This is a genomic window from Variovorax sp. 10N432, from assembly GCF_056394465.1.
Window position 1 is genome coordinate 1 of record NZ_JBFTHX010000015.1, and the last position, 172,451, is coordinate 172,451.

A 172,451-nucleotide genomic window follows, 5' to 3' on the forward strand; every position below is an offset into this window, starting at 1 on the left:
CGCAACAACGCGGTCTACGACACCACCATCGGCTGGCGCTTCGTCAACAAGCTCATGAAGGCGCAGTACGGCGTCGACTCGATGCCCGAGACGGCCGAGAACGTCGCCACCGACTACAAGATCGAGCGCGAGGCGCAAGACCGCATGGCGCTGGCGTCGCAGCAGCGCGCCGTGGCGGCCCAGAAGTCGGGCTTCTTCGACAGCGAGATCGTGCCGGTCAGCGTGGCCCAGAAGAAGGGCGACCCGGTCATCGTCAACAAGGACGAGCATCCGCGCGAGACCAGCCTCGAGGCGCTGGCCAAGCTCAAGGGGGTGGTGCGCCCCGACGGCACCGTGACCGCCGGCAATGCCAGCGGCGTCAACGACGGTGCGGTGGCACTGCTGCTGGCGGATGAAGCCAGCGCCGCGAAGCACGGCCTGACGCCGCGCGCCCGCGTGGTCGGCATGGCGACCGCCGGCGTGGCGCCGCGCATCATGGGGATCGGCCCGGCGCCGGCGACCCAGAAGGTGCTGCAGCTCACCGGCCTGAAGCTCGACCAGATCGACGTCATCGAACTCAACGAGGCCTTCGCCGCCCAGGGCCTCGCCGTGCTGCGCCTGCTCGGGCTGAAGGACGACGACGCGCGCGTCAACATCAACGGCGGCGCGATCGCGCTGGGCCATCCGCTGGGCGCCAGCGGCGCGCGCTTGGCCACCACCGCGATCAACCAGCTGCACAAGGGCGGCGGCCGCTATGCGCTGTGCACGATGTGCATCGGCGTCGGCCAGGGCATCGCGCTGATCCTCGAACGCGTCTGAGCGCGTTCGCCCCCGGAGCCGCGCTCGCGCGGCCCGCATTGAAAGTTCTGGAAGCAAGATGAGTCAACAAGAAGCCGCCCTGGTCACGGGCGGCAGCTCCGGCATTGGCCGGGCCACCTGCGAGGCACTGCTCGCCCAAGGACGCACCGTCGTCAATCTCGACTACAAGAAGCCCGACTGGGGCCATGAGCGCCTGGTGTCCTTCCAGGCCGACCTGACGCAGGAAGCGCAGACGAAAGCGGTGGCGCACGAAATCACCTCGGCCTATGCCGTGACGGCGCTGGTCAACAACGCGGGCGCGACGCGGCCCGGCACGATCGACACGGCCTCGATGGCCGACCTCGACTACGTCGTCGGCCTGCACTTCAAGGCCAGCATGATCCTGATCCAGGCGGCGCTGCCCGCGCTGCGCGCCTCGGGCCGGGGCCGGATCGTGAACGTGTCGTCGCGCGCGGCGCTGGGCAAGCCCGAGCGCATCGTCTACTCGGCCACCAAGGCCGGCATGATCGGCCTCACGCGCACGCTGGCGATGGAACTCGGCGGCGACGGCATCACGGTCAATGCGGTGGCGCCCGGTCCGATCGCGACCGAGCTGTTCCGCCAGAGCAACCCCGAAGGCGCACCGCAGACCCGCCGCATCATCGACAGCATCGTCGTGAAGCGGCTCGGCACCGTGGACGACGTGGCCCGCGCCACGATGTTCTTCCTGTCGCCCGACAACGGATTCGTCACCGGCCAGGTGCTGTACGTGTGCGGCGGCACCACGCTGGGCGTCGCACCGGTCTGATCCGGACGCCGTCCCTCTCGATTCTTCCTTTTCCCAGTTCTCCAAGGTTTCCCATGTCCCGTTTCCCTTCCGACGCCGCGCTCAAGCGCCGCAGCTTCGCCATGGCCGCCGCGGCTGCCACCGCCGTCCTGGCGCTGGCGCCTCTCGCCGTCCACGCCCAGGCCGCGTTCCCCAGCAAGCCCATCACGATCATCGTGCCGTTCTCGGCCGGTGGCACCACCGACATCCTGGCCCGCGTGGTCGGCCTGTACATGAGCCGCGATCTCGGCCAGCCGGTCGTGGTGGACAACCGGGCCGGCGCCGGCGGCAACATCGGCGGTCAGGCGGCGGCACGCTCGCCGGCCGACGGCTACACGCTGTTCATGGGCACCGTGGGCACGCACGCGATCAACCAGAGCCTCTACAAGAAGATGCCCTTCGATCCGATCAAGGACTTCGCGCCGCTCACGCGCGTGGCCATGGTGCCGAACCTGCTGGTGGCCAATCCGTCGCAGCCCTTCAAGAGCGTGAAGGAAATGATCGCGTACGCCAAGGCCCACCCGGGCAAGATCAACTTCGGTTCGTCGGGCAACGGCAGCTCCATCCACCTGTCGGGCGAGCTCTTCAAGCAGATGGCCGGCGTCGACATGCAGCACGTGCCGTACCGCGGCAGCGCGCCCGCGGTGTCGGACCTGCTCGGCGGCCAGATCGCGATCATGTTCGACAACATGCCTTCGGCCATTCCGCACGTGAAGGGCGGCAAGCTGCGCGCCCTGGCCGTGACCACGGCCAAGCGCTCGCCGGCGCTGCCCGACGTGCCGACCATCGCCGAAGCCGGCGTGCCCGGCTACGAAGCCACCTCGTGGTTCGGCCTGCTGGCCCCGGCGGGCACGCCGGCGCCGGTGGTCGCCAAGCTCAACGCGTCCATCCTCAAGGCACTGGCCGATCCGGAAGTGAAGAAGAAGCTCGCCGAGCAGGGCGCCGAGCCCCATGGCGAGAAGCCGGAGCAGTTCGCGGCCTTCATCGAGAGCGAGACGCTCAAGTGGGGCAAGGTCGTGAAGGAATCGGGCGCCAGCCTCGACTAAGCCTGCCAGACGAGTGTCGCGGCGGCGAGGTCTTCCAGCGCGCTGCCGACGGCCTTGAAGACCGTGCGCTCGGCGGCCGAGCGGCGTCCCTGCCGCTCGCCCCGGCACAACTGCGCCAGCGTGCCCTGGATCGTCGCCAGCGACACCGCGCCGGCGGCGATGGCGTCGAGCAGGTCGCCGGCCTTGGTCGGGGCCTCGTCGGTGTCGATGTAGACGCGGGCGCCGGCGAAGCAGGCCGCATCGGCCTCTTTCATCGCCGGCGTGAAGCTGCCGATCAGGTCGAGGTGGCTGCCCGGCGCCAGCCATTCCCCGCGCACCAGCGGCGCGGTCGCGAGCGTCGCGCAACTGACGATGTCGGCGGCCGCCACTGCCGTCGCGAGATCGTCGACCGGCTGCGCGTCCCAGCCCGCTTGGCGCCATTCCGCGGCCAGGGCCTGCGCGCCTTCGGGGCGGTGGTTCCACAGCCGGACTTCGCGGATCGGCCGCACGCTCGCGTGGGCGGCCGGCAGCAGGCGCGCCACCCGGCCGGTGCCCAGCACCAGCAGCCTCGAAGCCTCCTCGCGGGCGAGAAAGGCCGCGCCCAGCGCCGAGGCGGCCGCGGTCCGGTGGGCGGTGATCTCGTTGCCGTCGAGCTGCGCCAGCGGCACCCCCGTGTGGGCGTCGTAGAGCACGTAGGTCGCGTGCAGCCCCGGCAGGCCGCGCGCGCCGTTGCCCGGAAAGATGTTGATCGTCTTGATGCCGAGGAAGCCGGCCTCGCTCCAGGCCGGCATGATCAGCACGGTGCCGCGGTCGTCGCCCGCGGCGACCGAATGCACGTGGCGCGGCGGCACCGTCGCTTCGCGCGCGAAGGCCTCGCGCAGCGCCGGCACCAGGCCTTCGAAGGCGAGGTGGCGACGGGTCTGGTCGGCGTCGATGATCTTCATGGCGGGCGTTGGAAGCGTGCGTGGACAATGTAGCGCCCAGGCACCCGACTCTTCCCCCTCGTTTTGAATTTCCCGATCATCACCGACCCGCAGTTCTATGCGGTCGCCGTTCCCGCCGTGCTGCTGCTCGGCGTCAGCAAGAGCGGCTTCGGAGCCGGCTTCGGCTCCCTCGCCGTCCCCTTCATGGCGCTGGTGGTCAGCGTGCCGCAGGCCGCCGCCATCCTCATGCCGGTCCTGCTGCTGATGGACCTGCTGGGCCTGGCGGCCTTCCGCCGCGACTTCGATCCGCGGCTGCTGCGCTTCCTCATTCCGTGCGGGCTGCTGGGAACCGTGATCGGGGCCTTGCTCTTCAAGGCGCTTCCGGCGCACACGGTGGCGGGCATCGTCGGCGTCTTCACGCTGCTGTTCCTGGCCCAGCGCCTGCTGTACCCGCCGCGCCCGAACGATCCCATGCCGTCGAAGCTGGGCGGCGCGCTGCTGAGCACCATCAGCGGCTTCACCAGCTTCATCGCCCATGCCGGCGGGCCGCCGGTCAACGCCTACGTGATTCCGCTGCGGCTCACGCCGGTGGTCTACACGGCGACGATGGCCTACTTCTTCTTCGTCGTGAACCTGAGCAAATGGGTGCCCTATGCCTGGCTGGGCCTGCTCGACTGGCGCAACATGGCGACCTCGGTGGTGCTGCTGCCGATCGCGCCCTTGGGCGTGTGGGTGGGCATTCGCATCGCGCGCCGCATCGATCCGGTCTGGTTCTACCGCTTCGTCTACCTCGGCATGCTGCTGACGGGCCTCAAGCTCAGCTGGGATGGCTTCCTGGCTTGATGTAAGGCAAACCTCTACGATTGCCGACGCCGCGCGCGATGGGCAGAATTTCGGCATGTCCGAACCGTCGACCGCACCCGGCACCCTGCAGGACGAGGAGCTCCAGAGCCTCGCGACCGAGTGGCGCATGCGCGCGATGCAGGGCGACCAGCTGGCGCATCGCATGGCCCGGGCCCTCGAAGCCGAGCAGCGCCGCCGGATCCGCGATTCGGGCCTGCAGATCCTGGTGCCCGAGGCGACGCGCGCCACGGCGCCCTGGTGGAAATTCTGGTGATCTGCCGCGCCGACGGCCAGCCGGTCGGGGATCTCCCGCAAAGTTCAGTGATAGATCTTCTGCAGCAGCCTGATGAGCGTCTCGCGCTCGCGCTGCGTGAGGCGGGCGCTGGTGTCGGCCTCGAGCTGCATCACGGTCTGTTCGGCCTCGCGCACCAGCTGTTCGCCGGCCGGTGTCAGGTGCAGGCCGATCGCACGGCCGTCATGCGGATGCGGCCGGCGCTCGATCAGGCCGCGGCTGTCCATCGAGGCGATCAGGCTCACCAGGTTGGGCGGCAGGATGTCGAGCGTCGAGCACAGCTGGCGGGAGGTCGCGCCCGGGTTGTGCGCCAGCAGCGACAGCACCGAGAAATCGGCCTGCTTGAGTCCGTAGGGCGCCATGCGTTCTGCGAACACCTCGGTCACGACCAGCCAGGCGCGGCGTGCGTTGTAGCCGACGAAGGTCTCCAGCACGCGGGTGTCGAGGCGGTCGGGGCGCGCCGCTGGGCCGTGCGTGGCGGAGGGGGTTTTCTTGCGCGAAACTGCCATGGTGCAAGCGTAACCGGCTTGGTCGCCCGCGTCCTGCCGATCAGGCCGGCGCGCGCTGCGCGGTGACGGCCTCGCAGGCCCGCTTGACGATGCCGAGCCGCATCTCGAACTCGGGCAGCACCCAGCGGCGGAAGGCCGCCTCGGGCGCCGCCCAGCGGGCGTCCTGCGGCGCGTCCCGGCCGATGCGGGCCCAGGCCCATGCCAGCAGCGCGATCATCACCACGCGCAGGTAGTCGTCCGCCACCTCGTAGGGCAGCGCCGGGTCGGCCGCCGCGGCCATCGCCAGCGTGGTCGTGAGGTAGCGCAGCTGTGCCAGGCGCCGCTGCGCGTCGGCGTCGATGTCGCGCGAGGCCTCGAGCTCGTCGCGCACCTCGACCAGCAGGGCCGACATGCCGGCGCCGCCGTCGGCCAGCACCTTGCGCACCAGCAGGTCGATCGCCTGGATCTCGTTGGTGCCCTCGTAGATCATGGTCACGCGCGAATCGCGCACCACCTGCTCGATGCCCCATTCGCGCACGTAGCCATGGCCGCCGAACACCTGCAGGCATTCGCTGGCGCCATGGAAGGCCTGCTGCGTGCAGGCCGCCTTGAGCACCGGCGTGACCAGCGCGCACCAGCGCTGCGCCCGCTCGCGGGCCTTGGGGTCGGCGTCGTGGCGTGCAATGTCGAGCTGGACCGCGGTCCGGTAGGCGATCAGCCGGGCACCGTCGATCCAGGCGCGCTGGGTGTCGAGGATGCGGCGGATCGCCGGATGCTCGGCCACCAGGTCGGCGGCCTCGCTGCCGCGGCTGGCGGGGGCCGGGCCGGGCGCGCGCATCTGGCGGCGTTCGTGGGCATAGGCGTCGGCCTTCTGCCAGGCGGCGTCGAGCAGGCCGAGGCCCTGCAGCGCGACGTGCAGCCGGGCCGCGTTCATCATCACGAACATCGCCGCCAGCCCGCGGTTCGGCTCGCCGATCAGCCAGCCGGTGGCATCGTCGAAGCGCATCACGCAGGTCGAGCTGCCGTGCAGGCCCATCTTCTCTTCGATGCGCTCGCAGTGCACCGCATTGCGCGCGCCGTCGGGCAGCCGCTTGGGCACCAGCACCAGCGACAGCCCCTTGGGGCCGGCCGGCGCGTCGGGCAGGCGGCACAGCACCAGGTGCACGATGTTGTCCGTCAGATCGTGCTCGCCGCCCGAAATGAAGATCTTGCCGCCGGCGACGCGGAAGCTGCCGTCGGACTGCGCCGTGGCGCGGGTGCGCACCTGGCCCAGGTCGCTGCCGGCATGGGCTTCGGTGAGGCACATGGTGGCCAGCCATTCGCCGGTGGCGATCTTCGACAGATAGCGTTGCTTGAGCTCGTCGCTGCCATGGTGCCGGATGCATTCGTAGGCGCCGTGCAGCAGACCCGGTGCCATCGTGAGCCCATGGTTGGCGGCGCTGAGCCATTCGTACAGCACCGCCTCGAGCACCGCGGGCAGGCCCTGGCCGCCATCCTCGGGCGCCGCCGACAGGGCGGGCCAGCCGCCGTCGACGAAGGCCCGGTAAGCGTCGCGGAAGCCCGGCGGCGTGAGCACCTCGCCATTCACGAAGCGGCAGCCGATCTCGTCGCCGTCGCGGTTCGGCGGCGCGATCACTTCGGCCACGAACTTGCCGGCCTCGTCGAGCACCTGGGCCTGCAGCGCCTCGTCGACCTCCGCGAACGGTGCCAGGGCGCCCAGGCGCGCGGGGGCGCCGAGCACGGTGTTCAGCAGGAAGCGGACGTCGTCGGGGCGGGGGCTGTAGGTCGTCATCGCGGGGATCTCAAGGCGCGCGGCAGGCGAAGCTGGCCGCGGATTCGGTGTCGCCGCCGGTGTAGACAGCGACTTGCGGGTAGGGGCACAGCGGACGCGTGCGCCGGGCCGACCAGCTGGCCGGCACTTCGGGGTTGACGCTCGCCGTGCCGGGGCCGCGAGCGCTCGCCACCACCGACTCGGGCGCCCGGCCTTGCTCGACCCAGTCGACCAGCGCGCTCAGCATGTCGAACTGGTCGGTGGCGGGGCCGCCCGCGCAGTGGTTCATGCCCGGGACCGGGAAGTAGCGCGCGAACGCCGCGGCGTCGCCGCCATGGGTGGCCTGCAGCCGCTCGTACCAGGCGGCGGTGTCGTCGGACGAGAACACGGGGTCGCTGGTGCCGTGGTAGACGATCAGCTTGCCGCCGCGGTCGCGCAGGGCCGTCAGCTTCGAGGCGTCGGGCGGCGACATGAAGGCCATCGCCGATTCGCGATAGACCGGGTCGGTGGCGTCGATCAGCGGCGCATCGCGGTCCATGTCGAAGCCGAGAGCGAAGGCGAGGCCGCCCGGCCGCGTGGCCAGCGGCGGAGATGTGAAGATGAAGCCCACCGCGCCCGGGTCACGGGTCTGGGAGCTCGAGAACTTCCATTCGCGCCAGTTGCTGCCGCCGATCCCGGCGTCGAAGGGGAAGCTGCTGTAGATCGGCTTGCCGGCGCTGTTGCGGGCGCCGGTGAACACGTTGGCGAGCGCGCTTTTCTGCGCCGCCGTCAGGCATTGGCCGTCGCGCGCGCCGCTGCAGCTCGGCACGTCGCGCTGCAGGTCGAAGTTCGCCTGGCAGGCCTTGACGTCGGAAACGATGCCGTCCGCCAGGCCGTCGAGCGCATCGCAGCGGGCCAGCACGCGGTCGGACACCAGCTGCAGCTCGGCCGGCGTGAACGCGCTTTGAAGGTCCGGCAGGCCTGCCGGCGTGGCCGCGGTCGCCACCTTGGCGTACTGCTGTGCGCCATAGAGCTGCGCCACCGCGGCGCGCGGCAGGTTGTAGCCGGGGTCGCCCGCGAGGATGCCGTCGTACTGGCTGGACGCGCGGGCGGCGGCCACCATCGCGTGCCTGCCGCCGTTGGAGCAGCCGCCGAAATAGGACCTGTCGGGGCCGCGGCCGTAGGCCTGGGCGATCAGGTTCCTGGCCATCGGCGTGAGCTGCGCGACCGCGTTGTAGCCGTAGTCGAGCCGGGCCTGCGGATCGAGGCCGAAGGTGGGGCCGAGCGAACCGGGATGGCCGGCGTCCGAACTGATCACCGCGAAGCCCATCTGCAGGGCGTTGGTCACCGGCGCACCGCCGCCGATGCCGCCGACTGCCGGCACGACCACGCCGTCGAGGCCGCCATTGGCCTGGTAGAAGAAGCGGCCGTTCCAGGCCACCGGCAGCCGCATCTCGAAACCGATCGCGTAGCGCTTGCCGTCGACCGGGCCGATGCGCTCGTTCATGCGGCCCTGGACCAGGCAGTGGGCCGGAACCGGCACGCTGGCGTTGCCCAGCGCGACCGTGCCGGCCGGCACCGCCACGGCCTGGGTGTACAAGGTGCCGGGCGGCGCCGCGCTGGCCGCGAGCGCGCTGCACGACAGCAGCGTGCCGGGCCGGGCCGCGGCCAGCGGCGCGGTCGGCGCAGTCCGGCCGACACCGGCACAGGCGGCGAGCAGGGAAGCGCCGGCCAGCGCCACGGCGCCGAGCTGGAGATGGCTGCGGGTGGGGGTCTTCATCGTGTCTCCTGCTGGCCGGTCGCTCAGGCCCGGGCCGCGCCCAGGTAGGTATCGATCACGCGCGAATCGCCGGCCAGCTGGCGGGCCTCGCCTTCGGCGCTGACGCTGCCCATCTCGAGCACGTAGCCGTGGTCGGCGACTTCGAGCGCGGCGCGCGCATTCTGCTCGACCAGCAGGATCGTCACGCCGGTGGCGCGCAGCGCGCTCACGGTGCGGAAGATCTCCTGCACCACCAGCGGCGCGAGGCCGAGGCTGGGCTCGTCGAGCATCAGCAGCGTGGGCCGCGACATCAGCGCCCGGCCGACCGCCAGCATCTGGCGCTCGCCGCCCGACAGCGTGCCGGCCAGTTGCATCCGGCGTTCCTTCAGGCGCGGGAACAGCGTGTAGACCTGCTCGATCTGGTCGCGCCAATCGCGGTTGCGCAGCCGCACCTGCCGGAACGCGCCGAGCACCAGGTTGTCCTCGACCGGCATGGTGGCGAACAGCTCGCGCTTTTCGGGCACCAGCGCGATGCCGAGCATCACGCGCTCCTCGAGCGACAGGCCGCCGATCGGCTGGCCGCGGAACTCGATGCCGCCCTTGGCGGGCAGCACGCCCATCAGCGCATTGAGCAGGGTCGACTTGCCGGCGCCGTTGGGGCCGATCACGGTCACGACGCTGCCTTCGCCCGCCTGCAGGTCGATGCCGTGCAGCACTTCGGCACGGCCGTAGCCGGCGCGCAGGTCGTGGATTCGGAGGAGGGGAGCGCTCATGTCAGTGTTCCGTGCCCAGGTAGGCGGCGCGCACCTTCGGGCTTTGCTGCACCTCGGCGGGCGTGCCCTCCATCAGGTGGGTGCCGAATTCCATCACCACGATGTGGTCGCAGATGTCCATCACCAGGTCCATGTCGTGTTCGACCAGCAGGATGCTCATGCCCGACGCGCGCAGGCTGCGCAGCACGTCGGCGAGCGCCTGCTTTTCCTTGTGGCGCAGGCCGGCGGCCGGCTCGTCGAGCAGCAGCAGGGCCGGGTCGGCGCACAGGGCGCGCGCGATCTCCAGCAGCCGCTGCTGGCCCATCGCCAGGTTGCCGGCCAGCTCGTGCATCCAGTCGCCCATGCCCACGCGCTGCAGCTGGCGCTCGGCCTCGCGCAGCAGCTCGCGCTCTTCGGCGCGGTCGGTGTGGAGCATGGCCGCGATCGCCCCCTTGCGGCCTCGCAGGTGGGCGCCGAGCGCGACGTTCTCGAGCACCGTCATGTCGGGCACCATCTTCACGTGCTGGAAGGTGCGCGAGACGCCGCGCTCGGCGATGGCGCGCGACGACAGCCCGCCGATCGCCTCGCCGCGAAAGCGCACGGCGCCGCCGCTCAGGCCCAGCACGCCGGTGACCAGGTTGAAGGTGGTCGACTTGCCGGCGCCGTTGGGCCCGATCAGGCCGACCACCTGGCCGGCCCGGGTCTGGAAGCTGATGTCGTTGACCGCCACCAGCCCGCCGAAGGTCTTGCGGATCGCCTGCACGTCGAGCACCACCTCGCCGGCGGCCGGCTTGGCGCGCGCCGGGAGGTCGGGCGCATCGCGCCAGTCGACCGGGCGCTGCGGGCGCGGCAGCCGGCGGTCGATGAAGTCCCACAGGCCGTCGGGCAGGTACTTGAGTACCAGCACGATCAGGATGCCGAAGACGATCAGCTCGTAGCTGCCGCTGGTGCCGATCAGCTTGGGCAGCAGCACCTGCAGCTGGTCTTCGAGCAGCTTGACCACGCCGGCGCCGGCGATCGCGCCCCACACGTGGGCCGCGCCCCCGAGCACCGCCATGAAGAGGTACTCGATGCCCATCTTGAGGCCGAAGGGCGAGGGGTTCACGGTGCGCTGGAAATGCGCGAACAGCCAGCCCGAGAGCGACGCCAGCAGCGCCGCCAGCACGAAGATCCCGACCTTGAAGCGCAGCGTGTTCACGCCCATCGCCTCGGCCATCTGCGAGCCGCCCGCCAGCGACCGGATGGCCCGGCCGCTGCGTGAATCGAGCAGCCGGATCACCGCGAAGCAGGCGAGCAGCGAGAAAGTCCAGACCACCGCATAGAACACCCGCTGCTGGCCGACCTCGAGGCCGAAGAGCGTGAGCCCCTTGACGCCCAGGATGCCGTCGTACTTGCCCAGCGCCTCGAGGTTGCCCATCAGGTAGTAGAGCGCCAGCGCCCAGGCGATGGTGGCGAGCGGCAGGTAGTGGCCCGACATGCGCAGCGTGATGCCGCCGATGATCGCGGCGCTGAGGCCGGTCAGCGCCAGGCCGACGAACAGGGTGAGCCACGGCGAGAGGCCGAAGTTCACGCTCAGGTAGGCGGTGGTGTAGGCGCCGATGCCCACGAACGCCGCCTGGCCGAAGGAGGTCAGTCCGCCGACGCCGGTGAGCAGCACCAGCCCCAGCACCGGCAGCGTGTAGATGCCGATGTAGTTGAGCTGGATGATCCAGAAGTTGGGCAGCGGCAGCAGCGGCAGGGCGACGAGCACCGCCACCAGCGCCAGCGGGCCCCAGGTGCGCAGGCGGCTCTTCGCGGGCGGCTTGGCCGCTGGAGGATTCAGAGTGGCTTCCATGTCAATGCTCCTCGTCCGAGTGGGCGCTGGTCAGCGAGCGCCACAACAGCACCGGCAGGATGATGGTGAACACGATCACCTCCTTGAACGAGCTGGCCCAGAACGAGCCGAAGGACTCGATCACGCCGACCGCCAGCGCGCCGAGCAGCGCGCCCGGATAGCTCGCCAGGCCGCCGATCACGCCGGCGACGAAGCCCTTGAGGCCGATCAGGAAGCCGGAGTCGTAGAAGATCGTGGTGGTGGGCCCGATCAGGAGGCCCGACAGCGCGCCGATCAGCGCCGCCATCGCGAAGGTGAGCTGGCCCGCCGCCTGCGTGGAGATGCCCATCAGCCGTGCACCGAGCCGGTTCACGGCCGTCGCCCGCAGGGCCTTGCCGTAGAGGGTGCGCTCGAAGTAGAGCCACAGCATCACGATCAGCGCCGCCGAGGCGAGGAAGATGATCACGGCCTGCCCGTTGACGTTCAGCGGGCCGACCGCAAAGCGGTCGTCCCAGAACGACGGGTTGCGAAAGCCCTCGGCGCCGAAGAACAGCAGGCCCAGCCCGGTCATCGCGAAATGCACGCCGACCGAGACGATCAGCAGCACCAGCGAGCTGGCGCCGGCGAGCGACTGGTAGGCGACGCGGTAGACCAGCGGCCCGAACGCCGTGACGATGCACAGCGTGAGGAAGGCCTGGACCGCCAGCGGCAGGTTGCGCGGCGCCGCCCACGCCGACACGGCGCAGACCGCCGCCGGCAGCACGAACATGCGCGCGGCGGCCAGCAGGGCCGGCGCGGCCCGGCCGCGGTGGCGCCAGGTGCTCACCAGTTCCATGAGCGCCGCGACGGCCGCGAGGATCAGCAGCAGCCAGACCGTGCCGGGCACCTTGCCGGTCTGGAAGATGGCGAGCGTGAGCGCGCCATAGGCGACGAACTCGCCCTGCGGAATGAAGATGACGCGGGTGACCGTGAACACGAGCACGATACCCATGCCCAGCAGCGCGTAGATCGCCCCGTTCGTGAGTCCGTCCAGCGTCAGGATGCTGGCGATTGAGATATCCATGAGGGCTTCGCGGCGCGCGTTCTCCGTGTTCTTTTCTCTTCGTGGAACACCGCGGAACTGGCTTCGCCAGGCCGCTGGTGTTGCCCCCGGTAGGGGGTGGGCGCCCGACACGAAGTGCGGGCAACCTGGGGGCGAGCTACGGTGCTTCGACCTTGAACTGGCCGCCCACGACCTTCAGCATGACGCCGGTCTCGTTGGTGTAGCCCCAGTGGTTGTCGGGCGTCCAGTTCAAGACGCCGTGCGCGAGCACCGTGCGGCCCATGGTCTCCATCGCGTCGCGCAGCGCCGCACGGAACTCCGGCGTGCCGGGCTTGCCCTTCTTCAGCGCGATCGGCACCGCCTTCTCGAGCACCGTCAGCGCATCGGCGCCGTGGCCGGCGAACTGGTTGCGCGAGCCCGGGCCGTAGGTCTTCTCGTACTGCGTGACAAAGTCGACCGCGGCCTTCTTCGAGGGATGGCTGTCGGGCAGCTGCTCCGCCACGGTGGCCGGGCCCGAGACGACGAAGGTGCCTTCGGCATCCTTGCCGGCAGTGCGCATCAGGTCCTGCGTGGCGGCGGCGTGCGTCTGGTAGACCTTGCCCTTGAAACCGCGCTCCATCACCGCCTTCTGCGGCATGCCGGCGCCGCTGCCCGAGGCGACGATCAGGATCGCGTCGGGATTGGCCGAGGTCAGCTTCAGCACCTGGGCGGTGACACTGGTGTCGGCCCGGCCGAAGCGCTCGGTGGCGACGACCTTCATGCCGTTCTTCTCGGCCTCGGCGGTCAGCGCCTTGAGCCAGAGTTCGCCGTAGGCGTCGGTGTAGCCGAGGAAGCCGATGGTCTTGACCTTCTGCGACTTCATGTGCTGGACCACGGCGTAGGCCATGACGTCGTTGGACTGCGGCAGCCGGAAGGTCCACTTGTCCTTGCCCGGCGGCAGCCCGGCCGGCGAGGCGGCGAGCTGCACGGTGCCCGATTCCGCGGCCACGTCGGCCATCGGGATCGCGACCGGCGTCGCGGCCGAGCCGATGATGACGTCGACCTTGTCCTCGGTCACCAGCCGCTGCGTGTCCTTGACGCCCGTGGTCGGGTCGGTGGCATCGTCGAGCACCACGACCTTGAGGTTCTCGCCGGCGATGGTCTTGGGCCACAGCGCGATCTGGTTCTTGACCGGGATGCCCAGGCCCGAGGCCGGGCCGGTCAGCGGCAGCACGACGCCGACCGTGAGGTCGGCATGGGCGGCGCCGAAGAGGCCGGCGGCCAGCGCGGCGGCGAGGATGCTTTTCTTGATGTTCATGATGTCTCCTGGAGGGGCGAACGAAAAAACGGGGTGGCGGCCGGCTCAGCGCGGCGCCATGCGCAGGGCGCCGTCGAGGCGGATCACCTCGCCGTTGAGGTGGCCGTTGGTGACGATGTGGCAGGCCAGCGCGGCGAACTCCGCCGGATCGCCCAGCCGCGGCGGGAACGGGATCGAGGCGGCAAGCGACTGCTGGATCGGCTCGGGCAGGGTCTTCAGCAGCGGTGTCGCGAACAGGCCCGGCGCGATCGTGCAGACGCGGATGCCGTGCTGCGCGAGGTCGCGCGCCATCGGCAGCGTCATGCCCACCAGCCCGCCCTTCGAGGCGCTGTAGGCCTGCTGGCCGACCTGGCCGTCGAAGGCCGCGACCGAGGCCGTGAACAGCATCACGCCGCGCTCGCCGCCTTCGTTCGGGTCCAGCTTGGCGCAGCGCGCCGCATAGAGGCGGCTGACGTTGTAGGCACCGATCAGGTTGATGTTGACCACCCGCACGAAGTCCTCGAGCGGCGCGGCGCTGCCGTCCTTGCCGACGATTCGCTTGGCGCTGCCGATGCCGGCCACGTTCATGAGGATGCGGGCCGCACCGTGCGCGGCCTCGGCCTTGTCGAGCGCGGCGTTGACGCTGTCGGTGTCGGTGATGTCGCAGACGCAGGCGACGCCGCCGATCTCGGCGGCGACCTTCTCCGCCAGGCCGGCATTGACGTCGAGCACTGCGACCTTGGCGCCGAGCCGCGCGAGCTCGCGCGCCGTGGCTTCGCCGAGGCCGGATGCGCCGCCGGTCACGAGTGCGGCTTGTCCTTGGATGTTCATGCGAGTCTCCTTGTGGTTTGTCAGTGAAAACGGCCTATCGGGGCTTGAGCGTGAAGCCCAACGTGCCGTCATGCAGGGCCTCGGCCAGCGCCGCACGGTGCTTGAGCACGGCGCGCTGGTTGATCGAGCCCTTGTCGGTCACTTCGCCCCTGTCGATCGAGGGCGGCTCGGAAACGATGTGGGCGCGTGCGATGCGGTTGGCGCTGCCGGTGCTGGCGGCGGCGAGCCCGTCGAGCAGCTGCTGCAGCCAGGCCTGCACCGGCGCGCTCTCGACCACCTGCTGCAGGCTCGCCTCGGGCGCCAGGCCGGCCAGCGTCCGGATGGCCGGGGTCGGGAAGATCAGCGCGCCGACTTCCTTCAGGTTGATGCCGGTCAGCACCGCGTCGTGCACGTAGGGCGCGCCGGCGGTGTTGATCTTCGCGCGCAGCGGTCCGACGCTCACGAAGGTGCCGGTGGCGAGCTTGAAGTCCTCGGCGATGCGGCCGTCGAAGCGCAGGCCGCGGTGGATGTCGGCGTCGTCGATCCAGCGCACGGCATCGCCGGTGCACAGGAAGCCTTCTTCGTCGAAGGCCTCTCGCGTGGCTTCCGGCGAGCGCCAGTAGCCCGGCGTGACGTTGGGGCCGCGGTAGCGCACCTCGACCTTGCCGTCGACATCGATCAGCTTGAGCGTCATGCCGGGCGTCGGCACGCCGACGTCGCCGGCGCGCACGTCCGGGCTGTTGATGAACATCGCCGAAGGGCCGGACTCGGTCATGCCGAGGCCGGTCGCCATCACGATGCGCTCGCCGATCTCGGCCTCCTGGATCCGGTGCAGCAGGTCCCAGATCGGCTGCGCCAGCGCGGCGCCGGAGTAGAAGAACATGCGCACCCGCGAGAGCAGCGTCCGGCGCAGCTGCGCATCGGTCTCCATGGCCTGCGCGATGGCCTCGAAGCCGGTCGGCACGTTGAAGTAGACGGTCGGCGCGATCTCGCGCAGGTTGCGCAGCGTCTCCGCCATGCCCGCCGGCGTCGGCTTGCCGTCGTCGATGTAGAGCGTGCCGCCGTGGTAGATCGTGATGCCGACGTTGTGGTTGCTGCCGAAGGTGTGGTTCCACGGCAGCCAGTCGACCAGCACCGGCGGCTCCTCCGCGAGGGCCGGCATCGACTGCGCGATCTGCACCTGGTTGGCGCACCACATGCGCTGGGTGTTGACCACCGCCTTGGGCATCTTGGTCGAGCCCGAGGTGAACAGGAACTTGGTGATCGTGTCCGGCCCGGTGGCCGCCATGGCGGCGTCGACCGCGTGCGTGGCGGGCGTGGCGAGCAGGCTGTCGAAGGCGGTGAGGGCGCGGCCGGCCAGCTCGGGGGCGGCCGTGCCCGGATCGCCGGCACCGCCGTGGCCGCGCTGCAGCACCACCTCGACATCGGCCGGGACCGCCGCCGCGATGGCGCGGCCGTAGCGCGCGCCGTCGCTCGCGAACACCAGCCCCGGGGTCAGCGTGTCGACGATGTGGCGCAGTTTCTCGTAGTCCTGGCTGACGGTCGAGTAGGCGGGCGAGGCTGGGCAGTACGGAACACCGGCGTAGATGCAGCCGAGCGCCAGCTGGGCATGCTCCAGGCTGTTCTCGCTCAGGATCATGACCGGCCGCTGGGCGTCCAGGCCGCGGTTCAGCAGCGCCTGGCCGATGCGGCGGGCGTCCTGCAGCGCCCGGGCGTAGCTCAGGTGCTGCCATTCGCCGGTGCTGCCGTCGGGCAGTTGCTCGCGGCGGGCCATGAAGCTGCGGTCGGGCTCGGTCTCGGCCCAGTGCATGAAGCGGTCGGTGATGCGCTCGGCGTAGGGGCCGAGCGGCTCGGCGGCCTCGAGGTAGCGCACGCCCGCCGCGCCCTCGCGCACGTTGACGCGGCGCACGCCGAAAGTCACAGGCCGATAGCGTGGCGTCTGGGTCGTCGGACGGGGGGCTTGCATGGGGAATCCTCGGTTTTGTCTCAGCTCTTCTGGACCTTGGCCGCCTTGCCGTCCAGGAAGGCGCGCACGCGCTCCTTGGCGTCGGGCGCGGCCTGCGCGATGCCGGCCATCAGCGCTTCGGTGAAGAAGCCGTGGTCGGCCGGCTGCTCGGCGATGCGCGGCAGCGCGTGCATCAGCGCGTAGTTGGTCAGCGGGGCGTTGGTCGCCACGCGCTTCGCGAGTTCCAGCGCCTTGTCGAAGGCCGTGCCTTCGGGCACCAGGTACTGGGCGAAGCCGGCGCGCTCGCCCTCCTCGGCGTTGTAGACCCGGCCGGTCATCATCATGTCGGTCATGCGGGCGGCGCCGATCAGCTTGGGAATGCGCACCGAGCCGCCGCCGCCGACGAAGATGCCGCGCGAGCCCTCCGGCAGCGCATAGAAGGTGGTGCTGTCGGCCACCCGGATGTGGCAGGCGCTCGCCAGTTCGAGCCCGCCGCCGACCACCGCGCCGTGCAGCGCCGCCACCACCGGCACCGGGCCATGCTGCACCAGCTCGAGCGCCGCGTGCCACATGCGCGAATGCCGCAGGCCCTGGCCGGCGTCGCGCTCCTTCAGCTCGGACAGGTCGAGGCCGGCGCAGAAATGCGGACCCTCGCCATCGATCACCGCGGCACGCACGGTGGAGGGCAGCTTTTCGAAAGCGTCGCGCAGTGCCAGGATCAGGCCGTCGGACAGCGCGTTGCGTTTGGCACCCCGCGTGAGGCGGATGATGGCGATGTCGTCCTGGATGTCGAGGTGGAGGTCGTTGGAGGTCATGATTGCATTCCGGAGTACGATCGATTATGGTTATGAAAAATAATCAATTCAAGCCGCATGACGCTGTGTGGCGTAAGGATTTACCCTAGGCTTCAAACCGTTCGGAGACAACCCCCATGGACCACCAGAACCTGATCGCGATCGACACTCACACGCACGCCGAGGTGAGTTGCTGGAACCCCTTCGACAACTATGGCGAAGAGTACGACCGCGCCGCCGACAAATACTTCAAGTCGGGCCGCCGCCCGACCATCCAGGAAAGCATCGACTACTACCGCGAGCGCAAGATCGGGCTGGTGATGTTCATGGTCGATGCCGAGTCGAACATGGGTCGCCGCCGGATCCCGAACGAGGAGATCGCCGAGGCCGCGCAGAAGAACTCCGACATCATGATCGCCTTCGCCAGCATCGACCCGCACAAGGGCAAGATGGGCGCGCGCGAGGCCCGCCGGCTGATCGAGGAATACGGCGTCAAGGGCTTCAAGTTCCACCCGACGGTGCAGGGCTACCACCCCTACGACAAGATGGCCTGGCCGATCTACGAGGTGATCGCCGAATACGCGCTGCCGGCCGTCTTTCACACCGGCCACAGCGGCATCGGCTCGGGCATGCGCTGCGGCGGCGGCCTGCGGCTCGAGTACAGCAACCCGATGCACCTGGACGACGTCGCGATCGACTTCCCCGACATGCAGATCGTGATGGCGCACCCGAGCTTCCCGTGGCAGGACGAGGCGCTCAGCGTCGCCACCCACAAGCCGAACGTCTGGATCGACCTGTCGGGCTGGAGCCCGAAGTATTTCCCGAAGCAGCTGGTGCAGTACGCCAACACGCTGCTCAAGGACCGGGTGCTGTTCGCCAGCGACTATCCGCTGATCACGCCCGACCGCTGGCTCAAGGACTTCGAGGACGCCGGCTTCAAGCCCGAGGTGATGCCGGGCATCCTCAAGGGCAACGCGGTGCGGCTGCTCAAGCTCGACCAGTAGGCACCGGGTTCAGGGCAGGCGCTCTTCCTCGACCTTGTCGCGGTCCCAGTGGGCGCCGCTGCGCTGGCGCCGTTCCTCGCGTTCCCGCGCCATCTGCTCCTGGAACTGCTGGCGGCCCTTCTTGGCCACCGCGATCAGCTGGGCGCGGTCGCCCTTGTAGTGCGGGTAGGTCTCGAGCATCAGCTCGATGTTGCGGCGCCGGAAGCGCATCGCGTCTTCGCGCGCCTCGTGGGCCGGCCAGCCGATGGCCTCGAGCACCGAGCGGGCGCTGCGCAGCGAGGACTCGAAGAGCTCGCGCTCGACGAACTCCACCTTGCGGTCGAGCAGCTGGTAGTAGTGCGTGACGTTGCGCGCCCGCACCACCAGCCTGGCCTGCGGGAAGTGCTTCTGCGCCAGGTCGACGATCTTGAGCGACTGCTCCATGTCGTCGACCGCGACCACCAGCACCCGGGCCGTGCCGGCGCCCGCGGTGCGCAGCAGGTCGAGCCGTGTGGCGTCGCCGTAGAACACGCTGATGCCGAATTCGCGCAGCGCCTCGATGGTGTCGGGGTCGTGGTCGAGCACCGTGATGCGCACGCCTTGCGCGGTCAGCAGCCGGCCGATGATCTGGCCATAGCGCCCGAAGCCGCAGATCACCACCTTGGCGTCCTGCTGCTCGGAAATCTCCTCCATCGTCGTCGGCTTGTGGGCGCCGAAGCGCGGCAGCACCCATTTGTCGATCGCCACCAGCAGCAGCGGCGAGACCAGCATCGAGAGCGCCACCGCGGCGATCAGGAACGAGGCGACGCCATGCGGCAGCACGTCGGGGCCGGCGGCCTGGAACACCACGAAGGCGAATTCGCCGCCCTGCGCCAGCAGCAGCGTGAACACCGGCCGCTGCTGGTAGGGCACCCCCATCGCCTTCGCCAGTGCGTAGATGACGACGAACTTGACCGCCAGGAAGGCGATCACCACCAGCGCCATCAGCGCGGGATGTTCCAGCAGCACGCCGAAATCGATGCTCATGCCGACCGCGATGAAGAACAGGCCGAGCAGCAGGCCCTTGAAGGGCTCGATGTCGGTCTCCAGCTCGCGCCGGTATTCGCTCTCCGCCAGCAGCACGCCGGCCAGGAAGGCGCCGAGCGCCATCGACAGGCCGACGAACTGCATCAGCGCGGCGATCGCCACCACCAGCAGCAGCGAGGTCGCGGTGAAGATCTCGGGCGTGTTGCTGCGCGCGATCCAGCGCAGCAGGGGGCGCAAGGCGAGCCGGCCGCCGACCACGATGGCGGCGATCACGCCGACGATCTTCAAGCCCTCGAAGGTGCGCTCCCAGCCGGTCATGGCCGGCCCGGCCGCCGAGCCGACCGCCAGCAGCGGCAGCAGCGCCAGGATCGGGATCGCCGCCACATCCTGGAACAGCAGGATCGAGAAGCCGGCCTGGCCGCTCGGCGCGAGCAGCAGGTTGCGCTCGGCGAACACCTGCAGCGCGATCGCGGTCGACGACAGCGCCAGCCCGAGCGCCGCGACCAGCGACACGCGCCAGTCGGCGCCCGCGGCGCAGCCGACCAGGAACAGCACCGCGGCGCAGGCCAGCACCTGGGCCGAGCCCCAGCCGAAGATCGGCCGCCGCAGGCTCCACAGCCGCTTGGGCTCGAGCTCGAGGCCGACCAGGAACAGCATCAGAACGACGCCGAACTCGGCGAAATGCAGGATGTCCTCGACGTTGGTGACCAGGCCCAGGCCCCACGGCCCGATCGCGATGCCGGCCACGAGGTAGCCGATGATGGCGCCGAGCCCCAGTGCCTTCGACAACGGCACCACGAGCACCGCGGCGCCCAGGTAGATCAGCGTATTGATGAGCCAGGCGGGTGCGTGCTCCATGCTCAGCTTTCCTCCTCGGCCGTCGGTCGGTCGATCTCGGGCACCGGGCAGCTGACGCAGACGTCGAGCCCCTCGAGTTCCGGCCAGTCCGGATAGCGGAGGAGCCGCTCCTTGAAGACCTCGACGTGGGCCGTGACCTCGGCCGCGGGCGCGCTGCGGGCGCCGTGGAACAGCAGCGGCGGCAAGAAGCGCATCCCGCACAGCGCCGCGGTCTGCTCGTAGGGCGGCAGGAAGGCGTCGAAGAAATAGCGGTTGTAGCTTTGCGGGTGGTAGCTGGCCTCGGGGCCGCCGGTGGTCGCGACCAGCCAGCAGTCCTTGCCCTCCAGGGCCCGGCCGCCGGTGCCGTAGGCCCAGCCGTAGTCGAGCACGTCGTCGATCCAGAGCTTCTGCAGCGCCGGCATCGAGTACCACTGGATCGGATGCAGCAGCACCAGCAGGTCGGCGCGCGCCAGACGGGCCTGCTCGACCTTGACGTCGATGGCGTAGTCGGGGTAGGTGTCGTAGAGATCGTTGACGTCGACTCCTGGCGTGGCCCGAGCGGCTTCCAGCAGACGGCGGTTGACGCGCGATTCGCGCCAATGCGGATGGGCGGCCACCACGTAGATGCGCGCCGGACTGTTGTTGTTGGTGTTTGTCGACATGGCGCGAACATTAGCGCACTCCGGGGTGCTTCGCGCGCGGCTACCATGACGCCTTTGTTCAGCCTGTCGGAGTCCAACATGCCGGTAGTCCTGGTCGCCAATCCCAAGGGCGGCGTCGGAAAATCCACCCTCGCCACCCACATCGCGGGCTACATGGCCAGCCGCGGCCATGCCGTGATGCTGGGCGACATCGACCGCCAGCAGTCGTCGCGGCTGTGGCTCGGGCTGCGGCCGCCGCAGGCGCGGCAGATCCTGAGCTGGGAGGCGTCCGAGGACGGCAGCGTGGTGCGGCCGCCGCGCGGCACCACCCACGCGGTCATCGACACCCCCGCCGGGCTGCACGGATCGCGTTTCAAGGAGGCGCTGGCGCTGGCCGACAAGGTGCTGGTGCCCTTGCAGCCGAGCATCTTCGACATCTACGCCACGCGCGATTTCCTCGACAAGCTGCTCGCCAACCGCCACGCGGGCAAGACCCAGATCGCCCTGGTGGGCATGCGGGTCGACGCCCGCACGCTGGCCGCGGACCGGCTGCGCGAGTTCGTGTCCGGGCTCGGCGTGCCGGTGCTCGGCGAGCTGCGCGACACCCAGAACTATGTCCAGCTGGCGGCCCGCGGGCTGACGCTGTTCGACATCGCGCCGGGGCGGGTGCAGCGCGACCTGGAGCAATGGCAGCCGATCATCGACTGGCTGGACGTCCGGGAGCCCGCCCGGCCGGCCTGAGCCCGTGTTTACCCCGAGCCCCGATGTCTCGGCGTGGACAGGGGCCGGGTCGGCGCGCCGCTACAGTGAAGCGATGAAAAAGACCTTCCAGACCCTCCAGGAACTTGCCGCGTGCGTCGGCCAGGAAGTCGCGGTGAGCGACTGGATCACCATCACCCAAGAGCAAGTCAATCAGTTCGCCGAGGCGACCGGCGACCACCAGTGGATCCATGTCGACGTCGAGCGCGCCAAGGCCGGCCCCTTCGGCGGCCCGATCGCGCACGGCTTCCTGACCCTGTCGCTGCTGCCGCGGCTCTATGAAGTGGCCTTCGAGGTGGTCGAGTCGCGCATGGGCGTGAACTACGGCCTGAACCGGGTGCGTTTCATGTCGCCGGTGCCGGTCGGAGGCCGGGTACGCGGCCGCATGAAGCTGCTGAGCTCGGAGCCGATCGCCAACGACGGGCTGCAGATGACCTGGGAAACGACCATCGAACTGGAAGGTTCGCCGAAGCCGGCCTGCGTCGCCGAGTCGGTCGTTCGGCGGTACAAATAGCTCAGCCGAAGCCGTTCTGGCGCCAGGCTTCGAACACCGTCACCGCCACCGCGTTCGACAGGTTGAGGCTGCGCTGACCCTCGCGCATCGGCAGCCGCAGCCGCTGCGGCGGGGCGAAGCTCTCGCGCAGCTCGGGCGCCAGGCCGCGGGTCTCCGACCCGAACACCAGCCAGTCGCCGGGCCTGAAAGCCACGTCGTGCACGCGCTGCGTGCCGCGCGTGGTGAGCGCGAACATCCGGTCCGGCGGCGGCTGCTGGGTGTCGAGCAAGGCCTGCCAATTGGCGTGGCGCAGCAGGGTCGCGTACTCGTGGTAGTCCAGTCCGGCGCGGCGCAGCAGGCGGTCATCCATCGAGAAGCCCAGCGGTTCGACCAGGTGCAGGGTGCAGCCGGTGTTGGCCGCCAGCCGGATCACGTTGCCGGTGTTGGGCGGAATCTCGGGTTCGACGAGAACGATATGGAACATGGCGCGATTGTCGGTCGCCGCCCGAATCAGTCCGGCGCGTCGGTCCGCGCCAGCACGATCGCGGTGATGCGGGCGGCGCCGGCGGCCCGCAGGACCTCGGCCGCCGCGTACAGCGAGGCGCCGCTGGTCATGACGTCGTCGACCAGCACCAGGCGCCGGCCGTGCACCGCCCCGGGGCGACGCGGATCGAGCGCGAAGGCGCCGCTCAGGTTGTGCAGCCGGTCCTGCCGCGCGAGGCCGCTCTGCGGCGCGGTGTCGCGGGTGCGCAGCAGCAACCGGGGATCGCACTTGTCCGGCGCCAGCCGCCGCGCCAGCTCGTACGCCTGGTTGAAGCCGCGCTCGCGCAGGCGGGCCGGCGCCAGCGGCATCGGCAGCACGGCGTCCGCCTGTTCCAGCGCCGGCTCGACCCAGGGTGCGCTGCGCAGCAGCGCCGCCAGGGGTGCCGCGCGCCCGGCATCGCCACGGAACTTGAAGGCCGAGATGCATTCGGGCCACGGCCACGCATAGGCGCAGGCCGCCAGGCAGGCGTCGAGCGGCGGCGGCCGCCGCTGGCAGTCGAGGCAGCGGGTGTCGCCCGGGCCCAGCGGCAGCGCGCAGGTCGGACAGCGCGCCACCGGCGCCGCGAAACGCGCCACGCAGGCCTCGCAGATCGACGCCGCGGGCCAGGCGCGGCAGACCGCGCACTGGCCCGGCAGCCGTGCCGCCAGGGCCGAGAAAGGCCGTGCCGCCCAGGGCTTGAACATCCGTCAATATACTCAGCGCCCCATGCCCACCGACTCCGCACAGCGCCCGCCGACCATCGATGCCACGGCGGCCGGTCGCTGGAGCCGGCTGGCGCCGGCTTCGCAATCCCCCTGGCTTCATGAGGAAATCGGCCGCCGGATGGAAGACCGGCTGCAATGGATCACGGCCAAGCCGCGCCACTGGGCCGACTGGTCGCCCCTGCGCGGCGGCCTGGAGGCTCACGGCCTGGTCGCGCGCCGCTACCGGGATGCCACGCCCTACGTCATCGAACCGGATCCCGTGCTGGCCGCCGCCACCGCCCGGTCGCTGACCGCGCCGTGGTGGACCGCGCGCCGCTGGCAGGGCGCCCGGCCCAGCTTCGATCCGCCGCCCGAGGACGGCGTCGACCTGCTGTGGGCCAACATGGCGCTGCACATGGCGGCCGACCCGCAGGCGCTGATCGCGCATTGGCACCGGGGGGTCGCCACCGACGGCTTCCTGATGTTCTCCTGCTTCGGGCCCGACACGCTGATGGAACTGCGGGCCCTGCACCGGCAGCTCGGCTGGCCGCCGGCCAGCCACGAGTTCACCGACATGCACGACTGGGGCGACATGCTGGTCGGCGCCGGGTTCGCCGAACCGGTGATGGACATGGAGCGCATCGTGCTGACCTGGACCAGCCCCGACGCCGCCCTGGCCGAGCTGCGCACCCTGGGGCGCAACTTGCATCCGGCTCGCTTTCCGGCCTTGCGCGGCAGGGACTGGCGCCGCGCGCTCGGCGCCGCCCTGCCCGAGCTGGCGCCTGCCGAGGAGGGCGGCGGGCGGATCGGGCTGACCTTCGAGATCATCTACGGGCATGCCTTCAAACCGACCCCCCGTGTCGCGCTGTCTGCGGAAAGTGCAGTGTCCTTGCGGGAAATGCGTTCCATGCTGCAGCGAGGTCGTGTAGGCAACTGAGGCCCGCTCGGTTGACCCGCTACAATTCGGCGCTGCGTGAACTCCCGGGTATTGTCCCGTGATCGAGGCCTGTCCGATTCATTTTTGACAGTCGTCGACGCACCGATTTGCTGAACTCGCCCGTGTCGAATTCCGTGTTTCGTTTTGCCACTGTTTCTGGCCAGAGCATCCACTGGTTCCTGAAGCGCAACTGCTCGGTCACGCCGAGCCAGCTCGGCTGGCTCTACGCGTCGCTCTGCGTGGTGTCGCTCGGCATCGGGACGGTCTTCTGGCTGAACGGCGCGCGGCTCGTGTTGCCGTTCGCGTGGCTCGAACTCGCCGCGGTCGGGTTCGCGTTCGTGCTTTATGCGCGGCACGCGACCGATGGCGAGAAGATCGCCTTGCAGGGCGGCAGGCTGGTGGTCGAACTCGAGAACGGCGGGCACTACGAGCGCACGGAATTCTTGCCGCACCAGGTGCGGGTCGAGCCCCAGGCCAGCGATCGTTCGCTGATCGAGGTCTCGGGTCAGGGTCGTTCGGTCAGGGTGGGGCGCTATGTGCGTCCGGAGTTGCGCGCGGCGCTGGCGCGCGAGATTCGCATGGCATTGCGGGCCGCCTGAGGGGGCGCGCGCAATGACGCACCGTGGGGACCGGTGGGGTTAACAGGAAAATGAAGAAGTGAACACGATGAAGAGCAATTGGCGGAACAAGATCTGGCCGGCGAATCTGCTGCTGGCGGCCGGCGCGGCGTTCAGCGGCGCGGCGCACGCAGTCAACGACCTGCCCGGCGGTCCGTCGGTTCGTCAGTTGAACCTGCCCATCGGCGTGACCAAGATCTCCCAGGAGCAGCACTTCCTGCACACGGTGATGATGGTGCTGTGCACGGTCATCTTCGTGGCCGTCTTCGCGGTCATGTTCTATTCGATCTGGAAGCACCGCAAGTCGGTCGGCCACAAGGCCGCCAACTTCCATGAATCGGTGGTGGTCGAGGTGATCTGGACCATCGTGCCCTTCCTGATCGTGATCCTGATGGCGCTGCCGGCGACCCGGGTGCTGGTGGCCCAGAAAGACACCACCAACTCCGACCTCACCATCAAGACCACCGGCTACCAGTGGAAGTGGGGCTACGACTACCTGAAGGGCGAGGGCGAGGGCCTGTCCTTCATCTCGACGCTCGACAGCTCGCAGCGCGCGATGTCGAACGCCGGCGCCCGCGGCGAGATGCCCGACGACTACCTGCTGAAGGTCGACAACCCGCTGGTGGTGCCGGTCAACGCCAAGATCCGCATCATCACCACCGCCAACGACGTGATCCACGCCTTCGCGGTGCCGCAGCTCGGCGTCAAGCAGGATGCGATCCCCGGCTTCGTGCGCGACACCTGGTTCCGGGCCGAGAAGGTCGGCGACTACTACGGCCAGTGCCAGGAGCTCTGCGGCAAGGAACACGCCTACATGCCGATCCACGTGAAGGTGCTGGCCGCGGCCGACTACACCGCCTGGGTCGATGCCAAGCGCAAGGAAGCCGCCGCCAAGCAGGACGACCCGACCAAGGTCTGGACCCTGCCCGACATGCTGGCCCGCGGCGAGAAGGTCTATGCGGCCAACTGCGCGGCCTGCCACCAGGCCAACGGCCGCGGTGCCGGCCCGATCAAGGCGCTCGACGGTTCGCCGACCGTCCTCGACGCCGACCACCAGAAGCAGCTCCACGTGGTGCTCAACGGCCAGAACAACGGCGCGATGCCGGCCTGGAAGCAGCTGAGCGACACCGACATCGCGGCCGTGGTGAGCTTCACCAAGAACGCCTGGTCGAACAAGACCGGCCAGCTGGTGCAGCCCTCCGAAGTGCTGGCCGAGCGCGCCAAGGCCAAGTAAGCCGGCGCCCACGTAGAGTTTGCAAGGAAAACCAAGATGAGCGCAGTCCTCGACCCCCACGGCCACGCACCAGGTCACGACGACCATGCCCACGACGACCACCACGGCGCACCGGCCGGCTGGCGCCGCTGGGTGTTCGCGACCAACCACAAGGACATCGGCACGCTGTACCTGCTGTTCTCGTTCACCATGCTGATGGTCGGCGGCGTGCTCGCGCTGCTGATCCGCGCCGAACTGTTCCAGCCCGGCCTGCAGCTGGTCAACCCCGAACTGTTCAACCAGTTCACCACCATGCACGGCCTGATCATGGTGTTCGGCGCCATCATGCCGGCCTTCGTGGGCTTCGCGAACTGGATGATCCCGCTGCAGATCGGCGCATCCGACATGGCCTTCGCGCGCATGAACAACTTCAGCTTCTGGCTGCTGATCCCGGCGGCGCTGATGCTGGTCGGTTCGTTCTTCATGCCCGGCGGCGCACCGGCCGCGGGCTGGACGCTCTACGCGCCGCTCACCTTGCAGATGGGCCCCTCGATGGACGCCGGCATCTTCGCGATGCACATCATGGGCGCCTCGTCGATCATGGGCTCGATCAACATCATCGTCACCATCCTCAACATGCGCGCCCCCGGCATGACGCTCATGAAGATGCCGATGTTCTGCTGGACCTGGCTCATCACCGCCTACCTGCTGATCGCCGTGATGCCGGTGCTCGCCGGCGCCATCACGATGACGCTGACCGACCGCCACTTCGGCACCAGCTTCTTCAACCCCGCCGGCGGCGGCGATCCGGTGATGTACCAGCACATCTTCTGGTTCTTCGGCCACCCCGAGGTCTACATCATGATCTTGCCGGCCTTCGGCATCATCAGCCAGATCGTGCCGGCCTTCTCGCGCAAGAAGCTGTTCGGCTACGCCTCGATGGTGTACGCCACCTCGTCGATCGCGATCCTGTCGTTCATCGTCTGGGCGCACCACATGTTCACGACCGGCATGCCGCTCACCGGCCAGCTGTTCTTCATGTACGCGACCATGCTGATCGCCGTGCCCACGGCCGTGAAGATCTTCAACTGGGTCGCCACCATGTGGCAGGGCTCGATGACCTTCGAGACGCCGATGCTGTTCGCGGTCGGCTTCATCTTCGTGTTCACGATGGGCGGCTTCACCGGCCTGATCCTGGCGGTCGCGCCGATCGACACCCAGCTGCAAGACACCTACTACGTCGTCGCCCACTTCCACTACGTGCTGGTGGCCGGCTCGCTCTACGCGATGTTCGCGGGCTACTACTACTGGGCGCCCAAGTGGACCGGCGTGATGTACAACGAGACCCGCGGCAAGGTCCACTTCTGGTGGTCGCTGATCTCGTTCAACATCACCTTCTTCCCGATGCACTTCCTGGGCCTGGCGGGCATGCCGCGCCGCTATGCCGACTACCCGATGCAGTTCGCCGACTTCAATGCGGTGGCCAGCGTCGGCGCCTTCGCCTTCGGCCTGGCGCAGGTGTACTTCTTCTTCTTCATCGTGCTGCCGACCATGCTCGGCAAGGGCGAGAAGGCCCCGCAGAAGCCGTGGGAAGCGGCCGAAGGCCTCGAGTGGGAAGTCCCCTCGCCGGCGCCGTTCCACACCTTCGAGACCCCGCCGCGGCTGGACCCCACCGCGACCAAGGTGATCGGCTGAAGCGCGCCTCGACATGACGCCCGAGCAGAAAAGGAACAACCGCCGCATGGGGCTGACGCTGGCCTCCATCGCGCTGCTGTTCTTCGTCGGATTCATCGTCCGCATGGTCTGGATCGGCCGCTAGGCCGCAACGAGGGCACGGCATGGGCATCGGTCAACGCATCCGCCGCGAGAACGTCCGCATGGTCGGCAAGCTGGCCGTGGTCGCGGCCGGCATGTTCGGCTTCGGCTATGCACTGGTGCCGATGTACCGCGCGATCTGCGAAATGACCGGCATCAACATCCTGGCACTGTCCGAGCTCCAGGTGCCGGGCGGCGCCAGCGGCGGCGACCAGGTGCGCGTGCCCGACAACACCCAGGTCGACATGAGCCGCACCATCACGGTCGAGTTCGACGCCAACGTGCGCGGCCTCTGGGACTTCAAGCCCGCCCAGCGTTCGATGGAAGTGCACCCGGGCCAGCTCAACACCGTCATGTACGAGTTCCAGAACGTCCAGAACCGCCGGATGGCGGCGCAGGCGATCCCGAGCTACGCGCCGCAGCAGGCCGCACCCTACTTCAACAAGCTCGAGTGCTTCTGCTTCAACCAGTACACGCTCGACCCAGGCGAAAAGAAAGAGTGGCCGGTCGCCTTCGTGATCGATCCGAAGATCTCCAAGGACGTCAAGACGATCACGCTGTCGTACACCTTCTTCGAGGTCGGCGGCAAGACCCCTCCGGCCCCGGTGGCCGCCAACGGCGCGCTGGCCGTGCCTGCAACGGAGCCGCGTTCGTGAGCGTCGCGCCGTTGTCTCGCAAGGCTTCGCTGTGGCAGACCGTGAGGGCAGTCTGCTGGTCGTTCTTCGGCATCCGCAAGAACAGCGGCTACCAAGACGACCTCGCGAAGCTCAATCCCCTGCACATCATCGCGGTCGCCTTCGTCGCCGTGGCGCTGTTCGTGGCCGCGCTGATCCTGCTGGTGCGCTGGGTGGCCGCCTCCTGAATCAAGATCCCACAGAAATCGAAGCTAGAGAAGAAAACCAGGACCTGAAATGAGCTCAACCACCCACGGCACCACGCCTTACTACTTCGTGCCCGGGCCATCGGCCTTCCCGGTCATGGCCGCGACCGGCCTGCTCTTCGTCATCCTGGGCGCGGCCCAGTGGATCAACGGCCACCAGTGGGGCATGTGGTCGCTGCTGGCCGGCATGATCATCTGGCTCGGCACGCTCTACGTCTGGTTCAGCGCCTCGATCCGCGAAAGCGAAGGCGGCCTGTACGGCCACAAGGTCGACCTATCGTTCCGCTGGAGCATGAGCTGGTTCATCTTCTCCGAAGTGATGTTCTTCGGCGCCTTCTTCACCGCGCTGTGGTGGGCCCGCACCCACGCGCTGCCGGCGCTCGGCAGCCTCGACAACGCGCTGCTGTGGCCCGACTTCAAGGCCGTCTGGCCGACCACGGCGGCTGGCGTGACTGGTTCGCCCGCCGGCATCGTCGAGCCCTTCCAGACCGTCGGCCCGTTCTGGCTGCCGACCATCAACACCGCGCTGCTGCTGAGTTCCGGCGTCACGCTGACCATCGCCCACCACGCGCTGCGTGCCGGCCATCGCGCGCAGAGCGTGCGCTTCATGTGGCTGACCGTGCTGCTGGGCTTCACCTTCCTGTGCGTCCAGGGCTACGAATACCACCACCTGTACACCGAACTGAACCTCAAGCTCAGCTCCGGCGCCTACGGCTCCACCTTCTTCATGCTGACCGGCTTCCACGGCCTGCACGTGTTCATCGGCATGCTGATGCTGTTCTTCATCACCATGCGGCTGCGCCGCGGCCACTTCACGCCCGAACGCCACTTCGGCTTCGAAGGCGCCGCCTGGTACTGGCACTTCGTCGACGTGGTGTGGCTCGGCCTCTATTTCCTGGTCTATTGGCTTTGAGCATCGGCGACGGCACGACAAAAAAGCGCCGCAAGGCGCTTTTTTCATGGATCTCGTGGAACGAGCACCACCTACTTGCCGATCGGGAGGCCCCCTGGCTGGATGTAGCCGAGTTTCCACGCGAGGAGCACGCAGAGGAACAAAAGCACCGACAACCCGATCCGAACCGTGAGCGCGCGCACCATGCCGCCGCTCTTGCCGCGGCCGTTGCGCCCGTCCCTCAGCATGAAGAACAGCGCCACTGCGAGACTCGCCAGGATGCCCAGGAAGGCGAGGGCGACCAGATATTTCATGACCCCCATTATCGGCCGCCAGCGCCGCCTCCTGCCGTGAATGCGCAACCGCTCCAGACCTCTCGTCCCCGCCGTGCCGGCCGCTTCTGGTTCATCACCGCGGTCGCCCTGCTGATCCTCGCCGCCACCGTCTCGCTCGGCCGCTGGCAGTTGTCTCGCGCGGCCCAGAAAGAGGCCCTCCAGGCTGAGATCGAGGCCCAGGAGAACCTGCCGCCGCTCGACCCGCAGGCCTTCCTGGCGCTCGCCGACGCGACCACCGCGATGCACCGGCCAGTGCGCCTGCGCGGGCTCTGGCTGGCCCCGCACACCATCTATCTCGACAACCGGCAGATGCATGGCGTGCCGGGCTTCTACGTGCTGACGCCCTTCGCGCTCGAAGGCACCGAGCAGACGGTCCTGATCCAGCGCGGCTGGATCCAGCGCAATTTCACCGACCGCGCCAAGCTGGAGCCGATCGAGACGCCGAGCGGCCTGGTCGAGGTGACGGCCCGGATCGCGCCGCCGCCCGCCCATTTGCTGGAGCTGGGCAAGGGCGATGGCGCGGCAGCGCCCGCGCCGGCCGCTTCGTCCCCGGCCGCCCCGACGGCCGCGGCCACGCCCGATTCCGTGGGGTCTTCGCGCATCCGGCAGAATCTCGCCCTGGAAGCGTTCCGCGCCGAAACCGGCCTGCCCCTGCGGACCGACGTTTCCCTGCAGCAGACCGGTCCGGCCTCCGAGGGCTTGCAGCGCGACTGGCCGGCCCCCGCGCTGGGGGTCGAAAAGCACTACGGCTACGCATTCCAGTGGTTCGGCCTCGCGGCCCTCGTGGTACTCCTCTATGTCTGGTTCCAACTCATCGCCCCCTTCCGCCGTGCACGCCTTGCCCGCCGCGGCTGACGAGCCGCTCGGCCTGACCGTGCATTCGATGCCGTCGCCGCGCCAGGCCCTGGCGGGCGCCGAGGGCCGGCGCACGGTCCAGGGCCGCTGGAAGATGATCTTCGTGCTGCTGTGCTGCGCGGCCCCGGTGATCGCCTCCTACTTCACCTACTACGTGGTGCGCCCCGAAAGCCGCAGCGTCTACGGCGAGCTGATCGACCCGCAGCGTCCGCTGCCGAACATCGCGGCGACGCTGCCGGACGGCACCACCCAGCGCCTGCCCTCGCTCAAGGGCCAGTGGCTGCTGCTGACCGTGGCCGATGCCGGCTGCGATGCGCTCTGCGAACAACAGCTGTACCTGCAGCGCCAGCTGCGCGAGAGCCTCGGGCGCGAAAAGGACCGGCTCGACCGCGTCTGGCTGGTCAGCGACGACAAGCCGCTGCCCGAGCGGCTCGCCAACGGCCTGCGCGGCGCCACCGTGCTGCGCCTGCCGGCGGCCGAGATCGCCAAGTGGCTGCCGGCTGCCGCCGGCCATGCGCCGGCGGAGCACCTCTTCGTGGTCGATCCGCTGGGCAACCTGATGATGCGGTTCCCGGCCCGCATGGACGCCGCCGGCGCCAGCCGCGGCAAGCGCGACCTCGACCGGCTGCTGCGCGCCTCGTCTTCGTGGGACGAAGCCGGCCGCTGATCAACGCCATGGACACGACCTCGCTCTACGACCTCAAGCCGATCGCCTGGCTGCTGGCGGTCGGCGTCCTGCTGGCTCTCGGTCCGCTGGTCTGGGTCTGGCGCCGCAACGCCGGCGCCGCTGCCGCGCGCCGGCTGCATGCGCTGACCGTCCTGACCCTGTTCCTGACCTTCGACCTGACCCTGTTCGGCGCCTTCACCCGCCTGAGCGATTCGGGCCTGGGCTGCCCCGACTGGCCCGGCTGCTACGGCAACGCCAGCCCGGTCGGTGCCCGGCACGACATCGCGATGGCGCAGGCCGCCCAGCCGACCGGGCCGGTGACGCACAGCAAGGCCTGGGTCGAGATGGTCCACCGCTACCTCGCCACCGGGGTCGGCTTCCTGATCCTGGTGCTGGCGATCGCGACCTGGGTCGCGCGCCGCCGCCAACGCCGGCCCGACCACCGCGGCGAGCGTGCGCTCAGCGCCTGGTGGCCCGCGGCCACGCTGGCCTGGGTCTGCCTGCAGGGCGCCTTCGGTGCCCTGACCGTCACCTGGAAGCTGTTCCCGGCCATCGTGACGCTGCACCTGATGGGCGCCGTGGTGCTGCTGGCGCTGCTGTGCATCCAGGCCGTGCGCTACCAGCAGGCGGCGACGCAGCGCCTGCCGACGCCCCTGCCGTCGCCGCTGCGCGGCCTTCTTGTCGCCACCACCGCCTTGCTCGCGCTGCAGATCGCCCTGGGCGGCTGGGTCAGCACGAACTATGCGGTGCTGGCCTGCAGCCAGTTCCCGACCTGCCAGGACAGCTGGTGGCCGCCGATGGACTTCGCCCAGGGCTTCCAGGTCTGGCGCCACCTGGGCGAGACCGCCGCCGGCAGCCCGATCGATTTCGCGGCGCTCACCGCCATCCACTACGTGCACCGCCTGATGGCCTACCTCGTGTTCGTCGCCATCGGGCTGCTGGCCTGGCGGCTGCGCCGCATCCGGCCGCTGCGTGCCCAATCGCGGTGGCTGGCTGGCCTGGCGCTGCTGCAGCTCGCCAGCGGCCTCGGCAACGTGCTGCTCGGCTGGCCGCTCGCGGCGGCCCTGCTCCACACCGGCGGCGCCGCCGCGCTCGCGGTGGTGCTGACCTGGACCCTCTGCGAAAGCCGTCGCGAAGGCGCGCGCAGCGCGGCCGGCGCCGGCGCCCGTGTTCCCAAAATGGAGGTGGCCCGATGAGCGCCCCCGTGTCTGTTCCCGCCCCGACCACCGCCAGCGTGCTGCGCCAGTTCTATGCGCTGACCAAGCCGCGGGTGGTGCAACTGATCGTCTTCTGCGCCCTGATCGGCATGGTGCTCGCGGTGCCCGGCGTGCCGTCGCTGGCCGATCTGCAGCAGGGCGCACTCGCCTGCCTCGGGATCTGGCTGGTTGCCGGCGCGGCGGCCGCCTTCAACTGCCTGGTCGAGAAGGGCATCGACGCCAAGATGAAGCGCACCGCCTGGCGGCCGACGGCGCGCGGGCAACTGAGCGACAAGCAGGCGCTGATCTTCTCGGCCGCGCTCTGCGCTGCCGGCTCGGCGCTGCTGTGGTTCACCGTGAACCCGCTGACCATGTGGCTGACCTTCGCCACCTTCGTCGGCTACGCGGTGGTCTACACCGTCATCCTGAAGCCGCTGACGCCGCAGAACATCGTGATCGGCGGCGCCTCGGGCGCGATGCCGCCGGTGCTGGGCTGGGCCGCGATGACCGGCGACGTCGGCCCCGAGGCGCTGATCCTGTTCCTGATCATCTTTCTGTGGACGCCGCCGCACTTCTGGGCCCTGGCCCTGTACCGGGTCGAGGACTACCGCAAGGCCGGCCTGCCGATGCTGCCCGTGACCCACGGCAACGAGTTCACGCGGCTGCAGGTGCTGCTCTACACATTCATCCTCTTCGCCGCCTGCCTGATGCCCTTCATCTACGGCATGAGCGGCTGGCTCTATCTGGTGGTCGCGATCGGCGTCAGCATCGGCTTCACCGGCTATGCCTTCGCGCTGTGGCGGAACTATTCCGACGCGCTGGCGCGCAAGACCTTTCGCTTTTCACTGATCCACCTGAGCGTGCTGTTCGCGGCGCTGCTGGTCGACCACTACCTCCAATGACCGAATCCATGAACAAGCGCCAAGCACTCCGGACCCTGGCCTGGGTCGGCGTCGCCGCGGCCGCGGGTGTCCAGCTCGCGGGCTGCACCGAGGCCAAGCCCAGCTTCAATGCGGTCGACATCACGGGCGCCGACTATGCCCGCGACTTCTCGCTGACCGATGCCGACGGCAAGGTCCGCACCCTGGCCGATTTCAAGGGCAAGGCGGTGGTGCTCTTCTTCGGCTACGCGCAGTGCCCCGACGTCTGCCCGACCACCATGAGCGAGATGGCGCAGGTCAAGCAGCAGCTGGGCGCCGATGGCGACAAGTTGCAGGTGGTGTTCGTCACGGTCGACCCGGCGCGCGACACGCCCGAGGTCATGAAGGCCTACATGGGCGCCTTCGACCCGTCGTTCGTGGCGCTGATCCCGACGTCGGACCAGCTCGCCGCGGTGGCCAAGGACTTCAAGGTCTACTTCAAGAAGGTCGAGGGCAAGACGCCGACCAGCTATTCGATGGACCACTCGGCGGCCAGCTTCGTCTACGACCCGCAGGGCCGGTTGCGGCTGTACGCGCGCTACGGCGCCGGCGTGGCCCCGATGGTGTCGGACCTCAAGACCCTGCTCAAATCCTGAACCCGTGGCGTCGGTCGACCACCTGAAGCAGCGCAAGGGCGCCTTCCGTATCGCGTTGATCCCGCCCGAGGTGCTGGACGCGCTCAACGACGGCCTGCTCGAGACCGTCAACCTCAACGAATTCATGGCGCTGGAGCTGCCGCGGCTGGCGCGCAGCGTGGCAGCGCAGATCGGGCTCGACCCGGCCAGCGAACGGCTGGCCGACACCTGCGCCATGCTGCCCGCCTTCAAGCCGATGCAGCGCCACGGCCACATCGCCCGGGCGTTCTACGACCTGGCCGGCGCCCACCCGGAGCGCGATGCCGTGGCCCACCGCCTGGCCACCCATGCGAGCGACGTGGCGCGCTGCTGGGCGACCCAGTGGCTCCCGATGTCGGGGCTCGCGCTGCCCGAGCAGCTGGCGGCGGTGCGCCGCTTTGCCGCCGATCCGCATTTCGGCGTCCGCGAGATGGCCTGGATGGGGGTGCGCGAGGCGACCATCCGCGCGCTCGATCAGGCGCTGGCCCTGCTCCAGCCCTGGACCGCCGATCCCGATCCGAACATCCGCCGCTTCGCCAGCGAGCTGACCCGTCCGCGCGGGGTCTGGTGCCCCCAGATCGAGCGGCTCAAGGCCGAGCCCTGGCTGGCCCTGCCGCTGCTGGAGCCGCTGCGCGCCGACCCCAGCCGCTACGTCCAGAACTCGGTCGCCAACTGGCTCAACGATGCCAGCCGGACCCAGCCGGACTGGGTCGAAGCCACCTGCGAGCGCTGGCTGGCCGACAGCGATGCCGCCGAAACCCGCTACATCGCGCGCCGGGCCTTGCGCACGCTGGCCAGGCGGCCGCCCGAAGAAGCGGCCTGACAACGAAAAGCCCGGCGCGGGCCGGGCTTGTTTCGGGGGGCGGAGGCGCTCAGGCGTATTCGGCCAGGGCCTTCTTCATCTTCTTCATCGCGGCGACCTCGATCTGTCGGATGCGCTCGGCGCTCACGCCATAGACCGCGGCCAGGTCGTGCAGGGTCATGCCGCCCGAACCGTCGTCGTTGACCTTGAGCCAGCGCTCCTCGACGATGCGGCGGCTGCGGTCGTCCAGCGCCTCGAGCGCGGTCGAGATGCCGTCGGTCGACAGGCGGTCGCGCTGGCGCGATTCGATCTGCGCGGTCGGCTCCTGCGTGGCGTCGGCCAGGTAGGCGATCGGGCCGAAGCCTTCGTCGCCGTCGTCGGACGGGCTCGGGTCGAGCAGCACGTCGCCGCCCGAGAGCCGGGTTTCCATCTCGAGCACTTCCTCGGGCTTCACGTTGAGCCGGGTGGCCATCTGCGACACCTCGTCAGGGCTCAGCGTCTCGCGGTGGGTGCCCGCATCGGCGGCGGCCGAATCGGCCTTGAAACCCTGTTTCATGGAGCGCAGGTTGAAGAACAGCTTGCGCTGGGCCTTGGTCGTCGCGACCTTGACCATGCGCCAGTTCTTCAGGATGTACTCGTGGATCTCGGCCTTGATCCAGTGCATGGCGTAGCTCACCAGCCGGACGCCCTGGTCGGGATCGAAGCGTTTCACGGCCTTCATGAGGCCGACATTGCCTTCCTGGATCAGGTCGCCGTGCGGCAGCCCGTAGCCCAGATATTGGCGGGAGATAGACACAACAAGGCGCAGATGCGACAAGATAAGYGCACCAGCAGCTTCGAGATCGTTGTTGTCGCGCAATTTGCGCGCAAAGCCCTGCTCTTCTTCGAGCGTGAGCAACGGCAGGCGGTTGGCTGCCGAGATGTAGGCGTCCAAGTTACCCAGCGGCGGGACCATCGACCACGGATTGGCGACGGCGAGCTGGTTGGCAGAGGCTCCAGACAGTGTTGTCATTCGGGGAACTCCTTCTTTCATGGCCATATTAGCACTCGGTTGGAGGGAGTGCTAAGCTAAGGGTTCCCACCTATTTTCTATGGGGGCGATAGCCTTTTCCCGCGCCTACCAGCGAATGCCGAGGCGAGAAAAAAGCAGCGACAGCACGAACAAAGGGCCGACCCAGAGGTATTGGATGTCCTCGAAGAAGGAAGGTTTCCGCCCTTCGATCTTGTGGCCGATGAACTGGAAGATCCAGGCCACCACGAAGATGGCGGCGGAAATCGGCAGCACAAGGTCCCCCATCGCGTGAACGAGCGCCAGGGTGGCGGCAGTGGCCGCGAGCATCGCCACCAGGAAGACCGGCGCCCGCAGCCCGACGTAATAGACCGCGCTGGCCGCCACGAAGGCATAGGCCACCCAGGGATGGAGAGCGAACAGCAGTCCGACGATGCTGACCATGATCGCCGGGATGGCGACCACGTGGATCGCCTCGTTGGTCGGGTTGCGGTGGCTCTCGCCGTAGTGGGCGAGCAGGCGGTCGACCTTGCGGTCGGCGCCGGCGAGGGGGGCGGTGGCGGTGTTCATGCGGGTCTCCGGGGCCTCTTGGCGGGCTCCGGCCATGATGCCAGAGCGCCCCGCGGCGCACAAATTAGCCGAGGAGGGCCTGAGCGAACTCGCGCGCGTCGAAGGTTTCCAGGTCCTCGAGCTTCTCGCCGACGCCGATGAAATAGACCGGGATCGGCCGTTCGCGCGCGATCGCGCACAGCACGCCGCCCTTGGCCGTGCCGTCGAGCTTGGTCACGACCAGCCCGGTCAGGCCCAGCGCCTCGTCGAAGGACTTGACCTGCGCCAGCGCGTTCTGGCCGGTGTTGCCGTCGATCACCAGCAGCACTTCGTGCGGCGCCGTCGGGTCGGCCCGGTTTACCACCCGCTTGATCTTCTTGAGCTCGTCCATCAGGTGGATCTGGGTCGGCAGCCGGCCGGCGGTGTCGACCAGCACCACGTCCTTGCCGCGCGCCTTGCCGGCATTGACCGCGTCGAAGCTCACGGCGGCCGGGTCGCCGCCCTCCTGGCTGACGATCTCGACCGTGTTGCGGTCGGCCCAGACCAGCAACTGCTCGCGCGCCGCGGCGCGGAAGGTGTCGGCCGCCGCCAGCAGCACCGAGGCACCCTCGTTGGCCAGGTGCTTGGTGAGCTTGCCGATCGAGGTGGTCTTGCCGGCGCCGTTGACGCCGGCGACCATGATCACGGTCGGCGTGTGCTCGCCGATGACCAGCGATTTCTCCAGCGGGCGCAGCAGGTCGGCGATGGCGTCCGCCAGCAGCAGCTTGACCTGTGCCGCGTCGCTCGCCATGGTGCTCTTGACGCGGCGGCGCAGGTCTTCGAGCAGGTGCTCGGTGGCCTTGACCCCGGTGTCGGCCATCAGCAGCGCTTCCTCGAGTTCTTCGTAGAGTGCGTCGTCGATCTGGGCGTTGACGAAAGTGGCGGCGATGCTGTTGCCGGTCTTGCGCAGACCGTTCTTGAGCTTGCCGAGCCAGCCGCTGCGCGCGGGTTCGGCCGCTGGCGCGGGAGGGTGAGGGGGAGGTGGTGGAGGCGGGGGCGATTCGGGCACCGGCGGCAACGCAGCGGGCAGGGCCGGCGGAGCCGCGGAAGGCGCGGGCACCGGGGCCGGCACCGCGACGGGGGCAGGAGGTGTCGGCGCAGCCACGGGGGCTGGCGGCGGCGGCTCCACCACAGGCGCCGCCTTGCCGCCGAACCAGCTGGAGGGCGAAAAGACCGATTTGGGGGCGGGCGCGGGCGATTCGGCCGGCGGGGCCGCCGGCTCCGGAGCCGGCGCCGGGCTCTCGACCGCAGGTTTTTTCTTGAAGAAACTGAACATTGGGCGCTTTTTACAATCCGAGCCATTCTATGAAACACCCTTTGCCACGCCGCGCTGCGTCGGTCGCGGTGCTGGCTTCGGTGCTGTTGGCACTGCCGAGCCTGCCTGCGCTGGCCCAGTCCGCCCATTCGCCCACCGCCGAGACGGCCGCGCCCACGGCGCCGGTTCCGGCCCGGCAATTCACGCTTTCCAACGGCATGACCCTGATCGTCAAGCCCGACCGCCGGGCGCCGACCGCGGTCCAGATGCTCTGGGTCCGGGTCGGGTCGGTCGACGAGGTCGACGGCACTTCGGGCGTCGCCCACGTGCTCGAGCACATGATGTTCAAGGGCAGCAAGCAGCTCAAGCCGGGCGAGTTCTCGCGCCGCGTGGCTGCGCTCGGCGGGCGCGAGAACGCCTTCACCACCCGCGACTACACCGGCTACTACCAGCAGATTCCGGCCGGCCAGCTGGAGCAGGTGATGAAGCTCGAATCCGACCGCTTCGCCAGCAGCCAGTGGCCCGACGACGAATTCAAGCGCGAGATCGAGGTCGTCAAGGAGGAGCGCCGGATGCGCACCGACGACCAGCCGCGGGCGCTGCTCGGCGAACAGCAGAACGCGGCGATCTTCACCGCCTCGCCCTACCACCGCCCGGTGGTCGGCTGGATGAGCGACCTCGAAGCGATGACGCCGGCCGATGCCCGCGCCTTCTTCCAGCGCTGGTACGTGCCGTCCAATGCGGCGATCGTGGTGGCCGGCGACGTCGATGTCGACCAGGTGCGGGCCTGGGCCGAGAAATACTACGGCTCGATCCCGGCCCGCGCCGTGCCGGAGCGCAAGCCGCGCACCGAGCCGGCGCAGCGCGGCGTGCGCCGGGTCGAATTCAAGGCGCCGGCCGAGCAGGCCTATGTGTCGCTGGCCTTCCGCGCGCCGCAGATCGCGACCGGCGACGCTTTCGGCGCCGCGGCCGACAGCGACGCCTATGCGCTGGTGGTGCTGGCGGCCCTGCTCGACGGCTATCCCGGTGCCCGGCTCGACCGCGCCCTGACGCAGGGGCCCGACCGCGTGGCCGATTCGGCCGGCGCCTATGCAGGCTTCATCGGCCGCGGGCCGCAGATCTTCGGGCTCGACGGCGTGCCAGCCGCCGGCAAGACGCCCGAGGCCGTGGAGGCCGCGCTGCGCGCCGAGGTCGCCAAGGTGGCGCGCGAGGGCGTCGGCGCGGCCGAACTGGCCCGCGTCAAGACCCAGTGGGTGGCGAGCGAGACCTACAAGCTCGATTCGGTGATGGCCCAGGCCCGCGAGCTCGGCAGCAACTGGGTGCAGGGCCTGCCGCTGGACGCCAGCGAGCGGATCATCGCGAAGCTGCAGGCGGTCACGGCCGAGCAGGTGCAGGCGGTGGCGGTGAAATACTTCGGCGACGACCAGATGACGGCCGCCGTTCTGCGGCCGCTGCCGCCCGAACCCAACCGCCGCCCGCGCGGTTTTGCAGCGCCTGCCGGCGATCTGCGTTGAAACGAGGTTGCATCCCCATGTTCGACACACGACAGTTCGCGCTGCGCAGCCTGCTGGCCGGCGCCGCGCTTTTCATCGGCGCCGCCGCCCAGGCCGCCATTCCGATCCAGCACTGGAGCCTCGCGAACGGTGCCAAGGTCTACCTGGCCGCCACCAACGCGCTGCCGATCGTCGATGTCCAGGTCGACTTCGACGCCGGTGGGCGGCGCGACCCTCCGGCCCAGGCCGGCCTGGCCTCGATGACCGCAGGGATGGTCGAGAAAGGCATTCGTGCGAACGGCAGCGACCCCGCCTTGGACCAGAACGCGTTGGGCGAAGCCTGGGCCGATCTCGGCGCCAATTTCGACGCCGGTGCCGGCTCCGACCGCACCAGCTTCACCTTGCGCACGCTGTCCGATCCGGTGCTGCTCGACAAGGCGGTGCGCCTGGCCGCGCGCGAGATCGGCGAGCCGGCCTTCCCCGAGGACGTCTGGAAGCGCGAGCGCGAGCGCATCGGGGCCTCGATCCGGGAAGCCAACACCAAGCCCGCCACCCGGGTCGAGCGGGCCTTTTCGCAGGGTGTCTACGGCACCCATCCCTACGGCCTGGAGACCACCGAGGCCACGCTGGCTCAGATCGACGTCGCCGCGATGCGTGCGCGCTATGCGCAGCTGATCGTGCCCTGCCGCGCCAAGATCAGCATCGTCGGCGCCGTCACGCGGGCGCAGGCCGACGGCATCGCCGCCACGCTGCTGTCGCGGCTGCCCGCCGGGGGCGCTTGCGCCGCGCTGCCGGCGGTGCCAGAAGTGCAGCCGCTGACGGCGCCCAAGGACGAACGCATCCCTTTCGATTCGGCCCAGGCCCATGTGCTGATCGGCCAGCCCGGCTATCGGCGCGCCGACCCCGACCACTTCGCGCTCACGCTCGGCAACTACGTGCTCGGCGGCGGTGGCTTCGTCTCGCGCCTGACCGAGCAGGTGCGCGAGAAACGCGGGCTGGCCTACAGCGTCTACAGCGGCTTCTCGCCGGGCCTGCATGCGGGCGCCTTCCGCATCGGTTTCCAGACCCGGCCCGACCAGGCCGATGAAGCCGTCAAAGTCTCGAAGGACGTACTGGCGAAGTTCGTCGCCGACGGCCCGACCGAGGCCGAGCTCAAGGCCGCGAAAGACAACCTGATCGGCGGCTTTCCGCTGCTGCTGGACAGCAACCGGAAGCTGCTCGGCAACGTCGCCAACATCGCCTGGAACGACCTGCCGCTCGACTACCTCGAGACCTGGACCGCGCGCGTGAACGCGATCACCGTGGCCGACGTCAAGGCGGCCTTCGCGCGCAAGCTCCAGCCGGAGAAGATGGTGACGGTGGTGGTGGGCGGGCAACCTTGAAGGGCCGGTGCAGGCGGCTGCCGTTAAGCTCCCGGCTGTGAAACCAAAGTCCCGAACACCCGCCCCCGCGGCACCGGCCAAGCCGGCCAAACTCGCCAAGGCACCGCATTTCGTCCGCATCATCGGCGGCCAGTGGAAGCGAACCCGCCTCGCGGTCGCCGACAAGCCCGGCCTGCGCCCGACTCCCGACCGGGTGCGCGAAACCCTCTTCAACTGGCTCGCCAGCCTGGCCGGCGTCGGCGGCGGCGAGCTGCCCGGCTGGCAGTGCGTCGATGCCTTCGCCGGCACCGGCGCGATCGGCCTCGAAGCCGCCTCGCGCGGCGCCGCCTCGGTGCTGCTGTGCGAGCAGGACCCGACCCTGGTCGCCCAGCTCCAGGGCCTGAAGGCCAAGCTCGGCGCCGACGCCGTGCGCGTCGAGCGCGGCAACGGCGTCACGGCGCTCGAGCGGGTGCCGGCCGGGAGCCTGCATGCGGTGTTCCTGGACCCGCCGTTCGAGAACCCCGCCTTGTACGAGCCGGCCCTGCGTGCGGCCCTGCGGGCTCTGCGGCCCGAGGGCGTGGTCTACCTGGAGGCCGCCCGGCGCTGGAGCGACGACGAGCTCGCCGCGCTCGGCCTTTCGGTCTTCCGCTACCTGAAGGCCGGCGCCGTGCACGCCCACCTTCTGCAGGCCGCGGCAAGCCCCGCTGCATAATCCGCCGAACCTGGCCGACGGCGGCCGAATCAGGAGGAAAGAAGCATGTCCAGCAACGTGATCGCCGTATATCCCGGCACCTTCGACCCCATGACGCTCGGTCACGAGGACGTGGTGCGGCGCGCGACCCAGCTGTTTTCGCGGGTCATCGTCGCGGTGGCAGCGGGACACCACAAGAAGGCCTTGTTCACGCTGCAGGAGCGCATCGACATGGCGAGCGACGCCGTCAAGCCCTACAGCGACCAGGTCACGGTCGAGAGCTTCTCGGGCCTGCTGCGCGACTTCGTGGTCGCCCGCGGCGGCAAGGCGATGGTGCGCGGCCTGCGCGCCGTGACCGACTTCGACTACGAGTTCCAGCTGGCCGGCATGAACCGTTCGCTCATGCCCGAGGTCGAGACCGTGTTCCTGACGCCGAGCGACAAGTACCAGTTCATTTCCAGCACCTTCGTTCGCGAGATCGCGATGCTGGGCGGCGAAGTCGACAAATTCGTCTCGCCCAACGTCCAGGACAGCCTGCTCGCCAAGGTCCGCGGCCTCGTGCGCGAATGAGCCCCCGCCCGGCCGCTCCGAAGGGGGCTCGCACCGCAGTGCGAAGCACGGAGGTTTTCAAATGAGCCCCCGCCCGGCCGCTCCGAAGGGGGCTCGCACCGCAGTGCGAAGCACGGAGGTTGCCGGTTGACCCCCCAGCCGCTTCGGCTGCATTCTCTGGGCGAGGCCGCCTTGCTGTGCGAGCTGCCGGCGCCGGCGACGCTGGTCCAGCAGCAGCGCATCTGGGCGCTGGCCGCGGAAGCGATGCAGTGGCGCGGCGTGCAGGAGGTGCTGCCGGGCATGAACAACCTGAGCCTGCTGTTCGATCCGGCGCAGATCGATGTCGTCGAACTCGAGATGCAGGTGCTGTCGGCCTGGCCGCAACTGGCCGCGGCCGGCATCCAGGGCAGGCAGGTCGAGATTCCGGTCGCCTATGGCGGCGAGTCCGGCCCCGACCTGGCCGAGGTCGCCCGCCACACCGGCCTGTCGCCGGCCGAGGTCGTGAAGCGGCACAGCGCGGGTCATTACGTGGTGTACCTGCTCGGCTTCCTGCCGGGCTTCGCCTTCATGGGCGGCCTGCCGCCGGAGCTGGCGACGCCGCGGCGCAAGGAGCCGCGCCTGGCCGTGCCGGCGCGTTCGGTGGGCATCGGCGGCGAGCAGACCGGCATCTACCCGCTGGTCTCGCCGGGCGGCTGGCAGCTGATCGGCCGCACCTCGCTGGAGATGTTCGATCCGGGCGCGGCCGAGCCGACCCGCCTGCGGCCGGGCGACCAGGTGCGTTTCGTGGTCGAAAGCATGGAAGCCTGATGACGGGCGCTTCCGGACTCACGGTCCTGCGACCGGGCATGCTGGCCTCGGTGCAGGACCTCGGGCGTCCGGGGCACCGCCAGCTCGGCATCTGCCCGGGCGGCGCGCTCGACACGCTGGCCCTGACCCTCGCCAACCGGCTGGCCGGCAACCCCGACGGCGCCGCCGGCCTCGAACTCACGATGGGCGGCTGCGAGATTCGCTTCGAGGTCCCGACCCGCATCGCGCTGGCCGGCGACGACTTCGGCGCCACGCTCGACGGCGTGCCGCTGTGGCCGTGCTGGAGCCTGCCGGTGGCCGCGGGGCAGGTGCTCAAGCTGGCCGGCGCCAACCGGTCGGCACTGAAGGCCGGGCTGCGCAGCTGGCTGGCGGTGGCCGGCGGGATCGATGTCCCGGTGATCCTCGGCTCGCGCAGCACCGACCTCAAGGCCGGTTTCGGCGGCCACCACGGGCGGGCCCTCAAGAAGGGCGACAAGCTGGCGCTCGGCACGACGGCACTAGACGCGCAGCAGCTGGCGCGGCGGCCCTTCGGCGTGCGCAGCCCCGATCCGGGCCGCGGCAGCGACGGCGCGACCGTGCTGCGGGTGATGCCCGGCCCCGAGTTCGAGCAGTTCACGATCGCGTCGCGCGAGGCGCTGTGGGGCGGGTCCTGGCGCCTCACGCCGCAGAGCAACCGCATGGGGAGCCGGCTCGAGGGCTTCGAGCTCAAGCGCCGGCGCGCCGTCGACATGCTGTCTTCGGGCGTGATCCCGGGGACGATCCAGGTGCCGCCCGCGGGCCAGCCGATCATCCTGATGGGCGATGCCCAGACCACCGGCGGCTATCCGCGCATCGGCGTGGTGATCCGCGCCGACCTCTGGAAGCTGGCGCAGGCGCCGCTCAATGGCCGGCTGCGGCTGCAGCAGGTCGATTCGGCACAGGCGCTGGCGGCCTGGGACGAGCGCCGGCGCTATCTCTCGCAGGTGGCGCAAGGCCTGGCGTCGGCGGGGTGGATCGCACCGGCGCAGAATCCTCCCCAAGGAGAAAGCGATGCAGATTGACCTCAACGCCGACCTCGGCGAGGGATGCGACAACGACGAGGCCCTGCTCGGGCTGGTGAGCTCGGCCAACATCGCCTGCGGCTGGCACGCCGGCGACGCCCGCACCATGCAGCAGTGCGTGCGCTGGGCGATCGCCAACGGCGTCGCGATCGGCGCCCACCCGAGCTTCCCGGACCGCGAGAACTTCGGCCGCAGCACCATGCACCTGCCGCCCGAGGAGATCGTCGCCGGCGTGCTCTATCAGATCGGCGCGCTGGCCGCGATCGTCAAGGCCGAAGGCGGCCGGCTGGCCCACGTCAAGCCACACGGCGCGCTCTACAACCAGGCGGTCAAGGAGCCGGCGCTGGCCGAGGCGATCTGCGAGGCGGTGCGCCGCTTCGATCCCTCGCTGCGCTATTTCGGGCTGGCCGGCAGCGGCATGATCGGTGCCGCCGAGCGTGCCGGCCTGCGGCCGGTCGAGGAGGTCTTCGCAGACCGCGGCTACATGCCAGACGGCAGCCTGGTGCCGCGCAGCCAGCCGGGCGCCCTGATCGACGACGAAGAAGCCTCGCTGGCCCAGACCCTGTCGCTGGTGCGCGACCGGCAGGTGCGCGCCATCGACGGCAGCCTGGTGGCGGTGAATGCGCAGACGGTCTGCCTGCATGGCGACGGCCCGCATGCGCTGGCCTTCGCGCGCCGCATCCGCGAGCGGCTGGCGGCCGAAGGCATCGCGGTCGCGGCGACGTGAACGTCCTGCTGACCGGCTTCGAGCCCTTCGACCGGGAGACGGTCAATCCGTCCTGGGAGGCCGTGCGCGCGCTCGACGGCTGGCGCCAGGGCGCTGTCGTGGTGCATGCGCGCCGCATCCCCTGCGTATTCGGTGCCGCGCTGCGGGCGCTCGACGCGGCGATCGACGAACTGCAGCCGCAGCTGGTGCTCGCCGTCGGCCAGGCCGGCGGCCGCAGCGAGTTCACGCCCGAACGGGTGGCGATCAATGTCGACGACGGCCGCATCGGCGACAACGTCGGCCACCAGCCGATCGACCAACCGGTGGTGGCGGGCGCGCCCGCGGCCTACTTCTCGACCTTGCCGATCAAGGCCATGGTGCGCGACCTGCGGGCCGCGGGCATCCCGGCCGCAGTGTCGAACAGCGCCGGCACCTTCGTCTGCAACCACCTGTTCTTCGGGTTGATGCACCGGGCCGCGACCCGCCCGGTGCCCGGCATGCGGGCTGGCTTCATTCACGTCCCGTACCTGCCCGAGCAGGTGGCGCGACTGCCGGGGCAGCCGAGCATGGCGCTGGCCACCATGGTGGCGGGGCTGCGCGTCGCGATCGCCACGGCGCTCGCGGTCGGTGAGGACATCCGCGAGACCGGCGGCCAACTGCACTGAACGCGGTTTCCGAAAGTCCGGGGTGCGTGCCGAGGGCACCGGGTGGCCCCCTCCGCGAATGTCCCCCGCCTTCGGCTCCTCCTTTATTTCGCTGCGGGGGCCACCCGGTGCCCTCGGCACGGGTAGCAGGAGGTCGTTCCACCCGATCGACGACGGCTGTGTAGGCTCACGCCGATGGCGTGCTCTGCGCAGCGAAATAAAGGAGGAGCCCGAAGGGCGGGGGACATTCGCGGAGCAGAGTACGCCGTCGGCGTGAGCCCACCCCCGTCGGCCTATGGCGCGACCAGCAGGCGCTCGAGCCAAGGCCCCAGCGTGGCGTTGACCAGCTCCGGCCGCTCCATCGTGAGCATGTGGCCGCACTGCGGGACCCAGACCAGCTCGGCCTGCGGCACCAGGCTCGCGATCTCGCTCGAGCACTCGGGCGGCGTCAGGCGATCGCCGTCGCCGCACATCACCAGCACCGGACAGCGCAGCGAGGGCAGGTGGGGGCGGGCGTCCGGGCGCGCCATCAGGGCCCGGTTCTGCCGCACCAGCTGCGCCGCGCCGGCATCGAGCACCAGTTCTACGTAGCGCCGCAGCAGTGGGGCATCGCCGCCGCGCGAGCTGTGGAAGGCGAAGCCGGCGTTCAGCTCGATCACGTCGCGGGCCTCGCCGTTCTCGAACAGCTCGATCGCCGAACGCCGCAGTTCGAACATCTCGGGCGTTTCGGCGCGCGCGTTGGTGCCGAGCAGGGCCAGCCCGGCGATGCGCGCGGGCGCCTGCCGCGCGACCTCCATCGCGACCATGCCGCCCATCGAGGCTCCGCAGAGGATCAGCGAGCCCGGGTGGTCGGCCAGCACGGCGGCGGCCATGGTCTCGATGCGGTCGCAGCGCATGTGGGCGTCGCTCACGCGGACATCGAGCGCCGGGGGCAGGGCCGGCCGCTGGGCCTCCCAGAGGCGTTCGTCGCAGGCGAGTCCGGGGAGCAACACGAGGCTTGGCATGCCCGGATTCTCGGTGAAGCCGCGAACGGTCGCGTGCCTGACACCGGCTGCGGGGAGAATAGACCCTGCCTATGTCCACTCCCACCGAACTCATCCTGATCCGCCACGGCGAGACCGACTGGAACCGCGAGCTGCGTTTCCAGGGCCACATCGACGTGCCTCTCAACGACATGGGTCACGAGCAGGCGCGCCGCCTCGGGCTGCGCCTGGCCGGCGAACCGGTGCAGCAGCTGATCAGCAGCGACCTGATGCGGGCGCAGCAGACCGCGGCGCCGGCCGCGCGGCAGCTCGGGCTCGAGATCCTCACCACCGTCTCGCTGCGCGAGCAGAACTTCGGCATCGTCGAGGGGATGCGCGCCGACGAGATCCAGGCCCGGCATCCGCGCGCCTGGGAGGACTGGCTGAAGTTCAGCGAGGACCATGCGATGCCCGAGGGCGAATCGCCGCGCCAGTTCCACGCCCGCATCATCGAGGCGCTGGGCCGCATCGCGACCGCCAACACGGGGCAGCGGCTCTTGGTGGTCACCCACGGCGGCGTGCTCGACATGGTCTGGCGCACCGCGCGCGGGCTGGGACTCAACGGGCCGCGCCAGAGCGACATTCCCAATGCCGGCTTCAACCGAATCCGCATCGCCGAGGCCGCGAAGCCCGACCAGATCGAGATCGTCGACTGGGCCGATACGCGGCATCTGGCGGACCTGCCGGAGCAGCCCACGTACGACCAGCGGCGGCATTCCTGAGACCTTGCGGGACAGACCAAGAAACTGCGCAGCGGTTTTTGCTCTGTCCTCGACCTCGTGAGACCTTGCGGGACAGACCAAGAAACTGCGCGGCAGTTTTTGCTCTGTCCTCGACCTCGTGAGACCTTGTGGGACAGACCAAGAAACTGCGCAGCAGTTTTTGCTCTGTCCTCAACTGACTAGAGGAGCCCGCCCCCATGCCCTACGCGACCACCCGCGAACTAGTCGCAGCCCTCCAATCCGGCAAGACCTCCGCCGCCGCCCTCCTGGCGGATTCCATCGAGCGAATCAAACAGTTCGACCCGGCGCTCAATGCCGTCGCAGTGCGCGATTTCGAGCGTGCCCGCGTGGCCGCGCTGGCCGCCGATGCCGCGCTGGCGCGGGGCGATCGCCGCCCGCTGCTGGGAGTACCGGTCACGGTCAAGGAGGCCTTCAACGTCGAGGGCCTGCCGACCACCTGGGGCATCCCCGGCACCGGGCAGCCGCCCGCGGCCGAGGACGCGGTGCTGGTGCGCCGGCTCAAGGCGGCCGGCGCCATCGTCATCGGCAAGACCAACGTGGCGATGCAGCTGGCGGACTGGCAGTCGAGCAATCCGGTCTACGGCCGCACCAACAATCCCTGGGACCTGGCGCGCACGCCCGGCGGCTCGTCGGGGGGCGGTGCGGCAGCGCTGGCGGCGGGCTACGTGTCGCTCGAGTTCGGTTCCGACCTGGTCGGCTCGCTGCGCGTGCCGGCCCATTTCTGCGGCGTCTTCGCGCACAAGCCCACGCACGGCCTGGTGCCGATGCGCGGCAGCGCGCCGCCGGGCACGCCGGCCCTGTCGGCCGACCCCTGGGTCGACCTCGCGGTGGTCGGCCCGATGGCGCGCAGCGCCGCCGACCTGGCGCTGGCGCTCGACGCCATCGCCGGCCCGGACGATGCGCAGGCGATCGCCTACCGGCTGGCGCTGCCGCCGTCGCGCCATGCCGCGCTGGCGGATTTCCGCGTGCTGTTGCTCGACACCCATCCGCTGGTGCCGACCTCCGCGGCGGTCCGTTCGGCCTTGCAGCGTCTGGCCGACGGCCTGGCGCGCGCCGGCTGCCGGGTCGAGCGCGGCAGCCCGCTGCTGCCCGACCTGGCGCGGGTGGCGTCGCTCTGGGGCCAGCTCTTGTGGGCCCAGCTCGGTGCGGACATGCCGGGCGCCGAAGCGGGGATCAGCCATCGCGACTGGATTCATGCCGACCGCATGCGTGCCGCCACGGCGCACCGGTGGCGCGCCTTGTTCGCCCAGTGGGACGTGGTGCTGTGCCCGGTGTCGCCGACGCCGGCCTTCCCGCACGATCCGGGCGAGATGGAGACCCGGCGGCTGCGGATCGACGACCACGAGATCGCCTACAAGGACCAGTCGCCCTGGTCGAGCCTGGCGACGCTGACCGGGCTGCCCGCGACCGCGATGCCGATCGGCCTGAGCGAGGAGGGGCTGCCGGTCGGCATGCAGATCATCGGCCCGTACCTGGAGGACCGCACGACCATCGCCTTCGCCGAGGCCGTGGAGCGCGCCTTCGGCGGCTTCGTCCCGCCGCCTGGCTACGACGGCTGAACTGCCCATAATGGGCGCCTCCACGAGGTGCACACATGGCGCAACTGTCCGCACGAGAGATCGCGCAGTACCAGTCCGAAGGCTGGGTGATCCCGCAGTTCCGGCTGCCCGAGGCGCGGGTCGCGATGATGCGCGAGGCGCTCGACGAACTGATCCGCAACAACGCCGGCGTGCGTCCCGAGAAGCTGGTCTCGGCACATGTCGAGGGCGACAACGGCGAGGGCGTGCGCGGCAGCCGGCGCTTTCTCGAACTGGCGATGGACCCCGAGATCGTCGAACTGGTGTCGGGCGTGATCGGCGACGACGTGATCCTCTGGGGCTGCCACGTGTTCTGCAAGCCGGCCGCCGAAGGCTACGAGACCCCCTGGCACCAGGACGGCCACTACTGGCCGATCCGGCCGCTGGCCAACTGCACGGTCTGGGTTGCACTTGAAGCGTCGACGGTCGAAAACGGCTGCCTGCGCGTCATCCCCCGCTCGCACCGTGGCCAGGTGCTGCACGAGCACCTGCATGAAGATCGCACCGACCTGACCCTCAACCAGCGCCTGGCGGCGGGCAGCTTCGACGAGGCCTCCGCGGTCGACCTCGAACTGCAGCCGGGCCAGATGTCGCTGCACGACGTCTACATGATTCACGGCGCCCAGGCCAACACCTCCGCGAAACGCCGAACCGGCGTCGCCCTGCGCTACATGCCCGCGACCTCGGTGTTCGAGCGCGATCTGCGGCCGGTCGACGGCAAGAGCGGCGTGGCGGTCGATTTCGCCCGCCGCCCGCTGTGGCTGCTGCGCGGCACCGACCGCAGCGGCCGCAACGATTTCGAGATCGGGCACCGGGCGATGGGGCTGGATCGGTAGCGCTACCGCGGGCCTAGAATCCGGGCCATGAGCAATGAGGAGCCTCCGGTTCGACGGGCCCGCCGCGGCAGCGGCGCGGTCACGCTGCACGATGTCGCCAAGCTGGCCGGCGTCGCGCCGATCACGGCTTCGCGCGCGCTGAGCAGTCCCCGGCAGGTGTCGGCCGAGGTGCTGCAGAAGGTCACCGCGGCAGTCGAGCGCACCGGCTACGTGCGCAACGTTCTGGCCGGCGGGCTGGCGTCCACCCGCAGCCGGCTGGTGGCGGCGGTGGTGCCGACCATCGCCGGCCCGGTGTTCCTGCAGACGGTCCAGGCGCTGACCCAGGCGCTGGCCGAGCGCGGCTACCAGTTGATGCTGGGCCAGAGCGGCTACGTCGATTCGCGCGAGGACGCGCTGCTCGAGGCCATCATCGGCCGCCGACCCGACGGCATCGTGCTGACCGGCATCATGCATTCGACCGAGGGCCGCAAGCGCCTGCTGGCGGCCGGCATCCCGGTGGTCGAGACCTGGGACCTGACGCCGACGCCGCTCGACATGCTGGTCGGCTTCTCGCATCCCGCGGTCGGCCGCGCGGTGGCCGAGTTCCTCCATGTCCGCGGCCGGCGCCGGCTGGCGGCGATCGCCGGCGACGACGAGCGCGCGTTCCGCCGGCTGCAGGCCTTCCAGGACACCGCGCGGGCCATCGGCCTGCCCGAGGTGGCCGTGGTGCGCGTGCCGGCCCCGACCACCCTCAAGAGCGGCCGCGCGGCGCTGGCGGAGCTGCTGCGCGACGCGCCGGGCATCGACGCCGTGTTCTGCAGCTCGGACCTGCTCGCGCTCGGCGTCATGACCGAGGCGCAGGCGCGCGGCATCGCGGTGCCCGGGCAACTGGCGGTGGTCGGCTTCGGCGACCTCGAGTTCGCCGCCGATCTCCACCCGGCCCTGACCACGGTGCGGATCGACGGCACAGCCATCGGCCGGCAGGCGGCGCAGTTCATCGTCGAGCGGGCCGAAGGCGGCCAGCGCGGCCCGCGGGTGGTGGACATCGGCTTCTCGATCATCGAGCGGGAGAGCGCCTGATCGGTACAAACCCCTAGTGGGTGTTTCGGATAGGTAGCGCTATCATTCGGCATCTGAAGGTAGCGCTACCATTTCCATTCATCCGCAGGAGACAGACATGAAACGATTGCTCGGCACCCTCGCGCTCGGCCTCGCGGCCCTCGGCGCCCAGGCCCAGGACTGGCCCCAGAAACCCGTGACGCTGGTGGTCCCGTTCCCGGCCGGCGGATCGACCGACATGGTGGCGCGTGCCATCTCGCCCCGGCTCGGCGAGAAGCTGGGCCAGTCCTTCCTGGTCGACAACAAGGCCGGGGCCACCGGCACCATCGGCGCCACCTTCGTGAAGCGGGCTACGCCCGACGGCGCCACCTTCCTCGTGACCTCCCTGGGCCCGCTGGTGATCGCGCCGCACCTGATCAAGGGCATGCAGTACGACGCCCTGAAGGATTTCGACCCGATCACGGTGGCGGTGCAGGCGCCCAACGTGCTGGTGGTCCCCGCCAAGTCGCCGTTCAAGACGGTGGCCGAGGTGATCGCCAACCTGAAGGCGCATCCCGGCAAGATGACCTTCGCGTCGTCGGGCAACGGCTCCAGCGACCATCTCACGGCCGAACTGTTCTGGCAGCAGACCGGCACCCAGGGCCTCCATGTCCCCTACAAGGGCGGCGCGCCGGCGATCACCGACCTGCTCGGCGGCCAGGTCGATGCCTCGTTCCAGAACGTCAACGCGGTGGTGCAGAACATCAACGCCGGCAAGCTGCGGGCGCTCGCGGTCACCGGCGACAAGCGTTCGCCGGTACTGCCCGACGTGCCGACCACGGCCGAGGCCGGCGTCAAGAACCTCGAGGTGTATTCGTGGCAGGCGATCGTCGCGCCCAAGGGCCTGCCGCCGGCGCTGCGCAGCAAGGCGCATGATGCGATGACCGCGGCGCTGAACGACCCCGCCGTGAAGCAGCAGTTCACCGCCATCGGCCTGGAGGTGGTCGCCAACACGCCCGAGCAGTTCGCCAAGTTCCAGCAGCAGGAGTCCGCCCGCTGGAAGAAAGTGATCGAGACAGGCAAGATCACTATCGACTGAGAGACCCGCCATGTCCCACTCCACTCCCCTCGTCACCGATTTGCGCGTGATCCCGGTCGCCGGCCGCGACAGCATGCTGCTCAACCTGAGCGGCGCCCACGGCCCCTTCTTCACCCGCAACCTGCTGATCCTGAGCGACAACGCCGGCCGCACCGGCGTCGGTGAAGTCCCTGGCGGCGAGAAGATCCGCCAGACCCTCGAGGACGCCCGCGACCTGGTGGTTGGCCAGTCGATCGGCAACGCCCAGCGCGTGATGCAGCAGGTGCAAAAGCAGTTCGCCGACCGCGATGCCGGCGGCCGCGGCCTGCAGACCTTCGACCTGCGCACCACGATCCATGCCGTGACCGCGATCGAGTCGGCGCTGCTCGACCTGCTGGGCCAGCACCTGGGCGTGCCGGTCGCGGCGCTGCTCGGCGAAGGGCAGCAGCGCGACGCGGTCGAGATGCTGGGCTACCTGTTCTATGTCGGCGACCGCGACAAGAGCGACCTGCCCTACGCCCGCGAGCCCGAGGCCGACAACGACTGGTTCCGCCTGCGCCACGAGAAGGCCATGACGCCCGAGGCCATCGTGCGGCTGGCCGAGGCGGCGCGCGACAAGTACGGCTTCAACGACTTCAAGCTCAAGGGCGGCGTGCTGCGCGGCGACGAGGAGGTCGATGCCATCGTCGCGCTGCACGAGCGCTTCCCCGAAGCGCGCGTGACGCTCGACCCGAACGGCGGCTGGCTGCTCAAGGATGCGATCCGCCTGGGCCAGCGGATGCGCGGCGTGGTCGCCTATGCCGAAGACCCCTGCGGCGCCGAGGAAGGCTTCTCGGGCCGCGAGGTGATGGCCGAGTTCCGGCGCGCCACCGGCCTGCCGACCGCCACCAACATGATCGCCACCGACTGGCGCCAGATGAGCCACGCCCTGGCGCTGCAGTCGGTGGACATCCCGCTGGCCGACCCGCATTTCTGGACCATGGCCGGGTCGGTGCGCGTGGCCCAGACCTGCCGCGACTGGGGCCTGACCTGGGGCTCGCATTCGAACAACCACTTCGATGTCTCGCTGGCGATGTTCACCCAGGTCGGCGCCGCCGCGCCGGGCCGTGTCACGGCGATCGATACGCATTGGATCTGGCAGGACGGCCAGCGCCTCACCAAAGACCCGCTGCAGATCGTCGGCGGCCACGTGCAGGTGCCGAAGAAGCCGGGCCTGGGCGTCGAGCTCGACATGGTCGAGGTCGAGAAGGCGCACCAGTTGTACAAGCAGCACGGCCTGGGCTCGCGCGACGATGCGATGGCGATGCAGGCGCTCATTCCCGGCTGGAAATTCGATCCCAAGCGGCCGGCCTTCGATCGTTGAAGACTTTGCGGGACAGACCAAGAAACTGCGCAGCAGTTTTTGCTCTGTCCTCAACTGACTAGAAGGAGCTGTTCATGAGAGAAAACCGCCTGCGCACACTATGGAAATCGGGAGGCGCCGCAGTCAACGGCTGGCTCGCGATCCCCAACGGCTTCTCGGCCGAGACCATGGCCCACCAGGGCTGGGATTCGCTGACCATCGACCTGCAGCACGGCGTGGTCGACTACCAGTCGATGATCCCGATGCTGCAGGCGATCTCCACCACCGACACGGTGCCGGTGGTGCGCGTGCCCTGGCTCGACCCGAGCGCGCTCATGAAGACGCTCGATGCCGGCGCCTACGGCGTCATCTGCCCGATGATCAGCACCGCCGACGAGGCCGCCAGGCTGGTCGCCTACACCCACTACGCGCCGCGCGGCACGCGCAGCTTCGGCCCGGTGCGCGCGCTGCTCTACAGCGGCGCCGACTACGCCCAGCATGCCAACGACACCATCGTCACCTTCGCGATGATCGAGACCGCGCAGGCGCTGGAGAACCTCGACGCCATCATGTCGGTCGAGGGCCTGGACGCGGTCTACATCGGGCCCTCGGACCTCTCGCTGGCGCTCGGCTGCCGGCCGGTGTTCGACGACGTCGATCCGCCGGCGGCGCAGGCGATCGACCACATCCTCGAGCGCGCCAAGGCGCACGGCCTGGTGGCCGGCATCCACAACGGCACGCCCGAGGGCGCACTGGCGCGCATCGCCAAGGGCTTCCAGTTCGTCACCGTGAGCTCGGATGCGCGCCTGATGGCCGCCGGCTCGCAGCAAGTGCTTTCCAAGATGCGCGCCGCACCGGCCGCGCCCGGCTCCTCCACCTACTGAAAGGGAACATCACATGAAGATCGGATTCATCGGCCTCGGCATCATGGGCGCGCCGATGGCGCAGAACCTCATGAAGGCCGGCCACGAGATGGTCGTGCGCACGCGCAGCAAGGTGCCCGACGCCCTGCAGGGCGCCACCGTCTGCAAGACCAACGCCGAGGTCGCGCGCGCGGCCGAGGTCGTGATCCTGATGCTGCCCGACACGCCGGACGTCGAGCAGGTGCTGTTCGGCGAGGACGGCGTGGCCTCGGGCCTCTCCAAGGGCAAGACCGTGATCGACATGAGCTCGATCGCGCCGATGGAGACCAAGCGCTTCGCCAAGAAGATCAATGAACTCGGCTGCGACTACCTCGACGCGCCGGTGTCGGGCGGCGAAGTCGGCGCCAAGGCGGGCAGCCTGACGATCATGGTGGGCGGCGACGAGGCCGTGTTCGAGCGCGCCCGGCCGCTGTTCGAGGCCATGGGCAAGAACATCACGCTGGTCGGCGGCAACGGCGACGGCCAGACCACCAAGGTCGCGAACCAGATCATCGTGGCGCTCAACATCGCGGCGGTCGGCGAGGCGCTGCTGTTCGCGAGCAAGGCCGGCGCCGACCCGGCCAAGGTGCGGCAGGCACTGATGGGCGGCTTCGCGGCCAGCCGCATCCTCGAGGTGCACGGCGAGCGGATGATCAAGCGCACCTTCAATCCGGGCTTCCGCATCGCGCTGCACCAGAAGGACCTGAGCCTGGCGCTCGCCGGTGCCAAGGAGATGGACGTGTCGCTGCCCCAGACCGCTTCGGCGGCGCAGCTGATGCAGTCCTGCGCCGCCCATGGCTGGGACCAGCTCGACCATTCGGCGCTGGTCAAGGCGCTGGAGCAGATGGCCGCGCACGAGGTGGCGGCGGGCTGATCAGCCGAACGCGGGCAGGCCCAGCCGTGCGCAGACCGCGGCGGCCTGCTTTCTCAAGCGCAGCGACTCCGGCTGGCGGTTGACCTGCTGCTGCAGGATGCCTTGGGCGCCGGCCAGCGAAGCCTCGGTGCCGAGGCGCACCAGCGCATCGAGGTACACCTGCTCGAACAGGTCGCGCTGGGCATGGCTGCCGCCGATCTCGACCAGCCGCGGCAGGGCCAGCCCCAGGCCATCGATCGCCGCCGCGAAGTCGCCGCGGGCGTGGGCGCGCAGCCCGTGCGCCGCCGGCACGCAGACCCGCTGCCAAGCATCGCGGCTCGAAGGCGGCGCATGCGGTGCGAAGGATTCGATGTTGCGCAGCAGCAGGTCGGCCTCGTCCCGGCCCGCACGTGCCAGGCCGTAGAGGTATTGCAGGTCCAGGAAGGGCAGCACGTGGTCGTCGAGGCGCTGCGCGAGGTGGTTGGCCAGGTCCTGCCAGCGATCTTCGACCGGAATGCCCGCAAGCTCGAAGCGCGCCAGCAACGACACGGCGCCGATCTGGTCCTGCGAGTAGTCCTTGACCACGCCCCAGACCTCCCGGTCGTAGACCTCGAGCGCCTCGGCGTCACGGCCGAGGTCGATCAGGAACAGCGCCACGTGCCACCAGTTGTGCGTGACCATGAAGGAGTTGAGCCCGACCCAGGTGTCGCTGAGCGCGCGCATCACGGCCAGCCCTTCGGCCAGGCGCCCCTCGGTCAGCATCACGTGGCCGAGCGCGTGGTGTGCCCACGGCTCCTTGCGACGCATCATGATCGCGCGGCGCGCGCTGGCCTCGGCCTCGCGCATCAGGTGGCATTGCTCGTAGCCGAAGGCGGCCATTCCGTGCAGGTACGCGACGTCGCCGGCCGCCGGCAGCGCGGCCAGCGCGAGCCGCAGCATGCCGGGGCAGTCGCCGCTGTTGAAGCAGTGGTACTGGCCGAGCTTGAGCGAGGCCAGGTCGCGCGGATGCTCCAGTGCCTGCTCCTGGTGCAGTGCGATCGCGCGCGCGATGTCGCCCGCGGCCCAGGCGGCGACCGCGTCGATGTAGCGCTGCTCGCGCGGCGTGGCGCGCGACGCGCCGGCCTGGGCGCGCTCGAGGAAGGGCCGCGCGTTGGCCACTGCATCCTTCGATTCGGCGAACAGGTGCAGGGTGGCGCAGTAGGCCTGCACCAGCGGGCTCGGGTCATGAGCGGCGGCCAGCGTGTCGACCGCCCGGGCCTCGCAGGCGATGAAGCCCTCGACGAAGGCATTGACCGCCGGCAGGCTCGCCGCGTCCTCCAGCGTGACCGGATTGCCGAGGCTGTCGGTGCTGCGCATGGCGTCGCGCCGCTCAGTCGCGCGGCGGTTCGGGCCAGGGCCGCTGCGGGTCGCGGATCTGCTCGAAGGCGCGCGAGACCTTCAGCACGCCCAGGTCGTCGAAACGCCTGCCGGCGATCTGCAATCCGATCGGCAGTCCGCCGCTGCTGTAGCCGCAGTTGATCGAGGCCGCCGGCTGCTCCGACATGTTGAACGGCACCGTGAAGCCGATGTGCTCCAGCGGGCGCAGCGGATCGTTGGTGGGCGACGGCGCCTCGGCCGCGGCCGGCAGGTTGGGTGCGGTCGGCGAGATCACGTAGTCGTAGCCTGCGCAGGCCGCCACCGCGGCGACGCGGGTCGCGTGGAACTGGCTGAAAGCCCTGAATACGTGCTCGCCGCTGAAGCCCTCGGCGCTGTCGGCCCACTGCCGGATATAGGGCAGCACCTTGGCACGCTGGTCGGGGCGCAGTGCGTTCATGTCGACCCGCGAGCGCATGCGCCACAGGTGGTCCATGCCGTCGAGCATGGTCTGCGTCATGAAGGGCTGCATCGGCTCGACGATCGCGCCCGCGCGTTCGAAAAGCCGTGCCGCATGCTCGACCGCGGCGCGGATCTCGGGCTCCACCGCCAGGCCGCAGCCGGCGTCGAGCAGCAGGCCGATGCGCAGGCCGCGCAGGTGTTCGACCCCGACGTCGAAGCCGGACCAGTCGATCGCCTCCGGCGGCAGGCTCATGCTGTCGCGCGCGTCGGCCAGCGACAGCGGCGCCATCATCAGCGCCGCGTCGGCCACCGTGCGCGTCATGGGACCGGCGGCGCGCCCCATGTAGGGCGGGTCGATCGGGATCCGGCCCAGGCTGGGCTTGAGCGTGAAGATGCCGCACCAGGCGGCCGGCAGGCGCAGCGAGCCGCCGATGTCGGTGCCGATGTGCAGCGGACCGTAGCCCGCGGCCGCCGCGGCGCCGGCGCCGGCGCTCGATCCGCCCGGCGTGCGCGACAGGTCCCAGGGATTGCGCGCCAGCACATGGAAGCTCGACAGGCCGGAGGACAGCATGCCGTAGTCGGGCATGGTGGTCTTCGCCAGGATCACCGCGCCGGCTTCCTTGAGCCGGGCCGCGGGCGGCGCGTCGACCGCCGCCGGCCGCAGGTCGGTGGCCGCGGTGCCGGCCGGCATCGGGTCGCCGCGGGTCGCGATGTTCTCCTTGATCGTGGTCGGGACGCCGTCGAGCGGGCCCAGCGGCTCGCCGCGGGTCCAGCGCGCCTCGGCCGCGCGGGCCTGTTCCAGCGCGGCCTCGGGGCGCAGCAGCCAGGTGGCCTGCAGCCGCGGCTCCCAGCGCCCGACGTGGTCCAGCACCGACTGCGTCACCTCGACCGGAGAGAGGCGCTTGGCGCGGTAGCCGGCGATCAGTTCGCGCGCCGACAGGTCATGCAGCGCGCCCGTCACGACCAGGACAGCGCCGACAGGTCGTTGACGAAGATCGGCATGTCCTTCCACAGCCCCCGCACGCTCTTCTTCGCGACGGTCGGCCATACGGGCTGGAACAGGAAGCCGTTGGCCGCATCGTTGGCCAGCAGGCGCTGGGCGTCGCCGAGCAGCTTGTTGCGCTCGGCCGCATTGCCGGTGGTCTTGATCTTGTCGAACAGCGTGTTGAAGTCCTTCGACTGGTAGCCCCAGTAGTAGTCGGCCTTGGCATAGTTGCCGAGGTCGAAGGGCTCGACGTGCGAGACGATGCTGAGGTCGAAGTCGTGGCCGCCGCCGTAGGTGCCGCTGAGCCACTGGGCCCACTCGACGTTCTGCACTTTCACGTTGATGCCGATCTTGGCCAGCTGGGCCACGATCATCTCGCCGCCCTGGCGCGCATACGGCGGCGGCGGCAAGGTCATCGTGAGTTCGAGCGGCGTCTTCACGCCGGCCTCGGCCAGCAGCGCCTTGGCCTTCTCGATGTTGAAGGGGTTCACGCCGGTGGTGTCGACATAGCCCGCGGCGCCCGGCACGTAGTGGCTGCCGATCGGCACGCCGAAGCCGTCGACTGCGCCCTCGATCAAGGCCTTGCGGTCGATCGCCATCAGGATCGCGCGCCGCACGCGGACATCGTCCAGCGGCTTGCGCTTGTTGTTGATCGCCAGGATGGTCTTGGCCCGCGAACCGCTCAGGATGACCTGGAACTGCGGGTTGTTCTTGAACTGCGGCACGACGCGCGTGCCGATGCGCGGGAAGGCGTCGACGTCGCCGGCCAGCAGCGAGGCGGCCTGGGCTGCGGGGTCGGCAATGAAGCGGAAGCTGACCTTGTTGAGCTTGGCTGCGCCCGGGTTGCGGAAGCCGTCCCATTTGGAGAGCACCAGCGAGCTGCCCTTGTTCCAGCTGTCGAGCTTGTAGGGGCCGGTGCCGACCGGCTTGGTGGCGTTGGTGTCGGCGCTCTTGGGCTCGACGATGACGGCGGTCGCCTGGCCCAGCACGAAGGGCAGGTCGGGGTCGATTTCCTTGTTGATGATCACCACCGTGTGGTCGTCGACCACCTGGGTGCTGATGTTGGCGAAGGTGCGCTTGTCCTTGTTGGTGCTCTTCTCGCCGCCGGCGCGGTCGAACGAGAACTTGACCGCCTGCGCATTGAAGGGCTCGCCATTCTGGAACTTGACGCCGCGGCGCAGCTTGAAGGTGTAGGTGCGCAGGTCGGGCGAGACCTCCCAGCTCTCGGCCAGCAGCGGCGTGACGCTGCCGTCGGAGTTGATCTTGGTCAGCGTCTCGAGGATGTTGTAAAGAACGATCTCGCCGATCGCCGAGGCGGCGCCGGCGGTCGGGTCCAGGCCCGGCGGCTCGAGCGCCATGCCGATCACCATCGCGTCCTTTCGGCCCTGCGCCAGTGCGGCCTGCGGCAGCGCGAGCGGCACGGTGGCGAGTGCGGCGGTGGTCAGGAGGGTACGGCGATTCAGCATGGTTCAGGGCTCCAGGGAAAGGCGGATGGGAAATACAGTGTTACATCATCGCGAACCGGCGCCCGACCCGCAAGCATTTGCTCATGCGCGATCATGCAGAAGCCAGCGGCTCGGCGCGCGGCACGGCGTCCAGCAGGGCCCGGGTATAGGGATGCTGCGCGTGCGCGAAGAGCTGCCGCGGCGCGCCGCGCTCGACCACGATGCCGCGATGCAGCACGCAGACCTCGTCGCACAGGTGGTTGACCACCGCCAGGTCGTGGCTGATCAGCAGGTAGCTGATGCCGAACTGCTGCTGCAGGTCCTGCATCAGATTGAGCACCTGGGCCTGCACCGAGACGTCGAGCGCGCTCACCGGCTCGTCGGCCACGATCAGCTTCGGCCGCGTGATCAGGGCCCGCGCGATGGCGATCCGCTGGCGCTGGCCGCCCGAGAACTCGTGCGGGTACTTGTGCAGGTCGGTGCTGCGCAGGCCGACGGCGGCCAGCGATTCGCCGGCCCGTTCGCGCTGCTCGGCCCGGCTGGTCTCGGCCAGCGCCTCGAGTGGCTCGGCGACGATCCGCGCGACCGTCTGGCGCGGATCGAGCGAGCCATAAGGGTCCTGGAACACCATCTGCACATCGCGGCGGGCGGCGCGCAACTCGTCTTTCGGCAAGGCGTGCAGGTCGCGTCCCAGCAGCTTGACGTGACCGGAAGTCGGCCGGTCGAGCGCCATCACGAGCCGCGCGATGGTCGACTTGCCCGAGCCCGATTCGCCGACGATGCCCAGGCTCTGGCCCGGCCGGACGCTGAAACTCACGCCGTTGAGCGCCTTCACCATCGGCGCCGGGCCGAACAGCCGCTCGCGCGGCAGCGTGTAGTGGCGCACCAGGTCCGTGACTTCGAGCAGCGCGGCCGACTTCGGGTCCGGATCGAACTGCGTCATGCGGCGGCTCCCGCAACGGCCGCGATCTCGTCGAGCCGTATGCAGCGCACCCGGTGGTCGCGCGGCAGCGAGACCGCCGGCGGGCGCGTGGCCTCGCAGGCGTCGACCGTGTAGCGGCAGCGGCCCGCGAACGGACAGCCCGGCGGCAGGTCGACCAGTTCCGGCACGCTGCCGCGGATGGTCGCGAGCTTGAGGCCGCGCGGCGCGCCGAGCGCCGGGCGGGCCGCGAACAGGCCTTGCGTGTACGGATGCGCCCGCTCGGCGAAGACCGCCGCGGTCGGCCCGCTCTCGACCACGCTGCCGCCATACATCACGAGCATCTTCGAGACGCTCTCGGCGATCACGCCGAGGTCGTGCGAGATCAGGATCAAGGCCATCCCGCGCTCCGCGACCAGGCCGCGGATCAGCTCGAGGATCTGCTTCTGGATCGTGACGTCGAGCGCGGTGGTCGGCTCGTCGGCGATCAGCAGGTCGGGCCCGCAGGCCAGCGCCATCGCAATGCCGATGCGCTGGCGCTGGCCGCCCGAGAACTGGTGCGGATAGGCGTCGAGGCGCGAGGCCGCATCGGGGATGCCGACGCGCTCGAGCAGCGCCAGCGCCTCCTTGCGCGCGTCGGCGGCCGAGAGGCCGCGGTGCAACCGCAGCGGCTCGCCGACCTGGCGGGCGATCGTGTGGACCGGGTTCAGCGCGGTCATCGGCTCCTGGAAGATCATGCCGATGCGATCGCCGCGCAGCTTGCACATCTCGCGCTCGGGCAGGCCGACCAGTTCGCATCCCTCGAAGCGGATGCTCCCGCTGACCTTGGCGCTGGCCGGCAGCAGGCCCATCAGCGATTGCACCGTGATCGACTTGCCGCAGCCGGATTCGCCGACGATGCCCATCGTCTCGCCGCGCTCCAGCGTGAAGCCGATGCCGCGCACCGCCTCGGCCGGGCCGCGCTGCGTCTGCAGCTGCACATGAAGGTCGTTGACTTCGAGAAGAGGCATGGGAGCTTCAGCGGGCGCGCGCAAGGCGGGGATCGAGCAGGTCCCGCAGGCCGTCGCCCAGCAGGTTGAGGCCAAGCACCGCCAGCGCGATCGCCATGCCGGGGAACACGGCCAGCAGGGGGGCCTGGAACATCATGGTCTGGGCCTCGCTCAGCATGCGGCCCCACGAAGGCTGCGGCGGTTGTGTGCCCAGGCCGAGGTAGGACAGCGCCGCCTCGGCCAGGATCGCGACCGCGAAGCGGATCGTGATCTGCACGATCAGCACCGCCGAGATGTTGGGCAGCACGTGCTGCATCGTGATGGCGAACGCGCCCTTGCCGCAGGCGCGCGCGGCCGCCACGTACTCGCGCGACCAGATCGCGTTGGCCGAGGCCCGCGTGATGCGCGCGAAGGTCGGGATGTTGTAGATGCCGATGGCGACGATCGCGTTGACGATGCCGGCGCCGAACACCGCGGTCATCATGATCGCCGACAGGATCGCCGGGAAGGCCATCGTGAAGTCGGTCAGGCGCATGATCGCTTCCTCGACCCAGCCGCGGCGAGCGGCGGCGAGCAGGCCGAGCGCGGTGCCCACGGTGAGGCCGATGCCGACGGCGATCACGCCGACCAGGATCGAGGCGCGGGCGCCCACCAGCAGCAGCGAGGCGACATCGCGGCCGAAGGTGTCGGTGCCGAGCCAGTGCGCCCAGCTCGGCTTCTGCAGCTTGCTCGCGAGGTCCATCTCGTAGGGCGACCACGGGGTCCACACCAGCGACACGGCGGCCGCCGCAACCAGCAGCAGGCTGAGCACTGCGCCGATCGTGAAGCTGCGGTGCCGCAGCGCGCGGCGCCAGAAGCCGGGGACCTTGAAGGCGGCCGCGCTGGGCACCGCAGCGGGTACTGCGCTCATGCGTGCCCCCGCGCTCGGCACTTCGTGTCCTCGCTGCCCCCCGAGGGGGCGCGAGCTTGCTTGGGGCGGCCCGGCGCTGCGCTCATATGTCGGAAGCCTTGATGCGCGGGTCGATCACGGCATACAGCACGTCGACCACGAAATTGACGATGACCACCATCGCGGCCAGCAGCATCACGCAGTTGCGCACCACGATCAGGTCGCGGTTGCTGATGGCCTGGAAGATCAGCCGGCCCAGGCCGGGCAGGTAGAACACGTTCTCGACCACGATGGTGCCGGCCAGCAGCTCGGAGAACTGCATGCCCATGACCGTGACCACCGGGATCATGGCGTTGCGCAGCACGTGGCCCCAGAGCACCGCCCGCTGCGACACGCCCTTGGCGCGGGCGGTGCGCACGAAGTCCTCGCGCATCACCTCCAGCACCGCCGAGCGCGTGATGCGCGCCAGGATCGCGGCCTGCACCACGGCCAGCGACAGGGCCGGCAGCAGCAGCGACTTGAGCCCTGACAGGATGCCTTCGCCCCAACCCTCGAAGCCGCCGGCCGAGAACCACTGCAGCTGGACCGAGAACACCAGGATCAGCAGGATCGCGAACCAGAAATTCGGGATCGCGATGCCGACCTGCGTGAGGCCCATCAGCCCGACGTCGCCGAGCTTGTTGTGGCGGGCCGCCGCCGTCACGCCGACCGCCAGCGCCAGCACGGTGGTGAAGGCCATCGCCAGCAGCGCCAGCGGCACGGTCAGGGCGAGCCGCTCGAGGATCAGGTCGAGGACCGGCGAGCTGTAGGCGTAGCTGTCGCCGAGCTGGCCGGTGAGCAGGCCGCCGATCCAGTGCCAGTAGCGGCTCCAGGCCGGCTGGTCGAGCCCCAGCTTGGCGGCCAGCGCGGCCACCGCCTCGGGTGAGGCGTCCGGGCCCATGAGCATCTGGGCGGCATTGCCGGGCAGGATCTCGAGCACCAGAAAAACGATGACCGAGGCGCCGATCAGGGTGGCGATCAGGGTCAGGAAACGCTTGAACAGGAACAGACTCATAGGGCGGGGCGCAGCATAACCCGACACGCAACGTCCGTGCCCGAGAGCATCGATAATCGGGCCATGGCCTTGATGATCACCGACGAATGCATCAACTGCGACGTCTGCGAGCCGGAGTGCCCCAACGACGCGATCTACATGGGCGAGGAGATCTACGAGATCGACCCGCACAAGTGCACCGAATGCGTGGGCCACTTCGACGAACCGCAGTGCGTGCAGGTGTGCCCGGTCGCGTGCATCCCGACCAATCCCGCGCATGTCGAGACGCGCGAGACGCTGTGGCAGAAGTTCGAGCGGCTGGCGGCCGAGAAAGCGGCCAGGGCCGCGGCGCAGCCCGGGCCGGTCCCGGCGCCCTAGTCTTTCGCAGGGCGCTTTTTCTTGGGCGCTGCCGAGGGATCCCGCGGGCTCAGGTACTGCGGGTCCTTGCGCGGCTTGCCCTTCTTCTTCGAAACATCACGGGGTTCCGGCGCGGCCGCCCGGGCGCGTGGCGCGTTGTCGATCAGGATCGCCTGCCCGGGGCCCTGCGCGGCTTCGAGCCGCAGGCGATCGCGCTCCATGCGCTGGGCCTCGGCGCGGGCTTCGCGCGTCGCCTGGTCGGCTTCGCGTTTTCGCGCCGGGCCCGGCGCCTCGTCGAGCGGCAGGGCCCGGCCGGTGTCGCAGGGCTGATCGGTGTAGCTGTTGCCGCAGCGCCAGATGCCGCTGGCGCCCTGTGCCGTGGCGGCCCAGTGCAGGCAGGCGCCGGCCAGCAGCAGGCTGCCGCGGGTGGCGATTCGTGCTTGTGACAGACTCATTTTTTGTTGTCTCCCTTTCCTTCTTCTCGCTTGCTTCCGCTAGCCCGCGGCGGGTGTACTCCCGTCGCCGGGCTCGCGCCGCGGTGGTTTGGGGCGCGGCGGCTTGCTCGTGTGGATGAGCAGGGTCGCCTTGTCCATCTCGCCGGCCACCAGGGCCGGAAAAGCGTGCAGCGAGCGCACAATTGCATCCTCGATCGCCTCGCGTTGTTCCTTCAGCGGCTTCTTGAGCACCCAGTTCACGACCTCGGACTTGACGCCCGGATGGCCGATGCCGAGCCGCAGCCGCCAGTAGTCGCCGGTGCCGAGTTGCGCGTGGATGTCGCGCAGGCCGTTGTGGCCGGCGTGGCTGCCGCCGAACTTGAGCTTGGCCTGCCCCGGCACCACGTCGAGCTCGTCGTGCGCGACCAGGATCTCGCTGGGCTCGATCTTGAAAAAGCGCGCCAGCGCGGCGGTCGACTTGCCCGAAAGGTTCATGAAGGTCTGCGGCTCGAGCAGCCAGAGCGGCTTGCCGCCGACCTGGGTGCGCGCCACCAGCCCGTGGTAGCTGCGCTCGGGCGCGAGCGTGAGCTTGAGGTCGCGGGCCAGCGCGTCGATCCACCAGAAGCCCGCGTTGTGGCGCGTGGCCTCGTATTCAGGGCCCGGATTTCCGAGGCCTACAAACAGCTTGATCATGAGGACGGATTGTGACTTGGCGCGCCAACGAAAACGGCCCGCACTGGGCGGGCCGTTCAGGCGCGATCGCGAGGCAGAATTACTTCTTCTTCGCGGGTGCCTTGGCGTCGGCCTTGGCGGCCGGTGCGGCAGCACCTTCGGCCGGAGCGCCTTCGGCGCCGGCTGCAGGCTCTTCGGCGACCAGCGGCGGCACGGCCGAGACCACGACCGGGTTGATCTTGCCGTGGCTCACGAACTTCACGCCCTTGGGCAGCTTGATGTCGTTGACGTGCACGGTGGCGTTCTTGGTCAGGCCCGACAGGTCGACTTCGATGAACTCGGGCAGGTCGGCCGGCAGGCAGCTGACTTCGAGTTCGTTCATCACGTGGTTCACGAGGTTGTGGTCGAGCTTGACGGCGGTCGACTCTTCTTCACCCTTGAAGTGCAGCGGCACCTTGACCGTCATGCGGGTGCGGGCATCGACGCGCTGGAAGTCGACGTGCTGCACGAGCTGGCGGAACGGGTGGTATTGCACGTCGCGCAGCAGCACCTTGGTGGTGGCGCCGGCGAGCTCCATCTCGAGGATCGACGAGTGGAAGGCTTCCTTCTTGAGGGCGTGCCACAGCGCGTTGTGATCGATCTCGATCAGTTGCGGCTGGCCTTCGCCACCGTAGACGATACCGGGCGTCTTGCCCGTGATGCGGAGACGGCGGCTCGCACCCGTGCCCTGCTTGGCGCGCTCAAAAGCGACGAATTTCATGGATAACTCCTGTGGAAGCCGACCGCGACCAGTGCGGCTCCGGTTTTCAAAATGGGCTTCCGCTGCGGGAAGCCCGGCTCTTTGCTCAGAACAGGTTTTCCTGGTCCGAGAACAAACTCATCACCGACTCGCCCTTGGCGATGCGCTGGATCGTTTCGGCGATCAGCGGCGCCACGGACAGTTGGCGGATCTTGGTGCAGCCGACGGCGGCGTCGGACAGCGGGATCGTGTTGGTCACGACCACTTCGTCGAGCGCCGAGCCCTGGGCGATGCGCTCGATGGCGGGGCCCGAGAAGATCGGGTGCGTGCAATACGCATAGACCTTCTTGGCGCCGCGTTCCTTCAGGACTTCGGCCGCCTTCACCAGCGTGCCGGCGGTGTCGATCATGTCGTCCATGATCACGCAGTTGCGGCCGTCGATCTCGCCGATCACGTGCATGACTTCGCTCACGTTGGCGCGCGGGCGGCGCTTGTCGATGATCGCGAGGTCGCAATTGAGCTGCTTGGCCAGCGCCCGGGCACGCACCACGCCGCCGACGTCGGGCGAGACCACGATCAGGTCTTCGTAGTTCTTCTGGCGCAGGTCGCCCAGCAGCACCGGCGAGGCATAGATGTTGTCGACCGGAATGTCGAAGAAGCCCTGGATCTGGTCGGCGTGCAGGTCCATGGTGAGCACCCTGGCCACGCCCACGGTCTCGAGCAGGTTGGCCACCACCTTGGCCGAGATCGGCACCCGGCTGGAGCGCGGACGGCGGTCCTGGCGCGCATAGCCGAAATAGGGGATCACGGCACTGATGCGCTCGGCCGATGCGCGCTTGAGCGCGTCGACCATGATGAGCAGTTCCATCAGGTTTTCGTTGGTCGGGGCGCAGGTCGACTGGACCACGAACACGTCGCGGGCGCGGACGTTCTGGTTGATCTCGACGGTGACTTCGCCGTCGGAGAAGCGCCCGACCCGCGCGGCGCCGAGCGACGTGCCCAGGTTGTGCGAGATCTCGGCGGCAAGGCCCGGATTGGCGTTGCCGGTGAAAACCATGAAGTCAGGGTGTTGAGCCTGCATGAGTGCGTCCCGGCAATGCGAATTGGCTCTTTCGGGAGAGCCGCCAAAATTCTCGTGAGTGAATTTGGCAGGGGAGAAAGGATTCGAACCTTTGCATGCTGGAATCAAAATCCAGTGCCTTAACCAGCTTGGCGACTCCCCTACACGGGTCGACGACCAATGTCGCCAACCGATATATGTCGCATCAGATCGCGTGAGCGACCTGATTATCTTCTCAGACCGCCCAACCCACGAGGGGGTGAACGGCCAGGTTGCTGCATTTGCGAACCTGCCAGCCCTCGGGGGCCTCGGCCAGTTCCGCGTCATGCGGCATCGCTGCAAACACCGAACTTCCCGAACCGGTCATCCGCGCTTCGAGTCCTTGGTGGCCGAGCCATTCGATGGCTTCGGTGACCGCGGGACAAAGCCGCTGGGCAACTGGCTGCAGGTCGTTTCTGCCAAAGCCCCATCTTTTTTCGATCTGGCCCTGACGCGATTCGCTATGTGCAGCAAAGCCCGAGATTATAGCAGTAGGAGTTGCGCGTTGCAGATCCTCTGCTGAAAAAATCTGTAGCGTATCGAGTCCCTCGGGCGGTTTCACGACCGCGAAGCAGCCCGGCGGGAGCTCGACGGGCGTGATTATCTCGCCGATTCCCTCGACCCAGGCGTTGCGTCCGCGCAGGAAGAAAGGAACGTCGGCGCCCAGTGCGAGGCCGATGCGCTCGAGCGTCGCGAGCGGCAGGTCCAGCCCCCAGAGACGATTGAGGGCCAGCAGGCAGGTGGCCGCGTCGGAGGAGCCGCCGCCCATGCCGGCCTGGGCCGGCACCTGCTTGGCGACCCCGATGTGGGCCCCCAGCGGCGTTCGCGCCTCGGCTTGCAAGGCCCTGGCCGCGCGCACGACCAGGTCGTCGGCCGGCAGCGGGGTGGTCAGGTCCTCGCGGGTGATCACTCCATCGGCGCGCCGCTCGACATGCAGCGTGTCGCACCAGTCGATCAGCATGAAGACCGACTGCAGCAGGTGGTAGCCGTCGGCGCGCCGGCCCGTGATGTGCAGGAAGAGATTGAGCTTGGCCGGTGCCGGCAGGTCGTAGAGCGCCTTCATGCGCGTTCGAAGACGATCCGCAGGTCGGCCCGGGGCCTCGGTGATTCGCGCGTCGCCTGCAGGCGGCCCGCAGCCACTTGCGACAGATCCGGCCGCCAGCCGGGCACCTGCTCGTCGCGGCCGGCCAGCCAGGCGAACAGGGCGCCGACCGGGATCGCGGCGCCGGTGGCGGCCTCGATCAGCGCATCGACCGAATCGTAGCGGCGGGTTTCGCTGCCGTTCCTGAGCACGGCCTCGCCGGGTGCCCAGTGGAGCTGGGCCAGGGTGCTGCCGATCGGGCTCGTGAGGATCAGGTCGCCGGCCCGCGGCGCACCGCGCAGTTCGAACAGCGCCGAGAAGCTCTGGCTGGCGTCGCCCTCGAGGCGCAGCGACAGGCGCCCGCTCCATGCCTCGCTGGTGGCGCCGGGTCCGGGCGCGCCGCCCGGACTCGCACAGCCCGCCAGCACAAGCAGGCCGGCGCCGCCGGCCAGCAGCAACCCACGCCGGTTCAAAGCTTCACGTGCAGGCGCTTGAGCGTTTCCTGCAGCGTCTCGTTGTCCGCATCCGCGAGCGACGCTTCCTTCCAGATGCTCACCGCGCGATCGCGCTGGCCGGCGGCCCACAGCACCTCGCCCAGGTGGGCGCCGATCTCGGGATCGGGCCGGCGCTTGTAGGCATCTTCGAGGATGCGCATCGCCTCGGTCGTGTTGCCGAGCCGGTACTCGACCCAGCCCAGGCTGTCGGCGATGAACGGGTCTTCGGGCGCCAGCTGCACGGCCTTCTGGATCAGCGTGCGCGCCTCTTCGAGCCGCACCTTGCGATCGGCCAGTGAATAGCCGAGCGCGTTGTAGGCGTTCTGGTTGTCCGGCTTGAGTTCGATCACCCGGCGCAGCAGGCGCTCCATCTCGTCGAGGCGATTGAGCTTCTCGGCCACCATGGCCTGGTCGTAGATCAGGTCGACGTCGTTCGGTGCCGCGGCGCTGGCCTGGGCCAGCATGTCGAAAGCGGCCTGGTATTGCTTGGCGTCGCGCAGCAGCTGAACTTCGGTGAGGAACTTCTGCTTCTTTTCGTCGGCGGTGCGTTCGGGCAGGCTGCGCACCAGTTCGCGGGCCTGCGGCAGCTTGCCCTGGCGGGCCAGCAGCGCGGCGCGGCGCGCCTGGGCGCCGACCAGGTCGTCGGTGCTGTCGATGCGGGCCAGCCAGCCGTCGGCAGCGGTGAAATCCTTGCGCCGCTCGGCCAGCTGCGCCATCAGCAGGTAGGCCTGGGTCAGGCCGCGCTCGCGCCCTTCCGGGTCGCGAATGTCGGGCGCGAGCGAGATGAAGCGGTTGAGCGAGGTTTCGGCCGCCTTGTCCTGGCGCGCCTGGGTCTGCAGGCTGCCGAGCAGCAGCCAGGGTTCGGGCAGATCGGGGCGGGCCGCGGTGAGGGCGGCGAGTTCGCTCGAGGCCTCGGCATAGCGGCGGCCCTCGACCAGGGCGCGGGCGTAGCCGACGCGCATTTCGGGCAGGACCTTGGGGCCGGCGAGGTAGCGCTTGACGATCGGTTCGGCCAGCGGTTGGCTCGGATCCATGATCTCGAGCGCCAGCATGGCCGGGCCTTCGGAGGCTGGATCCAGCTGCTGGCCCTTGATGGCCGCATCGAGCGCGCCGGAGGTGTCGCCGGCGGCCAGCCGCAGCCGGCCGACGGTGGCCCAGGCGGCGCCCGCGGTGGCGGGGTTCGCCAGTTCGTCGGCCAGCGCCTGCTCGACCACCGAGGCGGCGAGTTTCTTGTCGGTGGCCCGCGAATAGTTGCGGGCGATCACGGCGAAAAGGAAGGGACGCTCGATCTGCGGCGTGGCGGCGATCTCGGCCCGCAGCGGCTCGACCGTATCGGCGATGCGGTTCAGCGCGATCAGGATCTGCAGCTCGACGCGGCGCGCCTCGCGCGACTCGGGCAGGCTGTCCTTCCAGGCCCGGGCGGCTTCCAGGGCCGAGTCACCGGAGCGCGACTGCAGTGCGATCTCGACCGCGCGCTGGAACAGCTTGCCGTCGCGGGCGCGGCGGGCGGCGTCGAGCACCAGCCCGTAGGCGGCGCCGGGGTCGGAGCGGGCGCTGAGCTCGCCCAGCAGCACTTCGTAGAACAGGTCGGCGGTCATCGCCGAGGGCTGGGCGGGGGCGCTGGACTTGGCGGATTCCGGCGTTGCCGCAGCTCGTGCCGGATCGACGAGAGGGGCGGGGGGCGGGGTCTGGCCTTGCGCCGCAAGCGCGATCAGGGCCAGGAAAGCGGCCGCCGCAAGGCGGGATCGGCGGAGCGTGAAGGTCATCGCAGCCATAATAATCCAAGGCTTTTGCGCCATGGGACGTGGGGTCTCAACGCCGGCGTTTTTTCGTGTCAGCCTGCCCGCCCATGCCAGAACTCCCCGAAGTCGAAGTCACCCGCCGCGGATTCGCGGATCGCATCGCGGGCGCCCGGATCGAGGCGGTGCGGGTCGGCAAGCCGCTGCGCTGGGCGCTGGCGGTCGAGCCTGGCGACCTGGTGGGGCGCAGCGTGCTCGGCGTGCGCCGGCGCGGCAAGTACCTGCTGGTCGACCTCGACGCCGGCCTGCTGCTGATGCACCTGGGCATGTCGGGCAGCCTGCGCTTCGACACCGCCTTGCCGGCGCCCGGCACCCATGATCACTTCGACCTCGTCACCAGCCGCGGCACCTTGCGGCTCAACGACCCGCGCCGCTTCGGCGCCGTGGTCTACGTCGAGGACGAGGCTTCGCCGCTGGCGCGCAAGCTGCTCGGCGGACTCGGCATGGAGCCGTTGGGCGACGGCTTCGACTTCGCGGCCTTCCATGCCGGCCTGCGCCGTCGCCGGGCCCCGATCAAGCAGGTGCTGCTGGCCGGCGACGTGGTGGTGGGCGTGGGCAACATCTACGCCTCGGAAGCCCTCTTCCTGGCCGGCATCCGGCCGACCTTGTCGGCCGCGCGCATCAGCCGGCCGAGGGCGTTGCGCCTGCATGCGGCGGTGCGCGACATCCTGGCGCGAGCGGTCGAGCGCGGCGGCAGTACGCTGCGCGATTTCTCCAATGTCGACGGCCAGAGCGGTTATTTCCAGCTCGAGGCCACGGTCTACGGGCGCAAGGGCGAGCCGTGTCGGGTCTGCGCGACACCGGTGCGGATGATGCGCCAGGGCCAGCGGGCCACGTATTTCTGCCCAGTGTGCCAAAAGCACTGAATCCCAACGGCGAATGACGCGGTACGCAGCCTGCGATGCTATATTTTGTAAGTCGCCCTTACAAACCCTGCTTTGACCGATTCCTTCAATCAGCAATTCGACAAGCACGGCGCTTGGCGGCGCAATTTCGCGCACCGCCTCAAGTGGCTGTCCCGCTGGCTGAACGAAAACGACCTGCTGAACCAGAGCGTCGCCGAGCGGCTGCGCGACCTGGAGTCGCAGTTGCGCACCAGCAAGGTCATGGTCGCTTTCGTGGCCGAGTTCTCGCGCGGCAAGTCCGAGCTGATCAACGCCATCTTCTTCGCCGGCTACGGGCGCCGGATCATGCCGGCCAGCGCCGGCCGCACGACCATGTGCCCGACCGAGCTGGGCTACGACCCGGCGCTGCAGCCGAGCCTGCGCCTGCTGCCGATCGAAACCCGGCTCGAGGCCCATTCGCTCGCCCATTGGCGCGACGAGCCCGAGCGCTGGACCGAGATCGCGATCGACGTCGAGAACGCCGAACTGCTGTCGCAGGCGATGGGCAAGGTCGCCGAGGTGCGCTGGGTGCCGCTCGAGGAAGCGCGCGCGCTCGGCTTCTGGAGCGACGACGTACCCGACGACAACCCGGTGCCCGATGCCGATGGCCGGGTCGAGATCCCGCGCTGGCGCCACGCGGTGCTGAACATGCCGCACCCGCTGCTGGAGCAGGGCCTGGTGATCCTCGACACGCCCGGACTGAACGCGATCGGCGCCGAGCCCGAACTGACGGTGAGCCTGATTCCACAGGCCCATGCGGTGGTCTTCATCCTCGGTGCCGACACCGGCGTGACCCGCTCCGACCTGGCCATCTGGCGCCAGCACCTGGTCACCGAGGGTGACCTGAGCGAAACCCGCATCGTGGTGCTGAACAAGATCGACACGATGTGGGACATCCTGAGCACGCCGGCCCAGATCGATGCCCAGATCCAGCGCCAGCGCAAGGGCGCGGCCGAACTGCTGGGCGTGCCGCTGACGCAGGTGCTGCCGGTGTCGGCGCAGAAGGGGCTGCAGGCCAAGATCCGCCGCGACGTGCCGCTGCTGCAGGCGAGCCGGCTGCCGGCGCTCGAGGCCGTGCTCGGCGAAGGCCTGCTGGGCAAGCGCGAGACCATGCTGCGGCTTGCCGTCGACGCCGGCATCGTCGCGCTCAGGACCGAGGCGGCGCGCATCCTCAACGTGCGCCAGCGCGACCTGTCCGAGCAGGCGCTGGAGCTGCAGGGCCTGCGCGGCAAGAACGGATCGGTGATCCGCCACATGCGCAGCCGCATCGAGGCCGAGCAGACCGAGTTCGAAGGCAGCAACACCCGCATCCTGGCGCTGCGCTCGGTGCAGGGCAAGCTGCTGCGCGAGGTCTATGCGGTGCTCGGCAGCACCGCGCTCAAGGCCGACATGGGCCGCCTGTCGGCCGCGCTGAAGCGCCGCGGCATCAAGTTCAGCGTGCGCAAGGTGTATGGCGAGACCTTCGAGTCGCTGCGCAACAACCTGCGCGAAGTGCAGGCGACCAGCGCCGAGATCCAGTCGATGCTGCACGCCACCTTCCGGCAGCTCAACGCCGAACACGGCTTCACGCTGCAGGCGCCGCCCGAGCCTGACCTGTCGGGCTTCGAGCAGCAGCTCGACCAGATCGAGCGCAGTCATATCCACTACCTGGGCGTGGGCAACATGCTCAAGCTGGCGCAGCCCGACTTCTGCGACAAGCTGGTGCGTGCGCTGGCGAGCCGGCTGCGGGTGGTCAACGAGGCGGCCATGACCGAGGTGGAGCGTTGGAGCAAAGGCGCCGGCGCCCAGCTCGACGCCCAGCTCAAGGAACGGCGCCGCAATTTCACCAAGCGCATCGAGGCCGTGGAGCGCATCCAGGGCGCGGCGGGCAATCTCGACGAGCGCCTGGCCGAGCTGTCGGCGCAGGAAGCCAACCTGGGCGAGCTGCACCGGCGGCTGGCCGAACTCACCACCCTGCTCGCGAGCAACGAAGCGCCGCACGCCCCCGCGGCGCGGACCGAACTTGTCGCCTGAAGATCCGCAGGGAAGAGTCGTGGACTTTGCCGGGCGGATCGTCGCCTGGCAGGCCAGCCACGGCCGCAGCGAACTGCCGTGGCAGAACACCAGTGACCCCTATCGCGTCTGGCTGTCCGAGGTGATGCTGCAGCAGACCCAGGTGAGCACCGTGCTCGGCTACTTCGCGCGCTTTCTCGACCGGTTTCCGAACGTGGCCGCGCTCGCCGCGGGCACCGAGGACGAGGTGTTCGGACTCTGGAGCGGGCTCGGCTACTACAGCCGCGCGCGCAACATGCACCGCTGCGCGCAGGAGGTAGTCTCGCGCTTCGGCGGCGAATTCCCGCGCAACGCGGCCGAGTTGCAGAGCCTGCCGGGCATCGGCCGCTCCACCGCCGCGGCCATCGCGGCCTTTTGCTTCGGCGAGCGGGTTGCGATCCTCGACGGCAATGTCAAGCGGGTGCTCACGCGGCTGCTGGCCTTCGACGGCGACCTGTCGTCGGCTGCCCAGGAGCGACTGCTGTGGAACGAGGCCACCGGGCTGCTGCCGCCGGCCGAGGATCGAAAGGCCATCGCCCGCTACACCCAGGGGCTGATGGACCTGGGCGCCACCGTCTGCCTGCCGCGCAAGCCGAGCTGCATGATCTGCCCGGTGAGCGACCTGTGCGCGGCGCGCAAGCAGGGTGCGCCCGAGCGCTACCCGGTCAAGACCCGCAAGCTGCGGCGCAGCGCGCAGTCGCTCTGGATGCTGCTGGCGCACGACGCCGATGGGCGCGTGTGGCTGGAAAAGCGGCCCCCGCGCGGGATCTGGGCCGGCCTCTACAGCCTGCCGGTGTTCGACAGCCGCGAGGCGCTGTTGGAGACGCTGGGTGCCCGGGACCGCGCCGGCGCCCGCGACGAACCGGCCTTCGTGCATGTGCTGACTCACAAGGACCTGCATCTGCATCCGGTCGCCGTCGAGAGCCGCGGCGTGCGGCCGCTGGCGGACACGGGCGGCTGGTTCGCGGGCGCCGAGTGGCGCGGCCTGGGGCTTCCGGCGCCGGTGCGCAAGCTGCTGGGCAGCGAGCCCGGCTGAGGCTGGACGCTCAGGCCCCGTCGAGTTCGCGATGGCGCTTGAGCGCCGCCCAGCGTTCGCCGAAGCCGCGCGCCAGCTGCTCGACCAGGAACACCGACCGGTGCTGGCCGCCGGTGCAGCCGATCGCCACCGTGACGTAGCTGCGATGGTCGCGCGCCAGGGCATCGAGCCAGCGCTGCAGGAACTGCTCGATGTCGCCGTACATGCGCGCCACGTCCTCGTGCTCGCGCAGCCACTCGATCACGGGCGTGTCGCGCCCGGTCAGGGCGCGCAGGGCCGGCACGTAGTGCGGATTGGGCAGCATGCGGACGTCGAACACGTAGTCGGCATCGAGCGGCACGCCGCGCTTGAAGGCGAAGGACTCGAACACCAGGGTCAGCGCGCTGTCGGGCGCCGAGATCAGCGCCTTGACGTAGCTCTGGAGCTGCGGCGGCCGGATGATGCTGGTGTCGACGACGTCGGCGCCGTCTCGCAGGTCGGCGAGCAGCTCGCGTTCGAGCTCGATCGCCTGCATCAACACGCGCTGCTGCTCGGGCATGTCGGTGCGGCCTTCCTGGCGCGACAGCGGATGGCGGCGCCGCGTTTCGGAATAGCGGCGCACCAGCGCATCGGTGGTGGCGTCGAGGAACAGCGAGCGCAGCGAAACGCCCTGCTGGCGCAGCGCCTCCAGCTGCTGCGGCACCAGCGGCAGCGAGACGCCGCTGCGCACGTCCATCGCGATCGCCACCTTGGTGGCCTGCTGCTGCTGCTGCAGCGCGATGAAGGGCGACAGCAATTCGGGCGGCAGGTTGTCGACGCAGTAGTAGCCGGCGTCCTCGAGCGCGTGCAGCGCGACGGACTTGCCGGAACCGGACATCCCGGTGATGAGGACCAGTTCGAGGTTCACGATGCCGCGGCCTCCGTCTTCTGGCCCAGCATCTCGCGCGCATGGGCGAGCGAGGTGCGCGAGACGCGTTCGCCGCCGAGCATCCGTGCGACTTCCTGCGCCCGGCCCTCGGCGTCGAGCACCGCGACGCTGCTTTCGGTGCGTGCGGTGGCCTGTCCCTTGGCGGCGGTCTGCCGCTTGGCCACCACGAGATGGTGGTCGGCGCAGGCCGCCACTTGCGGCAGGTGGGTCACGGCCAGGACCTGGCGGTCGCGGCCGAGCTGCTTCATGAGCCGGCCGACGGTCTCGGCCACCGCACCGCCGACGCCGGCATCGACCTCGTCGAAGATCAGGGTCTGGGCGGCGCCGAGTTCGCTGGTCGTGACTGCAATGGCCAAGGCGATGCGCGACAGCTCGCCGCCGGACGCCACCTTGCCGATCGAGCGCGGCGTGCTGCCGGCATGGCCGCTGACCAGGAAGGCGATCTCCTCGAGGCCGGCGCGGCCGGGTTGCGCCAGCGGCTGCAGCGCGACCTCGAAGCGGCCGCCCTTCATGCCGAGCTCCTGCATCGCCTGCGTGACCGCCTGCGAGAGCTTCGGCGCCGCCTGCTTGCGGGCCTTGGCCAGCGCCTTGGCCTCTTTCAGGTAGGCCTGCTGCGCCGATTGTTCGGTGCGCTCCAGCGCGTCGAGGTCGCTTTGCGCATCGAGGGCCTTCAGTTCGGCCTGCCAGCCCGCCAGCAGGGCCGGCAGCTCGGCCGGCGGACGCCGGTAGCGGCGCGCCAGCGACATCCAGCTGCCCATGCGCTCGTCCAGTTCGGCCAGCCGCTCGGGGTCGGTGTCGGCCTGGCGCAGGTAGCTGTGAAGCGAATGCGCGGCATCGGATGCCTGCGCCACGCTCGAGGCCAGCACCTCGCCCAGCGCCTTGAATTCGGGCTCGATGTGCTCGCAGTTCTGCAGCAGCGCGACGGCGCGGCTCAGGGCCGCCAGGGCGCCGCTGTCGTCGTCCTCGAGGGCGCTGGCGGCGCCTTCGGCGGCATCGATCAGGGCCTGGGCATTCGAGATCCGGGTGTGGCTGGCCGACAGCTCTTCCCATTCGTCCTCGCCCGGCGCCAGCTTGGCGACCTCGGCGACCTGCCACTGGAGGCGCTCGCGCTCGCGCTGCAGCGAATCCTGGGCCGAACGGGCGGTTTCGAGCGCGCCGATCGCCTGCCGCCAGGCCTGCCAGGCGCTGTCGAGCGCACCGGTGTCGACGCCGGCATAGGCATCCAGCAGGCCGCGCACGGCATCGGGGCGGGTCAGGCTCTGCCAGGCGTGCTGGCCATGGATGTCCAGCAGCCGGTCGCCGAGCTCCCGCAGCTGGGTGGCCGTTGCCGGGCTGCCGTTGATCCAGCCGCGGCTGCGGCCCTGCAGGTCGACCGTGCGGCGCAATAGCAGGGCGTCGCCGGCCTCGAAGCCGCCTTCGTCCAGCCAGCCGGCCAGGTCCGGGTCGGCGTCGAACTCGGCGCTGACGTCCAGCCGTTCGGCACCCTCGCGCACCGCGCCGGCATCGGCCCGGTTGCCGAGCGCCAGCTGCAGCGCATCGATGAGGATCGACTTGCCGGCACCGGTCTCGCCGGTGAGCACCGTGAATCCGGCCGAGAAATCGAGTTCGAGGGCCCGCACGATCACGAAGTCCCGCAGCGCAATGCGCCTCAACGCCATCTCAAGATCCCCCTTCGTTCCAATGCAGTTTCTTGCGCAAGGTATCGAAATAGCTCCAGCCCTTGGGGTGCAAGAAGCGCACCCGGTAGTCGGAGCGGCGCACCATCACCTGGTCGCCGATGGCCAGCGAGGCCAGCGACTGCATGTCGAAATTGGCGCTCGCATCGCGACCGCCCACCAGTTCCATCGTGACCTCGTCGGCGTCGGGCAGCAGCAGCGGGCGGTTCGACAGCGTGTGCGGCGCGATCGGCACCAGCACCCAGCCGCGCACCGCCGGATGCAGCAGCGGCCCGCCGGCCGAGAGCGCATAGGCGGTCGAGCCCGTGGGCGTCGAGATGATCATGCCGTCGGCGCGCTGGTTGGCGACGAAATGGCGGCCGACCGTGACCCGCAGCTCGACCATGCCCGAGGTGGCGCCGCGGTTGACCACCACGTCGTTCATGGCCAGGGTGTCGAACACCGACTGGCCGTCGCGGATCACCTTGGCCTGCATCAGGGTGCGCAGGTCTTCCTCGTACTCGCCGGCCAGCATCGGGATCAGCGTCGCCTGGTAGTTGTCGAGCGAGATGTCGGTGATGAAGCCGAGGCGGCCGCGGTTGATGCCGATCAGCGGCACGTCGTGCGGCGCCAGCTGGCGGCCGATGCCCAGCATCGTGCCGTCGCCGCCGACCACCAGGCCCAGGTCGCATTGCTGGCCGATCTCCTCGACCGTCAGCGCCGGGTAGGGGCCGGTTTCGACCGGCTGGGTCTGCGACTTCTCGACGAACACCTTGCAGCCCTGCGATTCGAGGAAGGTGCCGATGCCTTCCATCACGTCGTCGTGCGCGCCGCACTGCGCCCGGGCGCCGGAGGCCTGGTATTTACCGATCAGTGCGACATGCCGAAAGCGGGAGCTCATTCACAAATTACAACATTAAAATCATTCGATGCTGGACGACCGTGCCAAGTTGCTGTTGAAGACTCTCGTCGAGCGCTATATCGCCGACGGGCAGCCGGTCGGCTCGCGCACGCTTTCCCGTGCGCCGGGCCTGGATCTGTCGCCGGCGACGATCCGCAACGTGATGTCCGACCTCGAGGTGCTGGGGCTGATCGCAAGCCCCCACACGTCGGCGGGTCGGATCCCGACCGCGCGCGGCTACCGCCTCTTCGTCGACACCATGCTGACCGCCGAGCGCGAGCAGTTCGCGTCGGCCCCGAGCCTGGCCGCCGACCAGCCGCAGAAGGTGATCGCCAATGCGGCCCACCTGCTGTCGAACCTGTCGCAGTTCGTGGGTGTCGTGATGGCGCCGCGGCGGGCCTCGGTGTTCCGGCAGATCGAGTTCCTGCGGCTGTCGGACCGCCGGCTGCTGGTGATCATCGTGGCGCCCGACGGCGACGTCCAGAACCGGGTCATCTTCCCCGAGGTCGACTACACGCAGTCGCAGCTGGTCGAGGCCGCGAACTACATCAACGCCCATTTCGCCGGGCTGTCGATCGAGCAGGTGCGCGACCGTCTGCAGTCCGAGGTCGAGCAGCTGCGCGGCGAGATCGCGGCGCTGATGCAGGCCGCGGTGCAGGTCAGCTCCGAGGTCATGACCGAGGCCCAGGACGAAGTCGTCATCGCCGGCGAGCGCAACCTGCTGGCGGTCACCGATTTCTCCAGCGACATGGGCCACCTGCGGCGCGCCTTCGAGCTGTTCGAGCAGAAGACGCAGCTGATGCGCCTGCTCGATGTCTCGAGCCAGGCCGAGGGGGTGCGCATCTTCATCGGCGGCGAAAGCCAGGTCGTGCCCTTCGACGACCTGTCGATCGTCAGCGCGAACTACGAGGTCGATGGCCAGGTGGTCGGCACGCTGGGCGTGATCGGCCCGACCCGGATGCCGTACGAGCGAATGATCCAGATCGTCGACATCACGTCGAAGCTGGTCACCAACGCGCTGAGCCACCGCAAGTAGGGAAGGGCGCCGGGCCCACTAGAATCCCTGGCGCGTGGGCCGTTAGCTCAGTTGGTTAGAGCAGCGGACTCATAATCCGTTGGTCCCTGGTTCAAGCCCAGGACGGCCTACCACCCGACTCCTCGCGACGCATGGGTTAGACTCCATGCGCGATCGAGAGTCTTCGCAGACTCGGTCTTCCCCGGTGACAGCCCGGGACGAACCGTCCGCATGTCGTTGAGCTTCATTCCGGCTTCAGGCTGGAAAGGTAGCTGAAATGCATGCTATAATCGCAAGCTGTGCGGCTGTAGCTCAGTTGGATAGAGTACTTGGCTACGAACCAAGGGGTCGTGGGTTCAATTCCTGCCAGCCGCACCAACTCTCAGTAAGCCCCTGATTTTGTTAAAGAAATCAGGGGCTTTCCTGTTTCACACAGCACCCTCATCCAAAGGGTGCATCCGTGCAGAATCTCTTTCGCTGTTGTCATCCCCTCGGTAGGCGGCGCTCCATGGCCACAGGAATTCTGCCCGCGCAGGTTCTGGCTGCCAGAGAAGCGCAGCGGGCCAACGTGCGCCCCAAGACACCCGCGGCGGCAGACACGCATCTCAAGCTCGCGGAGGTCGACGACGAAGTTCTCCGCCGGTTTAGAACCGAAGCGCTCTCCACGTTCCTTGCATGCGAGAACCACGCCCGCATCAAGTATTCGACGCGCTCTATGAAAGAACCGCTCGCAGCGGTGACTGCGGCGGGTGACAACTGGCCGATCATGAGCAAGCCGCGCATCGTCGCTCAGATGGCGGCGCTGCGTGCCGGTGGCTTTGCGCACGAAGTGCCATGAAATGGTATTGCTCCCTCCAAGGCGGTGACTCAAGCATTAAGAATGTGAACTTCCGTATTGTTTCTTGAGCGCGATCGGTTATAACCGCCGCTACCGAATTAACGTCTCGATACGTTTCTCGTCGAAACTGCACGCGCAGTCACTTCCATATGCCCATTGGGTTCTTTCAATGCTGACCTTCATCGTGCCTGTACGACATCCGCAAAATGCGCGGGACTGGTCGCGTGTCAAACAGGTACTCAAACAAACGGCCACCTCAATCGCTGGTCAGGAGTCAGATGAGTGGCGCGCGGTCGTGGTCGCAAATGCTGGCTCGGACTTGCCGCCTTTGCCGCCGCGATTCAGCGTGGCTTGGGTCGATTTCCCGCCAAATCCGGCGCATGACGTAAATGTTCCGACACCGGAGGACAAGTTCGAAATATTCAGGTACGACAAGGGCCAGCGCGTCGCAGCGGGCTTGGTACACGCCCCCGATAGTGACTACTACATGGTGGTTGATGACGACGATTTCGTGTCCTCGCGCTTGGCAGGGTTCGCTGCGCGCCATCCAGATGAACACGGGTGGTATATCGGAAACGGTTATTGCTGGTCGGAAGGGAGCCAGTGGACTTTCGCCCACCCGACGCTCCACAAGGCCTGCGGTACGACCCACATCTTGCATCGGGACTTGATGAAGATTCCACTGTCGGTGGCTGATGCGCCACGGCCACATGTGCGCTGGTTAGGACAACACGGTCAAACTACGGAAGATCTCGTCGCTGCGGGGACACCGCTCCAACTCTTGCCGTTCCCTGGATCCGTGTATCGCATCGGGCACGGCAACGCTCACAGCTTGTCGCGTTCCATCTGGCGAACATTCATTTTGCGCAAGAATGTGCTGATGCGACCCTACTTGCTGGTTCGCAATTCGCTACGCCTGAAACGCCTGACACCAGCGTTGATCCGCGAATTCGGAATGGGCGAAGCAGTTGGCAAGAGCCGTTGACCTGAAGTATGGATTGTGGCGGAGTCGTCGGGCTGTTGATGTGTTGATGTCGCCGGGGGTGGCCATCGTGAAGTCCGGATAAGTTTGGGGTGCGACCCACCAAACCTGTCCATAAAGGAAATCACAATGACCACCGTCACTATGGCATCAGCCGAACTCGCCGAGAAGTGAGCGGACGTCGACGTGCTGCGCCAGATGGTTCGGTTCATGGCTCAGCGCCTGATGGAGCTCGATGTCGAAGGCCGCTGCGGCGCGGCCTACGATGAGAAGAATCCCGCCGAGCGTCTCAACAGCCGCAACGGCTACCGCGAGCGCACCCGTCGCGGCGGCGACGTCGGGGGACGGTCAGGTTATTGTGGGATGGGGAGACACCCCCGATGGTGAAGTCGCGTATTTTCACTCGCGGGTCGCCACCCGCCGACTCCCTGCCCTCGACCCTTTGCCATCCGCCTGCCATCCGACGACACTGCGCAGCACGTCGTGCGCGACAGCCATGATGAATTCGAGGAGAGCATCCGAATGCGCATCGTCAACGACAGCGAGCACTGCCGCCGCTGGTGGGTTGGCTCCCGGGCCGGCGACGCCGTCCAGCGGGCGCTCGACGCCAACGCCGATGGCGCCATCACCCTCGGCGATTTCGTCGCCTGGGCCGTCTACATCTTCCATCTCCCCGCCTACACGGGAATGATCATCGTCGACAGCTTTCCGCTGGTGGCGCAGTTCTTTGCCGTCGACTGCAGGACCGGGTTCGGCTGGGGCGGAACGCTCTTCAGCCTCGTCGCCTGGGCCCTGCTGGCCACCAGCGTCGCAACGCCATCGAAGGCCACCGACGCCAGGATCCGGAACCAGCCCTGAATCTGCTGCTTTCGGAGGCACCGTGTCGCAGGCCCCGCCAGGCAACGATCTCGACCGAAGTCGGCACGGTTTTCCCCAGCATTGTCCCCAGGAATAAGGGAAAACCCGGGACTGGCCGATATGCCATCGCGGCCCGGCCGGACGGCTTATGGGCCACGCCAGGTGCTGCGGCCAGAATCAGCGGATGGAGTCGATGAGCGATGAAGAACTCGCCGCAGCGGCGTATGTGCAGCGAAAGCGGGCGGAGCTTGGCGATCCCGATGCCTTGAAGGCGGCGCATCGCCTGGAGGCGGAGTTGCGAAGGCGGCTCGGGTCGACGCCGTCGGGCCACGGGCCGCTCGAGCCGGAGGTCCGGCCGGCACGGCCCTGATGGCGCTTCTGGTAGGCGATGCCTGCGCTCTTCGTTTGCCTTGGCAACTCGGCCGGTTGGCGGCAGACTGCGCATCCCAATTTCCGACCGGGAGTGGCACGCGATGTTCTCGCATGTCTTCGTGAGCGTGAGCGATTTCGAGCGCGCCCTGGGCTTCTATGGTCCGCTCATGGAGAGCCTCGGTGTCGCGATGCGCTTCTGCGAGCGCGAGCGGCCCTGGGCCGGCTGGCATGCCGCGGGTGGCGTGCGGCCCTTCTTCGTGATTTGCAAGCCGCACGACGGCCGACCGCATGCGCCCGGCAATGGCCAGATGGTGGCCTTCGCCGCCGCCGATCGGGCGAGGGTGCGCACCGCCCACGCGATCGCGCTCGCCCATGGCGGCCGTTGCGAAGGCCCGCCCGGCCTGAGGCCCGAGTACCACCCTCACTACTACGGCGCCTACTTCCGCGATCCCGACGGCAACAAGTTCTGCGTCGCCTGCCACGACCCCGAGCCCGGGGCGCCCGGCAGCGCCTGATCCGGTCAGTGCAGCGTCGACCAGCCGCAGAAGACGAGCAGCACCACGGCGGCGAAGAGGTCGGAAACCATCGCCAGGTTCTCCTTGGCGTTGCGGTGCCGCTGCAGGGCGTGGTTGATGCCGGCCAGGCCATAGAAGAGGCCGCCCACCAGCGCCGCCGGAACGACCCAGCCGGCGAAGAACAGGCTCAGCGTGCCGACGACGCCGATCGCGAGGTTGCCGAAGCCCAGCTCGCGCACCAGCAGCAGCGCATCGTCGCCCTTGATGCCGAGGATGGTCTCGGCGGTGTAGCGCGGCTGAAGGATCTGCCGAATGCCGGCCAGCAGAAGCCGCAGGCCGACGGCCCAGAACACGTACCACTTGCCGATCAGCATGATGCCGAGGGGCGCATGTCCCGCGCTGGCCTCGATCGCGATCGAGAGCAGCGGAAACACCAGCATCAAGCCCGCGACGCTGAAGAAGTACATGGCGCCTCAGTGTGAATCCGCGCCGGACGCGGGCGCCGGATAGCGCACCGCCAGCACCTCGACCTCGTGCACGCCGCCAGGGGTCGCGAGCTTGACCACGTCGCCTTCCCTGGCCTTGAGCAGCGCCCGTGCGATCGGCGAGATCCAGCTGACCTGGGCCTCGGCGCTGTTCGCTTCGTCGATGCCCAGGATGGTCACTTCGCGCTCGTCGCCGCTTTCGTCGGCGTAGCGCACGGTCGCCCCGAAGAAGACCTGGTCGCGGCCATGGTGCACCGAGGGATCGGTGACTTCGGCCACTTCGAGCCGTTTGGTGAGGAAGCGGATCCGCCGATCGATCTCGCGCAACCGCTTCTTGCCGTAGAGATAGTCGCCGTTCTCCGAGCGGTCGCCGTTCTTGGCCGCCCAGTGCACGGCCTCGACCACCTTCGGTCGCTCGTTGTCCATGAGATCGAGCAGTTCGGTGCGCAGGCGCGCATAGCCGGCCGGCGTCATGTAGTTCTTGCCGCCCGCGGGCAGCGGCGGCAAGGCGGCGCCACCGTCATCGTCGTCGCTGTCGGTGTCGCTCTCCTTCGTGAATGCCTTGCTCATGGGCCGAAGGTTGTATCACAGCCAAAATCTCGACCCACGCACCCGGGCGAGGTGCGTGCGTCAGGATGCCAATGGATACAAAAGATACCGGCGTTCGAACCCATGTCGGCGTCGGGCGAGCGCTCAGCCGGTCTGGGTCTGCGCTTCGGACGGGGTGTCGAAAGCCTGCTGTTGCACCTGATCGGGCCCCGTCGCGAGGGCGGCCCGTTTGCCGAACCCGCCGGGCACGATGCCGCGGACCAGGTGCCTCGGCAGGCGGTGCGACTTCTGCAGCAGAGCCAGGGCCTCGCTGCGTGCGGGCTCGGATGCCGGCAGGAACATTTGCAATGAGCTCATCGTGATCGCCCCATCGAGCGCCAGGATTCGGAACCGGCCCCTGGCTTGGCCGAGGGCGGATTATGGGCGTCTCGGGCGCGGCCGTCACAGGGCGTCCACCCCGGCTGTAGTGTTGATGGTTGCCGCCCGTTACAGATGGGCAGGCCGGCCCTTCAACGGGGTGCCGGCCCCGCGCCCGCGGCGGCGTCGCGGCGCACGATCTCCTTCACCAGGGCGTTGAACTGCCGCGTCATCACCCGGCGCATCACCGCTCTCCCGACCACCGGCGGCAGCGGGAATTCGGGTTCCAGCAGGCCGGCATAGGAGAGCCGCACCTCGCCGCTGGCGAGCACTTCCAGGGCGTAGCGGCCCTCCATCTGCCGGAGATTGCCGCTCACCGCGCGGGCGACGATGTGCTGCCGCGGCGACTCGACGACCTCCAGCCGGACGGCGACCGCCTGCTGGAAGAAAAGAAAGCCGAAGTGGCCGGCCTGGTCGACCAGCAGCCGGTCGCCGTCGCGCCGCACCACCCGCGAACTCTGCATGTCCGGGATGAATTCGGCCAGGTGGTCGTAGTCTGAGATCACGCTCCATGCCGTGCGCGGGTCCACCTGCATGTCGGCGAACGCGGTGACCACGACCCCTTCGCCCTGGCTGGCGGACTCGATGCGCACCTGCTGCGCCTCGGCCGCCGTCCAGGTGCACGGCGTGCAGCCCAGTGCGACGAGCGAGGCGGCGTTTCGTCGGTTCATGGCGACGGCGCGGTCGCCAGGATGCTGAAGCGCAGGCTCAGCCGATCCTGCACCTGGATGGCGCCGCCCAGGATCGAGAAGGGAGCGATGCCGAAATCGGACTGGTTGAACTCCAGGGTGCCGGCGACGCTGATCTCGCCGGGGCTGCGGGCGACCGGGGCCGGCACGGTGAAGCTGCGGCGCACGCCGTGCAGCATGATCGCGACGGCCAGCGGCCCATCCGGTACGGGCCGGTCGACGCGGAGGGTCGCGAAGGGGAAGCGCTGCACCTCGAGCACCTTGTCGAGCATGTTGGAGCGGGTGCCGGCGATGTCGGACTCGCTGGGCTGGGTGTCCAGGCCCGCCTCGGCCCGCAGCGCCGGCTCGTCGACCGTGAGTTCGGCCAGCGGGATGAAGAGGTCGGCACGGCCTTCGCGCGGCGCGACATAGCCCTGCACGGCGCGGCTGGCGACGATGTGGTCGTGGCCGAGATGGCCCAGCGATCCGCCGCGCCGCACGGTGATGGCAACCAGCGACCGCGCGCTGTCGATGCGATAGACCGCCTCGCCCCGCGCGTAGTGCTCGGCGGGAAAGCCTTCGGGCACGGCGCCCTTCGCGGCCGCGGCCGGCGGCGCGGTTTCGCGCACCAGCGGCGCGCAGGCGGCGACCGCCAGTACGGCCGCGACGGCCCCCGCGGCCAGCCATGCGATGCCCGCGGTGCGCGGCGCGGCCACTTCAGCGGGCCTCGCGCAATTGAACGTGGAACTTCACGTTCACGTCGGCGCCGATGACGCTGGTCGCCGCCCACTCGCCGGTCCCGATTCCGAACAGGCTGCGCTTGACGCTGAACTCGCCGTCCAGCGTCGCGCCGCCGGCCGCCGCGGTCCAGGCGAGCGGCACCTCGAGCGGCTGCGTCACGCCCTTGAGCGCCAGCGTGCCGCGCGCGATGAAGCGCCCGGCTGGCGAGCCCGCCGGCGCGCGCCGGATCTCGGTGGCGTGGAATTCGGCCACGGGATGGCGGGCGACATCGAACCACTCGGCGCCGGCGATCGCCTTGTTGATGTCCGCGCTTGCCATGTCGGCGCTCGCGATCCGGATCGTGACGTCGAGGCGCCCGCCCGCCGGGCTGTCGCCGTCGAGCCCCAGGCGGACGTCGAAATCCTTGAAGACGCCCGGCGCCGGCGTCTTCTCGAACTGGGCGGCGAATTCGAGCCGGCTGCCGGCGGGCTCCATCTTCCAGTCGGCCGCCCGGGCGGGCTGGAGCGCGGCGAAGGCCAGCGCCAGGACGATCGAGCCGGCGATCGGGTTCATGTGCGAGCGGTCCTGGCGGGCAGCATCCGGGTCAGCACGTCGTCGCGCTTCGCGAAGTGGTGGCGCAGCGCCGCGGCGATGTGCAGCACCAGCAGCGCGACGAGGGCGATGCCGAGCGCGAGGTGAACGGCCGCGGCGAGCTCGGCGGTGTGCCGGTCGGGCGCGACGATGGCCGGCAGCGGGAGGCGCCAGAAAATGCGGAACGGGACGCCGGCGGCGGCACTGACGATCCAGCCGCTCAGCGGCAGGGCCAGCATCAGGCCGTAGAGCAGCGCATGGCTGGCGTGCGCGGCCGCGCGTTCCCAGGCCGGCATGCCGGGCGGCAGCGCCGGAGCGCGGGTCGCCAGGCGGTTCAGCAGGCGCAGAACGACCAGCGCCAGGATCAGCATGCCGACCGATTTGTGCCAGACGAAGAGATCGAGCTTGGTGGGCGACAGCCGCCAGCTGGCCGCCAGCCAGCCGAGCACGAACTGCAGCAGGATCAGCGCGGCGACGCTCCAGTGGAAGGACTTGGCCGCGGGGCTCCAGGCCAGGGCGGGGGAGCTTCCTGGTCGCGCCATGCGTGCAACCCGTTGGAGGCGCTGGTCCGGCGGGGCGTCGAAGCCGCCGGCCTCAGGGCGCGGGCACCATGCGGGCCGCCGCGAGCACCGACGGGGTGCGCCGCGCCGCGCGCAGCACGGCATCGAGATGGTTGCGGTCGCGCACCGCGATCACGAAGCGCAGGTCGGTCGAATCCTGCGGCGTCTCGTCGGCCATCTCGACGTGCGTGATGTCGGCTTCGGCGTCGGCCAGCGTCGCCGCCACCCGTGCCAGCACGCCCTTGTCGTTGCGCACCGTGACCACGACGCCGGTCTCGAAGGTGCGCACCGGCTCGTCGGCCCACTCGACCGCGAAGAAGCGCTCGCTGTCCTTGTAGCGCAGCCGCTGGCCGACGCCGCATTCCTCGGTGTGGACCACCAGGCCCTCGCCGTGGCCCAGGTAGCCGACGATCGCATCGCCCGGGATCGGCCGGCAACAGAGCGCAAAACGCACCGAGGAGTTCTCGCTGCCGTCGAGCGTGACCGCCCCCTGCGAGACCGCTTCATGCGCCGTGAAGCGCTCGCGGCTCAGCATCAGGGCATCGGGCTTCTCGCCGCGCTCGGCCAGGAGCGCCATCAGCCGCTTGGCGACGATGCTCGCGATCCGCTTGCCCAGGCCGATGTCGGTCAGCAGTTCGGAGCGGGTGCGGTTGCCGGTGAAGCGCAGCAGCTTCTCCCACAGCGCCTGGTGCTCGGCGTCGTCGTCGGGCAGCTTGCCGAGGCCTTCGGCGCGCAGCGCCTGCGCCAGCAGCTTCTCGCCCAGGCCCTCGGATTCGGCATGCGCCAGCGTCTTCAGGTAGTGGCGGATCTTGGAGCGGGCGCGGCCGGTGCGCACGAAGCCGAGCCAGGCCGGATTGGGCGTGGACACCGGCGCCGTGATGATCTCGACCACGTCGCCGTTCTTGAGCTCGGTGCGCAGCGGGACCTGGTCGCCGTTGATGCGGGCGGCCGAGGTGTGGTCGCCGATGTTGCTGTGGATCGCGTAGGCGAAATCGACCACGGTGGCGCCGCGCGGCAGCGCCATGATCTGGCTCTTGGGCGTGAAGACGTAGACCGCGTCGGGGAACAGGTCGACCTTGACGTGGTCCCAGAATTCGGCGGCGTCGCGGGTCTCGTCCTGGATGTCGAGCAGCGACTGCAGCCACTTGGCGCCGAGCCGCTCGCTGGTGGCCGCGGCCGGCTCCTGCGCCTTGTAGAGCCAATGCGCCGCCACGCCCGACTCGGCCACCACGTGCATCGCCTCGGTTCGCAGCTGGAACTCGACGTTGACGCCCGACGGGCCCACCAGCGTGGTGTGCAGCGACTGGTAGCCGTTGAGCTTGGCGATCGCGATGTGGTCCTTGAACTTGCCAGGCAGCGGCTTGTACATCTGGTGCAGGATGCCCAGGCCGGTGTAGCAGGCGATCACGGTCGGCACAATCAGCCGGAAGCCGTAGATGTCGGTCACCTGGGCGAAGCTCAGGTGCTTTTCGTCCATCTTGCGGTAGATGGAATAGAGCGTCTTCTCGCGCCCGGCGATGCGCACGCTCATGCCGGCGGCGGCAAAAGAGGTCTCGACCTCCTGCTGCACCTTCTGGATCAGGTCGCGGCGCCGTCCGCGGGCCTTCGCCACCGCCTTGGACAGCACCGAGTAGCGCCATGGCCGGAGGTGGCGGAACGACAGGTCCTGCAGCTCGCGGTAGGTCTGGTTCAGGCCCAGCCGGTGGGCGATCGGGGCGTAGATCTCGAGCGTCTCGCGCGAGATGCGGGCCCACTTCTCGCGCGGCGCATCGTCCAGCGTGCGCATGTTGTGGGTGCGGTCGGCCAGCTTGACCAGGATCACCCGGACGTCGCGCGCCATGGCGAGCAGCATCTTGCGGAAGGACTCGGCCTGGTTTTCCTCGCGGGTGTTGAAGCGCAGCTTGTCGAGCTTGGTCAGGCCGTCGACCAGCTCGGCCACCGGGGCGCCGAAGCGCTCGATCAGCTCGGACTTGGTGACGCCGCAGTCTTCGATCGCATCGTGCAGCAGGGCCGCCATCAGCGCCTGGGCGTCCAGCTTCCATTCGGCGCATTGCGCCGCCACGGCGATCGGGTGGGTGATGTAGGGCTCGCCGCTGTTGCGCAGTTGCCCCAGGTGGGCCTCGTCGGCGAAGCGGTAGGCGCGGCGGACCAGGTCGATGTCCTCGGCGCCGAGATAGTCGAGGCGGTCGGTCAGGGCGGCGAAACTGGCGGCGGCCGCATTCAGCGCCGCGGGACTCGGCCGCAGGACAGGGGATGCCCCGGTCAGGGGCTTGACGACCGCGCTCATGGGTACCACTTTAGCGTGGCCGCCGAATCGTCGCATTCAGCCACAAAAAAAGCACCGCGTACGGTGCTTCCTTGTTGCATGTGAGCATCAACTTCTCAGCCGGGGACCTTCTTGAGCATCTCGAGGCCGATCTTGCCTTCGGCGATTTCGCGCAGCGCGGTCACGGCCGGCTTGTTCTTGCTTTCGATCTTGGGCGCATGGCCCTGGCTCAGCATGCGCGCGCGGTAGGTGGCGGCCAGCACGAGCTGGAAGCGGTTCGGGATGTGAACGAGGCAATCTTCGACGGTGATGCGGGCCATGAGGATCTTTCGGTGCGGACTTTGGGGTCGTTTCAGGGGATGTTCAGCGCGGCGAAGGTGTCGGCGCGTGCGCGGCGCTGTGCGGAGTAGCGCAGCCGCTGAGCGTGGACGATCGCTTTCAGGTCGAAAAGTGCGCGCTCAAATACCTCGTTGATTATAACGAAGTCGAATTCGGATGCACGCGCCATCTCTTCGGCGGCATTCTGGAGCCGCAATTCGATGATCGAGGCGCTGTCCTCGCCGCGCCGTTCGAGTCGCGAGCGCAGTTCTTCCCAGCTCGGCGGCAGGATGAAGATCATCACCGCGTTGGCGAAGGTCTTGCGGATCTGCAGCGCGCCCTGGAAGTCGATCTCGAGGATCACGTCGGCGCCCTGGGCGATGCGCTCCTCGATGGCCTTCTTGGAGGTGCCGTAGCGCTGGCCGTGCACATGGGCCCATTCGACGAAGGCGTCGGCCTCGACCATGGCGTCGAACTCGGGGTGGGAGGCGAAGAAGTACTCGCGGCCGTGCTTCTCCTGGCCGCGCGGCGGGCGGGTGGTGTGGGAGACCGAGGGCTGGACGGCCGAGTCGAGCTCCATCAGCGCCTTGACCAGGCTCGATTTGCCGGCGCCGCTGGGCGCTGCGACCACGAAGATGTTGCCGGGGTAGTCCATGGATTCTTTGTTCGATGCCCAGCCGGCCCAGGCGCGAGGCCGTCCGAAGCGGGCGTCAGCGGCTGGATGCGGGGGTGTCGTCGCGTTGGCGGGAACCCGGTAGTTTATCAGCCGGGGTCGCCGGGGCCGGCGGCCGGTAGCCCGGCGCCAGCAGCGCGTTGGCCGCGCCGTAGAGCACCAGCGGGTCGCGCAGGCCGAGTGCGTACTCCGGGCCGCGCAGGCTGAGGTCGGGCGAGCAGTCGACGTTCCAGCGCCGCAGCATGTAGCCGGCGTTGGCGGCCCGCACCCGGATGCGCAGCACCCCGTCGGGCATGTCGTAGTCGCGCCGGATGACGTCGGGGCGGGGGTGCGAGGGGTGCGGCAGCAGTTCGAGTTCGACGATCCGGCTCCACTGGACATCGTGCTCGGCGCTTTCCCGGGGGCCGACCGCGCTGTCGGCGAGCACCTTCGGCGACTCGATCCGGGTCAGCACGAAATCCCGGAACTCGGCCGACTTGCGGTCGAAGGCACGGACGTGCCAGCGCACGCCTGAATCGACCAGGGCGAAAGGGACCAGTTCGCGCTCGCCCGGCGGGCCCGACATCGAGTGGTAGATCAGCCGCACGGCCTTGCCGCAGTGGATGGCGCGGGTCACGGGCGCCAGCACGTCCATGCGGGGCCGGCTGAGCGCGGTCGGAATCTCGCAGCGCAGCAGCGGCGACAGGTCTTCGGCCGCGCCCTGGCCGAAGCCCTGCGACAGGGCGCTCAACACGCGCTGGGGCGCGTGCTCGAACAGCGGCCTGAACGCGGCGCTCGGCAGGTAGAGCTTGCGGGTGCCGTCGAAGTCGAGGTTGCCGGGGGCGGCCTCGCGGTACTGCGCGATGTCGCGGGTGGCCCCAGCCGGGCCCATGCCGAAGCGGGCGACCAGGTCGGAGCGCCGCAGCTCACCCAGGAAATAGAGCCGGAAGTCGATGTACGACAGGCGTTCGAGCTGGGCGCGGGGAATCGGCGGCATGGCCGGATGGTAACCTGATCGTCACCATAAAACATCAAAAAGCTGATTTGATGTGATCAAAATGATGATGTAATAGCGAAAAGGGACTCCGCACCATGACTCGCTTCCTGCACACCGCCGATTGGCAGATCGGCCGCCAGTTCGCCACCTTCGACCCCGAGCACGCACCGATCCTCGCCGAAGCCCGCATCGCCGCAGTCGAGCGGCTGGCGTTGCTGGCCACCGGGCACCAGGTCGATGCCGTGCTGGTGGCCGGCGACGTCTTCGATGCCCAGACCGTGTCGGAGCGCACCGTGCGCCGCCTGTTCAACGCGCTGGCGGGCTATGCCGGGCCGTGGCTCATGATCCCCGGCAACCACGACGCCGCCCTGGCCGAGAGCGTCTGGACCCGCGCCCAGCGGCTCGGCGTCGTGCCGCCCAACGCCCATCTGCTGCTGGCGCCCGAGCTGCGGCTGTTCGAGGCGCAGGGCTTCGCGGTGCTGCCGGCGCCACTGACGCAGCGTCACACCTACAACGACCTCACGGCCTGGTTCGACGCCGCCGAGACGCCGGCCGGCCTGCTGCGCATCGGCCTGGGCCACGGCAGCGTGCAGGGCATCCTGGCCGAAGGCATCGATTCGGCCAATCCGCTGGCGCCGGACCGCGCCGCCAGCGCCAGGCTCGACTACTTGGCGCTGGGCGACTGGCACGGCTGCAAGCGCATCGACGTCCGCACCTGGTATGCCGGCACGCCCGAGCCCGACCGCTTCAAGGCGAACGACGCCGGGCAGGCGCTGCTGGTGGAGATCGCCGCGCCGGGCGCCCTGCCGCAGGTCACGCCGCTGGCGGTCGGCCAGTTCCATTGGCATCTGCTGGCGACCCAGCTGCATGTCGCGAGCGATCTCGACGCCCTGCTGCATGAACTGGCCGGGCTCGGCGCGCAGGACGTGGTCGACCTGCGGGTCCAGGGGCGCATCGACCTGGCGGGCCGGCAGCGGCTGCAGGCCGCGATCGGCAGCGCCGAGGCGCGGGCGCGCCACCTGCAGGCCGACCTGTCGGCCCTGCAGCTGGTGCCGACCGAGGAGGACATCGCCGGCCTGCAGGCCGACGGCTACCTGGGCGAGGTGATCGCCGAGCTGCGCGAGGCCCAGGGCGGCACCGAACCGCAGGCGCGGATCGCCCAGGAGGCGCTGGCCCTGCTGACCACGGCGCTGGTGCAGCGCGCCCCGGCGGTGGCCATCGTCCCGATCGAGGCGGCGGCCGCATGAACCTCCAGATCACCCGGCTGCGCGTCGAGCAGCTGCGGCGCTTTCGCAAGCCGCTGGAACTGCGCGGCTTCGAGCCCGGACTCAACATCCTGACCGCGCCCAACGAGGCCGGCAAGAGCACCTTGGTGCGCGCCATCCGCGCCGCCTTCTTCGAGCGCCACCGCTCCACCGTAGTGGACGACCTGCGCCCCTGGGGCGAAGGCAGCGGGGCGGCTCCGCAGGTCGAGCTGGACTTCGTGCTCGACGGCCAGCCGCACCAGCTGGTCAAGAGCTTCCTCGGCAAGAAGCGCTGCACCCTGCGCATCGGCGTGCGCACGCTGGACGGCACCGAGGCCGAAGACCACTTGGCCCAGCGCTTCGGCTTCGCCTTCGCCAGCAAAGGTGCCAGCAAGCCCGAGCACTGGGGCATTCCGGGCTTGCTCTGGGTGGAGCAGGGCACTGGCCAGGAACTCAGCGTGGACCCCGCGCGCGACCACTTGCACGATGCACTGCAGGGGCAGGTCGGCGCCGCGGCGGGTGCGCTGGCGGCCACCGGTGGCGACGAGCTTCTGGACCGGTTCCGGGCCCAGCGCAACGAGCTGCTGACCAGCACCGGCAAGCCGCGCGCGGCTTACCTTGAGGCCGGAGAGTCGATCGCCGCCTGGCAGTCGCAGGCCGAGGCGCTCGACGTCCAGATCGCCAGCTATCGCCAGCAGGTCGACGCGCTGGCGGCGCTGCGGCTCCAGCATCGGGCCGACGAGGCGGCGCGGCCCTGGGAAACGCTTCGCGAGGCGTTGGGCGACGCCCGGCGGCGCCAGCAGGTCCTGGAAGAGAGCCAGGCCCGGTTGCAGAACGACCGGACCCGGCTGCTGCAACTCGACGGCACGCGCGGGCTGCTCGTCAAGGAGCTCGAAGGGCTGGCACGGCAGCAGTCCGACGCCGCCCAGCGCGAGCAGGCGCTGGCCCAGGCCGCCGAACAGCTGCAGGCGGCGGATGCCGTGGCGGCCACGGCGCGCGCGCACGCCGAATCGGCCCGCTCGCGTGCTCACGCGGCCCGCGAAGCCTCACGCGTTGCGCGCCAGGAGGACCAGCGCGGCAACCTGCGCCAGCAGGTGGCCCAGGCCCAGGCCGAATTGGCCCGCAGCGAGGACGCGCTGCGGCGGGCCGAGGAGGCGCAGCAGCGCCTGGCCGCGCTGCGCGATGGCGCGGCCGGGGTACCCACCATCGCCAAGGCCCAGGTGCAGCGCCTGATCGAGCTCGACCGAGCCGAACGCGACGCCTCGCTGCGGCGCCAGGCGGTCGCCACCCGGCTGCAGTTCGCGCTGCCCGAGGGTGTGGTCCTCGGCTTGAAGACGCACGCGGAAAGCGGGGAACTGCAAGCCCGCGGTGAACGCCTGCTCGACGCCCCCACCACGCTGCGACTGCCGGGCGGCGGCGAGCTGGTCATCACGCCGGGCGGCGAAGACCTGGCGCAGCTGGCCCGCAGTCACGACGAGGCGCAGCGGGAACTGCGCGCGGCCTTGCAGGCACAGGGCGTGTCGGACCTCGCCGAAGCGCAGGCGCGGCTCGGCGCGGCGGCCGAGCGGGAGGCCCAGCTGCGGCTGGCCGAGCAGGCGCTGGCCATCGTCGCGCCCAAGGGGCTGGAGCCTCTGCGGGGTGCGCACGCCGTGGCGCAGTCGCGCATCCGCGGCGCGCAGGAGGCGCTGGCACGGCTGCCCGAAGTGCCGTCCGAAGCCGTGCTGCCGGCCGACCAGGCCGAAGCTGCGCAAGACGCGGCGACCGCCACCGAAGGAGCGAGCGCCACCGCTCTGGCGCAGGCGCAGCGCCGCCAGGCAGCCGCGCAAAGCCTGCGCGACACCGCGCAGCACGAGCATCTCGCGGCCCAGGCGGCACTCGCCGATCCGGCCCGCACGCAGCGCCAGTCCGAGGCGCAGGCGCAACTGCTGGCCACCGGCGCCGAGCACGCCGCGCTGGCTGCGCGGATCGAGGAAGCCAACGCCCAGGTGCGCGAGGCCCGGCCCGACATCGTGGCCCAGGACATCGACCGCCTGCAGCGCAGCATCGAACAGATGACGCGCGGCCATCAGCAGCGGCGGGAGGACATCCTGCTGCTCGAGAACACGCTGCAGCAGGCCGGTGCCCAGGGGCTGGAAGAGCAGCGCGACACCCTGGCCGGCCGGCTCGGCCAGGCCCGGCGCCGCCACGCCGAATTGCAGCGCCGCGCCGAGGCGCTCGACCTGCTGTGCAGCAAGCTCGACGCCAAGCGCCAGGCCACGCTGGCGCGCCTGCAGGCGCCCTTGCAGGCGCGGCTGCAGCACTACCTGCCGCTGCTGCTGCCGGGGGCCACGGTGCAGATCGACGCCGGCCTCGCCCCGGGCATCCTGGTGCGCTCGCAGGCCGACGGCGCCACCGAATCGGGGCAGGTGCAAGACCTGAGTTTCGGCGCCCGCGAACAGCTCGGCCTGATCAGCCGCTTCGCCTACGCCGACCTGCTGCAGCAGGCTGGCCGGCCGACCTTGCTGATCCTCGACGACGCGCTGGTGCACAGCGACGCGCCGCGCCTGACCCAGATGAAGCGCGTGCTCTTCGACGCCGCGCAGCGCCACCAGGTGCTGCTGTTCACCTGCCACCCGCAGAATTGGCAGGACATGGGCGTGGCGCTCCGCCCGCTGGCCTGACATCTCGCAATGACCGACACCGCTCTCTCTCCCGGCTTCATGGCCGTGCACAGCAACCATCCGGAAGCGCTGCGCGACCTGATGCTCGCCTGGATGGCGCGCCATCCGCTGGCGCCGCTGGAGGACGAGTGGGTGCTGGTGCAGAGCAACGGCGTGGCGCAGTGGCTCAGGCTGTCGCTGGCGCGCGATCCGGCCCAGGGCGGCATCGGCATCGCCGCCGCGCTGCAGACCGAACTGCCGGCCACCTTCATCTGGCAGGCCTACCGGGCGGTGCTCGGCACGCAGGCCGTGCCTGCGGCCTCGCCCTTCGACAAGGCCCTGCTGGTGTGGCGGTTGATGCGCCTGCTGCCCTCGCTGCTCGAAGAGGAGGTGTTCGCGCCGCTGCGCCGCTTCCTGGCCGACGACGCCGACCTCCGCAAGCGCCACCAGCTGGCCGAGCGCCTGGCGGACCTGTTCGACCAGTACCAGGTCTACCGCGCCGACTGGCTGGCCGGCTGGGCCGAGGGCCACGACCGGATCGTCGCCAGCCGTTCGGGCGAGCAGCCGGTGGCCGACGAACTGCGCTGGCAGCCGCGCCTGTGGCGGGCGCTGCTGGACGACGTCGGCCCGGCCGGCGCCGCCCACGGCCGGGCCGCCGTGCACCAGCGCTTCATGGCCGCGGCGGCAGGCTGGCAGGGCGAGCGCCCGGCCGGGCTGCCGCGCCGGCTGGTGGTGTTCGGCGTCTCGTCGCTGCCGCAGCAGTCGCTCGAGGTGCTGGGCGCGCTGGCGCGCTGGATGCAGGTGCTGATGTGCGTGCACAACCCCTGCGAGCACGACTGGTCGCACATCGTGGCCGACAAGGACCTGCTGCGCGCCGAGCGCCTGCGGCAGCGCCGGCGTCCGGGCGGCGAGGGCGTGATCGCCGAAGAGAACCTGCACCTGCACGCGCAGCCGCTGCTGGCCGCCTGGGGCAAGCAGGGCCGCGACTTCATCCGCCTGCTCGACGCCCACGATGCGCAGGAGTCCTATGCGCAGCACTTCGATGCCATCGGCCAGCGCATCGACTGCTTCGACCCCAACCCGCAGGACACGCTGCTGCGCCAGCTGCAGGACGACATCCGCGACCTGCGTCCGCTGGCCGAGACCCGCGGCAGATGGCCGGCACTCGACGCGCGGGCCGACCGGTCGATCCGCTTCCACGTCACGCACGGTCCGCAGCGCGAGGTCGAGGTGCTGCACGACCAGCTGCTGTCGGCCTTCGCCGCCGACACGACGCTGCGGCCGCGCGACGTGATCGTGATGGTGCCCGACGTGGCGGCCTATGCGCCGCACATCCAGGCCGTCTTCGGCCTGCTCGGCGCCGACGATCCGCGCCACCTGCCCTACACGCTGGCCGACCAGGGCCAGCGCCATCACGACCCGCTGCTGGGGGCGCTCGAGAAGCTGCTGGCCCTGCCGCAATCGCGCATCGCGGTGAGCGACCTGCTCGACTGGCTCGAAGTGCCGGCCCTGCGGGCCCGTTTCGGCATCGACGAGAACCAGCTGCCGCTCCTGCACCGCTGGATCTCGGCCGCCAACATCCGCTGGGGGCTGCATGCCGAGCAGCGCCGCCAGCTCGACCTGCCCGGGGCGCTGGCCCAGAACAGCTGGGACTTCGGCCTGCAGCGGATGCTGCTGGGCTACGCGGTGGGCACCGGCGAGGCCTGGGAAGAGGTCGAGCCGCTCGATGAAGTGGGCGGGCTCGACGCCGCGCTGCTCGGCCCGCTGGTGCAGCTGCTGGCCGCGCTCGAATCGCATTGGCGCACGCTGGCCACGCCGGCCGCGCCCGCCGAGTGGGGCGTCCGGCTGCGGGCCTTGCTGGCCGACTTCTTCGCCGCCGACGAGGACAGCGACGGCTTCACGCTGAAGCGGCTCGAGATATCGCTCCAGCAATGGCTCGACGCCTGCGCCAATGCGGCCATGGCCGAGCCGGTTCCGCTGTCGGTGGTCCGCGAGCACTGGCTGGCGCAGATCGACCAGCCGACGCTCAACCAGCCCTTCTTCGCCGGCGCCGTGACCTTCGCGACCCTGATGCCGATGCGCGCGATCCCGTTCCGCGTGGTGGCCCTGCTGGGCATGAACGACGGCGACTATCCACGCAGCCGCGTGCCGATGGATTTCGACCTGATGGGCCATGACTGGCGGCCCGGCGACCGCTCGCGGCGCGAGGACGACCGCTACCTGTTCCTCGAGGCCCTGCTGTCGGCGCGCGAGCAGCTGCACATCAGCTGGGTCGGCCGCAGCATCCTCGACCACTCGGAGCGGCCGCCCTCGGTGCTGGTGGCCCAGCTGCGCGACCATCTCGCGGCCGGCTGGCGGCTCGCGGGCGACGAGGAAGCGCCGGTGCCCGAGGCTGGCCAGCGGCTGCTGCATGCGCTGACCGTGGAGCACCGCCTGCAGCCTTTCCATCCGGCCTACTTCACGCTCGGCGGTGATGCGCGCCTGTTCAGCCATGCGCGTGAATGGCGGGCCGGCCTGGCGCCCCGGGCAACGGTGCAAGCCGATGCCGACGCACTGCCGCCCTGGCGCTTCGACGGCCCGCTCACGCTGCGCCTTCTGGCCGACTTCCTCAAGGACCCGGTGAAGAGCTTCTTCCGCCAGCGGCTGGGCATCCACTTCGAGGCCGACGATCCGGTCGGCGAGGACGAGGAGCCCTTCGCCATCGACGCCCTCGAAAACTGGCAGCTGCAGAACGAGCTGATCCAGGCGCAGCGGGCGGCCATCGAGGCCGGCGGCTCGCGCGAAGAGGCGCTGGGCAAGCAGCTCGCCCGGATGGCGCGCCGCGGCGACCTGCCGGCCGGCCACTTCGCCGCCCTGGTGCAGGAGCGGCTGGCCGAGCCGATGCAAAAGATGTTCGCAGAATACGAGCAGGCGCTGGCCGAATGGCCCGAGCCCCTGCCCGACGCCGCGCTGGACTTCCTGCCCGAGGGCCTGCCCGAGCCGCTGCGCCTCGCGGACTGGCTCGGCGGCCTGCGCGCGAACGCGAATGGCGAGCGGTGCCGCCTGCTGCTGGACAGCGGCAGCCTGGTCAAGGACCGAAGCTACAGGCTCGACAAGCTGGTGCCGTTCTGGATCGCACACGTGGCGGCGCACCTGGAGGGCGGATCGATCACGAGCCGCATCGTCAGCAAGGCCGGCAGCGTGACGCTGCATCCGCTGTCCGAGTCGCAGGCGCGGGCCTGGTGGGCGGTGCTGCTCGACGCCTGGCAGCAGGGCCTGGACCGGCCGTTGCCGCTGGCGCTGCGCAGCGCCCTGGCCTGGCTGGGCAAGGGCGGCACGCAGGCCGACATCGGCGCCGGCGCGCCGCGCGAAGCCGCGCGCGCCTGCTATGAAGACAGCGACCCGGCCTACGGCAAGTTCGGCGAGTGCGACGGCAACGCCTATCTGGCCCGCGCGTTCCGCGATTTCGAATCCTTGTGGGCCGGCGGCGAGTTCGCCCGCTGGGCGCTGGCGCTGCTCAAGCCGATGGGCGATGCGGTCGGCCGGGCGCCGGCGAAGGAGGCCGAATGACCTTGCCTTCCTTGCTGGACCCCCTGCGTTTTCCGCTGCGCGGCAGCCGGCTGATCGAGGCCAGTGCCGGCACCGGCAAGACCTTCACGATCGCCGCGCTGTACCTGCGGCTGGTGCTGGGGCATGGCGGCGAGGCCGCCTTCACGCGGCCGCTCGCGCCGCCCGAGATCCTGGTCGTCACCTTCACCGAGGCCGCCACCAAGGAGCTGCGCGACCGCATCCGGGCCCGCCTGGCCGAGGCGGCCGAGGCCTTCCTGGCGGATCCCGCGACGGTGCCGCCGCAGCCACCGGGCCAGGACCTGCTGCACGACCTGCGCGCCGGCTATCCGCCAGCGCAATGGCTGGCCTGCGCCCGCACCCTGCGGCTGGCCGCCGAGTGGATGGACGAGGCCGCGGTCTCGACCATCCACGGCTGGTGCAACCGCATGCTGCGGGAGCACGCCTTCGACAGCGGCAGCCTGTTCACACAGACGCTCGAGACCGACCAGCGCGAGCTGCAGGCCGAGGTCATGCGCGACTACTGGCGCACCTTCTTCACGCCGCTGGCGCCCGCCGACGCCCAGCAGGTGCATGGCTGGTGGGCCACGCCCGACGCCTTGCTGAAGGCGGTCGAGAAGCTGGTCGGCCTGAGCGAGGTGCTGGGCGAGGGCTTGCCGCCTGCCATGGCGCTGGAGCGCGCGCGCACCCACACCGGTCGCGAGCTGTCGGTGCTCAAGGCGCCCTGGGCCGGCGACGACGGGTGGGCCGCCGGCTTGCTGGCCGGGCTCGAGGCCGCGGTCGCGGCCAGGCAATGCAAGCTGCCCAAGCGCAAGGAATGGATGCAGAAGCTGCGCGACTGGGCCGAGGGTGATGCGCTGCTGCCGTCGTTGACCAGGACCGCGTGGGAGCGCCTCACGCCGGGCGGACTGGGCGATGGCTGGAGCGGCGACGCCGCGCTGCTGCGCCATCCGGCGCTGCACGCGTTGGCCGGCCTGCAGGACGCCGTCAGGGCCTTGCCCGACGGCCGCCAGGACCTGTTGCGCCATGCGGCCCGCTGGTCGGCCGACCGGCTCGCCGCCGAGCAGGCCCGGCGCGCGCAGATGGGCTTCGACGAACTGCTGACCCGGCTCGACGCCGCCCTGCAGGGCCCCAACGGCGAGCGTCTCGCGGCCCTGATCCGGCGCCAGTTCCCGGTCGCGCTGATCGACGAGTTTCAGGACACCGATCCGCTCCAGTACCGCATCTTCGACGCCGTCTACGGCATCGCGGCCAACGCGCAGGACACAGCCGTGGTGCTGATCGGCGACCCCAAGCAGGCGATCTACGCCTTCCGCGGCGCCGACATCCACACCTACCTGGCGGCGCGGCGCGACACCCTGGACCGGCACGCCACGCTCGGCACCAATTTCCGCTCGACGCCGGCGATGGTCGAGGCCGTCAACCAGGTCTTCCTGCAGGCCGAGGCGCGCGAGACGGGGCAGGGCGCCTTCCTGTTTCGCGCCGATGGCGAGAATCCGCTGCCCTTCCTCCCGGTCCAGGCCCGGGGCCGCAGCGAGCGCTGGACCGTCGCCGGCGAGCCCGCCCCGGCGCTGACCTGCTGGACGCTCGATGGCGATCCCCCGCCCGGCAACGGCGAGGCCCAGCGCCTGCTGGCCGCCGCCTGTGCCACCGAGATCGTGCGGCTGCTCGCCGGCGGCCTGGCGGGCCGCACCGGCTTCGCCAAGGTAGGCGAGGCGCTGCGCCCGGTGCAGCCCGGCGACATCGCGGTGCTGGTCAACAGCGGCCGCGAAGCGAGCGCGGTGCGCCAGGCACTGGCCACGCGCGGCGTGCGCAGCGTCTACCTGTCCGACAAGGACTCGGTGTTCCAGAGTCCGGTGGCCGCGGAACTGCAGCGCTGGCTGGCCGCCTGCGCCGAGCCCGACGACGACCGGCCGCTGCGCGCCGCGCTCGGCAGCGCGGCGCTGGCGCTCAGCTGGCCCGAGCTCGACCGGCTCAACCACGACGAGCTGCAATGGGAAGCCCGGGTGCTCCAGTTCCGCCGCTACCAGCAGACCTGGCGGCGCCAGGGCGTGCTGCCGATGCTGCGCCACCTGCTGAACGACTTCGGCGTGCCGCAGCGGCTGCTGGCGGCGGGCGACGAGCGCATGCTGACCGACCTGCTGCACCTGGCCGAACTGCTGCAGCAGGCCAGCGCGCAGCTCGACGGCGAGCACGCGCTGATCCGCTGGCTGGCCGAGCAGCGCGAGGACAGCGCGAGCGAGAACGAGGCCCGCAAGCTGCGTCTCGAAAGCGACGCCGACCTGGTCAAGGTCGTCACCGTGCACAAATCCAAGGGGCTTGAATACCCGCTGGTCTTCCTGCCTTTCGGCACTGCCTTCCGCGCCGCCAAGGCCGACGACCTGCCGCTCAAGTGGCACGACGCGCAGGGCCGCCTGGTGGTGGCGCTGCAGGCCGACGCCGACTCTCTGGCCCGGGTCGACCATGAGCGCCTGGGCGAAGACCTGCGCAAGCTCTACGTGGCGCTGACACGGGCCCGCCATGCCACCTGGGTCGGCGTGGCGCCGCTGGCCGGCGTCGAACGCAGCGCGCTCGGCTACCTGCTGGGCGGCGGGGCGCCGCTCGCGGCATCGGCGCTGGCCGATGCGCTGCGCGACTGGGCGAAGACGTCCGCGGCCATCGCGGTCGAAGCCGCCCCGGAGGCCGACGATGCGCGCTACAGCCCGGTCGCCGACGCGCTGCGGCTGGCACCCGAGCCGGCTCTGCCGTCGGGTCCGCGCGAGCGCTGGTGGGTGGCCAGCTATTCGGCCCTGAGCCGGGCCGGCGACCTGCTCGACGACGAGGCCGCGCTGGCCCTCGGCGAGCCCGCGACCCGGCTGGCGCTGCCGCCGACGCCGGCCAGCGCCGCCGAGGACATCTACGCCGACAGCCGCGGCGACGCCATCGCGCCCGACGACGATTTCGGCACCCCGGCGCCCAGCACCGGCAGCCTGCACGACTTCCCGCGCGGCGCCGGCCCGGGCAGCTTCCTGCATGGCCTGCTCGAATGGGTGGGCCGCCAGGGCTTCGGCCGCATGCAGTCCGATGCGGCGGCACAGGCCGACCTGGCCGACCTGATCGCCCGCCGCTGCAACCTGAGCGGCTGGAGCACCTGGACCGAGACCTTGCGCGACTGGCTGCTGGGCTGGCTGGCTGCGCCGCTGGACCTCGGCGCGTGGCTTCCCGGGGCCGGCGCGGTCGCGCCGGCGGCGCTGGGCCGGGTCCAGATCGAGATGGAGTTCTGGTTCGGCGTCCGGCAGGTCGATCTGCGCGCGCTCGACGCCCTGGTCTGCCGCCACACGCTGGATGGTGCGCCGCGCGCAGCGCTGCTGCCGCAGCAGCTCAACGGGATGCTCAAGGGTTTCATCGACCTGGTGTTCGAGCACGGGGGCCGCTACTACGTGGCCGACTACAAGTCGAACTGGCTGGGCCCGCGCGATGCCGACTACACACCCGCCGCCCTGCGCGACGCCGTGCTGCAGCACCGCTACGAGCTGCAGTACGTGCTCTACGTCTTCGCGCTGCACCGGCTGCTGCGTTCGCGGCTCGCCGACTACGACTACGAGCGCCACGTCGGCGGCGCGGTCTACCTGTTCCTGCGCGGCCACGCGGCGCCGGGCCAGGGGCTGCACTGCGAGCGGCCGCCGAAAGCGCTGATCGACGCGCTCGATGTCTTGTTCAGCGGCGCGGCGCTCGCTGCGGCGGAGCAGCCGTCATGAAAGCCCCGACCGTGGTGTCCACCGACGTCTTCCTCGGCGCGCCGCCCGCGCGCCATGCGCCCCTGCTCGCCGACCTCGACCGCTGGGTCGCCGAAGGCTGGCTGCGCGCGCTCGACCGCAGCTTCGCCGCCTTCCTGGCGCAGAAGGCGCCCGAGGCCGACCCGCTGCTGGTCCTCGGCGCCGCGCTGGCCAGCCATCAGCTCGGCCGCGGCCATGCCTGCCTGGACCTGCAGGCGGCGCTGGCCGATGCGGGCCTGGCGCTGTCGATGCCGCCCGAAGGCGCGGCGCGCGCGGCGGAAGATGCCGCGCCCATCACCGCTCCCTCGGCCTTGCTGGCCGGCGTGACGCTGGCGCGTTGGACCAGGGCCTTGACGCATCCGGCGCTGGTCGGCGACGGCCCCGGCGCCACGCCGCTGGTGCGCATCGGCAGCCGGCTGTACCTGCGCCGCTATTGGCAGTACGAGCAGTCCGTGCGGGCCGCGATCGGCGAGCGGGTGGCCCGGCCCACCGCGGCGGCCGCGCCCGAGACGCGCGCCGCATTGGCAGCGGCGCTCGACGTCCTGTTCCCGCACCGCGACGGCGCCGCGGCCGACTGGCAGAAGATCGCCTGCGCGCTGGCCGCGCGCCAGCACTTCGGCATCGTCACCGGCGGCCCGGGCACCGGCAAGACCACCACCGTGGTGCGGCTGCTGGCGGTGCTGCAGCACCTGGCGCTGACCGGCGGAGAGCGCCGTCGGCTGCGCATCCGGCTGGCTGCGCCCACGGGCAAGGCGGCGGCGCGGCTCAACGAATCGATCGCCGGCGCGGTCGCGCGCCTGCCGCTCGACGGGCTGGCCGATCCGGCGGCGGTGCGCGCGGCGATTCCGACCGAGGTCACGACCGTGCACCGGCTGCTCGGCAGCCGCCCCGACACGCGGCACTTCCGCCACGACGCGCGCAACCCGCTGGCGCTCGACCTGCTGGTGATCGACGAAGCCTCGATGCTCGACCTCGAGATGATGGCCGCCGTCTTCGCCGCACTGCCGCCGCATGCGCCGCTGATCCTGCTCGGCGACAAGGACCAGCTGGCTTCGGTCGAGGCCGGCGCGGTGCTGGGCGACCTCTGCCAGCGCGCCGACGCGGGCCACTACAGCGCCGACACCGCCGCCTGGCTCGGGGCCGTCACCGGCGAACTGCTGGAGCCCGAGCTGTGCGATGCCGCCGGCAGCCCGCTCGACCAGGCGGTGGTCAAGCTGCGCATCAGCCATCGCTTCAGCGCCGCCAGCGGCATCGGCAAGCTGGCCGAGGCGGTGAATGCGGGCGACGCCGGTGCGGTGCGGCGCGTCTTCGATCGCGGCTATGCCGACCTGTCGCAGCAGCGCAGCCTGGACGACGCGGCGCTGCGCCGGCTGGTGGTCGATGGCGCGCCCGAGGGCTTCGCGGGCCAGGGAGCGGGGCGCGTCGAGGGCGGCAAGGCCGTGCCGCCGCCGGCCGGCTACCGCCACTACCTGACGCGGATGAGCCAGGGCAAGCCCGGCATCGATGCCCCGCAGGCCGACTTCGACGCCTGGGCGCGCGAGGTGCTCGCGGCCTATGGCCAGTTCCAGCTGCTGTGCGCCCTGCGCAGCGGCCCGCAGGGCGTCGCGGGGCTGAACCAGCGCATCGCCGGCCTGCTGCGCGCCGAGGGCCTGCTCGAAGCCGACCATGGCGGCTGGTACCCGGGCCGCCCGGTGCTGGTCACCCGCAACGACCACGGGCTGGGCCTGATGAACGGCGACGTCGGCGTCACCTTGGCGATGCCGGCCTGGTTGCCCGGCGAGCAGCGCCCGCGCTGGACCCTGCGCGTGGCCTTCGCGGCCGGCGACGGCCAGGGCGGCATCCGCTGGGTGCTGCCGAGCCGGCTGCGCGCGGTCGAGACCGTGTTCGCGATGACGGTCCACAAGTCGCAGGGCTCCGAGTTCGCGCATGCCGCGCTGCTGCTGCCCGAGCGGGCCAGCCCGGTGCTGACGCGCGAGCTGGTCTACACCGGCATCACGCGGGCCCGCCACTGGTTCACGCTGGTGGCGGCGCCCGAGGTGATGCAGGGCGCGGTGCGCAAGCGGGTCGAGCGGGTCGGGGGGCTGGGCCTGCGCACCCCCTGAGCCGGGCTACTTCGAAGCGGCGGACTTGGCGAACCAGGCTTCGAAGCCGATCGATCCCAGCCACGGGTTCTTGCCGCTCGGCACCAGCGTGTCGTCTTCGAGCCGGGCGCCGAAGTAGCGCGCCTGCGGATCGGCCACGACCTGGCGCAGGTCTTTCGTCGCGGCGAGGTAGCGCTGCAGCAGCTCGGGCATTCGCACGCGCTCCGGCCCGGCGATCTCGACCACGCCGTTGAGGGGTGCGCCCAGCGTGTACTCGGCCATTGCCGCCGCCACGTCGTCGGAGGCGATCGGCTGCACGAAGGCCGGTGACAGCTTCACGGTCTGTCCGTCGGCGCCCGACTGCGCGATGCCGCCGAGGAATTCGAAGAACTGCGTCGAGTGGACGATCGTGTAGGGGATCGAGCCCTCGCGGATCAGCTTCTCCTGCGCGATCTTGCCGCGGAAGTAGCCGCTTTCGGCCAGCCGGTCGGTGCCGACCACCGACAGCGCGACATGGTGCTTCACGCCTGCCCTGGCCTCCGCGGCCAGCAGGTTGCGGCCCGCGGTCTCGAAGAATTCCAACACCGCCTTGTCCTCGAAAGAAGGCGAGTTCGCGACGTCGACCACCACTTGAGCGCCGGCGAGCGCTTCGGCCAGGCCTTCGCCCGTGATCGTGTTGACGCCCGAGGCCGGCGAGGCCGCGAGCACCTCATGGCCGCGCTGGCGAAGCTTGGCGACGAGCTTGCTTCCGATCAGGCCGGAGCCGCCGATGACGACGATCTTCATGGTCATTCCAATCCTGCCTTGTCGAGGCCGTAGGCCTTGTCGGCCGAGCCCGGCACGGTCGTGAAGCCGACATTGAGCCGGTTCCAGGCATTGATCGCCATCACGGAGAAGGTGAGGTCGGAGAGTTCCTTTTCAGACAGTTGCGTGCGTACGCGGTCGTAGACGTCGCCCGGCACGCCGTGCTCGGGCAGGCGGGTCAGGATCTCGGTCCAGGCCAGGGCGGCGCGTTCGCGCGGGCTGAACAGGGTCGATTCGCGCCAGATCGGCAGGTGGTAGAGGCGCAGTTCGCGCTCGCCGTGCAGCTTGGCTTCCTTCACGTGCATGTCGAGGCAGAAGCCGCAGCCGTTGATCTGCGAGGCGCGGATGTGCACCAGGTCCAGGGTCTTCTGCTCGATGGCGCTGCTCTTCTCGAGCATGCTGAATTCGACGAACTTCTTGAACAGCTCGGGCGATTGCTGCATGGCGTTGATGCGTTGGGTCATGGTCACTTCCTGAGGGCCCCAGAACGGCTGAGGCATCCGTTTGCGAGAAGTCGCTGCATGGACGGATCTTTTGCATCCATGCCCACAAGACGCGCCAGCTCGCCGGTTTGTGACAGACCCCGCCTCAATGCCCCTGGAAAGCCGCCGCCAGCCGTGCCAGTTTCTCGGGGTTGCGCTGCACGTGGATGCGCGTGATGCGCTCGCCGTCGGTCTCGTACGACTGCGCGGATTCGAGCACCCCGTCGATGAAGCGCAGCAGCGCCCATTCGCCGTTGATCATCGCGAGCTCCACCCGCACGCCGCTGCCGAAGCGCAGGTGGGCGGCATAGAAGAGCTGCGCGATGCGCTGGCCGCCCAGCAGCGGCTTGCCGAAGCTCGGCACGATGCCGCCGCCGTCGCCGATCAGCTCGGCGTTCTCGGCCAGCATGCCGTTCATGGCCGCGAAGTCGCCGCGCGACAGCGCCTCGGCGAAGCCGCGCATCAGCTGGTGGTGGGCATCGCGCGAGACCGTGAAGCGCGGCCGCTCCTCGCGCAGCTGCGTCTTGGCGCGGTGCACGATCTGGCGGCAGGCGGCCTCGCTCTTACCGACGGCCTTGGCCACTTCGTCGTAGTCGGCATCGAACACCTCGCGCAGCAGGAAGGCGGCGCGCGCCTCGGGCGCCAGCCGTTCGAGCATGAACAGGAAGGCGACCGAGACGTCGTCCGACAGCTCCTTGGTCTGCTCGGGCGTCGAAGGCGCATCGGTCAGCACCGGCTCGGGCAGCCAGTAGCCGACGTAGTGGGCGCGCTGCACCTTGGCCGCCCGCAGCCGGTCGATCGCGATCCGCGTGGTGATGGTCACCAGCCAGGCCTCGGCGTTGTCGATGCCGGTCTGGTCCGCTTCGTGCCAGCGCAGCCAGGCGTCCTGCACCACGTCCTCGGCCTCGGCCACGGAGCCGAGCATGCGGTAGGCGATGCCCTGCAGGCGGGGGCGGAGGCGGTTGAAGGTGGTAGTGGGGTCGGTCATTGCGTCTCAGACGTTGGACGCCGGGCGTTTGTGACGCCCGCCCTCACTCGATGTTCTGCACCTGCTCCCGCATCTGCTCCACCAGCACCTTCATGTCGACCCCGATCCGGGTCATCTCCAGCATGGCCGACTTCGAGCCCAGGGTGTTGGCCTCGCGATGCAGCTCCTGGATCAGGAAATCGAGCCGCTTGCCGATCTCGCCGCCTTTTTTCACCAGCCGCTCGATCTCGTCCAGGTGCGAATCCAGCCGGGTCAGCTCTTCGGCGACGTCGATGCGGATCGCGAAAGCGGTGGCTTCCGACAGGGCCCGGTCCTGCGCCGCCTCGGGCGCGGTGGCGCCGGCGGCCAGGCCCATCGCCTCTTGCCAGCGTTCGAGAAAGCGGGTGCGCTGCTGCTCGACCAGCTTCGGCACCAGCGGCAGGGCCTGGGCCGCCAGCTTGCGCAGCTGGCCCAGGTGGTCCAGCAGCATCTTGGCCAGCCGGGCGCCTTCGCGTTCGCGCGCCGCCAGCAGGGCCTTCAGGGTCTTTTCGGTCAGTTCGGTGAGGTCCGGCCCCAGGTCGCCGCGCGACGCCGAATCGCCGGCCGCCAGCCGCAGCACGTCGGCCACGCTGAGGTCGCGGGCGCTCGGCAGCCAGGACTTGATGTTGTCCTGGACCCCGTTCAGGCGCTGCAGCAGCTTGGTCGACGGATCGGCGACGCCGGCGCTGGCGGTGTTCTCGAAGGCCACCCGCAACTCGACCTTGCCGCGCTTGAGCTGGCCCGTGAGCAACTCGCGCAGCGCCGGTTCGTGCTGGCGCAGCTCCTCGGGAAGCTTGAAGGTGAGGTCGAGGAATCGGCTGTTGACCGAGCGGATCTCGACCCCGAGGCGACCCGTGGGCTGGGGCCTGGCTTCGGCGTCGGAGTGGCTGCCTGTGGGGCCGTTCTGGCCGCTGGCATAGCCGGTCATGCTGTAAACTGGCATCGCGCCTCGCTGTGGTTTGTTTGCGTTTCACCGAGGCCTCGGCACCGCGTTCGCTTGCCGCACCATCGCCTTCGGGCGAAACTCCCGGATTATGTCAAAGGTCAAACCGTCGCCCCTGCTTCCCGACACGATGATCGGAGGCTACCGCGTCGTGCGGCGGCTGTCCGCCGGTGGCTTCGGCGTCGTCTACCTGGCCGTCGACACCAGCGGCCAGCAGGTCGCCATCAAGGAATACCTGCCTTCGTCCCTGGCCACCCGCGGCACCGGCGAGCTGGCACCCCAGGTGCCGCCCGAGAAGCTCTCGCTCTACCGCCTGGGCCTCAAGAGCTTCTTCGAGGAAGGCCGCTCGCTGGCCCAGATCTCGCACGCCTCGGTGGTCAGCGTGCTCAATTTCTTCCGCGAGAACGAGACCGTCTACATGGTCATGAACTACCTGGAGGGCGCCACCCTGCAGGATTTCATCGTCACCGCGCGCGACCTCAAGAAGCAGAAAGTATTCAGGGAGTCGACGATCCGCTCGCTCTTCGACGAGATTCTGCGCGGCTTGCGCATCGTTCACCAGCACAAGATGCTGCACCTGGACATCAAGCCGGCCAACATCTTCGTCACCGACGACGACCGCGCCGTGATGATCGACTTCGGCGCCGCCCGCGAGGTGCTGTCCAAGGAGGGCAACTTCATCCGCCCGATGTACACCCCCGGCTTCGCCGCCCCCGAGATGTACCGGCGCGATTCGTCGATGGGCCCCTGGACCGACATCTACGCCATCGGCGCCTGCATCTACGCCTGCATGCAGGGCTATCCGCCCAACGACGCCCCCCAGCGCATCGAGAAAGACCGTCTCGGCCTGTCGCTTTCGCGCCTGCGCGGCATCTATTCCGACAACCTGATCGAGGTGGTCGAATGGTGCATGTCGCTCGACCCGCTGTCCCGTCCGCAGTCGGTGTTCGCGCTGCAGAAGGAGCTCAGCCGCGAAGGCGAGCGCCGCTACACCAAGCTCACGGTCGGCGAGAAGGTCAGGCTTTCCATCGACAACATGCGCTCCTTCGAAAAGAAGGGGCTGCCCAAGGCCGCAGCGCCCACCACACGCCCCGCATGAAATTCTCGGTATTCCAGGTCAGCCGCAAGGGGGGCCGCCTCAAGAACGAAGACCGCATGGGCTACTGCTACACGCGGGAGTCCGGATTGTTCGTGCTGGCCGACGGCATGGGCGGGCACCCCGAAGGCGAGGTCGCGGCCCAGCTCGCGCTGCAGACCATCGCGGCGCTCTACCAGCGCGAGGCGCGGCCGGTCGTCAAGGACGTCAAGGCCTTCCTGACCGCCTCGGTGATGGCCGCGCACCAGCAGATCATGCGTTATGCCGGCAACAAGGGCATGCTCGACACGCCCCGCACCACCGTTGTCGCGGCCGTCATCCAGGACAACTCCGCCAGCTGGATCCACTGCGGCGATTCGCGGCTCTACGTGATCCGCGACGGCGAGCTGCTGACCCGCACCCGCGACCATTCGCACGCCGAGCGCCCGCGCGCCAATGCCGGCCCCGAGGCCGTCAACCGCAACCTGCTGCTGACCTGCCTGGGCTCACCGACCACGCCGCTGTTCGACGTCTCGGCGCCGCTGCAGCTGCAGCGCGGCGACCGGATCATGCTGTGTTCGGATGGCGTCTGGGGCGTGCTCGACGACAGTGTCATCGTCCACATCCTCTCGTCCGGCAAGCCGGTGTCCGACTCGGCGCCCGACCTGGCCGAGATGGCGCTGCGCAACGGCGGCGCCCACAGCGACAATGTCACCTTGATCGCCCTCGAATGGGAAACCCCCGACGCGCCGGGCCAGAAGCGCGGCGTGTCGACCGACAGCATCAGCGACGGCGTTTTCGCCTCCACCATCCAGGCCGGCATGCCTTCCGACAGCGAGCTGGACGACCTCGACGACGACGCCATCGAGCGTTCCATCGCCGAGATCAACGAGGCGATCAAGCGCTCGGCGGCCCGCAAGACCTAGTCTCCGTCTTTCATTTCCCCCTTTTCCCCATTTCCACGATGACAGTTTTCGTTCGAAGCGCCGGCCGTGCCGCCGACCAGTTGCGCCCGGTGCGCATCACCCGCGGCTACACCATCCATGCCGAGGGCTCGGTGCTGATCGAGTTCGGCCAGACCCGCGTGCTGTGCACCGCCTCGGTCGAAGAGAAGGTGCCGCCGCACAAGCGCGGCAGCGGCGAGGGCTGGGTCACGGCCGAATACGGCATGCTGCCCCGCGCCACCCACACCCGCAGCGACCGCGAAGCCGCCCGTGGCAAGCAGAGCGGCCGCACGCAGGAGATCCAGCGTCTCATCGGCCGCTCGATGCGCGCCGTGTTCAACCTGGCGGCGCTCGGCGAGCGCACCATCCACCTCGACTGCGACGTGCTGCAGGCCGACGGCGGCACCCGCACCGCGGCCATCACGGGCGCCTTCGTGGCCGCGCAGGACGCGGTCGACAAGCTGCTGGCCGCCGGCAAGATCCAGGCGACGCCGATCCTCGGCCACGTGGCGGCGATCTCGGTCGGCATCGTGCAGGGCACGCCGCTGCTCGACCTCGAATACATCGAGGACTCGGCCTGCGACACCGACATGAACGTCGTCATGACCGGTGCCGGCCACTTCGTCGAAGTGCAGGGCACGGCCGAAGGCGCGGCTTTCACGCGCGACGAGATGAATGCGCTGCTGGCGCTGGCCGAGAAGGGCATTGGCGAGCTGACCGTGCTGCAGACGCAAGCCCTCGCCGCTTGAGGATCGACCCCGCGCACCCGCGCCCCGTGACATGAAACTGGTCCTCGCATCCAACAACGCCGGCAAGCTCGCGGAGCTGCAGGCGCTGTTCGCGCCGCTCGGCGTCGAGCTGGTGCGGCAATCCGAACTCGGCGTCGGCGAGGCCGAAGAGCCCTTCCGCACCTTCGTCGAGAACGCGCTCGCCAAGGCCCGCCATGCCGCGGCCATCACCGGCCTGCCGGCGATCGCCGACGATGCCGGTCTGTGCGTCGACGCCTTCGGCGGCCTGCCGGGCGTCGACACCGCCTATTACGCGACGCAGTTCGGCTACGAGAAGGGCGACGCCAACAACGTGCGCGCCCTGCTCGAGCAGATGGCCTCGATCGACAACCGCCGCGCCGCACTGGTCAGCACCCTGGTGGCGCTGCGCAGCGCCGACGACCCCGAGCCGCTGATCGCGGTCGGCCGCGCGCCCGGCGAAATCACGCGCGAGCGCATCGGCGACAACGGCTTCGGCTTCGACCCCGTGATGTTCCTGCCGCAGTTCGGCAAGACCTTCGCCCAGCTGCCGACCGACGTGAAGAACGCCAACAGCCATCGGGGTCAGGCCGCCCGGGCGATGCTGGCCCTGATGCGCGAACGCTGGCTGTCGCCGTGAGCATCGTCATCCCGATCGCTGCCGGCGCCGAAGAGGCGGCCGCGGGCGCGGCCAGCGCCAACGACGTGCTGCACCTGATGCGGCCCGGCCCGCTGCAGCTGGCGGCGCTGCCGCCGCTGTCGCTCTACGTGCACCTGCCCTGGTGCCTGCGCAAGTGCCCCTACTGCGACTTCAATTCGCACGAATGGCGCGGCGGCGGCGGCAGCAGCGACGCGCTGCCCGAGCAGCGCTACATCGATGCCCTGGTGGCCGACCTCGACGCCGCGCTGCCGCTGGTGTGGGGTCGCACCGTGCACACCATCTTCATCGGCGGCGGCACGCCCAGCCTGTTCTCGCCGGCCGCCATCGACCGCCTGATCGGCGACCTGCGCGCGCGCCTCAAGCTGGCGCCCGACTGCGAGATCTCGCTCGAGGCCAACCCCGGCACCTTCGAGCGCGACCGCTTTCGCGCCTACCGCGCGGCCGGTGTCACGCGGCTGTCGGTCGGCGTGCAGAGCTTCAATGACGAGCACCTGAAGGCGCTCGGCCGAGTGCACGACCGGGCCCAGGCCATCGCGGCGGTCGAAGAGGCGGCCGCGGCTTTCGACACCTTCAACCTCGACCTGATGTACGCGCTGCCGGGCCAGACCCTCGAAGGCCTCGACGCCGACCTGAGCCAGGCACTGGCGCTGGCGCCGCCGCACCTGTCGGTGTATCACCTGACCATCGAGCCCAACACCTACTTCGCCAAGTTCCCGCCCACGATTCCCGAGGACGATGCGGCATACGAGATGCTCGATCGCATCACGGAACGCACCGCCGCCAACGGCCTCCAGCGATACGAGATTTCGGCCTACGCCCGCACGGGCCATGTCTGTGCACACAATTTGAATTACTGGCAGTTCGGCGACTACCTCGGAATCGGCGCCGGCGCCCACAGCAAATTGAGCTTTGCGCACCGGGTGGTGCGGCAGGTGCGGTTCCGGGAGCCACGCCTGTACATGGACAACGCGATCGCCGGCCGGGCGGTGGCGCAGAGCGAGGAGGTCGGGATCGCTGCGTTGCCTTTTGAATACATGCTCAATGCCCTGAGACTCAAGGATGGGTTTAGGCTTGCGGAATTCGGCGAGCGCACCGGCCTGGCCATCACCAGCATCCAGCGCGGCCTGGAGGAGGCCGAGCGCAAGGGCTTGATCGAACGGGATCTGGCCCGTGTCTGGCCGACGACGCGCGGCTTCGACTTTTTGAGCGACCTGCAGTCCATCTTCCTGCCGGACTGAGGGGAACGACGACAAGCGCCATGGAACATAACGAAGACAGCATCGAACACACCGAGGCAGCGACCAAGCGCCGCTCGCGGGGCCGCCCGAGTCCCGAGCAGGCGGCTGCGCTGCGCGAGTCCTTCCTGGCGGCGGCGCTCGAGTCCTTCCTCGAGAAGGGCTATTCGGCCACCAGCATCGAGGCCATCGCACGCGAAGCGGGCGTGGCGAAGATCACCATCTACCGCCAGTTCGACAACAAGGAAGCCTTGTTCCGCGAAGTGGCGCACCGCGCCGTGAGCAATGCCCGCGAGACCATGCAGAACACGCTGGTGCACCGCGGCAGCGACGAGCGCCAGACGCTGATCGACCTGGTCGAGCGCATGTACCTGAGCGCGAGCGAGCCCAAGACGCTGGCGCTGATGCGGCTGGTGATCGCCGAGGCGGTGCGCTTTCCGGAGCTGGCGAAGTCGCTCTACGCCGAGAACAGCTACGTGCTGGCGCCGGTGGTCGACTACCTGGCCGAGGCCCACCGCGCCGGCAAGCTGCGCGTGCCGTCGCCCGAACTGGCCGCCGTGCAACTGTCGACCTTGGCCTTCGGCGGCGTGCGGTTCTTCATCTCGAAACCGTTGGCCGGGCCCGACGAGCGTCGGGTCTGGGCGGAGGATATCGTCGACCTGGTGCTGCGCGGCTGGGCACCGGCCGCGAACGACTAAAATCCCGACCCTGCCACCGCGCAACGCGAACGGCAGCCCTGGAGAGTTGGGTGAGTGGTTTAAACCAGCAGTCTTGAAAACTGCCGACGGGCGACCGTCCGTGAGTTCGAATCTCACACTCTCCGCCGGAAGGGCAACCAGCGCCGTCCTCTTTCATCCGGCCGGGGCCGTGCGGGCGATCGCGCGATCAACGGCCTCAGCCGGTTCGCCCGTTTCGCAAACCATGAGGCGTGCATCAATCGTCCGCAAGGGCAACCCTTTATAAGGTTCTCTTGGGAGCGGTCAGGGGCCGATAGGGAGGGGGAGGTCTGGGGGCGGACCGCCGACCAAAGATGCGATACTTGGCCTCGGAGGCCGTACAGCACCGGATTGCCGATGCGACACGGGGGAATTTCCTCGTCCTACGGGAGTGAGCATGGGCAAACTTCCGGGACTTTACGGGGCAGCGCGGGAAAGACCAATTTTTGTCCGTCAAGGTTTGCCGCTCATGCTGTTGAAATAACTCTGAACGTACAACGATCTTGAGTGACTCCACTGCTGCGGCCCACTACAGGCCTGAAATAGACGCACTGCGGGCTTTAGCGGTGGTTGCGGTCATCGTCAATCACTTCAACAAAGACATCCTTCCCAGCGGGTATCTGGGTGTGGACATGTTCTTCGTCATCTCCGGGTTCGTCATCACGTCGTCGCTGGCGGGAAGATCGAGCCAGAACTTCGGTGACTTCCTCGCGGGGTTCTATGTCAGACGGATCAAACGCATCATCCCTCCGCTTGTACTGTTCGTCGTCCTGACGGGCGCTCTTCTATGCCTTTTCAATCCAGGTCCTGGCGAATCCATGCGGACCGGCGTCAGCGCTCTCTTTGGCGTGTCCAATCTCTACCTGCTGAAAGGGAGTACTGATTACTTTGCGGTGGCAGCCGAGATAAACGTGTTCACGCACACGTGGTCCCTGGGAGTGGAAGAGCAGTTCTATCTCTTGTTTCCGCTGTTGCTTTGGTGGGCAGGTGTCGGCCGGGTGACCGCCAGTAGGCCTGTGAGGTTGATGTGGGTCACCGGGGCGCTCTCCCTCGTTTCATTGGCTTCCTTCATCTACCTCTACCAGGTGAGCCAGCCTACTGCCTACTTCTCGATGCCGACCCGCTTCTGGGAACTGGCGGTCGGGAGCATGCTCTTCGTGAGCATGAAGGAATTTGGGCCGCACTTCCGCCTTCTCCAGACCGTACCGGCGTATCTTCTCGCCATTTCCTTGCTAGCTGTTCTGTTCACCCCCTTTCAGTTCGCAGTACCGGCAACCGTCGCTGTCGTCATGCTGACTGCATTGTTGATCGCACGTCTCGGCTTGCCGAATGATGCTCTCGGGATCTTCACTCAAAAGTGGGTTGTCAATATTGGGTTGATCTCTTATTCGCTCTACCTTTGGCACTGGGCGGTGCTGTCCCTCAGCCGATGGACCATTGGAATCCACTGGTGGACGGTGCCCTTCCAGGTCGCAGCCATGCTGCTCCTGGCTATTGCATCCTACAGATATGTCGAAACACCCCTGCGCCGTTCCGAGTGGTCCCCTCTACGCTGGAGGTCCATCACCTATGGAGTGAGCGCCACGGTCTGCGCCGCGGGGATCATGACTGGGATCTTTCTCGTCCGAGGCTGGCTCTATACGGGTGAGAATTACATGGGAGCCTCGCTGCAACAGGAAAACCTGATTGAGGGCACTTCCGTCGATCAGACGAACTGCATGCTCGCACCAGGCAATAGTTTCACAGAAAGCAGTTTTGAAGCCTGCCACCTGACGGCGCGAGACGGCAAGCCGACGATCTTTTTCGTGGGGAGCAGCCATGCGATGCATCTGGCCGGGCTCGGGCAGGGGTTGCACGAAAGGGGATTCGGAGTGGCGTTCATGACGACGCAAGGGCACAACTTCTATCCCGAGGGAGGGGCGGACCCCGAGACCTTTGGATTCAAGTCTACCCAGGATAGAGCGATCTTCTCCATCCTTGAGAGCCATGCCGTTCGGGGCAGTGTTGTAGTCGTCGGGAACAGGTATTTCCAGGATGGGTATGAGAAGGAATTCGTTGGTTCCTACTTCGAGGGCCTAAACGCGTTCGCACGCAGGTTCGAACGAAAGGGAGTCACGGTCGTTCATATCCTTCCCCTACCTGAATTCCAGTTTCACGACATCAATCAGTGCGCCCATCAGTGGTTCAACGCGGGGATGAGACGCGCTGGGATCTGCCTGCCGAAGGACCCGCTGACTCGCCTTCGTCAGTCCAAGGATGTTGAGGCGCGGAGTCCTCGCTCCGAAAATTTCCTTCAATACGACCCCGTGAAGGTGCTGTGCCCTTCTGGAATGGCGGAATGTTACCCAGTCAATCCCACAAGCAAACTGCCTACGTTCCGGAACGGCGATCATCTCTCAAACTACGGAGCGTCGTTGCTCGTCGATGATTTCATCGAGTTCATCGGTCGTCATGGACTCCTACCGCCCTGAGTGATATCGCCTCGCGCTTCGGTGCAGATGCCCATGGGTGCCGTCGCTGGCATAAACCAGGGCTCGATCGCCGACTTTCCGCCCACGCCGGTGCCATTGAGTGTTGCAGGCTGCTAGCCGCCGGTGCAAGCAACCGGCGTGGCGCGCCCCATGGCCCACGAGGTGCGTCCCTGCTCGATGAGCATCGTTTGGCGTCCGTTGGAGAACGTGGTCCCCGACTTTCCGATCGCGGGAAGATCGATGGCGGCCGCTCCGTCAACGGAGACCGAGGCGCTTTCTCCCATCAAGCGCACAGCCAGGCGTGTCCCATCGCAAACGTAGTTGCTGACGGGATAGGGATTGCCGACACCGATCGACGGACCGGGCGTCGGTTGCTGGCAGGCCGCCAGTGTCCAGATCGCAAACGTGCCGGCGATCGAACAAAGAATGCGTTGCCACTTGCCTCTCGCGATGTTCGCCACTTCGTTCGGCGGAGTGATGCTCATTGGCTGCGCAGTTCGCACGAAGGGCTCCTCGATTTCGATGGGATGAACCCTACACGCTCGGGCTGACAGCGTCCAGTTGGCGTTTCGCCAACTGCTAGTTCTTCTTGCTGCCCACCGGCTGCAGCGCGTCCCCCTTCAGCGTCACCGCTTGCCCGACCGGCGGCGCAGTGGTGCTCTTGACCGTGCGCATCGAGCCGTCCTGCATCCGCACGCCGATCTCGTAGGCCTGGTTCGTGTTTTTCTTCTTCTCGACCTTGTTGCCCGCGAAGGCGCCGGCACCGGCACCGGCGACGGTGGCGAGGGTCCGGCCCCTGCCGCTGCCGACCTGGTGGCCGATCACGCCTCCCACCACGCCGCCGGCCACGGCACCGACGCCGGAGGTCGGCTTCGTGCTTTCGAGCTTGCGCACGGATTCGACCTTGCCGCAGACGGAACAGGGCTTGGAAGGCGCCGCGGCAGGCGCCTGTTCCGCCCCCGAGGCCGGTGGCGCCACCAGCATGGCGGCGGCGAGCATGCAGATCGCTTGCACCGCGGCTGCAGCGTTCGGCCGTCTGGATGAAGTCGATGCCATGGCGGTCTCCCTTCGATCCCCCGATGCGAAGGCACCGGGACGCACTCTGAAGCATCGCCGATGCGCGGCGCCTGTCAATACGGAGTTCGTCCAGCGGGACGTGAAGAAGTCATTGGAACCAGCGAAGACCGGCCCAGAACCTGTCGCCAAGGCGAGCCGCGCCCATGCCGCAGGCGACGACCGCGACGGTGACGAGCATGCACACGGCGAAGATGCCGAGGGGCCATAGCCGGACACACAGGCCCAAGCCGACGACCAGGCCCAGCAGCGCGCCGCAGCAGAACCGCACTCTCTTCTCGAATGCGTCGGGCTGTCTGCCTGCGAGCACGGGGCCTGATTCAGTCTTCATGGGCAATGGCTGGCGATGGTCCGGTGTGCCGGACTGTGCCACAGCGACGAAGACCGTCATCTGTTTCGAGGACGACAGCCACAGGGCAAAGGCGTACCTTGCGTCCAACGCGAAGGCTGCGCAGGGCGAAGGTTCGACGACTGGCGCTTCGCGTGCAGGAGCGTGTCATGTGCCCTCAAGTATTTCGTCCCCTGGTGATCGCGTGCCTGGTCATTGCGAGTTCCGCGTGTCAGCCGCAGAGGTCGGGCATCCAATCGAAAAACATGGGAATCGTCGTTGCGGGATACGTGGAGCCGGCAGGAGCGGGACCGGCTGGAGCGCTCCCAGTCAGCTACCTCGGCGACATGTTCTCGGGAGAGGAAGCGGCGCTGGCGTCCAAGCCCCCGGAGATCGAATCGCCCACCTTCTGAGGCCTGCGCGGGCGCCGCAGGAACACGGTGATCCGCTGAACTACGTTCTTGCCTGCTGCGGAAGCTCGGGCACCGGGCCCACGTAGCGACCGCGCGGGCGGATCACCTGGGTCCCGCCCAGTTGCTCCAGGCTGTGGGCCAGCAGCCCGACGCTGCGCGCGGTGGCGAAGAGGCCGAAGGCCGCGTCGGCGGGCAGCCGATGGTGCGCGACCAGGGCCGCCAGGGCGACGTCGATGTTGGGCCGCAAGCCGGTCTCGCGCGTCACCTTCTCGATGAAGCGCGCGATCACCTTCGGCGGCTCGAACAAGGCCAGCAGGGCAGCGGCGCGCGGATCGCCTTCGGGATAGAGGTGGTGACCGAAGCCGGCCAAGGGCATGCCGGTCGACAGGTAGTGCGCCAGCACCTGGTCCTCGCCCAGCCGCTCCACTTCGCTGAACAGCGCCTGGACGCGGCCCGAGGCGTCGCCGTGCAAGGGGCCCGAGAGCGTGGTCAGTCCGGCCAGCAGGCAGGCCGGCAACGATGCGCCGGTCGACGCCGCGATGCGGGCGACGAAGGCCGAGCTGGTCAACTCGTGGTCGACCAGCAGCACCATGGCCGTGCGCAGCAGCTCGGCCACCCGCGGCGTCTGCTTCCAGCCCTGCGCGAAGCGCAGGTGCAGCGGCTGGCGCCCCGGCTGGGCGCCGAAAGCGTTGGCCAGCAGACCCACCAGGCCCTGGCCCTCGGTGTGCAGCACCCGCGTCAGCCGCCCGCGGATCGAGTGCCCGCTGGCCGCCAGGCCGGCCAGGGCGGTGAAGGCGGTCACCCGCCCGGGCTTGCCCGAACGCATCGGCGTGGCGCACGAGAGATCGGCGGGCTGCTCGGCGTCCCACAACAGTCGCGCCACGTCTTCGAGGTGGGCCGTCCGGGCCAGTTCCACCGCATCCTGGCCGCGGTAGTACGGGCGCTCGCGAAAGAACGCGCAGAGCGCGGTCGGGATGCTGGGCTCCGAGCCGAACAACGTGTTGGCGGCCAGGGTCTCGTGCTTGCGGCCGGCCTGCTTGCGCTTGGCCAGGGTGGCCACGTCCTCGGCGCGGTACAGGCTGCGGCGCGTGTCGGCCGGGTCGGGCGCGACCTCCAGCTTGCCGCGGCTGACGTAGGCGTAGAGGGTCTGGGGCCGTACGCCGAGGAGGCGACAGGCCTCGTCCATCGATATCCAGGAAGCCATGGTCGGAATGAAAAGGGTCTAAATATGTTGATTATATAAATCAATATTGACGCTGATATCAAGCATTAATTAGCATGACCGGCATGAACTCCCAGGTCCTGCAACTCAATCCGATCCTCATCCCCGCGATCAACGACAAGCTCGCATCGCGCTACACCGTCCACAAGCACTTCGAGGCCGCCGACGGCGAAGCCTGGCTGCGTGCCCATGGCGCTTCCGTCGACGCCGTGATCACCGGCGGCCACACCGGCATCTCGCGCGCCATGCTGGAACAGCTGCCCAGCCTCAAGGTGGTGGCGGTCAACGGTGTCGGCACCGACGCCGTCGACCTGGCCTACTGCCGCGCGCGCGGCCTGCCGGTCACGGCGACCCTGCGGGCGCTGACCGAGGACGTGGCAGACCTGGCCATCGGCCTGCTGATCGCCGCCTGCCGGAACCTGTGTGCCGGTGACCGCTTCGTGCGCGACGGCCAGTGGGAGCGCTTTCCCCAGCCGAGCGCCATCCCGCTGGCGCGCCGGTTCAGCGGCATGCGCGTGGGCATCGTCGGCATGGGCCGGGTGGGCCGCGCCGTCGCGGTGCGGGCCGCGGCCTTCGGCTGCCCGGTCAGCTACACCGACCTGCGTGCGATGGACGATGTGGCCCATCGCTTCGTGCCGAGGCTGGTGGATCTCGCGCGCGACGCCGACGCGCTGGTCCTGTGCGCGGCGGCGGACAAGGCCGAGGGCATCGTCGACGCGGCCGTGCTCGACGCCCTCGGCCCGTGCGGCTTCCTGGTCAATGTCGCACGCGGCCGGCTGGTCAACGAGGCCGACCTGGCGGCGGCGCTGACCGCCGGCCGCATCGCCGGTGCGGGCCTGGACGTGTTCGTCGACGAACCCCGCGTCCCGCTGGCGCTGCGCCAGTCCGAGCGCGTCACGCTCCAGGCCCACCGCGCCAGCGCCACCTGGGAGACCCGGACCGCCATGGCCGAGATGGTGCTCGACAGCATCGCCCAGGCGCTGGCGGGCGAGCGCCCGGCGATGAGCCTGACCACCTGATCCCATGACGGCATTCGTCTTTCCCGCACCCGCGCCGGTCACGCTGCCCGTGGCGGGTCGCGCGGCGCTGTTCCCCGTGGGCCGCGTGTTCTGCATCGGCCGCAACTATCGGTGGAGCCCCGACGAGCCGGCGAGGCCGGTGGAGATGCCCGCCTGGTTCATGAAGCCGGCCGGCGCGGTGGTGCCGGCGCAGGGCCTGCTGCCCTATCCCCCGGCCACCGGCGACTTCTGCCATGAGATCGAACTGGTGGTCGCCATCGGCCGCGGTGGCTTCGACATCGACCCGGCCGAGGTCGAGCGGCATCACGTCTGGGGCTATGCCGCAGGCCTGGACCTCACGCGGCGCGACCTCCAGCAGCAGGCCAAGCGCGCCGGCGGCCCCTGGGAGGCCGCCAAGGCCTTCGACCACTCGGCGCCCTGCACGCCGGTGGTGCCGGCGGCCGTCTGCGGCCATCCGCGGCAAGGCGCCGTGTGGCTCGCGGTCAACGGCATCGAACGCCAGCGCGTCGACCTGTCGGGCCTCTTGTGGCCGGTGGCCGACCTGGTGGCGATGTTGTCGCGCTCGGTGACGCTCGCGCCCGGCGACCTGGTCTACACCGGCACGCCCGCGGGCGTGGGCCCGCTGCAGCCGGGCGATGTCGTCAGCGGGGGCGTGGCGGACATCGGCCGCTTCTCCATGACCGTGGGCGACCGCGCCTGATCCAACCCATCCAGGAGTCTCCCTTGAACGCAATGACCCCCCAGAAGATCGCGCTGGTCACCGGCGCCGGCAGCGGCATCGGCCGCACCGTGGCGCTCGGCCTGCTCGACGATGGCTGGGCCGTCGTGCTGGCCGGCCGCCGCAGCGAGCCCTTGAATGCGCTGGCGGCCGAGGCCGAGGCGCGCGGCCAGACCGCCATGGCCGTGCCCACCGACGTGACCGAGCCTGACAGCGTGCAGGCGCTGTTCGACACCATCGAACGCCGCTTCGGCCGGCTGGACCTGCTGTTCAACAACGCCGGCGTCAACGCCCCGGCGGTGCCGATGGACGAGCTGCCCCTGGACAAGTGGTTCAGCGTGTTGAACACCAACGTGACGGGCGTGTTCCTGTGCGCGCGCGCGGCCTTCGGCCTGATGCGCCGCCAGCAGCCGCAGGGCGGGCGCATCATCAACAACGGTTCGGTGTCGGCGCACACGCCGCGCCCCTTCACCGCGCCGTACACCGCCAGCAAGCACGCGGTGTCGGGCCTGACCAAGGCGCTGGCACTGGACGGCCGCGCATTCGGCATCGTCGCCAGCCAGATCGACATCGGCAATGCGTTGACCGAACTGTCCGAGCGCATGACGCGCGGCGTGCTGCAGGCCAACGGCACGGTCGCGCCCGAACCCATGATGGACGCGAAGCACGTGGCCGATGCGGTGCGCCACATCGCCGCGCTGCCGCTCGGCGCCAACGTGCTGAACATGACCGTCATGGCCAGCGCCATGCCCTACGTCGGCCGCGGCTGAAAACCGGTTTTTCGATTCAACCCAAGAAGGAGACATCCATGCCACGCCCATCATCCCTGTTCAAGATCCTTGCCGTTTCGGCGACCCTGGCCGCGCTGCCGATCCTGGCATCGGCCCAGGCCTACCCGACCCATGCCATCCGTGTCATCGTGCCCGCTCCGCCGGGCGGCGCCATCGACACGATCGCCCGCGTCGTGGGCGACAAGATGGCGGCGTCGATGGGCCAGCCGGTGGTCATCGACAACCGGCCCGGCGCCTCCAACAACCTCGGCACCGAGGTACTCGCCAAGGCGGCGCCCGACGGCTACACGATCGGCATCGTGGGCGGCAGCCACAACATCAACAAGTTCCTGTTCAAGAACCTGGGCTGGGACCCGGAGAAGAGCTTCGAGCCCATCGTCTACACCCACGTGGTGCCGCTGGTGTTCGCCATCTACCCGAAGATCCCGGCCAAGACGCTGCCCGAGTTCGTGGCCTGGATGAAGGCCAATCCAGAGCAGGCCAAGGTCGCCACCTCCGGCCGCGGCAGTGCCCAGGAGATGGCGGCCGAGATGTTCCGCATGGCGACCGGCGTGGACATGCTGCTGGTCCCGTACAAGGGCTCTTCCGCCGCCCAGCCGGACCTGCTGGGCGGCCGCACCGCGCTCTACATCGACACCATCAGCGCCATCCAGACGCAGGTGAAGGCCGGCAACGCCCGGGCGGTGGCGGTGTCGACCCGCAAGCGCGCAGCGACGCTGCCGGACGTGCCGACCGCGGAAGAGCAGGGGCTCAAGGGCTACGACGCCAACACCAACGGCGGCTTCCTGGCGCCGGCCGGCACGCCCAAGGCGATCGTCGACAAGCTCAACGCCGAGATCAATGCCGCGCTCAAGCTGCCCGACGTGCGCGCCAAGCTGGAGGCCGCCGGCATCGAGATCCAGGGCGGCACGCCGCAGGAGTACGCCGCGCTGATCCAGTCCGACCTCGCCAAATGGAGCAAGGTGGTCAAGGCGGCGGGCATCCAGCCGGAGTGAGCCTGCGGGGCGCGCGGCTCCCCGCTGCATACGCCGTCTGCCAGATTGTGCCGAGGGCCTGCCCTGCGCGAAGATGCGCGGCGGGCCACGAGAGGGGCACATGCCAGACGCAACGGAAGAGGTCTTCTTCAGCTATTCGCGCAGCGATGAAGCGCTCGTGCTGAAGATCGCCTCGGCCTTGCGGCGGGACGGGCGCCGCGTCTGGGTCGACCAGATCGACATCGCCAAGGGCGCGCGCTGGGACGACGAGGTCGAGAAGGCGCTGAAGGCCTCCTCCTGCCTGCTGGCCATCCTCTCGCCGGCCGCGGTCGCCTCGCAGAACGTGATGGACGAGGTCTCGTATGCCCTCGGCGAGAAGAAGAAGGTCATCCCTGTCCTGGCGAAGCAGTGCGACATTCCCTTCCGCCTCAAGCGCCTGCAGTTCGTCGACTTCACCGGTGACTACGACAAGGGCTATCGCGAGCTCTCGTCTGCACTCGACGGTGGCGCGGCTCCGCCTCGCAGGGACGATCGCGTGCCGCCCGGCCCATCCAGCCGCCGCACGCAGCAGGCCGTAATCGGAGGCGCTGTCGTGGTGGTGGCGGCGGTCGCGGGCTATGTCGTGCTCGGCCGTCCGACCCCGGCGCCCGCGCCTGCGCCTGCGCCGGTCGTCGTCGCCCCGCCGCCTCCCGCGGTGCAGCCTGCGCCTGTGGTGGTCAAGCGCGAGCCCGAGCCTGCGCCCGTGGCGCCAGCGGTGCAGCCTGCGCCGGTCGCGCCGCCGCCGGCGCCGCCACCGGTCGTTGCTGCAGCACCCGCCCCGGTGTTCGTGCCCCCGCCGGCGCCCGCGCCCATGAAGCAGGTCGCCTCCGACCGCCAGCTCACCGATTTCGTGCACCGGTACATCAGCACCCAGAACCGTTCGAGCCCTTCCGAGCTGGTGGCCTTCTATGCCGACGAGGTCGAGTACTTCAACGAGAAGCACGCCACCAAGGCCTTCATCATGAAGGACCGCTTGAACTTCCAGCGTCGCTGGCCGGAGGTCGACAACCGGCTCGCCGGACCGATCGACATCGACCGGTCTTCAGGCGACGGAACGGCGGTGCTGTCCTACACGATCCGCTACGGGGTCCGCAGCCTGGAACGCGGCGACAGCAAGTCGGGCATGGCCCGCGACGAACTGCGGGTGCGTCCCGTCGATGGCCAGCTGCTGATCGTGGGCCAGCGCCAGAAGATCCTCAACGCGCAGGCGAACTGAGGCGATGCGCACCATCCGCCGTGCGTTGGCGTGGCTCTGGCCCCTGCTGCTGGCCGCGTCGCCCGCCGGGGCCTGCGACAGCGCCGGCTTCGCGATCGCCATCGATCCGGGGCACACCCGGGCCAACCCAGGAGCGACCAGCGCCCGCGGCGTGCCGGAGGTGCAATTCAACGCCCAACTGGCCGAGGTCGTGCTGCGCGAGCTGCGGCGCGCCGGTTTCGAGCAGTCCTTCCTGACGGTCGAGGACCAGGCCCCCATCACGCTGCCCGAGCGCGCCGCGCGGGCCGAGGCGCAGCATGCGCGCCTGTTCCTCTCGCTGCATCATGACTCGGTGCAGCCGCAGTACATGTCGGATTGGGTGTACGAGGGCCGGGCGCAGCGCTACAGCGACAGGTTCAGCGGCTACTCGCTGTTCGTGTCGGCCAAGAACGCCGATGAGGCCCGCAGCCTGCGAATGGCGCAGCTGCTCGGTGCCGAGTTCCGACGCCGCGCGCTGGCGCCCACGCTGCATCACGCGGAACCCATCGCCGGAGAGAACCGGCCCCTGGTCGATCCGGCGCTCGGCATCTACCGCTTCGACGACCTGGTGGTGCTGAAGCGGGCCTCGATGCCGGCGGTGCTGATCGAGGCCGGCTTGATCGTGAACCGGGCGGACGAGTTGCAGCTCGACAGCGCGCCGTTCCGGCAGACGCTCGCCGAGGCGATCACCGCGGCGGCCCGGCAGTTCTGCGACGAGGCGCCCGCCGCGCCGGCCGGCGTGGCCGTCAGGTCGAAGGCGTCTTCAGCCGCTCGAGCGTCGCCAGCAGCTCGGTGACCCGCTGGCGGACCGCCTCGGGCTGGTCCTTGCGCGACAGGCAGGGTTCGAGAACGAAGCGGGCCTGGTTCCAGACCGAATCCCACATGGGCGGCGACGGCACGCGCACCTTCAGGTCGCACAGCGTGGCGATGAGCCGGGGTGCGTCCTGGTCGAGGCGGCCGCGAACCAGCGACACCAGGATGTCGAGTTCGGTCTCGCCGACCACGGACCAGAAATCGGGCGCCTGCGCGACTGCCAGTTGCAGCGCATCGCGCACGTCCTGGATGCGCGCGTCCGCCAACTCGGGCGGCTTCTTGCTCAGCAGCGCCGCGCGGACCTCGGCGTCGAGGTAGTTCTTGGCCGCATAGAAGCGCTTCACACTGCCGCTCGCGCGGGCCGTGTCGTTGGCTTCGCGATAGTGCAGGCTGGCCTGCTTCAGCGCCGCCTTGGCATCGGCTTCCCGGCCCTGGATCGCCGACAGGGCGAGCGTCTTCCGCTTCCAGCCCGAGCCCAGCAGGGTCTGGCGTTCGTAGGTCCGCCCCACCGCCAGCACCTTCTCGAGCAGCATCAGACCTTCGTCGATCAGCGCGATGTCCCCGTTGGCCTCACCGAGGCGGGTGAGCAGATTGCCGAGTTGCTCGGCCGCCTTCAGCGAGGCCGTGCCGTCCTCGGATTCGACGGCCTTGCGGTACCAGTCGACCGCCTGCGTGCGGCGGCCGAGGTTCTCGTTCGCCCTGCCGAAAGCCTCCGCCACGATGCCGAGCCGGCCCCACATCGGGCCGAAGGCCTGCTCCAGGTAGAGCAGCTTGTCGCCAAGGCCCCGCGCGTCCGGCGACCGGTACTCGCCGTCGACCGCGATCTTCTCGAGCGCCAGTTCGAGCGACACCCTCGACGCCACGCCCGCGTACTCGTCCGACGGCGCGCGGCGGGGCGCCTGGGCACCCGCGTTGTCGCCGCGCCAGGTCCAGTCCGGGTCGCCATAGCACTGGTACGCGGCCCAGGTGTTGCCGTTGCGGTCGGTCTTCCAGGCGGCCTCGCGCGCGGCGCCGACGGCCTCGATGAAGCGCGCGTTCTCGAGCAGCCTGGCGTAGAAGGTGGTGGCGAAGGTCGCTGCCGCCTCGTCGTCCACGGCCCAGCCGGCTGCGATCACGCAGCGCACGCCGACCTTGATCAGCGCCTCCGCGATGTTGGCCGCGAACGCGGCGCGGTCGTACGGCTTCGGGGGCGTGAGCACGGTCGATGCGTCGCGGCCCGCGAGGTGGCAGCAGTTGAGGAACACCAGCTGCGGCACCACCCGCATCGCCTCGATCTCGTTCGCGCCCAGGTAGGTGTCGGTGCCCGACAGCACGACGCCGCCGTTCGGCCCGAAGGCGCCATGCCCGGCCACGTGCACGGCGCGGTAGGGCCGGTCGAACAGCGCATTCACCACCGCCTGCGCATTCGGCTGGTCGAGCGCCACCACGGCGCTGGTGGTTCCGGCGGCACTCGCGGATCGCAGGAGGTTGGCCACCGCGGTGGCTTCGCGGCGCGCGCCCTCGAGGCTGGGGTATGTCGTGGGATCGCATTGCGGCTCGCCCACCACCAGGATGGCGGCCTCGGGCGTGGCGTCGCGCGGCTTGGCACGGAAGTCGTCCAGCCGCAGCTTGCGCAGCAGCTTGGTGCGGATCGCCCAGGGCCGCTGGTCGTCGGAACTCGGGTCGGGGTTGGAGTTGAGCAGCTCCCAGGGGATGCCGGCGGTCTTCGGTTCGAGCTCGATCACCATCTCGCTCTTGCCTCCGAGGAAGGGCTCCATCTCCACCGGCACCAGCAGGTTGAACAAGGTGCGGCCGATCGATGGATCGCGGTTGCCGTCGTTCGAGGCCGTGGCCACCATGTCACGCAGCAGGTTGCCCTGGGCGCGTTGGGCACGGACTTCGGTCCGCGCCCGCCGGGTGTCGAGGGTGTAGGCGATCACCGGGTTCGTGGCGTCGCCGGCCGGGGGCGCCTGCAGCGCACTGATGAGGTCGTAGCTGGCGCCGCGATAGCCCGAGTCGACCATCCGCGTCATGGCGCCGGCGCCGGACTCGACGTGGCCGACCACCTTCAGCCGATCGGGCGTTGCGGTCTGCTGCACGTGCAGCGCGCGCCACGCGTCGCCGGCCCGGTCGAGGAACAGCTCGACCACGAGCAGCCGGCTGAGCTGCGGCCAACCGCTCTTCTGCAGCCGCTGCCTGGCCTCGGCCGCGCCCAGCGCCACCGCGATCGCGGACCCGCCGGTCGTGATGCCCGTGCCGCCGCTGCCGATCAGCGTCGCAGCCAGTTCGAAGTCGGCCGGCGCGCCGCCCGGGTGCTCCGACAGGCGCTGGGCGTAGGCCAGCACCGCCTGGCGCACCGTGAACACCAGGTCCTTCGCCAGCAGCTTGCCCTCGGGCCCGAGCCCGCAGACGATCGCGGCGGCCGGGCTGGCCATGCGCTTCGGGTTCTCGGGGTCGCCGCGCCAGTTGCCGAAGATCTGGTGCGAGCCGACCAGGTCCGGATACAGGCCGGCATCGAGCCCCCGGCTCATGCCCTTGCCGACCAGCCGGTCGATCACGGCCTCGGCGCCGGTCAGCCGCATCGCGCTGTAGTGGCCGACCAGCAGCGCCGGCTGGACGAAGCGGATGTCGGCATTGAGCACCTGCACCTCGAGGGCCGTGGTGGGCGGCGGCCGCTGGTCCGCGGCCGACGAGGCGCCGAAGACATCGGCGTCGGACGACGGCGGCTGCGAACCGAGCAGGCCGCGCGACGGCCGGCTGCGCACCACCGCGGCCAGCGGCGCCGCGCCGGCGCCGCGGCTCGGCGCGGCGAAGGCATCGAGCTGCTTGGTCTTGCCGGTGGTCAGCAGTTCGACATACGCGGCCCATGCCTGCGACACGGCGGGCAGCTTGCCGTGCTCGGCATCGAGCTTCCAGGTGGGCACGCCCAGCTGCATCGCGCTTTCGTAGGTCACGCGGCCGTCGCCGGCGTCGGCCGAACCGGTGTATTCGAGGCCGACGCCGCCATCCAGCGCGTAGCCCGTGGGCGTGAACGGCGCCCGGCCCACCACCAGCACGATCTTCGACTTGGTGTCGCCGAGCGCGGCCACCTGGTCGTCGAGCTTGCGGCGCAGGCTGGTTGCCGCATCGAGCACCTGCTGCGGCGGCGCGCTCCAGTCGTACACGGCCTTCTGCGCTTCGAGCTGGTGCCAGGTGCTGCGGGCCGCCAGGGCGTCCTTGTCGGCCTTGACCAGCGCCTCCCATTTCTCGGCGCTGCCCAGGCCCCAGGCCGGGTCGAGCAGGCCCGCCTGCATCTCGAGCAGGCCCGGCATGCCGGCCATCATCCTGCGTGCCTCGCCGTTGTGGAACAGTGATCCGAAGGCGACCAGCGCATTGCCGAAGTTGTCGTCGCCCGAGAGGATCTGCATCGGTGCCCACGAGCCCCCGTTGGGCACGCCGAGCATCAGCAGGCGGGCGTCGGCATGGGCCATCAGGCGGTTCCAGGTCTTGGGCGACACGATCTGCATCGTGCGCGCCACCAGGCCGCCCATCGAATGCGCGACGATGCGCACCGGCTGCCCGCTGGCCGCGCGCGCATCGAGCTGGGCATCGACCGCGGCCGCCAGCCGCTTCGCCTCGTCCTCGATGGGGCGCCGCCAGTCGAAGGCGAAGGGGAACACGGCGTGGGTCTCGGCGAGACGATCGATGAGGCCCTCGTAGCTGCCCTTGACCGGGCCGTCGGGCTGGACGTTGTCGGCGGTCGCCGGGTCCCAGCGCAGCTGCAGCAGCCCGTTGAGGAAGGCGAAGCCCAGCCACACCCGCTTGTCGCCGACCTTGAGGTTCGAGCCGAGGATCCCCGGCAGCACGAACACCGCCGGGCGCGTGGGGTCGTTGGCCGGCACGCCGCCCCGGGTGCCCTCGGCGCTCTCGCCGCGCCACGACAGCGGACCGATGGCGGCGAAGGCCGGCGGCGCGTTCTCCAGCAGCGCACCGACGATGCCGTCGACGGTGGTCGGATTGGCGAAGTAGTTGAAGTGATTGACCTTGGCGCCGCGGTCGAGCAGGAAGCTGGCGCCGCCCGCCGCCGAGCCGGCGGCCCGCGGCACGCCGCCGTACATCGAGCCGGTCTGCACCACCAGGTCGTTGTCGGCCCAGTAGAACGCGTCGGCCATCAGGGTCTTGACCCAGGAGCCGATCGAGTCGCCCTGCATGTCGCCGGCCACCACGCGCAGGTCGCCCGGGATCTGGACGCTGCCCATGTCGAGCCACTTCACGAGCGCGCTCTCGGGCATCATCGCCTCGATGCCGGGCAGCTGCGTCGGATCGGCGCGGCGGCGTGCGACCTCGTGCAGGAAGTCGACCAGCTCCGGCGCGACCGGCACGCTCGCCAGCTTCAGGCCCCACTGCAGCACCGACAGATAGGCATCGAGACGGCCGGACGCCAGCGTGGTGCCGCGGGCCGGGCAGGCCACGCGCACCATGCGCTCGACGCGCAGGCCCTTGACCTGGGCCTCAGCCACCAGCGCCTTCAGGTCCTGTCGCTCATCGCTGTAGGCGTCGGCGGCGAACAGCGCCAGTTCGTCGTCGCCCAGCGCGGCGCCGCCGCAGGCCCGCGCGAGCACCTCGGCCACCAGCCCGCCGCGCGAATGCGTCAACAGGTGCAGCCGCGCGCCCGCGGGCAGCGCGCGCACCAGCGCCAGCGCGTTGCCGATCGGGCTCTTGCCCACCGTCGGATGGTCGAGCGCATAGACGCGGTTCTTGTAGCGGTCGAACAGCGTGCGCACCTTGTCCGGCTGCAGCCACAGCTTGCCGAAGGTGCTCACCGTGTCGACGAAGGTGCCATGCACCAGCACCAGCAGCGGGCCGCCGTCTTCCGCCGGCTCCACGGCGGCGGCGCGGATCGTGCCCTTCATGAGGGCTTCGGGCTGCCAGTCGGGCGGCAACTTGTAGACCCCCTCGACGACCTTGCCATCGATCTTCTTCGTGACCATCGAGGCCACCAGCGTCGCCGCGTCGGCCTGGAACCCGGTGAGCACCTTGAAGGCCGAGAGCGCGACCTCGCCCATCCAGCCGCGTGTCGCGCTGCGGCTGGCGGCGGCTTCGAGGCCGGGCCAGCCCAGCTGCGCCTTGACGACCAGCGCGCCCGCATCCGTGGTCTCGACTGCGCCGCGGGTGCCGGCGGGCGCCTGCGCGCGCAGCAGGTCGGCCGCGCTCTGGGGGCTCAACACCAGCGTCGGACCGTTGATGACGGTGAGTTCGACCACGTCCTCGCCGTCGCGCGCGACCACGCTGGCCATGTCGTCCTCGCCGCGTGTCGCGCCGATGCCGGGCACGGCCGTGGGCGCCACCGGCACCGCACCGCGCGAGGTGGTCGAGGCCGCCCGGTCGGCCGCCATGCCCGAATCGGCCTTCAGCAAGCGATTGGGAACGACGAAGGTGATGTTCCTGACGGCATCGGCCAATGAGAACTCCTTGCGGCCATCCGGCGCAACGGCGGGTGGGCGAGGCAGTATGTCGTCGAAGCCGGCGCGGGGCAATTATTGCGGGAGGCCTATGCCTTGGACGTGACCCGTGACAGGCCGATGCGCCCGCATGCATACTGCGAACCCTTCGTCGTTGAGGGGATCGGCATGCAGACGACATCTTGGTCCGCTGGCTTGCGCCTGCTGGCATGGGGTCTGGGCATCCTGGCGCTGCTGGGCCTGCATGCATGTGGCGGCGATGGCGGCAGCGGTTTCTTCGTCCCCGGCGTTGCCACGCCTCCCGCCGGCCTGCACTACCAGCGCAATGCCGTGGTCTACGCCCTGGGCCGGGAGATCCGTCCGAACGCCCCGAGCAGCAGTGGCGGGAAAATCCTCCGCTACGCCGTTCGCCCCGCATTGCCCGAGGGGCTCCAGATCGACCCGACCAGCGGCGTCATCAGCGGCACGCCGCAGGCGGTCGCGGCCCCTGCGCTGTACACCGTCACCGGCAGCAACTTCGCGGGCGCGGTCACGACCGGCCTGCTGATCGCGGTCAGGTCCAGGACGGAGCCCCCTGTGAACCTGAGCTACGAGAACCAGAACGCGATCTACGTCATCGGCGTGCCGATCCCGCCGAACCATCCCTCGGTGGATGGCGGCGACGTCGGCAGCTTCACGGTGCAGCCGGGGCTTCCCGACGGCCTGGTGATCGACTCCGTCACCGGCGTCATCTCCGGCACGCCCAGCCGGCTCGCCGCCTCGGCCAGCTTCACCGTGACCGCCGCCAACAGCGCCGGTTCGAGCAGCGCCGTGCTGCAGATCGAGGTCAGCAGCCCGCCGAGCAGGGGACCCAGCCTGCTGGTCTACCAGCAACCGAAGGCCGTGTACGCTGCGGGCCGGCCGGTCATGCCCAATCTGCCGCACAGCGTCGGCGGCCCCATCGATGCCTTCGCCGTGTCGCCGGCGCTGCCGACGGGCCTGAGCATCGATGCCTCCGACGGCGTGCTCTCGGGCACGCCGCAAGAGGTCAGCGCTGCCGCCGACTACACGGTGACCGGCAGCAATGCGGCGGGAACGGCCTCCGCGACGCTGAACATCGAGGTGGTGCCCGCCGGCACGGGCGTGCCGACCGGCCCCATGAGCGTTGCGCGCGCCCATCCGACGGCCAGCCTGCTCGCGCCGGGCTTGGTGCTGATCGCGGGCGGCAACGACGACACCCATACGCTGGCATCGGCGGCGCTCTACACCCCCGGCACCCGCTCCTGGGCGTCGACGGGCTCGATGAGCACCGCGCGCTATTTCCACACCGCGACGCTGCTGCCGGACGGCCGGGTGCTGGTCGCGGGGGGCGAGGATCTCAACGGCGTGTTCCACGCCTCGGCGGAGATCTACGACGTCGCCACCCGCCAGTGGTCGCCGACCGGGGCCATGGGCGTGGCGCGCAGCGGCCACACCGCCACCCTGTTGCCGACCGGCCAGGTGCTGGTGGCGGGCGGAACCAACGGCGGCTTTCTCGCGACCGCGGAGCTCTACGATCCCGCCACCGGCCGGTGGACGCCGACCGGCACCATGAACACCGCCCGCAGCGTGTTCACCGCCACGCCGCTGGCGGACGGCCGCGTGCTCGTCGCCGGAGGCATCGGCGGCGGCCCGCTCGCCGCGGCGGAACTGTACGACGCGGCCAACGGCCGCTGGACGACCACCGGGTCGATGCTCGCGGCCCGGCTGACGCACACCGCCGTGCTGCTTCCCGATGGGAAGGTCCTGGTGGCTGGCGGCAACGGCGGCGCCGCCGGCGGCGGCTCGCTGGCGAGCGCGGAGCGCTACGACCCCGCCACCGGCGCCTGGTCGGCCACCGGCGCAATGAGCACCGGGCGCACCGCCGCCACCGCGACCTTGCTGCCCGAGGGCCAGGTGCTGGTGACAGGGGGCTACGACAGCAGCGGCCGCGCGCAGGCTTCGACGGAGCTCTACGACCCCGCCAGCGGCCAGTGGAAGGGCACCGGCGCCATGCGCGACGCACGCTACTTCCACACCGCCACCCTGCTGCCCGATGGCAACGTGCTGCTCGCCGGAGGCACCAACGATGTCGAGGCGCTGGCCACCACGGAGTTGCACGTGCCGTAGCGCCGTCCACGCGCTCGTCCGTGTCAAGCCGCCGATGGGGGATGCATGCGCCCCTCGGCGGGCTAGTCTGGGCGCTTTCGGGCCCGAGCGAGGTCGAGCAATGAAGCTGATCCTGTGCACTGCCATCGCGTTGACTCTCGCCGGCTGCGGAGGCGGCGGCGGCGGGGGCGGCATCCCGGCGGTCGCTCCGGCCTCGGCGCCCGCCGCCGCCAGTCCGGTCGTGGCCGATGCGGCGACCGTCGTCGCCGTGCGCCCGGGTGTCTCGCCCTTCATCGCCTTCGTCGACCTGCGCGTGGCTGCCGGCGAAGTGCTGAGCTCGGCCCACTACCGCATCGAGCCCAAGCCAGGCAGCGTCTCGCGCCCGGTCGATGTCGACTACGCGGCGTCCTATCTGAGCGGTCGTGGCTATGCGGCCAGCCTCGGGAGCAGCGGCAGCACGGTGACGGTCCCGGTGTTCGGGCTCTATGCCAACTACCAGAACCTGGTCGACATCGAACTGCAGTTTGCCGATGGCGACGTGGAGCCGATCCAGGCCAAGGTCGACACGGCCGCATACACCGACCCGAACGGCATCTACGACCGCCCCGTCATCCTGAAGGCGCGAACGGCGGGCGCTGCGCTCGGCTTCGACTTCTTCTACATGAAGTCCGCGCTGGGCAGCCCGGTGGTGGTCGACACCGACGGCCAGATGCGTTGGGTGGTGCCGGCAACGATGTCGTCGGTCAGCTCGACGCTCCACGGCAACGGCTTCGTCATCGGCGACCCGCAGGCGCCCCGGGTGCGGCGCCTCGAATTCGACGGCACGACGCGCGACACCGCCCTGCAAGCGCCGGACGTCACCAACTTCCACCACAACATCGATCCCGGCAAGGTCGGCTTGCTGGGCGAAGTGGATGCCATCCGCAACGGCGTGCAGGCCATCGAGAGCACGCTCGTCGAGTTCGACCCGGACACCGGCGCCCTGATCAAGACCTGGGACCTCGGCGACACGCTGTCGCGCGCCATGCAGGCAGCGGGCGACGACCCGGCCGCGTTCGTGCGACCCGGCGTCGACTGGTTCCACATGAACGCCGCGACTTACGACCCGAGGGACGATTCGGTGATCGTGTCGAGCCGGGAGAACTTCGTCCTCAAGATCGACTACGCCAGCGGCGACCTGCTGTGGATCCTCGGCGATCCGGCCAAGTACTGGCACACGTTCCCCTCGCTGGAGGCCAGGAGCCTGACGCTCGGGTCCGGCGGGCTCTACCCGATCGGGCAGCACGCGGTGTCGATCGCGCACGACGGTTCGCTGATGCTGATGAACGACGGCCTGGCATCGGTCAACCAGCCCGCCGGTGCGCCGGCCGGCGAGGCTCGCGGCTACAGCGCCGTGTCGGCCTACACGATCGATGCGGCGGGGCGCGGCGCGACCGAGGCCACGCGCTTCGACTACGGGCAGTCGGTGTTTTCGTCGGTCTGCTCCAGTGCCTACGAGGCGGCGGCCGACGGCTCGGTGCTGGTGGACTACGCGGTGGCGGACAACACCACGCATGCGCGCCTGGTCGGGCTGGACCCCGGCCAGAACGTCGTGTTCGATTTCGAATACCCCACCACGGGCTGCAACACCAGCTGGAATGCGCAGCCGATCTCATTCGACGCGATGCGCTTCCAGTGATGCAAATGAAGCCCGAGTGCGCCGCTGGGCTGTCGAATTGAGGTGAGAATGCGTGCGCACGCTCACGCCGTGCCACCATCACCATGCCGCTGCTCCTCATGACCACCGCCAGCGGCGAGACGCTGCAGGTCCCCCTAAAGCCCCACGACAACAAGGTCGGCCGGGGCACCACCAACGACGTGATCGTCGACTCGTCCCAGGCCAGCCGCGACCACGCCGTGATCGACGTCGAGCATGCCTTCGTCACCATCACCGACCTGGGCAGCCGGAACGGCACCTTCGTCAACGATGTCCAGATCCAGAGCCAGGTGCTCGCCGACGGCGACCTGATCCGGCTCGGCAGCTACGCGATCAAGTTCGTCGCCGCCGACCAGGAGTTCAGCCAGGTCGAGGCGCAGCGGATGATGACCATGCACGGGCTGCTGGTGAACATCGACACCGAGCGCGCCGGGCCCGAGGCGGCGACCGGCCCAGGAGTGCCAGGAAGTACCCGCGGATCCATCTGAGAGTTGCGGCCATCAGCCTCCAGTCAGCTTTCCGGCAGAGTTGATGTAACAATAAGGTGTTACACAAATTTGCATCTGCCGAGGACGCATGCCGAAACTGATCTTGATGAAGGGTGTTGCCGCGACCCGGCAATTCTCCTTGCTCGCGAAGCAAACCACCATTGGCCGGGCGTCGACCAACGACGTCGTGCTCGACTCGATGCAGGTGAGCCGGCACCACGCCCTCGTGACCGTCGACGGCCCCTCCGTGACGCTCAGCGACCTGGGCAGCCGCAACGGCGTCTTCGTCAACGGCGTCAAGGTGCGGTCCCAGGTGCTGGTCGGCGGCGACGAGGTGTCGATCGGCACCTTCAAGATCCGCTTTCTCTCGGGCGACCTTGATCCGTCGCGGGTCGACGCGATGCGGCTCGTGACGACGCCGGAACTGCTGGCCGACCTGGACCGGTCGCGCGAGACTTTGCACGCGTACGACGTCTGAGCGGCTACAGCGACAGCAGCCGTTCCAGGAACGCCCGGTCGCGTCGCAGCGCGACGCGCAGTTCCTCGGTCGACTCCGCCTGCTCGGCATGCGCCTCGATCCGGCTGCGCTCGCCGCTGAAGGATTCCGCCAGGTTGTTCAGCACCTGCTGCACCAGTTCATCCGCCTTTTTCACCGCCTGCCGGGGATCGTCGACGAAGCCGATCTGGACGGCGTCCCAGCCGCGGCGGAAGTTCTCCGCGACGTCGGCCGGGAAGAGGGGCTCCAGCGGCTCGACATCGGTGCGCCGACTGTCTGTCTGGCTGTCCGCTGCGGCTCTCACGGCCACCGGCACGTCTTGGGGGTAGCCACCCCGGTCCATCCGGTCGACTCGCACATCGGGAGCCGGCACTGGCACTGCAACTGCTGAAGGAGCCTGGGCGAGAGCCTCTGATTCCACTTCGGCCTGGTGGGCCTGACGGCGCTTGGTTTCGAAAATCATGATCGCACCTCCATGGGTCGGGTCGGCCGGATCGATGGCTGGGGCCTGGCCTCCGGCCGCAGCCCGCGCACTTCCAGCAATTCGTCGAACAGCGCGCGGTAGTGCACCACGGCCTTGCGCAACTCTTCGGTCTCGACCTCGCCGCGCAGCGTCCGCCCGCGGATTTCCTGCGCTGCGCGGTAGTTGCTCACCACCGTCGGGTGATCGACCGAGATGTCCGCGGCCCGATGCTCGAAATCCGTTACCGGATAGCCACGCTTGGCCAGCAGCTCCCGCACCAGCGCGTCAGCCTGGTCGACCACGCCGCGCGGGTTGTCCACGAAGTCGGCCTGCAAGGACGTCCAGGCCGCGCTGAAGCGCGCGGCATCCGCGGCTGCCAAGGGAACGATCGTCAGGTGCCCGACGCGCTCCTCGCGACGTCGCAGTTCCGCTTCGGCCTGGGCACGGCTGCCGTGCGCCTGGACGGCACGGTCGTATTCGGGTCCGAAGCGCGTTCGCAGGCCCTGCGACTGCTTGCTGCGGCGGATGGCATAGGCAGCCAGCGCGATAACGATCACGGCTGCGACGATGGCGACAAGTGTCCATGTCTGGGGGGTCATTGCGTTCATTGCACTTCTCCCGGGTAAGGCGGTGAATCACCGGCCCCATGCGCGGGCAGCGTCAGGAATCGCCGGCAATTTCAGCTTGCGCCAAGTCACTGCGCAGTTGCCGCAGTCCAGGGGAGTTTCGGGAGTCGGAGAGGGCCTACGGACGCGGTGCGAATTTTCCGCGCGCCCTCAAAGCCGGGCGGGAGATCAGCAGCCGCGCGCCCCCAGCGTCTCCGACGGCCTTTCCCCGAACCGCGCCCGGTACTGCGCCGCGAAGTGCCCCAGGTGCAGGAACCCGTACTTCTGCGCCACCTCGCGCACACCCCCCGCGGCAACGCCGGTGCATGCCTGGAGCTCGGTCCGCACCCGGTCCAGCCTGAGCTCGCGCAGGAACTCCATCGGCCCCTGCCCCGCATGCTGGCGGAACGCCACTTGCAAGGCCCGCGCGCTGCAGCCGACTTCGCGGCAGATATCCGCCAGCGACAGCGGCTGCTCCGCATGCGCCGCCATGTATTCCTGCGCCTTGCGCACCACGCGCGGCAGCAGGCTGCGCTGCGCCTCGCCGGCCAGCGCGCGCGAATGGTTGTGGCCCGCCGACATCAGCAGGCTCGACATCAGGTATTCCTCGGCATGCTCGCCGAGGCGCCCGCCCGACTGCAGCGCGTTGCCCGCATCGAGCGTGAGCCGCAGGTAGTCGATGAAGTGCACCAGTGGCGCCAGCGCGGGGTTGTACAGCGGCACGCCCAGGTCGAACACCAGCTGCTGCTTCAGCGGCGCCTGCAGCAAGGATTCGAGCCGCGAGAGCAGGGCGGACCGGGCCAGCCGAACGATCAGGTGCGGGCTGTCGTCGGCCCAGCGCATCGACAGCGGCTCGGTCGGCGAGGGCAGCGACGCCAGGCTGGGGGTCGCCTCCACCTGCTGCGCGCCGCAGCGGATCTCGGCCCCGCCGCGCAACGGAATCTGCAGCAGGAAGAAGTCCTGCAGGTAGCCCGGATCGATCTGCACCCCCGGCCCGTACTGCACGTAATTGAGGCTCACGTCCCGATGCAGCCGCGCACTGTGATGGCACGCATCGAGCTCGGTGCGCGGCCGCAGCATGACCAGCTTGTGCGGGCAGAACACGCGGGCCACGCTCTCGCGCGCCTCGTCCATGTCGTGGCTCTCGAAAAGTCGGTAGCGCTGCAGCGGCAGCCGTGAAGGGGTGGCGGTTTCCATGGGGCCAGGGCACCGTAGCAAAAACCATCCCCGCCCACAATTCGGGCCAGCCCTTTGATGAAAGCTGCGCGCCATGGACAGCGCCTGCGTTTGCGGGACTCGCCAGCGGCCTCCCTGGCCCTAACGTTCGCTCCACAGGCCATCCCGGCCTGCCGATCAACCCAGGAGAGCAAGCGTCATGTTCAAGGGACTCCCGGGCAAGAGCGCCATCGTCACCGGTGGCTCCACACTGATAGGCGCCGGCGTGGTGCGTGCACTGCACGCGGCCGGCGTCAAGGTCGTCATCGCCGACATCGATGCCGACAACGGCCAGCCGCTGGCCGATTCGCTCGGCCCCGGCGCGCGCTTCGTGCGCACCGACATCACCGACGACGCCCAGGTGCAGGCCTGCGTGGCGGAGGCGGCGGCACGGCACGGCGGCGTGCATTTCCTGGTCAACCTGGCCTGCTCCTATGTGGACGACGGCTTCAGGTCGCCGCGCGCCGACTGGCTGACCTCGTTCAACGTCAACGTGGCGAGCGCGGTCGCCATGCTGCAGGCCGTGCACCCGCACATGGTCGCGGCCGGCGGCGGGGCGGTGGTCAATTTCACCAGCATCTCGTCGCGCGTGGCGCAGACCGGCCGCTGGCTCTACCCGGTGAGCAAGGCCGCGATGGCGCAGCTCACCCGCAACATGGCGATGGACCTGGCGCCCGACCGCATTCGCGTCAACAGCGTGTCGCCGGGCTGGACCTGGTCGGCCGTGATGGACAAGCTCAGCGGCGGTGACCGCGCCAAGACCGATCGCGTGGCGGCGCCCTTCCATCTGCTCGGGCGCGTCGGCGATCCCGACGAAGTCGCGCAGGTGGTGCTGTTCCTGTGCTCGGACCACGCCAGCTTCGTGACCGGCGCCGACTACGCGGTGGACGGCGGCTACTCCGCCATGGGCCCCGAGCAGGCTGTGCCCGCCATTCCCAAGCTGATGGATTGACCCGATCAAGGAGACACGCAATGAAACGAATCGCCATCGTCGGCGCAGGCCAGTCGGGCCTGCAACTGGGACTGGGCCTGCTCGCTGCAGGCTACGAGGTCACGATGTACAGCAACCGCACGGGTGACGACATCCAGCACGGCAAGGTCATGTCGAGCCAGTGCATGTTCGGCGCCTCGCTGCAGATCGAGCGCGACCTGGGCCTGGACCACTGGGCGAGCGATTGCCCCACGGTCGACGGCATCAGCCTCGCCGTGCCCCATCCCGAGCAGAAGGGCGCCAAGGCCATCGACTGGGCCGCGCGGCTGAACGCGAGCGCGCAGTCGGTCGACCAGCGCGTCAAGATCCCGGCCTGGATGGACGAATTCCAGAAGAAGGGCGGCGAACTCATCTTGAAAGACGCCGGCATCGACGACCTCGAAGCCTGCACCCGGAGCCACGACCTCACGCTGGTCGCCAGCGGCAAGGGCGAGATCTCGAAGCTCTTCGAGCGCGACGCCCACAAGTCCACCTACGACAAGCCGCAGCGCGCACTGGCACTGACCTACGTGAAGGGCATGAAGCCGCGCCAGCCCTTCTCGGCCGTGTGCTTCAACCTGATCCCCGGCGTGGGCGAGTACTTCGTGTTCCCGGCGCTGACCACCACGGGGCCGTGCGAGATCATGGTGTTCGAAGGTGTGCCGGGCGGCCCCATGGATTGCTGGGCCGAGGTGAAGACCCCACAGGAGCACCTGGCGCGCAGCAAGTGGATCCTCGACACCTTCACGCCCTGGGAGGCCGAGCGCTGTCGCGACATCGAATTGACCGACGACAACGGCATCCTCGCCGGCCGCTTCGCGCCGACGGTGCGCAAGCCGGTGGCGACCCTGCCATCGGGGCGCAAGGTGCTGGGCCTGGCCGACGTGGTGGTGCTCAACGACCCGATCACCGGCCAGGGCTCCAACAACGCGGCCAAGTGCGCCGACACCTACCTCAAGAGCATCCTCGCGCGCGGCGACGGCGCGGCCGATGCGGCGTGGATGCAGCAGACCTTCGACCGCTACTGGTTCGGCTACGCGCAGTGGGTCTCGCAGTGGACCAACATGCTGCTCGCACCGCCGCCGCCCCATGTGCTCAATCTGCTCGGCAGCGCCGGTGCGATACCGCCGCTGGCCAGTGCCTTCGTCAACGGCTTCGACGATCCGCGCACCTTCTTCCCGTGGTTCGCGGACCCGGCGGAGGCGGAGCGCTACATCGAAACCTGCGCCGCCGTCGCTTGAGCCGGAGCCCGGGCATGAAGCGACGCGTGGCCATCGTCGGCGCCGGACAGTCCGGCATGCAGCTCGCGCTCGGCCTGCAGCGCGCGGGACACGAGGTGACGGTCTACTCGAACCGCACGGGGCAGGAGATCTTCGATGGCCCGGTCATGTCGAGCCAGTGCATGTTCGAGACCGCGCTGCAGACCGAGCGCGAACTGGCGCTCGACGGCTGGGCCGGTGAATGCCCCATCGTGGAAGGCATCGGCATGGTGGTGCGCAGCCCCGAGGGCAGCAAGGCCATCGAATGGAGCGCGCGGCTCGACGGCCCCGCGCAGTCGGTCGACCAGCGCCTCAAGATCCCCGCCTGGATGGCCGTGTTCGAGCAGCGCGGCGGCCGGCTGCTGCTGCAGGACGTGGGGCTGGCCGAACTCGAAGCCTGTGCCGCCACGCATGAGCTCGTGGTCGTCGCCAGCGGCAAGGGCGAGATCTCGCAGCTGTTCGAGCGCGACCCCGAGCGCTCGCCCTTCGACCGGCCCCAGCGCGCGCTGGCGCTCACCTACGTGAAGGGCATGAAGCCCGCCCAGCCGTATTCGCGGGTGTGCTTCAACCTGATCCCCGGCGTGGGCGAGTACTTCGTGTTCCCGGCGCTGACCACCACGGGGCCGTGCGAGATCATGGTGTTCGAAGGCGTGCCCGGCGGCCCGATGGATTGCTGGTCGGACGTGAAGACGCCGCAGGAGCACCTGGCGCGCAGCAAGTGGATCCTCGACACCTTCCTGCCTTGGGAAGCCGAGCGCTGCGGCGACATCACCTTGACGGACGACAACGGCATCCTGGCGGGCCGCTTCGCACCGACGGTGCGCAACCCCGTGGCGACGCTGCCGTCGGGGCGCAAGGTGCTGGGCCTGGCCGACGCGGTGGTGCTCAACGACCCGATCACCGGCCAGGGCTCCAACAACGCGGCCAAGGCCGCCGACATCTACCTGAAGCGGATCCTCGAACACGGCGATGCGCCCTTCGACGCCGCGTGGATGCAGCAGACCTTCGACCGCTACTGGGAAGGCTATGCCCGCTGGGCCACCGACTGGACCAACAGCCTGCTCGCACCTCCGAAGCCGCATGTGCAGAAGCTGCTGCAGAGCGCCACCCACATGCCCGCGGTCGCGAGCACCCTGGTCAACGGCTTCGACGACCCGCGTGCCTTCGCGCCCTGGTGGTTCGATGCCGCCGAGGCCGACCGCTTCCTGGAGGGCAGGGCGCGCGAGGCGGCGGCCGATCGTTTCGACCGGCGCGACTTTCGCAAGGCGCTCGGCCAGTTCACGACCGGCGTGACCGTCATCACGACCCGCGGCATCGACGGCCGGCGCGTGGGCATGACCGCCAACTCGTTCTCGTCGGTCTCGCTCGACCCACCGCTGGTGCTGTGGAGCCTGGCCCGGCAGGCGCCGAGCGTGGCCGACTTCACCGGCGCCAGCCATTTCGCGATCAACGTGCTGGCGGCGCACCAGCATCACCTGTCGCGGCAGTTCTCGACACCCCAGCCGGACAAGTTCGGCGGCGTGGACTGCTGCGATGGCACGGCCGGCGTGCCGCTGCTGAATGGCGTCATCGCCCGCTTCATCTGCCGCAACGTGAGGCAATATGACGGCGGCGACCACCTCATCTTCATCGGCGAGGTCGAGCGCTACGACCGCTTCGACGGCGAGCCGCTGGTATTCCATTCGGGCTATTACCAAGTGACGACCCGACATCCGGAATGCGTGCAATGAGCGCGCGGCCCGCATACCCATCCACCCCTTGAACGGAGCACTTCACATGCAGGACCCAGCAGCCACCCACTCCCCGCGCCACATCCGCATCCAGGCCAGCGACGGCAGCGGAAGCTTCAACGGCTACCTGGCCGTGCCGCGCTCGGGCAGCGGGCCCGGCCTGGTGCTGGCGCAGGAAATCTTCGGCGTCAACCAGACGATGCGCGACGTGGCCGACTACTACGCCGAGGAAGGCTACGTGGTGCTGGTGCCCGACTTGTTCTGGCGCCAGCAGCCCGATGTCGAGCTCGGCTATTCACCGGACGACTGGCAGCGTGCCTTTGCCTTCTACAAGGGCTTCGACGAGGCCCGCGGCGTGGAAGACATGCAGGCCGCGATCACCGCGCTGCGCGGGCGGCCCGAGGTGGAGGGCGCGAAGGTCGGCGTGCTCGGCTTCTGCCTGGGCGGCAAGCTGGCCTACCTGGCGGCCTGCCGCACCGATGCGGACGTGGCCGTGGGCTACTACGGCGTGGGCATCGACGCGGCGCTCGACGAGGCCGACCGCATCCGCTGCCGGCTCGCCCTGCACGTGGCCGAGCTCGACGGCTTCTGCCCGCCCGAGGCCCGCGAACGCATCGTGAGTGCGCTGCGCGGTCGGCCGAACGTCGAGGTGCATGTGTACCCCGGTGTCGACCATGCGTTTGCGCGGGTGGGCGGCGAGCACTACCACCGGGGCTCGGCGCTGATGGCGCACGAGCGCAGCATCGCTGCGCTGAAGAGCGCCATCGGCCCGCACTACGACCTGGCCGCGCTGTGGGACAAGCATTGCGAGTACGAGTTCGCGACCCGCAACGTCGACGACACGATGAGCACCATGGTGGCCGAGCCCTACGTCAACCACATCCCGACCATGACCGGCGGGGTGGGCTACAAGGCGCTGCACCATTTCTACACGCACCACTTCGTCAACAGCAACCCGCCGGACACCGCGCTGGTGCCGATCTCGCGCACCGTGGGCGCGTCGCAGGTGGTCGACGAGATGCTGTTCAGCTTCACGCACACGACCGAGATCCCGTGGATGCTGCCGGGCGTGGCGCCGACGGGGAAGCGGGTGGAGATACCTTTGCTGGCGGTGGTGAAGTTCCGGGGGGACAAGCTCTGCCACGAGCACATCTACTGGGACCAGGCGAGCGTGCTGGTGCAGGTGGGGTTGCTGGATGCCAAGCGGTTGCCGGTGGCGGGGGTGGAGACGGCGCGGAAGCTGCTGGATGAGAGCTTGCCGTCGAACACGTTGATGGGCTAGCCAAAAGCCCGCGCAGCCGCTTGGCTATTGGCCCAAAGTCCTATTCCCCCTCCGCGCCTCGGCGGCTAGGCTCCCACCACTCGCAAAGCCGAGCACGACCCGCGCACAAGCCCGGGCGAACGAGTTGAGGAGCAATAACTTGAAGAAGAACACGACGCGCCGCGACGCGGTCCTCACCATGACCTTGGGTGCGCTGGGCGGCTGGGTGCCGGGTGCGCATGCGGCCGAAGGCCTTCTGATCGATGCCAAGGAGGCCGTCGAGGAAGGCGTTGCCGAGGTCGAGACCGACGTCAAGGCGCGGCAGGCGCGCGACCTCGCGATCGAGGCCTACATCTACGCCTACCCGCTGGTCACCATGGAGCTGACCCGGCGCAGCCTCACCAACATCGCGGCGCCCGATGAAAGCAAGGCGCCGATGGGCCAGTTCCTCAAGCTGCGCGGCTACCCCGCGGTGGACAACCACGCGGTCACCGCGCCCAACGCCGACACGCTGTACACCATCATCTGGCTGGACGTGACCAAGGAGCCGTGGGTCATCTCGACGCCGGACATGAAGGGACGCTTCTTCCTGCTGCCGATGCTCGACGGCTGGACCAACGTCTTCGAGGTGCCGGGCAAGCGCACGACCGGCACCGGCGCCCAGAAGTTCGCCATCACCGGTCCGGGCTGGAAGGGAACCCTGCCCGCGGGAGTCAAGCAGTACAAGTCGCCCACCGGCATGGTGTGGATGCTCGGCCGCATCTACTGCACCGGCACGCCCGAAGACTACGCGGCGGTTCACGCCCTGCAAGACGAGATGACGGCCGTGCCGCTTTCCTCCTACGGCAAGTCCTTCACGCCGCCGCCCGGCACGGTCGATCCGAGCATCGACAGCAAGACCGCCGTGCGCGAGCAAGTCAACGCGATGGATGCCGCCAGCTACTTCGCGCTGTTCGCGCAGCTGCTGAAGACCAATCCGCCGGCCGCGGCCGACGCCCCGATGGTCGCCAAGCTGGCCAAGATCGGCATCGTCCCGGGCAAGGATTTCGATGCCTCGAAGCTCGACGCGTCGGTCCAGAAGGGATTGTCGAAATCGCCCAAGCCGGCCCAGGCCAAGATCATGGGCTGGATGAAGAAGGGCCTGCTCTCCGGCGACCTGAAGCTCAAGAACGGCTGGACCTTCACCACCAAGACGGGCCTCTATGGAACCAACTACATCCAGCGGGCCCTGATCACCGCGATCGGCCTCGGCGCCAACCGGCCGCAAGACGCCGTCTACCCTACGTCCACCGGCCCCGACATCCTGCAGAAGTACCACGGCTCGAAAAAGTATGTCCTGCGCTTCCCGAAGGGCCAGCTGCCTCCGGTCAACGGCTTCTGGTCGCTGACGATGTACGACACCGACTACTTCTTCGTGCCCAACCCGATCAATCGCTACACCGTCAGCCAGCGCAACCAGCTCAAGGCCAATGCCGACGGCTCGGTCGACCTCTACATCCAGAACGAGTCGCCCGGCGCGGACAAGGAAGGCAACTGGCTGCCGGCGCCCAAGGAGGGCTTCATCCTCATGATGCGGCTCTACTGGCCGAAGGACACGCCCCCCAGCCTGCTCGACGGCAGCTGGACCATTCCGCGAGTCAAGCCGGTCTGAGCGCCTTGCAACGCTTCCGTGTGTCCCATCGATCTACCTGAGGAGACTGCCATGAAGCACTTCGTTTTCTCCGCATCGGCCGTGATCGCACTGGCGTGTCTCGCCCCCGCATCGTCCTGGGCGGTGACTTGCGCGAAGGGCGTCTACCGAGAGGGCTGCGCGGGTCCCAACGGCGCCGCGGTCGTCAGGAAGCCACCGCCGCCGGCGACTGTGACCTGCGCCAAGGGCGTCTACCGCGAGGGCTGCGCCGGCCCGAACGGCGCAGTGGTTCGCAGGCGCTACTAAACCGGCAACACGAGGAGAACAGCATGAAATCAACCCGATTCGTCCTGGCGCTGTGCGCCGCACTGGTGGCAGCGGGCTGCGTCACCAAGCAGACCTACAACACCGAGGTGCAGAAGGCCGACAGCTATGCCGCGCTCAGCCAGAAGCTCTCGGGCGAGCTGAGCGCCGACCAGGCCCAGATCACGCAGCTGCAGAACGAGCTCAAGGTGACCCTGGTCAACGAGATCCTGTTCCCCGAAGGCGGCTGGTCGCTGAGCCCCAAGGGCGAACAGACGCTGGACAAGATCGCGCCGACGCTGGCCAACCTGAAGGGCCAGCAGATCGTGGTCCAGGGCTTTACCGACAACGTGCCGATCGGACCCGAACTGAGGGGCCGCTTCCCGTCCAACCTGGAGCTGTCGTCGGCCCGGGCGGACAACGTCGCGCGCTTCCTGACCTCGAAGGGGGTGCCGCAGAACACCATCTCGGCGCAGGGCTTCGGCGAAGCACGCCCGGTGGCGAGCAACGACACGCCGCAGGGCAGGGCCAAGAATCGACGCGTGGAGATCGTGATCTCGGCGGCCAATCGGCCGTAGCGCGCCGGCCATGCGAACCAGTTTCCGACTGCCATGCACGAGGCTGGGCGTGGCGGTCGGCATGGTGCTCTTCGCTGGCGTTCCGGCCCGCGCCGAGATGAGCGCCGAGGAACTCGCCAAGCTGGCGCAGAACCCGGTCGGCAACCTGATCAGCGTGCCGTTCCAGAACAACACCAACCTCAACTACGGGCCCGAGAAGGGAACGCAGAACATCCTCAACATCCAGCCGGTGGTCCCGATCTCGGTCAACTCCGAGTGGAACGTCATCACGCGCACCATCCTGCCGGTGATCTCGATGCCTTCGCTGGGCCCGGGCATCGGCAGCCTCAGCGGGGTCGGCGACACGGTGTTCACCGCCTTCCTGTCGCCGGCCAAACCGGGCAAGTGGATCTGGGGTGCGGGCCCCGTGGTGCAGATCCCGACCAACAGCAACTCGGAGCTCGGCAACAAGAACTGGGGCATGGGGCCGGCCTTCGTCGTGCTGCACATGGACCACGGCGACCCGTGGGTCTACGGCGCACTGGTCAACAACATCTGGTCGGTCAGCAGCAGCAAGCAGGGCGGCTCGTACAACAACGGCACCTTGCAGCCCTTCGCCAACTACAACTTCCCGGGCGGCTTCTACCTGACGACGGCCCCGATCATCACGGTCGACTGGAACGCCGACAGCAGCCAGCGCTGGACCGTGCCGCTGGGCGGTGGCATCGGCAAGATCTTTCACCTGGGCAAGCTGCCGGTGAACACGCAGCTCTCGGCCTACTACAACGTCGTCAAGCCCGACAACGGGCCCAACTGGCAGATCCGCCTGCAGGCGCAGTTCATGTTTCCCAAGTGAAGCGCTTCGTCAACTCGAAAGCACCCATGACCAACACCCGACTTCTCGCAAGCACCGCGCTGCTCGCAGCGAGCCTGGCGCTCGACACCGGGGCGGCTGCGCAGAGGCCCGCGGCCACCAAGCCGGCGGCCCCTTCGGCCAGCGCTGCCGCCAAGGCCGCGCCGCAACTCGATGCCAGGGCCATGGACCTGCTGAAGGGCATGAGCAGCGCGCTCACGGCGGCGCAGTCGATGGCGTTCACGGCGGTCGTCACCTACGAAAGCCCGAGCAGCGTCGGCCCGCCGCTCGTGTATTCGACATCGTCCGAAGTGCTGGTGCAGCGCCCGAACAAGCTGCGCGTCATCACGCTGGGCGACGGCCCGGCCGCCGAGTACAGCTACGACGGCAAGACCATCACCGCGTTCGCGCCGGCCGAGAACCTGGTCGCGGTCACGGATGCGCCGCCCACCATCGACGCGATGCTCAAGGCCGCATTCGACAAGGCCGCGATCTACTTTCCGTTCGCCGACATCGTCGGCGCCGACCCGTTCGGCAACATCGCCGACGGGCTCACCAAGGCCTTCTACATCGGCCAGTCGAAGGTGGTCGGCGGCACCACCACCGACATGATCGCGGTGGTCAGCAACACCGTCTTCATGCAGATCTGGATCGGTGCCCAGGACAAGCTGCCGCGCCGCATGCGCGCGGTGTTCCGCGGCGACCCGCTGATGCTGCGGCACGACGTCGAGTTCTCCAACTGGAAGCTCGATCCGGTGATCGCGGCCGAAGCCTTCGCGGCGGTGAACGCGGCCAATGCCAAGAAGATCGACTTCGCCGCACCAAAGCCGACGCAGCCACCGAAGGCCGGCCGGAAGCCGGCGAAGGCCAAGTGAGGAGACGAAGCATGACGAACACCAAGGCCCTTCTTCCGCTGCTGGCGGCATGGCTCATCACGGCAGGCTTCCATGCGCCGGCGGCCGCCTGGGCCAGCGCCAATCGCTTCGGCGGCCACTCCTACGGCGGCTTCGGCAGTGCCACGCATGACAACCGCTGGGGCGGCTCGACCTCCGCCAATGCCTTCGGCGGCTGGAGCCATACCAACGCCTATGGCGGCCACAGCGAAGGTGTCGCGGGCTACGGCGCGGTGCACACCACGGCCGGCGGCTTCAGCACCTACCATCCGCCGGCCTATGGCTATGGCGGCTACGCGCCCTACCACGCACCGGTGGCGGTGCCCTACTACCATGCGGGGTGCTACGACTGCGCAGGCGCCGTGGCCGCCGGCGCGGTGGTCGGGGTCGCGGCCGGCGCGGCGGTTGCCAGTGCCGCGCGCCCCGTGTATGCGGTGGGCGTCAACTACGCGACGGTGCCGCCCGGCGCGGTGATCGTGAACCAGGCCGGCATCAACTACTACCAGGTCGGCAGCACCTGGTTCCGGCCGTACTACGGTGCCAACGGCGTGTACTACACCGTGGTGCCGGCGCCCTACTGACCATGAACATGAACCCACCCCATGCCACTCCGCTCGCGCTCGCCTGCCTCGCACTCGCGGCAGCCCTCGTCACCGGCTGCGCGGCGCCGGGGTCGGGCAATGCCGGCGTCACGGCCTCCGAGAACAACCTGGCCAAGGTCTCCAATGTCGGCTTCCTCAGCGACCCCGGCAAGCTCAAGGTCCAGCCCGCGAACGGCGGTTTCCTGTGCTGGCGGCAGGCCGGCGTCGACTGGCGCAGCTACGACAAGGTCATGATCGAGCGCATCAAGGTCTACGTCACGCCGGCGACCGACCAGAGCCCGATCGACCCGACCGACCTCAAGGCGCTGCTCGACTACTTCCACAGCGCGCTGGTCAAGAACCTGTCGCCCGAGGCGAAGATGGTCGATGTCGCCGGCCCCGGCGTGCTTCGCGTGCGGCTGGCGCTGACCTCGCTGGTGCCGACCAACACGCTGGCCAGCATGGCCGGCACGGCGGTGCCCTATGGCTTCGTCGCCGAGATGGGCTCGGGCGCGGCCACGGGCCGTCCGGTGGGCTCGACACCGTACCTGGGCAAGACCGGGCTCGAGGCCCAGTTCCGCGATGGCGCCACGGGGGCCGTGCTGGCCGAATGCGCCGACACCCAGATCGGGCTCAAGTACGCGGCCGACCTGAACAAGGGCGCGACCACCGCGGCCGAAGCCTGGATGAACGGCTACGTGAGCTCGTTCACCAGCTGGAGCTACGCGCAGGACGCCTTCAACAAGTGGTCGGCCGCCTTCGCCCGCCGCTTCGCCGAGCTGCGCGCTCAATCGCCGCAATGAACGCGCCCCGCTTCGCCACCCGCTGGCTCACCCGGGCCGTGGCCGGCGTTGCCGCCGCGCTGGCGGGTCTGCCGGTCCTCGCGCAGACCAGCGTGACGCCCGCCAACGAGTGGCAGTTCGAATTCATTCCCTACCTCTGGCTGGCCGGCATCCGGTCGGACCTGAAGCTCGGGCCCCTGCCCGGGAGCACCGTCTCCGTGAGCTCCAGCAGCGTGCTCGGGGCGCTCGACTTCGGCGCCATGGGCACGCTCGAAGCGCGCAAGGGCGCCTGGGGCGGCCTGCTCGACGTGCAGTACGTCAAGCTCGGCGTCGACAGGCAGCTGGCGGGCGGGCTGCTGGGCGGCTACAACGTCAAGTTCGAGCAGACCATCGCCACCCTGGCGGGCTTCTATCGCGTGCTCGAGGCACCGGTCGCCGTCGATGTACTGGGCGGCGTGCGCTACGTCGACGCCAAGACCCGCATCGATATCGCACCCAGCCTGCGCGGGTTCGGCCGGCAGATCGAAGACTCGGCCGGCGCGGCCGACGGCATCGTCGGCGTGCGCACCATCGTGCCGGTCGGCGACAAGTGGTCGCTGCTCGGCTACCTGGACGTCGGCGACGGCGGCTCGACATCCAGCTGGCAGGCGATCGCCGGCGCCAGCTACCAGTACTCGCCCACCACCTCGCTCAAGTTCGGCTACCGCTACCTGAGCTACAGGCGCGACAACGGGCTGCTCGACAAGGTCGCGATGGGCGGCTTCTACTTCGGCGCCGGATTCAGGTTCTGATCCGCTGCGCCATCGCCCCGGGCGGCCGGCTCGAGCGGCAGCACGAAGCGGAAGGTCAGGCCGCGGCCTGGGTTGCGCTCGACGTCGAGCGTGCCGCCGTGCGCTTCCAGGATCGAGCGGCACATCGACAGGCCCATGCCGAGGCCCTTGGCCTTGGTCGTGTAGAAATGATCGAAGACCTTGTCGATGTCCTCCTCGTCGATTCCCGGGCCGCTGTCTCGGACCTCCACCCGGACCCGTCGCCCGTCGCTCGGCGCGACCGACACGTGCAGGGAGCGCGACCCGCGGGGCTGCTCGGTCATGGCCTCGTTGGCGTTCATCGCCAGGTTCAGCACCACCTGCTGGAGCTGGCCCTTGTCGCCCAGCACCACGCAACCGGGTGCCATCGACCGCGTCACTTCGACGCCGCGCTCCAGGAAGTCGCTGTGCATCAGGTCGACGACCTCCTGCACGCAGGCGCCGATGTCGACCTGCTCGCGTTCGGTCTCCTGCCGCCGCAGCATGGTGCGCAGGCCGTTAATGACGGCGCTGGCGCGCTTGTCGTCGCGCACCACGTCCTGCAGGATCTCGCGCAGGTCGGCGATATCGGGCGGGTCCTGGGCCAGGAAGCGCAGCCCGGCCTGCGCGTTGCTCAGGATCGCGGTCAGCGGCTGCGACAGTTCATGCGCCAGCGATGCCGCCAGCACGGCGGTGCGTGCCACCCGGTCGGCATGCCACACCTGGCGGCGCAGCAGGTACATCTCGCGCTCGTTCCGGCGCAAATCGGTGACGTCGGTGAAGACCCCGCACATCGCATCGGCGCTGCCGTCGCGGTTCATCAGCGGAAACTTGAGCGACGAGAAGATGCGAGGCTCGCCTTGACCGTTTCCGCCGATGCGTTCCTCGCGGCGCACGGCCTCGCGCTGCTGCAGCACGCGCCGGTCGCTGGCCAGCGTCGCCTCGGCCTGGGCGCTCGCGAAAAGTTCGAGATCGGTCTTGCCGATCGCCGACCCGCTCTCCAGGCCGAACAGCTCGTCGTAGACGCGGTTGGTCATCAGGTAGCGGCCGTCCCGCAGCTTGACGTAGACCGCGGCCGGAATGTTGTCCAGGATTCCGCGCACCCGGTCGCGGCTCTGGCGCCGCTCGCGCGCGAGTTCGAAGTCCAGCAGCACGACCAGAGCGAGAAAGGTGAACTCGGCGACGTGCACGCCGGGAACTATCTGGAGGTCCACGAGGTGGTTGTAGAACATGCCGCCGATCAACAGCAGCAGGCAGGCGGCCAAGGACAGGCTGCCGCGCCGGTGTTCGCCGGCCCGGACTCGTTGCAGCGCGGCGAAGGCGCACCAGCCGAAGATGAGGTAGTAGCACAGCACACCGATCACGTACAGGGGCGTCGGGTGGAAGACCCGCGGGTCGGTCACGCGCTCGCCCCAGGGCAGCGTGATCTCGGCCACGGCCGGCATGCCTGCATAGGCCAGGCCCCATGGAGTCCACTGGTTGGCGACGAAGAGCAGGGCGCATGCGAGGCTCATCGTGGCCTGCAGGCGGCGGGTGCGAATGTGCAGGTAGGCGCCGACGAACCAGGGCAACACGCCCGCGAAGACGATGCTGGCGCCGATCTCGACCCTGCGCATCCAGACCAGTCCGTCGGGCGTCGAGGCGCGGTAGGCCCCGGTCTTGGCGCCGACGTAGACCGTGATGGTTGCGCAGATGACCGCGAACAGCAGATGGGTGCGGTGCACCGGTCGCTGCAGGCCGACGATGCCGTTGTGCAGCGCGGCATAGGCGATGACCCCCGCCAGGGCGCACATCGTCAGGACGAAGGGTTCGCTCATCGCCCCGAGCTTAGCCGGGCGCCGCGACAGCTGGAAAAGTGCGCGACGACGTACCATTCCGTCGTCGTCACTTGCAAAGCACCCGCCGCATGACCTCTGACCGACCTGCCGTTTTCGTCGTCGACGACGACCCCTCGGTCCGCACCAGCATGGAGCGGCTGATCCGCTCGGTCGGCTGGAAGGCCGAGACCTTCGCGTCGGCCGAAGCCTTCCTCGAACGACTGCCCCTGGACGGCAGCTGCTGCCTGCTGCTCGATGTCCACATGCCCGGCACCACCGGCACCGAGCTGCTGGACATGGTGTGCGCCCGGGACTGGAACCTGCCGGTCGTCTTCCTGACGGGCCAGGGCGACGTCCCGACCTGCGCCGCATCGATGAAGAAGGGCGCGGTCGACTTCCTGCTCAAGCCGGTCGACGACGAACTGCTGCTCGACGCCTTGCGCCGCGGCCTCGAGCGCCATGCCGCGCAGGGTGAGCGCGCGGCGCGGCGCAGCAGCGTGCAGTCCCATCTCGACAGCCTCTCGCCGCGCGAGCGCCAGGTAATGGACGGCGTGCTCTGCGGGCGCCTCAACAAGCAGATCGCCGGCGACATGGAGATCTCCGAGAAGACCGTCAAGGTGCACCGGGCGCGGGTCATGGAAAAGATGGGCGTGCGCTCGGTGGCCGAACTGGTGAGCCTGTGCGGCGCCGACATCGTCGCCCGCGCGGCGACCGCACAGCAGCGCGGCGGCGGCGCGGAGGCAGGCTGATCGTCAGCGCGGGGGGGCCACCGAAGGCGCGGCGCCGCCGCTTCCGGTGACCCAGTCGATGGCGTCCAGCAGGGCCTGGTCGTCGACCGGCTTGCGAAGAAAGAACCGGGTGCCCAGTGCCCGCGCCAGGCGGCGCGTCTCGTCGTCGTCGCGCGCCGACAGCGCGATCACCGGGATGCCGACCGCGGCCTGCGTGAGCCGCTCCTGGACCTGCAGGCCGTTGAGGCCGGGCATCGAGATGTCCAGCACCACGCAGCCGACAGCGCCCTGGGCCGCCTGCGCCAGGAAGGCCTCGCCGCAGTCGAAGGTGACCGCACGATGGCCGGCCGAACGCATCAGGCGGGCCAGCCCGCTCCGGACCGATGCGTCATCGTCGACCACATACACCACCAGTTCGGCTGCGGATTTCACCATGGGGCGGAGTCCTTCGCTGTAGCCGCACACGATGCGCCCGCTGGCGGCCGAGTGGTATTGGACCTTGGTCCCATCGGGCCGGGGGCCGGCGCAGCGGCTGCGTCAGCCCAGCGTGCCGGCCACGCCCTCGACCAGGTAGTCCATCTTTTCGAGCACCGGATCGTAGTTGCCGTAGCCCTTGTCCAGCACCACCTTGCCGCTGTTGCTCTTCACCGGGCCGGTCCAGATCGGCTTGCCGGCCTTCAACTCGGCGATGGCCGCGGCGGCGGCGTTGCGCGCCTGCTCGCTGGCGCCGGCGCCGAAGGGGGTGCTCTGCACCATGTCCTTGTCATAGCCGCCGAAGAACTGGTTGGGCAGCTTCTTGCCCGCACCGACGTCGGCGGCGAATGACTTGTAGACCGTCTCCCACTTGTTCTCGGCGCCGGTGATGAAGCCCTTGGGCGCCAGTTGCGCCTGCGAGGCGTTGTGGCCGAGCGTCTTCGCGCCGGCCTTCTCGGCCGTCTCGATCACCACCTTGGGGCTGTCGACATGGCAGGCGATCACATCGTTGCCGGCGGCGATCAGGGCGTTGGTGGCCTCGCCCTCGCGCACCGGCATCGACCACTCGCCGGTGAACACCAGCTGCACCACCGCGTTCGGGTTGACCTTGCGCACGCCCATCGCGAAGCTGTTGATGTTGCGCAGCACGATGGCGATCGGCTTGGCGGCGACATAGCCGATCTTGTTCGTCCGGGTCGACAGGCCGGCCGCGATGCCGTTCACGTAGTGCGCCTGGTCGAGGTAGCAGAAGTACCCGCCCAGGTTCATCGGATGCTTGTCGGGCGACCACAGCGAGGTGGGATGCCGGAACTCGACCTTCGGATACTTCTTCGCCATCTCGACCATGAAGGGATCGAAATAGCCGAAGGAGGTGCCGAAGACCAGCGAGGCGCCGTCGCTCTGGATCATGCCCTCGATGGTCTTGCGCACGGCCACGGTCTCGGGCACGTTCTCTTCCTCGACCACCTTGACGCCGGGCACGGACTTCAGCGCCTGGGCGGCCACGGCATGGGCCTGGTTCCAGCCGTAGTCTCCGCGCGGGCCGACATAGATCAGGCCGACCGTGACGCCCTTGGCCTGGGCCTGCGCTGCGGCCGCACCGAACAGGGCCGGCGCCACGGCGCTGCCGGCCAGCGTGCTGCCGACGGCCGAGCCGAGGGTGGTGCCGAGAAAGCGGCGGCGGTTCCAGGAAGTGTTCGACATGGTGAGTTCCTTCGTCAGGTGGGGGGCGGGTGGAGTGGAGGACAGGGGAATGGGTGGGGATCTCAGGCCGCCCTGGGCCGCTTCGCAGCCGCCGGGCGTCCCGCCGCATAGCGGCCGAGGATGCTGCCGAGGTCTTGTGCCAACGGCTTCTTCTCGGGCGCCAGGGCGCGTTCCTGCACGCTGCACAGATGCGAATCCATCAGGCGCACGGCTGTCTTCTCGTCGCCACGCCGAAAGGCCTCGATCAGCGTCTTGTGCTCGTCGATGCCGCACTGCGAGGAATGCGGATGGCCATAGATGGCCAGGATCAGCGAGCAGCGCGACACCAGCTCCGACACGTAGCGCTCGATCACCGGGTTGCCCGCCATCTGCGCCAGCCTGATGTGGAACTCGCCGGCCAGCCGCGCGCAGACGGCCGGCGGCTGGGCGCGCGCGGCCTCTTCCTCGCTGCGCACATGCCCTTCCAGCGCGGCGCCCATGGCAGGGGTCCAGTGCGCGATGACACGGCGCACCACCTCGCGCTCCAGGCAGGCGCGCGCCTCGAACACGCTCTGCGCCTCGGCGCGCGACGGCTGGGCGACCGTCGCGGTCCGCTTGCGGCCGGCCTCCACAAGGCCTTCGGCGGCCAGCCGGGCCAGCGCCTCGCGCACCAGGGTGCGGCTGACATGCAGATGGGTGGCGAGCTGGTCCTCGGGCAGCTTGGTGCCCGGGGTCAGGGCCTGCTCGATGACGGCATGCTTGAGCGCGAGGTAGGCGGCTTCGGACTTGCCTGGTTCGGTCGGGAGACTCATGGTGTACAGCGCAGGTATTTCTGAAGGATGACCCGCTGTATGCGAAAAACGGGCCAGCCACTTCGCCAGCCGCTGCGCCGCCGGATGCACCGCGACCGGCCGCGAGCGCGCAAAGCGCCGCCCCGACGCACCCGAATGGCCCTCCGGACGATGGCCATGCACCAACTCCGCACCAGTGCTGCCCGCGGCGATTGGCAGATATCTTGCATACCTGCGGTCATCCATCAGGTACACAGAAGGAATCGACATGAGCGCCCAGACCCTGCGCCTTTCCCTGAACCAGCAGCAACTGGAACTCCTCGAGCGCTGCATCGCCCGTGGCGATGCAGCCGATCTGCAGGCGCTCGCCCGGCGCGCGTTGCACGAGTGGAAGGATGGCGTGCCCTCGGCCAGGCCGCCGTCCGCGGCCGGCCCCGACCTGTCGAAGCTCTCGGACCGGCGCGAATGCCTCGCCAGCCTCGTGATCGCGCCGGGCACCGGCAAGGCTCTGGAAGTGCTGCAGGGCCAGGTGGTCCGCATCTCGCAGGTCGAAGGCGGCCAGTGCGCCGACTTCAACTGCTTCAACCTTCACGACTACCGGGAGTTCATGCACGTGGGCCGCACGCGCACGCTGCATGGCTTCAACCCCGGGCCGGGCGACTTCCTGTGGTCGGCGCCGCCGCGAGAGCGCGCCATGATGTACATCCTGGCCGACACGGTGCGCGCCAACGACGTGATGTTCCCGCGCTGCAGCGCCAACCTGTACGAGTCGGTCTACGGCTTTCGCCGGCACACCAACTGCCACGACATCCAGTCCGAGGCGCAGCGCGAATACGGGCTCACGCCGGACGACGTCCATGACTCCTTCAACCTCTTCATGGTGACGCAGATCGCCGGCGAGCGCGGCCGCATCGAGCGCCAGACGTCGAAAGCCGGCGACCACGTGGAGTTCCTGGCGTTGATGGACGTGCTGGCGGTGCCCAATGTGTGCGGCGCCGACGTCATGCGCACCAGCAACTTCTCGCTCAAGCCCCTGAGGGTCGAGGTCTTCAGCGCCTCGGAGCGCGACCTCGCCAGCGTGCCGCCGCTCGCGGCTTACGAATCCAATCGCACGCCGGCGCAGTTCGCGCAGCCCCGCATCAAGGCCGACCGTGCACTGCGGCGCGACGCGGCCTACGTGCCGCAGTTCGTCAACGTGCCGATCGTGCAGCGCGAGCACGACGTGCAGCTCAGCGAGGCCGAGTGCGAGTCCCTCGCGTCGTTCGGACTGCACCAGTTCTACGGCGCCGACCGCGCGGCGCAGTTGCGCGACGTGCTCTTCAGCTGGTGGGAGAGGCGCTACATCGATTGATGATGGCAATTGCAGCCAAGTTGACAGAACTCGGCCAATTGCCCAATGCTATGGCGTGACCGCCCCGCGCGAGGAGTTTTCATGAAGACAGCCGTGTTCAGCACGAGAAGCTACGACAAGGCCTTGCTGACCGCGGCGAACGCCCGGGCCGGGCACGAACTGATCTTCCTGCAAGACCGGTTGACGGCCAGCACGGCGTCGCTGGCCGCCGGCTGCGAGGCTGTCTGCGTGTTCGTGAACGACAACGTCGATGCCGAAGTGCTGACCCTGCTGGCCGCGCAGGGAACGCGGCTGGTTGCCACCCGTTCCACCGGCTACAACCAGATCGACGCTGCGGCTGCCGCAGGGCTGGGCATCGAGGTCGTGCGCGTCACCAGCTACTCGCCGTATTCGGTGGCCGAGTTTGCCGTCGGCCTGCTGCTGGCGGTGAACCGCAAGATCGCGCGGGCCAGCGCGCGCACGCGCGACGGCAACTTCGAACTCGACGGCCTGATGGGCTTCGACCTGCACGGCAAGACGGTGGGCGTGATCGGCACCGGCAAGATCGGCACCATCTTTGCGCGCATCATGCTGGGCTTCGGGTGCACGGTGCTGGGCTATGACCAGTACCGAAACCCTGACTTCGAGGCCATGGGCGGGAACTATGCGAGCAGCGCGGACCTGGTTCACGACTGCGACGTCATCTCGTTGCATTGCCCCCTGACCGACCAGACACGGCACATCGTGAATGCCGAGTCACTGGCACGCGCCAAGCGCGGCGCCATCCTCATCAACACCAGTCGCGGCGCCCTGGTGGACACCGAGGCGGCGATCGCCGCGCTGAAGACCGGGCAACTCGGCGGACTGGCCATCGACGTCTACGAACAGGAGTCCAACCTGTTCTTCCAGGACCTGTCGTCGACCATCATCGAGGACGACGTCATCCAGCGGCTGGTGTCGTTCCACAACGTGATCGTGACGGGCCACCAGGCCTTTTTCACCCACGAGGCGATCGGGCAGATCATGCAGACCACCATCGAGAGCATCAGTGCCTTCGAGTCGGGGGCCGAACTGGTCAACCGTGTTCCGGTCGGCTGACTGCCTCGACAGCGCCATCGGCGCGACCGCACAGGGAGGGTGACATCATCACCCTTGAGGATGATGGCCCCGGATAGCTCCTTCGGCCAGTTGAGCAACCGCGCTCGGTCGAACATAGTCCCCCTGGATCATTGAATCCGGAGGAGATGCCATGGCCACAGCGGAAGCCGCCGTCGAAGCGTTGTCGACGGCGAAGCGGTACCCGATCATCTACGTGCGGGGCTTCGCCTTCAGCGCCAGCGAGCGCGACGAGACCGCTGCCGACCCGTACTGCGGCTTCAACGTCGGATCGACCGTCGCCCGCGCGACCGCCGACAAGAACCGGCCCCAGTCCTACTTCTTCGAGTCGCCCATCGTGCGGCTGTCGCTGGACCACAAGTACGAGGTGATGTACACCGACGGCATCCAGATCCTCGACCCGACCTGGAGCAACGGACCGATGGGCCAGGCCCGGGTCGACAAGGGCATCCCGATGAACTCGATCATCATCCACCGGTTCTACGACGCCGGGTCGAACCTGGTCGGCAGCGGAAAAAGCTCCTCCATCTCCGACTACGCGAAGGAACTGGCAAAGCTCATCGCGACGGTTCGCCTCCTCGTGCGAAACCACGAATCGCACAAGGATGGCTCCACCTACACCGATGCCGACTTCCGGTGCTACCTCGTCGCGCATTCGATGGGCGGCCTGATCGTCCGGGCCCTGCTGCAGAACAAGGCCAACGACGTCTCGAAGATCCTGGTGAGCGACGGCGAGGTCAAGGTCGCCCCGGTCCGCGACACGGTCGCGAAGGTCTTCACGTACGCCACCCCGCACAACGGCATCGAGCTGGGGGGCTTCAACGTGCCGCGGGTGCTTCCCGGCTTTCTCAAGGATGCATCGACATTCAATCGGGACGTCATGCGCGCCTACCTCGACAAGCAGCTCATCGGCGGCAACATCAACTACCTTCCGGAAGACATCTCGCCGCCGCCGTCGCACTGGTTCTGCATGGTCGGGACCAACCGCCTCGACTACGAGGTCGCCGCGGGGCTCTCGCGGAACTTCGTCGGGCGCGGCAGCGACGGCCTGGTCCGCATCGACAACGCCACGCTGTGGTACCAGGAGAAGGTCGGCGACGGCGAAGACGCGCCGCTCATCGCCAAGCCGACCGCGACGGCCTACGCCTATCGCTCGCACTCAGGCAGCTTCGGCATCGTCAACTCCGAGGAGGCCTATCAGAATCTGGTGCGCTTCCTGTTCGGCAACTTCCGCATCGACCTCTGGCTCGACATCGAGAATGCGACGCTGCCGGCGATCGTGCAGCAGCAAGAAGACGCGGGGCGCCGGGTCGACGCCGTCTACCAGATCGAGCTGACGGTCGGTACGCGCGGCAAGACCTGGGCCTTGAGCCGGCGCAAATCGGAAGACGACTCACCCGCTTGCCGCACGTACCAGGATCTGAAGAAGCTCAAGGCAGGGCAGGTGGAATCCGTCCACTTGTCGACGGTCTTCCTCATCAAGTCCGCCAAGGTCAACAGCGACCGGCCGGGCATCTCCTACTCGGTGACCCTCGGCATTCGCGCGCCGGACTACGAGGTCGACAAGGCCTTCTGGCCCGATGGCCACTACGAGGGCGTCCAGCTGTTCAGGGACTCATTGGTGGTCACGCTCTACGACCCCGCCGACTACAAGAAGCTCCTTCTCAGCCAGGGCAACGCGGCAGCTCCTCCGGAAGGCCACTGGATGGTCAGCTACGACTGGCTGGAAGACAAGCTGCCCCCCGACAAGCGATCGTGGTCGCAGGAGTTCAGCCCGGAAGCGATCGCCAAGCCGATGCCTGTTCTGATCGACCTGCATCAACCCGCGCCGGGCACAGTCGCCCAGAACGGCTCGGTCAAGGCCAGGCTGCGGATGGTGGCGAGCGGATGGGAGTGAGCCTGCCGGCATCAATCGAGCGCTTTGCGCATCAAGGCATTCTGGAGGGTCACGCCCCGACGCACTGGAAATCGCCGTTCGACCACCTTGAATCCGTGGAGCGCAAAGAACGGCTCTGCGGTCAGGCTCACATCCGACGTCAGCTCGGTAAGGCCGAGAAGCTCGGCCTCTTCATGGATACGGGCCATCAGCCGGGTCCCGATGCCTTGCCGCGGATGCGCGCCGGACACGAAGAAGTGGTCGATGTACCCGTTGAGCTGGACGTCCGCGTAGCCGACGATCTCGTCGCCAAGCCAGGCGACGAAGGGTCGGATTCCCTGGACCCGGCTTGCCCACAGCGCCGGGTCGAGGTCCGATGGCGCCCATGCGTCGAGTTGCTCGGGTGAATAGTCACTGGATGCAATCTCGTGGATGGCCGTGAAATACACGCGAAACAACGCAGCTTCATCACCCAGCCTGAACCGGCGAATCTCCATGAGTCCCTCATGACGCGACAACTTGATGAAGCGCGAGTCTGTCACATCAGGGCGCCAGCGACTGGCGGCAGCGCCCGCACGCCTTTCGCTACGATGGCGGCACTTCGTTCGTCATCCATCCCCCGCATCGCCCCACCATGACCACACCCGCGCCGCCATGGCGTCGACGCACAACCAGGGTGCTGCTGTGGGCGGTCGGGCTGCTGCTTGCCGCGGCCCTCGGGCTGACGCTCTTCCTGAAGACACTCGACGCCGAGGTCTACCAACGTGCCTTGGAGCGACAGCTTTCATCCGCCCTGGACCGGCCGGTGTCGATAGGCGCTGTGTCGTTCGACATTGCCTTGCGACCGACCTTGTCGGTGCGCGACCTGCGCATCGCCAACCCGCCATGGGCATCGCGGCCGGACTTCGTGACCGCTGCGAGCGGCGAGGCGCGCCTCGATCTCGTCGCCCTCTGGAAGGGTCGGGTCGAAATGCGCGGCATGCGCCTGAAGGGCGTGGACCTGCTGCTCGAGCGCAACGCGGAGGGCGAGGGCAATTGGCCCTTCGGCACGCCCCGTCAGAGCACCCAGCGCGCGGTATTGCCGGACTTCGGCACGGTGTCGCTGACCGACGTCGGCATCGGCTGGCGGCCGGGCGGCGGTACCGTGGAGCAGGTCCGTCTCGATACCGCCGAGGCCACGATCAGCGACGGCCTGCCGTTCCGTATTCAAGCGCTTGCCGACTATCGAGACACGCCGATGCAACTCACGGTGGAGGCCGACGCCTCGCTGCAGGCTGCCATCGACGGCGCGCCCTGGCGCCTGTCGGTCGGCCTGCGACCGAAGGGGGCGACCCTAGCGCTCGACGTGCGATTGGCATCGATCGCGTCGTTCGAGGGCGTTCAACTTGGCATCGAGGCGACGGGCGAGCAACTGGCCGCGTGGTCCGGCGTCCTGGGGCGTGCATTGCCGGGATGGGGCCCCTATCGCTTGTCGGCGCAGGCTCGCTACGCACAAGGCAGCCTGCAGGTCGACGGCCTGAGCCTGTCGCTCGACGGGCTGCCGATGCTGCCTTCGCGCCTCGAGATCGGGTCGGGCAAGGCGGTGTTCGGTGCGAGCGTGGACTCGCGGCTGACGCTCGCGGGCAAGCTCGGCGATGCGGCGTTCTCGCTCGAAGCCAGCGGCGCGCCTTGGCCCGCGCTGCAAAAGACCGATGGCGGTGCGCCCCTGGCGCTGCGCGCCGAGCTCGCGGGCTTCACGCTCAGCGCCGATGGACGCATCACGCCTGCGGCCGAAGCCGTGGACTTCGACCTGGCACTGACCGCCCGGGGCGACGCGCTGGCGCCGCTGCGGCTGCTGGCGGGCCTGCGCCCGGGCCCCCCCCTGCCGGTGGATCTGGCGGCTCGCGTGACGAATTCCAAGGAAGGCTATTCGGCCAAGGACATCCGTGGCCGGGTGCTCGCCACCGCGGTGTCGGGAGATCTCGCCTACGCCAGCGCGCCGCGCGCGCTGCTCAGCGGGGCGCTGAACCTCGGCCAGCTGGACTTGAATCAGCCCGAGCTCAAGGCATTCGAATCGGCCGCCCGCGAGTCCCGGCCACGGGATGTCGCCGGTGCCGGTGCACCGGCGTGGTCGCGCGGCGTCGAAGCGGATCTCTCGCTGCGGATCGCAGGCATCACCGGCCTGCCGGTCCCGGCCAGGAACCTGAGCAGCCGGGTGCGCTGGCGCGACGACGTGGTTCACCTCCAAGGGCTTGCCGCCACGCTGGCCGGCACGGACGTCACGGGGGAAGGCACGCTTCGCTGGCGCGACGACCTGCCGCAGATCGATGGCAAGGTGAGCATCGCGGTGCTCGACTTCGCCAAGCTCGACGGCAGCGCGGCGCAACGAGGAAAGCGCAGTGCATTCGACGAACCACTGCCGCTGGCGCCGCTGCGTAGCTTCGATGCCAGGCTGGATGTCGACGTTGCCCGCATCGCCGGCGCACCGGTGCCGATCGGCAAGCTGGCCGCGCTCGCGTATCTGCGCAGCGGCAAGCTCGCCATCGACCTGACATCCGCCACGGTCGCCAACGCGCAGCTGCAGGGCCATGTCACGGTCGATGCGAGCGGGCGGGCATGGCGCGTCGATGCCGACGCGAAGGCCGACCGCCTCGACGTGGCGACGCTGCTTCGCGCGCCGAATCGGCCGGACACGGTGCGCGGCGCGATCCAGGGGCTGCAAGTCCAGTTCGGCTCGCAGGGCACGAGCGTGCGCGAACTCATGAAGCAGGCCAAGCTCTCCGCTCGCACCGCTCCCTTCACCCTCGCGGTGGGGCGCGACCGCTCACCGGTACAGGTGCAGCAGGCCAGCATCGAGGTCGAGCCGGGCGGCCCGGTGCGCGCGAGCGCGGCGGGCCATGCGCTCGGCGCGCCGATGAACCTGACGGTGGCCGCCGGCCCGCTGGCCGAGCTGCTGCGCCCCGAGACCGCGTGGCCGAAGATCGAAGCGAACCTGCGTACCGCCCTGGACGGCGACACGCTCCACGTGGTCGCGACCAGCGGGCCGCTGCAGCGCCTGATCGGGCTGCGCGACGTGCCGCTGACGGTGCAGGCGACATTGCCCGGCGCGCGCGCCAGCCTGGAGGGCAACGTGGGCAACCTTGCGGCGCCCACGGGCACGCGGCTCGCCGCCCGGATCGAGGTCGACGACCTGGCGAAGACGGCGACGCGCTTCAGCGCTTCGGGCCTGCCGGCGCTCCCGGTCAGCGCCTCGGGACGGGTCACGCTGGGAGACGGCGAGGTGGCCGTCGACGGTCTCAGCGCGGAGGCCGGCAAGTCGGATGCGGCGGGGCGGCTGCAAATCCGGTGGCGCGACCGGCCAAGGCTTTCAGCGGACCTCACGTCCAGGCTGATCGATGCCACGCAATGGACACAGCGCACGCCCAACGAGACGCCGGTGCTCGACCGGCCCATCCGCCTGCCGTTCCTGCTGTCGCGCGACGCGCAGTTGCAGCTGCGCGCCGAGCGCCTCCTCTTGCATCGCTACGACCTGGGGCAGCTGCAAGTCGATGGCACCCTCACGAACGGACTGATCCAGTTGTCGACCTCAGCGGCCGAGGGCGAGATGCACGGGGAACTGCGCCTCGATCTGCGCCGGGAGGTGCCTGGTGCGGCGCTGCGCCTGTCGCTCAAGGACGTCGATACGGAAGCGCTGTATACGGCCCGAGCGGGGCCGCCGAGCGGGGCCGCCGCGCCGCCCCGGCTGTCGATCAATGCGCAGCTTGCCGGCGCCGGCACCACGGTGCGCAACATGCTCACGGCCGGGCGCGGCGAGTTCCTCCTCACCGCCGGCGCGGGCACATTGCCCATCCACTCGGGCTATGGCTTCGAGAGGGTCGCCGGCAACCTGCTCCTCGCGCTGGTGCCCGGTCGCAGGGCGGCGCAGCACACCCAGCTCGAATGTGCGGCCGCGCGCTTCGCCATCGCCGACGGCGTGGCCACCTCCAGCGACGGTATCGCGCTGCGCCTGCAGCACCTGGACATCCTGGGCGGTGGCGCGGTGAACCTGAAAACGGGCGAGATCCTGTTCGGGTACCGGGCGGTGCGACGCGAGCTCTTCCAGCTCAGCTTGATAGGCCTGACGAGCGGCGTCGCGAAAGTCACCGGAACGCTCAGCAACCCGACTGTCGAACTGGACCCCAGCGGCGCGCTGCTCGTGGGGACCGCGGCCTGGGCCACCGGGGGGATGTCGCTGCTGGCGGGCGACTTGTGGCGCAAGCTGCAGTCGACCGCCGACCCCTGCGCCCGCATCGCTGGGGGCGCCCAGCTGTCGAGCGACCCGCTCGACGTGCTGATGCGATCGGTGCCGTGACGGTCAATTGCCGTTGACCAGTTCGGAGTGAACTCAGCGCTCGAACGCTGGGGCGAAGTCTTCCAGCTCGTTCGCCTCGAGGCCCACAGCGGCGGAGACAGCCACGGCCCGCCACTGATCCACAGCGCTCGCAACCTCGGCGAGAACCTCTTCGGCCTGCTTCGCGTCGAGCTCGAAGCGGCTGGCTTGGCCCATGAGCTGCTCAACCGAGGTGATGGGGCCTGTGTCTTCGCTCAGCCAGGTCTTCGACTCCCGGTCCTTGTCGGGGAAGGGGTTCAGATCAAAGGCTGGCGACAGGCTCCACTTGTTGTCGCCCTCGTAGAGGAAGCCGATGTTGTGCAGGTGGTCGTCGACGTTCGTGATGAGGTGGTTGAACACCAGGCGACGCCACAGCTCCCGCGCGTCGGCCAGGTAGTCCCTGCTCTTGGATCGCATGACGTCGACGACTTCGGTGTAGGCGCGCTCTTCCCCGCGAAGGGCCTGCAGCATCGAGGTGCCGGACATGTAGGGGATGCGCCCGTTGTCCTCTGTCCGGTCGAACCGGCGGATGATGGCCACAGGCGTCTCTCCAACCATCGCGATGCGCGAGCTGGCCACCCGGATGCCCGCCAGTTCAGCCAGGTGCAATGCCAGTACCTCGCCGCGGGTGACGCTGCGCTCATCCTTCACGCTGGGGAACTTGCCCAGTGCCAGGAAGCCGTCCTCGTCGAGTACCGTGCACTTCGGCCGCATGCCGCCCAGCGACGTGCCCTTGCCTTGCAGGTACTTCAGGTCCTCCTGGGTTTCCTGGCTCAACTCGAATGCTCTCGAGGCCGCGTAAAGCCTGGCCAACTCGAGCAGGGGCGGGGTTGCGCGTTTGCCCTCTTCGACAGTGCGCAAGTACGGCTTCTTGCCGTTCAGCACGCGCAAGGCCCCGATCCGGCTGAAGTCATCGACTTTGCACAGGTAGTCCAGCTCGGTCAGAGCCGGCAGGGCAGGGTTGGCCTTGCGCTCTTTGGCGTGTGCGCGCGCAATCACCCTTCGCCCCCAGGTGTCTGGTTCGGTGTCGGCGAGTGCATAGAAGAAGCACGACTCGTCCTTGTTCGCGGGCTTGTGCACCTGAAAGCCCAGGGTGCGGTCCAGGTCTGATGAGATGTCGAAGCACGCCTTCTCTTTCAGCCAGGACTCGGCATATGCGAACTGTGAGAACTCACGCGCGCCAGCCTTGACGTAGACGAGCTTGCCCAGGTGCACCCCGGCTTGGCCAAGATGAACGTCAAGCTCCACCTGCGAGGGAGCCGGAATGTGCCGTTTGATTGCCATGGTCAGAAGCTGCTGCTCGCGCTCTTGCCGCGCTTTCGGGCGTAGACGCGCTGCGGCAGGCTTTCGTCCTGCAGCGCCAGTCCCACGGCGTCTTGCTGGGTGTCGAGCAACTGGTCAAGGCGATCCAGCTCCCCGAACACCTGCATGGCTCGCGCCAGGTGCACCAGTGCACTGCCGGGATGGCCAGCCTCCAACCTTCGAACCGTATTCACCGAGGCGCCGATGCGCTGAGCCAGGTCCTCCTGCGTCATGCGACGGCGTCGCCGTGCCAGCGAGACGTTCTCGCCGAGACGACGTATCACGCGCGCAACGGGAGCAGGGATGTTTGAGTCAGCCATATTCACCCATATTTTGGTGCTTATGAGGCACAGTAAGCCAAATTTTGGCGATTTTAGCGACAATACACTGCGGCACGCCAACAGGGAGGAATGACATCCATATTTGGGCACTTGCTTAGCAAAAGCACCCGTTTGAGAGCGTTAAGGACCGGTACAGCCAGGAGGTGGTCGAGTTTTCCCGGGCGACGGGCGGCGGCTGGCAGACCCGTATGGACGGAGTGCTGAAGGAGTACGTCGCGCAGCACTTGCGTGGATAGGGAGTGCCTCGGATGCGGGTCTTGATCTCGCCCGGCCATTCGGAGTAGCCGACCGGCGGCTTCCCACCTCCACCTCAGCATTCAAGGCGCCTTCCCCGCCCCCTCAAGCAACACCTCCGCGTCCTCCAACGCATCCGCCGCCAGAACCGGGGCCGGCAGGCCCGACATCCCGATCACCATCACGCAGCGCGTGTCGTCGCATTCCTGCGAGACGACCTTGCCCGCGACCTGGGTCGATGTCTTCTTGAACGTGACGCTGACCGATGCGCCGCGGACGATCTGGCGCTGCTTCGCGAGGGCCGCCGGCATGCTCACCAGTGCGGCCAGCGTGTTGGCCGGCGCGGTCACCGGCTTGGTCGCGGCGGCCGCGTCGGCCCGGGGCTGGCGTCCCGAGATCAGCGCCACGATGGCGATCACGAGCACCGCGTGCAGCCCCAGGAAGAACCATCGCAAGACAGAGACGTGCCGAACGCCTTTCATCATCATGGCGCCGGGTGCTGGAAGACGACATTCGTCTTGCTGTTCAAAATCGACAGCCGGCTGACCGCCGCCCACGCGTCCTTCTCGTCGTCGGTGCTCGCCGGCAGCGGATGCCGAAGCGCCGCAAGCAGTTCGAACCGGTGCAGGTCGATGGCGCTGCGCACGGTCTCGGCAAAGCCCGAATAGCTCGCATGCACGATGCCGAGCCATCCGTAGGCCACGACCGGACCCAGTCCGATCACGGCCAGGGCCGTCCACAACGACCGCCCATCGAACAACAGAAACACCGACCACGCAAAGACCGTGGCCACGGTCAGCGTGAGCGTCAGGATCGAGAAGTCGAGCTGGATCTTGGCCATCGCCAGCGAGTCGCTGAGCTTCGTGTCCTTCTGCACGACGAGCAGGAAGCGCGGCCAGAAGAAGTCGAACTCGATGCCGTAGCGCGTCAGGCAGTAGCTGCGCAGCGCCGCCGCGTCGTTGCCGAGGCGGGTCGGCGCCAGCTCCCTTTCGCCGAACAGGCGCTCGCGCTCGGCCAGTGCCTGTTCCTCGATCTGCTCGGCCCGGTCGAGGGCATAGGGCGCCAGGCGGCGCACCATCTCTTCGTGCAGATCGTGCAATCGCGACGCCTGCTGCTTGTCGGCGGCTTCGAGAAAAAGGCCCGCGTCGGCGCAGTTCTCCTGCAAGGCCCTCGACAGGGTGCGGCGCGCGCTGTCGAAGCGTTCGGGCGAGATCACGCGGTTGAACCAGCGCTCGGTTCGCAGCCGCGCGATGTCCTTTTCTGCCGCGTCGATCGCCCGCCGGTTGCCGATCTTGCGATGGCGGGCGCCCACGGCCCGATCGTCCTGGAGGGCCTCGATCACGGCGCCGGACTTGGGCACGGCGGCACTCAGCGCGAAGTCGCGCCGATACGCGTTCTCGAGCGCGTCGCGCCGCAGGGCATGGGTCACGATCGTGAGGTGGGCGACCCATTTCCACATCGTCGCGCCTTCGAGAAAGCGCGTGACGAACTGCGCCAGCGGCGAGGTCGCATAGGCGATCACCCAGATCGCCAACATCGCGATGACCAGGTCGAAGATGCGTCCGGCCGGGGCCGCATAGGCCTGCGCTGCGAAGGCGCGCACGGCCGGGAATTCGAGGCAGGCCAGCACCAGGTTCGCTGCCGCGAAGAGCAACCAGGGCACATAGCGCGCGAGCAGGAAGGCGCGCCCGAAATAGGTGTCGAGCTTGTCGAGGACCTGGCCAAACATGAGGTGGCCGTCCGCGCGTTCAGCGCAGCGGTGCCTTGTGGAACGGGCACTGCCCGCCGTAGGTCTTGTAGTCCCGCTCGTCGTAGCTCTCGCCACCGACGGCGCATCGGTACTTGCTCCCGACCAGCCTCATGTCGTACTTCGCGTCGACGTATGCCATCACGATCGCCTGGCCGTCGGCGCCTTGCACCTGCTGCGTCACCAGCGCGTCCACGTGCAGGCTCCGGCACAGGTTGGCAACGCCGTGGAGCTCCGGGGCGAAGGGATCGAGGCCGGCGTTCGCCGCCATCTCGGGCGTCAGCTCTCGCGCCAGCAGGCCTCCGGCGCGCATGAGGGGCAAGCCCCCGGGCCTGCCGGCCAGGCCCATGAGATCCGCGGCCCGGTGCAGCCTGTAGCCATCCGGCGCGATGGACACGACGCCGGCGAACCTGCGGAGACCCGGGTTGTCGAAAGCCTCGGAGGCGGGTGCATCGGCGTCGAAAAGCGGCAGCGCGACGGGTCGGAAGTCCGCCATGATGTCAGTCCTTCTTGCTGCCCGCGCTGCGGTCGATGTCGGAAGCGATCCGGCCGATCAGCACATAGACGCTCGACTGCAGGCACTCGGCGGTGTTCGAGCGATTCCAGTCATAGCTCAGCGACGGGGTGTCGACCTTGAGGCGCGCCGCCACGTCCTGCAGGAAGGTGCCCATGCTCGCCTGGTCGAAGGCGAGCCCGCCAGCCGCATTCATGAGGTCGCTGTATTTCCACACCACGGCCGGCTTGTCGCGCGCCAGCTGCAGCCGCACCGCCGTATCGATTGCCGCCATGACGCTCATGCAGGCTCCTCAGGGTTGGTGCGCGCATTTTGTGGCAACTGGCACGAAAAGGAAACACTTTGGGCTACAGGCTGGTCGCGGCCAATGCGTTGGGACCGGCGACCCCTATTTCGCAGGCGAGAAAGAGGTTGGCGCCAGGAACGAGTTGTCCATCTTCGCAACGATGGGTCCGGCTGCCTCGCTCGTCTTCCTGACCTCGACCCATTCGGGATCGACGACAAACGTGCCCCACTTGGCCTCACGCTCGGCCAGGCTCTCCCAGACAAGCATGTAGGTCAGCACGTTGCTGTCAGGTCCAACCGCAGTCGTCCAATATCCGAGTTGACGAATCCCCAGCCGGTTCCAGATGCCCACGGTGTGATCGCGAAATCTGGCAAGAACGTCGGGTAGCCGGCCAGGCATTGCGGTATAGACGCGTAGTTCGTAGATCATCGACATGAGTCCTCAAAAGGTTGTTGCCAAGCTCACATTTTGCTGCCCGTTCCGGCGAGTGATTCACAAGGGAATACAAGTCATGACCAATGAAGTTTCCGCAGCCCTGCAGGCCTGTGAATCGTCTGCGCAATATGAGGCGCTCAAGTTGGCGTTTGCCTGTGAATGCGTGCAACGAGTCCGTCACTTGCTCGAGGACGAGGGTGTCGCGCGCTGCCTCGACATCCTGGAGGCGTACGTCAAGGGGGAGGCGGATCGAGGAGCGCTCGATCGGGCCGCGGCTGAGGCAGCGGTCTTGGCCAATCGGCATCAAGGCTCTAGATCATTGGACGGCGTGGGTCACGCAGCTGTATCAGCAAGCTATGCCGTGGCGAATGCACTGGGCGGCCGTGCTGTTCAGGCGGCAGACTACGCCGCTTACGCTGCGGTCTACGGCGACGGCGGCTATGGCGCAGTCTGCGATCCCGAGTCATTCGTCGATGAGAGGAATTGGCAGCTCGCAACACTGGAGCGACTTGCGAACGCTCTCGGAGTGCGATGAGAGGCCATAGCGGCTACGTCGACATGAAGCTCGACATTCGCGTCCCCGGCGAACTCCAACAGCCTGACAGAGCCACGCGCGGCGTCCTCGTTCCCGTGCCCGCACGCATCGGAGACGATGACGGGAATGAAGCCGAGATCTGCAGCGTGTCGAGCGGTAGGCTCGAAGCCGATTTCCATGGCCAGGCCGACGATGGCGATCGCCCGGATGCCGCAGTCACGAAGCGCGAAGGACAGCGGCGTTCCTTCGAACGCGGACATCGCAATCTTGTCGAAGATGGGCTCGCTTTGAAGCGGCGCCAGCTCAGGGACGAGCTGGAAGCCTGGCGAGTCGCGCAGGAACCATGGCCGCACGTCGTCGGGGCTGTCGATACGCTGCCAGCTCATCGCCATCCGAAACTGGAACGAACCCATGAACTCGCGCGGCAAGGACAGGTGCCGCGTGAAGCACACGCGCATCCCGGCTTCGCGCGCGATGGTCAACACGTCATGCACACGCGCCGTGAGAGCGGCGCCATCCGGCACCTGGCTGACGATGCCGACCTGCATGTCGTACACGAGCAGCGCCATGTCGCTGGGATTGCAGACATCGTCAAGCGTGCGCGGGATGGAGAGACCGAATGCTCTTTCCATCGCGTTGCTCCTGGTCAAGCTGGCAGGCCACCGAGGGTCATCCGTTGCATGCCAAGGTTGGGCACAGTGGTGCTTTCGCACTCCACTTCCAAAATGGTATGACGGTCACACTGCTGTCGCGTGCAGTCACGGCTGATTCTTCGTTGCTCTCAGTCGTGCGGCCGCCGAACGGTTGGCTTCTGCAACGCTCTGGGTCGTTCCAGCCCGACCGAGCCCGAACAACGGCATATTGACGTAGATGTTCTCGTAGGTGCCAGGCGAGGCCGCGTAAGTCTCGTGCCAGATGCCCACCGAGCCGTCAGTGCCGATCGCCTTGTTGAACGACTTCCACGCAGGGAGGTGCTCGGCTTCCCTGTCCTTCGCATAGGCCAATAGCTGCTCCATGGAGCGCCAGTACTGGAGCACGATAGTCGTCCGCGAAAACCATGCTTCAGCGTGCAGGAAGCCGAGTTCCGGCTGACGATACAGCTCCTTGATCATGCGGGGCATGGCGGCTGCGACGGGCAGCCACTTATGAACTTTCAAGGGCTGGTTGATGCGCATGCCGATGAGAAACACCACGAAGTCCCCCTCCAATTTGGCGGCCAGGCGTTCTCGGCGAATCATGAGAGGCGTATCCTATCCTGCGATGAAATCACCGTGATGCCCTTCTGCATGGCGGCCGCATCGAGCACCGCCACCGCGTTCGTGCGCATCGGCTGAGTCTCGATCACCTGCAGGAAATAGGGTGCGCCAACACCCCGGTCCCGCTCGGTGCTCGAAGGCGGCAGGGCGGTCAGCGACACGTAGAGGTCGCCGTCGCCCTGGCGTCGCGCCACCAGGAAGCGCGGCGGGTAGTTGCCGTTCTCCTCCATGCGGCTGAGCGGATCGGAACCACCGCCGAACGTGGCCGGCCGGTTCGTCCAGTCGGCCGCGAAGCTGGCGAGCCCCTCGGCCCGGCAGCGCTCGGGTTCGTCGCAGACATACAGCAGCGTGAAGCCGGCCTTCGCCAGGGCCGCCTGGTAGTTGCGGAAGACTTCCAGTTCGGAGCGATCCTTCGGCCCCCAGTAGGCGTAGTTCAGCACCATGCCTTCGACCTTCCGGGACTTCGACGGCTGCTTCCCCTGAGGGGTCGACGCATAGGGGCCGAGCGGTAGCACCACCTGTTCGAATGCGACCACGCCCTGGTTGTGCAGGATGGAGCCTTCGTAGCGGCTCACCTGGGGGTGGTCCTTGGCGCCTGGCCGGTCTCTTTCGACAGCCGCGGCATGGCCAGGGCACAGGATGCTTCCGGACAGTGCGAGCACCAGCAGCAGCGCTCGCAGCCTGGGCGAGGTGGGCAGGGTCACCTGCCGACTCATGGCGAGCACCGGTCGTTGACGCGCGTCCAGCGCTCGGTGACTTGCCAAGCGACCATCCCCTCGCCTGCAGTGCCTTCACGCAACCGTGCGGCCTGGCCGCGCAGGATCGCCGCTTCGGCGGGGGGCAGTCGAGCCGCGTCGCGTTCGATGGCTTCCGCCGTTTCGAGGTTCTGCCGGTTCATTGCGGCGGCATCGGGCAGGCTTGCCAGAGAAGCCGCCAGCGCCGCCCGCTCGGCCGGAGGCAGCGTGGCAAGCATGGGATTGCCTGCGAGGCTTCGGGCCTGCGCCACCGCTGCGGGCGCATTCCCGCTCCCGGCATGCGGGTCTTGGCGGGTGTAGTTCACTTGCCAGGTTCTGGCATCGATCTGTTGCCATTGCGGCGCCGCGCCGCTGCACGCGCCTGCCGACAGACAGGCCGAGGGTATGGCGCTGCGGTTGGCCGACACGCACCATCGGACAGGACCTGCGCCCTTGGCGCGCGACACCACCGGCGCTTGCGACGGCGACCTGGAGGTTTGGGTCACGTCGCCATTGGCGCCATCGGTCGCCATTTCAGTTTCTATGGTCGTCGGTCCGAAGCGGACCGTTTGAGTCGCGCGGCTGTCGATTTGATACGAGCCGGGCGGTGGCAAAGACACGGCAGCCGCCGCCGAGGCGACGACGCCAGGAAAATACACGGCGATACAGATCCTTTTGTAATTCATAGTATTTAAGAAATAAATTGCAATTGATTGACTGCAGGTCATATTCGCTTGGCGAGTCTAGCCGCCATAGACAACACTTCTTACGCTCAATCAAAATGCTTGACCATCCAAATGCATCATCATTGCGACGCTAATAGATATCGCGGCCATCGGTGAATTCCTGAAGGAGCTGGACCTGACCGAGGGGCGAGTTACGGGCATTCCGAAGATCCTGAAGGAGATGGCGAGCAACGCTTCGCCTCCCCCGCTGTTCGAGACCGACGATGATCGAGCGGCTTTCGCCATCCGGCTGCCGGTGCACGCAGGCGCGCACGCGACCAGGGAAGTCACCACTGAAGTACGGCGGGTCGTGCTGGCCAGTGGGTCAAGGAACGCCTGTGAGGGCGCGGGCAAAAGCGAGGCGAGAAGCTGTTCGCGGCCTTTCCCAATGGCGCGCGCCTCGCCGCAGCCCGTCGCGCATGGCGCTCAGCTTGCGGATCGCGCGGTCGAGCTCGTCCGCCTTGGCCGCGAGCTCCCGCCTCTAGAGGGCAAGCAAAGGAAGACGGCAGTGCCGACACCGCGGGAGAAGCTCAGGAGGGCGCCCGAGCTGAGAAGGCGCTGACGACTGCGCCAGGCAGCGCAGCTAGACAGGCACCACGTTGAAGCGCTTCAGGATTGCCTGGATTTCCGAGGATGAGGCCGGATCGATAGACCTGGCGTTCACCACCGAGAGTCCGTTCGTGACGCCGCGGCCGAAAAGCGCGATGCACAGCTCGTTCGACTTGAAGCGCGAGCGGTACTGAAGCCCATCGAGCTGCGGCGTCCGGTGCTCGTGCAGCAGCCTGGACCACTCCCTCGTCCGGAGGTACTGGTCGCCCATGATATTGGACGCGCTCTCGCCCAGATCCAGCAGGTACTCGTCGCGGAACGTCGCCAACGTCAAGGTGCCCTGCACAAGAACCTCGCATGCCCAGCGCGCCGTCATCTTGCTGGCCTTGATGGGAATAGGCGCCCCGGCCGGCCTGACGACGGCATCGCGGACGACCGTCTCGAGCCAGCAGGTTTCGGCCTCGTACCCCAGGTACAAAACGCCGAACTCGTTGGCAGCCGGAACATGGGCGGGGCAGTCGTACCGGTTGTTGCCCTTGACCGCGGGGTCCAGCGGATTGTTGCCTTTCCAGTAGACGCGGTGCAGCCGTGCACGAGTGACCGTGACCACGTCCACCTGAAAAGGAGACGGCAGCGAGGGCGGCGAATAGGTTGGCGTCGGCGCGACTGCAGGCGTCGCCGGTATGGCGGTGCTCATGCGGTCTGCGGCGCGTCCGCAGACTCCGCTTCGAGCGTCCGGAGCACCATCGCGAGCGCGGCGGGGCCGTCCACCGCAGCGCCAAGGTACTGGGCGAGCTCGGCTTTGCGCACCTGTTGCTGCGTGGTCAACGATTCCGCCGGCAACAGCAACTCGAAAGGGCGCATGCCATTCAAGGCGCCGTTGGGCGCCACCAGGAAGTGGTAGAGGTCCCAAGGATCGGCGACCGCGGACAGCAGCGCCTTCGTCGCGTCCGCACCGATGCCCAGCGCCCAGACAGGGATCCGATAGTCGTCGTTCTGCTGAAGCTGAAGGGCCAGCAGTTTGTTGTCGCGCACTCGACGCCGAACGGCGGCCTCCCCGAGGCCGAACACCTGCGCGACCTCCCCGGTCGACTTGAACTGGTCGGAGGCCAGCACCGAGCGCTTGTACTGGAGGCCTCGCAGAAGCAGAGCCTCCCAGCCTTCTTCAGGATCCGTGACGACGCTTTCGGCCTCCGCTCTCGCCGCCAGGGCCGTCGAGACTTCGCGAAGCAACTCGGATTCGCTCATGGGGCGTTGCTGGCTTTCGGCCTGCTTGATGGAATCGACCGTCAGCTCGATGACCCGAGCGACCATGTCGAAGGCGATGTGCGCTGCTCCCCCATGCTTCGCACTCGGCTTGACGAGGATTTCGCGTTGGGCGACTTTCTTCTTGAGGACACTGACAGCGCGACGACGGTCGCCAGGCGACTTCTTGGTGACCTCGACGACGTCCTGCCTGCTGTTCTTGAGCCCTATCTGTCCGGCTGAGGTATTCGTGCCCTGCCACACGCTGAGGGAGCCGGCCTCGATGACCAAGGTGTCCGCCGCTCCGACCTTCGGCGGGGCCTGCTCGGGTGCCTTGGGACGCTTGGAGAGAGTGGGCATCGGGTTATGTTGGTTTCGTTGGTTACGCAAAAGTCTAGCGGAAGCGCGGAACCCTGTCGATCATGCGGCCGCTTCGACTGCGAGCCGCGCGCTCCGAACTAGCTTCCCAGCACCTTCGCAACCCAGCGGCGGCGTGCCGCAGCCCGTCGCGCATGGCGCTCAGCTTGCGGATCGTCCGGTCGAGCTCGTCCGCCTTGGCCGCGAGCATCTGGCGGTCGATGCGCGGCTGCCCCTCGGGCGCGAACATGCGCGCGATCTCGTCGAGTGAGAAGCCGGCGGCGCGCCCCAGCGCGATCAGCCGCAGCTGTTCGAGCACGCCGGGATCGAACAGGCGGCACAGCCCGCGCCTGCCGGTGAAGGCGATCAGCCCGGCAATCCCGCTCCTCTCGCGCCTTGATCCTGTCGATCAGGGTGCAAAGATGAAACCACGGCAATCGTGCAGCAGCATGCTGCACAAATTCGGGCTTCGGCCAAGCCTCAGCAAAGGCGCGCATGTACTTGAGGTTGCGCGGCGAAAAGTCCCGCCTGCCTCCAGGATGTCGCGGCCGATCTGCCAGACGTTCGCGCGCCATGGAAGGGCAGAATTTGGGCCGAGTTGTGTCTACCAATCGGAGCAGGATTTGGACTTGAGGGCGTTGCAGACCACATTGCGGGAGTTCGCTGCCGAGCGTGCGCGAATCGAAGCAGCCCTGCGAAAGACGACCAGCCGACCGGGCAAGGAGGCGTCCCTGGTCGCCGCTATCGCGTCGATGCTCGGACAATCGGCCACGGTCGAGAGCGAGGTTGCTATCGACGAGACGGGGCGGGTGGCCTACGCATTTCAGTAGTCCGCATCATCTGCTTCGGCTTGCTGGCCGGGCGCATGGTGGTTGTTGGCTATTCCCCGCTTGGCGCGGATCGCCACGTCTTCAGCATGAGGAAAGCAAATGAACGCGAGCAAAACCGCATCGGCCCGCACCTTGGGCTCTGAGGTCTTTGAGCGTCCGATGCGCGAGGCCCGCGCCGGGTGCCGGCAGGCGAAGCTCGAAGTTCGTGACCGCCTGCCCTTCGCGCTCCAGCAGGCGGGTTTCGACGCTCGATTGTTTCCACCGCGGAAACAGAGCAACGCTCCGGCGCGCCCATCGCCCCATGCAAAGACTTTGAAAATCCGGAGCGGGCGCATTGTGCGTGCCCAACCTTCCAATCAAACCGAACGACTCATGTCCAATTCTTCTACCTAACCCGCCACCGACGAACCCAATGCAGCCAAACTGCTCGCCACCTTGCAGTGGCGCTATGCGACCAAGAAGATGGATGCAACGCGCAAGGTGCCAAAGGAAAAGCTTGAGCGCATCCTCGAGGCCGCCCGCCTGGCGCCGACGTCCAGCGGCCTTCAGCCGTTCGAGATCTTCGTGGTTACTGACGCGGCGGTTCGCGAACGCATCAAGCCAATCGCTTGGAACCAGGGCCAAGTCATCGATTGCTCGCACCTGCTCGTCTTCGCTGCCTGGGACGACTACACCGCTGAGCGCATCAACCACATGTTCGACCTGACCAACACCGTGCGCGGCACGAAGAACGAAGGTTGGGAAAACTACCGTGCCATGCTGCTCGGCAGCTACCCGCAGCGCGGCAGCGAGGTCAACTTCGCGCATGCGGCCCGTCAGGCTTACATCGGGCTGGCCGCGGCACTGATTGCAGCGGCGCACGAAGAAGTGGACAGCACCCCCATGGAGGGCTTCGACCCCGCGGCGCTCGACGACATCCTGGGGCTGCGCGCACGCGGCCTGCGCAGCGTCGCCATCCTGCCCGTGGGCTACCGCGTAGCGGACGAAGACTGGCTGGTCAACCTCACCAAGGTGCGCCGGCCGCGTGACCAGTTCGTGACGGAAGTCTGAGGCGACGTCGAGCGATTTGCCTGCGCGGCCCGGAGGAGGGGCATGCAGGCGAATCAGGTTTGAGCATGCGGCCGCCGTAGCAGCAGGGCAGCGAACTGGCTGGTCAACGCGCTGCGGCCGTGATGAGTTGTTGGCGCCGGCCGAAAATTGACCCACCTGTGAGGGTTGTGCCGGTTCAAATTTGACCCGGGTGTTCAGCCTACCCTGCTGCTTTTTTAAGCGGTGGGGGAATGAGGATTGATCACCATGGCCATGATTGGCAAGGTCCTGCGGATG

170 protein-coding genes, 4 tRNA genes and 6 pseudogenes are annotated in these 172,451 nt (G+C 69.0%); 98 read left to right on the forward strand and 82 right to left on the reverse strand.

The features are described from left to right. The 3 genes from AC1DF3_RS18330 to AC1DF3_RS18340 form a co-directional block, all read left to right on the forward strand. On the forward strand, positions 1–798 hold a 798-nt coding region (locus AC1DF3_RS18330), incomplete at its 5' end, for an acetyl-CoA C-acyltransferase (RefSeq protein ID WP_478140403.1). Between the two features lie 58 nt (positions 799–856). Beyond that, positions 857–1,585, forward strand: a complete 729-nt coding sequence (locus tag AC1DF3_RS18335) for an SDR family NAD(P)-dependent oxidoreductase (RefSeq protein ID WP_286534769.1) — start codon at positions 857–859, stop codon at positions 1,583–1,585. Positions 1,586–1,638: 53 nt separating this feature from the next. Beyond that, the gene (locus AC1DF3_RS18340) at positions 1,639–2,649 is read left to right on the forward strand and encodes a Bug family tripartite tricarboxylate transporter substrate binding protein (RefSeq protein WP_478140404.1); all 1,011 of its coding nucleotides are present in this window, start codon (positions 1,639–1,641) and stop codon (positions 2,647–2,649) included. Here AC1DF3_RS18340 and lhpI read toward each other — a convergent pair. Further along, positions 2,646–3,572 (reverse strand): bifunctional Delta(1)-pyrroline-2-carboxylate/Delta(1)-piperideine-2-carboxylate reductase, encoded by a 927-nt coding sequence (gene lhpI / locus AC1DF3_RS18345; protein ID WP_286534768.1) that lies wholly within the window; start codon positions 3,570–3,572, stop codon positions 2,646–2,648. The genes AC1DF3_RS18340 and lhpI overlap by 4 nt on opposite strands. 63 nt (positions 3,573–3,635) lie before the next feature. Here lhpI and AC1DF3_RS18350 point away from each other — a divergent pair, with 63 nt between their 5' ends. Together AC1DF3_RS18350 and AC1DF3_RS18355 are read left to right on the forward strand one after the other, a co-directional pair. Beyond that, positions 3,636–4,394 carry a sulfite exporter TauE/SafE family protein gene (locus AC1DF3_RS18350; RefSeq protein WP_478140405.1) on the forward strand — a complete coding sequence of 253 codons (759 nt, stop codon included), beginning with the start codon at positions 3,636–3,638 and terminating at the stop codon, positions 4,392–4,394. A 55-nt stretch (positions 4,395–4,449) separates the two neighbouring features. After that, on the forward strand, positions 4,450–4,668 hold the full coding sequence (locus AC1DF3_RS18355; protein WP_286534766.1) for a hypothetical protein: 219 nt from the start codon (positions 4,450–4,452) through the stop codon (positions 4,666–4,668). Positions 4,669–4,712: 44 nt separating this feature from the next. Here the strand turns inward: AC1DF3_RS18355 and AC1DF3_RS18360 are convergent, their stop codons facing one another. The 10 genes from AC1DF3_RS18360 to AC1DF3_RS18405 all read right to left on the reverse strand — a co-directional run bounded on the left by AC1DF3_RS18360 (position 4,713) and on the right by AC1DF3_RS18405 (position 17,136). Next, positions 4,713–5,195, reverse strand: a complete 483-nt coding sequence (locus tag AC1DF3_RS18360) for a MarR family winged helix-turn-helix transcriptional regulator (RefSeq protein WP_286534765.1) — start codon at positions 5,193–5,195, stop codon at positions 4,713–4,715. Between the two features lie 40 nt (positions 5,196–5,235). Continuing rightward, the gene (locus AC1DF3_RS18365) at positions 5,236–6,966 is read right to left on the reverse strand and encodes an acyl-CoA dehydrogenase family protein (protein ID WP_478140406.1); all 1,731 of its coding nucleotides are present in this window, start codon (positions 6,964–6,966) and stop codon (positions 5,236–5,238) included. A 10-nt stretch (positions 6,967–6,976) separates the two neighbouring features. Then, on the reverse strand, positions 6,977–8,704 hold the full coding sequence (locus tag AC1DF3_RS18370) for a tannase/feruloyl esterase family alpha/beta hydrolase (RefSeq protein ID WP_286534763.1): 1,728 nt from the start codon (positions 8,702–8,704) through the stop codon (positions 6,977–6,979). Positions 8,705–8,727: 23 nt separating this feature from the next. Further along, the gene (locus AC1DF3_RS18375; RefSeq protein ID WP_286534762.1) at positions 8,728–9,456 is read right to left on the reverse strand and encodes an ABC transporter ATP-binding protein; all 729 of its coding nucleotides are present in this window, start codon (positions 9,454–9,456) and stop codon (positions 8,728–8,730) included. Between the two features lies 1 nt (position 9,457). Continuing rightward, positions 9,458–11,269 carry a branched-chain amino acid ABC transporter ATP-binding protein/permease gene (locus AC1DF3_RS18380; RefSeq protein WP_286534761.1) on the reverse strand — a complete coding sequence of 604 codons (1,812 nt, stop codon included), beginning with the start codon at positions 11,267–11,269 and terminating at the stop codon, positions 9,458–9,460. Between the two features lies 1 nt (position 11,270). Next, positions 11,271–12,311, reverse strand: coding sequence for a branched-chain amino acid ABC transporter permease (locus tag AC1DF3_RS18385; protein WP_286534760.1), 1,041 nt, complete (start codon positions 12,309–12,311; stop codon positions 11,271–11,273). 136 nt (positions 12,312–12,447) lie between these two features. Beyond that, entirely contained in the window at positions 12,448–13,587 is a 1,140-nt protein-coding gene (locus AC1DF3_RS18390) for an ABC transporter substrate-binding protein (protein WP_286534759.1), read from the reverse strand. A gap of 45 nt (positions 13,588–13,632) precedes the next feature. Continuing rightward, on the reverse strand, positions 13,633–14,397 hold the full coding sequence (locus AC1DF3_RS18395; protein ID WP_478140407.1) for an SDR family NAD(P)-dependent oxidoreductase: 765 nt from the start codon (positions 14,395–14,397) through the stop codon (positions 13,633–13,635). 34 nt (positions 14,398–14,431) lie between these two features. Continuing rightward, positions 14,432–16,342 carry a feruloyl-CoA synthase gene (locus tag AC1DF3_RS18400; RefSeq protein ID WP_478140408.1) on the reverse strand — a complete coding sequence of 637 codons (1,911 nt, stop codon included), beginning with the start codon at positions 16,340–16,342 and terminating at the stop codon, positions 14,432–14,434. 20 nt (positions 16,343–16,362) lie between these two features. Next, positions 16,363–17,136: a crotonase/enoyl-CoA hydratase family protein gene (locus AC1DF3_RS18405; protein ID WP_286534756.1), complete on the reverse strand. Its 774-nt coding sequence runs from the start codon at positions 17,134–17,136 to the stop codon at positions 16,363–16,365. Between the two features lie 116 nt (positions 17,137–17,252). Here AC1DF3_RS18405 and AC1DF3_RS18410 point away from each other — a divergent pair, with 116 nt between their 5' ends. Continuing rightward, entirely contained in the window at positions 17,253–18,119 is an 867-nt protein-coding gene (locus AC1DF3_RS18410) for an amidohydrolase family protein (protein WP_286525405.1), read from the forward strand. 9 nt (positions 18,120–18,128) lie between these two features. Here AC1DF3_RS18410 and kefC read toward each other — a convergent pair whose 3' ends face one another. After that, a complete protein-coding gene (gene kefC, locus AC1DF3_RS18415) occupies positions 18,129–19,982 on the reverse strand; it encodes a glutathione-regulated potassium-efflux system protein KefC (RefSeq protein WP_286534755.1) in 1,854 nt (617 codons plus the stop codon). 2 nt (positions 19,983–19,984) lie between these two features. Beyond that, the gene (kefF, locus tag AC1DF3_RS18420; protein ID WP_478140409.1) at positions 19,985–20,623 is read right to left on the reverse strand and encodes a glutathione-regulated potassium-efflux system oxidoreductase KefF; all 639 of its coding nucleotides are present in this window, start codon (positions 20,621–20,623) and stop codon (positions 19,985–19,987) included. 78 nt (positions 20,624–20,701) lie between these two features. Between kefF and AC1DF3_RS18425 the strand changes: the two genes are divergently transcribed. After that, positions 20,702–21,343 carry a ParA family protein gene (locus AC1DF3_RS18425; protein WP_286525400.1) on the forward strand — a complete coding sequence of 214 codons (642 nt, stop codon included), beginning with the start codon at positions 20,702–20,704 and terminating at the stop codon, positions 21,341–21,343. A gap of 73 nt (positions 21,344–21,416) precedes the next feature. Then, positions 21,417–21,875, forward strand: a complete 459-nt coding sequence (locus AC1DF3_RS18430) for a MaoC family dehydratase (protein ID WP_286534753.1) — start codon at positions 21,417–21,419, stop codon at positions 21,873–21,875. 1 nt (position 21,876) lies between these two features. Here the strand turns inward: AC1DF3_RS18430 and AC1DF3_RS18435 are convergent, their stop codons facing one another. Both AC1DF3_RS18435 and AC1DF3_RS18440 read right to left on the reverse strand, forming a co-directional pair. Next, positions 21,877–22,338: a tRNA (cytidine(34)-2'-O)-methyltransferase gene (locus tag AC1DF3_RS18435; RefSeq protein ID WP_286534752.1), complete on the reverse strand. Its 462-nt coding sequence runs from the start codon at positions 22,336–22,338 to the stop codon at positions 21,877–21,879. Between the two features lie 26 nt (positions 22,339–22,364). Continuing rightward, the gene (locus tag AC1DF3_RS18440; protein ID WP_478140410.1) at positions 22,365–23,081 is read right to left on the reverse strand and encodes a ComF family protein; all 717 of its coding nucleotides are present in this window, start codon (positions 23,079–23,081) and stop codon (positions 22,365–22,367) included. Positions 23,082–23,103: 22 nt separating this feature from the next. On the opposite strand from AC1DF3_RS18440, the gene AC1DF3_RS18445 reads away from it, so the two are divergent. From AC1DF3_RS18445 to AC1DF3_RS18480, 8 genes are all read left to right on the forward strand, one after another. Next, positions 23,104–24,018: a biotin synthase gene (locus AC1DF3_RS18445; RefSeq protein ID WP_478140411.1), complete on the forward strand. Its 915-nt coding sequence runs from the start codon at positions 23,104–23,106 to the stop codon at positions 24,016–24,018. A gap of 122 nt (positions 24,019–24,140) precedes the next feature. Then, positions 24,141–24,617 carry a DUF2244 domain-containing protein gene (locus tag AC1DF3_RS18450; protein WP_286534914.1) on the forward strand — a complete coding sequence of 159 codons (477 nt, stop codon included), beginning with the start codon at positions 24,141–24,143 and terminating at the stop codon, positions 24,615–24,617. A gap of 67 nt (positions 24,618–24,684) precedes the next feature. Then, positions 24,685–25,869 (forward strand): cytochrome c oxidase subunit II, encoded by a 1,185-nt coding sequence (gene coxB, locus AC1DF3_RS18455; RefSeq protein WP_286534750.1) that lies wholly within the window; start codon positions 24,685–24,687, stop codon positions 25,867–25,869. A 36-nt stretch (positions 25,870–25,905) separates the two neighbouring features. Then, positions 25,906–27,543 (forward strand): cytochrome c oxidase subunit I, encoded by a 1,638-nt coding sequence (gene ctaD / locus AC1DF3_RS18460; protein ID WP_286525391.1) that lies wholly within the window; start codon positions 25,906–25,908, stop codon positions 27,541–27,543. Positions 27,544–27,556: 13 nt separating this feature from the next. Beyond that, positions 27,557–27,667 carry a cytochrome oxidase small assembly protein gene (locus AC1DF3_RS18465; protein WP_286525389.1) on the forward strand — a complete coding sequence of 37 codons (111 nt, stop codon included), beginning with the start codon at positions 27,557–27,559 and terminating at the stop codon, positions 27,665–27,667. Between the two features lie 19 nt (positions 27,668–27,686). Continuing rightward, positions 27,687–28,319, forward strand: coding sequence for a cytochrome c oxidase assembly protein (locus AC1DF3_RS18470; protein WP_478140412.1), 633 nt, complete (start codon positions 27,687–27,689; stop codon positions 28,317–28,319). After that, positions 28,316–28,525 carry a DUF2970 domain-containing protein gene (locus AC1DF3_RS18475; protein WP_286534748.1) on the forward strand — a complete coding sequence of 70 codons (210 nt, stop codon included), beginning with the start codon at positions 28,316–28,318 and terminating at the stop codon, positions 28,523–28,525. The genes AC1DF3_RS18470 and AC1DF3_RS18475 overlap by 4 nt, the downstream gene beginning before the upstream one ends. Before the next feature lie 49 nt (positions 28,526–28,574). Then, positions 28,575–29,456, forward strand: a complete 882-nt coding sequence (locus AC1DF3_RS18480) for a cytochrome c oxidase subunit 3 (protein WP_286534747.1) — start codon at positions 28,575–28,577, stop codon at positions 29,454–29,456. A gap of 71 nt (positions 29,457–29,527) precedes the next feature. Here AC1DF3_RS18480 and AC1DF3_RS18485 read toward each other — a convergent pair whose 3' ends face one another. Beyond that, positions 29,528–29,749, reverse strand: coding sequence for a twin transmembrane helix small protein (locus AC1DF3_RS18485; RefSeq protein ID WP_286534746.1), 222 nt, complete (start codon positions 29,747–29,749; stop codon positions 29,528–29,530). A 36-nt stretch (positions 29,750–29,785) separates the two neighbouring features. Between AC1DF3_RS18485 and AC1DF3_RS18490 the strand changes: the two genes are divergently transcribed. Genes AC1DF3_RS18490 through AC1DF3_RS18515 form a run of 6 tightly spaced genes read left to right on the forward strand, consistent with a single transcriptional unit; the run spans position 29,786 to position 34,845 of the window. Next, positions 29,786–30,625, forward strand: a complete 840-nt coding sequence (locus tag AC1DF3_RS18490) for an SURF1 family protein (protein WP_286534745.1) — start codon at positions 29,786–29,788, stop codon at positions 30,623–30,625. Next, complete coding sequence (locus tag AC1DF3_RS18495) at positions 30,567–31,292, forward strand: thioredoxin domain-containing protein (protein ID WP_286534744.1); 726 nt, start codon at positions 30,567–30,569, stop codon at positions 31,290–31,292. Before AC1DF3_RS18490 ends, AC1DF3_RS18495 begins: the two co-directional genes overlap by 59 nt. A gap of 8 nt (positions 31,293–31,300) precedes the next feature. Continuing rightward, positions 31,301–32,488, forward strand: coding sequence for a COX15/CtaA family protein (locus tag AC1DF3_RS18500; protein WP_478140413.1), 1,188 nt, complete (start codon positions 31,301–31,303; stop codon positions 32,486–32,488). Further along, positions 32,485–33,390 carry a heme o synthase gene (gene cyoE, locus AC1DF3_RS18505; RefSeq protein ID WP_286534742.1) on the forward strand — a complete coding sequence of 302 codons (906 nt, stop codon included), beginning with the start codon at positions 32,485–32,487 and terminating at the stop codon, positions 33,388–33,390. Before AC1DF3_RS18500 ends, cyoE begins: the two co-directional genes overlap by 4 nt. An 8-nt stretch (positions 33,391–33,398) precedes the next feature. Next, positions 33,399–34,004, forward strand: a complete 606-nt coding sequence (locus tag AC1DF3_RS18510; RefSeq protein WP_478140414.1) for an SCO family protein — start codon at positions 33,399–33,401, stop codon at positions 34,002–34,004. Between the two features lie 4 nt (positions 34,005–34,008). Next, a complete protein-coding gene (locus tag AC1DF3_RS18515; protein WP_478140415.1) occupies positions 34,009–34,845 on the forward strand; it encodes a DNA alkylation repair protein in 837 nt (278 codons plus the stop codon). 49 nt (positions 34,846–34,894) lie between these two features. On the opposite strand, the gene rpoH is transcribed toward AC1DF3_RS18515, so the two are convergent. The 3 genes from rpoH to ftsY form a co-directional block, all read right to left on the reverse strand. Continuing rightward, positions 34,895–35,836, reverse strand: coding sequence for an RNA polymerase sigma factor RpoH (rpoH, locus tag AC1DF3_RS18520; protein ID WP_286506051.1), 942 nt, complete (start codon positions 35,834–35,836; stop codon positions 34,895–34,897). 105 nt (positions 35,837–35,941) lie between these two features. Further along, the gene (locus tag AC1DF3_RS18525) at positions 35,942–36,403 is read right to left on the reverse strand and encodes an Mpo1 family 2-hydroxy fatty acid dioxygenase (RefSeq protein ID WP_478140416.1); all 462 of its coding nucleotides are present in this window, start codon (positions 36,401–36,403) and stop codon (positions 35,942–35,944) included. A gap of 64 nt (positions 36,404–36,467) precedes the next feature. Next, complete coding sequence (gene ftsY, locus AC1DF3_RS18530) at positions 36,468–37,697, reverse strand: signal recognition particle-docking protein FtsY (protein WP_301807188.1); 1,230 nt, start codon at positions 37,695–37,697, stop codon at positions 36,468–36,470. Positions 37,698–37,726: 29 nt separating this feature from the next. Between ftsY and AC1DF3_RS18535 the strand changes: the two genes are divergently transcribed. From AC1DF3_RS18535 to pcp, 8 genes are all read left to right on the forward strand, one after another. Beyond that, positions 37,727–39,190: a M16 family metallopeptidase gene (locus AC1DF3_RS18535; protein ID WP_478140417.1), complete on the forward strand. Its 1,464-nt coding sequence runs from the start codon at positions 37,727–37,729 to the stop codon at positions 39,188–39,190. 17 nt (positions 39,191–39,207) lie between these two features. Further along, positions 39,208–40,551 (forward strand): M16 family metallopeptidase, encoded by a 1,344-nt coding sequence (locus tag AC1DF3_RS18540; RefSeq protein WP_478140418.1) that lies wholly within the window; start codon positions 39,208–39,210, stop codon positions 40,549–40,551. A gap of 37 nt (positions 40,552–40,588) precedes the next feature. Next, complete coding sequence (locus AC1DF3_RS18545) at positions 40,589–41,242, forward strand: RsmD family RNA methyltransferase (protein WP_286534735.1); 654 nt, start codon at positions 40,589–40,591, stop codon at positions 41,240–41,242. A gap of 45 nt (positions 41,243–41,287) precedes the next feature. Further along, the gene (coaD, locus tag AC1DF3_RS18550; RefSeq protein ID WP_286534734.1) at positions 41,288–41,791 is read left to right on the forward strand and encodes a pantetheine-phosphate adenylyltransferase; all 504 of its coding nucleotides are present in this window, start codon (positions 41,288–41,290) and stop codon (positions 41,789–41,791) included. A 126-nt stretch (positions 41,792–41,917) separates the two neighbouring features. Continuing rightward, the gene (gene pxpB, locus AC1DF3_RS18555; RefSeq protein ID WP_286534733.1) at positions 41,918–42,577 is read left to right on the forward strand and encodes a 5-oxoprolinase subunit PxpB; all 660 of its coding nucleotides are present in this window, start codon (positions 41,918–41,920) and stop codon (positions 42,575–42,577) included. Beyond that, positions 42,577–43,617, forward strand: a complete 1,041-nt coding sequence (locus AC1DF3_RS18560; protein ID WP_286534732.1) for a 5-oxoprolinase subunit C family protein — start codon at positions 42,577–42,579, stop codon at positions 43,615–43,617. The genes pxpB and AC1DF3_RS18560 overlap by 1 nt, the downstream gene beginning before the upstream one ends. Beyond that, on the forward strand, positions 43,607–44,344 hold the full coding sequence (gene pxpA / locus AC1DF3_RS18565; protein WP_286506060.1) for a 5-oxoprolinase subunit PxpA: 738 nt from the start codon (positions 43,607–43,609) through the stop codon (positions 44,342–44,344). Before AC1DF3_RS18560 ends, pxpA begins: the two co-directional genes overlap by 11 nt. Continuing rightward, positions 44,341–44,988 carry a pyroglutamyl-peptidase I gene (gene pcp, locus AC1DF3_RS18570; protein ID WP_478140419.1) on the forward strand — a complete coding sequence of 216 codons (648 nt, stop codon included), beginning with the start codon at positions 44,341–44,343 and terminating at the stop codon, positions 44,986–44,988. The genes pxpA and pcp overlap by 4 nt, the downstream gene beginning before the upstream one ends. Before the next feature lie 272 nt (positions 44,989–45,260). Here the strand turns inward: pcp and AC1DF3_RS18575 are convergent, their stop codons facing one another. Then, complete coding sequence (locus tag AC1DF3_RS18575; RefSeq protein WP_478140420.1) at positions 45,261–45,971, reverse strand: alpha/beta fold hydrolase; 711 nt, start codon at positions 45,969–45,971, stop codon at positions 45,261–45,263. A gap of 71 nt (positions 45,972–46,042) precedes the next feature. Between AC1DF3_RS18575 and AC1DF3_RS18580 the strand changes: the two genes are divergently transcribed. From AC1DF3_RS18580 to glxR, 8 genes are all read left to right on the forward strand, one after another. Further along, positions 46,043–46,711 (forward strand): histidine phosphatase family protein, encoded by a 669-nt coding sequence (locus AC1DF3_RS18580; protein WP_286534729.1) that lies wholly within the window; start codon positions 46,043–46,045, stop codon positions 46,709–46,711. A gap of 197 nt (positions 46,712–46,908) precedes the next feature. Then, on the forward strand, positions 46,909–48,291 hold the full coding sequence (locus AC1DF3_RS18585) for an amidase family protein (RefSeq protein WP_478140421.1): 1,383 nt from the start codon (positions 46,909–46,911) through the stop codon (positions 48,289–48,291). A 35-nt stretch (positions 48,292–48,326) separates the two neighbouring features. After that, the gene (locus AC1DF3_RS18590; protein WP_478140422.1) at positions 48,327–49,145 is read left to right on the forward strand and encodes a phytanoyl-CoA dioxygenase family protein; all 819 of its coding nucleotides are present in this window, start codon (positions 48,327–48,329) and stop codon (positions 49,143–49,145) included. A gap of 27 nt (positions 49,146–49,172) precedes the next feature. After that, on the forward strand, positions 49,173–50,204 hold the full coding sequence (locus tag AC1DF3_RS18595; RefSeq protein WP_478140423.1) for a LacI family DNA-binding transcriptional regulator: 1,032 nt from the start codon (positions 49,173–49,175) through the stop codon (positions 50,202–50,204). Positions 50,205–50,301: 97 nt separating this feature from the next. Further along, positions 50,302–51,261: a Bug family tripartite tricarboxylate transporter substrate binding protein gene (locus AC1DF3_RS18600; protein WP_286534725.1), complete on the forward strand. Its 960-nt coding sequence runs from the start codon at positions 50,302–50,304 to the stop codon at positions 51,259–51,261. A 10-nt stretch (positions 51,262–51,271) separates the two neighbouring features. Continuing rightward, entirely contained in the window at positions 51,272–52,603 is a 1,332-nt protein-coding gene (gene gudD, locus AC1DF3_RS18605; protein WP_286534724.1) for a glucarate dehydratase, read from the forward strand. A gap of 74 nt (positions 52,604–52,677) precedes the next feature. Then, entirely contained in the window at positions 52,678–53,466 is a 789-nt protein-coding gene (locus AC1DF3_RS18610) for an HpcH/HpaI aldolase family protein (protein WP_286534723.1), read from the forward strand. Between the two features lie 13 nt (positions 53,467–53,479). Then, positions 53,480–54,358 carry a 2-hydroxy-3-oxopropionate reductase gene (glxR, locus tag AC1DF3_RS18615; protein ID WP_286534722.1) on the forward strand — a complete coding sequence of 293 codons (879 nt, stop codon included), beginning with the start codon at positions 53,480–53,482 and terminating at the stop codon, positions 54,356–54,358. Here glxR and AC1DF3_RS18620 read toward each other — a convergent pair whose 3' ends face one another. The 7 genes from AC1DF3_RS18620 to AC1DF3_RS18650 form a co-directional block, all read right to left on the reverse strand. Further along, positions 54,359–55,693, reverse strand: coding sequence for a tetratricopeptide repeat protein (locus AC1DF3_RS18620; RefSeq protein WP_478140424.1), 1,335 nt, complete (start codon positions 55,691–55,693; stop codon positions 54,359–54,361). A gap of 13 nt (positions 55,694–55,706) precedes the next feature. Then, complete coding sequence (locus AC1DF3_RS18625) at positions 55,707–57,113, reverse strand: amidase (RefSeq protein WP_301807237.1); 1,407 nt, start codon at positions 57,111–57,113, stop codon at positions 55,707–55,709. After that, a complete protein-coding gene (locus tag AC1DF3_RS18630) occupies positions 57,110–58,603 on the reverse strand; it encodes an ABC transporter substrate-binding protein (protein WP_286534719.1) in 1,494 nt (497 codons plus the stop codon). The genes AC1DF3_RS18625 and AC1DF3_RS18630 overlap by 4 nt, the downstream gene beginning before the upstream one ends. A 91-nt stretch (positions 58,604–58,694) precedes the next feature. Then, positions 58,695–59,525 (reverse strand): ATP-binding cassette domain-containing protein, encoded by an 831-nt coding sequence (locus tag AC1DF3_RS18635; protein ID WP_478140425.1) that lies wholly within the window; start codon positions 59,523–59,525, stop codon positions 58,695–58,697. Next, positions 59,522–60,511, reverse strand: a complete 990-nt coding sequence (locus AC1DF3_RS18640) for an ABC transporter ATP-binding protein (RefSeq protein ID WP_286534717.1) — start codon at positions 60,509–60,511, stop codon at positions 59,522–59,524. The genes AC1DF3_RS18635 and AC1DF3_RS18640 overlap by 4 nt, the downstream gene beginning before the upstream one ends. A gap of 7 nt (positions 60,512–60,518) precedes the next feature. Next, positions 60,519–61,400: an ABC transporter permease gene (locus AC1DF3_RS18645; protein WP_301807249.1), complete on the reverse strand. Its 882-nt coding sequence runs from the start codon at positions 61,398–61,400 to the stop codon at positions 60,519–60,521. Between the two features lie 82 nt (positions 61,401–61,482). Next, complete coding sequence (locus AC1DF3_RS18650) at positions 61,483–62,433, reverse strand: ABC transporter permease (RefSeq protein WP_286534715.1); 951 nt, start codon at positions 62,431–62,433, stop codon at positions 61,483–61,485. A 63-nt stretch (positions 62,434–62,496) separates the two neighbouring features. On the opposite strand from AC1DF3_RS18650, the gene AC1DF3_RS18655 reads away from it, so the two are divergent. Beyond that, complete coding sequence (locus AC1DF3_RS18655; RefSeq protein WP_286534714.1) at positions 62,497–62,790, forward strand: YfhL family 4Fe-4S dicluster ferredoxin; 294 nt, start codon at positions 62,497–62,499, stop codon at positions 62,788–62,790. On the opposite strand, the gene AC1DF3_RS18660 is transcribed toward AC1DF3_RS18655, so the two are convergent. From AC1DF3_RS18660 to AC1DF3_RS18695, 8 genes are all read right to left on the reverse strand, one after another. Continuing rightward, a complete protein-coding gene (locus AC1DF3_RS18660; RefSeq protein ID WP_478140426.1) occupies positions 62,787–63,224 on the reverse strand; it encodes a hypothetical protein in 438 nt (145 codons plus the stop codon). The genes AC1DF3_RS18655 and AC1DF3_RS18660 overlap by 4 nt on opposite strands. A 39-nt stretch (positions 63,225–63,263) precedes the next feature. Continuing rightward, complete coding sequence (gene pth / locus AC1DF3_RS18665) at positions 63,264–63,896, reverse strand: aminoacyl-tRNA hydrolase (RefSeq protein WP_478140427.1); 633 nt, start codon at positions 63,894–63,896, stop codon at positions 63,264–63,266. A 79-nt stretch (positions 63,897–63,975) separates the two neighbouring features. Then, positions 63,976–64,635 (reverse strand): 50S ribosomal protein L25/general stress protein Ctc, encoded by a 660-nt coding sequence (locus AC1DF3_RS18670; RefSeq protein WP_286534711.1) that lies wholly within the window; start codon positions 64,633–64,635, stop codon positions 63,976–63,978. A gap of 85 nt (positions 64,636–64,720) precedes the next feature. Beyond that, positions 64,721–65,695 (reverse strand): ribose-phosphate pyrophosphokinase, encoded by a 975-nt coding sequence (locus AC1DF3_RS18675; RefSeq protein ID WP_286506086.1) that lies wholly within the window; start codon positions 65,693–65,695, stop codon positions 64,721–64,723. A 65-nt stretch (positions 65,696–65,760) separates the two neighbouring features. Beyond that, positions 65,761–65,837, reverse strand: a tRNA-Gln gene (locus tag AC1DF3_RS18680). 72 nt (positions 65,838–65,909) lie between these two features. Beyond that, positions 65,910–66,776, reverse strand: coding sequence for a 4-(cytidine 5'-diphospho)-2-C-methyl-D-erythritol kinase (ispE, locus tag AC1DF3_RS18685; protein ID WP_478140428.1), 867 nt, complete (start codon positions 66,774–66,776; stop codon positions 65,910–65,912). Continuing rightward, positions 66,773–67,252 (reverse strand): lipoprotein insertase outer membrane protein LolB, encoded by a 480-nt coding sequence (locus tag AC1DF3_RS18690; protein ID WP_478140429.1) that lies wholly within the window; start codon positions 67,250–67,252, stop codon positions 66,773–66,775. Before AC1DF3_RS18690 ends, ispE begins: the two co-directional genes overlap by 4 nt. A gap of 11 nt (positions 67,253–67,263) precedes the next feature. Then, positions 67,264–69,054, reverse strand: coding sequence for a tetratricopeptide repeat protein (locus tag AC1DF3_RS18695; RefSeq protein WP_478140430.1), 1,791 nt, complete (start codon positions 69,052–69,054; stop codon positions 67,264–67,266). 83 nt (positions 69,055–69,137) lie between these two features. Between AC1DF3_RS18695 and mutM the strand changes: the two genes are divergently transcribed. The 3 genes from mutM to mutY all read left to right on the forward strand — a co-directional run bounded on the left by mutM (position 69,138) and on the right by mutY (position 73,038). Beyond that, positions 69,138–69,953 carry a bifunctional DNA-formamidopyrimidine glycosylase/DNA-(apurinic or apyrimidinic site) lyase gene (gene mutM, locus AC1DF3_RS18700; RefSeq protein ID WP_478140431.1) on the forward strand — a complete coding sequence of 272 codons (816 nt, stop codon included), beginning with the start codon at positions 69,138–69,140 and terminating at the stop codon, positions 69,951–69,953. Between the two features lie 72 nt (positions 69,954–70,025). After that, positions 70,026–71,984, forward strand: coding sequence for a dynamin family protein (locus AC1DF3_RS18705; RefSeq protein WP_286534705.1), 1,959 nt, complete (start codon positions 70,026–70,028; stop codon positions 71,982–71,984). Positions 71,985–72,003: 19 nt separating this feature from the next. Then, positions 72,004–73,038 (forward strand): A/G-specific adenine glycosylase, encoded by a 1,035-nt coding sequence (mutY, locus tag AC1DF3_RS18710; RefSeq protein ID WP_478140432.1) that lies wholly within the window; start codon positions 72,004–72,006, stop codon positions 73,036–73,038. A gap of 10 nt (positions 73,039–73,048) precedes the next feature. Here the strand turns inward: mutY and rapZ are convergent, their stop codons facing one another. The 3 genes from rapZ to AC1DF3_RS18725 are packed head-to-tail and all read right to left on the reverse strand — an operon-like array spanning position 73,049 to position 76,501. Beyond that, the gene (rapZ, locus tag AC1DF3_RS18715; RefSeq protein ID WP_286534703.1) at positions 73,049–73,924 is read right to left on the reverse strand and encodes an RNase adapter RapZ; all 876 of its coding nucleotides are present in this window, start codon (positions 73,922–73,924) and stop codon (positions 73,049–73,051) included. Then, complete coding sequence (gene recN / locus AC1DF3_RS18720; RefSeq protein ID WP_478140433.1) at positions 73,921–75,603, reverse strand: DNA repair protein RecN; 1,683 nt, start codon at positions 75,601–75,603, stop codon at positions 73,921–73,923. The genes rapZ and recN overlap by 4 nt, the downstream gene beginning before the upstream one ends. A 1-nt stretch (position 75,604) precedes the next feature. Continuing rightward, entirely contained in the window at positions 75,605–76,501 is an 897-nt protein-coding gene (locus AC1DF3_RS18725; protein ID WP_286534701.1) for an NAD kinase, read from the reverse strand. A 28-nt stretch (positions 76,502–76,529) separates the two neighbouring features. Between AC1DF3_RS18725 and hrcA the strand changes: the two genes are divergently transcribed. The 9 genes and pseudogenes from hrcA (at position 76,530) to AC1DF3_RS18770 (ending at position 81,081) form a co-directional block, all read left to right on the forward strand. Next, the gene (hrcA, locus tag AC1DF3_RS18730) at positions 76,530–77,537 is read left to right on the forward strand and encodes a heat-inducible transcriptional repressor HrcA (protein ID WP_286525301.1); all 1,008 of its coding nucleotides are present in this window, start codon (positions 76,530–76,532) and stop codon (positions 77,535–77,537) included. 36 nt (positions 77,538–77,573) lie between these two features. After that, a tRNA-Ile gene (locus AC1DF3_RS18735) sits at positions 77,574–77,650 on the forward strand. 167 nt (positions 77,651–77,817) lie between these two features. Beyond that, positions 77,818–77,894: transfer RNA gene (locus AC1DF3_RS18740), tRNA-Arg, on the forward strand. Positions 77,895–78,024: 130 nt separating this feature from the next. Continuing rightward, positions 78,025–78,354, forward strand: coding sequence for a hypothetical protein (locus tag AC1DF3_RS18745; RefSeq protein WP_478140434.1), 330 nt, complete (start codon positions 78,025–78,027; stop codon positions 78,352–78,354). Positions 78,355–78,418: 64 nt separating this feature from the next. Further along, positions 78,419–79,339 carry a galactosyl transferase gene (locus AC1DF3_RS18750; protein ID WP_478140435.1) on the forward strand — a complete coding sequence of 307 codons (921 nt, stop codon included), beginning with the start codon at positions 78,419–78,421 and terminating at the stop codon, positions 79,337–79,339. 183 nt (positions 79,340–79,522) lie between these two features. After that, a pseudogene (locus tag AC1DF3_RS18755) lies at positions 79,523–79,666 on the forward strand (transposase); the annotation flags it as partial. Positions 79,667–79,858: 192 nt separating this feature from the next. Beyond that, positions 79,859–80,194 (forward strand): hypothetical protein, encoded by a 336-nt coding sequence (locus AC1DF3_RS18760; protein WP_286534698.1) that lies wholly within the window; start codon positions 79,859–79,861, stop codon positions 80,192–80,194. 193 nt (positions 80,195–80,387) lie between these two features. Continuing rightward, positions 80,388–80,564, forward strand: coding sequence for a hypothetical protein (locus tag AC1DF3_RS18765; protein ID WP_478140436.1), 177 nt, complete (start codon positions 80,388–80,390; stop codon positions 80,562–80,564). Between the two features lie 103 nt (positions 80,565–80,667). After that, entirely contained in the window at positions 80,668–81,081 is a 414-nt protein-coding gene (locus AC1DF3_RS18770; RefSeq protein ID WP_478140437.1) for a VOC family protein, read from the forward strand. 5 nt (positions 81,082–81,086) lie between these two features. Here AC1DF3_RS18770 and AC1DF3_RS18775 read toward each other — a convergent pair whose 3' ends face one another. From AC1DF3_RS18775 to AC1DF3_RS18825, 11 genes are all read right to left on the reverse strand, one after another. Then, positions 81,087–81,548: a DUF6790 family protein gene (locus AC1DF3_RS18775; RefSeq protein WP_286534696.1), complete on the reverse strand. Its 462-nt coding sequence runs from the start codon at positions 81,546–81,548 to the stop codon at positions 81,087–81,089. 6 nt (positions 81,549–81,554) lie between these two features. Further along, positions 81,555–82,136 (reverse strand): transcription elongation factor GreB, encoded by a 582-nt coding sequence (greB, locus tag AC1DF3_RS18780; RefSeq protein WP_286534695.1) that lies wholly within the window; start codon positions 82,134–82,136, stop codon positions 81,555–81,557. Between the two features lie 123 nt (positions 82,137–82,259). Beyond that, positions 82,260–82,472, reverse strand: a complete 213-nt coding sequence (locus tag AC1DF3_RS18785; RefSeq protein ID WP_286534694.1) for a hypothetical protein — start codon at positions 82,470–82,472, stop codon at positions 82,260–82,262. A 152-nt stretch (positions 82,473–82,624) separates the two neighbouring features. Continuing rightward, positions 82,625–83,203 (reverse strand): SRPBCC family protein, encoded by a 579-nt coding sequence (locus AC1DF3_RS18790; protein ID WP_478140438.1) that lies wholly within the window; start codon positions 83,201–83,203, stop codon positions 82,625–82,627. After that, positions 83,200–83,916, reverse strand: a complete 717-nt coding sequence (locus tag AC1DF3_RS18795; RefSeq protein ID WP_286534692.1) for a YceI family protein — start codon at positions 83,914–83,916, stop codon at positions 83,200–83,202. The genes AC1DF3_RS18790 and AC1DF3_RS18795 overlap by 4 nt, the downstream gene beginning before the upstream one ends. Position 83,917: 1 nt before the next feature. Then, positions 83,918–84,493, reverse strand: a complete 576-nt coding sequence (locus AC1DF3_RS18800; RefSeq protein WP_478140439.1) for a YceI family protein — start codon at positions 84,491–84,493, stop codon at positions 83,918–83,920. Continuing rightward, positions 84,490–85,053, reverse strand: coding sequence for a cytochrome b (locus AC1DF3_RS18805; protein ID WP_286534690.1), 564 nt, complete (start codon positions 85,051–85,053; stop codon positions 84,490–84,492). The genes AC1DF3_RS18800 and AC1DF3_RS18805 overlap by 4 nt, the downstream gene beginning before the upstream one ends. A 52-nt stretch (positions 85,054–85,105) precedes the next feature. Then, on the reverse strand, positions 85,106–87,358 hold the full coding sequence (locus tag AC1DF3_RS18810; RefSeq protein ID WP_286534689.1) for a RelA/SpoT family protein: 2,253 nt from the start codon (positions 87,356–87,358) through the stop codon (positions 85,106–85,108). A 95-nt stretch (positions 87,359–87,453) separates the two neighbouring features. Beyond that, complete coding sequence (rpoZ, locus tag AC1DF3_RS18815; protein WP_019656435.1) at positions 87,454–87,657, reverse strand: DNA-directed RNA polymerase subunit omega; 204 nt, start codon at positions 87,655–87,657, stop codon at positions 87,454–87,456. Between the two features lie 32 nt (positions 87,658–87,689). Further along, entirely contained in the window at positions 87,690–88,310 is a 621-nt protein-coding gene (gene gmk, locus AC1DF3_RS18820) for a guanylate kinase (RefSeq protein ID WP_286369933.1), read from the reverse strand. A 55-nt stretch (positions 88,311–88,365) separates the two neighbouring features. After that, on the reverse strand, positions 88,366–89,304 hold the full coding sequence (locus tag AC1DF3_RS18825; RefSeq protein WP_478140440.1) for a WYL domain-containing protein: 939 nt from the start codon (positions 89,302–89,304) through the stop codon (positions 88,366–88,368). A gap of 95 nt (positions 89,305–89,399) precedes the next feature. On the opposite strand from AC1DF3_RS18825, the gene AC1DF3_RS18830 reads away from it, so the two are divergent. From AC1DF3_RS18830 to recD, 5 genes are read left to right on the forward strand one after another with little or no spacing between them, the layout of a single operon-like run. Further along, a complete protein-coding gene (locus AC1DF3_RS18830; protein ID WP_478140441.1) occupies positions 89,400–90,551 on the forward strand; it encodes a metallophosphoesterase family protein in 1,152 nt (383 codons plus the stop codon). Then, the gene (locus AC1DF3_RS18835; RefSeq protein ID WP_478140442.1) at positions 90,548–93,208 is read left to right on the forward strand and encodes an AAA family ATPase; all 2,661 of its coding nucleotides are present in this window, start codon (positions 90,548–90,550) and stop codon (positions 93,206–93,208) included. The genes AC1DF3_RS18830 and AC1DF3_RS18835 overlap by 4 nt, the downstream gene beginning before the upstream one ends. A gap of 9 nt (positions 93,209–93,217) precedes the next feature. Continuing rightward, entirely contained in the window at positions 93,218–96,736 is a 3,519-nt protein-coding gene (gene recC, locus AC1DF3_RS18840) for an exodeoxyribonuclease V subunit gamma (protein WP_478140443.1), read from the forward strand. Further along, positions 96,733–100,470, forward strand: coding sequence for an exodeoxyribonuclease V subunit beta (gene recB / locus AC1DF3_RS18845; RefSeq protein ID WP_478140444.1), 3,738 nt, complete (start codon positions 96,733–96,735; stop codon positions 100,468–100,470). Before recC ends, recB begins: the two co-directional genes overlap by 4 nt. Then, entirely contained in the window at positions 100,467–102,590 is a 2,124-nt protein-coding gene (recD, locus tag AC1DF3_RS18850; RefSeq protein ID WP_478140445.1) for an exodeoxyribonuclease V subunit alpha, read from the forward strand. The genes recB and recD overlap by 4 nt, the downstream gene beginning before the upstream one ends. Before the next feature lie 6 nt (positions 102,591–102,596). Here the strand turns inward: recD and AC1DF3_RS18855 are convergent, their stop codons facing one another. The 4 genes from AC1DF3_RS18855 to AC1DF3_RS18870 all read right to left on the reverse strand — a co-directional run bounded on the left by AC1DF3_RS18855 (position 102,597) and on the right by AC1DF3_RS18870 (position 105,804). Next, positions 102,597–103,355 (reverse strand): SDR family oxidoreductase, encoded by a 759-nt coding sequence (locus AC1DF3_RS18855; RefSeq protein ID WP_478140446.1) that lies wholly within the window; start codon positions 103,353–103,355, stop codon positions 102,597–102,599. Positions 103,356–103,357: 2 nt separating this feature from the next. Then, positions 103,358–103,837: a carboxymuconolactone decarboxylase family protein gene (locus AC1DF3_RS18860; protein WP_286534681.1), complete on the reverse strand. Its 480-nt coding sequence runs from the start codon at positions 103,835–103,837 to the stop codon at positions 103,358–103,360. 124 nt (positions 103,838–103,961) lie between these two features. After that, positions 103,962–104,843, reverse strand: coding sequence for an RNA polymerase sigma-70 factor (locus tag AC1DF3_RS18865; RefSeq protein ID WP_478140447.1), 882 nt, complete (start codon positions 104,841–104,843; stop codon positions 103,962–103,964). A 43-nt stretch (positions 104,844–104,886) separates the two neighbouring features. Then, a complete protein-coding gene (locus tag AC1DF3_RS18870) occupies positions 104,887–105,804 on the reverse strand; it encodes a YicC/YloC family endoribonuclease (protein ID WP_286534674.1) in 918 nt (305 codons plus the stop codon). A 91-nt stretch (positions 105,805–105,895) separates the two neighbouring features. Here AC1DF3_RS18870 and AC1DF3_RS18875 point away from each other — a divergent pair, with 91 nt between their 5' ends. The 8 genes from AC1DF3_RS18875 to AC1DF3_RS18910 all read left to right on the forward strand — a co-directional run bounded on the left by AC1DF3_RS18875 (position 105,896) and on the right by AC1DF3_RS18910 (position 113,652). Next, positions 105,896–106,903 (forward strand): serine/threonine protein kinase, encoded by a 1,008-nt coding sequence (locus AC1DF3_RS18875; RefSeq protein ID WP_286525262.1) that lies wholly within the window; start codon positions 105,896–105,898, stop codon positions 106,901–106,903. Then, complete coding sequence (locus tag AC1DF3_RS18880) at positions 106,900–107,805, forward strand: PP2C family protein-serine/threonine phosphatase (RefSeq protein ID WP_286525260.1); 906 nt, start codon at positions 106,900–106,902, stop codon at positions 107,803–107,805. The genes AC1DF3_RS18875 and AC1DF3_RS18880 overlap by 4 nt, the downstream gene beginning before the upstream one ends. A 38-nt stretch (positions 107,806–107,843) precedes the next feature. After that, the gene (rph, locus tag AC1DF3_RS18885; RefSeq protein WP_286534672.1) at positions 107,844–108,572 is read left to right on the forward strand and encodes a ribonuclease PH; all 729 of its coding nucleotides are present in this window, start codon (positions 107,844–107,846) and stop codon (positions 108,570–108,572) included. Positions 108,573–108,603: 31 nt separating this feature from the next. After that, positions 108,604–109,209, forward strand: coding sequence for an RdgB/HAM1 family non-canonical purine NTP pyrophosphatase (gene rdgB / locus AC1DF3_RS18890; RefSeq protein WP_478140448.1), 606 nt, complete (start codon positions 108,604–108,606; stop codon positions 109,207–109,209). Further along, the gene (hemW, locus tag AC1DF3_RS18895; RefSeq protein WP_478140449.1) at positions 109,206–110,468 is read left to right on the forward strand and encodes a radical SAM family heme chaperone HemW; all 1,263 of its coding nucleotides are present in this window, start codon (positions 109,206–109,208) and stop codon (positions 110,466–110,468) included. The genes rdgB and hemW overlap by 4 nt, the downstream gene beginning before the upstream one ends. A gap of 20 nt (positions 110,469–110,488) precedes the next feature. After that, positions 110,489–111,163: a TetR/AcrR family transcriptional regulator gene (locus AC1DF3_RS18900; RefSeq protein WP_286534670.1), complete on the forward strand. Its 675-nt coding sequence runs from the start codon at positions 110,489–110,491 to the stop codon at positions 111,161–111,163. Positions 111,164–111,203: 40 nt separating this feature from the next. Continuing rightward, positions 111,204–111,288, forward strand: a tRNA-Ser gene (locus AC1DF3_RS18905). A 396-nt stretch (positions 111,289–111,684) separates the two neighbouring features. After that, a complete protein-coding gene (locus AC1DF3_RS18910) occupies positions 111,685–113,652 on the forward strand; it encodes an acyltransferase family protein (RefSeq protein WP_478140450.1) in 1,968 nt (655 codons plus the stop codon). Between the two features lie 113 nt (positions 113,653–113,765). Here AC1DF3_RS18910 and AC1DF3_RS18915 read toward each other — a convergent pair whose 3' ends face one another. From AC1DF3_RS18915 to AC1DF3_RS18925, 3 genes are all read right to left on the reverse strand, one after another. Next, positions 113,766–114,137, reverse strand: a complete 372-nt coding sequence (locus AC1DF3_RS18915) for a hypothetical protein (RefSeq protein WP_286534650.1) — start codon at positions 114,135–114,137, stop codon at positions 113,766–113,768. 94 nt (positions 114,138–114,231) lie between these two features. Continuing rightward, entirely contained in the window at positions 114,232–114,708 is a 477-nt protein-coding gene (locus AC1DF3_RS18920) for a glycine zipper 2TM domain-containing protein (protein WP_478140451.1), read from the reverse strand. A 109-nt stretch (positions 114,709–114,817) separates the two neighbouring features. Further along, a complete protein-coding gene (locus tag AC1DF3_RS18925; RefSeq protein ID WP_478140452.1) occupies positions 114,818–115,117 on the reverse strand; it encodes a hypothetical protein in 300 nt (99 codons plus the stop codon). Between the two features lie 203 nt (positions 115,118–115,320). Between AC1DF3_RS18925 and AC1DF3_RS18930 the strand changes: the two genes are divergently transcribed. Then, on the forward strand, positions 115,321–115,467 hold the full coding sequence (locus AC1DF3_RS18930; RefSeq protein ID WP_478140453.1) for a hypothetical protein: 147 nt from the start codon (positions 115,321–115,323) through the stop codon (positions 115,465–115,467). A gap of 40 nt (positions 115,468–115,507) precedes the next feature. On the opposite strand, the gene AC1DF3_RS18935 is transcribed toward AC1DF3_RS18930, so the two are convergent. After that, positions 115,508–116,671, reverse strand: coding sequence for a citrate synthase (locus AC1DF3_RS18935; RefSeq protein WP_478140454.1), 1,164 nt, complete (start codon positions 116,669–116,671; stop codon positions 115,508–115,510). A gap of 83 nt (positions 116,672–116,754) precedes the next feature. Here AC1DF3_RS18935 and AC1DF3_RS18940 point away from each other — a divergent pair, with 83 nt between their 5' ends. The 6 genes from AC1DF3_RS18940 to AC1DF3_RS18965 all read left to right on the forward strand — a co-directional run bounded on the left by AC1DF3_RS18940 (position 116,755) and on the right by AC1DF3_RS18965 (position 122,260). Further along, positions 116,755–117,708 carry a 2-hydroxyacid dehydrogenase gene (locus AC1DF3_RS18940; protein ID WP_478140455.1) on the forward strand — a complete coding sequence of 318 codons (954 nt, stop codon included), beginning with the start codon at positions 116,755–116,757 and terminating at the stop codon, positions 117,706–117,708. Between the two features lie 4 nt (positions 117,709–117,712). Next, complete coding sequence (locus AC1DF3_RS18945; protein ID WP_478140456.1) at positions 117,713–118,408, forward strand: fumarylacetoacetate hydrolase family protein; 696 nt, start codon at positions 117,713–117,715, stop codon at positions 118,406–118,408. 32 nt (positions 118,409–118,440) lie between these two features. After that, positions 118,441–119,196 (forward strand): SDR family oxidoreductase, encoded by a 756-nt coding sequence (locus AC1DF3_RS18950; protein ID WP_478140492.1) that lies wholly within the window; start codon positions 118,441–118,443, stop codon positions 119,194–119,196. 38 nt (positions 119,197–119,234) lie between these two features. Next, entirely contained in the window at positions 119,235–120,212 is a 978-nt protein-coding gene (locus tag AC1DF3_RS18955; RefSeq protein WP_286534643.1) for a Bug family tripartite tricarboxylate transporter substrate binding protein, read from the forward strand. Between the two features lie 100 nt (positions 120,213–120,312). Then, positions 120,313–121,446 carry a TIR domain-containing protein gene (locus tag AC1DF3_RS18960; protein WP_478140457.1) on the forward strand — a complete coding sequence of 378 codons (1,134 nt, stop codon included), beginning with the start codon at positions 120,313–120,315 and terminating at the stop codon, positions 121,444–121,446. Between the two features lie 4 nt (positions 121,447–121,450). Then, the gene (locus AC1DF3_RS18965; RefSeq protein WP_478140458.1) at positions 121,451–122,260 is read left to right on the forward strand and encodes an N-acetylmuramoyl-L-alanine amidase family protein; all 810 of its coding nucleotides are present in this window, start codon (positions 121,451–121,453) and stop codon (positions 122,258–122,260) included. Here the strand turns inward: AC1DF3_RS18965 and AC1DF3_RS18970 are convergent. Further along, positions 122,211–127,697 carry a CHAT domain-containing protein gene (locus AC1DF3_RS18970; RefSeq protein WP_478140459.1) on the reverse strand — a complete coding sequence of 1,829 codons (5,487 nt, stop codon included), beginning with the start codon at positions 127,695–127,697 and terminating at the stop codon, positions 122,211–122,213. The genes AC1DF3_RS18965 and AC1DF3_RS18970 overlap by 50 nt on opposite strands. Before the next feature lie 168 nt (positions 127,698–127,865). Between AC1DF3_RS18970 and AC1DF3_RS18975 the strand changes: the two genes are divergently transcribed. The 4 genes from AC1DF3_RS18975 to AC1DF3_RS18990 all read left to right on the forward strand — a co-directional run bounded on the left by AC1DF3_RS18975 (position 127,866) and on the right by AC1DF3_RS18990 (position 132,465). Then, complete coding sequence (locus tag AC1DF3_RS18975) at positions 127,866–129,824, forward strand: Kelch repeat-containing protein (RefSeq protein ID WP_478140460.1); 1,959 nt, start codon at positions 127,866–127,868, stop codon at positions 129,822–129,824. A gap of 100 nt (positions 129,825–129,924) precedes the next feature. Further along, on the forward strand, positions 129,925–131,481 hold the full coding sequence (locus AC1DF3_RS18980; protein ID WP_478140461.1) for an aryl-sulfate sulfotransferase: 1,557 nt from the start codon (positions 129,925–129,927) through the stop codon (positions 131,479–131,481). A gap of 83 nt (positions 131,482–131,564) precedes the next feature. Continuing rightward, positions 131,565–131,987 (forward strand): FHA domain-containing protein, encoded by a 423-nt coding sequence (locus tag AC1DF3_RS18985; RefSeq protein ID WP_286534637.1) that lies wholly within the window; start codon positions 131,565–131,567, stop codon positions 131,985–131,987. Positions 131,988–132,075: 88 nt separating this feature from the next. After that, positions 132,076–132,465, forward strand: a complete 390-nt coding sequence (locus AC1DF3_RS18990) for an FHA domain-containing protein (RefSeq protein WP_478140462.1) — start codon at positions 132,076–132,078, stop codon at positions 132,463–132,465. Between the two features lie 4 nt (positions 132,466–132,469). Here AC1DF3_RS18990 and AC1DF3_RS18995 read toward each other — a convergent pair whose 3' ends face one another. The 3 genes from AC1DF3_RS18995 to AC1DF3_RS19005 form a co-directional block, all read right to left on the reverse strand. Beyond that, positions 132,470–132,946, reverse strand: a complete 477-nt coding sequence (locus AC1DF3_RS18995) for a hypothetical protein (protein WP_478140463.1) — start codon at positions 132,944–132,946, stop codon at positions 132,470–132,472. Then, positions 132,943–133,545 (reverse strand): hypothetical protein, encoded by a 603-nt coding sequence (locus tag AC1DF3_RS19000; RefSeq protein ID WP_478140464.1) that lies wholly within the window; start codon positions 133,543–133,545, stop codon positions 132,943–132,945. The genes AC1DF3_RS18995 and AC1DF3_RS19000 overlap by 4 nt, the downstream gene beginning before the upstream one ends. A gap of 195 nt (positions 133,546–133,740) precedes the next feature. After that, the gene (locus AC1DF3_RS19005; RefSeq protein WP_478140465.1) at positions 133,741–134,748 is read right to left on the reverse strand and encodes an AraC family transcriptional regulator; all 1,008 of its coding nucleotides are present in this window, start codon (positions 134,746–134,748) and stop codon (positions 133,741–133,743) included. A 178-nt stretch (positions 134,749–134,926) separates the two neighbouring features. Between AC1DF3_RS19005 and AC1DF3_RS19010 the strand changes: the two genes are divergently transcribed. The 13 genes and pseudogenes from AC1DF3_RS19010 (at position 134,927) to AC1DF3_RS19070 (ending at position 146,376) form a co-directional block, all read left to right on the forward strand. Further along, on the forward strand, positions 134,927–135,718 hold the full coding sequence (locus tag AC1DF3_RS19010) for an SDR family oxidoreductase (RefSeq protein ID WP_478140466.1): 792 nt from the start codon (positions 134,927–134,929) through the stop codon (positions 135,716–135,718). 20 nt (positions 135,719–135,738) lie between these two features. After that, a complete protein-coding gene (locus AC1DF3_RS19015) occupies positions 135,739–136,977 on the forward strand; it encodes a styrene monooxygenase/indole monooxygenase family protein (protein ID WP_478140467.1) in 1,239 nt (412 codons plus the stop codon). Between the two features lie 14 nt (positions 136,978–136,991). Then, a pseudogene (locus AC1DF3_RS19020) lies at positions 136,992–138,227 on the forward strand (styrene monooxygenase/indole monooxygenase family protein); the annotation flags it as partial. Then, positions 138,201–138,725, forward strand: a complete 525-nt coding sequence (locus tag AC1DF3_RS19025) for a flavin reductase family protein (RefSeq protein WP_286525574.1) — start codon at positions 138,201–138,203, stop codon at positions 138,723–138,725. The pseudogene AC1DF3_RS19020 and the gene AC1DF3_RS19025, both read left to right, overlap by 27 nt. Before the next feature lie 46 nt (positions 138,726–138,771). Next, a complete protein-coding gene (locus AC1DF3_RS19030) occupies positions 138,772–140,007 on the forward strand; it encodes a dienelactone hydrolase family protein (protein WP_478140468.1) in 1,236 nt (411 codons plus the stop codon). 139 nt (positions 140,008–140,146) lie between these two features. Beyond that, a complete protein-coding gene (locus tag AC1DF3_RS19035; RefSeq protein ID WP_478140469.1) occupies positions 140,147–141,637 on the forward strand; it encodes a DUF1254 domain-containing protein in 1,491 nt (496 codons plus the stop codon). A 51-nt stretch (positions 141,638–141,688) separates the two neighbouring features. Beyond that, on the forward strand, positions 141,689–141,922 hold the full coding sequence (locus tag AC1DF3_RS19040; RefSeq protein ID WP_478140470.1) for a hypothetical protein: 234 nt from the start codon (positions 141,689–141,691) through the stop codon (positions 141,920–141,922). 23 nt (positions 141,923–141,945) lie between these two features. Then, complete coding sequence (locus tag AC1DF3_RS19045) at positions 141,946–142,497, forward strand: OmpA/MotB family protein (protein ID WP_286525207.1); 552 nt, start codon at positions 141,946–141,948, stop codon at positions 142,495–142,497. A 61-nt stretch (positions 142,498–142,558) separates the two neighbouring features. Beyond that, positions 142,559–143,332, forward strand: a complete 774-nt coding sequence (locus AC1DF3_RS19050; protein ID WP_286534622.1) for a transporter — start codon at positions 142,559–142,561, stop codon at positions 143,330–143,332. Between the two features lie 26 nt (positions 143,333–143,358). Continuing rightward, entirely contained in the window at positions 143,359–144,204 is an 846-nt protein-coding gene (locus AC1DF3_RS19055) for a DUF2092 domain-containing protein (protein ID WP_478140471.1), read from the forward strand. Positions 144,205–144,215: 11 nt separating this feature from the next. Next, positions 144,216–144,803, forward strand: a complete 588-nt coding sequence (locus AC1DF3_RS19060) for a hypothetical protein (protein ID WP_286534618.1) — start codon at positions 144,216–144,218, stop codon at positions 144,801–144,803. An 8-nt stretch (positions 144,804–144,811) separates the two neighbouring features. Next, positions 144,812–145,606 (forward strand): DUF3313 domain-containing protein, encoded by a 795-nt coding sequence (locus AC1DF3_RS19065; protein ID WP_478140472.1) that lies wholly within the window; start codon positions 144,812–144,814, stop codon positions 145,604–145,606. After that, entirely contained in the window at positions 145,603–146,376 is a 774-nt protein-coding gene (locus AC1DF3_RS19070) for a YfaZ family protein (protein WP_286534614.1), read from the forward strand. Before AC1DF3_RS19065 ends, AC1DF3_RS19070 begins: the two co-directional genes overlap by 4 nt. On the opposite strand, the gene AC1DF3_RS19075 is transcribed toward AC1DF3_RS19070, so the two are convergent. Continuing rightward, positions 146,349–148,190: an ATP-binding protein gene (locus AC1DF3_RS19075; protein ID WP_478140473.1), complete on the reverse strand. Its 1,842-nt coding sequence runs from the start codon at positions 148,188–148,190 to the stop codon at positions 146,349–146,351. The genes AC1DF3_RS19070 and AC1DF3_RS19075 overlap by 28 nt on opposite strands. Before the next feature lie 89 nt (positions 148,191–148,279). Between AC1DF3_RS19075 and AC1DF3_RS19080 the strand changes: the two genes are divergently transcribed. Then, positions 148,280–148,939, forward strand: coding sequence for a response regulator transcription factor (locus AC1DF3_RS19080; RefSeq protein WP_286534611.1), 660 nt, complete (start codon positions 148,280–148,282; stop codon positions 148,937–148,939). Between the two features lie 3 nt (positions 148,940–148,942). Here the strand turns inward: AC1DF3_RS19080 and AC1DF3_RS19085 are convergent, their stop codons facing one another. From AC1DF3_RS19085 to AC1DF3_RS19095, 3 genes are all read right to left on the reverse strand, one after another. Beyond that, complete coding sequence (locus AC1DF3_RS19085) at positions 148,943–149,353, reverse strand: response regulator transcription factor (protein WP_286534608.1); 411 nt, start codon at positions 149,351–149,353, stop codon at positions 148,943–148,945. Positions 149,354–149,455: 102 nt separating this feature from the next. Further along, a complete protein-coding gene (locus AC1DF3_RS19090) occupies positions 149,456–150,595 on the reverse strand; it encodes a BMP family ABC transporter substrate-binding protein (RefSeq protein ID WP_286534607.1) in 1,140 nt (379 codons plus the stop codon). Between the two features lie 62 nt (positions 150,596–150,657). Next, positions 150,658–151,386 carry a GntR family transcriptional regulator gene (locus AC1DF3_RS19095; RefSeq protein ID WP_286534605.1) on the reverse strand — a complete coding sequence of 243 codons (729 nt, stop codon included), beginning with the start codon at positions 151,384–151,386 and terminating at the stop codon, positions 150,658–150,660. 247 nt (positions 151,387–151,633) lie between these two features. On the opposite strand from AC1DF3_RS19095, the gene AC1DF3_RS19100 reads away from it, so the two are divergent. The 3 genes from AC1DF3_RS19100 to AC1DF3_RS19110 all read left to right on the forward strand — a co-directional run bounded on the left by AC1DF3_RS19100 (position 151,634) and on the right by AC1DF3_RS19110 (position 155,708). Further along, positions 151,634–152,716 carry a DUF1989 domain-containing protein gene (locus AC1DF3_RS19100; protein WP_478140474.1) on the forward strand — a complete coding sequence of 361 codons (1,083 nt, stop codon included), beginning with the start codon at positions 151,634–151,636 and terminating at the stop codon, positions 152,714–152,716. 81 nt (positions 152,717–152,797) lie between these two features. Further along, positions 152,798–153,793, forward strand: a complete 996-nt coding sequence (locus AC1DF3_RS19105) for a 2-hydroxyacid dehydrogenase (RefSeq protein ID WP_478140475.1) — start codon at positions 152,798–152,800, stop codon at positions 153,791–153,793. Positions 153,794–153,944: 151 nt separating this feature from the next. Beyond that, on the forward strand, positions 153,945–155,708 hold the full coding sequence (locus tag AC1DF3_RS19110) for an esterase/lipase family protein (protein WP_286534595.1): 1,764 nt from the start codon (positions 153,945–153,947) through the stop codon (positions 155,706–155,708). A gap of 11 nt (positions 155,709–155,719) precedes the next feature. On the opposite strand, the gene AC1DF3_RS19115 is transcribed toward AC1DF3_RS19110, so the two are convergent. Then, the gene (locus tag AC1DF3_RS19115; RefSeq protein WP_286534593.1) at positions 155,720–156,184 is read right to left on the reverse strand and encodes a GNAT family N-acetyltransferase; all 465 of its coding nucleotides are present in this window, start codon (positions 156,182–156,184) and stop codon (positions 155,720–155,722) included. 137 nt (positions 156,185–156,321) lie between these two features. On the opposite strand from AC1DF3_RS19115, the gene AC1DF3_RS19120 reads away from it, so the two are divergent. Continuing rightward, a complete protein-coding gene (locus tag AC1DF3_RS19120) occupies positions 156,322–160,017 on the forward strand; it encodes an AsmA family protein (protein ID WP_478140476.1) in 3,696 nt (1,231 codons plus the stop codon). A gap of 33 nt (positions 160,018–160,050) precedes the next feature. Here the strand turns inward: AC1DF3_RS19120 and AC1DF3_RS19125 are convergent, their stop codons facing one another. Beyond that, positions 160,051–161,319 carry a type II toxin-antitoxin system HipA family toxin gene (locus AC1DF3_RS19125; protein ID WP_478140477.1) on the reverse strand — a complete coding sequence of 423 codons (1,269 nt, stop codon included), beginning with the start codon at positions 161,317–161,319 and terminating at the stop codon, positions 160,051–160,053. Positions 161,320–161,321: 2 nt separating this feature from the next. Beyond that, a complete protein-coding gene (locus tag AC1DF3_RS19130; RefSeq protein ID WP_286534909.1) occupies positions 161,322–161,657 on the reverse strand; it encodes a helix-turn-helix domain-containing protein in 336 nt (111 codons plus the stop codon). Between the two features lie 149 nt (positions 161,658–161,806). On the opposite strand from AC1DF3_RS19130, the pseudogene AC1DF3_RS19135 reads away from it, so the two are divergent. Beyond that, positions 161,807–161,914, forward strand: a pseudogene (locus AC1DF3_RS19135) (BrnA antitoxin family protein); the annotation flags it as partial. An 81-nt stretch (positions 161,915–161,995) separates the two neighbouring features. On the opposite strand, the gene AC1DF3_RS19140 reads toward AC1DF3_RS19135, so the two are convergent. The 5 genes from AC1DF3_RS19140 to AC1DF3_RS19160 all read right to left on the reverse strand — a co-directional run bounded on the left by AC1DF3_RS19140 (position 161,996) and on the right by AC1DF3_RS19160 (position 164,888). Then, on the reverse strand, positions 161,996–162,400 hold the full coding sequence (locus AC1DF3_RS19140; RefSeq protein ID WP_478140478.1) for a hypothetical protein: 405 nt from the start codon (positions 162,398–162,400) through the stop codon (positions 161,996–161,998). After that, on the reverse strand, positions 162,397–163,641 hold the full coding sequence (locus AC1DF3_RS19145) for a hypothetical protein (protein ID WP_478140479.1): 1,245 nt from the start codon (positions 163,639–163,641) through the stop codon (positions 162,397–162,399). The genes AC1DF3_RS19140 and AC1DF3_RS19145 overlap by 4 nt, the downstream gene beginning before the upstream one ends. A 19-nt stretch (positions 163,642–163,660) precedes the next feature. Next, entirely contained in the window at positions 163,661–164,155 is a 495-nt protein-coding gene (locus AC1DF3_RS19150) for a hypothetical protein (protein ID WP_478140480.1), read from the reverse strand. A gap of 4 nt (positions 164,156–164,159) precedes the next feature. Further along, entirely contained in the window at positions 164,160–164,447 is a 288-nt protein-coding gene (locus AC1DF3_RS19155) for a hypothetical protein (RefSeq protein ID WP_478140481.1), read from the reverse strand. Between the two features lie 114 nt (positions 164,448–164,561). Further along, entirely contained in the window at positions 164,562–164,888 is a 327-nt protein-coding gene (locus tag AC1DF3_RS19160; protein WP_286534908.1) for an NIPSNAP family protein, read from the reverse strand. Positions 164,889–164,970: 82 nt separating this feature from the next. Between AC1DF3_RS19160 and AC1DF3_RS19165 the strand changes: the two genes are divergently transcribed. Continuing rightward, complete coding sequence (locus AC1DF3_RS19165; protein ID WP_478140482.1) at positions 164,971–165,429, forward strand: putative immunity protein; 459 nt, start codon at positions 164,971–164,973, stop codon at positions 165,427–165,429. Here the strand turns inward: AC1DF3_RS19165 and AC1DF3_RS19170 are convergent. The 9 genes and pseudogenes from AC1DF3_RS19170 to AC1DF3_RS19210 all read right to left on the reverse strand — a co-directional run. Further along, positions 165,333–166,061, reverse strand: coding sequence for a cysteine hydrolase family protein (locus tag AC1DF3_RS19170; RefSeq protein ID WP_478140483.1), 729 nt, complete (start codon positions 166,059–166,061; stop codon positions 165,333–165,335). The two genes, AC1DF3_RS19165 and AC1DF3_RS19170, sit on opposite strands and share 97 nt — an antisense overlap. A gap of 126 nt (positions 166,062–166,187) precedes the next feature. Beyond that, positions 166,188–166,667: a DUF4188 domain-containing protein gene (locus AC1DF3_RS19175; protein WP_478140484.1), complete on the reverse strand. Its 480-nt coding sequence runs from the start codon at positions 166,665–166,667 to the stop codon at positions 166,188–166,190. Next, positions 166,664–167,389 carry a hypothetical protein gene (locus AC1DF3_RS19180; protein WP_478140485.1) on the reverse strand — a complete coding sequence of 242 codons (726 nt, stop codon included), beginning with the start codon at positions 167,387–167,389 and terminating at the stop codon, positions 166,664–166,666. Before AC1DF3_RS19180 ends, AC1DF3_RS19175 begins: the two co-directional genes overlap by 4 nt. Before the next feature lie 8 nt (positions 167,390–167,397). Continuing rightward, a complete protein-coding gene (locus AC1DF3_RS19185; protein ID WP_478140486.1) occupies positions 167,398–168,147 on the reverse strand; it encodes a hypothetical protein in 750 nt (249 codons plus the stop codon). A 322-nt stretch (positions 168,148–168,469) separates the two neighbouring features. Beyond that, positions 168,470–168,625 (reverse strand): annotated as a pseudogene (locus tag AC1DF3_RS19190) (MerR family transcriptional regulator); the annotation flags it as partial. A gap of 102 nt (positions 168,626–168,727) precedes the next feature. After that, a complete protein-coding gene (locus AC1DF3_RS19195) occupies positions 168,728–169,390 on the reverse strand; it encodes an RES family NAD+ phosphorylase (RefSeq protein WP_478140487.1) in 663 nt (220 codons plus the stop codon). Further along, complete coding sequence (locus tag AC1DF3_RS19200; RefSeq protein WP_478140488.1) at positions 169,387–170,298, reverse strand: hypothetical protein; 912 nt, start codon at positions 170,296–170,298, stop codon at positions 169,387–169,389. Before AC1DF3_RS19200 ends, AC1DF3_RS19195 begins: the two co-directional genes overlap by 4 nt. Positions 170,299–170,332: 34 nt before the next feature. Further along, positions 170,333–170,668: pseudogene (locus AC1DF3_RS19205) on the reverse strand (MerR family DNA-binding protein); the annotation flags it as partial. Positions 170,669–170,695: 27 nt separating this feature from the next. Next, a pseudogene (locus AC1DF3_RS19210) lies at positions 170,696–170,822 on the reverse strand (DUF1016 N-terminal domain-containing protein); the annotation flags it as partial. Between the two features lie 102 nt (positions 170,823–170,924). On the opposite strand from AC1DF3_RS19210, the gene AC1DF3_RS19215 reads away from it, so the two are divergent. From AC1DF3_RS19215 to AC1DF3_RS19225, 3 genes are all read left to right on the forward strand, one after another. Beyond that, complete coding sequence (locus AC1DF3_RS19215; RefSeq protein ID WP_478140489.1) at positions 170,925–171,125, forward strand: hypothetical protein; 201 nt, start codon at positions 170,925–170,927, stop codon at positions 171,123–171,125. 99 nt (positions 171,126–171,224) lie between these two features. Beyond that, positions 171,225–171,518, forward strand: coding sequence for a hypothetical protein (locus tag AC1DF3_RS19220; protein ID WP_478140490.1), 294 nt, complete (start codon positions 171,225–171,227; stop codon positions 171,516–171,518). A gap of 42 nt (positions 171,519–171,560) precedes the next feature. Next, a complete protein-coding gene (locus tag AC1DF3_RS19225; RefSeq protein ID WP_478140491.1) occupies positions 171,561–172,175 on the forward strand; it encodes an NAD(P)H-dependent oxidoreductase in 615 nt (204 codons plus the stop codon). Positions 172,176–172,451 lie beyond the last annotated feature (276 nt).

Coding starts and splice junctions, on each gene's coding strand:
- AC1DF3_RS19165 (WP_478140482.1), top strand. CDS start 164,971: ATGACCAATGAAGTTTCCGCAGCCCTGCAGGCCTGTGAATCGTCTGCG.
- AC1DF3_RS18995 (WP_478140463.1), bottom strand. CDS start 132,946: ATGATTTTCGAAACCAAGCGCCGTCAGGCCCACCAGGCCGAAGTGGAA.
- AC1DF3_RS18380 (WP_286534761.1), bottom strand. CDS start 11,269: ATGGAAGCCACTCTGAATCCTCCAGCGGCCAAGCCGCCCGCGAAGAGC.
- AC1DF3_RS19095 (WP_286534605.1), bottom strand. CDS start 151,386: ATGAGTCTCCCGACCGAACCAGGCAAGTCCGAAGCCGCCTACCTCGCG.
- AC1DF3_RS18880 (WP_286525260.1), top strand. CDS start 106,900: ATGAAATTCTCGGTATTCCAGGTCAGCCGCAAGGGGGGCCGCCTCAAG.
- AC1DF3_RS19105 (WP_478140475.1), top strand. CDS start 152,798: ATGAAGACAGCCGTGTTCAGCACGAGAAGCTACGACAAGGCCTTGCTG.
- AC1DF3_RS18580 (WP_286534729.1), top strand. CDS start 46,043: ATGTCCACTCCCACCGAACTCATCCTGATCCGCCACGGCGAGACCGAC.
- AC1DF3_RS19055 (WP_478140471.1), top strand. CDS start 143,359: ATGACCAACACCCGACTTCTCGCAAGCACCGCGCTGCTCGCAGCGAGC.
- pth (WP_478140427.1), bottom strand. CDS start 63,896: ATGATCAAGCTGTTTGTAGGCCTCGGAAATCCGGGCCCTGAATACGAG.
- AC1DF3_RS18400 (WP_478140408.1), bottom strand. CDS start 16,342: ATGCAAGCCCCCCGTCCGACGACCCAGACGCCACGCTATCGGCCTGTG.
- AC1DF3_RS18425 (WP_286525400.1), top strand. CDS start 20,702: ATGCCGGTAGTCCTGGTCGCCAATCCCAAGGGCGGCGTCGGAAAATCC.
- AC1DF3_RS19160 (WP_286534908.1), bottom strand. CDS start 164,888: ATGATCTACGAACTACGCGTCTATACCGCAATGCCTGGCCGGCTACCC.
- AC1DF3_RS18620 (WP_478140424.1), bottom strand. CDS start 55,693: ATGCGCAGCACCGACAGCCTCGGCAATCCGGTCACGCTGGAGGACGCG.
- AC1DF3_RS18945 (WP_478140456.1), top strand. CDS start 117,713: ATGACGGCATTCGTCTTTCCCGCACCCGCGCCGGTCACGCTGCCCGTG.
- AC1DF3_RS19220 (WP_478140490.1), top strand. CDS start 171,225: ATGAACGCGAGCAAAACCGCATCGGCCCGCACCTTGGGCTCTGAGGTC.
- AC1DF3_RS19185 (WP_478140486.1), bottom strand. CDS start 168,147: ATGACCTGCAGTCAATCAATTGCAATTTATTTCTTAAATACTATGAAT.
- AC1DF3_RS18675 (WP_286506086.1), bottom strand. CDS start 65,695: ATGCAGGCTCAACACCCTGACTTCATGGTTTTCACCGGCAACGCCAAT.
- coxB (WP_286534750.1), top strand. CDS start 24,685: ATGAAGAGCAATTGGCGGAACAAGATCTGGCCGGCGAATCTGCTGCTG.
- AC1DF3_RS18950 (WP_478140492.1), top strand. CDS start 118,441: ATGACCCCCCAGAAGATCGCGCTGGTCACCGGCGCCGGCAGCGGCATC.
- AC1DF3_RS18765 (WP_478140436.1), top strand. CDS start 80,388: ATGAGCGATGAAGAACTCGCCGCAGCGGCGTATGTGCAGCGAAAGCGG.
- AC1DF3_RS18975 (WP_478140460.1), top strand. CDS start 127,866: ATGCAGACGACATCTTGGTCCGCTGGCTTGCGCCTGCTGGCATGGGGT.
- recC (WP_478140443.1), top strand. CDS start 93,218: ATGACCGACACCGCTCTCTCTCCCGGCTTCATGGCCGTGCACAGCAAC.
- AC1DF3_RS18635 (WP_478140425.1), bottom strand. CDS start 59,525: ATGACGCAGTTCGATCCGGACCCGAAGTCGGCCGCGCTGCTCGAAGTC.
- recN (WP_478140433.1), bottom strand. CDS start 75,603: ATGGCGTTGAGGCGCATTGCGCTGCGGGACTTCGTGATCGTGCGGGCC.
- AC1DF3_RS18335 (WP_286534769.1), top strand. CDS start 857: ATGAGTCAACAAGAAGCCGCCCTGGTCACGGGCGGCAGCTCCGGCATT.
- AC1DF3_RS18925 (WP_478140452.1), bottom strand. CDS start 115,117: ATGACGGTCTTCGTCGCTGTGGCACAGTCCGGCACACCGGACCATCGC.
- AC1DF3_RS18485 (WP_286534746.1), bottom strand. CDS start 29,749: ATGAAATATCTGGTCGCCCTCGCCTTCCTGGGCATCCTGGCGAGTCTC.
- AC1DF3_RS18630 (WP_286534719.1), bottom strand. CDS start 58,603: ATGCTGAATCGCCGTACCCTCCTGACCACCGCCGCACTCGCCACCGTG.
- AC1DF3_RS19015 (WP_478140467.1), top strand. CDS start 135,739: ATGAAACGAATCGCCATCGTCGGCGCAGGCCAGTCGGGCCTGCAACTG.
- AC1DF3_RS19200 (WP_478140488.1), bottom strand. CDS start 170,298: ATGCCCACTCTCTCCAAGCGTCCCAAGGCACCCGAGCAGGCCCCGCCG.
- AC1DF3_RS19030 (WP_478140468.1), top strand. CDS start 138,772: ATGCAGGACCCAGCAGCCACCCACTCCCCGCGCCACATCCGCATCCAG.
- AC1DF3_RS18695 (WP_478140430.1), bottom strand. CDS start 69,054: ATGACCTTCACGCTCCGCCGATCCCGCCTTGCGGCGGCCGCTTTCCTG.
- AC1DF3_RS19140 (WP_478140478.1), bottom strand. CDS start 162,400: ATGATGATGAAAGGCGTTCGGCACGTCTCTGTCTTGCGATGGTTCTTC.
- glxR (WP_286534722.1), top strand. CDS start 53,480: ATGAAGATCGGATTCATCGGCCTCGGCATCATGGGCGCGCCGATGGCG.
- ctaD (WP_286525391.1), top strand. CDS start 25,906: ATGAGCGCAGTCCTCGACCCCCACGGCCACGCACCAGGTCACGACGAC.
- AC1DF3_RS18990 (WP_478140462.1), top strand. CDS start 132,076: ATGCCGAAACTGATCTTGATGAAGGGTGTTGCCGCGACCCGGCAATTC.
- AC1DF3_RS19005 (WP_478140465.1), bottom strand. CDS start 134,748: ATGGAAACCGCCACCCCTTCACGGCTGCCGCTGCAGCGCTACCGACTT.
- AC1DF3_RS18645 (WP_301807249.1), bottom strand. CDS start 61,400: ATGAGCGCAGTACCCGCTGCGGTGCCCAGCGCGGCCGCCTTCAAGGTC.
- AC1DF3_RS19130 (WP_286534909.1), bottom strand. CDS start 161,657: ATGGCTGACTCAAACATCCCTGCTCCCGTTGCGCGCGTGATACGTCGT.
- AC1DF3_RS18785 (WP_286534694.1), bottom strand. CDS start 82,472: ATGAGCTCATTGCAAATGTTCCTGCCGGCATCCGAGCCCGCACGCAGC.
- AC1DF3_RS18640 (WP_286534717.1), bottom strand. CDS start 60,511: ATGCCTCTTCTCGAAGTCAACGACCTTCATGTGCAGCTGCAGACGCAG.
- coaD (WP_286534734.1), top strand. CDS start 41,288: ATGTCCAGCAACGTGATCGCCGTATATCCCGGCACCTTCGACCCCATG.
- AC1DF3_RS18410 (WP_286525405.1), top strand. CDS start 17,253: ATGGACCACCAGAACCTGATCGCGATCGACACTCACACGCACGCCGAG.
- AC1DF3_RS19050 (WP_286534622.1), top strand. CDS start 142,559: ATGGTGCTCTTCGCTGGCGTTCCGGCCCGCGCCGAGATGAGCGCCGAG.
- AC1DF3_RS18370 (WP_286534763.1), bottom strand. CDS start 8,704: ATGAAGACCCCCACCCGCAGCCATCTCCAGCTCGGCGCCGTGGCGCTG.
- AC1DF3_RS19065 (WP_478140472.1), top strand. CDS start 144,812: ATGAACCCACCCCATGCCACTCCGCTCGCGCTCGCCTGCCTCGCACTC.
- gmk (WP_286369933.1), bottom strand. CDS start 88,310: ATGGACTACCCCGGCAACATCTTCGTGGTCGCAGCGCCCAGCGGCGCC.
- AC1DF3_RS18855 (WP_478140446.1), bottom strand. CDS start 103,355: ATGAAGATCGTCGTCATCGGCGGCTCCGGCCTGATCGGAAGCAAGCTC.
- AC1DF3_RS18390 (WP_286534759.1), bottom strand. CDS start 13,587: ATGAACATCAAGAAAAGCATCCTCGCCGCCGCGCTGGCCGCCGGCCTC.
- AC1DF3_RS18510 (WP_478140414.1), top strand. CDS start 33,399: ATGAACAAGCGCCAAGCACTCCGGACCCTGGCCTGGGTCGGCGTCGCC.
- AC1DF3_RS18405 (WP_286534756.1), bottom strand. CDS start 17,136: ATGACCTCCAACGACCTCCACCTCGACATCCAGGACGACATCGCCATC.
- rdgB (WP_478140448.1), top strand. CDS start 108,604: ATGAAACTGGTCCTCGCATCCAACAACGCCGGCAAGCTCGCGGAGCTG.
- AC1DF3_RS18800 (WP_478140439.1), bottom strand. CDS start 84,493: ATGAACCCGATCGCCGGCTCGATCGTCCTGGCGCTGGCCTTCGCCGCG.
- AC1DF3_RS18920 (WP_478140451.1), bottom strand. CDS start 114,708: ATGGCATCGACTTCATCCAGACGGCCGAACGCTGCAGCCGCGGTGCAA.
- AC1DF3_RS18500 (WP_478140413.1), top strand. CDS start 31,301: ATGGACACGACCTCGCTCTACGACCTCAAGCCGATCGCCTGGCTGCTG.
- AC1DF3_RS18980 (WP_478140461.1), top strand. CDS start 129,925: ATGAAGCTGATCCTGTGCACTGCCATCGCGTTGACTCTCGCCGGCTGC.
- AC1DF3_RS18445 (WP_478140411.1), top strand. CDS start 23,104: ATGCCCACCGACTCCGCACAGCGCCCGCCGACCATCGATGCCACGGCG.
- AC1DF3_RS18915 (WP_286534650.1), bottom strand. CDS start 114,137: ATGAGCATCACTCCGCCGAACGAAGTGGCGAACATCGCGAGAGGCAAG.
- AC1DF3_RS18610 (WP_286534723.1), top strand. CDS start 52,678: ATGAGAGAAAACCGCCTGCGCACACTATGGAAATCGGGAGGCGCCGCA.
- AC1DF3_RS18835 (WP_478140442.1), top strand. CDS start 90,548: ATGAACCTCCAGATCACCCGGCTGCGCGTCGAGCAGCTGCGGCGCTTT.
- AC1DF3_RS19195 (WP_478140487.1), bottom strand. CDS start 169,390: ATGAGCACCGCCATACCGGCGACGCCTGCAGTCGCGCCGACGCCAACC.
- AC1DF3_RS18770 (WP_478140437.1), top strand. CDS start 80,668: ATGTTCTCGCATGTCTTCGTGAGCGTGAGCGATTTCGAGCGCGCCCTG.
- AC1DF3_RS19100 (WP_478140474.1), top strand. CDS start 151,634: ATGAGCGCCCAGACCCTGCGCCTTTCCCTGAACCAGCAGCAACTGGAA.
- AC1DF3_RS18480 (WP_286534747.1), top strand. CDS start 28,575: ATGAGCTCAACCACCCACGGCACCACGCCTTACTACTTCGTGCCCGGG.
- AC1DF3_RS18805 (WP_286534690.1), bottom strand. CDS start 85,053: ATGGCGCGACCAGGAAGCTCCCCCGCCCTGGCCTGGAGCCCCGCGGCC.
- AC1DF3_RS18340 (WP_478140404.1), top strand. CDS start 1,639: ATGTCCCGTTTCCCTTCCGACGCCGCGCTCAAGCGCCGCAGCTTCGCC.
- AC1DF3_RS18655 (WP_286534714.1), top strand. CDS start 62,497: ATGGCCTTGATGATCACCGACGAATGCATCAACTGCGACGTCTGCGAG.
- AC1DF3_RS18660 (WP_478140426.1), bottom strand. CDS start 63,224: ATGAGTCTGTCACAAGCACGAATCGCCACCCGCGGCAGCCTGCTGCTG.
- AC1DF3_RS18600 (WP_286534725.1), top strand. CDS start 50,302: ATGAAACGATTGCTCGGCACCCTCGCGCTCGGCCTCGCGGCCCTCGGC.
- AC1DF3_RS18385 (WP_286534760.1), bottom strand. CDS start 12,311: ATGGATATCTCAATCGCCAGCATCCTGACGCTGGACGGACTCACGAAC.
- AC1DF3_RS19150 (WP_478140480.1), bottom strand. CDS start 164,155: ATGGCGGACTTCCGACCCGTCGCGCTGCCGCTTTTCGACGCCGATGCA.
- AC1DF3_RS19120 (WP_478140476.1), top strand. CDS start 156,322: ATGACCACACCCGCGCCGCCATGGCGTCGACGCACAACCAGGGTGCTG.
- AC1DF3_RS19090 (WP_286534607.1), bottom strand. CDS start 150,595: ATGTCGAACACTTCCTGGAACCGCCGCCGCTTTCTCGGCACCACCCTC.
- AC1DF3_RS18650 (WP_286534715.1), bottom strand. CDS start 62,433: ATGAGTCTGTTCCTGTTCAAGCGTTTCCTGACCCTGATCGCCACCCTG.
- AC1DF3_RS18355 (WP_286534766.1), top strand. CDS start 4,450: ATGTCCGAACCGTCGACCGCACCCGGCACCCTGCAGGACGAGGAGCTC.
- AC1DF3_RS18870 (WP_286534674.1), bottom strand. CDS start 105,804: ATGCCAGTTTACAGCATGACCGGCTATGCCAGCGGCCAGAACGGCCCC.
- hrcA (WP_286525301.1), top strand. CDS start 76,530: ATGCTGGACGACCGTGCCAAGTTGCTGTTGAAGACTCTCGTCGAGCGC.
- AC1DF3_RS18760 (WP_286534698.1), top strand. CDS start 79,859: ATGCGCATCGTCAACGACAGCGAGCACTGCCGCCGCTGGTGGGTTGGC.
- greB (WP_286534695.1), bottom strand. CDS start 82,136: ATGAGCAAGGCATTCACGAAGGAGAGCGACACCGACAGCGACGACGAT.
- AC1DF3_RS18940 (WP_478140455.1), top strand. CDS start 116,755: ATGAACTCCCAGGTCCTGCAACTCAATCCGATCCTCATCCCCGCGATC.
- AC1DF3_RS18440 (WP_478140410.1), bottom strand. CDS start 23,081: ATGTTCAAGCCCTGGGCGGCACGGCCTTTCTCGGCCCTGGCGGCACGG.
- kefC (WP_286534755.1), bottom strand. CDS start 19,982: ATGGAGCACGCACCCGCCTGGCTCATCAATACGCTGATCTACCTGGGC.
- gudD (WP_286534724.1), top strand. CDS start 51,272: ATGTCCCACTCCACTCCCCTCGTCACCGATTTGCGCGTGATCCCGGTC.
- AC1DF3_RS18830 (WP_478140441.1), top strand. CDS start 89,400: ATGACTCGCTTCCTGCACACCGCCGATTGGCAGATCGGCCGCCAGTTC.
- AC1DF3_RS18930 (WP_478140453.1), top strand. CDS start 115,321: ATGGGAATCGTCGTTGCGGGATACGTGGAGCCGGCAGGAGCGGGACCG.
- ftsY (WP_301807188.1), bottom strand. CDS start 37,697: ATGTTCAGTTTCTTCAAGAAAAAACCTGCGGTCGAGAGCCCGGCGCCG.
- AC1DF3_RS19045 (WP_286525207.1), top strand. CDS start 141,946: ATGAAATCAACCCGATTCGTCCTGGCGCTGTGCGCCGCACTGGTGGCA.
- AC1DF3_RS18670 (WP_286534711.1), bottom strand. CDS start 64,635: ATGAAATTCGTCGCTTTTGAGCGCGCCAAGCAGGGCACGGGTGCGAGC.
- AC1DF3_RS19175 (WP_478140484.1), bottom strand. CDS start 166,667: ATGATTCGCCGAGAACGCCTGGCCGCCAAATTGGAGGGGGACTTCGTG.
- AC1DF3_RS19010 (WP_478140466.1), top strand. CDS start 134,927: ATGTTCAAGGGACTCCCGGGCAAGAGCGCCATCGTCACCGGTGGCTCC.
- recD (WP_478140445.1), top strand. CDS start 100,467: ATGAAAGCCCCGACCGTGGTGTCCACCGACGTCTTCCTCGGCGCGCCG.
- AC1DF3_RS19000 (WP_478140464.1), bottom strand. CDS start 133,545: ATGACCCCCCAGACATGGACACTTGTCGCCATCGTCGCAGCCGTGATC.
- AC1DF3_RS18585 (WP_478140421.1), top strand. CDS start 46,909: ATGCCCTACGCGACCACCCGCGAACTAGTCGCAGCCCTCCAATCCGGC.
- AC1DF3_RS18375 (WP_286534762.1), bottom strand. CDS start 9,456: ATGAGCGCTCCCCTCCTCCGAATCCACGACCTGCGCGCCGGCTACGGC.
- AC1DF3_RS18790 (WP_478140438.1), bottom strand. CDS start 83,203: ATGAACCGACGAAACGCCGCCTCGCTCGTCGCACTGGGCTGCACGCCG.
- AC1DF3_RS18875 (WP_286525262.1), top strand. CDS start 105,896: ATGTCAAAGGTCAAACCGTCGCCCCTGCTTCCCGACACGATGATCGGA.
- AC1DF3_RS18810 (WP_286534689.1), bottom strand. CDS start 87,358: ATGAGCGCGGTCGTCAAGCCCCTGACCGGGGCATCCCCTGTCCTGCGG.
- AC1DF3_RS18435 (WP_286534752.1), bottom strand. CDS start 22,338: ATGTTCCATATCGTTCTCGTCGAACCCGAGATTCCGCCCAACACCGGC.
- AC1DF3_RS19070 (WP_286534614.1), top strand. CDS start 145,603: ATGAACGCGCCCCGCTTCGCCACCCGCTGGCTCACCCGGGCCGTGGCC.
- AC1DF3_RS19040 (WP_478140470.1), top strand. CDS start 141,689: ATGAAGCACTTCGTTTTCTCCGCATCGGCCGTGATCGCACTGGCGTGT.
- recB (WP_478140444.1), top strand. CDS start 96,733: ATGACCTTGCCTTCCTTGCTGGACCCCCTGCGTTTTCCGCTGCGCGGC.
- AC1DF3_RS19170 (WP_478140483.1), bottom strand. CDS start 166,061: ATGGAAAGAGCATTCGGTCTCTCCATCCCGCGCACGCTTGACGATGTC.
- AC1DF3_RS18775 (WP_286534696.1), bottom strand. CDS start 81,548: ATGTACTTCTTCAGCGTCGCGGGCTTGATGCTGGTGTTTCCGCTGCTC.
- AC1DF3_RS18955 (WP_286534643.1), top strand. CDS start 119,235: ATGCCACGCCCATCATCCCTGTTCAAGATCCTTGCCGTTTCGGCGACC.
- AC1DF3_RS18540 (WP_478140418.1), top strand. CDS start 39,208: ATGTTCGACACACGACAGTTCGCGCTGCGCAGCCTGCTGGCCGGCGCC.
- ispE (WP_478140428.1), bottom strand. CDS start 66,776: ATGAAGGCGCTCTACGACCTGCCGGCACCGGCCAAGCTCAATCTCTTC.
- cyoE (WP_286534742.1), top strand. CDS start 32,485: ATGAGCGCCCCCGTGTCTGTTCCCGCCCCGACCACCGCCAGCGTGCTG.
- AC1DF3_RS19075 (WP_478140473.1), bottom strand. CDS start 148,190: ATGAGCGAACCCTTCGTCCTGACGATGTGCGCCCTGGCGGGGGTCATC.
- AC1DF3_RS18465 (WP_286525389.1), top strand. CDS start 27,557: ATGACGCCCGAGCAGAAAAGGAACAACCGCCGCATGGGGCTGACGCTG.
- AC1DF3_RS18595 (WP_478140423.1), top strand. CDS start 49,173: ATGAGCAATGAGGAGCCTCCGGTTCGACGGGCCCGCCGCGGCAGCGGC.
- kefF (WP_478140409.1), bottom strand. CDS start 20,623: ATGTCGACAAACACCAACAACAACAGTCCGGCGCGCATCTACGTGGTG.
- AC1DF3_RS18985 (WP_286534637.1), top strand. CDS start 131,565: ATGCCGCTGCTCCTCATGACCACCGCCAGCGGCGAGACGCTGCAGGTC.
- AC1DF3_RS19060 (WP_286534618.1), top strand. CDS start 144,216: ATGACGAACACCAAGGCCCTTCTTCCGCTGCTGGCGGCATGGCTCATC.
- AC1DF3_RS18960 (WP_478140457.1), top strand. CDS start 120,313: ATGCCAGACGCAACGGAAGAGGTCTTCTTCAGCTATTCGCGCAGCGAT.
- AC1DF3_RS18860 (WP_286534681.1), bottom strand. CDS start 103,837: ATGACCCAACGCATCAACGCCATGCAGCAATCGCCCGAGCTGTTCAAG.
- AC1DF3_RS19145 (WP_478140479.1), bottom strand. CDS start 163,641: ATGTTTGGCCAGGTCCTCGACAAGCTCGACACCTATTTCGGGCGCGCC.
- AC1DF3_RS18525 (WP_478140416.1), bottom strand. CDS start 36,403: ATGAACACCGCCACCGCCCCCCTCGCCGGCGCCGACCGCAAGGTCGAC.
- AC1DF3_RS18560 (WP_286534732.1), top strand. CDS start 42,577: ATGACGGGCGCTTCCGGACTCACGGTCCTGCGACCGGGCATGCTGGCC.
- pxpA (WP_286506060.1), top strand. CDS start 43,607: ATGCAGATTGACCTCAACGCCGACCTCGGCGAGGGATGCGACAACGAC.
- AC1DF3_RS19125 (WP_478140477.1), bottom strand. CDS start 161,319: ATGGCAATCAAACGGCACATTCCGGCTCCCTCGCAGGTGGAGCTTGAC.
- rpoZ (WP_019656435.1), bottom strand. CDS start 87,657: ATGGCCCGCATCACCGTCGAAGATTGCCTCGTTCACATCCCGAACCGC.
- rph (WP_286534672.1), top strand. CDS start 107,844: ATGACAGTTTTCGTTCGAAGCGCCGGCCGTGCCGCCGACCAGTTGCGC.
- AC1DF3_RS18575 (WP_478140420.1), bottom strand. CDS start 45,971: ATGCCAAGCCTCGTGTTGCTCCCCGGACTCGCCTGCGACGAACGCCTC.
- AC1DF3_RS18365 (WP_478140406.1), bottom strand. CDS start 6,966: ATGACGACCTACAGCCCCCGCCCCGACGACGTCCGCTTCCTGCTGAAC.
- AC1DF3_RS18865 (WP_478140447.1), bottom strand. CDS start 104,843: ATGACCGACCCCACTACCACCTTCAACCGCCTCCGCCCCCGCCTGCAG.
- AC1DF3_RS18590 (WP_478140422.1), top strand. CDS start 48,327: ATGGCGCAACTGTCCGCACGAGAGATCGCGCAGTACCAGTCCGAAGGC.
- AC1DF3_RS18965 (WP_478140458.1), top strand. CDS start 121,451: ATGCGCACCATCCGCCGTGCGTTGGCGTGGCTCTGGCCCCTGCTGCTG.
- AC1DF3_RS18745 (WP_478140434.1), top strand. CDS start 78,025: ATGGCCACAGGAATTCTGCCCGCGCAGGTTCTGGCTGCCAGAGAAGCG.
- AC1DF3_RS19115 (WP_286534593.1), bottom strand. CDS start 156,184: ATGGAGATTCGCCGGTTCAGGCTGGGTGATGAAGCTGCGTTGTTTCGC.
- AC1DF3_RS18360 (WP_286534765.1), bottom strand. CDS start 5,195: ATGGCAGTTTCGCGCAAGAAAACCCCCTCCGCCACGCACGGCCCAGCG.
- AC1DF3_RS19155 (WP_478140481.1), bottom strand. CDS start 164,447: ATGGCGGCAATCGATACGGCGGTGCGGCTGCAGCTGGCGCGCGACAAG.
- AC1DF3_RS18935 (WP_478140454.1), bottom strand. CDS start 116,671: ATGGCTTCCTGGATATCGATGGACGAGGCCTGTCGCCTCCTCGGCGTA.
- AC1DF3_RS18470 (WP_478140412.1), top strand. CDS start 27,687: ATGGGCATCGGTCAACGCATCCGCCGCGAGAACGTCCGCATGGTCGGC.
- AC1DF3_RS18900 (WP_286534670.1), top strand. CDS start 110,489: ATGGAACATAACGAAGACAGCATCGAACACACCGAGGCAGCGACCAAG.
- AC1DF3_RS18430 (WP_286534753.1), top strand. CDS start 21,417: ATGAAAAAGACCTTCCAGACCCTCCAGGAACTTGCCGCGTGCGTCGGC.
- AC1DF3_RS18725 (WP_286534701.1), bottom strand. CDS start 76,501: ATGAGCTCCCGCTTTCGGCATGTCGCACTGATCGGTAAATACCAGGCC.
- AC1DF3_RS18395 (WP_478140407.1), bottom strand. CDS start 14,397: ATGAACATCCAAGGACAAGCCGCACTCGTGACCGGCGGCGCATCCGGC.
- AC1DF3_RS19110 (WP_286534595.1), top strand. CDS start 153,945: ATGGCCACAGCGGAAGCCGCCGTCGAAGCGTTGTCGACGGCGAAGCGG.
- AC1DF3_RS18825 (WP_478140440.1), bottom strand. CDS start 89,304: ATGCCGCCGATTCCCCGCGCCCAGCTCGAACGCCTGTCGTACATCGAC.
- AC1DF3_RS18495 (WP_286534744.1), top strand. CDS start 30,567: ATGTCTGGTTCCAACTCATCGCCCCCTTCCGCCGTGCACGCCTTGCCC.
- AC1DF3_RS18535 (WP_478140417.1), top strand. CDS start 37,727: ATGAAACACCCTTTGCCACGCCGCGCTGCGTCGGTCGCGGTGCTGGCT.
- lhpI (WP_286534768.1), bottom strand. CDS start 3,572: ATGAAGATCATCGACGCCGACCAGACCCGTCGCCACCTCGCCTTCGAA.
- AC1DF3_RS19085 (WP_286534608.1), bottom strand. CDS start 149,353: ATGGTGAAATCCGCAGCCGAACTGGTGGTGTATGTGGTCGACGATGAC.
- AC1DF3_RS19080 (WP_286534611.1), top strand. CDS start 148,280: ATGACCTCTGACCGACCTGCCGTTTTCGTCGTCGACGACGACCCCTCG.
- mutM (WP_478140431.1), top strand. CDS start 69,138: ATGCCAGAACTCCCCGAAGTCGAAGTCACCCGCCGCGGATTCGCGGAT.